This is a genomic window from Kitasatospora sp. NPDC004614, from assembly GCF_042873675.1.
Classification (GTDB): Bacteria; Actinomycetota; Actinomycetes; order Streptomycetales; family Streptomycetaceae; genus Kitasatospora.
The window spans coordinates 1-224,205 of sequence record NZ_JBIALR010000010.1; the positions used below are offsets into that span (position 1 = coordinate 1).

A 224,205-nucleotide genomic window follows, 5' to 3' on the forward strand; every position below is an offset into this window, starting at 1 on the left:
TCGTCGCGGTCAACAAGGACCCCGAGGCGCCGATCTTCGAACTCGTCGACTACGGCGTCGTCGGCGACCTGTTCGCCGTCCTGCCCCAGCTCACCACCCAGGTCAAGGCCGGCTGACAGCCGCCCAGCACCACCCGGAAGGGCGCGACCACCACGGTCGCGCCCTTCCGCCGTTCCCGGCCGCGGTTGCGCCTCCCCCACCTCTATCGTCTACAGTCGCGTAGACGGTCTACTTCCCTGTAGACGCAGAGCGCCCCGGAGGCCACGCCGTGTACGCCCACTCCGCCCTGCTGGCGGTCAACCCGCTCGACGCTTCCTCCCTGCTCGCGGCATTCGGCGCGCTCGGCATCGCCGCCATCCTGTTCGCCGAGACCGGGCTGCTGATCGGCTTCTTCCTGCCCGGCGACTCCCTGCTGTTCACGGCCGGCCTGCTCTGCACCCCCGGCCTGCACTCCGGCCCGCACCTGAACCTCGCGCAGGTCCTCGTCGCCGCCGTCGTCGGCGCCCTGGCCGGCGCCCAGGTCGGCCACCTGCTCGGCCGCAAGGGCGGCCGCGCTCTGCTGGAACGTTCCCGCAACCGCCGCCTGCACGAGGGCGCCGAGCGGGCCGAGGAACTCCTCGCCCGCTACGGCCACGCCAAGGCCATCACGCTGGCCCGCTTCGTCCCCGTGGTCCGCACCGTCCTCAACCCGCTGGCCGGCGCCCTCGGCGTCCCCACCCGCACCTTCGCCCTCTGGCAGGCCGTCGGCGGCCTGGTCTGGACCGTCGGCCTGGTCCTTGGCGGCTACGCGCTCGGCTCCACCATCCCGAACGTCGACCGCTACCTGCTCCCCGCCATCGCGGTGATCATCGCCCTCTCCCTCCTCCCGCTCGCCCTCGAGTTCCGCCGCACGCGCACCGCCCGCCGCTGACGAACTCGTTCCGCCGCACGCACACCGCCCGCCGCTGACAGACTTCGTCAACGGCGGGCGGCGTGCGTGCTGGCCCGCTCCTCAGCGGACGACGTCGAAGACCTGCTTCTGCACGCCGTTGCGGTACACCTCGTGTTCGACCAGCGCCAGCTTCTGCGCGTCCTTGTCGGTGGCGCTGAACAGCCGCTTGCCCGCGCCGAGCAGCAGCGGGAAGACCAGCAGGTGGTACCGGTCGATCAGCCCGGCGTCGGACAGGGCCTGGCCCAGCGTGGCGCTGCCGTGGACGATGATCGGACCGCCCTCGGTCTCCTTGAGCGCGGCGACCTCGTCCAGCGAACGCAGGATGCTGATCTCGCCCCAGTTGTCGACCAGTTGGTCCTCACCGAGGGTGCGGGAGACGACGTACTTCGGCAGCGTCCGGTAGCGGGCGAACTCCGCCATGTCCGGCCAGACCGGGCTGAACGCCTCGTAGCTGACCCGGCCCATCAGCATCGCGGTGGACTCCTCCTGCTCCCGCGACTTGATCTCGAACGCCTCGGGGATGAACTCGATGTCCTTGAACGTCCACCCGGAGTTCCGGTAACCGGGCTCACCGCCCGGGCCCTCCACGACGCCGTCGAGCGAGACAAAGGCCGTACTGATCAGGGTGCGCATGATGGTGCTCTCCTCAGGTGTGACTGTCTTCCGTACGTGGTGCTCACTGTGTTGTTCGCGTGCTCAGGGTCGCTCGGCCAGGACGCCGGCCAGCCACTGCTGCCACCCGGCCTCGGCCGTGTCGGTGTCCGCTCCGAAGAGGTGGTGGAACATCAGCACCACTCCGGGGCTGTGGTGGAAGGTGTAGAGCCCGTCGGCGGTGCGGACCTCGAAACGCTCCTCGTCGGACCACGTCACCTCCCCGACCAGCGCGGGCAGCCCGGCGGGCTCGGCCTGCACCGGCGCCCCGAGGGCGACGACGTCCGGCAGCGAAAGCCCACCGGCGAGCGCGGCCCAGACCTCCCGCACCGGCCGTTCGCCGGTCTGCGCCATGGCGAAGACCGGACGGCCCGTGCGGCCGGGGAAGTGCGCCAGGTACTCGCGGAGCGTGTGCAGGTGGAACGGCCAGCCGCGGCGCAGCGCGTCGTACTCGTCCTGCCAGTCGTCGCCGAGCATGCCGCTGTGGACGACGCGCAGCACGGTGCTGCCGCCCTCGCGGCCCTCGATGAGGTACTCGAAGGCCATGAACCGGCCGTCGTCGTTGGTGGCCGTCCGGGTCGCGAACCGCTTGCCGGGCTCGTACGCGGTGACCACGGCCTCCTCCCGGTGGCCGCCCACGTCCATGACGGCGGCGCCGCCTTCGCACGCTTCGACCTCGTTCCGGCCCATGAACCACGACTCGATGCCGGGACCGGTGGCGATCGCTTCCCAGACCTGTTCCGGGTCTGCGGGCAGGACGATCTCCCGCTCGATCTCGAAGGGGTGCGTCATCGGGGGTCCTCCTGCGGTGCGTCGGGCTGTTGGCTGTCGGCTGGGGTCGGGTCGGGAATCTGGTGCAGGCCGACGACCACCCGGTGCCTCCGCCCTTGCGGCACCGATTCGTCGTGGTAGCGGCTGACCAGTCCGGCCACGCTCTGGGCCAGCTCCTCGGCGAACGCCGCCCGATCGGCCGCGGACGCGAACCGCACCTCGGCATCGATCCCGAAGCTCGCCACCCGCTGCTTCGCCCGCGCCGCACCCGTCAGCAACGACCCGACCTCCTGCACCAGCCGGGCCCCCAGCGCCAGCAGCCACCGGGCGGAAAGCTGATCGGGCGACCGCGAGGGATCCGGGCTGACCGCCGCCAGCGCACTGGGCGAGATCACGTACGAGGCGGCCGTCGCGCGGAACACCCGCTCGGTGACATTGCCCTTGCGCCGTTCCTCCGCCAGTTCGACCAGCCCGTGCCGCTCCAGCTCCTTCAGGTGGTAGTTGACCTTCTGCCTGGGCAACCCCAACCGCCCTGCCAGCATGGCCGCCGAACCGGGCTCCGCCAGAGCGGCGAGAATCCGGGACCGTATCGGGTCCAAGGACGACTCGGCCGCGCCGGGCTCTTCGATCACAGCAACGTCCAGCACCTCTCCACCCTCCGTTCCCGGGCTCCCGGTGTCCCCCGGGAGTGACTCCAGGTTCCCGCCGAACAGGAAACCTGTCAAGACAAAAAAATTTGTCGGTGCGCCCCGCACAGCAGAAAGGGCCCCCGGCGTCATGCCGGGAGCCCAAGCTGCGCGAGGTACCGCCGTCAGGTCGCCGCGGGCTCACCAACCGCAGCAGGACGGCGCGCCAGGGCGTCCGACACCTTCGCGGTGGCGTACAGCGAGACCCCGAGGGCCACCACCAGCGCGGCACCGGCGGCGAAGATGCTGCCGTCGGAGACCGCCTTCGCACCGCCGGCCTCACTGCGGGCGGACCCGGCGATGAACGGCAGCACCACCAGCACCGCGACACCGAGAACGACCTCGCCCCAGACCACCTTCGGGAAGTGCCGCAGCGTCAGGTGGAACAGCGAGGTGGAGTCGTCCGCACGCCGGGCCCGCTCGATCCGCGGCATCAGCCAGAACTGGTTGAACGCGCCGGCCGTGACCAGCGCCAGCACCAGGAAGATCTTGACCAGCAGGGCGATGCCGTAGCCGGTGGTCCACAGCTGGGAGACGGCGCCGACGTGCTTCCAGGTGATCCACAGCCCGGAAATGGTGACCACCCCGACGCACACCATCGCCACCAGACTGAACCGCCGCCAGATGTCGGCCCACAACAGGCCCGCACCCTCACCGAGCCGACCGCGAACGCCCGCGAGGGCCACCAGCAGCGCCAGGCCGCCGAGCCACACGACCCCGGAAACGATATGGAGCTGCGAGAACACCGGGTCGAGCCAGCGGTCGAGTTCGGCGGGGACGGTCGCCGGTATGCCCGCGATCAGGGTGACCGCGAGAGCGGCCGGCAGAGCAGCGAGGGCAAGACGGTCGAGGTGGCGGCGCACCGCCGGGACGAACAGTGAGATCAGCGCGACGGCGGTGGCGACGAGCACGACGTTCTGCAGCACGTAGATCGTGCCCTGCGCGATCCAAGCCCCCTTGGCAGCAGGAGCATTGAGGAAGTCCGCGATCCGGCCGGGAGCCATGGCGTCACCAAAGGGCATCCCCTTCCCGGCCCGAGCGACGCGCGCCACCAACTGGAAGTACCCGGCAACCAGCAGAACAACGCCCGCCCACCCCAAGTACCCGGCCGACCGCCTGCGCAGCGCGGCAGCGTCCGCGGGCGCGGTGCTCTCGGCCCTGAGCGCCGGGCGAACGGCGGCGACGTAGGTGACAACGCTGCCGATCGCGCCACTCAGGCCGACGAAGTAGCCGGTTTTGGTGAGGACCCGCCAGATTTCGGGCGTGGCGTATTCGGCCGTCTTGGCGGCCAGCAGCAAATTCATCATTAGGTTAGCCTAACCTCAGGTAGGCCAGCCTGTCCTAATCCTGATTCCGATCTGTTGTTTACCCCTTGGCAGGCTGCCCGTCACGGACATCGAAGCGTTCTGGCGCGTGCTCGACGCCGCCCGAGGCAGTAGCAAGCCGCTCGACATCGGCGTCGGCGACCACCTGTCGGTCTTGCCCAACCGATCACCGCGCGTCGATCCGCCGCTCATCGGGGGCTTCGCGCCCACCACGAACACCAAGGGCTGTTCCGAGGCCAGAACTCACGTCAATGCTTGGCTTGCCTCGTCGACTGGGCCCGGGGCGGTGAGTCCGCGTCAGCTCCGCCCCCCAACCGCACCCCCCACGCCGAGCTATCATCGCCCGTCAACCGCCCGACCGCCCAGGGGGAACCATGCCGTCGCCAACCGCAGCGGCCACGAGCTTCGACGCCAACGAGCGCACCGCCTGGGCCGGACGGGCCGACGCCTACGCCGCGACCTTCGGCCGGCTCTGTGCGCACACCGCGCCGAAGCTCCTGGACGCCGCCGAAGTGTCCACCGGCACCCGGCTGTTGGACGTGGGCACCGGGCCAGGGACCGTCGCCGCAGCCGCCTGCGCCCGGGGTGCTGAGGTGACCGCCGTGGACGCCGAGCCGAGCATGCTCGAACTCGCCCGCCGCAACGCGCCGTCCGCGCGCCTCGAGCTTGCCACGCTGCCCGAACTCCCCTACCTGGACCCCGAATTCGACGCGGTGGTGGCCAACTTCGTACTCAACCACGTCGGCCGGCCGCTGCTCGCCCTGGCCGAACTCCGTCGCGTCCTGCGACCCGGCGGCCGCCTCGCCCTGACCATCTGGTCCGGGTCACCGGGCCCGGGCCAGACGCTGATCCCGCAGGCCCTCCAGGCCGCCGGCGCCGTCCGGCCGCCGCACCTGGGCCCGCTCGACCCGGCCGACGACTTCCCCCGCACCCCGGACGGCCTGGCCGCGCTCCTCACCGCCGTCGGCCTCCAGCACGCCACCTGCCGCACCCTCACGTGGGACCACCGCACCACCGCCGACGACTGGTGGGCCGGCCCGGCCTCCGGCGTCGCCACCATCGGCCTCACCCTGCTCGCCCAAACCCCCGAAACCCAGTCCGAGGCCCACCGCCACTACCACCGCCTCGCCGCCGCATTCCGCACCCCGGACGGCACCCTCGCCCTCCCCCACGCGGCCCTCCTCGCCACGGCCACCCGCTGACGCCGCCACGGAACACCCACCGACGGCCCAGCACAACCACGCCACTCAGCCCGAGCGATCGTCCTCGACGAACACAACCGCGTCCTGCTGCGCCGCCACGCCGACCCAGCACCGCCCGGCGGCCGCTGAGCCCGCGCCGCTCACCAATCGCGCGGCGCGACCAGTTCCTCCCGGTCCGCACCGGCGAAGCCGTACGCCGCCGCCACGAACGCGAAATCCGCGCCGATCGCCTCCCGGGCGACCGTCTCGATCTCGCTGCCGGCGTCCTCCATCGCCTCGCCGAGGCGGTTGAACTCCTCCGTCGCGGCATGCGTCAGCGCGTACAACTCCGGTAGGCCGGACGGGCGTTCGGACTCGATCCGTTCGCACAGTGTGCGCAGCACCGCGCGGCCGCGTTCGACCAGGTGGGCGGGGTAGTACGGGTCCCCGGCCATATCGCGCAGGAACTCTTGGCCCGCCACCTGCTCGTTTCGAATCACCATTCGGCCGTTCCGTCCGCTCGGGGGATGCTGCGCAGGATCATCCCGCCGAGCGCTGACAGACCGCTCAGCTCGCGGGAACGGCGCCGCCGAGGAGTTCGTCGATCTCGCGGCGCGGGGTGGCCGCGCCCCGGGGGCCGTAGCCGATGCGGAGGAGTACCTGGACGGTGCCGATGCCGGCTTCGGGGTTGCGCAGCCGCCAGCGGGTCTCGGGGAGTTCGACGGCCTGGTGGAGGACGGAGACCCGGACGCCGTGCGCGGTGGCCACCAGCCAGACGCGTTCCATGGCCTGGCCGGCCCGCAGCCAGTCGGCTGCCGTGTCGCCGCGGGTGGCGATGGTGACCAACTGCGGGAGCGCCTCGAAGCGTTGCGAGCGGGTGGGGCGTCCGGTGAAGTCCCGCACGGGGACGTGCGCTTCGTGGTCCTGCGGGCCGAGCGCAGAGACCGGGATGCCGTCCGCCGAAGGTTCGTCGCGCAGCCAGCTCCCGGTCTCGGCAAGGCGGGCGGCGTCGGCGACGATCCGGGCCTCGGCCTCGGCGGTGAGTGCCAGGACCCGGCGCGCCTCGGACTCCTCCAGCGCGTCGAGGACGGTGTCCTCGGCGGCGGCGGCCGCGATCAGTTCACCGATCACCGTCTCGGGGACGTCGCGGTTGTTGAACGGTTCACGGCTGGAGTGCCGCAGCGCGATCGCCTCCGCCAACTCCGCCGTCTCGTCGGGGACTCCGCGCGGGCCGAAGTGCACCACCGCGACCGGGGAGTCGGCCCCGAACGGGCCGGGCATCAGTTCCAGCTCGTCCACGGGCAGACCCTGCCGGGCGGCCGCGACCCGCAGGTTGAACAGGGCCGCGCCGACGGACAGCAACATGCCGCGGCCGTCGGGGTCCGCCACCGGGACGGCCCGGTCCAGGTCGGCGAAGACCAGGACTCCGTGGCCGTCGTCGGCGGGCCGGAACTGCCAGGGCTGGGAGTTGTGCAACGAAGGCGCGGCTCCGGCCGCCGCCACCAGCACCCGGAGTTCCTGCACGCTCAGTGCCGCCCCGGGACCGCCCCTCGTGCCAATCGTCGACTCGACCATCGCGGATCACTCCTCGCCGCATCCTCGTCGCGTTCCACGTGCCTCTTTATCCTGAGCGTGCGCCTCGGATCGGCCGCGCCGGTAGGGCCCAAAGGCCCCCTCCGGACGACGTCCGTCCCTTCTCCCCGGCCGAGACGGCCGAGACCTCCCGAGCCGACCGAGACGACCGAGACGACCGAAACGGCCGAGACCCCCGAACCGGAACTCACGCGGACGCGGTACGCCGCACGAACACCTCCAGCCGCGCCGACTCCAGCGCCGTCGCCACCGCGCCCATCAGCACCGCGTCCTCGCCGAGCGTGCTCGCCACCACCCGGGGTCTCAGCGCGCAGCTGCGGTGCAGCGCCTCCTCCAGTGGCGGCAGCAGCAGGTCCGCGCTGCGGCCGACACCGCCGCCCAGCACGACCAGTTCCGGATCGGCGACGGCGGCCACCACGGCGACCGCGAAGGCGAGTTGCTGCGCCTGCCGGTCGATCGCCGCCCGCGCGGCCGGATCGCCGGACCGGGCCGCCTCGCACACCTCCTCGGCGGTGCTCGCACTGGTCAGCCCGAGCCGCCACGCCTCGCCGACCACGGCGTCCGCCGCCACCACCTCCTCCAGCCGGACATCCTGACGTCCCGTCAATTCATCCGACACGCAAGGCATTTGCAGCATGCCGATCTCACCGGCCGCGCCGTGCGCACCGGTCCACAGTTCGCCGTCGCGCACCAGGCCGACGCCGACGCCCGCCCCGACCAGCAGGTAGGCGAAGACCGAACTGCCCGCCCCCGCACCGTAGGTGTACTCGCCGAGCGCGGCGAGGTTGGCGTCGTTGGCGACGTGCACATGCATGCCGAGGCCGTCCGCGATCCGGTCGACCAATCCCGGCCGCGCCCAGCCGGGCAGGTGCGGGGCGTGCCGCATCATCCGCAGCCGCTCGTCCCACACACCGGGACTGCCGATCACCGCGCGCACCACTCCGTCCGCCGGACAGCCCACAGCGCCGCCGGCACCGTCCGCCAGCCCCGCATCGGAGAGCGTCTCCTGAGCGGTGGCGACCAGCGCGTCCGCGACGGCGGGGCCGGAACGGCCGCGGTTGGGGACGTCCCGGCGGGCCACCACCCGGCCCGACAGGTCGGCGACGGCCACCCGGAGGCGGGCTCGGCCGACGTCCATCCCGAGCACGTACCCGGCGCCGGCGTCGGCCCGGTACAGGACGGCGGTGCGGCCCCGGTCGGGCGCCAGGGTGCCCGCCTCCCGGACCAGCCCGGCCGTCTCCAGCGAACCCAGCGCGGCCGACACGGTCGGCTTCGACAGGCCGGTGTCGCGGGCGAGTTGCGCCCGCGAGGACGGGCCGCCGGTGCGCAGCAGCTCCAGCAGCAGCCACTCGTTGTTGCTGCGCAGCCGCTGCCGGTTCCACGGGGCCGGCTCCGGCGCCGGGCCTGCGGACCGCTGCCGCACGACGGGTCTCGCTTGCGGGTGGGTCACGGTTCCTCTTCTCCGGTCGGGACAGTCCGCCCGCCCCCGCCGGCAACACCGCCTCAGACACACTCTCGTCCACGTCCAGGTCGTCACACCCGCGCCGGCCCCGGAAATCGGCACCGACACGCCCCGCCCGCCCCGGCCCGCTCCCGGTTCCTGCGGCACCGCGATGGTACCCACCGGAACCGTCAGCTGACGTACGGTACAGATCATGGAATTCCGTCACCTGGGCCGCAGCGGCCTGATCGTCAGTGAAATCGCCTACGGCAACTGGCTCACCCACGGCTCGCAGGTCGAGGAGGACACCGCGGCCGCGTGCATCCGCGCCGCCCTCGACGCGGGCATCACCACCTTCGACACCGCCGACGTGTACGCGGAGACCCGCGCCGAGGCGGTCATGGGCCGCGCCCTCAAGGGCGAGCGCCGCGAAGGGCTGGAGATCCTCACCAAGGTGTTCTGGCCGACCGGGCCCGGCCGCAACGACAGCGGGCTCGGCCGCAAGCACATCATGGAGTCGATCAACGGCTCGCTGCGCCGCCTGCAGACCGACTACGTGGACGTGTACCAGGCGCACCGCTTCGACCCGTCCACGCCGCTCGAGGAGACCATGGAGGCGTTCGCCGACGTGGTCCGCTCCGGCAAGGCCCTGTACATCGGCGTCTCCGAGTGGACGGCCGACCAGATCCGGGCCGGGCACGCGCTGGCCCGCGAGCTGCGCATCCCGTTCGTCTCCAACCAGCCCCAGTACAGCGCGCTGTGGCGGGTCATCGAGGGTGAAGTCGTCCCGGTGTCCGAAGAGTTGGGCCTCGGCCAGGTGGTCTGGTCGCCGATCGCGCAGGGCGTCCTCACCGGCAAGTACCAGCCGGGCGCCGCCCCGCCGGCCGGCTCCCGCGCCACCGACGAGAAGGGCGGCGCGAACTTCGTCGCCCGCTGGCTGCGCGACGACGTCCTGGAGCGCGTCCAGCTGCTGCGCCCGCTCGCCGACCAGGCGGGGCTGTCGCTCGCCCAGCTGGCCGTCGCCTGGGTGCTGCAGAACCCCAACGTGTCCGCGGCGATCATCGGCGCCTCCCGGCCCGAGCAGGTCACCGAGAACGTCAAGGCCGCCGGCGTGAAGCTGGAGCCGGAACTGCTCGCCCGGATGGACGAAATCCTCGCCCCCGTCGCCCAGTTCGACCCCGCGAAGACCGCCGAGAACGCCCCCAAGGCCCGCCCCTGACGCCACGCCCGGGCCGGCGCCCGCACCACCGATCCGCGGCACCGGCCCGGGCCCGTCAACTCCCCCACCCACTACGGCTCGAGCGAATCGCCTACGTCAACCTCCTTAGGTGACCCGCCTGTTGACGTAAGTTCCTGCTGCGCCCAGATGGTCTTGCCGCGCCGGCCGATCCTGGTGCCCCAACGCTGCGCCAGATGACCGATGATGAACAGTCCGCGACCGCCCTCGTCGGTGCTCTTCGCCCGCCGCATGTGCGGGGTGCTGGCCGCGCTGTCCGACACCTCGCAGATCAGGCCCCGGTCGTGGATCAGCCGCAGCCGGATCGGCGGCTCCCCGTAGCGGATCGCGTTGGTCACCAGCTCGCTGACGATCAGGTCGGTGGCGAACTCCAGCTCCCCCAACTCCCAGGCGGCGAGCTGGTGTTCGGCCAGCCGCCGGGCGGTGCGCACCACCGCCGGGTCGCCCGGCAGCGTCCACACCGCGACCCGCTCGTCCGGCAGCGCCCGGGTGCGGGCCAGCAGCAGCACGGCATCCTCGCGCTGCCGTTCGGGCAGCAGCGCGTACACCACCCGGTCGCACAGGTCGTGCAGTTGTTCCTCGCCGGGCCGCGCCAGCACCCGCTCCAGCACCGCCCGCCGTGTGCCCGGTTCGCCCCCCGGTGTGCCGTCCTCGTCCGCGCTCCGGGCCCGGCCGGACATCAACCCCTCGGTGTAGAGGGCCAGTACGCAGCCCTCGTCCAGCTCGGTGGTGGTCGTCTCGTAGCAGCAGTCGCCCCAGCCCAGCGGCGGCCCGGGTTCGACCTCGAACGGCAGCGGGGCGCCGTCGGGGCCGACCAGCACCGGCGCGGGGTGGCCGGCGGAGGCGGCGGTGCAGGTCCGGGCGATCGGGTCGTACACCAGGTACAGGCAGGACGCGAGGCCGTCGGGCAGCCGGTCCGCGCCGGGCGGCAGGCTGCCGCGCTGCTCGTCGGTCAGCACCCGCGCGACTTCGTCCAGGCGTACCAGCAGCTCGTCCGGCGCCAGGTCCTGCACGGCCAAGGTGCGTAGTGCGGTGCGGAGTTGGCCCATCAGGGCGGCTGCCTCGATGCCGGTTCCGGTGATGCTGCCGATCGCCAGCCCGACCCGGGCGGCGGACAGCGGGATGATGTCGTACCAGTCGCCGCCGGGGCCGACCGTTCCCGGGAGGTAGACCTGCGCGGTCTCCACGGCGCTCAGTTCGGCCGGTTCCCTGGGCAGGAGTTGGCGTTGCAGGGTGGTGGCGATGGTGCGTTCGCGGGCGTAGCTGCGGGCCTTGTCGATGGACAGGGCGCCGCGGGAGGCGAGTTCGACGGCGAGGTCCAGGTCGGCCTGTTCGAAGGGGGCGGGCCGCCGGTTCCGGTACAGGGCGAGCAGGCCGAGCACGGTGTCGTGCGCCATCAGCGGCGCGACGATCATCGAGTGCACGCCGAGGCCGGTCAGCCGGCGTCCGCGCGCGGGGTCGGCCGACAGCCAGTCCTCGTCGCCGCTCAGTCCGCGCACCAGTCGCGCCCGCCCGTCGTCCAGCGCCTGGCTGTAGGGCGTGGGCGCGCCGTAGGTGGACAGTTCGCCGTGCGGGATCGGGCCCAGCTCGCCGGGCGTGTGGACGGCCCGGTAGGCGGCGCGGCGCAGCGGGGCGGCGGGGTCGACGGGTCCGGCGCGGGTCGGCAGGCCGCGCAGGGGTTCGTCGAGCAGGTCGACGGTGGCGATGTCGGCGAGGCGGGGTACGGCGACGTCGGCGAGTTCCTCGGCGGAGCCGATGGCGTCCAGGGAGGCGCCGAGTTGGCGGTGTGCGGTGTGCAGGATGTCGAGGCGGTCGAGGGCGGTCTGGCGTTCGGTGACGTCCTGGATGGCGGCGACCAGGTAGCGGCGGCCGGTGTCGGATTCGATCGGGAAGAACGAGACGGCGCCGACGATGTCGCGGCGGGGTTCGTCGGGGGTGCGGCCGCGGACCAGGTGTTCGCGGATCCAGTCGCCGTCCTGGAGGGCCTGGCGGGCGAGTGTTTCGAGTTCGGCGTCGTCGAAGCCGGGCCCGAGGTCGCCGACCCAGCGGCCGCCGTTGCCGGGGTCGGGGCGGGTGGCTGCGCCGTGGGCGGCGTTGTGGGCGGCGGCGTTGCGGCGTACCAGCCGCAGGTCCTGGTCGAGCAGGTAGAGCCCGACCGGGGCCTGCCGGAACAGGGCGTCGAGCAGTGCCGCGTCCTCGCTCTCGCCGGTGCTGTCCATGACGTCCCTCCTCTCCGGGTCGCGGCTGTCCCTGCCGCCCCGGCCCGCCGCGCTCATCGTGGCCGGTCCGCGGGGCCGGCGAGCGGGGTGGGCCGGAAGGCGATCAGGGCGATGTCGTCGCGGACGTCGGCGACCCGTCCGGCCAGGTACGCGCACAGGTCGTCGAGCGGGCGGTGGCGGGCGTCGGCGGCGGCCCTGCAGAGGCGGGCGATGCCGTCACCGAGGTCTTCGCCGGGGACTTCGACCAGGCCGTCGGTGTAGAACAGCAGGGTCTCGCCGGGGCCCAGCGGGTCGCGGTGGGTGACCCGGGGGCGGCGCGGGTCGACGCACAGCGGGAGGTCGGCGTCCTCGCCGGTCAGCAGCCGGGGCGGGCCGGTGACGGGGATCAGGACGGGCGGCGGGTGCCCGGCGTTGGTCCACTCGACCTCCCAGGCGCCGTCGGCGCCGTGCCGGGTGAGGCGGGCGTGCACGGCGGTGACGAAGCTGCCGACGCCCAGCCCTTCGGCGGCGGTGTCGAGTTCGCGCAGCGTGTCGGCGGGGGTGTGGCCGTGCGGGCGGGTGAAGGCGATGGAGCGCAGCATGGCGCGGAGTTGGCCCATGATGGTGGCGGCGGCGAGGTCGTGGCCGGCGACGTCGCCGATGGTCATGGCGAGTGCGCCGTCGGGGAGGGTGAACGCGTCGTACCAGTCGCCGCCGACTTCGGCGTTGCGGCTGCCGGGGCGGTAGCGGCCGGCGAGGGCGGCGCCGCCGACGGTGGGCGGGGTGGTGAGCATGGCGCGTTGCAGGACGACGGCGGTGTGCCGGGCGCGTTGCAGGGCGAGGGCCTGGCGCAGCGGGGCCTGGGCGCGTTGCAGGACTTCCCGCTGGAGGTCGATGTCGGCGGGTCCGGGCGGGGGTGCACCTTCGCACTCGGCGGTGGCGGCGAGGGCGACGACGGCGCCGTCGACGACGATGGGCAGCAGGGTGAGGCTGGTGGCGTGGGCGCGTTCCAGCCAGCGGGCGGAGATCTCGGGGATGCTGCCGCGGGGGACGTTGCCGTCGGCGAATTCGAGCACGATGGGGGTGCGGTCGGAAACCGCTTTCCGGGCGCGGGCGCCGAGGGTGTAGGTCTGCCGGTTGATGGGTGGCAGCGGGGGCAGTCCGGGGCGGGCGACGGAGGCGATCCGGGTGGCGACGACGTCTCCGCCGGCGGCGTCGGGTTCGCGCAGCAGGTAGACGGCGCACACGTCGGTGAGTTCGGGGACGAGGGTGGCGGCGAGCGCGGCGAAGGCGTCGTCGGCGCGTTCGGCCTCGGTGACGGCGCCGGCCCGGGCGAGCAGCCGTTCGCGCAGCCGGTTGCGCCACTGGTCCTCGATGTCGCTGGTGGTGCCGATCCATTCGGCGGGTCCGTCGTCGCGGACGATGGGGACGGCGCGGGCCCGGACGTGCCGGTAGCCGCCGTCGGCGCCGCGTACCCGGAAGACGTGTTCGAAGGCGGTGGGCAGTTCGCGGGCGGCGGCGGCCCAGTGGGTGGCGAGCCGGTCGCGGTCCTGGGGGTGGACGACGTCCAGCCAGCGGTTGCCGGCCGTTTCGGGGAAGGGCCGGCCGGTGAGGGCCTCCCAGCCGGGGACGAGTTCGTCGGCGGTGCCGTCGGCGTGCACCAGCCACACCATCTGGGAGGTGGCGGCCATCAGTGCCTCGTATCGCCGCAGTGCCTGCAGCCGTTCGACGGAGAGGCGTTCGGTCTCCAGGGCGGAGTGCAGTTCGGCGGTGGTGTCGATGGCGGCGGTGAGGATGCCGGGGCCGTACGGGGTGCCGGCGGGTGAGCAGGAGTAGACGAAGTGCCGGTGGACGGTCCCGCCGTCCGGGCAGGCGAGGGTGCGCGGCGCGGTGACCTGCCGGGCGGTGCCGTCGCTGAGGACGGCGTCGAGGGTGGCGACGAAGCGTTCGGCGCCCGGCTCCGTGAACACCTCGCGGGCCGGGTCGCCGAGCTGCCGGTCGCCGAACAGGTCGCGGAACGCGTCGTTGACGTACACCAGTCGGTGGTCGGTCCCCGCGGTCAGCGCGATCGCCACGATGGCGCGGTCGAACACCTCGGGTGTCAGTGGCGTGTCCGGCACCGCGCCGGCCTCCTCCCGCCCGCCTGCCGGCGGGGTCTCTGGCTTGCGGGGTCTGCGGCACTCAGGCGAGCAACTTGGCTTTCGCCGCGCGGAATTCGTCCTCGGAGATGGCGCCGCTGTTCTTCAGGTCGGCGAGCCGGGCGAGTTCGTCCACGTGCCGGGACGCGGCCTGCTGGTCCTCGGTGCCGGCGGCTTTGCGGATGTAGTTCTGGAAGTTGCCCTCCGCCTGCGCGGCGAGTGCCCGGTCGCGGTTGCCCATGGATTTGCCGCGGGCGATCAGGTAAACCAGCACACCGATGTAGGGCAGCAGGATGACGAAGGCGGTCCATCCGGCCTTGCCCCAGCCGCCCATGTCGTGGCTGAGGAAGATGTCGGTGATCACCTTGAACAGCAGGAAGAGCCAGAGGATCCAGAGGAACAGCCACAACATCGTCCAGAACAGGTTGAGCGCCGGGTAATTGTCCATCGTGGGCTCCCTTCCACAGGTCCTTTCGAGAGGTATCACCACATTCCGGGCGCCGCATGTCAGCGCTCCGCCGCCGGGTGCGCTCAGCGGTCGCCCGGCGAGATCCGCCAGGCGAGCAGGACCACCAGGAAGGACGCGGCGCTGAAGCCGGTGGACCACCAGGCGGTGGCGACCTCGCCGCGCATCCAGGCGTTGGTGGCGACGGTGAGTGCCCACAGTTGGCCGATGACGACGGTGATGCCGAGGGCGACGCGGGCGGAGAGGATCGCGGAGCGTTCCGGTTGCTGGTCGGTGCCCGCGCCGGGGCCGGGTCCGGTGGCGGTGACCCGGGCGTCGGCGTAGCCGGAGGTCGGCCGGATCTGCGGATAGCGTTCGTGGACGGGCCGGTTGAGGCGCGGCTCGTCACTGCCGGGGTGGTAGCCCTCCGGGAAGTGGCCCTCGCTCACCACGCGCCCCCCGCTTCGACCTGATACATCGTCAACTCTCTCTCGTTCAAGGTCATTTGCCGCTCTCCCTGCCCGGGCACCCGGCGGCGTCGGCCAGTGCCGGGTTGCGGTCGCGCAGGCCCCGGCACAGGCCCGCCTGCTCGTCCTCGCCGGAGCGGGCGGTGCCGATCGCCCACACCGCGCCCTGGGCGTCCTCGACCATGACCACCTTGGGCAGCGGCCGGGGTGGCGGGCCGGCCGTCACCGCGCCGGTGCGGGCGTCGAACTTCCCTTCGTGGCACGGGCAGTAGAGGTCTCCGTCGGTGCCCTGGTCGCGTCGCCAGAGGACGCCGCAGGCGAGGTGGGTGCAGATGGTGGAGTAGCCGACGACGGTGCCGTCGGGCAGTCGGATCGCCATCGCCCGGTCGTCCTCGCCGGGGTACTCGAAGCTGACCGCCTGCCCGCGTTCGAGCCGGTCGGCGACCTTCAGCGGGGCGGCGATGCCGTCGCCGTGCCGGTGCAGCACGCCGGCCGAGACGGCGGCGGAGCCGACCACCAGGCCGCCGGAGACGGTGGCGACGATCCGCAGGTAGTCGCGGCGGGTGGTGAGCGAGTCGGCGCTGATCCGCTCGCGCAGCGCGTCCTGCTCGGCCTGGTGGGCGTCCTCGGGTCCGCCCGGCCCGGACGGGTCGACGGGGCTGGTCACGCCATCGCTCCGTTCCCGGGCGTGGGCCGCCCGTTGACCTCGATCAGGTTCAGCGTCCCGCCGGGGACGGGTGCCCGGCGCTCCGGCGGGACGACCATGGCGACGCCGGTGGAGACGGTGGTGGCGCCGAACACGAACTCGGTGGAGACCTCCACGCCGGGCCGTTCCGCCTGCAACTCCTCGGCGGTGCCGTAGAACAGCGCGCCGGTCGGGCAGACGGTGGCGCACATCGGGGCCAGGCCGTACGAGGTGCGGTCGTAGCACAGATTGCACTTCATCTGGAGCTTCGCCGCCAGGTCGATCTTGGGCACACCGAACGGGCAGGCGTTGACGCAGTTCGCGCAGCCGATGCACCGGGTCGGGTCGGCTTCGTGGACGACTCCGTCCGCGGTGATCAGGATCGCCTCGGCGGGGCAGACCTCGGCGCAGGGGGCGACCGGGTCCTCGCAGTGCATGCAGACGGTGGGCAGCGAGGCGACGGTGTGGCCCTCGTCGGTGTAGTCGAGGTGGATCATCGTCTTGCCGCGGTGCGAGTCGCATTCGCGGCAGGCCGACACGCAGGCCTGGCAGCCGATGCAGCGGCCGGGGTCGATGAAGATGGTGCGTCCCAGCATGGTGGTTCAGCCCCTCTCTCCGGTGCCGCGGCCCTGCGGCGAAGTCGGCGGGAGCGGGTCGGCGCGCGACACCTGGGCCTCCGGGTACGCCTCGCGGCCCGGCGGGCTGGGCGGCGCGGGCACCGGCTCGACGGTGCGGGCGCGCTCGATCCGTACCGCGCACACCTTGTACTCGGGGATCTTCGACCGCGGGTCGAGGGCGTCGATGGTCAGCTGGTTGGCGGCCACCGGGTACGGCCAGTGGTACGGCACGAACACGTGGTCGGGCCGGATCGCCTCGGTGACCAGGGCCGGCAGCACCGAGCTGCCGCGCCGGGTGATCACCCGCACCGGCTCGCCGTTGCGGAATCCCTGCGACGGGTGCACCTCCACCCACGGCCTCGGCGTCTGCTCGACCAGCGCGCCCAGCCGCCGGGTCTGGTTGCCCGACAGGTAGTGCGCGACGGTGCGGCCGGTGGTCAGCGTCATCGGGAAGTCGTCGTCGTACGGGTCGGCGGGCGGGTGCCACTCGACCACCTGGAGGTGGATCCTCCCGTCCGGGTGGTAGCTCTTGCCGTCCTCGAACAGCCTTGGCGTTCCCGGGTGTTCGATGCCCGGGCAGGGCCACACCAGGCCGCCGGTCCGCTCCAGCCGGTCGTAGGTGATGCCGTAGTAGTCGATCACCGTGCCGGCCGAGGCGCGGCGCAGCTCGTCGAAGACCTCGCGCGAGTCCTCGAAGGCGAACTTGCTTCCCACGCCCAGGCGTCGGGCGAGTTCGCACATCACCCAGGTGTCGGTGCGCACGCCCTCGGGGGGCTCCTGGGCCTTGTTGTGCTTGACGACGCGGGCCTCGGCGTTGGCCATCACGCCCTCGTCCTCGGCCCAACTGGTGACGGGGAAGACCACGTGCGCGTTGGCGGCGGTCTCGGACAGGAAGAAGTCGAACTGGGCGTGGAACTCCAGCTTGTCGTAACCGTCCTTCACCACGGCGTAGTTGGGCAGCGAGACGAACGGGTTGTTGCAGACGCCGATCAGGCCGCGGATCTCCTGGCGCTGCATCTGCCAGACCATTTCCGTCATCGACGTTCCGGCGAGCGGGAGTTCGGACTCCTCGATGCCCCAGATCGCGGCGATCTGCCGGCGGTGCGCCGGGTCGTTGATGGAACGGCCGCCGGGCAGCAGGTCGGACTTCTGGCCGTGCTCGCGGCCGCCCTGCCCGTTGCCCTGACCGGTCAGTGTGCCGTAACCGGCGCCCGGGCGGCCCAGGTTGCCGGTCGCGGTGCACAGGTTGATGACGGTCAGGCAGTTCTCCACACCCTGGGTGTGGTGCTCGATGCCGCGCGCGTGCCAGCCCATCGCCCGCCGCGCCCGGCCGAACGCCCGTGCCACCTGGACGACTTGCTCGGCCGGGACGCCGCAGATCTCGGCGGCCCGGCTCGGCGGGTACTCCTTGACGGTGGCCTTGACCTCCTCCCAGCCGGTGGTGTTCGCCGACAGGAACGCCTCGTCGGTCAGCCCCTCCTCGACGATCACGTGCAGCACCGCGTTGAAAAAGGCCGCGTCCGTACCGGACTTGAGCGCCACGTGAATGTCGGCGGTGCGGGCGACGGCGGTCTCCCGCGGGTCGACCACGATCAGCGTCGCGCCCCGGTCGCGGGCGCCCCACACGTACTGGGTCAGCACCGGGAAGCACTCGCCGACGTTCGCCCCGACCAGCAGCAGGCACTCGGTCTGCAGGATGTCGGCGAACGGGTTGGCCGCCCGGTCGATGCCGAACGCCAGCTTGTTGGCGCCCGCGGCGCTCACCATGCACAGCCGGCCGTTGTAGTCCACGTGCCGGGTCTTCAGCGCGACCCGCGCGAACTTGCCCACCAGGTAGGTCTTTTCGGAGAACAGGCTGGCCCCGCCGAGCATCCCGAAGGCGTCCCGACCGTGCTCGCGCTGGATCCGGTTGATCTGCTCCACCGTGAAGTCCAGCGCCTCGTCCCAACTCACCTCCCGCAGCGGCTGGTTGCGGTCCCGGCGGAGCAGCGGGGCGGTCAGCCGGTCCGGGTGGTTGACCTGCTGGTAGGCGTTGATTCCCTTGGGGCACAGGCGCATTCGGTTGATGTCGTGGTTGCGCGGCTCCACCCCGAACACCTTGCCGTGCCCGTCCACCCGCAGGTACATCCCGCACTGCACGCCGCAGAAGCAGCAGTGCGTGGGAACGAGGGTCTGCTCACCCTGGTCGGCCCGCCACGCGGCGGCGGGCAGGCCGCCCGCGTCACGGAAGTTGCGCGTCCCGAGCGGGGCGACACTCGGGTCCAACGGGACGTGCTCGGCGGTCACTTGAACCCTCCCATGACGTCGGCGCTCACTTGAAGGCTCGCTCGATGCCGGCGCTCACTCGAAGCCTCGCTCGATGCCGGCGCTCACTCGAAGCCTCGCTCGATGCCGGCGGTCATTTGAAGCCTCGCTTGACGGTCGACAGGTAGGCGGTGCCGCGCAGCACCCGCTTGCAGCGCGGGCAGTACTCGGCCCACTCGTCGAAGCCGAGCCGCAGGTCGCGCATCGTGGCGCGCAGGTTGTCGACGGCGGCGACGGTGTCGATCGGCTGCCCGCAGCGGCGGCACGCCCGCAGCTCCTCGGCGTCCGAACCCTTGCGCCGCGCCGTGTACTTGAACAGCTGCATGCCGACCGCGGCGGGCCGCTGCACGATGTGGAAGAACTTCCCGAACGGCAGGTACACCAGGGTGAGCACCACCGATGCCATGTGCAGGATCGCCAGGAACTCGTAGCCGCCGCCGTGCAGGAACATCTCGGAGAAGGTCAGCAACAGGCCGGTCACCGAGATGGTGAGCAGCGCCAGCAGCGGGACGAAGTCGTAGCCGAACCGCTGGCCGGTGGTCGCCGCCCGGTCCCGCACCCGCCGCCACAGGAAGTAGCCGACACCGCTGATCACCATCACCGCCGCCAGGTCCAGCCCGTGGTACAGCACCCAGCCGAAGAAGCTGCCCGAGTCGAAGCCGAACAGCTTCACCCCCCACAGCCGCATCTCGTAGCCCGGTCCGGCCGCGCTGGAGGAGGTGAAGGTGAACCAGCCCCAGGTCAGCGGGAAGGTGATGAACGCCGCCAACAGGCAGCCCCAGAACATGAGTTGGTGCGCCACCCAACGGGCGTGCGAGCGGGCGCCGAGGAACTTCTGGAAGCCCAGGTAGGTGGCCGCCATCTTCGGCAGCGCGGTCGGCGAGCGCTTCAGGTTCTCCCAGGACAGGGCGACGCTCCAACCCTCCCGGAACAGCCGGCGGGCGGCCGGGGCGGAGATCCACATCATGTACCGGTACACCACGCCGAAGGTCAGGAACACCGACGCCACCGCGTACGGCACCAGCGCCGAGTCGAAGTCCCGCAACTCCCGGCTGCCCAGCAGGATCGCCGCGATCAGCAGCACGCTCGCCGCCCCCGCCACCATCGACGCCCGGCCGGCCGGCTCGAGCCCGACCGGCCGCACGTCGTCCGCCCGCGCGGAGCCCCCTCGGTACGGCGGCGGCTCGCCCCCGGTACGGCCTGCACCGCCGGCTCCCCCCGCGCCCCCTGTCCCCCCGGCCGAACTGCCCCCCGTTCCCCCGACCGGTCCCTCGGGGGGCGGCGGTGTCGCGGCCACGCGCACTCTCCTAGCGCTCGACTCGATCCGATGGTCGATCGGGCGTCCGGCATCCAGCCCCTGACACCCTCCTGCCCTCGGACGCTAACGAGCGCCTCCACCACCCCGCGCGCCCAACTGCGCCGTCGGCGGCGCGTCGCTGCGCCGAACGGTCGAGCGGGCAACGCGCGCTCGCTGCCGCCGGATTGAACGGACATCAGGCCCGACCGGGCCTGGACCGAACTGGTGACAGCAATTAAGGTACTGCTTCATGTTGAAGGACGTACATAACTCACCCGCCCCCGAGCCCGCCCTCACCGAGGACTCCGACGGCCACCTCTACGACCCCGGCGTACGCAGCTCGATGCGCGCGTTCGCCCTGGACGACGACACCCTCGCACTGGAGGCCGCCGCCGCCGTCCGCTCCGCCTCCCAGTCCATCGACCGCCTGCGCGCCCACGGCGCCGGCGGCCGCGGCCTCAGCTCCGGGGCCCTCGACCTGCTCACCCGGCTCGGCAACGCCGACCCGGACGGCCTCACCATCGGCGAACTCGCCCGCGCGGCAGGCGTCAGCTCCCGCAACGTCACCGGCCTGGTCGACACCCTGGAACGCGAAACCCTCGCCCGCCGCGTCCAGCACCCCGAGGACCGGCGCTCCGTCCGCGTCACCATCACCCCCGCCGGCCGCGACTGGCTCGACGCCTTCCGCCTGCCCACCCAGCGCGCCATGTCCGCCGTCTTCCGCGGCTTCACCCCCGAGGAACTCGCCCAGTTCCGGCACCTGTGCCTGCGCCTGGTCGTCAACCAGCAGCACCTGGAGCAGTACCTCGCCGCCGGGCATTCCTGACTCCGTCGTCAACCAACTCCGGTCGGCGCCGCGGCACTTCGACGCCGACCGGAGCCGCTCAGCGGAACGCGTCCGCGTTGCGCGCACACCAGGCCGCGAACCTCCCCGGCCCACGCCCCAGCAGCCGCTCCACCGTGTCGGTTCGCAGCCCGACGGTGTCGGCGCGCATCAGCGTGAACCCCTCGACGATGGCATCGGCCAGCGCCTGCGGCACCCCGCCGGGGAAGCGGGCCCGGACCGCCTCGGCGGGCGTCTTCGCCGCCCGGACCTCGATCCGGCGTCCGGTCACCCCGGCAAGAATCCGGACCTGCTCGGCCACCGTCAGGCACTCACCACCGGTCAGCACGTACTCCGCGCCGTCGTGGCCGTCCTCGGTGAGGACCAGGGCGGCGACGGCGGCGATGTCAGCGGGATCGACCGGCGCGAAGCGGCCCGGGCCGACCGGGTCCAGCACGTAACCCTCCGCGCGGATCGTCTCCACCCACTCCAGGGCGTTGGTCATGAATCCGCCGGGCCGCAGGATCGTCGCCGGTATGCCACTGCCGCGCACGATCTCCTCCCGCTCGTGGTGCCAGCGGCCCATGGCGGGCATCGGATCACCCAGCACGTTTGCGGACGAGAGGTGCACCAGGCGACGCACCCCCGCCGCCTCGGCAGCGGCAACGGCGTACGCGGTGTGCGCGGTACCGATGCCCGGTGTGAGCAGGAACACCCCCTCAACACCTCTCAACGCGCCTGCCAGCGTGGACGGTTCGCCCAGGTCCCCGACGAAACGCTCGGCGCGCGCGGGCAGCGCGGCGGCCCGGTCCGGGTCGCGGACCAGCAGGCGCAGCTCGGCGCCCGCCGCGTCGAGGGCGTGGACCAGTTCCCGTCCGATGTTTCCGGTCGCGCCTGTGATCAGTATCATCAATCCCCCTGGAGACGTTAGCCGTCTAGCGATCCGGCGAGAACGTTAGCCGGGAACTGATTAGCCGTCAATTGACCTGTCGCATCGCCCTGTTGTGCGTACCGACACCCCACCGGAGGCCGCGATGCCCGAGTTCCTGGACCTGCACGGCAAGACCTCGAAGGCGCTCCGGGCCCTCGCCGACGGCGCCATGCGACGCCACGGCCTCCACCTCGGACAGAACCACCTGCTCGCCGCCCTGTGGGAACGCGACGGCCGCACCCCTGGCGAGATCGCCGCCGCGCTCAACGTCACCACGCCCACCGTGGTCAAGATGGCCACCCGGATGGCCACCGCCGGACTCCTCACCCGCCACCGCGACGACCACGACAACCGCCTGGTCCGCCTCCGGCTCACGGACGCGGGCCGCGCCCTTCAGGAACCGATCGAGGCCGAACGCCGCGCCATGGAGGAACAGGTCATGGCCGACCTCACCCCCGCCGAACGCGAACATCTGCTGAGCGCCCTCACCAAGATCCACCGGGCAGCGGCCGACCTCCTCGCCTGACCGCCCGCCGCCCCCAACCGCCCCAACCATCCAGCCTCACAGGCGAATTCATCAGGATCGCTCGGAGACTGTCAGCCGAGCCCCAGCGCCGGGAGGCACTCCTTCACGCCGACCAGTTCGATGTCCTCGCGGCGGGTTCGCTCCCACATCTCGCGCGTCAGCCGCCAGCGCTGGATCGGCGCGGCCTCGCCGCGGCGGGCGTCCCACGTGGTGCCGTTCGGTTCGTAACCCAGCGCCCGGGACACCTTGTTGGACGCGTGGTTGTCGACGAATGCGTCACTCCCGGCCTCGCGCGCGCCCAACCCGGCGGCAACGCCAATTCCGTTACCGCGAAAGCGCCTTGACCTCCGCCGCCGCCGCCGATCCTTCCGGCCTCATCGCTCAACGGACCTCCGGACGTGGACCCGGACGTCAGCCGGCCACCCGATCCACTGTCAGTCGGCCCTCGGCGCGGCCGTGCTGTCCCGCAGCACCACCTCCGCGGAGGCCGTGCTGGTGTCGGTCTCGCGACCCTCGCGAAGGGCCAGACGGACCGCGAACTCGCCCATCGTGGCGAGCGGCAGACGGACGGTGCTCAGGGCCGGAGCCAGGTCGGTCGCCAGCGGGATGTCGTCGAAGCCGGCCACGGAAACGTCGCCGGGGACGGAGATGCCGCGGTCGCGCAGTTCGGCAAGGACGCCCGCGGCGCAGATGTCGGAGAGGGCAATCACGGCGGTGGGCAGCGGAGTTCCACTCTCCTGGGCGACGTCCAGGATCCGCGCCATCGCGGCCCGACCGCCCTCCCGGGTGAACTCCGCGCGCCGGACCATCCCTTCGCCCGCCTCCAGCCCGAGCTCGTGCAGCGCGTCCAGGACGCCGTCGAGGCGGTCCTCGGCGACCCGCATCCGCTCGGGACCGGTGATCACCGCGAAGCGGCGGTGGCCGAGTTGGGCCAGTGCGCGGGTGAGCGCGGCGGCGCCCGCCTTGTTGTCCACCTCGACGGTGTCGTACAGCGGACCGTGGTCGGTGATCGCCGCCACCCGGCCGCCCTGCTCCTGGTACGCCGCCAGCGCCTCATCCAGCTGCTGGATCACCGCGGTGTCGTTGTACGCCGACCCGGCCAGAATGATCGCCCGGACCCGGTGCGCGTGCAGCATCCGGATCGCCTCCAGCTCGCGCCGGGGGTCGCCGTCCGTGCTGGTCACCAGCGACAGCAGGCCCGCCCGGGCGGCGGCGTCGCCGACCCCGCGGGCGATCCCGCCGAAGTACGGGTCGGCCACGTCGTGCAGCAGCACCCCGATCGTCGCGCCGGACGACCTGGCCAGTGCCTGCGCCGGCGCGTTGGGGAGGTAGCCGAGCGCCTCGGCACTCGCCCGGACCTTCGCCGACAACTCCTCCGTCACCGACCGCGCCGAGCCGTTCAGGGCCCGGGAGGCGGTGGCCAGCGAGACACCAGCGTGCCGCGCCACATCCCCGAGAGTGACAGCCACCCGATACTCCCCGCTTTCCCCGCGCCCTGCTCGCCGATGATCGAGGGACAGGTTACCGCCCAGCCCCGCTCGGGTGACCGAGCCGACCACAACGCCTTGACCGGGGCGGGCGGGCCGCTTAGCCTCGGCGCATGGAAAGCGCTTTCCAAGGGCCTTCGACGGCTGGCGTGGAAAGCGCTTTCCAGTAGCCCGCACAAAGCTTCTGCATCCACCCCGCTCCGACTCTCGACCAGGCGACCTGCCAAGCGACCGCAGGGAGTTGGAAAGCGCTTTCCCGCGACCGCTCGGGGCCTCCCCGTGGCCATCGCGGTAAGCGCTTTCCGACCCTCCCGCCGTCCGATCGCCGGAGCCTCCACCACCTCCGCCCACGGAAAGGACCCCACCCATGTCCCGCAGGGTCATCGGCATCGTCATGAACGGCGTCACCGGCCGGATGGGTTACCGCCAGCACCTGGTGCGCTCGATCCTGGCCATCCGCGAACAGGGCGGCCTGCCGCTGGGCGACGGCCAGGTGCTGTGGCCGGAGCCGATCCTGGTCGGGCGCAGCGCCGCCAAGCTGGAGGAACTGGCGAAGCGACACGGCCTGTCGCACTGGACCACCTCGCTGGACGAAGCACTGGCCCACCCGCTGGCGGAGATCTACTTCGACGCGCAGGTCACCCAGGCCCGCGAGTCCGCGATCAAGGCGGCGATCGCGGCCGGAAAGCACATCTACACCGAGAAGCCGACCGCCGAGTCGCTGGATGCGGCGCTGGAACTGGCGCGGCTGGCCCGGGCCGCCGGCGTCTGCAACGGCGCGGTCCAGGACAAGCTGTTCCTGCCGGGCCTGCTGAAGCTCAAGCGCCTGGTGGACGGCGGCTTCTTCGGCCGCATCCTGTCGGTGCGCGGCGAGTTTGGCTACTGGGTGTTCGAGGGCGACTGGCAGGACGCCCAGCGTCCCTCCTGGAACTACCGCGCCGAGGACGGCGGCGGCATGATCCTCGACATGTTCCCGCACTGGCGCTACGTGCTGGACGGCATCATCGCCCCGGTCCGCTCGGTGTACGCGCACGCCGCGACGCACATCCCGCAGCGGGTCGACGAGCAGGGCCGCCCGTACCCGGCGACGGCCGACGACGCGGCGTACGGCGTCTTCGAGCTGGAGGGCGGGATCGTCGCCCAGGTCAACTCCTCGTGGGCAGTCCGGGTGGACCGGGACGAACTGGTGGAGTTCCAGGTCGACGGCACCGAGGGCAGCGCGGTCGCCGGGCTCCGCAACTGCCGGATCCAGCACCGCGGTTCGACCCCGAAGCCGGTGTGGAACCCGGACCTGCCGGCCACCGAGCAGTTCCGCGAGCAGTGGCAGCAGGTGCCGGACAACGCCGAGTTCGACAACGGCTTCAAGATCCAGTGGGAACTGTTCCTCAAGCACGTCGTGACCGGCGCGCCGTACCAGTGGGACCTCCTCGAGGGCGCCAAGGGCGTGCAGCTGGCCGAACTGGGCCTGCGCTCGGCCCGCGAGGGCCGGCGACTGGACGTGCCGGAGCTCAGCCTCTGACGCACTGACACCCTGCGCCTCGCGCCTTGCGCCCCGTGGCGGGCGCTGGGCGCTGGGCGCGCCGGGAACGAGCCCCCGGTACCGGGCGGCGGGCGGCGGGCGGCGGAGGCGGGGCCATGCGGCCGGCCGGGGCTGCACGGTCCGGTCCGCCCTCGCCGCCCCGCCCAACTCCCCCCGCCCCTCCCCCGCCCCTCCCTCGCCTCTCCCTCGCGCCTCCCGGGCCGGCGCCTGGCGCCCGCGCGCCGCAAGCGGTCATTTTCTGTCACGCGGTCGAGTTGATCTATGCAGGGATCATCTCCGCGTAGATGATCTCCTCCACCCGGCCGGCCGTTCTCCGCCCCCACCCACCGACACCCCCCTCTCCGCCCACCCCACCCCACCCCTCCCTCGATCCCCGCGATCGCCCGACCTCAAGGCCTGACACCATGACTCATCTCGATCTGCCCGGCATCGGCCGGTACCAGTTGCGCGAGCCCGTGGCGCTCGCCGCCCCGTCGGGGCCGGCCTCGTCCCGGGTGGCGTTCGCGGCCGCCCACGTGGTGGCCGATCCGCTGGGCGGGAACGCGCCCGGCGCGCCGGCCGCCGTGGACTGGGAGGGAACACTCAAGTTCCGGCACCGGCTCTGGGAGCTGGGCCTCGGCGTCGCCGATGCGATGGACACCGCACAGCGCGGGATGGGCCTGGACTGGGCCGCGACCCAGGAGCTGATCGCCCGATCGGGTGCGGAGGCGAAGTCCGTCGGCGGTCGGCTGGCATGCGGCGCGGGCACCGACCAACTGACGTCCGTCGACGTCTCGTTGGCCGAGGTGTCGGCGGCGTACGAGGAGCAGCTGGCGGTGGTCGAGGCGGCGGGTGCGCAGCCGATCCTGATGGCGAGCCGGGCGCTGGCGGCGTCGGCGCGCGGTCCGGAGGACTACCTGTCGGTGTACGGGAAGCTGGTCGAGCAGGCCGAACGGCCGGTGATTCTGCACTGGTTGGGCGAGATGTTCGATCCGGCGCTGGCCGGCTACTGGGGCTCGGCGGATCTGGATGCGGCCGCGCAGACGGTGCTCGAACTGATCCGCAGCCACCCGGGACGGATCGACGGCATCAAGGTGTCGCTGCTGGACGCGGGCCGGGAGATCGCGCTGCGACGTGAACTGCCGTCCGGGGTGCGGATGTACACGGGCGACGACTTCAACTACCCGGAGCTGGTGCGGGGTGACGAGGTCGGGCACAGTGACGCGCTGCTGGGCGTGTTCGACCCGATCGCGGAGGTCGCGGCGGCTGCTCTGCAGGCGCTCGACGCCGATGATCTGGCGCGCTACGACGCGCTGTTCGGCCCGACGGTGCCGCTGGCGCGGCACCTGTTCGCGGCGCCGACATTCCACTACAAGACCGGCATCGTGTTCCTGGCGTGGCTGTGCGGGCACCAGGACCACTTCACCATGGTGGCCGGTGCGCAGAGCGGCCGTTCGGTGAGCCACCTGGTGGAGCTGTTCCGACTGGCGGACGTGGCCAGGGTGTTGGGCGATCCGGAGTTGGCGGCCGGTCGGATGCGGCAGTTCCTGGCGCTGGCGGGGGTGCGGGCATGAGCTCGGCGGGGCTGAAGGTGGCCGAGGGGTGCGAGCGGCTGTCGCTGAACCAGATCACCACCAAGGGCTGGAGTCTGGCGGAGGCGGTAAGGGGCTGCGTGGACGCCGGAGTTCCGGCAATCGGTCTGTGGCGGGACAAGGTCGCCGAGGCGGGTCTGGCCCGGGCGGCGCGGCTGTGCCGGGACGCGGGTGTCGCGGTGAGCAGCCTGTGCCGGGGCGGGTTCCTGACGGCCGGCGACGAGGCGGCGCGTCGGGCGGCGTTCGCGGACAACCTGGCGGCAATCGAGGAGGCGGCCGAACTCGGCACCGACACCCTGGTGTTGGTGGTGGGCGGCCTCCCGGCCGGCAGCCGGGACCTGATCGGAGCCCGCCGCCAGGTGGCCGACATGATCGCCGAACTCGCGCCGCACGCCGGTGACTTCGGAGTCCGGCTGGCGATCGAGCCGCTGCACCCGATGTTCTGCGCGGACCGGGCGGTGGTCTCCACCCTGGGCCAGGCGCTCGACCTGGCTGAGGCCCATCCGGCCGAGCAGGTCGGTGTCGTGGTGGACAGCTACCACGTCTGGTGGGACCCGGAGTTGGAGCAGCAGATCGCACGGGCCGGCGCCGGTGGCCGGATCGCCTCCTACCAGGTGTGCGACTGGACGCTGCCGCTGCCCGCGGACGCGTTGCTGGGCCGCGGGCACGTCGGCGACGGGCACATCGACTTCGGCTGGCTGACCGACCGGGTGGCCGCCGCCGGCTACGACGGCTGGATCGAGGTCGAGTTGTTCAACGAGGCGGTCTGGCACACTCCGGGCGAACAGACCCTCGCCACCGTGAAGGAGCGCCACCGCACGCACATCGTGCGCCGCTGACCAAGGCAGGCGCGAGCGGGCCGGGGGTCACCGGCCGGTCCGCCGCCCCTGTCGTGTCGCAGTGGTGGGCGCGCGGCCCGGTCCGGTTGAGTGGTGCCGCGCCGGGGCTGGAAACCGGGCGCGGGGGCCGGAAACGGGCGAGTGGGTCGGAAACGGGCGAGTGGGTCGAGATCGTGATCGAGAGAGGCGGAGGTGGGCGGATGCGAATCGTCGTGGCGCCGGATTCGTTCAAGGGGACGATCGACGCGGCGGATGCCGCCGAGGCACTGGCCGCAGGTTGGCGTTCGGTCCGGCCGACGGACGAAGTGCGGTGCGCGCCAATGGCCGACGGCGGGGAGGGGACGCTCGCGGCCATCGTCTCCGCCAGCCCCGGCGCGCGGCTGATCGACGTCCCGGACGTGACCGGCCCGGACGGTCGGCCGGTGTGCGGGCAGTTCGCACTGCTGCCGAACGGCACGGCCGTGGTCGAGCTGGCGGTGGCCAGTGGACTCCCGTTGCTGGGAGACGAGTTGCGCCCACTGACCGCGACCACGCGGGGCACCGGCGAGACGATTGCCGCCGCTCTGGACGCCGGTGCGACCCGGCTGCTGATCGGCCTCGGCGGTTCGGCGTCCACCGACGGCGGCTTCGGATTGCTGTCCGCTCTCGGCGCCCGCCTGCTGGACGACGAAGGCGGAGAGCTTGCTGACGCTACGTCAAATCTCGATGCAGCACTCGAGGTTGCCGCCACCTTCGACCGTTCACGGATCCGCTTCGCTCCGCCCGGCGGGGTGGTGCTGCTCACGGATGTGACCAATCCGCTGCTCGGCGAACGCGGCGCGGCGGCGGTGTACGGGCCGCAGAAGGGCGCCGGCGAGGACGAACTCCCGCTGCTGGAGCTCAGGTTGACGAGGCTGGCGGAGCTGATGGGCGGCGACCCATCGTATCCCGGTGCAGGTGCGGCAGGCGGCACGGGCTACGGGCTGCTTGCAGGCTGGGGCGCGGTGGTCGAACCGGGCGCACCAGCGGTTGCCCAACTCCTCGGGCTGCCCGACATGTTGGCGTCAGCAGATCTACTGATCACCGGCGAGGGCCGGTACGACGCGACAAGTCTTCAGGGCAAGGCCGTCGGCGAGGTGGTGCGCCTGGCCGAGGCGGCGGGCGTTCCGTCCAACGTGGTGGCGGGCGAGTCGACTGCCGCCGAGGTGCTCACCCTCTCCTCGCTGGCCGGTTCCGCATCCGCCGCCCGGGCCGAGCCGGCCCACTGGCTGCACCGCGCCGGGGCGACGCTCGCGGACCGGTGGACAGCCTCGCAGTCCTGATCCGCCGTCCCCGACCACCCGTTCCGCCCCGCCGACCGGCCGGGTGAACCCTCCTCCCACCTGCCCGATATTCCGTTGACCTGCTGTCGGCGGCCCGGAATGATAAGTCGTCATGTCTACTTTCCATGACGACCCACAGTCCGCACCGGCCACCCCTGCCACGCCCGTCCCGACCACGCCCGCCGCGGACTGGACGGACTGGGCAACGGCCAACCGCGCGAACTGGGACGAGCGGGTGCCGGTCCATGTCGGCGGTGCGTTCTACGACGTCCCGGCGTTCGTGGCCGGCGCTGAAGTGCTGCGAGACTTCGAGCTCGCGGAGCTCGGGGACGTCACTGGAAAGCGCTTGCTGCACCTGCAGTGCCACATCGGCCTGGACACCCTTTCGTGGGCGCGTCGCGGCGCGCTGGTGACGGGGCTGGACTTCTCCGAGCCGGCGCTCGTGGAGGCCGCGCAGCTCGCGAAGCGGATCGGGACGGACTCGGCGCGCTTCGTCACCTCCGATGTGTACGGGGCGGTGGAGGCCCTCGGCGGCGAAACCTTCGACATCGTGTACACGGGCATGGGAGCGCTGAACTGGCTTCCGGACCTTGCACGTTGGGCACGCACGGTGGCGGCACTGACCAGCCCGGGCGGCTTCGTGTACCTGTCGGAGTTCCACCCGGTCGCCGAACTCGTCGCGGAGGACGGCCGCACTGTGGTGGAGGACTACTTCGACCGCGCGCCGGCCGTCGTGGACGAGCCCGGCAGCTACGCCGACCGGGACGCGACGATGACCGCGACCCGCACGGTGCAGTGGCGGCACGGAATCGGCGACGTGGTCAGCGCCCTGGCAGCGGCCGGCCTGCACCTGGAGTTCCTGCACGAACACGCGCACGGCCACTTCTTCCTGCCGCCCGGCCCCCGCCTCCCGCTGGTCTACTCACTGCGCGCCTCCCGCCCGTCCTGAAGCCCCACCGCCGGGCGGCGAACCTGACTCCAGCGCCGGAAGAAACCCGAACGGCCCACCGAATCCGCCGGGCCGTCCCGACGCTGCGGTCACTCGGACGGAGGCCGTCGCCCGAACGGTCAGCGCACCTCTCCGGCCAGGGCATCAACAGCCGCATGAACGGCCGCCGGGTGGGCGAGCAGGTCGGTACTGTCGGCCCACTGATCGACGGCGCCGGTCAGCGGGAGGTCGCGCAACTCCGGTTCGGTGACGGTGCGTTGGAGGGCGCGGGCGAAGCGGTCGGCGTGCAGGACCAGGTACGGGCGGCTGTGATACGGGCGCCGCGTCGGGTCCAGCGGTTCGGTGAGCGCCAGCGCGTTGTGGGCGCGGGCGGCGGACTCGTACGCGTCGCACAGATGACCCTCGCGGGTGCCGTGATCGGTGGCGGCGAGGACGGCGCGCAGAGCCGGCCCGAGGACGGGGTCGGCGGGCAGGCGCGCGAACGCCTGCCCCAACCACTTGCTGTACGGCGCGAAGGAACGATGCTGCAGCAGGGTGAGCCGCATCAGGTCGCGGACCAGACGGGCGGCGACAACGGCGGCGCCGAGTTCGTCGCCGGTCTCGGCGCAGCGGCCGACGAACGCTTCCTCCTGCGCGATGCGCTGCCACTGGCAGGCCATCAGGTATCGCCACAGCTGGTCGGGGTACCACCGGAAGCGTCGGCGGACTGCGGTGACGGTGCCGTGGTCGTCGCGCAGGACGATGCCGGCGGTGAGTTCGGCGAGCTTCTGCTGCGGGAGCGCGAGCCAGTCGGTGGTGGTGGGATCGGTGTCGGCCCAGGCGGCGGCCCGGGGGCCGAGCTGGGTGGTGAGCCAGCCGGGCAGGTGGTGGACCGTGACGCGGTGGTCCACGGCGCCGGCGGTGGCGGGTTCGAGGTGGCTGACGGGGTTGCGCGGGTCGCCGGTGGCACGGAAGTGGGTGGACCAGCCGCGGATCTGCGGGGGCAGGCGTTCGGCGAGCAGTGCGGTGATGGCCGGGCCGTGCCGCTCGGCGTCCTCGGGGGTGAGGAAGAGCTGAAGGCGCGGCCCCCAGTCGTGGTCGGCGGAGCGGGCGGTGTCGAAGCCGAGCACTTCGGAGCCCGGTCCGATTCGCGCAGCGGCGTAACGCAGCCGCGGGTAAGCGCTTTCCAGCAGGGGTCGGACTGCGTCCTCGTACAGTGCTGCGGCAAGTTCGAGTCCCGGCACGAACGGCGGCTCCGGCGTGATCATGCCGCCCACCTTGGCAGCGAGCAGCGCCGTGGTCCATCGCATATCGCCCCTGTCGGCAGGACATCAACGCGACCGAGCGGTTCAGCCGACGGCGGCGGGGCGTTTGTCGGGCCGCCCCGGGCGAGGTTCGGAAGCGGTGACCGGATCGGCGACGTGCGTCTCGGCCGCAAGCCCCTTGAACGGCTCGTCGGGGCGGTCGCGAATCGGCATGGCGACCAGGAGCGTGAAGGTCAGCAAGACGTAAGCGCTGCCGCCGAACAGTGTGCCGGGGGTGCGCCCGTCGGGGTGCCAGAGCCACACCATGCCGCTGGAGATGACCAGTTGGAGCAGCCAGCTGACGGTGAGCAGGCCGCGGCGGCGTTCGCGCAGCGCAACCTCGGCGAGGACCACCAGCGCGGGCAGCACCCACACCAGGTGGTGCACCCAGGTGATCGGGCTGACCAGGCAGCAGGCGAGGCCGGTCAGGCTGTAGGCGGCGAGGGTGTCACCGGCCCGGGTGGCCCGGTGCAGGCGGTGCGCCCAGATGGCGAGGACGGCGAGCGAGGCGGCCACCCACAGTGCCCGGCCCGGAAGTTGAGGTCCGAGGCGGGCGATGAGGCCCTGCAACGACTGGTTGGACATATTGGCGAAGCCGCCGACCCGGTCGGTGTCCCAGAGCGTGGCGGTCCAGAACTGCCGGGAGACCTCGGGACCGATCAGAAACCCCAGCCCGGTGGCGCCCAGCGCGGTCACGGCGGCGGTCCCGGCGGCGCGCCACCGGCGGGTGATCAGCAGGTGGACGATGAACAGTGCGGGGGTGAGCTTGATCGCGGCGGCCAGTCCGATGCCAACCCCGCTCATGAACTTCCAACGGTTGTCGGCAAGTTGCCGATCCGCGAAGACCAGGGCGACCAGCAGCAGGTTGACCTGACCGAAACTGAAAGTGTCGCGCACCGGGTTGCTGAGACCGCACAGACAGGCCGCCAGCCCGAACGCGTACCACCGGCACCAGCCGCGCCGCCGCGCGATCGGATCGACCAGCCAGTACAGCAGAAGGGCGGTCGCGACGGCGGACAGAACGACACCGACCGCGATCGCCGGATGCCAGCCGAACAGGCGCATCGGCAGCATGCAGACCGCGGCGAACGGCGGGTAGGTGAACCCGTAGGCCGTACCGGGGCGGACGTAGTCATAGAGCTGCCTGGTCTCGAACCAGTGCCGCACCGTGCCGTAGTACACCCCGATGTCGAACCAGCCGCGATGCCCAGGAATGACCGCCAGGACCAGGGCGGTAACGACCACGGCGACCCCCAGGACCACGACCCTGGCGACGGTCGTTCCCCGCGTCAGCACGCCAACTGCCGTTCACGGAACGAGATCCCGCGCTCCGCAGCCGCCACAACTCCGACCCCGATCCCCAATCCGCCGACCGCGAGCACCAGTTCCGCACCGTCCGGGCTGAACCCGTCCGGCATCACCACGAACACCAGGACCACGCAGGCAAGTTCGACGACCCTCCGGACACCCGGTACACGAACGGCGAAGGCCGCGGGAAGCACTGCCCACAACGCGTACCACGGCCGAAAGGCCGGCCCGAGGGCAACCAGGACGGCAAACGCGAACGCCAGGGCAGCCACCGGCTCGCTCCCCCGCCCGACAACTCTCCACCCCAACACGGCAATAGCAGCTGCCGCGAGGACAATCCCGAGCAACCGGGCGACAGCGACCGCACCCTCCGGAGCGGTGCCTGCGATATCGGCGGCCAGTCGGCCCAGACTGCTGGTGAGCGACCAACTGGAGCTGGTGGCCGGGGTGGTGAGGGCTGAGATCCATCCGTAACCGGTGCCCGCAACGGCGGTGAAGGCAAGCACCGTGCCGGCGGCCGCCCCCAAAGCCCGTGCGCTCGTCCACAGTTGGTCCCGCCGAGTACGATCCGCAGCAGCGACCAGGCACACCACGGGCAGAGCGAGCGCGGCCGGGGCCTTCACCAGGGCAGCCAGGGCGACCAGGGCGGCGGCGAGCACAGCACGCCGCCGAGTGGCGGCAAGCAGACCGCCGAGCAGCAGGGCGAGCGCCGGCGCATCGTTGTGCGCACCGGCGATCAGGTGGACCAACACCAGCGGATTGAGCACCCCCAGACGCAACGCGGCGGCCGGATCGACGCCGAGCGCGCGGGCGAGCGCGGGCAGCAGGGCGGCAATCGCGGCAACGGCGAGAACAGCAGCCAGCCGCAGCACCACCGTTCCGACCCACGGGTGTTCGGCGAGCGGAGCGACGGCCCGGGCCACCAGGAGGAAGGCAGGACCGTAGGGAGCGGGAGTGTGCTGCCAAACCTGCGGTATCTGTACGGCTGTTGGCCCGCCAAGGTCGGCCGGCCCGTGCGTGTAGACGTCCAAACCGTGGGCGAGCATGGCACCTTGGGCAAGGTAACTGTAGACATCACGGCTGAACAGCGGAGGCACGAGCAGCAGCGGGGCGACCCACCAGGTCAGCGTTACCTTCAACCAGCGCTCATCGGGCGGCGGTTGACCGTCGACGGGTCGCCCCATCAACATCCAGGCGGCGACAAGAACGGCGAGCCCCGCGAAGACCAGCACGGTACCCGCACCGCCAGAAGCACGCAGCGCAGGGCCGGTGTCAGCGGCGGACCGAGCGCCTGCGCTGAGGGCCCCGACGGCCAGAGCGAGCGAACCCAGGAGCCCGAGCCACCGGCACCGGCTCGGGTAGGCGTTCACGCCCGTGTTCGGCATGCCGGGAAGGCTGACAGAACGGTGTGGCGACCGGACGACCGGCCCGCGTCCGGCGGATGACCACGGGGCGTCCGGAGAGAGCCGGCCACGCACCGACCCACCCCACCCCCGGCCCGCCCCGCCACCGCCCCGCCGCACCCCAAATCGGTGAACTCCGTTCGCCGAACCGGCCATTCAGCATGTGCACATCTGATCTCCGTCGGACGTCCACCTGAGGGCCAGTCGGGTCGGGGAGACATACCCATGCCGCTTCTGACCGGCGCCGCCCGACCGGCGGGTCGGCGGACCGGCGGACCGGCAGCGGGCGTCGTGTCGTCGCGTGTCGTCCCGTGCTGTTCGCCGCCACCGTATCGCGCCCCGAGACCCCGGAGACTCAGCCATGGCCACCACCTCCGCCCGCCCTGCCCAGTCACCCTCGACCAACACCCACGCCGTGGCGGGCCAACAGCCGTCGTACCAACTGGTATTCGCCCGGACCGAGGAGGACGTGCGCGCCGCGCAGCGGCTGCGGTACCAGGTGTTCGCGCAGGAGATGGGGGCGGTGCTGGAGTCGCCGCTGCCGGGCCTGGACGCGGACCCGTTCGACGAGTTCTGCGACCACCTGCTGGTGCGCGAGCAGTCGAGCGGCGAGGTGGTCGGCACGTACCGACTGCTGCGTCCCGAACAGGCGCGCCGCGCGGGCAGGTTGTACTCGGACACCGAGTTCGACCTGGGCCGGCTCGGCGGTCTGCGGGACGGCCTGGTGGAGGTCGGCCGGTCCTGCATCGCCGAGGCGCACCGCGGCAACGGCGCGGTCATCAACCTGATGTGGGGCGGCATCGCCCGCTACATGACGGCCACCGGCAACGCGTGGCTGGCCGGCTGCTGCTCGGTCCCGCTGTCCGACGGTGGCACCGCCGCCGCCGGAGTGTGGGACGCGGTGTCCGCCAAGTACCTTGCGCCGCAGGAGTATCGAGTCACCCCCCTGCGTCCGTGGTCGGCGGACGGGGTGGCCCGGCAGGGGCGGACCCCGATCCCGGCACTGCTGCGCGGCTACCTGCGCCTCGGCGCGTGGGTGTGCGGCGAGCCCGCGTTCGACCCCGACTTCAACGTGGCGGACCTGTACGTCCTGCTGTCGCTGGAGCGCACCGACCCGCGCTACCTCCGGCACTTCCTGTCCGCAGCGACGGACCTGCCGATCTCAACCATCACCAGTGGCACCAGCAAAGCCGACAACTCCCGTAGCACGAACGCCACTTCGGCCAGAACGGCGACCGCGGCATGAGCGCCTGGCTGCCGACCGCGCCATGCACGCCCGGCGCCTGTGTGACGGTCCCCGAACCGCGCGCAGGGGTCGCGCACCGAGTGCTGCGACTGGCCGGCTGCGTGACGGTCCTGCTCGCGGGTGTCGTGGCAACGCCCGCGGTGCGGGCACTGCGGTGGCTGCCGACCGAGCGCCTGGTGCGCTGCTGGGCGCGGCTGCTGCTGGCCGCGCTGGGGGTGCGAGTGCGGCCAATCGGCGTGCCGGGCAAGCAGGTTGGCGGTTCGCTGGTGGTGGCGAACCACATCTCGTGGCTGGACATTCTGCTGGTCGCTGCCGCCCGTCCGGGCCGGATGCTGGCCAAGACCGAGGTCGGCCACTGGCCGGTGCTCGGCCCGCTGACTTCCTGGGGCGGCACCATCTTCATCGACCGGGAGCGGCTGCGCGCACTGCCCGGCACGGTCGACGAGATCGCGACGGCGCTGCGCCGCGGCGAGCGGGTGGTGGTCTTCCCGGAGGGCAGTACCTGGTGCGGGCGCGTCGGCGGACGGTTCCGCCCGGCCCTGTTCGAGGCGGCGGTGCGCGCCGACGTCCCCGTCCAACCACTGGTGCTGCGTTACCGCACGGCGGCGGGTCCGAGTACCGCGCCGGCCTTCGTCGGTGAGGACGGGCTGCTGTCTTCGTTGTGGCGGGTGGTTTCGGTACGCGGCCTGGCCGCCGAGGTCGAGTTCCTGCCGCAGCTGCCGCTCGCGCTGTTCCCCGGCCGGCGCCAACTGGCTGCCGCCGCCCAGCGGGTGGTGGACCAGCGGCGCCACCTCGACGTCCCCGACTGCGCGACCTGCACCGCCCCGACCACCGCGGCCCACCCATCAGAGCGACCGGCCGACCCATCAGAGCGGCCGCCCCGCCCATCAGAGCGGCCGGCCGACCCGTCCGCCCACCCGTCCGAGCAGCCGGTCCTCGTACCCGACCGCGAGGACGTTCTGCGGCCCCGAGCGGGCGCCGCACACTGACCGACCAGCCCGCCCACGACCACGGCGGCAGGTACGACCGTACGGCTCCCGTATGATCGGGCGAGTTCAGAGAAGGCGAGGAGTGCTCGATGCAGGTGGACGAGGAGGCCGTCGGCGCGGTGCTGAACCGGCTGCGCCGAGCCCAGGGCCAACTGACCGGCGTGATCGCAATGATCGAGGCCGGCCGCGACTGCAAGGACGTGGTGACCCAACTCGCCGCAGTCTCGCGCGCCCTCGACCGGGCCGGCTTCAAGATTCTCGCCAGCGGCATGCGTCAATGCCTCGCCTCCGCCGACGAGAACACACCCCCGATGACCGAGGCCGAGCTGGAGAAGCTCTTCCTCACCCTGGCATAGCCGACACCGCAAAACCGGTCGAGATCCGAACCAGTTCAGACCGATCCGAACCGATTCGAACCAAACCGAACCGATCCGATCGAATCCGGGCAGCCCCGCCCCGCACACGCACGAAACCCCGGGCGCGACCACAGCGCACCCGGGGTTCGTTCACAAGCGGCGTGCCCCGGCCAAAGGCACCGAAAACACCGAAAGCACCAGAAGCGCGGGACGCCGCTCAGGCGAGGGTGAGGAAGAGCTTCTCGAGTTCCGCCTCGCTCATGGGGGCGCCGCCTTCCTCGGCCTCGGCCATGCACTGGCGCATGCCGCTGGCGACGATCTTGAAGCCGGCCCGGTCGAGCGCGCGGGAGACGGCGGCGAGCTGGGTGACGACGTCCTTGCAGTCGCGGCCGGCTTCGATCATGGCGATGACGCCGGCCAGTTGGCCCTGGGCTCGGCGCAGCCGGTTCAGTACGGCGCCGACGGCCGCCTCGTCCACCTGCATCGGGTCTCCTCCTCGTGCTGGGCCTTCCCCGGCGGGTGCCGGGTGGGGCCGGTAATACCCCCGCCGGTATCAACCGGGACGGTGGGCGGGGCATTCCCGCCCACCGGTCGGGGTGGTGCGATGGTTGGCGGTCAGACTGCGGACTCCCACGCACCGTAGCCGCCGAGCAGGTCGGAGGTCTGCGGGTGGCCGTGGTGGCGCAGCAGGCTGGCCGCGATGGACGAGCGGTGGCCGCCGGCGCAGTGCACGACGACGGCGCGGTCCTGCGGGATCTCGGCCAGGCGCTTGGGGAGTTCGGCCAGCGGGAGGTGCATCGAGCCGGGGATCAGTCCGCCGTCGCGCTCCGCGCCGCCTCGCACGTCGAGGACCAGCGGCGGCTCGCTGCCCGCGAGTTCGGTGCGCAGGTCGGCGACGGTGCGGCGGGCGGCCTGGCGCATCTGCTCGGGCACGGAGCGGAACGTGGTCTCGGGGTCGGCGAGGTGGCCGGCGACGCGGTCGAAGCCGATCCGGGCGAGGCGGGTGACGGTCTCCTGTTCGCGGCCTTCGGGGGCGACCACCAGCAGCGTCCAGGCGGGGTCGAGGACGGTGCCGGACTGTTCGGCGAAGCGCCCGTCGGCGGGGACGTTGATGGCGCCGGCCAGGTGTCCGGCGGCGAAGTCGAGCGGGTCGCGGGCGTCGACGACGACGGCGCCCTCGGCGCGGCGGGCGAGGAAGGTCTCGGCGTCCAGCGGGGTGTCGAGCGCGGCGGCGTCGAGCAGGTCGCGCTCGCGCCGGTTGAGGTCGGCGTCGTAGCCGAAGTAGCCGGGGGCGGCGGGCTGGCCGGCGGTGACGATGGCCACGAACTCGTCCTCGGTCATCGGCGCGCACGCGTAGTTGGTGGCGCGCTGCTGTCCGATGGTGGACTGGAGCTCGGTGGACAGGTTCTTGCCGCAGGCGGAGCCGGCGCCGTGCGCGGGGTAGACCCGGACCTCGTCGGGCAGCGCCATCAGCTTGCGCTGGACGCTGTCGTACAGCATCCGTCCGAGCTCGTCGGCGGTGACGCCGGCGGAGGCCAGCAGGTCGGGGCGGCCGACGTCGCCGATGAACAGGGCGTCGCCGGTGAGCACGCCGTACGGGACGGTGTCGTCGGCGTTCTCGCGGACCAGGACGCTGATCGACTCGGGGGTGTGGCCGGGCGTCTCGAGGATCTCCAGTTCCACGGTGCCGAGGCTGATCCGCTCGCCGTCGGCGAGCTTGCGGATCGGGTACTCGGTCTCGGCACGCTGCCCGTAGCCGATCCAGGCGCCGGTGCGGTCGGCGAGTTCGAGGTGGCCGGAGAGGAAGTCGGCGTGGAAGTGGGTGTTGATGACGCCCTCGACCGTGAAGCCGCGCGCTTCGGCCTCCGCCAGGTACTCGTCCACGTCCCGGCGCGGATCGATCACCACGGCGCGGCCGGTGGTCTCGTCCGCGATCAGGTACGAGGCCTGGGAAAGGCACTCGAGGTAGTACTGGGCGAAGAACACGGATGTCCTCATCTCTGCGTCGGCCGGTCACGGCTGGAGGGTGGAGGTGCGGGCGCGATACGGGTGCGGAGCCGCGGGTGGGTACGGGTGCGGGGCCGATATGCCCGACACCCGAGCCCGCCGATACCCCCATGGGTATTATTGCAGGCAGTTCTCGACTGTAGCGGATCCCGAGCAATACGGGTGGGGGTATATGCTCGATCCCAACGATATACCCCCTCCGGTATCTTCCTCGGGACGGCCGAGCGCCGCGAAGTACCGCCGGAGGACCCCGCACCACTCCCGCACGTCCCACCCTCATCACCGCCCAGGAGGACCCCGTGGCCCTGTTCCACCAGCCGCCCGCTCCCGCGCAGATCGACGCCGCCGAGGCGCACCGCCTGGCCGCCGCCGGCGAGGCGCTGCTGCTCGACGTCCGCGAGCCCGCGGAGTACGCCGAGGTGCACGCCCCGGCTTCGGTCCTCGTCCCGCTCGGCAGCCTGGACAGCCCCGGCGCCCTCGACGGGCACCTCGTACCGGGCGCCGACGGACCGCTTGTGCTGGCGCTGTGCCGCTCCGGGAACCGTTCGCAGGTGGCCACCGACCTGCTGAACGCGCGCGGCGTGCGGACGGTCAACGTGGTGGGCGGAATGCGCGCCTGGCTGCAGGCGGGGCTTCCGTCGCACCAGGGCGAGTGTTCCTGCGGCACCGCGATATGACCGCCGTCATCCTTGCTCTGATCGCCGGCGCGGTGGTCGGGCTGGCCCTCGGTGGACTCGGCGGCGGCGGCAGCATGCTGGCCGTCCCCGCGCTGATCTACCTGCTCGGCCTGACTCCCGGCACCGCGACCACCGCCAGCCTGCTGATCGTCGCCGTGACCTCCCTCACCGGACTGGTCGCGCACGCCAAGGCCGGACGCGTCCGCTGGCGCAGCGGCCTGCTGTTCGGTGCCGCCGGACTCCCGTTCGCGGCACTCGGCGGCGCCCTCTCCCGTCATCTGCCCGGCTCGGCGCTGACCGCCGCGTTCGCGCTGCTCGCCGCACTGGCCGCCTGGCGGATGCTGTCCGCCGGACGCGCACCGCGCAGCCGCCGGGTCGCGGGGCACGCGTCGATTCCGGCCCAGACCCGGGCACCGGAACCGGCCCGGGTGCTCGACGGCGGGACGGGCGTGTCGCAGGCGACGGCCGACGGCGCGTCCGGGACGTTGCGCGTCGCGGACCCGCACACGGAAAACGCTTTCCCGTTGCCTTCCGAGAGCCACGACCACACCGATCAGCCGGACACGTCCGCCACCTCACCCGCTCCCGCGTCCGCGCGGCGGTCCGCGCTGGCGGGGGCGGGGCTGGGTGCGGCGACCGGCGTGCTGGGAGTCGGCGGCGGGTTCCTCGCCGTACCCGCGCTGGTGTCGTTCCTGGCGTTCTCGATGGCCGACGCGATCGGCACCAGCCTGCTGGTGATCACGCTCAACTCGCTGTCCGCACTGCTGCCCCGCCTCGGCGGTGCCGCCGACATCCCGTGGGCCGTGGTCGGCCCGTTCGCGGCCGCTGCGATCCTCGGCGCGTGGGACGGCAAGCGGCTGGCGTCCAAGCTGTCCGGCCGCACCCTGCAGCGCATCTTCGCCGGCGCCCTGCTCGCGGTCGCCGCCCTGATGCTGGTGGACGCCGTGCTCTGACCGCCGGGCCCACAGCCCCGCGCCAGGCACCGCGCCACCTCCACCGCGCAGCCCCACCTGCGCTTTCGGTCCACTCCCCCGCCCGGCGGCAACCGCATGCCGGGTCACTCCTGCCCGAAAGGCCCCACTACCTATGACCACGCCCCTGACCGTCGACCAGCTCCAGCCCCGGCTTCAGCAGCTGACCGTCATCGACGTGCGGTCGCCCGGCGAATTCGCCGGCGGCCACATTCCCGGCGCCCACAACGTGCCGCTGGACCAGCTGTCGCAGGCGCTGCCCGCCCTGCGCGCCGCCGCCGCCCGCGGCGAGCTGGCGATCACCTGCGCCTCGGGCGCCCGGGCCGTCAACGCGTGCGAGCAGCTGTCCGCCGCCGGGATCACGACGCTGCTGGTCTCCGGCGGGACCGCCGCCTGGGCGGCCGGCGGCCACCAGCTGAACAAGGTGCCGGGCGAGAAGGTCCGCTGGGGCCTGGACCGCCAGGTCCGGATGGTGGCGGGCTCGCTGGTGCTGGCCGGCGTCGTGGTCGACCTGGCCGTACCGGGCGCGCGCTGGGTGTCGGCCGCGGTCGGTTTCGGTCTGGCGTTCTCGGCGGCCACCAACACCTGCGCGATGGGCTCGATGCTGAGCAAGCTGCCGTACAACCGTCCGCGCAACTCCGGTGCCGCGTTCGAGGCGACGCTCAGCGCCCTGCACGGCGGCAAGTAACGCCTGAAGCCACCTCCGTCGAAGCGCCCCGCGTCCGATCCGGACGCCAGGCCGAGCGGCGGTGAGTGAACTCGGCCCTCGGTGCCACCCGTTGTCCGAACGGGTGGCACCGAGGGCCTACGTGTGTCATCGGTCGTCGACGGCTGAACCCCAACTCACGGGCGGCGTCGGCCAATCAGCGCCCGGTGGTCACTTTCCAACGGTCCGTGCCCGGCGGTCAGTGCCCGGCGGTCAGTGCCCGGTCGGGGTGCAGGACCCGGCGGGTGCGGTGGGCGCCGCGGGTGCCGCCGGTGTTGCGGGTGCTGCGGTGTCGTGGTGTCCGGCCAGCCAGAATCCGATCAGCAGGCCGACGATGCCAACGACCTTGTGGCGGTTGCGTTTCCACCACGAGGGCGAACCGGCGGCCATGAACCGTAGGTTGGTGAACTCCGGATGTGCAGTGGGCGGGGCGTCTCTGAACAGTCCCATCGCGGATGATCCTCCTCTCGCGTCGGGGAGTTCATGACCATACGCGCGCACCGCACCGGCCGCAGTCCATTAATCCCGTTTCCGGGGTCCCCGCGCGCCCCTCGCGCCCCCTCCGACGCGCCACGCCCACCCACCTACCGGGCGAACCGGCGCGTCACCAGTGCGCAGGCCGGACCAGTCCGGAGCCGACGCTGGTGGTGGAGTCGCCCTTGGCGGCGGCCAGTTGGGACTGCGTCAGGAACAGCGCCCCGGTCAGGTCCGCGCCGCGCAGGTCGGCGTCGCGCAGGTCGGCCCCGATCAGGTCGGCACTGCGCAGGTCCGCACCGGACAGGTCGGCGGCGATCAGGTAGGCACCCCGCAGGTTCGCGCCACGCAGGTCGGCACCCTTGAGCCTGGCTCCGATCAGGTCCGCGCCGCGGTGGTTGCGCTTCTTGCCGGGCAGCGCTTTGCGGGTCAACTCGCTGGCCCGCAGCAGGAGTTCGCTGGTCTCGGCGCGGATCGCGGGGACGTCGGCGGCGATCAGGGCGGCGGCGTCCCGGCGGGTCAGCTCGTCGATGGCATCGCTCGCGCGGCGCAGTTCGGCGTGCACCGGGCGGGCCTTGGGGAGCTCCAGCGCCTCGGTCAAGTACCAGAGCAGTTCGTGGAGTTGCCGCATCACCGGGAAGGCGTCGAACATCTGTCGGGCGGTGTCCTGGTCTTCGCGCCAGCTGCGGCCTTCGAAGGTGTGCTGGGAGATCTTCTGGCCGGCGCCGAGGCAGTCGAAGACGGTGCAGCCCTGGTAGCCGCGGTCGCGCAGCTTGACGTGGATTCCGCAGCGGTAGTCGGCGTCGAGGTTGCGGCAGGGGGTGCCGGCGTTCTTGTTGGCCGCGAAGTCGGCGGACTTGGCGAAGGGCAGGGCGACGCAGCACAGCCCGAAGCAGGAGGAGCAGTCGGCGAGCAGGTCGAGGCGACGGCCGGTCTGGGTGGGGTGCTGCTGATCGGTCACGGTGCGCGGTCTCCTGCGGGGCGGGGCGGGGCGGCGGGCTCGGATCGTTCCGTCCGGACACCATTCTCCCCGGTCGCGGGGGTGCACCCGCCCCCGGGGGCATCCGGGCCCCGGGGCGGCAGGTTCTGAGCGGCCCCGGGGCGTCCGCAGCTCGGGTCATCCGTCGTGGGACATCCGCGCGTCGCCGTTGCCCGGGCGGGCGGGGGCGGCACAGTGGTGGCTGCCGTGTCCGGGCCGGACACGGTGCGGCCGGGGGCGACGACGGGAGGAGCAGCGTGGGCATCACCGGCGACTGGTACAGCGAACTGGGTTCGCACATGCGGTTGGTGGAGGGTCCGGAGGGTTCACTGACCGGCACCTACGTCTCGGCGACGGGCCTGGCGAGCGGAGCGTATCCGCTGGTGGGACGCCTGGTGGCACCGGCGCAGCCCGGGCACGGGACGGCGGTGGGCTGGGCGGTGGCCTGGCACAACGAGCTGGGCGACGCGGGTTCGGTGACGGCCTGGAGCGGCCAGTACCAGCGGAACGGGGCGGAGTGGATCTCGGCCGCCTGGCTGCTGACGCGTTCCGCGGAGGCTCCGGACGAGTGGGAGTCGACGGTGGTCGGGCACGATCTCTTCACCCGCCAGGAGCCCGACCCGGCCCGACTGGACGAGGTCCGCCGGCTTGCGCGCCCGCTGCCGCATCCGAAGCCCTGAGCACCGCCGCCCTGAGCGTCGCCGTCCTCAGCGCCGTCGCCCTGAGCGCCGTCGCCCTGAGCGCCGTCGCCCTGAGCGTCGCCGTCCTCAGCGCCGTCGCCCTGAGCACCGCCGCCCCGAACACCCCGCGCAGAACGCCCTCGTGCCCGCCCCTTCCCGCGTGGCGGGTCGGGGCAGGCACGAGGCGGGCGGACTCTCGGCTACGGCACGGGCGTTCCGGTGGCGGTGATCTCTGCGGCGCTGGTCCACGGGCCCCGGTTGCCGGCTTCGCTCAGGGCTCGTAGACGTACGTAACGCCCGTTCTTCGCAGTGAAGTTGACGGGTTTCGCGGCCGAGGTGTCGGCGAACGTCCCGGCCGCGACGGGGGCGCCCCAACTGCTGGTGCTGTCGGAGACATAGATCTCGTAGTTGCCGATCCGGCCGTTGACGCCGCCGTCCTGGCGGGGCAGGTAGGTCAGGCTGTCGACGCTGTAGCGGGCGCCCAGGTCGATTTGGATCTCGTGCGGCAGCGGGGTGGCGGTGGTGGACCACTGGGTGTGCCAGAGGGTGCCGCTGCTGCCGTCGATGGCGTTGGTCGCGGCGCCGTTCTCCGCGGCGGTCTCCTGGCTGTCGGTGGAGACGACCTTCCAATTCGCCTGCGGGATGGGGCCGCTGGCGGTGGCGGGGGTACCGGTGGGCAGCGTGAGGCCGGTCGCGGTGACGCTGAAGGCGCTGGTGACGGCGTGGTTGCCGGCCTTGATCCAGAGCGTGCCGGAACGGTCGGCGGCGTCGAAGTACCAACCGGTGCTTGCGGCGTCGTACGCGGCCTTGCTGCTCAGCCGGGCCAGCGTGGACGCCCCCGCCGTGACGCCGTTCGGTGCGCTTGCCGCGTGCACGGTGAACTCGTAGTCGCGGGCGGCGAGTTGACCGGTGTAGCTGCCGTTCGCGGCGGCAACGGCCAGCGTGACGTCACCCGAACCTCCGCTGGGCGCAGTGACGTTGACCTGCTGGCGGGAGTAGGCGCCGCTCTGGTAGGCGCGGGTGGTGCCGTCGTCCTCGTAAAGGCTGAAGGAGGAGTTCCCGCGCGGGTAGATGTCGTAGGTCAGGGTGGAGGCGGGCCTCTCGCCCGTGTAGTTCATCTGCGGCCACATCGGCACGATGGCACCGGACTTGACGAACAGCGGCAGGGTGTCGAGCGGTGCGCTGTAGCCGTTGAGCCAGCCCGGGCCGGTGTAGGTCTTTCCGGTCCAGTAGTCGGTCCAGCTGCCTGCGGGCAGGTAGATTCCGTCGCGCACGGAGGTGTCGCTGACCACGGGGGCGACCAGGAACGAATCACCCGCCATGAACTGACTGCTCGTCAGATTCCCTCGTGCGACCGGATCTTCCGGGTATTCGAGCACCATGGCGCGGGTGGCGGGCACGCCGGTGTCGGTGGCGATCCGGCTCATGGTGTACATGTACGGCATCAGCCGCATCTTCAGCTGCAGGTACTTGCGGTTGATCGACAGGTACGGGTCGGCGAACCGCCAGGGCTGCTTGTCGTTGTAGCCGGTGGACGGGTTGCTCGCGCCCCAGCCGGACATGGTCATGAAGGCGGGGGTGAAGGCTTTCCACTGGAGGTCGCGGACGTAGGTCTTCGGGCTGCCGTCGTAGATGCCGTCGACGTCCCCGGAGGCGTAGTTGAGGCCGGACAGGCCCGCTCCCGCGATGGACGGGACGTGCCAGCGCATGGCATCCCAGGTGCCGTGGGTGTCGCCGGTCCACACGACGGCGTTGCGCTGGGTGCCGGCCCAGCCGTCCACGGTCCAGACGAAGCGGCGGCCGTCGGAGTTGTTCTCGATGCCGGCCACGGCCTGGTTGACGCCGGTGAACGCGGTCTTGTAGCCGCCGCCGATCCATGCCACGTCGGTCTTGACGGCGCGCGAACCGGCCGTTCCCACTTCCCAGTTGATGTTGCTCAGGCCGGTGGAGGTCCACAGGCCGGTGTGGAAGCCGCGGTCGTTCAGGCCGGCGGTTGCCGTGGGCAGGTCGGTGTAGCCGCAGCCGTAGCCGTCATTGGGCAGGAACCAGCCGGAGGGCATGTCGGCGGCGCGGGCGTCGGTGGCGTAGCCGACCACGTCGGGCGTGGTCTGGTGGCGCGGCCGGTTGTGGTCGCCCGTGTAGGCGGGGTTGGAGGCGTTGAAGCAGTCGGCGTTGCCGAGTTCGAGTCCCCAGATGGGGGCGAGGAAGGGTTTGCCGGTGACGTCGGTGTAGGCGTTCAGCACGTCCTTCAGTGAGTTCCCGGCGAAGTACCAGGCATCGAACCGGCTTTCGTTGTGGGTGAGTTGGGCGGGTGCGCCGAAGTTGTAGCTGCCGGGGGCCCAGGTGTTGCGCATCACGCCGTAGCCGTTGGTGGACATGTAGAACGGGGCGGGGCTGGCGTTGCTGTTCTCGGTCCACTGGTTGGAGACGGCGACCGGAACGGTCTTGTCGCGCAGCGCCCACTCCCCCAGGTGCAGGCCGGTGCCGTAGAACTGCTCGTCCGCGCCGCGGTTCAGGTACTGGGTGGTCTGACTGGTGGTCCAACTGGTGGGCTGGGATTCGGCCCAGAGCAGTGTGGTGTTGTCGGCGCGGTAGAGCGCGAAGGTGAGCGGGGACTTGTTGATCCGCAGGGCGATCGCGCTGGTGTCGATGCGCCAGTAGGTTCCGGCGTCGGCGAGAGTGGCGCCGACGCTGCCGAAGGAGGTGGTGACGGCGAGGTCGCTGCCGGCCGGGTCGTCGGTGAACTTGCCGTTCGGCGAGAGCCAGATCCGGAAGATGTCGGCGCGGGCCAGCTGGATCCGGGCGGCGGCTTTGCCGGAGGTGGTGACGGTGAACGTGTCGCCTGAGCGGGTGACGCCGGTGGCGTTGCCGGCGGTGGTGGCGCGTGCGGCGGCGGCCGGGCCGACGACGGCGAACAGTGTCGCCAGCATCAGCAGCACGAGCGTGGCCGCTGTGTACCGACGGCTCGGGCTACCCGGCCTTGGCAGTGGGGTTCGCATGCTGGTTCCTCCTGTACGGGCGCGGGGGGGCGGAGGGTGGGAAGTGCGTCGCCGGGCCGAACCGGGTGAGGGGGGTGGGGGTGCGCCAAGTCGCTTGTGGGGCCGTTCGGTTGAGGGGTGGGGCCGATCCGGCGAGTTGAGCGGTACATATCGCAGCAGCAACCCGACATGACGTCAAGTGTTCGTTCAAGCCGTGTTCTGCGCAGCTTCGCGCACAGTGCGCAGAGCGTTTGCGCGAAACGCACGACGGGCCGGCAGCCGCGCCACCTGGGTGTTCGGAAATGGCGGCAGACGTTCGCCTGCGGGAAAGATCCCTTTGTCCGGGCGCACGCCCTGTTTGGCCACAACGTTGGCATGCGAGTCGCCATCGTCACCGAGTCCTTCCCGCCCGAGGTCAACGGCGTGGCCCACAGCGTGCTGCGGGCCGCCGAACACCTCGTCCGGCGGGGTCACCAGCCACTGGTGATCACGCCCGCGCCGGCCCGCGGCGCGCACTGCCCGCCGCAGTCCTTCGGCCCGGACCGGGAACCGCTGCCGGTGGTGCGCATTCCGTCCGTTCCGCTGCCCCGCTACCCGCAGGTACGCATCGCGCTGCCCAGCCGCCGCCTGGCCGCCGCGCTGACCACCCACCGGCCGGACGTGGTGCACCTCGCCAGTCCGTTCGTGCTCGGTGCGCGGGCCGCCCGGATCACCGAGCGCCTCGACCTGCCGACGGTGGCCGTCTACCAGACCGACCTGGCCGGGTACGCGCAGGCGTACCGGATGGGACGGGGGCTGGGCTCGGCGCTCGCCTGGGCACGGATCCGATCCGTGCACCGGTCCGCCGCGCGCAATCTCGCCCCGTCCACCCCCGCCGCCCAGGACCTGACCGCGCACGGCGTGCGCAACGTCCGGATCTGGGCGCGCGGCGTCGACTCCGCGCGCTTTCACCCCGACCACCGGGACGAGGCCCTGCGCCGCTCGCTCGCCCCCGGCGGCGAGGTGCTGGTCGGCTACGTCGGGCGGCTCGCCCCGGAGAAGCGGGTCGACCTGCTCGCCGAGGCCTCCCGGCTGCCCGGGGTGCGGGTCGTGGTGATCGGCGACGGACCGAGCGCCCCCGCGTTGAAGGCCGCGATGCCCGGCGCGGTGTTCCTCGGCCGCCGCACCGGCGCCGAACTCGCCCGCTGCTTCGCCACGTTGGACGTGTTCGTGCACACCGGCCCGCTGGAGACCTTCTGCCAGACCATCCAGGAGGCGATGGCCAGCGGCGTCCCCGTGGTCGCACCGGCCGTCGGCGGCCCGCTCGACCTGGTCGGCCACCACCGCACCGGCCTGCTGGTCGCCCCGCGCGACCCCGGGGCCGTCGCCCGCGCCGTCGCCACCCTCGCCGCCGCCCCCGACGTCCGCACCCGCTACGGTGCGGCCGGCCGCACCGACGTCACCGACCGCACCTGGGAGGCCGTCGGCGACCAGCTCATCCAGCACTACGAGGACGTCCTCACCGAGCACCGCACCCGCCCTGCGGGCACACCTCCCCGCACCAACGGGAAAGCGCTTTCCAGCACGGCCGGGCCAACTGCCACCCCGAACGACGGGCCGTCGGTCCCCGTTCAGGCCCACACCAACGGGAAAGCGCTTTCCCCGACCTCCGCCGACGCCGACGCCCACGCCGACACACCGGCCACCGTCCCGCCGCCAGCGACACCTCCGCAGCCCTCCCCTTCCACCCCCGCCGACGTGCAACCCTGCTCCGACCTCACCGCTCGCCCGACCGGTCAGTTGGTCGAGGAGCAGCCGGCGTGAACAGCGAACTGCGTATCGTCCGGGTGGCGAACTTCGTCACGCCGGTGTCCGGCGGCCTGCGGACGGCGCTCCGGCACCTCGGTGCGGGCTACCTGGCGGCGGGCCACCGGCCGGTGCTGGTCGTCCCGGGGCCGCGCCGCAGCGACGAGTGGACCGAGCAGGGCCGGGTGATCACGCTGCCCGGGCCCCGGGTACCGGGCAGCGGCGGCTACCGGGTGCTCCGGGACCGTCGTCAACTCGCGGCCGTCCTCGAGGAGTTGGCGCCGGACCGACTGGAGGTCTCGGACCGCACCACGCTGCGCTGGACGGGCGCCTGGGCCGGAGCGCACGGAGTGCGGTCGATGATGGTCTCGCACGAGAGCGCCACGGGCGTCCTCGGCACCTGGGGCCTGCCCCGGCCCGCGGCACGCGGCCTCGCGGACCGGCTCAACTCCCGCACCGCGCAGGCCTACGACACGGTGCTGTGCACGACGGCGTGGGCGGCCGAGGAGTTCGAGCGGATCGGCGCCGACAACCTCGCCCAGGCACCGCTGGGTGTCGACCTGACGACCATGCACCCCGCCCGCCACGACCCGGCGCTGCGGGCGCGACTGGCCGATCCGCACCAGGTGCTGCTGGTGATGTGTTCGCGGCTGTCGGGCGAGAAGCGTCCGGAACGGGCGCTTCAGGCGCTGGTGGAGCTGCGCCGCCGCCACCGTGTCCCGGCGGTGCTGGCCGTCGCCGGAACGGGCCCGCTGCGCCGCCGTCTGGAGCGGCAGGCCGCCGAACTGCGGCTGCCCGTGACGTTCCTCGGCCACCTGGCCGAACGCGCCGACGTGGCAGCCCTGTTGGCGACCGCCGACGCCGCGATCGCGCCGGGCCCGGTGGAGACCTTCGGCCTGGCCGCACTCGAGACGCTGGCCTGCGGCACCCCCGTCGCGGTGAGCCGTTCCTCCGCACTGCCCCGGGTGGTCGGCCGGGCCGGCCTCGCGGCCGCCGACACCGGCCCCGGATTCGCCGACGCCATAAGGGAGTTGCTGGACCGCCCCGAGGCCGAACGCCGGGCCGCCGCCCGCGCCCGGGCCGAACGGTTCAACTGGGACGCCGCCGTCACCGCCTTCCTTGCCGCCCACCACGCCACCGTCCCCGCACCCGCCGCCCACCACGCCACCGTCCCCGCACCCGCCGCCCACCACCTCGCACCGTAGTGCGCAGACCCCAACTGCCCACTCCCCCACCGCATTCCACACCCACCCAACCCCACTGGAGGGACGTGATGACGGTTCGGTTCGCTGCGCTCGGCGACTCCCTCACCGAGGGCGTCGGCGACCCCGTCCCCGGCGGCTGGCGAGGCTGGGCGGCACTGCTCGCGCCCAGCCTCTCGCCAGGCCCCGTAGACTTCCGCAACCTCGCCAACAGCGGCGCTCTCAGCCGCGACCTGCTGGTCTCCCAACTACCCACCGCACTCGCCCTGCGCCCGCAGTACGCGGCAGTGCTGGTGGGCGGCAACGACACCCTGCGAGCCTCCTTCGAACTCGACCTGACGGCACGTCAATTCAGCGCTGCCCTATCCTCGTTGGCGTCATCCGGCACCGTCCCGCTCACCGCCTGCCTGCCCGACCCGGGCCGACTGCTGGGACTTCCCGCACCGCTCGCCCGCCCGCTGGCGCGCCGGATGCGCGGCGTCAACGCGGTGATCCACGCACTGTCCGAGCACCACCACGCGGTGCACCTGCACCTCGCGGACCTGCCCTGGACGGAACGGCGCAGCCTGCTGAGCGTGGACCGGCTCCACCCCAGCGCCGCCGGGCACCAGTTGATCGCCCGCGGCTTCCACACCCTGCTCGCCGAATCCGGCCACGCGGTCGGCCCGCCACCCGCCGAGCTGCCGACCCCCGTCCCCGTCCCCGGCGCCGACCTGTGGTGGATGGCCACCCGTGGCACCCGTTGGCTGGCGGCCCGCTCCACCGACCTACTCCCCGGCCTGCTCGCCCTCGCCGCGATCGAGGCCCGCCATCTCCTCCGCGGCTCGTCCCGTCGCCTCGACCACGCGGAGGCCCGAACCACCGCCGCCATCATCGCCCGCCTCACCACACCCGGCCCCCAGCCGGCCCCGCCCACCGCGAAAACCTCAACGCCCCGCTAGCGCAACGCACTTGCCGGGGCCACCGGCGCGCCACGCCCCCGGAGCGGGCACCCCGGTCACCGCGCGACCGGCAAGGTTGGTCGTTCAGTGCCGCTGGTCGCGCTCCGTGCCTCGTTCGACACCTTTCGAAATCGCGAGTGAGGCGCGGATCTTGTCCAGCCAGCGTTGACAGAACTCAGGCGTGATCGGTTCGAAGAGTTCTGGGGTCGATGCCTCGAAGAGGAACTGCGCCACGAAGTCCTCATGACCGTCCTCGAGGTCCAGGCCATCGTGGAGGTGCACCACCTGGGCCCACGTGGTGAGCTCGGCCGATGCCACAAGGCCGTCGGTGGCCTTGGCCAGGGCGGCCTCAAGGGCGGCACGATCCACGACGGCGCGATCCACGACGGCGCGATCCACGACGGCGTGGGCCGATTGACCTGCGCGGCGTGCGTTTCGCACCAGGTCGTCGAGTTCACCACGCCAGTTGACGAGATCTTCGAGAACTGAGCTTTCGTCGGCGTTCATGCCGCTCATCCTGCCAGCGGGCGGTCCCCTCCCGAGCGTTGTCCGGTCGGGACGTTCGGCGGCGGCAAACAGTCGAATCCCCTCCCTGGAACGGGTTAAGTGCCGCCCTTCGGCCCCGGCGCAGTCTCGGTGGCCCGGTTACGGTGCAGTGCTCAATCCGGCAACCCGGACCACTCGGAGGCACACATGGTCACCCGAAACACCGCATGGCCTGCTGGAACGCCCTGTTGGGTCGATCTGTCCGCGGACGACCTCGACAAGGCCGTCACGTTCTACAGCAGTCTGCTCGGCTGGCAGGTCCAGCGCGGCGGCAAGGACGTCGGCGGCTACAGCCTGGCCCTGAAGAACGGCGCGAACATCGCCGGCATCGGCCCGAAGATGAAGCCCGAGATGCCCACGGCCTGGACCACCTACCTGGCCACCGACAATGTCGACGACACCGTCGCGAAGATCACCGCGGCCGGAGGGAAGGTCCTGTCGCCCGCGATGGACGTGATGACCCTCGGCAGGATGGCGATCGCGGCGGACCCCGGCGGCGCGGTGTTCGGCGTGTGGCAGTCCGGCGACCACACCGGTTTCGGCGTCGCCAACGAGGACGGCACGGTCGCCTGGAACGAGAACATGAGCCGCGACTACGAGGGCAACCGCAGGTTCTACCGCGAGGTGTTCGGCTACAAGTACGGCGAGGTGTCCGACGGTTCGATGAAGTACTCCACCCTCGACCTGCCACACGGCACGGTCGGGGGGATCGGCGAACTGCCGGCGGACACTCCGCGCGAAGTGCCGGCGCACTGGATGGTCATCTTCGCCGTGCAGAACGTCGACTCGACCGCGGCCAAGGTGCCCGGCCTGGGCGGTCGCGTCACTCAAGCCCCCTTCGACACACCGTACGGCCGGATGTCCGTGGCGTCCGACGACCAGGGTGCGACGTTCACCCTCGTCCAGCCCCTGCCGACGGACTGATCCGCGCTCCGCCGAAGCCCAACTGACCGGCTCTTGCGGCGAACCGCCCCGTAAGCGCCGGTCAGTCGGTCTTCGGCAGGCGGATCACGGCCGAGCCGCGCGCGAGGTCGATCCGGCTGCGGTTCGGCGGGGCGCCGTCCTCGTCCTCGTCGCGAAGCATCAGCGCGGACTGGCGTTCCTTCAGCTCGTTCTGCTTGCCCGCCGAGAACTGGGCGTGCAGTTGCTCGAATCCGGTCGCCGAGACCTGCCCCTGCCGGCTGCCGGGCCGCCACGGCAGGAGACCGGCGCGACCGGCCCGCAGCAGCACCTGGTCGACCACCGCGAGCGCGGTGAGCAGCAGCACCAGGCCCGGCAGCGTCATGAAGACGATGAACCCCATTCGGTCAGTATCACCGCCCGGCCGCCCTCCGCACAGGGCCTCGCGGCACAGCGCCTCGCGCATCCCCCGCGAACGGCCACCGCAACTCGGCCAACACCCCTCGTACCCCAGCCGCCCGGCCGCGCCGCACCGGCCGACTCGCGGATTGGCGTCGTAGCATCGCCCTCGGAGCACCGTGCACCGTTCGCACCCACCCCGCCGGAGGCAGTGAGCATGGACGTCGGTTTCGTCGGTCTGGGTGCGATGGGTCGGGCGATGGCTCGCCGGCTGCTGGATGCGGGGCACTCGGTGCGGGTGTGGAACCGGTCGGCGGAGCCGGTGGCCGAGCTGGTCGCGGACGGGGCGTCGGCGGCGGGGACGCTCGCGGAGGCGTTCGGCGCCGAGGTGGCGATCTCGATGCTGGCGGACGACAAGGTGGTCGAACGCCTGTTGCTGAACGAGGAGTTGCTGTCCGCCGCGCGGGCCGCCGTGCACGTCAACATGGCGACCGTCTCTCCGGGGCTGGCACGCCGGGCCGCCGAGTTGCACGCGCAGCACGGGCTGGGTTACATCGCGGCGCCGGTGCTGGGCCGGGCGGAGGCCGCGGCGGTCGGGAACCTGAACATCCTGGCGTCGGGTCCGACGGCCGAACTCGACTGGGTGGCACCGCTGTTCGACGCGATGGGCCGGCGCACCTGGCATCTCGGCGAGGACCCGGCGGCCGCGAACGTGGCGAAGATCAGCGCCAACTTCCTTCTGGTGTCGGCGATCGAGGCGTTCTCGGAGGCCGCCGTACTCGCCGAGGCGAACGGTCTCGCACCGTCGGCGCTGCTCGACGTCCTCACCAACTCCCTTTTCCCGGGCCCGGTTTACGCCGGCTACGGCGCGATGATCACCGAGCGGTCCTTCGACCCGGCCGGGTTCCGCCTCGCACTCGGGCTGAAGGACGTCAACCTCGCCCTGGACACCGCCGCCGGCGCCAACGTGCCCCTCCCCCTCGCCTCCCTGCTGCGCGACTCCCTGCTGCAGGCCGTCGCCCACGGCCACGGCGAGAGCGACCTCGCCGCGATCTCCGCCACCTCCCGCACCCGGGCCGCCATCTGAGGCCCACGGCCACCGGAACCACTCCAGAACCAGGCCCACAGCCACCCACAGCCCGCCTCGAACGTAGCCTACCCCCTCTTTTCGTCGTATTGACGACAACCGGCACCCCCGCTTATCGTCATAGAGACGAAAAGAGAGGACGCCGCGACTCCCATGGCCGACATCACCCGCCGCTTCGGCTTCCGCCACCTGCGCTCCGCACCGACCAGCCACATCCGCCACCTCCGGGGCGGACAGCTCACCCACGAAGGCGCCGGACTCGCCTTCTGGTTCCGGCCGCTCACCGCCGCCATATCCGAAGTACCGGTCGACGACCGCGAGTTGGCGATGATGTTCCACGCCCGCACGGCCGACTTCCAGGATCTCGCGGTGCAGGCCACCGTCACCTACCGGATCAGCGATCCGACGGTCGCCGCCGCCCGCCTTGACTTCGGCATCGACCCCGACACCGGCAGCTGGCGCGCCGAGCCGCTCGCCCAGCTCGCCACCCTGCTCACCGAGACCGCGCAGCAGCACGCCCTCCAGCTGATCGCCCGAACTCCCCTCGCGGACACTCTGGTTGACGGCGTGACGGCAGTCCGCGAGCGGATCGCCGAAGGCCTGGGCACCGAGCCCCGGCTGGGCGAGATCGGGCTGACGGTGCTCGCGGTGCGCGTCACCGCCGTCCGGCCCGAGGCCGAGCTGGAGCGGGCGCTGCGCACCCCGGCCCGGGAGCAGGTCCAGCAGGAGGCGGACCGGGCGACCTACGAGCGTCGCGCGGTCGCGGTCGAGCGGGAACGCGCCATCGCCGAGAACGAACTCGCCAGCCAGATCGAACTGGCGCGCCGCGAAGAGGAGTTGGTGGCGCAGCAGGGCGCGAACGCGCGCCGCGAGGCGGAGCAGAAGGCGGCGGCGGACGCGGTGCGCACCGACTCCGAGGCCGCCCGGCGCACCCGGCTGGCGGTGGCGGAGGCCGAGGCGGCCGGCACGCTGGCCGCTCAACAGGCCGAGGCGGTACGGGCGTTGGGCGAGGCGAAGGCGGCCGCCGAGGCGGCGTGGCTGACGGCGCACCAGCAGGTCGGGCCGGAGATCCTGCAGGCGCTGGCCCTGATCCGGCTGGCCGAACACCTGCCGCGGATCGACAGCGTCACCCTCACCCCGGACGTGCTCACCGGCCTGCTCACCCGGCTCTCCACCCCGACGCCCGCCACGACGCCCCACACCCCGACGGGTCCGGCCGGCGACACGGATCGACCGGTCCGATGAGCCTCGCTCCGCGCGTGGTACTGGTCCACCGGCGCACCGAGTACCAGGAGTTGATCGCCCATCACGGGACGCACGGCCAGGCGGAGTTCTTCCTCGCCGGCCGCGGGCGCTCGCTCGCCGAGGCGGAGCAGCGGCACGACCTGGCCCGGAGTGCGCTGGCCGAGGTATCGGCGGCGGTGCCGCTGGACTGGCGGCAGACCCGGGTGGAGCGGGCGGACCTGGACCGGTTCCTGTTCGGGCCCGAGGACCTGGTGGTGGTGGTCGGCCAGGACGGTCTGGTCGCCAACACCGCCAAGTACCTGTCGGGGCAGCCGGTGATCGGCATCGACGCGGAGCCGGGCCGCAACCCGGGCGTCCTGGTGCGACACCGTCCGGGGCAGGCCGGGCCGCTGCTGCGGGCGGCCGTCGGGCCGGGCGCGGAGCGGCGCTTGGAGTTGCGCACCATGGTGGAGGCGGTGGCGGACGACACCCAGCGGCTGCTGGCGCTGAACGAGATCTACCTCGGGCAGCCCGGCCACCAGACCGCCCGCTACCGGCTGTCCGCACCGGGTGGCGACGCGGAGTCGCAGGCATCCTCGGGCGTGCTCGTCGGCACCGGCACGGGCGCGACGGGGTGGTGCCGCTCGGCGTGGCTGGAGCGGTCCAGCCGGCTGCCGCTGCCCGCGCCGACGGTGCCGCAGCTGTCCTGGTTCGTCCGGGAGGCGTGGCCGTCCCCGGTCACCGGCACCTCGCGCGTCGAGGGCCTGCTGACCTCGGAGCAGCGGCTGGCCCTCACCGTGGAGTCCGAGCGGCTGGTGGCGTTCGGTGACGGCATCGAGTCCGACGCCCTGCACCTCACCTGGGGCCAGACCGTCCGCGTCGGCCCGGCCGCGCAACGCCTCCACCTGCTCGCCTGAGCCCGCCCCGCATCCCCCGACCGCACGTCGCCGCAGGCCCCTCCCGGGGAACGCCGCAGGCCGGACGGGCAGCGGGCCCCGCCGTCCGGGAGCGACCGGCGGCGGGGCCCTGCCTAGGATGGAACGAACGACGGGAAGGAGGTCCGGCCATGGCTCGACGATTCGCTCTCACCTTCCCCGGGGAGACCGGAGGCCACGCCGAACAGGACGTGGTGGTGGTCGAGGCGACCGGCACCCGAGGCCCCGGCGGGCACCCGGTGTACACGGACCCGTCCGGCATCGTGCAGGCCGAGATCAGCGACGCCGGCGAGGTCCGGATGATGGCCACCGGCGGCCATCAGGCCCCGCGAACGCCGATGCACGCCGAACCACTGCCCTGAGCCTCGGCCTCCCCGCCGCCGGCACCAACGGGAAAGCGCTTGCCGGACACCTTCCGGTAAGCGCTTTCCCGTTCGTTCCGGTCAACCGACTTCTCCGTTCCGGTCGACCGACTTCTCCGCTCCGGTCGACCGACTTCTCTGTTCCGGTCACCCGGCTCTCAGCCGCTCACCAGCGCGAGTGCACCTGCGCCCGCAGGCGGCGGTCGTACAGGTCCTGAACGGCGTCCAGGGTCTGCGGCGACAGCGGCGGCAGAGCGGCCGTCTCGGCGTTGGCCCGGGCCTGCTCGGGGCTGCGGGCGCCGGGGATGACGCTGGTGACGCCGGGCTGCTGGACGATCCAGCGCAGCGCGGCCTGCGCGGAGGTGGCGCCGGGCGGGGCGAGGCGGGCGAACTCGTCGGCGGCCTCCACCCCGGTCGCGAAGTCGACGCCGGAAAAGGTTTCGCCCTGGTCGAACGCGGAACCGTCCCGGTTGTAGGTGCGATGGTCGTCCGCACCGAACAGGGTGTCCTTGGTGTACTTCCCGGACAGCAGGCCGGACGCCAGCGGGACGCGGGCGATGATGCCGACGCCGGCCTTCTCGGCGGCGGGCAGCACCTCGTCCAACGGCTTCAGCCGGAACGGGTTGAGGATGATCTGCACGCTGGCGACGCCGGGCCGGCCGATCGCGGTGAGCGCCTCCGCGCAGGTCTCCACGCTGACGCCGTACGCGGCGGTGCGGCCCTCCTCGACCAGGGTGTCGAGCGCGTCGAACACCTCGTCGCTGGAGTACACCGCCGTGGGCGGGCAGTGCAGCTGCACCAGGTCGAGCCGGTCCACGCCCAGGTTCCGACGCGAACGGTCGGTCCACTCACGGAAGTTGGCGAGGGTGTAGTTCTCCGGCAGTTGCGGCAGCCGGCGGCCGAGCTTGGTGGCGACCAGCAGTTCGTCGTCCTGGCGGGACTTCAGGAAACGACCGACCAACTGCTCGCTGCGGCCGTCCCCGTAGACATCGGCGGTGTCGAAGAACGTCACCCCGGCGTCGGCGGCGGCGTCCAGCACCGCCAGCGCGTCGTCCTCCAGCACCACGCCCCAGTCGGCGCCCAGCTGCCACGTCCCGAGACCCACCACCGACACCGGACGCCCGGTCCGGCCAAGTACACGCTGTTCCATGCGCCGAGCCTGCCACAATGCCCGACGCGGCCCAACCCCCGACACTCCCCGGACGGCACCGGCCCCACCGGCCGTGCAGACCCGAAGGCCGCCCCGGCGCCAACGGCACCGGGACGGCCCGGCTCGATCAGCGGCGCGTACCCGCCAAGGGCCTACGCCCGCTCAGACGTTGACGCCGTAGTCCAGCGCGATGCCCCGCAGGCCGGAGGCGTAGCCCTGGCCGATGGCGCGGAACTTCCACTCGGCGCCGTAGCGATAGAGCTCGCCGAAGACCATCGCGGTCTCGGTGGACGCGTCCTCGCTCAGGTCGTAGCGCGCGACCTCGGTGCCGTCGGCGTCGTTGACGACCCGGATGAAGGCGTTGCGGACCTGGCCGAAGCTCTGGCGGCGCTGTTCGGCGTCGTAGATCGACACCGGGAAGACGACCTTCGCGACCTGCGGCGGAACGGCCGTCAGGTCGACCCGGATCTGCTCGTCGTCGCCGTCGCCGCCACCGGTGAGGTTGTCGCCGCTGTGCTCGACCGAACCCTCCGGGCTGCGCAGGTTGTTGTAGAAGACGAAGTGCTGGTCGCTGAGGACCCGTCCGGCCTCGCTGCACAGCAGCGCGCTGGCGTCGAGGTCGAAGTCCGCGCCGGTGGTGGCCCGGACGTCCCAACCGAGGCCGACGATGACGGAGGTGAGCCCCGGGACCTCCTTCGTCAGCGAGACGTTTCCGCCCTTGGCGAGCGAGACTCCCATGTTGCCCTCCTGTGGTATCCCCGTACCGGGCCCGGTAGTTCGGCCCGGCGGCCGGCAGCCGCTGCGTGATGCGGGCGCAGGCCCCGAAGTTGAATCTACAGCACTGTAGAACAGGACGGAATCCACCTTCGCACCAGCAGCGTCCCAAAAAGTCACCGCGCGGCACCGGATCTGACGACACCACAGCGGACAGCACCGGCCTGATCGTCGGATCGGTTCTCGCGAGGTCCGACCACGGCGCCCCCCGCAGGTCACTCGCAGCGTCCCCCCGCAGGTCACCCGCCGCGCGCCGCCCAGGTCACCCGCCGCGCCGCGCCGGGGCCGCCTACCGGCGTCGGCCGTCGCCCCGGGCATACCCTTTCCGAGGAGGTGCCCCAGATGAGTGATGACACGACGATCCCCGGTATCGATCCGAAGGTGCCGCCCAGCGGCGACGGCTGCGTGGAGTGTCTGGCCGGCGAAGGCCAGGGCTGGTGGTTCCACCTGCGCAGGTGCGCGGCGTGCGGACACATCGGGTGCTGCGACTCCTCACCGTCCCAGCACGCCACCGCACACGCCCGGTCGGCCGGCCACCCGTTCCTGACCAGTTTCGAACCGGGCGAGGACTGGTTCTGGAACACCGAGACCGAACAGTTCTACGAGGGCCCGCCGCTCGCCGGCCCGTCCGCACACCCGGTCACCCAGCCCACCCCGGGCCCGGCCGGCCGCGTCCCGATCGACTGGCAGCAGCGCCTGCGCTGACTCCCCGCCCACCACAACCGACCGCACCCGCGCCACCACAACCGACCGCACCCGCGCCACCACAACCGACCGCACCCGCGCCGCCACAACCGACCGTACCCGCGCCACCATCCGTGCCGGGTACGGTCGGTTTGTGGTGCGACGCGGGCCGGCGCGGCCACCCGCACGGACCGGCAGCGGCGACGGCGGCAGCGGCGGCGAAGGGGCGGGAACGTGGACGCGCAGCAGTGGGAGACGGTGCGGCGGCTGGCGGCGTGGCTGGCCGAGGGGAGTACTCAACCCCCGGAGATGCAACGGGTGTTGCAATGCCTGAAGATCAGCGAGGAGGCCGGCGAGGTGGCCGAGGCGGTGATCGGCGCACTCGGCCAGAACCCGCGCAAGGGCTTCTCGCACACCTGGGACGACGTGGCGGCCGAACTGTGCGACGTGGTGATCACCGCGATGGTCGCGCTGACCCGGGTGCATCCGGACCCGGCCGCCGCGTTCGACGCGCACCTGGCGAAGGTCGCTGCCCGCGCGCTGCCGACAACGGAGTCCGACGCCGCCCCGAACTGAGGCGGGCCGACCCGTCAGCGGTGCCCGACGGCGAACAGCAGGAGCACGAATCCGGCGAACACGTGGGTACCCACGATGTAGATCAGCGCACGGATCAGCATCTGCTTGCGCCGCGCCTTCTCCTCACGCACGGCGGAGCTGGTCACGTCGGTCCTCCTGTCGTCCTGTCCCGTCCTGGTTCTGCCGTTCCGGCCTTTGCAGGGTACGCCGTACGGGGCCCGTGGCGGAGATCACGGGCCACTTAGGGCCACCTACGGTGGCGTAGGTCACTTCACACAGTGAACTATCTCCTCCATGGCCGACTACCAGGAGACCCTTGACCTCAGTTCCTACGCCGCACTCGGTGACAGCTTCACCGAGGGCCTGAACGACCCCGGCCCCGACGGGAAGTTCGCCGGCTGGGCCGACCGGCTGGCCGGAATGCTGGCCGAGCGGCGCCCGGAGTCCGATCTCCGGTACGCCAACCTGGCCGTGCGCGGCCGCCTGCTGGACCAGATCGTCACCGAGCAGGTCCCGAAGGTTCGCGAACTCCAGCCCGATCTGGTGACGTTGTGCGCCGGCGGCAACGACATCCTGCGTCCGGGCAGCGACCCGGACCTGATCGCCGAGCACTTCGAGTCGGCCGTGCTGGAACTGCGCGAGCACGCCGGGAAGGTGCTGATCTGCACCGGCTTCGACACCCGCAACGTGCCGGTGCTGCGCCACCTGCGCGGCAAGGTCGCAACCTACAACTCGCACCTGTGGGCGATCGCCGACCGCAACGGTCTCGCCGTCGCGGACCTGTGGTCGCTGCGGGCGGTGCACGACCGCCGGGCCTGGTCGGACGACCGGCTGCACCTGTCGCCGGAGGGCCACCAGCGGGTGGCGCTGCTGGCGGCGCGCGCCCTCGGCCTGACCGAGGCCGGCGACCCGGAGGCCGCCTGGCCGCCGGCGCCGGTCACCACCCCGGCCGAGCAGCGCCGGGAGAACCTCCAGTGGGCCCGCACCTACCTGCTGCCGTGGGTGGGCCGCCGCCTGCGCGGCGAGTCGTCCGGCGACCACATCGAGGCGAAGCGCCCGGAGCTGCTCCCGCTCTGACCCGACCCGGCCCGCCCGAGGCGCAATCCACCCGGCCCGGACGCAACCCACCCGGCCCGAGCCCCGATCCACCCGGCCCGGACGCAACCCGCCCGGCCCGAGCCCCAATTCACCACCGCCAGACCCGACTTCGAACCAGCCATGCCCGGGCCCAACCATGCCAGACCCCGCTATGCCCAGGCCCGGCCATACCCCGGCCAGCCATGCCCTGGCCCGGCCATGCCCAATAGCGCCTGGACACCACTGCGGGCCGCCCCGCCCCCACGCGGTCAGCGGCCCGCAGTCCCCAGGTGAGACCCCTGCCTCGCCTTACTCGACGACCAGCTCCACCGGAACGTTCCCGCTGATCGCCTTGGAGTACGGGCAGACCTGGTGGGCCTGCTTGACCAGCTGCTCACCGGTCTCGCCGGCCAGCTCCTCGGGCAGTTCCACCCGCAGGACGACCGAGAGGGCGAAGCTGGTCTCGTCCTTGCCGATGGTGACCTCGGCGGTCACCGAGACGTTCGAGACGTCGACCTTCGCCTGCCGGGCCACCAGACCGAGCGCTCCGGAGAAACAGGCCGCGTAGCCGGCCGCGAACAGCTGCTCGGGGTTGGTGCCCACGCCGTCGCCGCCCAGCGCCGGCGGCAGCGACAGCTTGAGGTCGAGCTTGCCGTCCGAGCTGACGGAGCGGCCCTCGCGGCCGTTCGAGGTGGCAACTGCGGTGTAGAGCGGTTCCATTCCGAGCTCTCCTGTCTCGTCCATACCTGATCTCAGACCGGTGTCCGGCAGCGTTTCCGCCGGCGCCGTCTCCGGCCTGCCCTGTCCTGCCCCATAACTACAGCACACAATTCAATTGCGCACAACTGAATCGGCCGCTTGCTACCCTTGAGCCATGACCAGCCACGACGAAGAGGACGAAGCCAGCGCCGGGACCGGCACCGACCCGACGATCACGACGCTGGAGGAACTCGCGGCCGCAGGCTCCGACCTGCTCCTGCTCGACCAGCAGATCTGCTTCTCGCTGAACGCCGCCTCCCGCGCATTCGGCAGCGTCTACCGGACGGCGCTGAAGGATCTGGGCCTGACGTACCCGCAGTACCTCGTGATGCTGGTGCTCTGGCAGCACCGCGAACTCCCCGTCAAGCAGCTCGGCGAGCGCCTGCGGCTGGACTCCGGCACGCTCTCCCCGCTGCTCAAGCGGCTGGAGGCGACGGGGCTGATCGCCCGCGAGCGCAGCCCGCAGGACGAGCGGTCGGTGATCGTCTCGCTCACCCAGGCCGGCCGCGACCTTCGCGAGCCCGCCCGCGCCGTCCCGCGCCACATCGGCGCCGCGGCCGGACTCCCCCTGTCCGACCTGCGAACCCTGCGCGAACTGCTCACCCGCCTGACCGCGAACCTGGACGCGGCCGGCGCCTGAGCGTCGAGAATCCTCAACACGCAGGCGCCGGGGCCGCGTTGAAAAGACCTACCGGTGCCGCAGGTACGCCGCCGCGGTTGCGCGCAGCCGCTCGTGCAGGCCGTCGTACGCGCGGGCCCGGCCGAGGACGGACTTCGGCAGCTTGGCGACCATCGTGTAGTTGGTGTCGCAGACGTTCGCGGCCGGCGCCAGTCCGGCCTGGCTGACCAGCTGGTACGCGTCGAGCTGGTCCAGGCCGAGGAGTTCGCCGGTCCAGCCGACCAGGTCGTGCTGGCTGATCCGGAAAGCGTCCTCCAGCGGGCGGGCGGAGCCGGTGCTGATCAGGTAGTCGTCGTTCTCCAAGCGGGGCCAGGCCGGTCCGCCGCCCTTGATCAGGTCGACGATCACGGTGGTGCGCATCGCGGCCTCGACGGCGGTGCCGCACACCTCGCCCTCGCCCTGGCGGGCGTGGCCATCGCCGATGGCGAGCAGGCCGCCGTCGACGTTGACGCCGAAGTAGGCGGTGGTGCCGGCCCGCATCTCGGGGGTGTCCAGGTTGCCGCCGTGCGCGCCGGGGGTGATCGAGGCCAGCACCTCGCCGGCGGCGGGGGCGACGCCGACGGTGCCGTGCATCGGGTCGAGCGGCAGCGCGACGGTGAAGTCGCTGCCCCGGGCCCGGAAGTGGCACAGGCCGGCGGCCACGTCCAGGTCGTAGATCCAGACCCGTTCCTCCAGCGCGGGGTGCAGCATCGCGGTCTGGTGGGTGGCGGTGAGCGCCCCGAAGTGCGGGAAGGTGCTGGAGATGCCGTAGTCCCGGGCGGGGGTGATCTCCACGAAGTGCACCGCGAGGACGTCCCCGGGTTCGGCCCCGGCGACGGCGATCGGGCCGGTGACGGGGTTGAGGTACGGGAAGACGCAGACCTGGCTGGGCAGGTCGCCGGTGCCGCGCACCTTGCCACCGAAGCAGTCCTCGGTGGTCAACTCGACGATGCTGCCGGGCTGAACGGTGGTCAGCGGGGCGCGTCCGCCGAAGGTGTAGGCCCAGTCCTCCGGCGCGGGGGTCAGCTGGACGATCTCGGGCAGGGTCACTTGTCGGTCTCCTCGGAGGTGGTGTCGGCGACGGCCAGTCGGGGCTTGCGGCCGGTCAGCATCAGTCCGGCCAGCACGATCCCGCCGATCAACAGCCAGACGAAGCCGAGCCGTTGGGCCCCGATGTTGGCGTTGACGACGACGTAGGCGAGGATCGCGAAGCCGAGCAGCGGGGCGATCAGGTGGCGCCAGTAGTCCTTGCTGCGCTTGCGGATCAGGTAGTGGACGACGACGGCGACGTGCAGCACCAGGAAGGTGGTCAGCGCACCGAAGTTGACCAGGGTGCTGAGCAGGGTGATGCCGTCCTCGCGCGAGGCCATGTACAGGCCGAGCACCAGCGAGATGCCGGCGGTCAGCAGGGTGGCGTTGACGGGCACCCGGCGGGTGGGGTGGATCTTGGCGAGGAATCGGGGCAGTTGGCGGTCGCGGGCCATCGCGAACAGCAGCCGCGAGGTGGCCGCCTGCGCGACCAGGGAATTGGCGAAGCCCCAGACCACGGCGGTGGACGCGGCGGTCAGGGTGGCCAGCCAGCCGCCGCCGGCGGCGCGGGCGGCGTCGTAGAAGGCGGTGCCGTTCGGGTCTCCGTCGGCGATCAGCGCGTCCGGGTCGGCGACCAGCAGCGAGGCCACCCAGGTCTGCACGATGAACAGTGTGCCCGCGAGCAGCAGCGCGGCCACCATCGACCGGCCGATCGCCTTGGTGGAGTCGCGGTTCTCCTCCGAGAGGGTGGAGATGCCGTCGAAGCCGAGGAAGCTGAGCACGGCGATCGAGACCGCGCCGAAGGCCAGGTGCCACGAGAAGTGGTGCGAGTTGTACAGCGGCGTGAAATCGAAGCCGCGGCCCTTGCCGTTCGCCAGCGCGATCACGCCGACCACCAGGAACACCGCGAGCACGACGAGTTCGCCGATCAGCACGGCCTTATTGACCTTGGCGGTGGTCTCGATGCCCAGGTAGTTGACGACGGTGTTGAGCAGCACGAAGCCGACCAGCCACAGCCAGACCGGGACGGACGGCACCAGCGAGTTCATCGCGACGCCGGCGATCAGGTAGAGCAGGCCCGGCACCAGCACATAGTCCAGCAGGATCATCCAGCCGGACAGGAACCCGACCGGTGCGCCGATGCCGCGCCCGGCGTAGGTGTAGACCGAGCCGGCCATCGGGAACGCCCGGGACATCTGGGCGTACGACAGGGCGGTGAACATCATCGCCACCATGCCGAGGACGTAGGCCAGGGCGACCATGCCGCCGGAGCCCTGGAAGACGCCGCCGAAGATGCCGAAGGGGGCGATCGGCACCATGAAGACCAGACCGTAGACGAGCAGGTCGGTGAAGGTCAGGGACCGGCGCAGCTCCTGTTGGTAGCCGTAGCTCTCGATGCCTTGGTGCGCGGGTGTGTCGGCCATGGTGCTCTCTCTCCGTGACGACCCTGCGGGTGTGTGGGGGAGACTGTAGAGCGAAGTATTTCCACATGGAAGGGTTTTGCGAGGGCGTTCCACCGACTGAGAAGGCGGGCGCTCAGCGGTCTTCGCAGGTCAGCTGCCTTGACGCGGCGACAGGACGGCGAAACCGGCCCCCTCGGCCCGGGCCAGGTGCACGGCGCACCGCACCCCGCCCAGCAGCCGGCCGGCCGCCCGGGCCAGCCCGTGCGGCTCCAGGGCGTGACGGTGCGCGAGCGCCGCGAGCAGCTGCAGGCCGTCGTAGAGCCCGACCGCGTACGCATCCAGCACGGGCGCCCACGGCCCGCACAGCGCCCGGTGCCGCTCGCCGAGCAGCTGCCGGGGCTCCTCGGCGAGGGTGGCGAAGGACGGCATGGCGGCGTACAGCGTCCCGGTGTCGTCACCGCCGAGAGCGAGCAGTCCGTTCTCCTCCAGCGCCCCGGACAGCCGGACGATTCGGCGGTCGAGTCCGCTGCGGCGCAGCGCGCGGTTGAAGTGCACCAGGTCGCGGCCGATCAGGCTGAGCAGCAGAGCGTCGGCGCGGGCCGTGCGCAGCGCGTCGAGCAGTGGTTCGACGGCCGGTTGGACGGCCCCGAACGGGACGCGGCGCTCCAGCACGATCCTGGCTCCGGCGCGGGTGGCGAGGGTGGCGGCGGCGCGGTGGACGGAGCGCGGCCAGATGTAGTCGTTGCCGATCAGCGCCCAGCGGCGCAGTCGGTGACGCTCCGTCAAAACACCTACTGCCCCGGCGAGTTGACCGGTCGGGTCGGTGCCGGTGCACAGGACGCCGGGGCGGCGGGTGCCGCCTTCGTGCGGCGGGGTGTAGATGTAGGCGATGCGTCCGGCGGCGACGGTTTCGACGGCGCGGTGGACGTCGCTGGTGTGGCAGCCGGCCAGGGCGTCGAGGGCGCCGGCGTCGAGCAGTCGGCGGACTTCGGCGGCCACGGGGTGGGGTGCGCCGCCGCCGTCGACCAGGACGAGGTCGAGGGGGCGGCCGAGGATGCCGCCGCGGGCGTTGATCTCGTGCGCGGCGAGCAGGGCGCCGTCGAGTGCGGACGGGCCGGTCAGTCCGAGCGGGCCGGACTGCGGCACGACGAGGCCCACCCGGAACGCGCCGTCCTCCCTGGGGAGGTGGAGCGCGTCGAGCGGGTCGACCAGCCTGGCATCCAGCGTCACCAGTGCGAGTATGGTCGGGATGTCGGCCCCGGGAAAGCCCGCGAGGCTCGGGGGGACCTCGGAACGGGAGGGCCGGATGGCCATGAGGAGCGCTGCCGCGCACACCGCCGCCGCGCCCGGTCCGGCGGGCTCGCCGCCGCTGCTGGTGGAGCTCGTGGCGCTCGCCCACCGCCGGCTCACCTCAGGGCTGGCGACGGCGCTCGCCGAGGAGGACTGCACGGTCGACCAGTGGCGGGTGCTGCGGGCGCTCGCGGACGGCGAGGGCCGATCCATGGGCGAGTTGGCGCAGGCGCTGTTGATTCCGCAGGCCAGCCTGAGCCGCCTGGTGGACGCACTCGCGGATGCCGGGCTGGTCTACCGGCGCCAGGACGACCAGGACCGCCGCCGGATCACCGCCCACCTCTCCCGCCAGGGCCGCACCCGCCTGACCCGCCTCGACGCCCTCGCGGCCGCCCACGACGCCGCCGTCCGCGCCGCCTGCGGCCTCCCCGACCCCACGGCGCCGCTCACCCGCCTCGCGTCGATCTGACACCGGGCAGCCCGCGGCTACGACTCGTAGCGTTCGATCTCCTCGACGCTGCGGACGCCGACCTGGTTCGGGTCGTCGCCGGCGTCGGTGCGGGCCCGGCGCTGGCGCAGCAGGTCCCAGCACTGGTCGAGCTGTTCTTCCAGGTCCTTGAGTTCGCGCTGTTCGGTGGACTGGTCGATGCGGCCTTCGGAGAGCGCGGCGCGCAGTTTCCGTTCCGCGTCGACCATGGCGCTGATCCGGTCCAGGATGCGGCGGTCGGTGGCGCCGCCCTTGCCCTGCTCGTCCATCGGAGGCCTCCTCACGGTCCGCCCTGTTCCTCACTCTAGGAAGCCGGGATGCGGCCCGCCACCAGGGCCGATCGGGGCGGCGGGCCCTTCGCGGCGCGGCGGGTTGACCCGAAAGGGGGAGCGTAATTGACAGGGCGTCAGGGGGCTTGCCAGGATCACTTATTGAAAACGACTTCCACTTCCATTCCGCTTCCATTCCGCCCCCGAAAGGCCACCCCATGTCGCTGGACGTCTCCCCCTCCCTGCTCACCCTGGCCGAGCGCGACGAGGTCGCCGACGCCGACTTCCTCGCCACCGTCCGCACCTCGCTGCCCTACGCGTACCGGCTGGTCAACGACCTGACGGCCGAACTCGCCACCAGCGACGCCGAGTTCGCGGACAACACGGTCGCCCCGACCGACGCCGAACGCGCCCAGCTGCTGCGCGCGCTGGCCAGCGACTCGATCCGCGGGGCGCTGGAGCGGCACTTCTCGGTGAAGCTGGCCTTCCAGAACTGCCACCGCCTGGCGGTCTTCCACCCGCACACCGAACACACCGACGCCTACCGGAAGTTCACCTCCATCCGGGCCCAACTGCTGAACCAGTCCCCGGAGTTGCGCGACTGCTGACCGCACGCCGAGCACCCGCCGCCCCGGCGACTGCACCGAGGCGGCGGGTTCAGCGCATCCAACTCGGCTCAGCCGAGGGTGACTTCGGTGTCCCGCTGGGCGGCTGCGGGCTCCACCGGCGCGGGTACCGGCCGGGTGCGACGGGACGGCACCAGCAATGCGGCGAGCGCCGCGGCCAGGCAGAACGCCGCGAGCAGCGCGAAGCCGTGGGTGTAGCCGGACTCCATCGGGCGGCCGGAGGGCTGGAGGTGGCCGGTGACCAGGCCGGTCATCAGCGCGGCGCCCATCGAACCGCCGATGGTGCGGATGTTGGCGTTCATGCCGGTGGCGGCGCCGGTCTGGGCGGGCGAGACACTCTGCACGATCAGGTTGCTCATCGAGGCGAACGCCAGGCCGATGCCGAGCCCGAACACCCCGGCCGCGACGGCGACGTCCGCCGGCGTCTGGTGCCGGGCGGCGAGCAGCGCGCAGGCCACGGCACCCAGCAGCGCGCCGGTGACCAGCTGCGCCTTGGCGGGAAAGCGGCCGGCCAGGCGCCCGCCGAGGATGCCGGAGACGAACATCGCGCCGACCATCGGCAGCATCAGCAGGCCGGCGCCGGTGACGGTGGAGCCGAAGCCGTAGCCCGCGCTCGTGGGGGTCTGGACGAAGCCGGGCAGGAACGCCCACACCGCGTACATGCCGCCGCCGAACAGCAGGGCCGCGATGTTGGTGGTCCACACGGCGTGCAGCCGCATCACCCGCAGGTCGATCAGCGGGTTGCGCGAGCGGGCCTCGTTGAGCACCCAGAGCGCGAACAGCACGACGGCGGCAGCCAGCAGGCCGAGCACCCGGGCCGATCCCCAGCCCCACTGGGCGGCCTGACTGACCGGCAGCAGCAGCGCCACCAGCCAGCCGGAGAGCAGCGCGGAGGAGGTCCAGTCGACGCCGCCATCGCTGCGGGTCGGCGACTCGGGGACGTAGCGCCAGGCGAGCAGCACGGTGGCGGCGACCACGATGACAGGGAGCCAGAACAGCCAGCGGTAGTCCAGCGCGCCGACGATCGGGCCGGCCAGCACCATGCCGAGGCCGCTGCCGACGGCGATCACGGCGGACAGGTTGCTGATGCCGGTGGGCACCCGCCCGGCGGGGAACTCGTCGCGAATGATGCCGAAGGACAGCGGGAACAGCGCACCCGCGATGCCCTGGAGAACGCGCGCGATCAGCAGCACGGTGATGTTGGGGGCGAGCGCGGCGACCAGGCAGCCAATCAGCAGCGCGACCAGCGCCGCGACCAGGGTGCGCTTCTTGCCCACCAGGTCGCCGACCCGGCCGAGGATCGGGGTGAACACGGACGCGGACAGCAGGTAGGCGGTCATCACCCAGGTGACGGTGGACTGCGAGGTGTGCATCGCCTCCTGAACGATCGGCAGGGCCGGCGTGATCAGCGACTGGAGCAGCGCGAACACGCCCGCTCCGACGGCGAGCACGCCGAAGGTGACGCGGTGGGACTGGCGATTCATCGAACCCTCTCGGGACTCGGGTCGCGGCGCAAGGGAACAACGGCGCGCCACGGCGTACAACTGGCAGGCAGACGCCCGAACGGGCGGTGGTGCGGAGCAGAAACGGACGACGGGTCAATGCCGGTACGGTCAAACAGAATTGACGACAGCGGTGCACGTTCCGTCAGTTCGGATTGACGACAGCGGTGCACGTTCCGTCAGTTCGGATTGACGACCGCGATGCCGGTGCGGTCAACCCTGTTTGACGGCAGCGGTGCCGGCACACGACGCCGGCACGGGGCGGCGCGGGTGCTGCGGAGAGCCCGTCGCCGACGGGCGACAGGCCGAAGCCAGGGCCCCGGTGCTAAAGTCGAGGCATGCCTCCAGATTAGCGGAGGTGAGCCTCCGGTTCAATCCGGATGTGTCGAAACGAGGTCACCGTGTCCGAACCGATCTCCGTCGGCGAGTTCCTCGCTGCCCGGCGCCCGCGCCGCGCCGACGCCGCGCGCAACTTCGACGCGCTGCTCACCGCCGCCCGCGAGGCCTTCGCCGAACACGGCGCCGACGCCTCCCTGGAGGACATCGCCCGCCGGGCCGGCGTCGGCATCGGCACCCTGTACCGCAACTTCCCCACCCGCCGGCACCTCTTCGAGGCCGTCTACGCCAACGAGGTCGAGGACCTCGCCCGGGTCGCCACCGGCCTGGCCGACCGGCCGTCCTGGGACGCCCTGGTCACCTGGCTGCGCCGCTTCGTCGACTACGCGATGACCAAGCGCGCCATCCGCGAGGCCCTCCAGGGCGAGGAGTCCGCCGTCTTCCTCGCCTGCCGCCTCTCCATGTACGACGCCGGCACCCCCCTGCTGGAACGCGCCCAGCAGGACGGCAGCGTGCGCACCGACATGAACATGGACGACCTGCTCCGACTGGTCTCCGGCATCGCCTCCGTCGCCTTCCCGGACGACAAGCAGCGCGCCAAGGTCCTCGCCATCGCCCTGGACGGCATCCGCCCCCGCCCCTGACACCTCCCGTTCGACGATCAGCCGCTCCCGAACGGGTTCGCGGCGTCCCGGCCCACCAGAGCCAGCAGCCTGGTCTGCGGATCGGCGTCGGCCGCCACCGGCACCACGTCCGCGAACAGGCCCGAGGCCGCCAACGCTCCTGCGTGCGGGGCGACTTCGGCCAGTCCGAAGCTCACCGCCGCCGGATCCATCCGGGCGTCCGCGCCGATCCCGGTGGCCAGGTCCCAGCCGTGCACGATCGCGTCCACCGTCATCTCCCGGGCGTACCCGGCCGCCCGCCGCTGCCCGTAGGAGAGGTGGACGGTGCGCCGCAGCGCGCCCGGCGCGGCGAACGCGGCCCGGGCGGCGTCGGCGGCGGCCGTCCACGCCGCCACCGGATCGTCGCCGAGCATCTCCCCGTCGTAGCGGTCGCCGACCTCGGCGACGGTCGCTCCGTCGAGCAGGTCGGGCACCCACAGCTGTTCGTAGGTGAGATGCCCGACCAGCTGACGGACCGTCCAGTCGGTGCACGGGGTGGGGGCCTGCCAGCGGTCGTCGGGCACGGCGCGGACCAGCCGGCCGAAGTGGTCCAGGACCTGGGCGTGCAGCGCGAGCAGGGCCTGGTCGTCGAGGTGTGTCGCCATGGGCCTCACGCTTGCCCGCCCGCGCCTCCCGGGCAAGGCGACACCCCGTGGCCCGGACAGACCGCTCCCCGGCCCCGGACCACTCGTCCAGGCCGGCCTACTCCTCGACCGGGGCCTTCTCGCGCAGCAGCTCCACGAACGCGCGCATCCACGCCGGGTGGTCCGGCCAGGCGCGGGCGGAGACCACGGTGCCGTCCACCACCGCGTCCCCGTCCACGAAGCTCGCCCCGCCGGCGGCCACGTCCGGCTCCAGCGCCGGGTACGCGGCGGTGCGGCGGCCGGCCATCGAACCCGTCCGCAGGGTGATCAGCGGGCCGTGGCAGATCTGCGCGAGCGGCTTGTCGTCGGCGACGAAGTGCGCGACGATCCGCTGCACCTCCGGGTTGTTGCGCAGGTACTCGGGCGCCCGGCCGCCGGGCAGCACCAGCGCCACGTACTGCGCCGGGTCCACCTCGTCGAACGCCAGGTCGGCGGGCCAGGTGTAGCCGGCCTTCTCGGTGTAGGTGTCGAAGCCCTCGACGAAGTCGTGCACCACGAACTGCAGGGTCTTCCGGGTGGGCGCGGCGATGTGCACCTCGTACCCCTCCTCCAGCAGCCGCTGGTAGGGGTAGAACACCTCCAGCGACTCGGCCGCGTCGCCGGTGATGATCAGGATTTTCGCTGCCATTCGGGGCTCCCGTCCCTCCGCGCGTCCGGCACACCGCCCACCCCGGCGGGGCCCGCGCTGCCCACCCTGCCCGCTGACGCGTCGTCAGGCAATGGGGCGCGCGCAGCACACGGCGCGCGGTCGGGGCGTGCGCTCCGCCGCTCGATGCAGCGTCCCGCCCGGCAGGGGGTACTCCGGGGGCGACCCGCCCGGGGCCCGCCTAGCGTGCTGACGGGGCCGGTCTCAGGGCGACGTTCGCGATGCCGTCGGGCCCCGCCACCGCAGGTCCGCCGGCAGGGAGGTCGCCATGCAGCACTCGCACATCGTTGACTCCGCCACCGTCGCCAACCTGCGCGATCTCGGCGGCATCGACCTGCCCGGCGGCGCCCGGGTCCGCTCCGGACTCGCGCTGCGCTCCGGCCAGTTGGACCGGCTCGACCCGTCCGGCGACCCGATGTTCGAGGCGCTCGGCGTGCGCACCGTGATCGACCTGCGCAGCGGCGCCGAGCGCACCGCCTACCCAGACCGGGTGCCCGGCGGGGCGCACCTGCTGGTCGCCGATGTGCTCGCCGACCGGGCGGGCAACGGCGTGGCGACCGCGCTGACCGCCGCGCTGGAGGACCCGGCCGGCGCCAACCGCACCCTCGGCGGCGGCCGTGCCGCGCTCGCCCTGACCGAGGACTACCGCGCCTTCGTCACCTCCGCCGCCGCCCGGCGCGCGTACAAGCAGCTGCTCACCGCCCTCGCGCACCAGGGCGGCGGCCCGGTGCTGTTCCACTGCACGGCGGGCAAGGACCGCACCGGCTGGGGCGCCGCGCTGATCCTGCTGCTGCTCGGCGCGGACGAGGAGACCGTCCGCACCGAGTACCTGTCGGTCGATCCCGCGGTGCACGTCCGGTACGCCCCCGTGCTGGAACGTTTCCTCGCCGGGGGCGGCGACCCGGAGATCGCCGACGCGATCCTCTCGGTCCGCGCCGAGTACCTGGCCGCCTCCTTGGACACCCTCGCCGACCACTGGGGCGACCCGGAGAGCTACGCCCGGGCCGCCCTCGGCCTCAAGGACGAAACCCTGGAGAGCCTCCGCGGCCGCCTGGTCCGAACGTCCTGACCGGACCGGCGTCAGCCCGCCGCGCCGGCCGCGCCGACGCAGGCCTCGTTGCCCTCGGGGTCGGCCAGCACCCACAGGGCCGGGGCGTGCTCGTCCGTCACCAACCGGCCGCCGGCGGCGATCGCGGCGGCGACCCGCTGCTCCGCGACGTCGTACGGCACCCACACGTCCACGTGCACCCGGTTGCGCTGCGGCCGGGGCTCGTCCATCTGCTGGAAGTAGAACGGCGCGCCGCGGCGGGCTGGGTCGATCAGGTCCTCGGGGCTGCCGGCCCGGTCGCGGTAGCCGAGCAGCGCGCGCCAGAAGGCGACCACGGTGGGCATTTCGAGGGCGTCCAGGGTGACCTGCACGGTCTGCACCGCGTGCGGTTCGGCGACCGCGCCGAACGCGCGGGCGGCCGCGGAGATCCGTCGGGCCAGCTCGATGTGGCGCTCCATCAGCCCGTAGAGCTCGTCGGTGGCGGCGATCAGCCGGACGGTGACGCCCTCGGGCCGCAGGTCGATGTCCGGCGCGCCGAAGCCGTCCACGGCGGTGGCGATCGCGGCCACCAGCCGGGCGCCGTCGGCGAAGGAGCCGGTGCGGAAGAACGTGCACGCCCCCTCGCCCAGGACCCGCCAGTCCTCCGTGCCGGGCGCGGCGTGGAACGCCAACGGCCGGATCCTGCTGTCGGTCCCCACCTGAAGCTGATCATCAGTCATCCGGGCAGGGTAGCGCCGGAGTCCGACAACGTGATCAGCGGGCCGCGGTCCAGGCCAGCAGGTGGTCGACCGACCAGGCGGTGAGGATCCGCTCGGCGTCCAGGCCCAGCGCGGCGGCGCGTTCGCAGCCGGTGATCTGCCAGTCGAGCTGGCCGGGGGCGTGCGCGTCGGTGTCGATGGTGAACAGGCAACCGAGGTCGACGGCGAGGGTCAGCAGGTCGTCCGGCGGGTCCAGGCGGTCGGGGCGGCAGTTGATCTCCACGGCGGTGTCGTGCTCCCGGCAGGCGGTGAAGACCGCCTCCGCGTCGAACTCGGACTGCGGGCGCGGCTTTCCGCCGAGCCGCCGCCCGGTGCAGTGGCCGAGCACGTCGACCAGCGGGTTGCGGACGGCCGCCAGCATCCGACGGGTCATCGCGGCGCTGTCCATCCGCAGCTTGGAGTGCACCGAGGCGACCACCACGTCCAGCCGGCCGAGCAGTTCCTCGTCCTGGTCGAGCGAGCCGTCGTCGAGGATGTCGCACTCGATGCCGGAGAGCAGCCGGAACGGGGTGAGCCGGCCGTTCAGGTCCTCGATCACGTCGAGCTGTTCGCGCAGCCGCTCGGCGCTCAGACCATTGGCGACCGTCAGGCGCGGCGAGTGGTCGGTGAGCACGGCCCAGCGGTGGCCGAGGTCGCGGGCGGTGCGCGCCATCAGTTCGATCGGGGCGCCTCCGTCGGACCAGTCCGAGTGCAGGTGGCAGTCGCCCTGGAGCTTCTCGCGCAGCCGGAGCCCGGCCGTGGACGGCGCGGGCCCGGCGGCGGCCCGGGCCTCGGCCTCCAACAGGTACTGCGGGGTGCGTCCCGCCGTCGCGTCGGCGATCACCCGGGCGGTGACGGGCCCGACGCCCGGGAGGCGCTCGGCGGTGGCGACGTCGACCGGCCCGGCGGGCAGCCCGGTGGCGGCTTCGGCGGCGGTGCGGAACGCCTTGACCCGGTACGGGGAGGCGAGTTCACGTTCCAGCAGGAAGGCGATGCGTTCCAGGGCGGTGACCGGATCCATGCGGCCAGTCTGCGCGGGGCCGCAGGGGGTCGCATGCGGGCCGCAGCCGGACGGCAGGGACGGCACGAATGGACGGCCGGGGCGCCGGTGATCTGCGCGAAACCCTTGTTGACACTCTGTCTCATTGGTTTACTCCTCCTGGAGCCCCTGCCCCCGCGACCTCCGGAGCCCGCCCATGCCCGACACCACGGCCCCCACCGGAACCATCGCCCAGCAGCGCAACGCCGACCGCGAACTCAACGCCGCCCGCCTGCTGCGCGCCTCCGCCAAGCACTCCTTCGACCCGCTCACCGAGATCGACTGGACCGCCCCCGTGGACCCCGACCACTACGCGCTGCCCGCCCACCGCGTCGCCCTGTACGGCACCCCGCTCTGGGAACGCCTCGACGAACGGCGGCGGGCGCAGCTGAGCGTCCACCAGTTCGCGTCCACCACGGCGGCCGGCATCTGGTTCGAACTGGTCCTGATGGAAGGTCTGATCCGGCACGTCTACGAGAACGACCTGACCACCGGCCACGCCCAGTACGCGCTGACCGAGGTCGCCGACGAGTGCCGGCACTCCACCATGTTCGCCCGCTACATCACCGCGACCGGCTACCCGTCCGCCCGCCCCACCAAGCGCGCGGACCGGCTCGGGCGGCTGCACTTCCTGCTCAACGACACCACGATGACCTTCGCCGGGGCGATCTTCGTCGAGGAGTTCACGGACGCGATGCAGCGGGAGATGATCCGCGACGAGAGCCTGCAGCCGCTGGCCCGCTCGGTCGCCCGCATACACGTCGTCGAGGAAGCCCGGCACATCGGCTACGCCAAGCCCGAACTCGAACGCCGCTGGGCCCGGATGCACCCCGCCCGCCGCGCCGTCTTCCGCCGTGCCCTCGCGACCCTGGCCCGCCAGTCCGTCGCCGAGATCGTCCACCCCCGCGTCTACACCCTCGCCGGCCTCGACCCCATCGAGGCCCGCCGCGCCGCCGCCACCAACCCGCACTGGCGCCAGGCTCGCATCGACTGGTCCCGCAAGGCCCTCGACTTCTTCACCGACCTCGGCATCGTCACCCCGGCGACGGCCCGCGCGTGGCGCCGCGGGTCGCTGCTCCCCTGACCCTGTCCACGGCCCTCCGCCTGCCCGAGCAGGAGATCTCTATGCTGGTGCGTCTGTGCCCACGGCGGCAGGAGACAGCCGGCCGCGGATCGATGCGGGCACTCCGGAGGGGGAGCGGGAATGACTGCCGCGCGAAAGTTCGCCGACGCCGAATCGCTGACCCCGGTGATACGGGAGGTCTTCGGTACCGACCGCCGCGTCACCGGAGTCGACCGGCTGCTCAAGGGAAGCAAGAAGGGCGTCTACCGGGTCATGCTGGACGACGCCACGAGCACGGTCGTCTATGTCTGGAACGCTGACGAGGACTTCTGGGACGGGCTGCTCCCGGACGGCCACGACGACCCGTCGAACCCGTTCGCCCACGCCTCCGGTCTCGACTTCCTCGAGGGTGCCACCCGCCGGCTGGAGGCGGTCGGAGCCCGTTCGCCGCGACTGATGCTCGCCGATCGCAGCAAGAACCTGTACCCGGCCGACATCGCCGTCGCGGAGGACATCCGCGGCGGAACGCTGGAGGCCCTGCTGGAACGCGATCCGGACGCCGGCCGACGCACGCTCGCCCAGCTCTCCGACATGCTGCGGCGCATGCACGCCCACCGTGCGCCGGCCTTCGGGCGGGTGGCGTGGATCGACGGCGGGGGCGCACCGCCGGACGGGAGCTGCGAGCAGACGTACTTCGAGCGGGCGCTGGTGAACATCGCCACCGCCGTGTCCCGTGACGTCCGCGCGGCCGAGGGCGAGGCCGTGCTGACGGAGAAGCTCCGCGTCCTGCACGCGGCACTCGAGCCGCGTGCGGAGTTCGGCGTGGTCCACGGCGAACTGTGCGCGGAACACACGCTCGTCGGGCCGGACGGGGAACCCGTCCTCATCGACATCGAGGGCCTGATGTACACCGACATCGAGGTGGAGCACTGCTGGATGCGGATGCGTTTCGGCCCGCACTACGAGGCGCTCCGCAACCCGGACCTCGACCCGCGGCGCATGACTTACTACCAGTACGTCATGCACCTGGACCTGGTCGGCGGCCCGCTGCGCATCGCCGACGGCGACTTCCCGAACCGGCAGTGGATGCTCGACGTGGCGGACTACCACCTGCGGAAGGCGCTCGCCTACCGGGCCTGAGTCGGCCGCGAGTCCTCCCTCCGCCCGCCCCGGCCGCCCGCAGGGCATCCGCCCCCACTCCACCTCCCTCCGACCGCCCGCAGGGCAACATCCCGTCTGCCCCGGCCACCCACATCGCAACCTGCACCCACGGCCGCCCGCAGGGCAATCCCCCTCCGCCCCACCAGCCGCGCGCAGCGCACTCCCCCATCCCCCAACCGCCCGCACCGCGCCCCCGCCCTCGCCCCCGCCGGCCGGCAACCCGCAGGGTGCGGTGGGCTGGTCCCGGCGCGGGTCCTGGCGGAGGATTCGTTGCGTGAGCGACGATGCGGCGGGTGTGGCCGGCGGGATTCGGCTGGGGACTGGACGTGGGCGGTGGGTCGTCGCGGCGACGGCGCTCGGGTCCGGGATGGCGTTGCTGGACGGCACGGTGGTGAACGTCGCGCTGCCGCGGATCGGTGAGGATCTGGGGGCGAGTCTCGCCTCGCTCCAGTGGACGATCAACGCCTACATGCTGACGCTCGCCGCGCTGATCCTGCTGGGCGGTTCGCTCGGTGACCGTTTCGGCCGGCGCCGGGTGTTCCTGATCGGGGTGTGCTGGTTCGCGCTGGCCTCCGCGGGGTGCGCGGCGGCGCCGACGGTGGAGGTGCTGATCCTGGCCCGGGCGTTGCAGGGCATTGGTGGCGCGCTGCTGACGCCCGGTTCGCTGGCGATGCTTCAGGCGGTGTTCCACGAGGACGACCGGGCGGGTGCGGTGGGCGCGTGGTCGGGTTTCGGCGGCGTCGCGGCGGCGGTCGGGCCGTTCCTCGGTGGCTGGCTGGTGGACGGACCGGGCTGGCGGTGGATCTTCCTGCTCAATCTGCCGCTGGCGGCGGTCGTGGTGGCGGTGACGGTGCGCCATGTCCCGGAGACCCGCGACCCGGACGAGCAGGGCCGGTTCGACGTGCTGGGTGCGCTGCTCGCGGCGCTCTCCCTGGCGGGGATCACGTACGCGCTGACGGAGGCGGGTTCCGGTCTGACGCCGGCGGCGGCCCTCGCGGGGCTGGCGGGTCTCGCGCTGGCCGCCGCGTTCATTCTGGTCGAGCACCGTTCGGCGAATCCGATGCTGCCGCTGTCGCTGTTCCGGTCCCGGCTGTTCACGGTGGTCAACCTGGTCACGCTGTGCGTGTACGCGGCGTTCAGCGGGGTGTTCCTGCTGCTGACGGTGCAGTTGCAGATCGTCGCCGGGTTCACGCCGCTGCTGTCAGGGGTGGCGCTGGTCCCGATCACGGTGCTGATGCTGCTGTTCTCGGGGCGGGCGGGCCAGTTCGGCCGTGCGGTCGGGCCGCGGATCCCGCTCACCGCGGGCCCGCTGCTGGTGGCGTGCGGCGTGCTGCTGATGCTGCGGATCGGCCCGAACGCGAACTACTGGCTGGACGTGCTGCCCGCCGTGACCGTCCAGGGCGCGGGCATGACCCTACTGGTCGCCCCGCTCACCGCGACCGTCCTCGCCGCCGTCGACGTCCGCCGCGCGGGCATCGCGTCCGGCGTGAACAACGCGGCCGCCCGCGCCGCGGGCCTGTTCGCCGTCGCGGCGATCCCGCCACTGGCCGGTCTGAGCGGTGAGGCGTACCGGATCCCGTCCGAGGTGGACAGCGCTTTCCGGACGTCCATGCTGATCTGCGCGGGGCTGCTCGCCGCCGGCGCCGCGATCGCCTTCACCACCATCCGCTCCGACGCCCTCGCCCCGCCCCACCCCGTCGCCGAGCCCGACTGCGACTGGTACTGCTCCCCGACCTCCCCGCCGATCCATCCGAACCACGAGGAGGCCTGACGGCGCGTCGCCCGAGGCCGTTACTTCAGGACGGCGGTCACGGTGGGAATCGGCATCGTGTGGGGCCCCGTCGGCCCGGGGGTCGGCACTCCGGTCGGCTGTTGCGGTGCCGTCGTCGTCGGATCGGGGTGGACGGGGGGCTTGATCGGTACCCCGGTGGGCGCGGGCTTCTGCGTGACCGGTGTTCCGGTGGGCGTGGGCGCCTTCGTGGTGCCGCTGGGAGCCGGCATGGTCGTGCCGATGGGTCCCGGCCCCGGAGGCGTCGTCGTCGGCCCCGGGCCCGGTGAGGTCTCGACGTACCCCCAGCTGACGTCGATGGGGCCGCCCTTGGGGTCACTGCCGAGCGCCACGAAAGCCCCGAGCGACAGATCGAGGTCGTGGAGCGGCATGCCGGCGGGCCCGCGGTCGAGGACGGTCGCGACGATCGACGTCCCGCCGTGCTGGATCCGGACCGACTGGAAGCAGTGCGGCGTCGAGTATCCGTTGCCGAACTCGGCGGGGCTCAGTGCCACCACCAGGTCGCCCGGCACCGATGACTGGCCACAAGCACCGAGACCCACGGGGTAGTGCGTCGCCCGTCCCGTGTAGGCGGCGCTGGGCGAGGCCGTCGCCAGCGTGATGCCGCCGGCGAGCAGCAGCGCAGCCGCTCCGGTCTTCGCCGTTCGTGCCCTCATGAACTCCTCTTCTCTGCCGGCCCGCGCCGATCGGCGCCGGTGGGCACCACGCTCGCAGCCCCCGCTCACGCCTGACTCACGTTCGGCGTGCGCGGGCCTGGTCAGCGGCGTGCCGCCCGGTCGTCGCACGCGCCGAAGCCCCGAAGAGCACCTGCGGGTGCAGGGCCCTCCGGGGCTTCGCGAAGGCGGCGGGGCGGCAGCGTCAGAGAATGTCGCCCGGCGCGTACTTGGCGGCCTCCGGGTGGGCGGCGGCCACGGCCTCGATGCGGCGGACGAGTTCGCCGACCTGGGCGGCGGCGGCGCCGGTGAAGGAGAGGCGGTCGGCGAGGAGTGCGTCGATCGCGTCGTGGTCGAGCGGGATCCGGGTGTCGGCGGCGAGCGCCGGCACCAGGGTGTTCTCGCGGGCGCCCTCGCGCATCGCCAGCGCGGCGGCGACGGCGTGCTCCTTGATGACCTCGTGCGCGGTCTCCCGGCCGACGCCGGCCCGGACGGCCGCCATCAGGACCTTGGTGGTGGCCAGGAACGGCAGGTAGCGGTCGAGTTCGGCCTCGATGACGGCGGGGAAGGCGCCGAACTCGTCGAGGACGGTGAGGAAGGTCTCCAGCAGGCCGTCGAAGGCGAAGAACGCGTCCGGCAGCGCGACCCGGCGGACCACGGAGCAGGAGACGTCGCCCTCGTTCCACTGGTCGCCGCCGAGCTCGGCGGTCATCGAGGCGTAGCCGCGCAGGATGACGGCGAGGCCGTTGACGCGCTCGCAGGAGCGGGTGTTCATCTTGTGCGGCATCGCCGAGGAGCCGACCTGGCCGGCCTTGAAGCCCTCGGTGACCAGCTCGTGGCCGGCCATCAGGCGGATGGTCTTGGCGATGCTGGACGGGCCGGCGGAGAGCTGGACCAGGGTGGAGACCACGTCGTAGTCGAGCGAGCGCGGGTAGACCTGGCCGACCGAGGTGAAGACGTTGTCGAAGCCGAGGTGGCCGGCGACCCGGCGCTCCAGCTCGGCGAGCTTGTCGGCGTCGCCGCCGAGCAGGTCGAGCATGTCCTGGGAGGTGCCGACGGGGCCCTTGACGCCGCGCAGCGGGTAGCGGGCGATCAGCTCTTCGAGGCGGGCGAAGGCGACCAGGACCTCGTCCGCGGCGGTCGCGAAGCGCTTGCCGAGGGTGGTGGCCTGGGCGGCGACGTTGTGCGAACGGCCGGCCATCACGAGCTCGCCGTACTGGGCGGAGAGGCGGCCGAGGCGGACCAGGACGGCGACGGTGCGGTCGCGGACGTGCTCCAGCGACTGGCGGATCTGCAGCTGCTCGACGTTCTCGGTGAGGTCACGCGAGGTCATGCCCTTGTGGATCTGCTCGTGCCCGGCGAGTTCGGAGAACTCCTCGATGCGGGCCTTCACGTCGTGCCGGGTGACCTTCTCGCGGGCGGCGATGGACGCCAGGTTGACCTGGTCGACGACGCGCTCGTAGTCGGCGATCGCGGTGGCCGGCACCTCGATGCCGAGGTCCTGCTGGGCCTTCAGGACGGCCAGCCACAGGTGGCGCTCGAGGACCACCTTGTGTTCGGGGGACCACAGCTGGGCCAGGGTCGCCGAGGCGTACCGGGAGGCCAGGACATTGGGGATCTTGGGCTTCGCGCTCACGCTTCGCAAGCCTAACAGTCGAGGTCAGGAGGTCGTGCAGCGCATCCGGTGTACGGGTGGACGGACGGCCGGGTAGCATGGCCGGTTATCACCGGATTGACGCTCGACTAAACAACTCCCTCAGCGCGAGGATATCACGTTGACCGAACAGATGGCAAGCGACGCCGTCCTCACGGCCGAACTCCGCACCGAGCAACGCCGGTTGACGGAGCTGTACGCCCGCCTCGACATCCTGCGCGAGCAGGCCCGCACCGCCCTCGAGCAGGCCGGCGCCGAGCACACCGGACCGGGCGGTACCCGGCAGGCCCGGCTGGAGCAGGAGGTGGTGCTCGCCGAACGCGCCCGCCGGCTGGCCCGGCTGACGGCCGTCGAGCGCGGCCTGTGCTTCGGCCGGATCGACGGCCTCGACGGCACGGTCCGCCACCTCGGCCGGATCGGCCTGCTGGACGAGGAGTTCGAACCACTGCTGCTGGACTGGCGGGCCCCGGCCGCCCGCCCGTTCTACACCGCGAGCGCCGCCGACCCGGCCGGCCTGCTGCGCCGCCGTCATCTGCGCACCCACCGGCGGGAGGTGGTCGGCCTGGACGACGAGGCGTTCGACCTGGACGCGCTCGGGGACGACGGCCGGCGCACCCTGGTCGGCGAGGCGGCGCTGCTGGCCGAGCTGCGCCGGGCCCGGACGGGGCGGATGCGCGAGGTGGTGGCGACCATCCAGGCCGAGCAGGACCGGGTGATCCGCTCGGGGCTGCACGGCGCGGTGGTGGTGCACGGCGGTCCCGGCACCGGCAAGACGGTGGCCGCGCTGCACCGGGCCGCGTACCTGCTGTACACCCACCGGGAGGTGCTGGAGCGGCGCGGCGTGCTGGTGATCGGCCCGAACCGGGCGTTCCTGCGCTACATCGAGCAGGTGCTGCCCTCGCTCGGTGAGACGGAGGTGCTGCTGCGCACCCTCGGCGAGCTGTTCCCGGGGGTGCGCGCGGTTGACGCGGACCAACCGGAAACCGCTTTCCTGAAGGGTTCGCCGAAGATGGCGGACGTCCTCGCCGAGGCGGTGCGCCTGCACCAGCGGCTGCCCGCCGGGGACGGCCGGATCGAGGCGCTCGACCTGCCGCTCCCCCGCCGGCTGCTGGCCGCGGCCCGGGAGCGCGCCCGCGGCCTGCGGCTGCCGCACAACGCGGCCCGCGCCGAGTTCCTGCGCGCCGCCCTGCACAGCCTGGCCCGCACCCGCGCCGACGCGATCGGCCGCCCGTGGGACGAGGAGGAGGCCCGGTACGCGCCCGGCGAACTGTGGGCCGAGCCGGAGGTCCGGGCCGCCCTGGACGCGCTGTGGCCACTGCTGACCCCGCACCGGCTGGTCGAGTCGCTGCTCGCCGACCCGGAGCGCCTCGCCCCGTCCCTCTCCCCCGCCGAGCGCACCGCCCTGCGCCGGGCGCCCGGCGCGCCGTGGACGGTGGAGGACGTCCCGCTGCTGGACGAGGCCGCCGAACTGCTCGGCAGCGACGGCGCGGAGCAGCGCCGGGCCGCCGCCGAGCAGGGCCGGGCCCGGGCCGACGCCGAGGCGTACGCCCGCGGGGTACTGCAAGTGACCGACCAGGAGGGCGAGTTGGACGCGGCGGCACTGGCCGAGCGGCATGCCGACGCGGGGCCGTACCGCTCGACGGCGGAGCGGGCCGCGGCGGACCGGGAGTGGACGTTCGGGCATGTGGTGGTGGACGAGGCGCAGGAGTTGTCGGCGCTGGCCTGGCGGATGGTGATGCGGCGGATCCCGACCCGTTCGCTGACGGTGGTCGGCGATCTGGCCCAGACCTCCTCGGCGGCGGGCGCGCACGACTGGCAGCAGATGCTGGGCCGCTACCTGGGCACCCGCTGGCGGGAGGAGCGGTTGAACGTCAACTACCGCACCCCGGCCCCGATCATGGCGGTGGCCGCGGCGGTGCTGGCGGCGGTCGATCCGGCGGCGCGGGCCCCGGAGTCGGTGCGGGCGGACGGCGAGGCGCCGCGGGCCGTGCCGGTCGAGGACTACCGGGCTCAGCTGCCGGCCCTGCTGGCGCAGGACGGGCCGGGCACCACGGGTCTGGTGGTGCCGGACCGGCGGCTGGCCGAGCTGGCGCACCTGGGGGCACTAACTGCCGTGCAGTGCAAGGGACTTGAGTTCGACGCGGTGGTGGTGGCCGATCCGGCGGCGATCCTGGCGCAGTCCCCGCGCGGCGGCCACGACCTGTACGTGGCGCTGACCCGGGCCACCCGCCGGCTGACCGTCGCCCACCACGGCCCGCTGCCGGAGCCGCTGCGGGCGGCCTTCTCGAACACCGGCCGGGCGGAAATGGGGTGATCGGGACAGGCCGGGCGGGTTAGGGTCCCGCCATGACGACTCGTACGTTCCGGATCATGGTGCGCGGTTCCTTCGACGCCCTCACGCCCGAGCAGCACGCCGAGCTGACCGCCGCGGCGGCCGAACACGACGTGCTGCAGGCGAAGTTCACCGACGAGGGGCATCTGACGTACGACCTGTCGGCGCGTCCGTTCTTCACCTTCCGGTTCCTGGAGCAGGGGGAGGCGGAGGAGGACATCGTGGCGGCCTCGGTGCGGGCCGAGACGGCGGCGGAGCTGTGGCTGACGGACCGGGGGTACGGCTACAAGAACCTGAAGTCGCAGGCGCAGGACATGTCCTTGGCGGCGGTGGGCGCCCGGGGCAAGCAGGAGGCCCGGAAGAAGAGCTGACGTCAGAACAGCGTGTCCTGCTCGGCGGCGGGGCGGGCCCGGGGCAGCAGGGTGAGGCCGTCGCAGCTGTCGGCGGCCTCGGCGTGCAGGGTCCAGCCGGTGAGCAGGCGGGTGTCGAGGAGCAGCGGGGGGCCGGCCGGCGGGTCGAGGAAGAGGTGGCCGCCGATCGGGCGGCGCAGTCGTCCGGTCAGGCGGGCGCCGTCGCTGAGTGCTTTGACCTGCTGGTACTGCTCGGGGGCGCCGGCGGTGAGGCCGTACAGCTCGACCTGGTCGGTGACGGGGTGGTCGGGCAGCAGGGTGACGGGGTGTTCGGCCAGGAGTTGGTGGGCGCGGGTGCGGCCGGCGGTGAGTTCGGCGTGCCGGTCGGCGGGGGTGGGCAGCGTCCACCAGGCGGGGTACTTGGCGGCGGCGGGGATCCGTTCGCGGGCCAGTTTGGCGTGGGCGACGGCGAGTTCGGCGCGGCGGACGGCGGGCAGCGGTCCGCGGGCGAGGAACGTCCAGGTGAGGGCGGCCTGTTCGAGCAGCCGGACGGTGCCGCGTTCTTCGGCGGTGAGGCCGATCTTGAGCAGGCCGGGGCCGAACCAGGCGAGGTAGAGCCGGTAGGTGCGGCCGTCGTCGAGGATGCGGTCGCGGGCGAGTTGCAGGCCGCGGTCGGCGCTCTGGCAGCTGGGGCACTGGGTGGTGGTGCCGTCGGGTTCGATGTGCGCGTGGTGCGGGCACGGGCGGTGGCCGCGGGCGGTGGTGGCGCCGGTGCATTGGCGGGGGCCGGCGATCCGCCAGGCGACGGGGAGGCCGTCGGTGAGCGGCCGGGTGTGGCTGGTGCGGCCGTCGGTGGCGGTGAGGCGGGGTGCGCCGTCGTGCCAGCGAAGGCCGGTGGAGGTCCATCCGTTCGCCTGGTGCATCCGGTGAGCGTAGGGCATGCGACGGACAGTCAGGGGCGCAGCAGGGGCAGGACCTGTTGGCAGAGCCGGGACAGGGCGGTGCGCTGCTCGGCGTCGAGGCTGTCGAAGGCGTGGCGGGCGCGGGTCATGTCGTCGCGGATCCGGTCGAGGACGGCGCGGCCGTCGTCGGTGATGGTGACGATCTTGACGCGGCGGTCGGCGGCGGCGGCTTCGCGGCGGGCCAGGCCGAGTGCTTCGAGGCGGTCGACGATGCCGGTGACGTTGGAGGCGTCGCAGCCGAGGCGTCCGGCGAGGGCGCGCATCGGGACGGGTTCGAGGACGGCTTTGAGTGCTTTGGCCTGCGAGGAGTTGAGCCCGTGGCGGGCCGCGGCGGCGGCGAAGTCCTGGAAGTAGGCCGCGCCGACCGCGGCGACCTGCTCCATGAGTTCGGGGGTGGTGGGTGCGGCGGTGCCGGTGCCTGTGGTGCTGCCCATGGCGGTCAGGGTACGCCCATCGTTTCAGTGCCTCAAGTATTGAACGAGGCAAGTAGTCGGGAGGTCCGGAAGCGAGGCAGGCGGTCAGAGGACCAGACGGTCGAACAGGTGGTGGAGTTCCGCGGCCGGGTCGGTGGTCAGGCCGGTGTGCACGGGGCCGGGCTGGACGACGGCGCTGCGCGGGGCGGTGAGCCAGCGGAAGCGCTGTCCGGGGCTGTCGGCGGCGGCCGGTCCGGCGGCTTCGCCGCCCGCGCAGATCGCTTCGATGCCGCGCAGGGCGCGCCGCACGCCGGCCACGTCGGCGACGGCGTCGAGGGCGAGCAGCCGGCCCTGGTCGAGGTGGGTGCGGGCGCCGAGGTAGCCGGAGTCGCGGCAGTACAGCAGGACGCCGATGTTGACGCACTCGCCGCGTTCGACCCGGGGGACGGCGCGGATCAGCGCGTACTCGTAGTCCTTGGGGTGCTGGTCCATCAGGCGTCCACCTCCGGGAGCCAGTCGCGGGGCCCGGCGAGGCGGGCGGTGAGCTGCGCGGTGTAGGCGGCGCGGACGTCGTCGGGGGTGTCGAAGCCGGGTTCGTCGGTGAGCCACACGTCGGGGATCGCGGCGACGGCGGCGGGCAGCGCGGTCTCGGCGAGGGCGGCGAGTTCGGCGTCGACCTTCGGCAGGTGGCCGACGGCGTGGCGCAGGGCGTGGTCGGAGGCGTCGTACGGCTTGCGGCGCCAGGCCTCGGCGCGCGACCAGCTGTGGTGGAAGATCAGGCTGGCGCCGTGGTCGATGAGCCGCAGGCCGCCGGTGGCGACCAGCAGGTTGGGGTTGCGCCAGGACCGGTCGACGTTGCCGATCAGGGCGTCGAACCAGAGCACCCGGGCGGCGGTGTCGGTGTCGGTCTCGAAGCACAGCGGGTCGAAGTTGAGCGCCCCGGACACGAACGCCATGCCGAGGTTGGCGCCGCCGCTGGCCCGCATCTGGTCCTGGATCTGCACCTCGGGCTCGCTGCGGGCGAGCACCGGGTCGAGGTCGACCAGGGCGAGTTCCGGTACCGGCAGGCCGAGCCCGCGGCCCAGTTCGCCGGCCAGCACTTCGGCCACCAGCGCCTTGCGGCCCTGGGCCGCGCCGACCCATTTCAGCACGTACATCCGGCGGTCGTCGGCCTCGATCAGGCCGGGCATCGAACCGCCTTCGCGCAGCGGCGTCGCGTAGCGGACGGCCGTCACCTCGGAGAGCATCCCGACAGCCTAGCGGCCCTCACGGGCGGCTCCGGCCGGGCAGGGGGCCGCGACCGGTTGGAGATGCACCCGCCGTTGCCCCGTGCGAGTGTGGCCAACAGTCGTCCTTAGTCAGTCACGGACCCGCAAACCCAGGGGATGAACGATGGAACGACCTCGGATCCTGATCGTCGGCGGCGGCTTCGCCGGGCTGGAGTGCGCGCGTCGTCTGGAGCGCAAGCTCGCCCCTTCCGAGGCGGAGATCTCGCTCGTCACGCCGTTCAGTTACCAGCTGTACCTGCCGCTGCTTCCGCATGTCGCGGCCGGGGTGCTGACCCCGCAGTCGGTGGCGATCTCGCTGCGGCGCTCACTGCGGCGCACCCACATAGTCCCCGGCGGGGCGATCGGCATCGATCCGCGCTCCCGGGTCGCGGTGGTCCGCAAGATCACCGACGAGGTGGTGGCGGAGAAGTACGACTACCTGGTGCTGTCGCCGGGCAGCGTCACCCGGACCTTCGACATCCCCGGCCTGCCGGACTACGCGCGCGGCATGAAGACGCTCGCCGAGGCCACGTACATCCGCGACCACGTGATCGCCCAGCTCGACCTGGCGTCCGCGTCGATGGACGAGAACGAGCGGGCCTCGCGCCTCCAGTTCGTGGTGGTCGGCGGCGGGTACGCGGGCACCGAGACGGCGGCCTGCCTGCAGCGGCTGACCACGGCGGCCATCAAGCGCTACCCGCGGCTGGACCCGGACCTGATCAAGTGGCATCTGATCGACATCGCGCCGAAGCTGATGCCGGAGCTGGGCGACAAGCTCGGCCAGACCGCGATGGAGATCCTCACCCGCCGCGGCGTGGACGTCTCACTGGGTGTGTCGGTCGCGGAGGTCGGCGCGGAGACGGTGAAGTTCACCGACGGCCGCACCCTGCCGTGTCGGACGCTGATCTGGACGGCGGGCGTGGCCGCGTCGCCGCTGATCGGCACGCTGGACGCGGAGACGGTGCGCGGGCGCCTGGCGGTGACGGCGGAGATGCGGGTGCCGCAGTTCGAGGGCATGTTCGCGCTCGGTGACGCCGCCGCGGTACCGGACCTCGCCAAGGGCGACGGCGCGGTGTGCCCGCCGACCGCGCAGCACTCGGCGCGGCAGGGCCGGCAGCTCGCGGACAACCTGGTGGCGGCGCTGCGCAACCAGCCGCTGCAGCCGTACTTCCACAAGGACCTGGGCCTGGTGGTGGACCTCGGCGGCAAGGACGCGGTGTCCAAGCCGCTGGGTGTCGAACTGCACGGCCTGCCCGCCCAGTTGGTGGCGCGCGGCTACCACGTGATGGCGATGCGCACCAACAGCGCGAAGTACCGCACCAGCGCGAACTGGCTGCTGAACGCCACCGCCGGCGACGACTTCGTCCGCACCGGCTTCCTGGCCCGCCAGCCCGCCCGGCTGCGCGACTTCGAGTACACCGACGCCTACCTCTCCCGCGACCAGGTCCGCGAACACGCCCAGGCCCTGCTGGCCAAGGGCTGACGCCTTCCGGTGCGGGTGAAGCCCCCGTCCTCGAACGGGGGCTTCGTCACACGGTGTACGGGTACAGCTCGGCGTACTCGCGCGGGACGGCGAGCTCCAGCGGGCCGGGAGGGTGGCCGGGCAGATCCAGCAGGACCAGGCTGTCGCCGATCCGCAGCGCCGCCTCGCCGTCGAACTCGCCCACCAGCACGAGCAGTTCGCCGTCCACCCGGACCTCGGGACCGGGCCCGGCGGCGGGGCGGACCGCGGCGTGCTCCTCGTCGATCGTCCACTCCACGAAGTACGGCCCGGGCGGGTCGGCCGGGCCGCCGCGCCAGCGGGCGACGGCCGGGCCGTGCGGGGTCGCCACCTCGGCGAACCCGGCGCGCAGCCTCCGGAGCTCGATCCGCATCAGGTCACCCGCGACCCGTGGGTCGGGCCGCGCAGCGCGTCGGCGATGGCGGCGGCCAGGGCGGGGGCCTCGGCGGGGGCGAGGGCGGCGATGCCGATCCGGATCGCGGGCGGGGAGCCGAGGCGGAAGCGGGAGCCGGGGGCGACCACCCAGCCGCGGTGCAGCAGGGCCGCGGAGACGGCGGTCTCGTCGGGGACGGGCACCCAGACGTTGACGCCGCTCTCGCCGTGAGCGCGGACGCCGTGCACGGCGAGCGCGGTGAGCAGCGCGTCGCGCCGGGCCCGGTAGGCGGCGGCGACCGCGGCGGCGGGGGCGGCGTCGGTGCGGCGCAGTTCGACGACGGCGCGTTGCAGCAGGTGGCTGACCCAGCCGGCGTCCAGGCGCTGGCGGCCGAGGACCCGGGCGACGGTGTCGGCGTCGCCGGTGAGGACGGCGACCCGCAGGTCGGGGCCGAGTGCCTTGGCGGCGGAGCGGATCAGCGCCCAGTGGGTGACGGTGGTGCCGCCGCGGCCGTCGGAGGCGAGCGACTGGAAGGGCTGGTCGACCATGCCGTGGCCGTGGTCGTCCTCGATCAGCACGGTGTGCGGGCGGGCGGCGAGGACGGTGCGCAGCGCGGCGGCGCGGGCGGGGGTGAGGGCGGCGCCGGTGGGGTTCTGGGCGCGGCTGGTGACGACGAGGGCGCGGGCGCCGGCGTCGAGTGCGGCGGCGACGGCGTCGGGGAGCGGGCCTTGGTCGTCGACGGGGACGCCGGCGGTGCGCAGGCCGAGGGCGGGGACGAGGTCGAGGACGCTGCCCCAGCCCGGGTCCTCGACGGCGACGGTGTCGCCGGTGCGCAGGGTGGCGGCGAGGACGCGGCCGATGCTGTCCAACGCGCCGGAGCAGACGGCGAGTTCGCCGTCGGGGGCGCCGTCGGCGCGGAATTCGGCGCGGAAGCCGTCGAGGAGTTCGGGTTCGGCGACGGGTTCGCCGTACAGGACGGTGGGGCCGGCCGCGGCGGCGGCGAGGGCGGGGCCGAGCGGGGGCAGCAGCGCGGGGTCGGGGTTGCCGGCCGACAGGTCGCGGGCGCCGGGCGGGACGGGCAGCCGGGCCTCGTCGCGGGGGGTGGTGGCGGGCCGGGGTCGGATCCGGCTGCCGCGCCGGCCGGCGGTCTCGATGACGCCGCGTTCGCGCAGCAGGCGGTAGGCGGCGGCCACCGTGTTGGGGTTGACGCCGAGCTCGCCGGCCAGGTCACGCAGCGGCGGCAGCGCGGCTCCGGGTGCCAACTGGCCTTCGGCGACGGCGCGTTCGACGTCGGCGGCGATATCGCTGGCCCGCCGACCCGTGATCCGATATTCTCCTAGCACAAATGCAAGTATGCACTAGTACATTGAGGTTGTCATGCCGGACACGCCCAAGGACACCTACGCCCGGAACTCTCTCACCACCCCCACCCGGGACAAGGAGCGGGCCGACTGGGACCGGGACGCGGTGCACGCCGTCCTGGACGCCGGATACCTGTGCCACCTGGGCTTCGTCCGGGACGGCGCGCCGGTCGTGCTGCCCACGCTGTACGCGCGGGTCGGCGAGCGGCTGTACATCCACGGCTCCACCGGCAGCCGCCCGCTGCGCGGCGCGCGCGGCGAGCAGGGCCTGGCGGTGTGCGTGACGGTGACGCACCTGGACGGCCTGGTGCTGGCGAAGTCGGCGTTCAACCACTCCGTCAACTACCGCTCGGTGGTGGCGCACGGCACCGCGCACCAGGTCACCGACCCCGAGGAGCTGCGGATCGCGCTGGACGCGATCGTCGAGCAGGCGATACCGGGCCGCGCCGCCGACTGCCGGCCGGGCAACCCGAAGGAGCTGGCGGCGACGGCGGTGATCCGGCTGGAGCTGGACCAGGTCTCGGCGAAGACCCGCACCGGCGACGTGATCGACGACGAGGAGGACCTCGGCCTGCCGTACTGGGCGGGCGTGGTGCCCGTCGCCCCGGTCTACGGCACGCCGGTGGCCTCCCCGCACTCGGACCTGCCGCTGCCCGGGTACCTGGCCGGCCCGGCATGCTGATCCGCGGCTGGGACCGGGGCACCGACCGGGAGTGGCAGGAGTGGCTGGCCGCCGGGCGGGACTTCGGCACGCTGGCCGCCAACGGCCCCGACGGCCCGGTCCTGGTTCCCACCCACTTCCTGCTGGACGCCGAAGCGGGCGAGATCCTGCTGCACCTGGCCGCCCCCAACCCGCTGTTCGCGGCGGTGCGCGCCGACCCGCACGTCACACTGGCGGTCACCGACGACTACGCGTTCGCGCCGGGCCGCTGGCGCGACGCGCCGTACACGCCGACCAGCTACTACGCCTCGGTGCAGTTCTCCTGCACCGCCGAGATCGTGGACGACCCGGCGGGCAAGGCGGAGATCCTCAACCGGCAGCTGGCGCACTTCCAGCCCGAGAACCACGAGGACCGGGTGACCGTCGGCGCGGCGCCGTACGGCCCGCAGCTGACCGGCCTGCGCGGGCTGCGGCTGACGGTGCGCCGGGTGCGGGCGAAGTTCAAGTACGACGACAAGAAGCCGGTGGAGCTCCAGTTGGAGATCGCCGAACGGCTGGCCGAACGCCACGCGGCGACCGGCAACCCGCAGGACGCGGCGGCCCGGGCGCAGCTGCTGCGGCGGCGCACCCGCCGTCCCGCGCTCGGCCCTTCGTCGGACTGACAGCTCATTGGTTCCGGGCGTGTCGAAGCCGCGCCACGGGGTAGCCGCTGGTCGAATTACCTCCGGATAGATCCGCCCCAACCGGACGGATCGTCACGTAGGGAGAAGAGCACTGGCTACCCACTCCTCCGCCGTCCGGGACGAGCACCTCGGCCATGTGGTGTTCATCTCCGCCGCCGCCGCGATGGGCGGCTTCCTGTTCGGCTACGACAGTGCGGTGATCAACGGCGCGGTCACCGGCATCCAGAAGCACTTCGGCGTCGGCAACGGCGAGACCGCGTTCGTGGTGGCGATCGCGCTGCTGGGCTCGGCGGCCGGCGCGGTGGTCGCCGGGTGGCTGGCCGACCACATGGGCCGGGTACGGACCATGCTGCTGGCCGCGACACTGTTCGCGATCAGCGGCATCGGGTCGATGTTCCCGCCCACCATCGAGGTGCTGGGGGTGTGGCGCGTGCTCGGCGGCATCGCGATCGGCATCGCCTCGGTGATCGCCCCGACCTACATCGCGGAGGTCGCGCCGACCGCGTACCGGGGCCGGCTGGCCTCGTTCCAGCAGATGGCGATCGTGCTCGGCATCACCGTCTCGCAGCTCGCCAACTGGGCGCTCAACCAGGCCGCGGGCGGCGAGTCCACCAACCATCTGGCCGGCATCCAGGCCTGGCAGTGGATGCTCGGCGTGGAGGCCGTGCCCGCCCTGGTGTACGGCCTGATGGCGCTGTCCATCCCGGAGTCGCCGCGCTACCTGATCGCCGACGGGCGCGAGGATCAGGCCCGCAAGGTGCTGGTCGAGGTAGAGGGCGAGGGCATCGACCTGGACGCCCGGGTCGCGGAGATCCGCCGGGTGCTGGACACCCGCCGCAAGCCGCGGCTCACCGACCTGCTCGGCGGGCGCTTCGGGCTGCTGCCGATCGTCTGGGTCGGCATCGGCGCCTCGGCGTTCCAGCAGTTCGTCGGCATCAACGTGATCTTCTACTACTCGTCGTTCCTGTGGCAGTCGGTCGGCATCAACGAGTCCAACTCGCTGCTGATCTCGCTGTCCACCTCGATCGTCAACGTCATCGGCACGGTGGTCGCGATGGCGCTGGTCGACCGGATCGGCCGCAAGCCGCTGGCGCTGGCCGGCTCCGCGGGCATGGCGCTCTCGCTCGGGCTGGCCGCCTGGGCGTTCTCCTACCGGCACGGCACCGGCGACACCGCCACCCTGGCGAACACGTACGCGACGACCGCGCTGGTCGCCGCGCACGTCTTCGTGTTCTGCTTCGCGTTCTCCTGGGGCGTGGTGGTGTGGGTGCTGCTCGGCGAGATGTTCCCGAACACCATCCGGGCGCTCGCCCTGTCGGTCGCCGCGTCCGCGCAGTGGATCGCCAACTGGGCGATCACCGTCTCCTTCCCGACCCTCTCGGACTGGAACCTGTCCGCGACGTACGTGATCTACGCCTGCTTCGCCCTGCTGTCGATCCCGTTCGTGGCCTTCTGCATCAAGGAGACCAAGGGCAAGGCACTGGAAGAGATGGGCTGAACTCCCGCTGACACACCGCCAGCGTGCCGTTGAAGCAAGCGAGTTCGCTCCTAGAGTGCCAGACGAAACTTCCTGCCCGCCGCCGCGCGCGGCCACCTTGACGGAGAGCCATGGGTGCTGCCCGCCAGAACGTCAGCTTCGCCGGCCGCTCCGGCCGGACCGTGCACGGCTACCTGGCGGTGCCACCCGCCGGGGTCGGTCCCGGAGTCCTGGTGATCCAGGAGTGGTGGGGGCTGACCCGGCACATCGCCGAACTCACCGACCGGCTGGCCGCCGAGGGCTTCCTCGCGCTCGCGCCCGACCTGTACGGCGGTACCGTCACCCACGACCGGGAGGCCGCCGCCCGGATGAAGCACGAACTGCCCGCCGCGCGGGTCGCGGAGGAACTCGACGCGGCCGTCACCCACCTGCTCACCCGCCCGGGGTCGGTCGGCGACGCGGTCGGTGTGGTCGGTCTCTGCATGGGCGGCGGCCTCGCCCTGCGGCTCGCCGCCCACGAGGGCGACCGGGTCGCCGCCGTCGTCCCGTTCTACGGCCTGCCCGGCGACCCCGAGTACGACTACCGCGGCCTGACCGCCCACGTCCTCGGCCACTTCGGCGAACAGGACGCCTCGCTGCCCGCCGCGGTGGTCGACGAGGCCGCCATCCGGATCGGCGAGGCCACCGGCCGCCGCCCCGAGATCCACTTCTACCCGGCCGGCCACGCCTTCATGAACGACGAGAAGACCCCCAGCAGCTACGACCCCCTGCAGGCCGCCATCGCCTGGCGCCGCACCCTCACCTTCCTCTGGGCGCACCTCGGCTGAGCCGGGCGCACCTCGGCTGGCGAAAACGCTGGCCAGCGCGGTGCGGCGGGTGGTAGCTCTGGCGGATGCTGATCGGGGAGAAGATCCTGCTGCGGGCCCGGCACGAGAGCGATGTCGCCGTCCTGCACGAGGAGTTGTACGAGGACGTCGCGATGCGCACCCGCACGGACGGGCGGCCCTGGCGGCCGTTGCCCGTCGAGGCGTCGCCGTTCCGGGCGACGGGGGCCGAGGAGCCGGCGGTGTTCTCGGTGGTGGAGCGCGCCGGCAGTGAACTCGCCGGCGCCGCCGTGCTGTGGGGCGTCAACACGCACCACCGCTCCGCCCACCTCGGGATGTCCCTGCGGCCGGGTGTCCGCGGGCGCGGCTTCGGGACGGACGTGGTGCGGGTGCTGTGCCGGTACGGGTTCGAGGTGCGCGGCCTGCACCGCCTGCAGGTGGACACGCTGGCGGACAACGCGGCGATGATCGGCGCCGCCGAGCGGGCCGGGTTCCGCGTCGAGGGGACGCTGCGCGGGGCCGCGTGGGTGTCGGGGCGGTTCGTCGACGAGGTGCTGCTGGGGATGCTCGCGGCGGACTGGACGCCCTGAAATTCGTTGGACAGGGCGGTGGTTGGCGGTCCATCGTCTGGAAGTGCGAATCACCTATCCGGCGTGGGCCGGCCGAAACTACCGGGTCCAGACCGCCGCCACGGTGGTCAGCGGGCTGGGCAACGCCGCCGCGCCGATCGCCACCGCGTTCGCCGTGCTGGGCGCGGGCTGGCACGCCACCGAGGTCGGCTATGTGACGGCGGCGCGGACGGTGCCGCTGGTGGCGCTGATGCTGATCGGCGGGGCGGTGGCCGACCGCTGGCCGCGGCATGTGGTGATGGTGGGCGCCAATGTGTTCAACGCGGTGTCGCAGGCGGTGCTGGCCGCGCTGGTGCTGATGGGGCATCCGCCGCTGTGGACGCTGCTGGTGCTGTCGGCGGCGGGCGGCGCGGGGCAGGCGTTCTACACCCCGGCCGCCGAGGGCGTGATCCTGCAGGCGGTGCCGGCCGAGCACGCGTCCAAGGCGCTGTCGGTGTTCAAGATGGGCGTGAACGGCGCGCAGATCGCGGGCGCCGCGCTCGGCGGTCTGCTGGCCGCGCTGCTCGGACCGGGCTGGGTGCTGGCGGGGGACGCGCTCTGTTTCGCGGTGGCGGCGCTGATGCGCTCCGGTCTGACGCAGGTCGGCGAGCGGCGCGAGTCCGGGCCCAGCCTGGTGCACGAACTGCGGGTCGGCTGGCGGGAGTTCGTCTCGCGCCGCTGGCTGTGGGCGATCGTCGTGCAGTTCTCCCTGATGAACGCCTGCGTGCTGGCCGTGGAGACGGTGTACGGGCCGGTGATCGCCGAACAGCGGATGGGCGGCGCCGCGGCGTGGGGCACCGCGATGGCCGCGCTCAGCGTCGGCATGGTGGCGAGCGCGGTGCTGATGGCCCGCTGGCAGCCGCGCCGGATCCTGCTGGTCGGCAACGGCGGCGTGTTCCTGTTCGGCCTGCCCGCGCTGGTGCTGGCGCTCGGCCTGCCGCTGGTGCCCGTCGTGGTGGCGATGTTCCTGTCGGGTGTCGGCGTCACGGTGTTCGTGGTGGGCTGGCTGGTGGCGCTCCGTCAGGAGATCCCGGAGGAACTGCTGTCGCGGATCTCCGCGTACGACGCCTTCGGTTCCTTCGCGCTGATGCCGGCGGGCACCGCGCTGGCCGGCCCGGCGGCGAAGGTGCTGGGTCAGTCCGGCGCGCTGTGGGCCTGCGCGTTGACGTGCCTGGGCCTGGCCGCGGCGGTGCTACTGGTGCCGGAGGTACGGCAGTTGGAGCGCACCGTGCCCGAGGCGCGCGGCAACGTACCGCAGCCGGAGCCGGCCACGTCCGGGTGACGCGGGAGTTGACCTGCAACCCAGCGGGGCCCGGATGTCGTCCAGTCCCTGACTGACCTTGACCCGGGGAAGGGACCCGCATGGGCAAACCGCTGCTGTACCTTGACGTCGACGGGGTGCTGAACCCGGTGTTCCCGCACCCCGAGGAAGACTTCGACTCCCATACGCTGCTCGGCTATTCGGTGCTGCTGTCACCACGCCACGGCGAGTGGCTTCGCGAACTGGCCGACCACTACGACCTGGTGTGGGCGACTACCTGGGAGTTCGAGGCCAATGAGTACATCTCGCCCTTGCTGGGCCTGCCCGAGCTCCCGGTGGTGAAGTTCACCGGCTACGTGCCGCAGCCGGGCGATCCGCGGGTGCCGCTGATGGAGCTGTTCTCGGCGTTCAAGTGGGCGCCGCTGCTGCGCTACGCCGAGGGCCGCCCGTTCGCGTGGGTGGACGACTGCATCCCGCCGCGGCTGGTGCGCCGCAGCCTGCTGCGCGCGGACCGGCTGCTGATGCCGATCGACCCGGCGCAGGGCCTGCAACGCGAGCACGTGGACCGGCTGTTGCGCCGTCCCCCGTCGCGGGCCTGGCTCAGCCGTCGGACGGGCTGACCTCGGACGTGGGGAGCGGTTCGCCGACCTCGACCCAGACGTGCTCCCAGCGGGCGGTGCGGGCGTGGCCGAAGCGGTCGCCGTGGCGCAGGACCCGCAGCAGCGCCAACGTCTGGGTGCCGTCCGGGCGTTCGGCGATCTTCACGCTGACCTTGGTGGTGCCCTTCGTGCGGCCGCGCTCCACCAATGGCGGCCGGCCGGTGAGCTTGTGCAGGGCGTCCGCGATGCGGCGGGCGCGGTCCCGGTCGCCGTGCCAGCCCTGCTGCCCGCCCATGGCCGCTCCCCGCTCCCCTGCCGGGCGGCGCACCGCGCACCGTCCACCGGGCGTCACCCTACCGGCAGCCGACCGGTCGTCAGGCGGGATTCGGCAGTCGGCTTCAGGAGGGCAGCCAGCTCACGTGCCCGGCCAGCAGGGCGTAGCCGATGAAGCCGACGGTGTCGATCAGGGCGTGCGCGGCGACCAGCGGGCCGACCCGGCGCCAGCGGCGGTACAGCAGGCAGAACACCACGCCCATCACGATGTTGCCGATCAGGCCGCCGATGCCCTGGTACAGGTGGTAGGAGCCGCGCAGGACGGCGCTGGCGGTGATGATCGCGGGCCAGGTCCAGCCGATCTGGTGCAGGCGGCGCACCAGGTAGCCGACCACCACGACCTCTTCCAGGATGGCGTTCTGCCAGGCGGCGGCGATCAGCACGGGGATCCGCCACCACACGTCGGGCAGGCCGGAGCCGGCGACGGTCAGGTTGAAGCCGGCCGCCTGCATGGCGATGTAGAACGCGAGCCCGGAGCCGCCGATGGCCGCCGCGAGCAGCGTGCCCCGGCCGAGGTCGGAGAGCTTGTGGCGCAGGTCGAAGCCGATGGTGCGCAGCGAGGCGCCTTCGCGGACCAGCAGGTAGCCGACCAGGGCGACGGGCATCAGGGCGCGGACGATGTAGAAGAGCTGCCAGGCGAGGTCGAGCCAGGGCCGGCCGGGGGCGCGGGAGGCGTTGAGGGTGGCGACCTGCTGGCCGAGGCCGACGGGTTCGGTGAGCGAGCCGAGGAAGCTGATCAGCGCGGAGACGCCGCTCATGCCGAGCGAGAGGCCGAGCACGATGAGCAGTTCGGCGACGAGCAGGCGGCGGGAGAGGGTCTTGGTGGTGGCGGGCTCGGCCGAGGCGGTGGTCACTGGTCTCCCCGAGGACGGATGCGGCCCGGAGCGCACTTCCTGGCTCCGGGCCGATCATCCTTTCACAGCACGATGAGACGTTTCTGGACCTTGGGGACCGGCGTCAGTCCACCGGCCAGGTGTGCACGGGTTCGCCGCTGCGCATGCCCTCGATGTAGCGGCGGGTCATGGCGGCGATCGCAGCGTTCGGGTCGAGGCCGTGGCGTTCGCGCAGGCGGTGGACGACGGCGGCCTGCCAGGCGGCGCCGTTGGTGCGGCGCAGGCAGCGCTGTTCGATGATGCCGAGGTAGTGGTCGCGGTCGCGGGCGGTGATGCCCCAGCGGTCGAGGCCCTGGTGGGCGAGCGGGAGCAGTTCGTTCAGCACCAGGTCGGTGGCGGGCAGTTCGACCAGGCCGCGGGCGCCGCGCCCGGAGCGGGGCCACCACTGGACGGCGTCGATGCCGTGCCGGGCGCCGTTGACGAAGTTCTGGTCGGCCTTCTCGTACGGCAGCCTGGTCCAGATCGGGCGGGGCTGTTCGGCGAGCACCCGGACCAGGCCGTAGTAGAAGGCGGCGTTGGCGAGGCAGTCGGCGACGGTGGGGCCGGCGGGCAGGCAGCGGTTCTCCACCCGCAGGTGGGGGACGCCGTCGGCGACGTCGTACACGGGGCGGTTCCAGCGGTAGATGGTGCCGTTGTGCAGCCGCATCTCGAAGAGCCGGGGGGCGCCGCCGGAGGCCAGCACCTTGACCGGGTCCTCGTCGTCGCAGATCGGCAGCAGTGCGGGGAAGTAGCGCAGGTTCTCCTCGAACAGGTCGTAGGCGGAGTCGACCCAGCGTTCGCCGAACCAGGTGATCGGGCGCACTCCCTGGGCCTTGAGTTCGGCCGTGCGGGTGTCGCAGGCCTGCTGAAACAGCACCGGGCGGGTCTCGCGCCACAGCTCTCGGCCGAACAGGAACGGCGAGTTGGCACCGAGGGCGAGCTGGACGCCGCAGATGGACTGGGCGGCGTTCCACACCGAGGCGAACCGGGCGGGGGTGACCTGGAGGTGCAGTTGGAAGGAGGTGGCGGCGGCCTCGGCGACCATCGACACCGAGTCGATGGTCAGCCGCTCCACGCCGTCGATGTCGAGGGCGATGTCCTCGCCGCGGGCGGCCAGGATCTGGTCGCTGAGCAGGGTGAAGCGGTCGTTGTTGGACATCGCCTCCAGCCCGGCGTGCTCCAGGTCGAGGGTGGGCAGGATGCCGACCATGACGAGGCGTCCGCCGGCCTCCTCGGCCCGCCGGTCGGCGTAGCGCAGGGCGGTGCCGAGTTCCTCGCGCAGGTCCTCGAAGACGTGTCCGCCCAGGCGGCGGGGGGCGATGTTGAGCTCGACGTTGAAGCGGCCGAGCTCCGTCTGGAAGTCGGCGGAGGCGATCGCGTCCAGCACCGCTTCGTTGCCGAGCATGGGGATCCCCTGCTCGTCGGCCAGATTGAGTTCGATCTCCACGCCCATCATGGCTTTCGGGCGGTCGAACCGTTCCTCCCTGAGCATTCGCCCCAGGACGTCCAGACAGGACTGGAGTTTGCGGCGGTACAGCTGCCGGTCGGCCAGCTCCGCCCGGGTCGCGACGACCTTCTCGCCCACGGGTGCCTTCCCTCCCCTCGGTCGACAGTGCCTGTCCATCATGCCCACGGCGAAGATTTCTAGCCCACGGCTCGAACAGCCGAACGGGAGAGCGTTTCTGACGGCCGATCAGCTCAAACGCACTTGCGCAATGACACGGAACGTGATATGAAGGTCACCCTGCGCACTTGTTCGAGTAGAATTCGCACGCCGCTCAGGCCAGGTCAGGGCCGTCCGAGAAACCCCCACTGTCGAGGGACTCGTCGACGACCCGCCCACCCCCTCGGCGATCATGCCCAACCGGACACGGCCAGACCCCTCAATGTCGATGCCATGCCGGTATGCCGCAGCACGCCGATCTCGAACGGAGAGGCGACTCACCATGACGTTGCACCTGTCCCAGCCCCCGGCCGGCGCCCTGCACGCCGTCCACTCGGCCCTCGCGCCCGGGGCGGCCCTGCCGCCGTCGGCGGCCGCCGTGCTCCGCCATAGCGAGGGGCGCCCGGAGCCGCTGCTCGCGCTGCCCGTGCACGCCCTGCGCGGGCCCGCGCCGCAGCTGGCCGGGGCGGACTGCATCGGCTGGCGGTTCCTGCTGCGCGCCGCCCGTCCGGACGCGGCGCTGCCGCACTGCCCGCACGGGGACTGCGACGGCGCGGGCGGCCCGGCGGGCGGACGGGCGGCGGGCGGGCGGACGGAGCACCGGCCGCTCGCCGTCGGCGAGTTCACCGAGGACGGGCTGGAGCAGGTGACGGCCGCCGCCGAGGTCGCCGTCGGCGCGAACGGGCCGGCCTTCTCGCACCTGACCGCCGGGCCCTACCTGGACTCCACGGTGCGGGCGCTGCGCCAGGCCTGGCAGCTGGTGCACCCCTCCCCCGCCCGGTACGAGCCGCGGCTGCTGTCGCTGCCCGAGCACTACGCCTCGGCGCTGTGGCTGCACAGCGCGCTGCCCGGGGAGGACCTGCTGATCCCGCTGGCGCCCGCCCCGCTCGGGGTGGCGGCCCATCAGGTGTTTCCCGCCGCCGAGCTGCTGGCCCGGCTGGCGAACGCACCCGCGGCCCGGCCGACCGCGCTGATCGGCTGACGCCCTTCTTCCGCTCGCACCACCCGGACGGGCCATGCCGGAATGATCCGATCGGATCGCTGCGGGATGGCCCGTCCGTGCGCGGATCGGATCGCCCGCCGCCCGGTAGGGTGATCTCGCCGGATCTTCTGTGGCGCATGTCACCAAATGCCTGCGCGAGCGCCCGCGGAGTCGGACACTGGTGTCGGTCGGGGAGGACCACACGTCCTACCCGGCTGACGCCGTTTCACACCTGATGCGGTGAGAAAGTTTCCGTCGGCAGGGCGGGCGCCCCGGGGGGTGACCGTACGGCGGCGCGAATCCCGAGCGAAGCGAGGTACAACGATGTGCCAGCACCGAACCGACTGTCCGTCCGCCGAGTCGTCGGACCGTGAAGCGGCCGAAGCGGTCGCCCGCCACCCCGAGCAGGGCTGGAGCCTGCTCTGCAACGGGGTGCTGCTGTTCGACGACACCGGCGAACTGCTGCCGGACGGCCGCGTGATCGCCCCGCGCCGGACCCTGCTGATCGCCGCCTGAACGCCGGTCCGCACCACCTCACCGATCACCGCCCGCCCGGAGTGCGCCCTCCTGGCGGGCGTCGGCATTTCCGGGGCCCTTCAGTACGCCTTCCGGCGCGGCCATACGCCTTCCGGCGCGGCCGTTCGACGCTGCCGTTCGACGCAGCCTCAGGATCCGCCGAGCGGGTGGTCGGTGGGCGTGGACGGGTCGTACCAGAGGCTGAGCATCGGGGCGTGCCAGCGCCAGCCGAGGGCGGAGTAGAGGGCGCGCCCCTCGGTGGTACCGACCAGCAGACCGGTGTGCGCGCCGGCCGCGCGCGCCTCGCTCTGCAGCGTGCGCATCAGCAGGGAACCGAGGCCGCGGCGGCGGTGCTCGGGGGCGGTCTCGATCTGGTCGGCGGCGGCGAGCAGGCGGCCGTCGGAGCCCGGCCCGAGGCCCATTTGGCCGCGCGCGGCGTACTCGCCGCCGGTGGTGCGGACCAGGGCGCGGATCACGCCGCCGCGGCTCCAAGTGGTGATCCGGTAGCCGGCCGGGACGGTCGGGCTCTCCGGGCGCAGCCGGCAGGTCATCAGGTGGCCGGGGACGTCGATGTGCCAGCCGGGGCCGATCCAGGGCAGGGCGCGTTCGTCGACGTCGAACAGCTTGAGCCAGGTCCACGGGACGGTGGTGCCCTCGGTGAGTTTGCGGACGTCCGGCTCGGTGGGGGCGGGCAGGACGTGCCGCCAGGGGTGGCGGGGCTGGCCGACGTCGATGCTCCAGCCCCATGGCTCGGGGCGGGGGTCGGCGGCGCCGCGGGAGACCGTCCAGCCGCTGATCCAGGCCCGGACGAGGGCGGGGACGGTCGGGTCGTCGGGCATGGCCACACTCCACTTGTAAGGGTCTCAATTGCCTGGTGGATATTACCTGTTGAGGGTGCGGGGCGTCCCGGAGTTTCGCTGCCGGGAGAGATGTCTGTACAGGTTGCGGAGCGCGTCATCCACTGGACACCCGTCGCACTGGTCCAGTCCACCTGGGCGGCCTACGAATGGTCGCGGCCGGGCGGAGCGAAGCCCGGCACCGTGCCCGAGGAGCCCCGATGAGTCCCGAACTGTCGCGCCGTACCCTGCTGGGCGGTGCCGCCGCCGCGGCGGTGCTGTCCGCGTTGCCGCTGAGTGTCCGTCAGGCGCTGGCCGCCCCCGCCCGCCCGGGCAGGCTGGAGGACATCCAGCACGTGGTGATCTTCATGCAGGAGAACCGGGCGTTCGACCACTACTTCGGCACCCTGCCCGGCGTGCGCGGCTTCGGCGACCGCGCGGCGGTGCGCGGCGTCAACGGCCGGTCGGTCTTCCACCAGCCCGACCCGTCCCGGCCCGAGGGCTACCTGCTGCCCTATCCGATGAACGCCGCCCACACCAGCGCCTACCAGCAGGGCGCGCCCGCGTTCGGCTACGGCGACTCGATGAGCGCCTGGAACGAGGGCCGGGCGGACGGTTCGGTGACCCGGCGCTCGGGCGGCTGGCTCGGCCAGGGCTACTACGAGAGCGCCGACATGCCCTTCTACCACGCGCTGGCCTCGGTGTTCACCACCTGCGACGCGTACTACGCCTCGGTGCAGTGCAACACCAACACCAACCGCGAACACCTGATGACCGGCACCAGCGGCGGCACCGTCCGCGACACCCCGGTGACCGACAACTCCGAGCCCGCCGCCGGGTTCGAGTGGACCACCTACGCGGAGCGGCTGGAGCGCGCCGGGGTCAGCTGGCAGACGTACCAGGCGCTGGACAATTTCGACGACAACGCGCTGGCCTGGTTCACCAACTTCCGCAATGCCAAGCCGGGTTCGGCGCTGTACGAGCGCGGCCTGCGGGCGGTCGGCGACCCGGCGAAGAAGGACGACCCGTTCGCCATGGGCGACGCCCTGGTGGAGGCGTTCGCCGCCGACGTGCGGGGCGACAAGCTGCCGCAGGTGTCCTGGCTGATCGCGCCCGCCGCGCTGTCCGAGCACGCCAACTACGCTCCGCCGAACGGGGAACACCTGACGGCCCGGCTGCTGGCGGCACTGGCCGCCAACCCCGAGGTGTGGGCGAAGACCGTGTTCATCCTCAACTACGACGAGCACGGCGGTTTCTTCGACCACCAGCTGCCGCCCGTCCCGCCGCTGGCCGCCGGACGCGGCGCGTCCACGGTGCCGGTGGACGGCGAGGTGGTGGTGCGGGTCGCCAAGGGCGGCTCGACGTACCACCGGGTGGTCGGGCAGGACGGCCGGTACCGGGTCAGGAACGCGGACGGCGGCCTCGGCTGGTCGGCGGCGCTGCCCGCCGGGGAGACGCTGGTGGCCGGGCCGTTCCCGATGGGTCTGGGGGTGCGGGTGCCGATGGTGGTGGTCTCGCCGTGGACCCGCGGCGGCGTGGTCGACTCGACGGTGTACGACCACACCTCGGTGATCCGGCTGCTGGAGCGGCGCTTCGGCGTCGCCGAGCCGAACATCTCGCCGTGGCGGCGCGCGGTCACCGGCGACCTCACCAACCTGTTCGACTTCTCCGGGCAGGACCCGGCGTGGCCCACGCTGCCCGACACCGCCGGCAACCGGCAGAAGGTCACCGACACCGGCAAGCTGCCCGCGCCGACCGTCCCCAAGCCGCAGCACTTCCCGCAGCAGCCGCGCGCCGTCCGCACCGCCCGGCCCGTCCCGTACCACCTGCAGGTCAAGGCGCGGGTCCGCAAGGGCGTGCTCACCCTCGACCTGGCCAACCCCGGCCGGCAGGGCGCGGTGATCGCCGCCTACCCCGAGCCCGGCACCGCGCCCCGGCACTACACCGTGGACGTCAAGGGCAAGCTCTCCGACAGCTGGCAGCTCGGCCCGGACGGCTACGACCTGCGTCTGCACGGCCCGAACGGCGCGCTGTGGCACCTGCGCGGTGACGCGGCCGGCTCGTACGAGGCGTCCGTCTCCGAGGACGGCGGCGGCGGGTGGCAGCTGGCCGTCGAGGTCGCCAACCGCACCGACGTCAGCCGGGTGATGACGGTCGGCGACCTCGCGTACGGCGGCGGGCAGCGCGAGGTGCGGCTCGGCGCGGGCGAGTCCGCGGTCGTCAACCTGCCGGTGGGCAAGGAGGGTTGGTACGACGTGGTGGTCACCGCCCGGGACGACGCCCGCTACCGGTTCCGCCGCGCCGGCCGCCTGCCGAACCAGGCCGTGGGCTTCACCGACCCGGCGATCGGCCTCGCCGACCCGCTGGTCGTCGATGTCACGCTGGGCTCCGCGTCCGCCACCATCGACGAGCCGCTGCTGCTGCCCGGTCGGCCCGCCCGGCTGAAGGCCCGGTTCACCGCCACCGCCGACCTCACCGGCCTGGACGTCGCGCCGTTGCTGCCCGCGGGGTGGCCGGCGGCCGCGGTGGTGACGGCGCCGCCCTCAACTGTCGCTGCCGGCACGGCGGTTGAGGCCGAGTGGGAGATCGCGGTGCCCGCGACGCTCGCCGCGACCGGCACCAGCCGGCTGCTGGTCACCGCCCGCGCCACCGCCGCCGACCGGTACGCCGTCGCCGACGGCGAGGTCGCGGCGCGCACCGCCCCGTCGATGGCCGGGTACCTGCTCGGCGAGGACTTCGAGTCACTGGCCCCGCAGCTCACCGCCGTCTCCGGGGTGCCCGGCTGGACGGCGAAGGCGCCCGCCGGCTGGTCGGTGGTCAACGCGCCCGGCATGCCGCAGGGCACCGTCCGGCTCCAGGGGTGGACCTTCCACACCAAGCGCGAATGGTCCACCCCCGCCGGGCAGGACCGCGGCAACTTCACCCGGGGCCTCGGCATCCTCGCCGTCGCCGACCCCGACGACTGGGACGACACCGGATCCCCGTCCGCCAAGGGCAAGTTCGACTCCACCCTGGTCTCCCCCGCCGTCCCGATCCCGGCCGGCGCCGGCACTCTGCACCTCGCCTTCGACTCCCACTACCGCCAGGAGGCCCCCCAGAAGGCGTCCGTCACCGCCGTCTTCGACACCGGCGCCGAAACCCGCCTGCTCAGCTACAGCAGCGACGCCACCGGCAACGACAACGCCGGCAAGGACGCCGAGAACGCCTTCATCACCCGGCAGTTCGCCGTCCCGCCGGGCGCGCGGTCGGTCACGCTGAAGTTCCGCATGTACGACGCGGGCAACAACTGGTACTGGGCCGTCGACCACGTCCGCCTGGACACCCGCCCGATCAGCGGCTGAGCCGGCTATCGCCCTGTCGTTGGCCTTGCGTCAACGACAGGGCGCCGCACGGCAGTTCAGATGATCTGGATGGACCGGACCCGCGGCGGGTTGTTGGGGAAGGTGATGTCCGTCCAGCGGTCGATGCGCACCGAGTCCCCGTTGACGTCGTAGTAGATCAGGTCGTTGTTGCCGGTGGAGATGCGGTCCACCCACCAGCCGCCGAAGTCGGTGGTGCCGCCGTTGGCGTAGCAGTCCACGCTGTCCCGGCCGTCGAGGTGCGACCAGATCTTCAGGAAGTTCTCGCCACCGACGCACTGAATGTGGTCGATGGCGAACGCGTGGCCGCTCGGCACGGTGATGGTGAACGCGACCGCCGCCGCGAACGCCGTGGCCAGCGAACAGACGACCCTCTTGGTCCTCGAGAACACGGATTCCCCTTTGTGCGAAGCCGGCCGGTGGACGGCCTGCTGCCGCCCGGTCCGGGAGACCTCAACGTAGCGAGGCCGTCCCCCGTTCGGCGGAGCAACACTCCGGGCGCGAACCGCCCTTGCGCGAGTTCACCCATTCGTGTGAGAAGCGCCGGTCAGTCGCGAGTGAAGAACGGTTTCTGGTCCAGCTGTTGGGGCAGGAAGGCCAGCTGGAGCCCGTTGTCGAGGCGCACCCGCAGGGTGGTGTCAGCAGCCAGGGACTGGGCGAGGCGGGTCGCGAGCGGGCGGGGGTCGGCGGTGGGGTCGGCGAGGACGAGGGCCAGGGTGGCGTCGGCCTCGGCGGCCGGGGCGAGGTGGGCGGCGGCGATCTCGGGTTCGGCGGCCAGCAGTTCGCGCAGCGCGCGGTGCACCTCGGGGTCGGTGCGCGGCGGCAGGTAGGGGCGGTTCTCGGCGACGGCGCGCAGGCGGGCGCCGCCGAGCTGGTAGGTGACGGGGCCGGCCGGGTCGACGAGGAGGATGTCGGCGCGCTCGGAGAACGCGACCATCGCGGCCTGCGGGGCGGCCACGGGCGCCGGGCGGGCGTCCGCGCGCCAGCTGGCCATGGTCTCCATCGAGGTGAACGCGGGCAGCGCGCGCCGGCCGTCGGCGGCCTCCAGTACCGGCACCGCCATGTCGCTGGTCTTCTCGCGCTTGTGCCCGTTCTCGTCGTACTCCACCTCCCCCAGCACGGCGACGATCGGCACCATCAGCCGGCTTCGCGTCAGGACGGTCAGCAACTCGCCCTCGGCGGACGGGTCCTGCTGCCAGGCGGCGAGGGCGGCGGCGAGGACGGGGTCGGCAGTGCCGTCGTCCTCGGCGAATCCGGGGTTGGGGATGTTCTTGCGGTCCACCCGTCGAGCGTATGCCACGTTTACGTCCGGGCGGTCGGCGGTGCGGGGGCCGCCGCCGTTCGGGTGGGCCCGGCGGATTTCGCCGCGGGCCCGGCGCCGGTGCGGCACGCTGGGCGGGACGGTACCGGTGGAAGGGGAGATCGTGGGTTACGACCCGATGTACGCGGTCCGCACGGCGGCCCAGGCGATGGCCGAAGCAGCGAAGGACGTGGCTGCCGGGCACACCGGATGGGACCGGCCGGCGGACGCCGCCAATTCGCTGGAGCAGATGGCGAAGCTGGCCACCGCCCTGTCGGACCTGCTGCGCCAGCAGGCCGAGGCGCTGCCGGGGCTGACCGCGGATCCGCAGGCCGCGGAGGCGGCCAAGCTGGTCTCCGAGGCGGTCGCCACCGCCACGAAGCTGGGCGAGCAGATCCGGAAGGCCGGCGGCGCGGCGAGCGCCGTTCGCTGATCCTTCCCGGGCGCGGCCCCGACTCCCGTCATGATGATCGGATCGGCCCACCGGGTGTGGGCGAGTCGTCGGGCGGGCGGGAGCGGTGCGGGCATGGGTGGGTTGCGGATCGGCGTACTGGTTCCTTTGAGCCGGCCGGGTTGGGTCGAGGCGGGTCAACAGTTGCTGGGCGGAATGGAGTTGGCCGTCCGGGAGATCAACGCGGCGGGCGGCGTGGACGGGCGGCCGGTGGAGCTGCTGGTACGGGACACGGCCGCGGACCCGCAGCGGGCCGCGGCGGCGGTGACCGAGCTGGCCGGACTCCAAGTCGCCGCACTGGCAGGCGAGTTCCACAGTGTGGCGGCCCGCGCGGCCGCGACGCAGGCGGACCGGCTCGGGCTCCCGTTCCTCTGCTCGTCGGCGGTGCTGGACGCCCTGACCGACCACCCGACGGACGTGGTGGCGCGGCTGGCACCCGCCCAGTCGCACGGCTGGCGGGTGTACGCGGAATTCCTGCTGGCCGCCGGGCACCGGCGGATCGCGGTGGTGACCCAGGGCGGCGCGTACTGGGAGTCCGGCACCCGCATCCTGCGCGAGCGCGTGTCGGCGGACGGCGGCAGCGTGGTCGAGCTCGGCCCGGCCGACGTGCCCGATGCCTTGGCCGCGTCGGGCGCGAGCGCCGTCCTGCTGCTGACGGGCTTCCCGGAGCCGGCCGTCCCGCTCGTCCGGGCCGTCCGCCGGGACCGGCGGCTCTCCGACGTGCTGATCGGCGCCGCGGCCGGGCAGCCCGAATTCGCCGAGTGGGCCCGGCTGTTGGGCGCGGAGGGTGCGGGGGTCCCGTTCCTGCGCTACCTGCCGGAGCGGCTCGACCCGTCCGGTGCGCGAGTCGCGGACGCCCTGCGCGAGCGCCTCGGCGGCGAGCCGTCGTTCGTCGCGTTCGAGGGTTGGGACACCGTCACCGTGCTGGCCGCGCTGACGCGTTCGGGCAACGCCGACTGGTCCGGCGTGCGCGTGACGGGCAGCCGGGGGCCGATCCGGTTCGAGCGGGTGCCCGGGATCGGCGTGTGGCAGTGGGCGTGGGCGCCGGTCCAGGTGGCCGACCGTGATCCGGCGGGGGCGGGGCGGTGGCGGGTGCTGCACACCGGCTGAGACGCGAGCGGCTGCGGGTAGGTGACGCGGCGGGTGGGGGCGCAGCCTCGGCGGGTAGCGGGGTCGGCGAGTGGCGGTGGGCGTGGGCGCCGGCCCGAGCCGTCGACCGCGACCCGGCCGAGCCCGGGCGGTGGCAAGTGCTGCACACCGGTTGAAGCCCAGGCGGGCGCGGGCGCAGCCTCGGCGAGTGGCGGGGGTCGGCGAGTGGCGGTGGGCGTGGGCGCCGGCCCGAGCCGTCGACCGCGACCCGGCCAAGCCAGGGCGGTGGCAAGTGCTGCACACCGGCTGAGACGCGAGCGGCCGTGGGCGGAGGGCACAGCCTCGGCGAGTGGCGGGGGTCGGCGAGTGGCGGTGGGCGTGGGCGCCGGCCCGAGCCGTCGACCGCGACCCGGCCAAGCCAGGGCGATGGCAAGTGCTGCACACCGGCTGAGACGCGAGCGGCCGTGGGCGGAGGGCACAGCCTCGCGGGTGGCGGGGATCGACGTGTGGCAGTGGGCGTGGGCGCCGGCCCGGGTCGTCGACCGCGACCCGGCCGAGCCGGGACGGTGGCGGGTGCTGCAGGCCGGCTGAAGCCCGGGTGGCTGCGGGCAGGTGGCGCGGTGGCGGGTGCTGCACACCGGCTGAAGCCCGGGTGGCTGCGGGCGGGTGGCGCGGGGGCGGCCCCAGTAGGTCGTTCGCCGGGCGGTGGCGTGCGCGACGTCGGCCATGGCCTTCCATCGAGCGGGCCGGACCGCACGCGGATGTGGTCCGGCCACGGCCCGGCTGGAGTTCCTCAGCGGGCCCGTCGCCGTCGAGCGGCGGTCTGCGAGATGGATTGCCCGGGCGGAGGACCTACCGCCCGGTAGGGGGATGTGGCAGTCTGCGGCCATGGCTCTCGCTGACACCACCGCGACTCGCGGCGCCGTCTCCGACCGTGCCCGGTACGACCGGGCGACCGCGCATCTGGACGCGCCGCTGGCGATCGTCGATCTGGCGGCGTTCGACGCCAATGCGGCGGATCTGGTGCGGCGGGCGGCGGGGAAGCCGATCCGGGTGGCGTCGAAGTCGGTGCGGTGCCGGGCGTTGCTGGAGCGGGTGTTGGCGCGGGACGGCTTCGCGGGGGTCATGAGTTTCACGCTGGCGGAGTCGTTGTGGCTGGTGCGCAGCGGGTTCTCGGACGTGCTGCTGGCGTACCCGTCGGCGGACCGGGCCGGGTTCGGGCGGTTGACGGCGGATCCGGAGCTGGCGCGGCAGGTCACCGTACTGGTGGACGACGTGGCGCAGTTGGAGCTGATCGACGCGGCCCGGGAGGGTTCGGCGACGGTGCGGGTCTGCCTGGAGCTGGACACCTCGCTGCACCTGCTGGGCGGCCGGGTCCGGGTCGGCGCCCGGCGTTCGCCGCTGCGGACGCCCGAACAGCTGGGCCGGCTGGCCGAGTTGGTGAACGCGCGGCGCGGCTTCGAGGTGGTCGGGCTGATGGCGTACGAGGGCCATGTGGCGGGTGTCGGGGACGCGGTGCCGGGCCGGGCGGTGCGTTCGGCGGCGATCCGGCTGATGCAGTCCAGGGCGCGGACGGAGCTGGCGCGGCGCCGGGCCGAGGTGGTGCGGCGGGTGCGGCAGGTCGCGGATCTGGAGTTCGTCAACGGTGGTGGGACCGGCAGCGTGGAGTCCACGGTGGCGGAGCGCGCGGTGACGGAGGTGGCGGCGGGGTCGGGTCTGTTCCTGCCCCGGCTGTTCGACAACTACCGGTCGTTCCGGGGCCGTCCGGCGGCGCTGTTCGCGCAGCCGGTGGTGCGCCGGCCCGGGGTGGGTGTGGTGACGGTGCTCGGCGGCGGCTACCCGGCGTCCGGCCCGGCGGGGGCGGACCGCTCCCCCGTCCCGTACCTGCCGGCCGGTCTGCGCTACGACCCGCAGGAGGGTGCGGGCGAGGTGCAGACGCCGCTGCTGGGTTCGGCGGCGGACGACCTGCTGATCGGCGACCGGGTGTGGTTCCGGCACGCGAAGGCCGGCGAGCTGTGCGAGCGCTTCGCGCAGTTGCACCTGGTCGAGGGCGACGCGGTGGTGGAGACGGTGCCGACGTACCGCGGCGAGGGCCATACGTTCCTGTAGAGAAGCCGGCGGAAAAATCTTCGGGGGCCGTGTCGAGAACCTCGTCGCGGCTCCGTCCCCGGGGTGAAGGCGACCACAATGGGTCGCGTCACCACCGAGGAGTGAGAACGATGGCGAAGTACCTGCTGCTGAAGCACTACCGCGGCAACCCGCAGGCCGTGAACTGCGTGCCGATGGACGAGTGGACGCCCGCCGAGGTCTCCGCGCACATCCAGTACATGAACGACCTCGCGGACAAGCTGCGGGCCAGCGGCGAGTTCGTGGACGCGCAGGCGCTCGCCCCGCGCGGCACCTGGGTGCGCTCGGACGGCGTGGGCCGTCCGCCGGTCACCGACGGGCCGTTCGCGGAGACCAAGGACCTGATCGCCGGCTGGATGGCGATCGACGTGGACTCCTACGAGCGGGCGCTCGAGGTGGCCGCCGAACTGTCCGCGGCACCGGGCGCGAACGGCGAGCCGATCCACGAGTGGCTGGAGCTGCGCCCGTTCCTGACCGAGTACCCGGACACCGTCACCGAGTGAACGAGCGCGAACAGGACGGCCGGGTGAGTGTGATGGACGAGGCGCGGCTGCGCGTCCTCTACCCCGAGGTGCTGGCCGTCCTGGTCCGCCGGGGCGCGGATTTCGCGGCGGCGGAGGACGCCGTCCAGGAGGCGCTGCTGGAGGCGGTGCGGACCTGGCCGGACGATCCGCCGCGCGACCCGAAGGGCTGGCTGATCACCGTCGGCTGGCGGCGTTTCCTGGACGCGGCCCGGTCCGACGCCTCGCGCCGCCGCCGTGAGGACCTGGTGGACGAGCAGCCGGAGCCCGGCCCGGTGCCGGACGTCGACGACACGCTGCGGCTGTACTTCCTGTGCGCGCACCCGTCGTTGACGCCGGCCTCGGCGGTGGCGCTGACGCTGCGCGCCGTCGGCGGGCTGACCACCCGGCAGATCGCGCAGGCGTACCTGGTGCCGGAGGCGACGATGGCGCAGCGGATCAGCCGCGCCAAGCGGACGGTGAGCGGGGCGCGGCTGGACCGGCCGGGCGATCTGGCGACGGTGCTGCGGGTGCTGTACCTGGTGTTCAACGAGGGCTACTCGGGGGACGTGGACCTGGCGGCGGAGGCGATACGGCTGACCCGGCAGCTGGCGGCGCGAATCGACCACCCGGAGGTGTCCGGCCTGCTGGCGCTGATGCTGCTGCACCACGCCCGCCGGGCCGGGCGCACCGCGCCGGACGGCAGTCTCGTCCCGCTGGCCGAGCAGGACCGCAGCCGCTGGGACACCGGGCTGATCGCCGAGGGGGTGGCGATCCTGCAGCTGGCGCTGTCCCGCGACCGGCTGGGCGAGTTCCAGGCGCAGGCGGCGATCGCGGCGCTGCACGCGGACGCGCCGAGGGCCGAGGAGACGGACTGGGTGCAGATCGTGGAGTGGTACGACGAGCTGGCCGCGCTGACGGACAGCCCGGTGGTGCGGCTCAACCGGGCCGTCGCCGTCGGCGAGGCGGACGGCCCGCGGGCGGGCCTGGCGGCGCTCGCCGCGCTGGACGACACGCTGCCCCGGTACACCGCCGCGTCCGCGTACCTGCACGAGCGTTCCGGCGATCTGCGGACGGCGGCCCGGCTGTACACGGAGGCTGCGGCGAAGGCCGGGGCGGTGGCCGAGCGGGACCACCTGGTGCGGCAGGCCGCGCGGCTCAACACCCTGCTGCGTGAGGGGAGTTGAGCCGCGCGGCCACGGTGGTCAGGCGGCGGTGCCGGTGACCGGGCCGCCGCCCTGGAAGGCGGCGATGCCCTTGACGATGGAGTCCATCTGGTCGAGGCCGGGCGCCTTGTCGGCGATGTCGAAGCCCATCCGGACGCCGGTCAGCGCCTTGCCGTCGGCGGTCGGGAAGACCACCGTCTCCACGTAGCCGCCGTTGCCCTTGGACACGTCCACCTGCCAGCGCACCAGGTAGCCGGAGCGGCCGGCCACCGTGACCGCCTCGCTCTTCAGCTCCTTGTGGCCGGTGATGTCGGGGTAGGACTCCTTGGCGGCGGCCTCGATGTCCTGCTGCGCGGCCTGCTTGGCGTCGGTGCCGGTGATCTTGCTGGTGTTGACGCCGCCCAGCGTGCAGGGGTTCGAACCGTCGACGCAGGTGTACTCGCCTACGTAGGCGCTGGCGAAGCCGTCCTTGGTGGTGCCGCCCTTCCAGCCGCTGGGGATCGGCAGCGAGACGCCGTTGATCAGGTCGATGGCGAGGTTCGCGTTCGCGCCGCCGCCCTTGCCCTTGCCGCCCTTGCCGTCCCCGTTGCCCTGGCCGTTCCCATTGCCCTGGCCGGGCAGGCTGTCGCCGCCCTTCTGCCCGTCGTCCTGGCCGTCGCCGCGGAGCTGGCCGTTCCGCGACCGTTCGGCGGACGCGGACTTGTTCGAGTGCCCGTCCATCGCCAGGTAGGTGACGCCGGAGCCCACCGCCAGGCCGAGCAGCGCGGCCACCGAGGCCGCGATCAGCACCGGCTTGGACGCGCGGCGGCGCGGCTTGGCCGGCGGCTGCTCGGCGTACGGCGGCAGCGGCGGGTAGTGGACGGCCTGCCCGGAGGCGTCCAGCACGGTGCCCTCCAGGACGGTGGTGTCCTCGGCGCCGGCCGGCCCGCCGGCCGGGGCCTCGGCGGGCGTGTCGGCGGGCGTGTCGGCGGGGGCTGCCGAGGCCGGGCGGGTGCTGGCGGTCCAGCCCTTGCCGTCCCACCAGCGCTCGGGGCGGGGGTCGCTGTCGGTGTCGACGGGGTCCGGGTACCACCCGGCCGGAATCTGCTGCTCGGTCACACCCATGACCCTAAGCGGCCCCGGATAAGCGGGAAATCAGCGGGCGGCCGGAATCGGGCTCCGGCGATGAGATTCGGGTGAGAATCGCGCACAACCGCCGTTCGGGTGGTCCGGATACGCCGGCCGGGGCGTGCGGGGGCACGCCGGTGGGTGCGTCGCACTACCGGGGGCGCGGCCGAGCGACAGAATCCGCGCCATGACCTCTCGCCCCGTGATCGGCATCAGCACCTTCCTCACCAACGCCGGATGGGGGCGGTGGGACGCCATGCGGTCGGTGCTGCTCCCCGAGCGCTACCCGGCTCTCGTCCAGGAGGTCGGCGGGATCGCCGTCATGCTGCCGCCCGACGCACCCGAACACGCCGCGGACGCGGTGGCCCGCCTCGACGGCCTGGTGATCGCGGGCGGCGAGGACGTCGCCCCCGCCCTCTACGGCGAACCCGCCCACCCGTTGACGGTCGCCAACGCCCCCGAACGCGACCTCTGGGAAGCCGCGCTGATCCGCGCCGCGCTCGCCTCCGGCACCCCGCTGCTGGGCATCTGCCGGGGCATGCAACTGCTCAACGTGGTCTGCGGCGGCTCACTGATCCAGCACCTGCCGGACGTCGTCGGCGACGGTCTCAGCCACCTCGGCGCGCCGACCGAGTACGGCCGCCACGCGATCCACCCCGTCCCCGGCACCCTGCTCGCCGACCTGCTCCCCGAACCCTCCGTCACCGTCCCCACCTACCACCACCAGGCCGTCGCCCGCCTCGGCAAGGGCCTCACCGTCTGCGCGCACGCCGCCGACGGCACCATCGAGGCCGTCGAGGGCGCCGGCTTCACCCTCGGCGTCCAGTGGCACCCCGAACAGGGCGAGGACCTCCGCGTCGCCCGCGCCCTCGTCCACGCCACCCGCCTCCTCCGCGCGCCCGTCCGCGTCCCAGCCGTCTGACACCGGCACCCGCCGGGTCAGGGCGCGCAGTAGCTGTTCAGCTCGTTGATGTCGCGCTTGAGCGCCTCGGTGGCGCCGCCGTTCCAGGGATGGTCGTCGATGAACTGCTGGGCGTCGTCGCGGACGTCCTGCCAGTCGGTGTCGTCGGTGGGGGCGCCGGCGTTGGCCAGGTCCCGCCGGGTCTGCGCGACGGCGTCGCCGCACATGCTTGCGGGGCGGGCGGTGGCCGGCGCCGCCCAGGCCAGGGTGGCCAGCGGCAGGGCGGCGAGCACGGCGAGAGCGAGTTTGCGAGTCGTGGCGGCCATTCGGGGGCACTCCTTCGTCGACGTTACGTCATCCGGCCGTCACGGTACGCACCTGTGGCGCCCTTCCACCGTGCAACACGCCACGGAACCCGGCTACGGAAGCGGGAGGCCGGACAGGGTGGCGAGGGTGCCGAGGGCGCCGGCGGCCAGGAGGCAGGGGACGACGCCGCGGCGGAGGGCGAGCAGCCAGATGGCGGCGAGGGCGAGGATCGCGTACTGCCAGGGGTGGTGCAGGGCGAGGGCCAGCGGGAGTGCGGAGCCGGCGATCGCGCCGATGACGGCGGGGCCGGCGCCGGTGAGGAAGTCCTGGACGGCGGTGTTGGCGCGCAGGCGGTCGAAATGGGCGGCACCGAGCAGGACGAGCGCGAAGGACGGGGCGAAGGCCACGAATGCGGCGAGCAGTCCGCCGAGGATGCCCGCGGCGGCGTAGCCGACCACGGCGACGGTCTGGACGACCGGGCCGGGGGTGATCTGGCCGAGGGCGACGGCGTTCAGGAACTGGCCGTCGGTCATCCAGTGGTAGCGGTGCACGGCGTCCTGCTGCATCAGCGGGATGATCACGAAGCCGCCGCCGTAGGAGAGCGCGCCGACCTTGAAGGCGACCCAGGCGAGCGCGCCGAGTCCGCCGGTCGCGGCCAGGCCGGGGACCAGCAGCGGGAGCGCCGCGCGCGGCGGGGTTTCACCCTCCGGTCGGCGCGTCGCGGGGGCGGCGGTGTCACCCGTTCGGCTGGTTCGGCGGGCGCCGCGCCGGAAGACGATCTCGGCGGCGCCGGTGGCCAGCAGGACCAGCACCAGCCAGGGGCCGGTGAGGATCGCGGCCGCGGCGCCGAGCAGCAGGTAGCAGGCCCAGCGGATCCGGGCGGGGCCGCCGCCGGAGCGTTGCAGGCTGGCCGGGACGAGCGCGGTCGCGGCCTGCGCGGCGACGGCGGCGACCGCCGCGCCGGCCCCGGCGGCGGCGCCGAGCACCCAGCGCGGCGGGTTGCCGGCCAGGAACAGTGCGGCCAGCAGCAGGATCAGCGCCAGTCCGGGCAGGATGAACGCCGCGCCGCCGACCAGCGCACCGGCCGCACCGCGCACCCGCCAGGCGGTGAAGATCGCCAGCTGGGTGGAGGCGGGGCCGGGCAGCAGGTTGGTGGCGGCGATACCGTCCTCGAACTCGCTCGCCGCGAGCCAGCCGCGCTGCTCCACGCAGAGCCGGCGCAGCAGCAGGATGTGCGCGGGCGGCCCGCCGAATCCGAGGGCGCCGATCCGGCCCCACTCCTTGGCGATCACCGTCAGCGGCACCTGCTCCGTCATCGCTCCCCCATCTCCCGTTCAACGGCCCGAACACCCGCGCGACCTGCGCGGATGCGGGCCGCACCCTACCTGACCCGAATGGCCTACAAGGGAACGACAACGGTCACCAGTGCAGCCTTTGGATCTTCCTCCGGATTGGGGTTCACTTCCGGTGCGGACACCGGAGCGGAGGGACCTCGATGGCCAACCACGGGCACGACCACGACGACCACCAGGACGACCACGGCCACGGCGGACACAGCCACAGCCACGCCGTCTCGGCGGACGCGGACCGGCGCTGGCTGTGGAGCGCGCTGATCCTGCTGGTGGTGTTCATGGCCGGCGAGGTGGTGGTCGGCTTCGCCGCGCAGTCGCTGGCGCTGATCTCGGACGCGGCGCACATGCTGACCGACGCCGCGTCGATCGCGCTCGCGCTGGTGGCGATGCGGCTGGCGGCACGTCCGGCGCGCGGCGGCTACACGTACGGGCTGAAGCGGGCGGAGATCCTGTCCGCGCAGGCGAACGGGGTGACGCTGCTGGTGCTGTCGGCGTGGCTGGGCTACGAGGCGGTCGCCCGGCTGATCGCGCCGCCGGCGGTGACGGGGTCGCTGGTGCTGGTGACGGCGCTGGTGGGCGTGGTGGTGAACATCGCGGCGACCTGGTGCATGTCGAAGGCGAACCGGTCCTCGCTGAACGTGGAGGGCGCGTTCCAGCACGTCCTGACCGACCTGTACGCGTTCATCGCGACGGCGGTGGCGGGTGCGGTGGTGCTGCTCACCGGGTTCGTCCGGGCGGACGCGATCGCCTCGCTGGTGGTGGTGGCGCTGATGCTGCGGGCCGGCATCGGGCTGGTGCGGGACTCGGCGCGGATCTTCCTGGAGGCGGCGCCCGCCGGGATCGACCCGGACCAGGTGGCGGACCGGCTGGTGGCCACCGCGCAGGTGGAGGAGATCCACGACCTGCACATCTGGGAGATCACCTCCAACCAGCCCGCACTGTCGGCGCACATCCTGGTCACCCCTGGCGGCGACTGCCACGCCGTGCAGCACGAGTTGCAGCGGCGGCTGCGCGAGGAGTACCGGATCACCCACGCCACCCTCCAGGTCGACCACGTCGGCGAGAGCGGCGCGGACGGGCTGCTGCAGATCTCGTCCAGCTCCTCGGCGGCGGCCGCCGAGGAGGAGGCCCGCGAGCACTGCGCGGACGCGCACGGGCCGGTGCACCGCGCCGGCCCGCACCCGCACTGAGGCCGTGCAAGTGCCGGCCCGGACCTCTCGGCAGGGCCCGGCTGTCACCGGCATGCGGCATGATCGGGGGGTGACCGCACCCACCGCACCGCGCCTGATGCTGCTCGACACCGCCAGCCTCTACTTCCGCGCCTATTTCGGCGTGCCGGATTCGCTGCGCTCGCCGCAGGGCGAGCCGGTGAACGCGGTGCGCGGGCTGCTGGACTTCATCGCCCGCCTGGTCCAGGACCACCGGCCGGACCACCTGGTGGCCTGCATGGACGCCGACTGGCGCCCGCAGTGGCGGGTCGATCTGATCCCCACCTACAAGACCCACCGGGTGGCGGAGGCCGCGACCGCCGGCGAGGAGGAGGTGCCGGACACCCTCGCCCCACAGGTCCCGGTGATCGAGCAGGTGCTGGACGCCATCGGCCTGGCCCGCGTCGGCGTCCCCGGCTACGAGGCCGACGACGTGATCGGCACCCTGGCCACTCACGCCACCGGCCCGGTCGAGATCGTCACCGGCGACCGGGAGACTGCGGATTACCAACCTGCACGCGTCCTGATCGTGACAGGGGACAGAGACCTCTTCCAGCTGGTCGACGACGCCCGCGGCGTCCAGGTCCTCTACCCCGTCAAGGGCGTCGGCAACGCCGAGGTCATCACCGAGGCCGCCCTCCTCGACAAGTACGGCGTCACCGGCCCCGAGTACGCCGACATGGCCGCCCTGCGAGGCGACCCCAGCGACGGCCTGCCCGGCGTCAAGGGCATCGGCGAGAAGACCGCCACCCAACTCATCCGCGAGTACGGCAACCTCGCCGGCATCCGCGCCGCGGCCGCGGACCCCGCCTCCAAGCTCACCCCGGCCCGCCGCAGGAACCTCCTCGAAGGCGCCGCCTACCTCGACGTCGCCCCGACCGTCGTCCGCGTCGCCACCGACATCCCCCTCCCCGCCTTCGACCCCGCCCTGCCCCGCGAACCCCTCGACCCCATGGCCTTGGAAGAGCTCTCCACCCGCTGGGGCCTCGGCACCTCCCTCACCCGCCTCCTCGACACCCTCGCCGCCACCCGCTGACGAGGATCGGCAGGACACCGGCGCCCGGCGACCCCCTTGCCGACCGCACAGCACATGCGCACCCGGACGGGAGCCGTACAGCTCACTGACAATCAGAAGCCGTTGTCGTACCGGTCTTGGTGGACGTGGGTTCGACTGGAACAGCTCGGTCATGCCCCCGGCTTACCCGCTTCCATTTACCGGAGATCAGACCACAGCAGGAAGTACACCGCGAGGCCAATGGCCAAGCCAGAACACTGCCGTGGACGGCTCGGGTTGGTCCTCGGTCGGGCCGTCGTGGGGCAGCAGTTCGGTGGGGGCGATGTAGCCCTCGCCCGGGGCAAGCCGGATGCGGAAGACGCGCAGCGGCTGCCGACCGGTGACGTAGGCCCGCAGGTCGTCGGTGTGGGGGTAGCGGCTGGCAGGGTCGGCGTAGAGGGTGCGGCAGATGGTGCGGATGTCGAGGTCGGCGAGCAGGAGGTAGCGGGTGCCGGGGCCGAGGTTGAAGCACAGGCGCCGTCGGCCGGTGTGCTTGGACTCGTAGTCCAGGCGGTCCCAGTTGTCGACGTGCAGTCCGATGCGGCGGCCGTCCTGGTAGTTGGGAGTGGTGGTCAGGGCCTTGGCGGGGCTGGCGGCCTGACCGAGGTGAACGGCGTCCGGATCTCCGAGCGGGTCGGCCAAGGCCGCCAGGCTCGCGGGCACCGGACCGTCGGGGAGCTTGACCAACTCGACCAGCGTGTCGTCGGCGGTCTGGGCGCTGGGCATGAGCCGTGCGGCCAGGTCGGCCGTCAGGGGTTGCCAGGGGCCGGCCGGAAGGACAGCCCCTGGCTCGTACTCCGGCTCACTGCCGGCGATGCGGACCCCGGTGGTCTCGCAACGGGCGATGAGGGCGGCGGGGTCGGTGTGGGCGATGGCGAGGTTCAATCCGGGCTCCTCCCGGTTCGGGTCACCGGTGCTGGTTCAGGGTGTCGCCGAAGGTCACGTCCAGCTCCGCGATCAGGGCTTCGGCGAGCTCGGCCTGCTGGGACCGGTCGATGACCACCTTGGCGAGGTGGGCGACACCCCGCAGCGAGGTCAGGTCGTTGCCCCGCAGGTCCAGGCCCTGGTACTTGCCCCGCCCGAACTCCGCCAGCCGCAGCGTGCACGCGTCCAGGACCACTCCGGTCAGGTCGCAGCCGGTGAACAAGGCTTCGGTGAGCGCGCACTTGGAGAACGAGACCGGCCCGGTGGCCCGGACCTGCTCGAAGCTCGCATAGTCGAGCTTGCAGTTCTCGAAGAGCACGTTGTCCAGGGCCACGCCGGTGAGGCTGGCACCCATGATCTTGCAGTTCCGGAAGACGACGCGGGACAGCTTGCTGTCGGCGATGCGGGCGGTGGCCAGGTCGCAGGTGTCGAACTCGACGGAGTCCAGGCGGACCTTGTCGAGCTGGACGCGATCGGCCCGCAGCCCCCTGACGCGGCCGGTGATGAGGCTGGTGTCGGACAGGTCCAGGTCCCGCAGGTCGGCGTCGCCGTACTGGAAGTCCTGGACGATGCCCCGGGCGGAGTCCAGGGACGCGACGTTGGACAGGTAGAGGCCGGGCTCGTCCAGGGTGGGCAGGGTGACGGTGACGCGGCCGAAGGTGATGCTGTCCACGGGTGGGGCTCCGCTCTGTCGGGCCGGGCCCGCACCGCGCGGTGCGGGCCCGGGTGCTCAGGTGGTGCTACTTGCTGGTCTTGTTGTCCCAGGTCGGCCGGTTGTCGAACGACGAGCCGACGTTGTCCCAGGTCGGTCGGTTGTCGAACTTGGCGACCGCGATCGGGTGACTGGACGTCAGGTCGGCAACCACGGGGGAATCAGTGACGGCCAGCAGTTCGAGGATGGTCATGCTGCTTGCTCCTCTCGGACGGTATCGGACAGTGCGGTGACGAGGGCCTGCCTGGACACGCGGCAGTAGTTGGTTTCGGTGGTGTCCAGGCGCCCGTTCTCGAAGTAGCGATTGCCGGCCTGGGCTCCCCGGCAGAAGCCGAAGAACTCGCACCGGGCCTCGCACTCGTCCAGGCCGGTCAGGAACTCGCGCACGTACCGCAGGTGGTGCGCGCGGTCCAGCATGGAGCCGATGGTCAGCTCCAGGACGTTGCCAGCCCGGAAGTCGTTGTATGCCGGGTCTCTGATGCCGGCGAGCTCGGGCGAGAGCAGGACCACGTCCCCGGCAGCGGAGACGGTTGGGATCGGGTCGATCAGCGCGTCGTCCCACGCGGCCAGACCCGTTGCACGGGCGGACCGCAGGTAGCTGCCGAGCCGGTCGACCTCGCGGACGGTCAGCTCGCGGTGCCGCCTCGACCAGGCGATGGCGCGGCGCCAGAACTTGCGGGCCTGTTCGACGGTGGGCACCGTCCGGCTGGTGTTGACGCCCTCGGTCTCCTCCATGTTCAGCCCGAAGCTGTGGCATCCCAGGCCCGCCATGAAGTCCAGCAACCCTTCTGGGTCGAGAATGCTCTCCGCGCTGACGACTGCGATCGCGGAGAACCGGACCCCGTGCTCCCGAAGGCACCCGATGCCCTTCATGATCCGGTCGAAGGCCGGACGTCCGGCCCAGTCGACGCGCTGGCGGTTGAGGGCGGCCGGGCCGTCGATACTCACCCCGATCCGGAACCCGTATGCGGTCAGGAAGTCGCACCAGGCCGGGTTGATCAGCACCGCGTTGGTCTGCACCGAGTGCTCGACCAAGCCGGCCTGCCGCAGCGGCTCGAACGGGGCCAGCAGCTCGGCCAACCGCTGCCGCCCCACGGCCAGCGGCTCGCCCGCGTGCCACAGGATCTCGATGGGCGAGGAGGTCGTGGTGTCGGCGAACTCGGCAATCGAGCGGGCCACCGCCTCAGCGACCGCCACCGGCATCGGTGTGCGCCGGCCTCGGTCGGGCAGGTAGCAGTAGGTGCAGTTGAGGTTGCAGACGCCGTCGGGCTGCACGACCACCGTGTTCGGGCGGCGGGCGATGCGGCGCCGGTATCGGGCCAGGGTCTGCATCGTGCTGGCTCCTCGCTCGGTCAGAGGGATTCGGTGGCCGGGTCGGCATCCGGCGCGCTGGCCGCGGTGAGCGGCTGGTACTGAGGCGGCTGGTGCTCGACCAGGTAGCCGAGCAGACCGAGCACGACGAGGTGGCCGGGTCGGCGTCCGGCGCGCTGGCGGCGGTAAGCGGCTGGTACTGAGGCGGCTGGTGCTCGACCAGGTAGCCGAGCAGACCGAGCACGACGAGGTGGCCGGACACCACCGGGGCCTTCAGGGCGTCGCCGAGCAAGGTCACGGTCGGGGTTGCGGTGCTGGGCGCTCATGCCACGGCCCCAAGTTCGGCGTGAACGGTCTTGCCGTTCGGCAGCTGGTCAGCGCCCCAACGGCCGCCGGTGAGGTGGTGGACCAGCGCGATACCCCGACCGCCCTCGTCCTGCCCGTCGGCCTTGACCATGACCGGCAGGATGCGGCAGCCGTCGGTGACACGGATCTGGACCGCCTTCTCGGTGAGCCGTTCGATCTCGACCCGCATCCGCAGCCGGCACCCGGACTTGGCCGCGTTGGTCGCCAGCTCCGAGACGATCACCTGGGCGTCCTCGACCAGGTGCTCCAGGCCCCAGACCGCAAGCTGCCCGCGCACCAGCCGACGAGCGGCAGACACGGACGCGGCCCGATAAGGCAGGTCCACGCCGACCGACTCGGTACCGCTGGTGGCTGCGGTCACGGCGGCCGTTGGCTCGGCTCCCGAAGGCATGCCAGCAGTGAAGGCCATGGCGGAACTCCTGGTTGGAGTGTGGTTGAGGGTTGGCCGGTGCCAGGCTCGGAACACAGGACGGGCCTGACACCGGATGCCGTCCCCGAGAGGAGGACGACCTCGCGTAACCAGTGAACGACCGTCAGCTGCGGGCCGGTGAGGCAAAGTACGGGTGCCTCTGGTCCGGGTGCGACCGGAAAACTTGACCGCCTCATTACCCGACCCCCTGCACACCACGTCACACCGCAACTACGTTGATCGCATGGTGGCCAACGTCGCACTCCGCCTCCGGATGGCCGAACGCCGCATGACGAAGGCAGAGTTAGCCCGCGAAGTGAACGCCGAGGTCGAGATCCTCACCGGGAAGCTCGGCACGGTGTCAGAGCGCACGGTCCACAACTGGCTGACTGGTCAGACCCGTTGGCCGCCTGCGAAGATCCGCCTTGCGCTCACGGCAGTATTCGACTGCCCGCCCGAGGAACTGGGCTTCGTCCCCACAGGACGGGCCCGAAGCAGCACATCGGAGGAAGACGTGAGGCGACGCGACTTCGTAGCAGCCGCCGGAGGCACCGCCGTGGCCGCACTCACGGGCGCCGCGGCCGGACCACGTCGGATCGGGATCGGCGACGTCCAACAGTTGCAGGCCCGCTTCGCCGAGGTCGTCGCCAGCGACCACCGCCACGGCGGTCGCCTCAGCATCGAAACCCGGGCCGGCCAGCTGGCCGACGAAGCCCTCGCCCTCCAGGAGCGCGGCACCGCTACCCAGCGGATCAGGGCTCAGCTGTATGCCAGCGCGGCCTCCTTCATGTCGAGCGCGATGTGGGCCGCCATCGACGGCCGCCGCTTCGACGCCGCTCTCCAGCACCATCAGAAGGCCGCCTCCCTGGCAGCCATGTCCGGTGACTCGTCCATCCAGTTCCGCATCTGGTCCCACGCCGGCAGCCTCTACCGCCATCTCGGCCGACCCGGCGACGCGCTCGCGGCCAACGACGTAGCACGCAGCCTGCCCATCTCCCGGCGCGACCCGTTGTTCGCCTCCCTCGGACACGCCCGCCACGCGGCCATCCACGGCCTGACCGGAGACACCAATGCGGTGCGACGCTCCCTGGGGCACGCGCAGGAGGCCCTTGACCGAGCCGACTCCGGCGCTTCCCGCCCACTGTGGATAACAGCCTTCTACGACCAGGCCGAACTCGACTCCCTGGCCCTCGCCGCCTACCTCTCAGCCGGCAGTTGGGAGGAAGCGGAAGCTCACGCGCACCGCAGTATGGCGCTTCGCCGGGGCGCCATGCAGCGCTCGCACGCGATCACCACCGTCCGCCTCGCCCACGCCCAGCTCGGCCAGGGCGACCTCGAACCCGCTGTCGTCACCGCCATGTCGGTCCCGGCGGAGGTCTCCGCCCACCCCCGCGTCACCGGCATGCTGAACGCCTTCGGCGCCAAGCTGAGCGACCTGGCCGATGGCAGCAACCTGGCCCGCTCTTGGGCCGAGTACGCATACAACGCCAGGAGGACCACCGCGTGACGATCGAGCTCCGCCACCACACCGACCTCATCGCACAGGCCCGCCAGGACCTGCTGGACGTCTACGCCGACGTGCGGGCGCCCCTCCTGCACCTGGCCAACTACCGCGTCCAGACATTCGCCGAGCGCCTCGAGCGGCACGCCGCCGAGCCCGGCTTCGAACTCGTCCTCGGCTACGACGGCGACGTCCCGGTCGGCTACGCCTACGGCAACACCGCCGACGCCGACGACCGGTACTGGAAGCGCATGACCGAACCGCTGCCCGACGGCTTCACCGACACCCCCGTGCTGATCATCAAGGAGATCGGCGTCCGCACCCCCTGGCGCGGTACCGGTACCGCCCGCCGTATCCACGACGAACTCCTCGCCCACCGCGCCGAGGACCGCGTCACCCTGATGGTCAATCCGCTCGCCGGGGACGGCAAGGTCCAGGCCCTGTACGAGTCCTGGGGATACCAGGCCATCAACAGCCAGCAGCCCTCGCCTGACTCGCCCCGGCTCACCGCCATGGTCCGCCCACGCTGACTCCAGCGCAGGAGCGCTGCAATGTCCAGCGTGATCGGGCGCGAGCCAGCTACGTAGCCATGGCCGGCTTCCTTCTGCACCAGGTGCGACACCTTCTCGGACCCCTTGACCACGCTGACGCGTGCACCGACAACGGCTCTGAGCATGCCCGAATCCTCGCAGGTCAGACTCGGTTTCGCGGGTTGGGAAACTTCTGCCTCCCGCGACCGCGACCTGTTCCAACTGGTCGACGACGCCCGCGCGGTGACGGTGCTGTACCCGGCGAAGGGCATCGGCGCGGCGCAGCGCATGGACGACGCGGCGCTGCTGGAGAAGTACGGCGTCCCGGGTTCGTCCTACGCCGACCTGGCGGCGCTGCGCGGCGACGCGAGCGACGGTCTGCCGGGTGTGAAGGGAATCGGCGAGAAGACCGCCACCGATGGCGCTCGAGTCGCTCGCCGACCGCTGGGGCCTGGGCACTTCGCTGACCCGGGTACTGGAGGCGCTGGCCGCCCGTTAGAACCGACGTGCCGTCAGGCGACCACATCCGCCGGGCGGTTGTGGGCGCCCTTCCGTGACGGGACGGCCTAACGGCCTAGATGTAGCCCTCGCGCAGGGCGTAGGCCACCGCGTGGGCGCGGTTGCGGAGTTGGAAGCGGGTGGTGACGGTGTGGATGATGTTCTTGATCGTCCGCTCCGAGTAGAGGAGCTTGACGGCGATCTCCCCGGTGTCCATGCCGTCGGCGACCAGGCGTAGGACGTCGACCTCGCGGGGCTGCATGCCGTGGTCGGCGGGGCTGTTGTCGGGGCCGTCGCCGGTGTGCCGGCGGCCCACGCAGCCGAGCAGTTTGCCGAGCAGGTCGGGGGGCAGGTCGCCGTGGCCGCGGACGGCGGTGCGGACGGCTTGGCGCAGGCGTTCGCCGGTGACCTCGCGGCGCCACAGGATGGTGGTGACGCCGAGGGAGACGACGTTGAGCAGTTCGGGCTCCTGGATCCGGTCCAGGATCAGCACCACGTGCGTCCGTTCGGCCTTGACCAGCCGGGACAGGCCGGCCAGGGCGGCCTCGTCGAAGGTGTCGGCGACCAGCAGGGCGACGCCGGTGCCGGCCGGCTGGTGGTCCTCCTCGACGAGCGATATCTCCGGGCACTGCCGGAGGTAGCTGACCACTCCGGCCCGGGAGAGCGGGTCCAGGGCGTGGACGGCGACCGGGATCGGGCGGGCGGTCTGTGCCGGGATCGTTCTGGTGGTCTGCGTCGGGATCGTTCGGGTGGTCGTCGCGCGGACGTCGTCGGCGTACTGCAGCACGGCGCTGGATTCCTTTCGTTGCGCTTGGCGGTGCGCCCACCGCCCCCCACGAGCGGTGGCGCACCGTCAGAACCGGTCGGCTGGCGTCGTCCGCACGAGACGCCGTCTCTCCTCCTCCTGCGGCCCGGCTGGTCCGCGGGAGCTCCCGTGTCCGCCGGAGGGCCGGCGGACATGTGCACCGAGTGCAAGCTATCCGTCGCCGGTCAATAAAAGATTGACGGATCCGCATCCGCGTCATCGGTTCCCGTTCGGCGGGAAAAGTTTTTCCGGGCCCGCCGGGCGGGCGCGATCCGCGGCACGGCCGTTTCCGCGAGCGGGCATGGCGGAATCGAATGCGCGCGGGCGCGTGGCCGACCGGGTTCCGTCCGTGGCGGTGGAATTGCGTCCGCCCCGGCGCGGCAGTCGGCCGGTCCGAACCGCTACCTTCTGACAATGACGGAAATCGGAGAGCCCCACGGCACGTCGGCCCCGGAGCCGGACGGTGGGGCGGGGCTGCGCCTGTGTCTGCTCGGGCCGGTGCAGGCCTGGTGCGGGGAGCGCGAGTTGGAGCTCGGTCCGCCGCAGCAGCGGGCGCTGCTCACCGCGCTGGCGCTGCGGGCGCGCCGGATCGTGTCGGTCGACGAGCTGCTCGACGCGCTGTGGGAGGAGCCGCCGGCCCGGGCCGCCGCCATCGTGCGGACGTACGTGTCGCGGCTTCGGCGGGTGCTGGAGCTGGACCGGGTGCGCCCGGCGGTGCTGGTGTCCTCGGGCAGCGGCTACGTGCTGCGGCTCCCGGCGGAGTGCGTGGACGCCGAGGTGTTCGAGGACCGGGTCGCGGCGGCGGGCCGGGCCCGCGCGCTGGGGGACGTCGCCGGGGCGCTCGGGCTGCTGCGGGAGGCGTGCGGGCTGTGGCACGGCGAGCCGCTGGCCGGGCTGCCGGGGCCGTTCGCCCAGGCCCACCGGGCCCGGTTGGTCGAGCGCCGGCTGAACGCCGTCCAGGCTTGGCTGGAGACCGAGTTGGAGGCCGGGCGGCACGCGGACGTGATCGGTGAACTGACCGTGTGGGTCAGCCAGTACCCGCTGCTGGAGCCGATGCGCGAGCTGCTGATGCTGGCGCTGTACCGCAGCGGGCGGCAGGCCGAGGCGCTGGGCGTGTACGCGGACGCCCGCCGCACGCTGCTGGAGCAGCTGGGGGTCGAGCCGGGGCCGCGGCTGCGTGAGCTGCACCTGGGCGTCCTGTCGGGCGATCCGCTGCTGGCCGCCCCGGCCGCGGTGACCGCGCCGGCGGGCGGGCCGGGCGGCAGGCCTGTCGCATCCGTGCAGGTCGCGCCGGCCCAGCTGCCCGCCGACATCTCCGACTGGACCGGCCGGGACGAGCTCTGCGCGGCGCTGTGCGCGGACCTCGCGCCGGGCGGTCCGGCCGTGCCGGTGGTGGGGGTGTCGGGCCTGGGCGGGGTCGGCAAGTCGGCGCTGGCGGTGCACGTCGCGCACGCGGTGGGCGGGCAGTACCCGGACGGCCAGCTGTACGTGAACCTGCAGGGGTCGGGGGCGTTCCCCGCCGATCCGGGCGAGGTGCTGGCCGGTTTCCTCGGTGCGCTGGGTGTGGCCGACGCGGCGATCCCGCAGGGAACGGCGGAGCGGGCCGGCCTGTTCCGGTCCCGGGTGGCGGGTCTGCGGGTGCTGATCGTGCTGGACGACGCCCGCGACAGCCGGCAGATCGGGCCGCTGCTGCCCGGCAGCCGCTCTTGCGCGGTGCTGGTGACCAGCCGGGCCTGGCTGTCGGGGATTCCGATGACCCGTCAGGTCGCCCTGGAACCGCTGACCTCGGAGGAGTCGGTGCGGCTGCTCACCGCGATCGCCGGGGTGTCCCGGGTGGCGGCCGAGCCGGCGGCGGCCCGGCGGGTGGCGGAGGCCTGCGGGTTCCTGCCGCTGGCGGTGCGGACGGCGGCGTCCCGGCTGGCGGCCCGCCCGACCTGGCAGCTGTCGCACATGGCGGACCGGCTGGCCTCGGAGCGGCGGCGGCTGGCCGAGCTGGAGACCGGGGAGCTGGCCGTCGCCGCGTCGTTCCGGCTCAGCTACGACCAGCTCGACCCGGAGACCGCCCGCGCGTTCCGGCTGCTGTCGCTGGCGGACGGCCCAGGCGTGTCCTCGGCGGCGGCCGCGGTGCTGCTGGAGCTGCCGGAGCCGGCGGCCGAACGGCTGGCCGAGGCACTGACCGACCTGGGCCTGCTGTCCTGCCCGTTCGCGGGCCGCTACCAGTACCACGACCTGCTGCGGCTGTTCGCCCGCGAGCTGGTCCGGGAGGTGGACGGGGACGCCGCCGGGCGGGCCGCCGTCGAGCGGCTGCTGCGGCACTACCTGGCGACGGTGGCGGGCCTGTACCGGGTGGTCCGGCCCGGCTACCCGTTCGCGGACCTGGTGGCGGAGGTCGCCCAGTCGGAGGTCGCCCAGTCGGAGGTCGCCCAGCCGGAGTTCGCCCAGCCGGAGTTCGCCCAGCCGGAGTTCGCCCAGCCGGAGTTCGCCGAGCCGGCCTTCGACGGGCCCGCGGAGGGGCTGCGCTGGGCCAGGCAGGAGATCGCCGCCGTGCTGGCGGTCGCGGAGCAGGCCACCCGGGATCCGGACGGCCCGCTGGCGGTGGTCGCGGACCTGACGCTGGTGCTGATCCAGCTGATCGACCTGGGCATGGCCGTGCCGGAGCTGTGCGACCTGGCCGGACGGGTCGCCGAGGCCGCCCACGCCGCAGGCCTGCCGGAGAGCGAGGCCCGGGCCCGGTACACGCTGATGTGGGCGCAGCGGGAGTTCCAGCGCACCTGGCAGGCCCGGTCCGAGGCGGGCCGGGTGGTCGCGCTGGCCCGGCGGACGGGGCAGACGGCGCTGCTGCCCGGCGCGCTGGTCGTGCAGGCGCTGACCGGCCTCCCGCACTGCACGGACGAGGAGGTGACGGCCTGGTGCGACGAGGCGATCGCGCTCAGCGCCGAGTTGGGAAACCCGTCCTCGCACGCCTTCGTCGAGGGGATGGCGGCGCTGGCCGACCTCGCCGTGGGCCGGCCGGAGTCGGCGCGGCGCCGGGCCGAACGCAGCCTGGCGACCTTCCGGGAGCTGGGCGACTTCGTCGGCCAGGTGCACATGCTGTACGCGCGGGCGACGGCGCTGCACGGGATGGGGCGGTACGAGGCGGCGTGCGCGGACTACCGGGAGTGCCTGGGGGCGCTGCTCGCGCTCGGTGCCCGGGACCGGATGCCGGGCGTGCTGGTGGGCCTGGCCGAGTCCTGCCGGGCCGCCGGGCTGCCGACCCAGGCGCTGGAGGCTGCCGAGCAGGCGCTGGCGATCGCCCGGAAGGTCGGCCTGGAGCACCGCCGGGCGGACGCCGCGGCCGCCATGGGGCGGGCGCTGTTCGACCTCGGGGAGCGCGACCGCGGCCAGGTCTGTCCGGCGTAGCCGGGCCTTCCGGGGCGGCCCGAATTCGAGGGCCTTCGCCGACTCGGGAGCATCTCCATCGCAAATCCGTTATCTTCCCGAGATATTCGGCGCAGGGTGCGCAACGATCATCACGAATCAATTTCGAAGCGGGCGCCCGGGCGGCGAATAGGCGTTCCGGAGATCAATCGGTCGGGCCGGGCTCCGGTGCACCGGACTTCGGGTACGGAAGTCGGGTCGTGCCTGCCGTAGACGATTCCTGGCCGGATTCCGCGCGTGCGTTCTCCGTTCACCCGGAGGGCTCTGCGGCTCACTGGAAGCATTTCGCCCCGGGGCAGGGCCGGCTGCCCCATCGGGCAGTGTCGGCGGGCGGCGGGGACGGGCCGGGGGCGGTGCGTTGACACCCCGCATTGGTCCAGTCCACTGTGGTGAAACCAGGCCATCCACGTTGCCGCCACAGCCCTCCGCCCCCGCCGGCGAGCCCGTCCAGGACGGTACGGCGGGCCGGTCGGGGCATCTTCTCCTCGCTCGACTGCCAGGCGCCGCAACGAATCTGACGATCAGACGGAGATCCCCACACCATGCAACGAGTCTGCCTCGCCCTGCCCACCATGCGAGCCTGCCCCGGCACCATCGTGGACCTCGCCGAGGAGGCGGCCTACGCCGTCGAGACGTTCGGGGCCGAAGTCCACCTCCTGGTCCTCGACACCACCGAGGACGCCGAGTTCGCGAAGAACGCGGACGCCGTGGCCGCGCTGGCCCCCGTCCCCGGCGTGTTCGTCCACCACCTCGGCAACGAGGCGCAGCGCGAGTTCTTCCGCGACGTGGCGGAGCGCTCCGGCGGTGCCGACCCCGGGCTGCTGCTCGACCTGATGCTGCCGTCGGACGTCGCGTACGGCTCCTGCGTCAACCGGATCTTCCTGGGCGCCGCCGCCCTGGGCTGCACCTCGGCGCACCTGCGCAACGACGACTTCGACTACCAGGTCGTCGACGGGAAGAAGATGTTCCCGATCCACCACGAGCTGCTGTCGATCGGCAAGCCGGCCGGGGAGGCGCTGGCCGGGGTGGCCCGCTCCGAGCTCGACCCGGCGGACGCGGACAAGCCGGTGATGCTGGTCAGCGCCGCCTTCATGGGCGAACTCAACGTGGACATCGGCGAGATCAACGAGCTGGACCCGGAGGTCTACCGGGACCTGGTGCGACTGTGGACGCCGCGGGTGTGGACGCGGGAGGAGCAGGACGCCATGGTGGACATCTCCTTCAAGGGCGCCGAGCACGAGACCTTCGACAGCGACGACTCGGTGCTCGGCGTGCCGGACATCTGGGACGTCTACATGTGCAACGTCGCCCTGGACCACCGGGGTTACGAGGTGCTGCCGCTGGTCCCCTCGCTGCGCACCATCGGCAGCGACTACGCGCTGCTGCACGCCCTGGTGCACTCCAAGCTGCCCGCCGTCATCCACAAGCGGCACATCGTCAACTACTACACGCCCGAACGCCGGATCGGCACCGGGTTCCTCTCGTACCAGCTGCGCTTCGTGAAGATGCTGCTCTCGATGCTGTACCTGTACCCGGTCTACGGCCAGATGATCGACCTCGGCACCGGACTGCTGGACGAGCGGCACGAGTTGAAGGTCGAGCCGATCCTCGGCCTGGTGCGCAGCACCTTCGACCTGGACCGGGACGTCAACGAGCAGTGCCTGGACGAGGTGGACCGCCTGTACCGCAAGCTGGGCGGCAAGTACGCCGAGCTGGCGGACGTGGTGGCCGGTCAGCGGCAGCAGCTGCTGGACGAGGCCCGGGAGGACGCCGAGCGCTGGGCCGTGCTGATCGAGGCCTGGGCCCCGATGGTGGCCGCCGCCCGCGAGCGGGGGCTCGCCGGGTGAACGAGGAGTTCCTGATCCGGCAGCTGGCCGACGGGGACTGGGACGCCGTGGTCGCGCTGGAGCACGACGCCTACGCGGCCGACGGCCTCTCCGAGGGCCGGGAGGCGCTGCAGTCCCGGGCCCGCTGCTCGCCGGAGACCTGCTACGTGATGGAGCGGCACGGCACCGTCCGCGGTTACCTGCTGAGCCTGCCGTACCCGCCGCTGCGGTGCCCGGACCTCGCCGTGGCCGAGGCCGGGGCGTTCGAGTCGGACAACCTGCACGTGCACGACCTGGTGCTGGCCGAGGAGTTGCGCGGCCGGGAGCTCGCCGCGGACCTGATGGAGCACGCGCACGCGCGGGCCGCCGCGGCGGGCTTCGCGCAGATCTCGATGGTCGCGGTGCGCGGCTCCGACATCCTGCTGCGCTTCTACGGCTACCGCGCGCACCGGGAGGTGGCCGTGCCCGCGTCCTACGGGCGGCGCGCGGTCTACATGTCGAAGTCCCTGGGCTGACGGCGGTGCGTACTGGGCCCGACCGGCTTGACTGCCGGTCGGGCCCTTGCCGCTGTCGGTCAGGCCCAGTGGTGCCGGCGGACGGTGAAGGGGCGGTCCTCGTCGGCGGCGACCGCCGCGCGGAACGGGCCCGGGACGGGGACGTCGGCGAGCCGGAGCGGGCCGGGGCCGAGCGGGCCCGGGTCGGGCAGGCGCAGCGGGGAGGGCCCGGCCAGCGGGAGGCCGAGGCCCTGGGCGAGCCGGCCGCCGTACACCTTGACGCAGGCCTCGCGGCGGCACCAGAGCCGGGTGAAGCGCTCGGCACCGTCGGCCGGGGTGGGCGCGTCGAGGACGAGTGCCGCGTCGGCGGGCGGGAAGTGGCGGCGGGCGATCCGGGTGCCGACGCCGGGCGGGCGGAGCTGCTCGACGTCCGCGCCGACCTGGCGCCCGTCCGCGATGGCGAGCAGCGCGAGGGCGCCCGAGGCGGACCAGTTGACGTCGATCCCGCCGCCGCCCGCGGGGCTGGGCTTGCCGTGCGGGCCGCGCCGCCACGTCAGGTCGGCGGGCGCGACGGCGAGCCGTTCGGCGACCAGCAGTCGGACGGCGCCCCGGACCACGGTGAAGCGTTCGCCCTGCCGCGGGTCGTGGGCCCGGTCGGCCCGCTGCCGCTCCTCGGCGTCGAGCAGGCCGTACAACTGGCGGACGACGGCCGGGGGCTGGTCGGTGGGGATGCTCCAGACGTCGATGACGTCGGTGGCGGCGGTGGCGGTGGCGGCGGCGGTGCTCACGGCAGGGTCAGGGTGCTGAGCCGGCCGAGGCGCCGGTCGTGGTCGGCGACCAGCAGCGGGCCATCGGCGCCGCGCTCGGCGAGGCGGTCGGCGAGCAGGCTCCAGACGCCGGTGAACGGCTGTCCGGGGCTCGCCGCCCCGGCGGTTTCGGGGCTGCCGTGCGAAGCCAGCTCGGCGGCGAGCAACAGCTTTGCGCCGGGCCCGAGTTGGCGGTGTTCGTCGAGGACCGAGCGCAGCGCCCGGGCGCCGTCCGGCTCGGCCTGCTGACGTACCCGCAGGCCCTCGCCCGGGGCCTCCTCGCAGACCAGGACGACGGCGCGGTGCTCGGCGGGCAGCTCGACGGGCTCGGCGGGTTCGTAGTGCAGGGCGCTCTGTTCGGCGAGCACGATCACGGCCCGCCGGCAGCCGCCGGTGCGGTGGTGGGCGGCGGCGATCCGCAGGGCGGTGAAGGCGGTGGCGCTGCCCTGGTCGCAGACGGCGAAGGCGGTCGGCTGCCCGGGGCAGTGGCGGCTGAGTTGGAGCGAGGCGGGTGCGGCGGGCCGGACGTCCGGGGAGGAGAAGGCGAGGATCAGCAGGTCGGCGGGTTCGCCCCCGGGCAGGGCCTGTTCGAACAGGCCGGCGGCCATCGCGCCGTAGTCGTGCCCGGCGCCTCCGGTCAGCAGGTCCTCGCACAGCGGCAGGCCGTACGGGCGGACCAGGTCGGCGGTGAAGGTCCGCAGGTCGGGGTGGAGCGCGGCGGCCGAGTGGCCGTCGAATCCGGCGGCGACCGCCCTGGTCACGCGCAGGCCGCGGGTCTCGGCGGGCATCGGTCAGTCCTCGTCGGCGTAGTGCCCGACGACGTAGTCGGTGAGGCTGTCGATGGTGCGGATGTCGTCGATGGCGAGGTGCTCGACGTCGACCTGGATGGCGAGCGTCTCCTCGATGTCCAGGACCAGTTCGACGATGCCGGAGGAGGTGAGGCCGTAGTCGTCGAAGAAGCAGGCGTTCGCGGGGATGTCGGCGAGCTCGACGCCCAGGACGCGCGGCAGGACGTCCTCGATGCCGCGCCGGATGCGGCCGCGCACCTCGGGGTCGACCGACTCGGTGGTGGGCAGGGTGGATTCTGACATGGATGGACCGTCCGGTGGTGGGTGGCGAGGAACAAGGATGCGTCAGTGCCGCAGCAGTCAGTGCCGCAGCACCATGGCCGCGAAGGTGGCGCCGATGCCGGCGGCGGCGATCAGGTAGTGGTCGCCGGGCAGGAGCGCTCCGCCGGTGGTGGCGGTGCGGAGGTTGATGAAGGCGTCGGCGGCGAAGCTGTGTCCGACCGTGAGCACGTTCTCCAGGACCACCTGCTCGACGGGGTAGCCGAGTTGGTGGCAGATCATCCGCCAGGAGGCCTGGTTGACGTTGTGCGGGAGCAGCAGCGCGATGTCGGAGAGGTCGAGGCCTGCCTGGTCGAGCGCGGCCTGCACGGTCTCGATCATGGTGGGCTGGTACTCCCGCTGGTAGCGGACCAGCAGCTCCGGGTCCTCGGCGGGTCGGCCGTAGAACTCGGGGCGCTGGCGGACCGCGTAGGAGAGCACCCGGTTGCGGTCGCCGTCGGGGCTGACCAGGCAGGCCGTCGAGGCCTCGGCGAAGATCGTGGTGTCGGGGACGAGTTGGGCGTCCCGGGTGAAGGTCTTCTCCCCCGCCAGCACCAGGGCCAGCGCCGTCGGGTCGCCGTCGTCGGCCAGCAGTCGCCCGGCCAGGTCGACGGCCAGCAGCGAGGCGGCGCAGGCCTGTTGGGTGACGGTGAACGCGTCGGCGTGGGTGAGGCCGAAGCGTTCCTGGAGCTGGTGCAGGGGGTTGAGCGGGTAGGGCACGGCGACCGGTGTGTTGCGGGCGTGCAGCAGGTACCGGACGCGGTGTTCGTTGCCGCGCAGTTCGGGCAGTGCCCGGACGGCGGCGTCCAGCAGGTCGAGCAGCGTCCCGTCCGGGTCCAGGCGTACCTGGTCCAGGCCGTGGAAGCGGCGGAAGAGTCGGAGTTGACGTGGGGTAAGGCCGATCCGGGCGCCCACGTCCTCGATCGATTCGAGTCGTGGGGGGAGGTGGACGGCCACTGCCTCCAGTGCGGTCACGCCGGTTAGTATTCCCACGCTCTGCGGGTCGCACAAGCGATCACCGCCCTGGAGCCCCCTCCCTCACCCCCGTTGCCGTCGAGCCGGTGGAGCCTTCCGATGACTGATCCCCAGCATTCCTCCGTATACCCAGAAACCGTTTCCGGCCTGGCCTCCGGGCCGCCCGGCGGCTTGGATCCGGCGCTGCTGGCCGCGCTGGCCGAGGCCGCCGACGCTCTGCCCGAATGGGCAGAGTCGCTCGCCCCCGGGGACCGACTCGACGGTGATCTCGCCCTGGACGAGAGCGAGTTCGCCGCCCTGGACGCGCTGCTGCGGGAGCGTTTCGGCGCCGACCTGGGCGCGCTGCGGGCCGGCCTCGGCCTGGACGGCCTGAGCGCCCTGACCGTCGGCGACCTGGCGGAGCTGGTGCGCCGATGAGCCGCTTCCTGCTGGTGGTGCCCCCGCTGGCCGGGCACGTCAATCCGGCGGCCGGGATCGCGGACGAGCTCGCCGCGCGCGGCCACGAGGTGGCCTGGACTGGCACCGAGACGATGCTGCGGCCGCTGCTCGGCCCGGACGCCCGGATCTTCGGCACCGGCAACCGGATGTTCCGGGCGATGGGGGGCCACGGCCTGGCCTCGCTGCGTTCGCTGTGGGAGGGCTTCGTCGTCCCGTACGCCAGGTTCACCCTGAAGCCGTTGGACGCGGTGGTGCGGGAGTTCCGGCCGGACGCGCTGCTGGTGGACCAGCACACCCCGGCGGGCGCGCTGGTCGCGCACCGGCATGGGCTGCCGTGGGCGACGCTGGCGCCGGGGGCGATGGAGCTGGGCCGCCCGTACCGGCACCTGCCGCAGGTCGAGGCCTGGACGGCGGGCCTGCTGGCGGGGCTGTGGGAGCGGGCCCAGCTGCCCGCCGACGAGTTCACGGACCCACGCTTCTCGCCGCACCTGCTGCTGGCCACCACCGGCCGGGCGCTGCTCGGCCGCGAGCTGCCAGCGCTGCCGCAACTCGCCCTGGTGGGACCGGTGCTGACCGCTCGTCCGGCGGATCCGGCGTTCCCGTGGGAGCGGCTGGAGTGGGCGCGACTGAAGTGGGCGCGGCTGGAGCCCGGCCGGCGCACCGTGCTGGTCACCATGGGGACGATGTCGGACGCGGTCGGCGCGGACTTCCTGCACCGCACCGTCGAGGCGCTGGCGCACCTCGGGGACGTCCGGGCGGTGATCGCCTCGCCCCGGGGGGCACTGCCGGCTGCCCTTCCGGACTCCGTCGTGGTGGTCGATCGGGCACCGATCCTGGAGCTGCTGTCCAGGGGCGGGTTGGACGCGGTGCTCTGCCATGGTGGGATGAACACCGTGGTCGAGTCGCTGGCGCACGGTGTCCCCGTGCTGGCGGCGCCGATCCGCAACGACCAGCCGTTCGTGGCGCAGCGGGTCGTGGAGGCCGGGGCCGGCCTCCGGGTCCCGTTCGCCCGGGTCAGTCCGCCGGTGATCGCCGAGCGGCTGCGGCGGGTGCTCGACGAGCCCTCCCACCGGACGGCCGCCGAGTCGATCGGTCGTCAACTGCTATCCGGCGGTGGGGCGTTGACCGCCGCCGACCGGATGGAAGCGCTGGTCGCCCCCTGATACCGCCTCACGCCCGCCAACTCCCGCCATTTGCACGGGGGTTGGCGGGCGCGAGCCCCCACACACCGTCCCAGCCCGGGAGTTCTGGTTGATCAAGACCAAGGGACTTCGCAAGTCCTACCCGTCCGGCAAGCACGGCCGCACCGTCGTCGACGCCGTCCGCGGCATCGATCTGGATGTCCGGGCGGGCGAGATCTTCGGCTTCCTCGGCCCGAACGGCGCCGGGAAGACCACCACGCTGCGCATGCTCGCCACGCTCATCCGCCCGGACGGCGGCGAAGCCCTGATCGCCGGCGCCGACCTGCTGGCCGACCCGGCCGGGGTCCGCCACCGGATCGGCTACGTCGCCCAGGGCGGCGGCACCGCCGACGCGGTCACCGGCCGCGAGGAACTGGTGATGCAGGCCCGGATGTACGGCAGCCGCAAGGCCGACGCGCTGCGGCAGGCCGAGGACGCCCTGAAGGCCTTCGACCTCACCGAGTTCGCCGACCGCCACTGCTGCACCTACTCCGGCGGCCAGCGCCGCCGGGTGGACATCGCCCTCGGCGTGATCCACTCCCCGAAGGTGCTGTTCCTGGACGAGCCGACGGTCGGCCTCGACCCGGCCAGCCGCGGCCAGGTGTGGGCCGAGATCAAGCGGCTGCGCACCGAGGGCATGACCGTGGTGGTGACCACCCACTACCTGGACGAGGCCGACGCGCTCTGCGACCGGGTCGCCATCGTCGACCACGGCCAGATCGTCGTCGAGGGCACGCCCGAGGCGCTCAAGCGCGAGATCTCCGGCGACGTCGTCCTGCTCGGCCTCGCCACCGGGGACGCCGAGCCCGCGGCCGACGCCCTGCGCGAGCAGCCCTCCCTGCACCGGCTGGAACCGGGCGAGGACGGCCTGCGGCTCTACCTGGACGACGGCGCGGCCGCGATCCCGCAGCTGCTGAGCGTCCTGAACGGGGCGGGCATCGTCCCAGGGACGGTGCAGCTCCAGCGGCCGAGCCTGGACGACGTCTTCCTGGCCCGCACCGGCCGCTCCATCGAACAGTCCTGACGAGAAATCCCTGGGGTCCCTTTCGTGAAGCTCGCCCGTGACACCTGGCTGGTCTTCCAGCGGCAAGCACTGCTGATGTGGCGCACACCGATCTGGATCGTGATCGGCATCACCCAGCCGGTCTTCTACCTGCTGCTGTTCGCCCCGCTGCTCAAGAAGGTCCTCGCGCCCATGGGCGCCACCAGCTACGCCGAGGCCTACCAGATCTACGTCCCCGGCCTGTTGGCGGTGCTCTGCATCTTCGGCGGCCTCTACACCGGCTTCAGCCTGCTCGGCGAACTGAAGGCCGGCATCATCGAACGCTCCCGGGTGACCCCCGTCAGCCGGCTCGCCCTGCTGCTGGGCCGGGCGCTGCGCGAAATGGTCGGACTGCTCGTCCAGGCCATCATCATCACGCTGGTCGCGCTGCCGTTCGGCCTGCGGGTCGACCCGCTGAGCCTGCTGCTGGCCTACGTCCTGCTCGCCCTGCTGGCCCTGATGACCTCCGCCATCTCGTACGGCATCGCGCTGGCACTGCCCAACGACGCCGCGATGGCGCCGGTGGTGAACACCATCGCCCAGCCGATCGGCCTGCTCTCCGGCGTACTGCTGCCGCTGGCCCTGGCGCCGATGTGGCTGCAACGGGTCGCGGAGTGGAACCCCTTCTACTGGGCGGTGGAGGGCATGCGGGCGCTGTTCTCCGGGCACCCCGGCGACAGCGTGGTCTGGCAGGGGCTGCTGATCGTCGCGGTGCTGACCACCGCGGCGGTGTTCTACTCGGCCAGGCTGTTCTCGGCCCGGATCCGGTAGCCGCGAACGCGCGGAAGGGGAAGGGCCGCGGCCCCTCCCCTCTTTCCGGCGGGTGATCGTTTCCCTGGTTCTCAGAGTCGCGCCATCGTCCTGGCCGACCTCGGCACCGTCCGCCTCCGCCAGGACGACGTGGATGGCGCCCTCACCGCCTGGAGCGATTTCTCGACCCCGCGGACGGCATCCGCTCCATCAAGGTGCAGGACGCCATCCACGACATGCGGGCCCGCCTGTACCGGCTGCGTGACGTACCCGGTGTTGAGGAACTGGACGAACGAGCGTCAGCACTAGAACAGGTGGACACCCGATCGGGCTGACCGGTGCCGTACCACGGAAGTCCCGCCCGATCACACGGATCGGACGGGACTTCGTGAACCGCTCCTGAGCTGACTCCAGCACAGTCGTTCTTCAGGGTTCGGCGTGTTCAGCTCGCGGCGGCCCGGATGAATTCGGCCAACCGGGCCACTCCTTCCGCTGTCTGACGCTCGCTCAGGGCGCTTATCGACAGCCGCAGTCGGCGCTCGCCGCCGCCCGCCGGGTAGAACGGGGCCATCGGCGTCCAGAGCACGCCGTGTTCGCGGGCGCAGCGTTCCATTGCTGCTTCGTCGGCGGTGAACGGCACCTGGAGCACGGCGAAGAAGCCGCCCTCCGGTTCGTTCCAGGAGACGCCGAGCCGGGCCCGTTCGGCCGGCGGGAAGTGTCGCTCCAACTCCCGTAGCAGGGCTGCCAGGTTGGCTGCGTAGTGGGTGCGGGCGGGGGCGTTGGCTTCGCGCAGTCGGCAGTCGTGGTGGAGCAGCATGCCGCCGATGACGGCCTGGCTGAGCGCCGGGGTGTTGACCGTCGTCATGCTCTTCAGCTTGGCCAACTCGTCGGCGAGCAGGGTCGTCCGGCCGTCCGGGGCGAGTACCCGCTGGTCGGCGACGACGTAGCCGAGCCGGGCGCCGGGGAAGCAGGTCTTGGCGAAGGAGCCGAGGTAGATCACTTGGCGGCGCCGGTCCAGCGCCTTCAGGGTGGGGCGCTCGCCGGGCGCACCGGGCTCGCGGGTGAAGAAGCCGTACGGGTTGTCCTCGATCACCAGCAGCCCTTCCTCGGCCGCTGTCTCCAGCAGCCCGGCCCGCGCCGCGACCGGCATGCTGGTGCCGGACGGGTTGGCGAAGTCCGGGACGACGTAGAGCGCGCGCGGGCGGCGGCCGGAGGCGCGGACGGCGCGGGCCGCCTCGCGCACGGCCTGCGGGTCGGGGCCGCCGTCGGGGCCCTCCGGGACGGGGACGGTCGTCAGGTCGAGCAGCCGGGCGGCGCCGGTGACGCCGACGTAGCAGGGCGAGCTGACCAGCAGGACGTCGTCCGGCGTGGCGCAGAGCGCGCGCAGCACCAGCAGCATGCCCTCCTGGGCGCCGACCGTCAGCACCAGCGACTCGGGGGCGACGTGCAGCCCCTCGTCGTTGGCGAGGGTGCGGGCGACCAGGTCTGCGATGATGCCCTTGGTCGGCCCGTACTGGAACAGCGCGGTGCGCACGGCGCTGCCGCTCAGGCCGCGTTCGGCGAGGTGGGCGAGGTAGATGCCCAAATAGGTGTGGACGTCCTCGGGCTCGAAGAAGCCCTCGTGCGGGCGGCCGGGGGCGAAGGAGAGCGCGTCCGGGTAGCGCTCGGTGACCTCGTTGAGGAAGGTCATCGCGTCCAGCAGCGGGTCGGCGAGGCTGGCGTGCAGCTCGCCCAGCGGGAGCGTGGTGGTTGTCATCATCGGAGGGCCTCGCGGAGTCGGTCGGCGGCGTAGTGCTGGGCGTCACTGCCGTCGTCCAGGACGCCGGCCATCGCGAAGAAGCCGTGCGGCATGCCTTCGTAGCGGCGCAGTTCGACGGGGACGCCGGCGGCGCGCAGGGCCTCGGCGTATGCCTCGCCCTCGTCGCGCAGCGGGTCGTACTCGGCGGTGATCACGGTCGCGGGCGGCAGGCCGGCCAGCGAGGGGGCGCGCAGCGGGGAGGCCAGCGGGTTCGCGCCGTCGGCCGGGTCGGCGAGGTAATGGCCCCAGTACCAGGCGACCGAGCGGCGGTTGAACAGCAGCGGGTCGTCGTGCTCGCGGACGGACGGGGTGTCCGCGGCGTGGTCGGTGTTGGGGTAGACCAGCAGCTGGTGCCTGATCGCCGGGCCGCCGCGCTCACGGGCGGCCAGCGTGAGCGCGGCGGCCAGGTTGCCGCCGGCGCTGTCGCCGGCGACCGCGATCCGCTCGGCGTCGGCGCCCAGTTCGGCGGCGTGCGCGGCGATCCACTCGGCGGCGGCGATCACGTCGTGCACGGCGGCCGGGAAGGGGTGCTCGGGGGCGAGCCGGTAGCCGACCGAGACGGTGACGCAGCCGACGGCGTTGGTGAGGCGGCGGCAGATCGCGTCACTGGTGTCCGGCGAGCCGAGGGTCCAGCCGCCGCCGAACAGGTAGAGCAGGACCGGTAGTTGAGCGTCGACCTCGGGGCGATAGACCCGTAGCGGCAGCGGGCCGCCGGGGCCGTCGACGGTCAACTCCTCGACCGAGCCGACCGGTTCCGGATTCCCGGCGGCGGCCCGGATGTCGGCGAGATCCGCGGCGCGAGCCTCAGCGAGAGTACGGGTGTACAGCGGCGGCGTACCGGCGGCGGCGCGCTGCGCGCGCATGGCCTCGGCCTGGGGGTGCAGTGGCAAGGGACGTTCCTGGGGGTCGGTACGGATTGGGGTGCGAAAACACTTCAGCGGGCTTCGGGAACGACCGCAGTGCGGTCGAGCTCGGCCAGTCGAGGGCGGCCCAACAGGGCGAGGGTGTCGTCGAGTTCGGCCTTGAGGAGGTCGAGGACCTGCCCGGCGCCCCGCTCGCCGTCGGCGGCGAGGCCCCAGAGGAGCGGTCGGCCGATCAGGACGGCGCGGGCGCCGAGGGCGACCGCGAGGGCAACATCCGTGCCCGTCCGGACACCGCCGTCCAGGAGGACGGGCAGGTTCGGCGGTACGGCGGCGGCCACTTCGGGCAGTGCGGCGAGGGACGGGAGGGCACCGTCGAGCTGGCGGCCGCCGTGGTTGGAGACCAGGACGGCGTCGACGCCGTGCTCGGTGGCGAGCCGGGCGTCCTCGGCGGTGAGGATCCCCTTGAGGACGATCGGCAGGCGGGTGCGTTCGCGCAGCCAGGCGAGGTCGGCCCAGGTCAGGGTGGGGTCGAACTGCTCCTTGGCGTGGTCGGCGATGCCCGAACTGCCGTGGCCTGCGCGGTGGCTGGCGGCCATCACGGCCTGGTCGACGTTGACGGCGCGGATGTGCGCGGGGATCGCGAAGCCGTTGCGGGCGTCGCGCAGGCGGCGGCCGATCCGGGGGGCGTCGACGGTCAGCATCAGGGCGCGGTAGCCGGCGGCTTCGGCGCGTTCGACCAGGGCGGCCAGCGCGTCGCGGCGGCGCAGCCAGTACAGCTGGAGCCAGAGCGGGCCGGTGGCGGCCTCGGCGATGGATTCCAGGGTGCGGCTGGCGAAGATCCCGGCGACCATGAGGGCGCCCGCGCGGCCCGCGGCGCGGGCGGTGGCGACCTCGCCTTCGGGGTGGAACAGCTGGTGGTAGGCCATCGGGGCGATGCCGATCGGGGTCTCCAGCCGGCTGCCGAGCAGGGTGAGGCGCTGGTCGGTGGCGGAGACGTCGACCAGGGTGCGGGGGCGCAGCCGGCACTGTTCGAACCGGGCCCGGTTGGCGGCGAGGGTGCGTTCGGCGCCGCTGCCGCCCTGCACGAAGTCCCAGATCTCGGCGGGGAGTCGGTCGCGGGCCGCGCGTTCGAAGTCCGCCAGTTCCAGTGCGTCCAAGGGTCTGCCTTTCCGGGCAGGCCTCGGTCGGGCCCGCTCCGGCCCGGCAGCGTAGGAGGCCATGCCCCTGATGGTCTAGACCTTGCCCGGCTCGGACGCCTGTGTAATCGTCGGAAAGCCGAAACCGACCCCGTTCGTCGTGAACGGCGTCCTTCCAACCTCCCCTTCGTGGAGTGGCGTTGACCGAATATCCCGCTCTCCCCGCCCAGCCGTACGAGGCCGCCGAGGCCCCGCACGACTGGGTGGACCGTTACCTGCTGGCCGGCCCCGCCGACCAGGAGTGCCTGCGCTTCGGCGCCCCCGTGGACCGGGCCGCGCTGCGCGCCCTGGTCGCCGGGCAGGCCGCCCGGCTCACCGCCGCCGGTCTGCACCGCGGCGGCACGGCCGCGCTGCGGCTGGCGCCCTCGCTCGGCTACGTCGCCGCGCTGCTCGCCTGCTGGCAACTGGGCGCCCAGGCCGTCCTGTTGGACCACCGGCTCACCGACCACGAGGTCGCGCTCGCCGTCGAACGGCTGGCGCCCGAGGTGCTGGTCGAGTCGGCGCACGGCCCGGCGGCGGCGATGCGCGGCTTCGCCGAGACCGACCCGGTGCCGGTGGCGCTGCCGAACGGCCGCCCGGCCGCGACCGGCCACGCCCTGGTGCAGCTCAGCTCGGGCTCGACCGGCCCGGCCAAGGTGATCGCCCGCACGGCCGCCGACCTGCTGCGCGAACTCGACTGCTACGCACGGCTGGAGGCGTTCCCGAAGGCCGGCGAGCGGGTCGTCCTGCTCTCCTCGGTGGTGCACGTCCTCGGCCTGGTCGGCGGGCTGCTGAACAGCCTGCACGCCCGGGTGCCGCTGACCGTCCCCGAGCGGATGACCACGGCGGGCATCCTGGCCACCATCGCCGCGGACGACCGGCCGACCACCGTGATCGGCGTCCCGTTCCACGCCGAACTGCTGGCCGGAGCCACCAGCCCGCCCCCGCTGCCGCAGCTGCGCCGGATGATCGTCGCCGGCGAACTGGTCCGCCCGGGCCTGCCCGCCGCCTTCACCGACCGGTACGGCGTGCCGCTGGGCACCATGTACGGGATGACCGAGCTCGGCGTCATCGCCACCGACCTCGACGGCACCCTGCACCCCGAGGCCGCGCCCGTCCACGGCATGGACCTGCGCGAGGACGGCGGCGAACTGCACATCGCGATGGCCGCCTCCCCGTATCCCGGCCTCACCGACGCCACCCGCTGGTCGGACGGCCGGCTGCACACCCGCGACGCCGGCCGGGTCGACCCGGCGACCGGCCGGATCACCGTGCTCGGCCGGCGCGACTCGCAGGTCTCGATCGGCGGCCTCAAGGTCGACCTCAACGAGGTCGAGCACACGCTGGCCGCCCTGCCGGAGGTCCGCGAGGCCGTGGTGGTCTTCGCGGACGGCGCCATCGAGGCCTACCTGGCCACCGAGACCGCCGCAGGCGGCGGAGCCGCCGGAGCCGGCGACCGGGCCGACGCCGACCCGGCCGACGCCGACCCGGCCGACGCCGACCCGGCCGACGGCGACCCGGCCGACGCCGTCCGGGACGCGCTGACCCGCGAGTTGGCCGCCTTCAAGCGGCCCCGGCAGCTCACCTTCCTCCCGGCGCTGCCCCGCACCGCCACCGGCAAGCTCGTCCGCGACACCGCCGCGCTGCGCGCCGCCGCGGCCGCCGCACCCTGATCCACCGCACCGCACGCACCGAACCCCGACCCCGAACCAGTACGAGGAGCACCACCATGCAGGAACGCATCCACGAGTTCGTCGTCGCGGCACTCGCCGGGATGAACTACGACGTCGACGGGATCACCGGCGACACCGACCTCGGCCCGGCCGGCCTCGACCTCGAGTCGCTGGCGCTGGCCGAACTCTCGGTCCAGGTCGAGGACGAGTTCGGGGTCAAGTTCGAGGTGGAGGAGATGGAGACCACCGCGCTGATGACCCTCGACCAGTTCACCACCGACGTGGCCCGCCGGATCGCCGCCAACACCGCCGCCACCGCCGGTACCGCCGCGTGAGCACGACCGTGCTGCCGGACCGGGCCGCGGTCGTGGCGATGCTCGCGGCGTTCGGGCAGCGGGCCGCGGAGAGCGTGCCCGAGAACCTCGGCTCGCTCGAACTCACCTGGCTGACCGCCGAGTTCGAGCAGCGCTACGGCATCGAGCTGGACCTCTCGGACGAGCAGTTCGCCGCCGTCCGCACGGTGGACGACGCCGTCGCGGTGCTGCGCGAAGCCGTGGTCTCGGCAGCGCCCGACACCGGCGGGGTCGACAGCGCCGCACCCAACAGCGCCGCGCCCGACAGCGCCGCACCCGACACCGGCAGGGTCGACACCGGCGGGGTCGCCCGGTCATGAGCAGCAGCGCACCGTCGGCCGCACGGCCGGTGTTCACCGGCCTCGGGGTGCTCAGCGCCTTCGGCGCCGGGCTCGCCCCGCTGGCCGCCGCGACGGCGACGGGCGGGGCCGGGTTCGCCGAGGTGACCCGCTTCGACGTCGCCCGGCGCGGCACCCGGCGGGCGGCCCTGCTGGCCGACCCGCCGCCGCTCGCCGACGCGGTGCTCGGCGCCGTCGCCGATGCCTGCGAGCAGTCCGAACTCCCGGCCGGCGCACCGCTGTTGCTCGCCCTGCACAGTGACCTGCGCACCCGCGAGGTCGCCGCGGAGGTGTCGAAGGGCGCCGTCGCCCTCGGCCTGGCCGGGGTGACCCGGGTCTACACCGGCGCCTGCGTGGCCGCCGCCACCGCGGTGGCCGACGCGGCCGCAATGGTCGGCTCCGGCCGGCATCCCCGGGTGCTGGTCGCGGCCGGCCACCTGGTGGAGCCTGGCGTCTTCGCGGCCTTCGACGCGGGCCGGGCGCTGGCCCGTGACGGCGAACTGCGACCGTTCAGCACCGGGCGCAGCGGCACCCTGCTCGGGGACGCCGCGGTGGCCGTGGTGGTCGAAGCGGCTGGCGCCGCCGCCGGGCGCGGCGCCCGTCCGCTGGCCCGGCTGGCCGGCTGGGGCCGCTCCGGGGACGCGCACCACGTCTGCCGGCCGCGGCCGGACGGCGCGGGCGTGGCCCTGGTGGCCCGGTCCGCGCTGGCCCGGGCGGGCGTCGCCCCGTCCGAGGTGGGCTACGTCAACGCCAACGGCACCGGTTCGCCGATGGCCGACCTGGCGGAGGCGCGGGCGCTGCGCGAGGTGTTCGGCGACGCATTGGCCGGGTTGCCGGTCAGCTCCAGCAAGTCCGTCCACGGGCACACCCTGGAGGCCTCCGCGCTGCTCGAACTCGCCGTCACCATCGGCGCGTTGAGCAGCGGGCGGCTGCCGGTCAACGCCGGCTGGCGGGGCCCGGACCCGGAGATCGGGCTGAACCTCGTGCTGGGCCCTGTGGACGCCCGTCCCCGCTACGCGCTGAGCCTCAACTCGGCGTTCGGCGGCGCCAACACCGCGCTCCTGGTGGCCGCCGCGTGAACCACCTGCGCACGCTCGCCACCGCGAGCTGGGCCGACGGCGAGCCGCCGCCCCCGCTGCCCGGCTTCTCGGCCTCGACCTTCAACCCGCTGGTCGCGGCCGTCGCCGAACGCTGCCTGGCCGCGCACTACGGCGAGCCCGGCGAGCCCCGCCGTACGGGTCTGCTGCTCGCCAGCGCCGGGGGCGACCGCGCCACCGCGCTGGCCATCGACACCGGCGCGGCGGGGCGCCGGATGCCTCCGCTGCTGTTCTTCCAGTCCAACCCGAACGCCGTCCTCGGGCACATCGCCGCCCGCTGGGGCCTGACCGGCCCGGTCGTCGCGATCAGCCCCCCGGTGGCCGCCGCGCCCGGCGAAGTACCGCCGGACGCACTGGAGTTGGCCGCCCTGCTGCTCGCGGACGGCGACGCCGAGCAGGTCCTGGTCATCGCCGCGGAGCAGACCGAGCACACCGCCGAGCGGACCGAACAGGCCGATCAGACCGAGCTGGCCGCCGGGGAGGCCGCAAGCACCGGCCACGCCACCGCCGTCCTGCTCACCGCCGTCACCGCCGTCACCGCCGCCACCACCGCCACCGCCGCCTGAGCGCTCGTCCGCGCGCACCCGCTTTCCGACACCCCGTCCGCGTACGCGTCCCTGGACGCCGCACCGCACCCGCATGGTCAGCACCATGGGAGGGATCCATCACCGTGAGCATCCGCAGCATCCGCAGCCTCCTGGCGAACGACCCGGACGTCGGCGCCGGGAACGTGCTGACCAGCAGGATCGCCCTGGGCATCGGTCTCGACGACCCGCGGCTGACCTTCGACACCCCGGTGGACGGCCACGCCGCCCGCGAGGCCCTCACCCTGCGCGAGGCCGACCGCGCCGTCCGGGCCCGGGCGGCCGCGCTGCACGCCCTCGGGGTCGGCCGGCGGGACGTGGTGGTGGTGTACACAACCGCCGCCGCCGACCAGGTGCTGTCCTTCCTGGCGCTGGCGCGGCTCGGCGCGATCCCGGCGCTGCTCAACCCCGGGGTGGAGGGCGAGCGCGCGGCCCGCTACATCGCCCGTCTCGGCGCCGTCGGCATCCTCACCGACCCCGCGCACCGGGCCGAACTGGCCGGGTACGACCCGGCGGCCCCGGTGCTCGCCGACGCCGCCGACCTCGGCTCCGGCGACCCGGACGCGGCGCCCGCCCCGTACCGCCACCACCCGGACGACCCGATCGCGATCACCCACTCCTCCGGCACCACCGGGATGCCCAAGGCCGTGGTGCACTCGCACGCCAGCCTGTACGCGTCGATCCGGCACCGCGCCACGCTGCCCCGGCCGCAGGGCATCGACCGGGTGCTCAGCGCGCTGCCCGCCGCGCACGCCGCGACGCTGATCGCGCTCAACCTGGCGCTGAGCTTCGACTCCGAACTGCACCTGATCTCCCGGCAGACCGGCCCGGCCGTGCTGGAGGCGATCGAACGCTGGCAGCCGCAGAGCGTGTTCGGCTTCGCCACCAGCTGGGCCGACCTGGCCCGGCAGGACCTCTCCGCCCGCGACCTGTCCTCGGTCGGCCTGTGGTGGAACACCGGTGACTGCGCGCACGAGGCGCACATCCGCCGCCTGATCGCCCAGGGGTCGCGCGAGACCGTCACCCGCGAGGGCCGGGTCCGCCTGCCGGGCTCGGTGTTCGTCGACGGCCTGGGCTCGACCGAGATGGGCCACTCGCACTTCCACATCACCCACGCCCCCGGCACCGAGAAGTACGGCCGCTGCGTGGGCCGGCCGCACACCTTCGTCGACTGCGAGGTGGTCGGCCCGGACGGCGAGCCGCTCGGCCCCGGCGAGGTCGGCGAACTCGCCACCGCCTCCCCGACCCTGGCGCCCGGCTACTGGAACGACTCGGTCACCACCTACCGCACCCGGCTGCGCGGCCGCTTCCTCACCGGCGACCTGATGTACCGGGACGAGGAGGGCTACTACTACCACGTCGACCGGCTGGTCGACTCGGTCGACCTCGGCGGCGGCCGGCGGCTGTACACCGCGATGTCCGAGGAACGGGTGCTGGCCGACGTCCCCGGCGTGCTGGACTGCACGGTCGTCGCGGTGAAGGACGGCGACCGGGTGGTCACCGACGTGCTGCTGCTCGCGGACGGCGCCGACCGGGCCGTCGACCGCACCGCGGAGGTGGTCGCCGCGCTGGACGAGCACACCGCCGCCACCGTCCGCGCGGTCCTGGTAGTCGACGACGCGGACATCCCGCTCGGCCCGACCGGCAAGGTCCGTAAGGTCCTGCTGCGCGAGCGCCACCTCACCGCAATGACCCCGGCGGCCGCCGTCCCGGCCGGCGCTCTCCCGGCCGGCGCCCGCTCGGCCGGCGCCCGCTCGGCAGCCGCCCGATGACCCGCGTCGGACGGCCGGGCGCCGTCGTCACCGGCATGGGCGTGGTCACCTCGCTGGGCCGCAAGCCCGGCGAGGTCTTCGAGGCGCTGACCTCCGGGTTCAGCGGCATCACCGCCGTACCGGAGGGCCACGTCGCACACGGCTGGCTGCCCGCCGCCGGGATCGCCCCGCACATCGACGGCCGCGAGGTGCTGCCGCCGACCGAGACCCGATGCGTCGACCGCTTCGCGCTGCTGGCGATGGCCGCCGCGGACGACGCGCTGACGGACGCCGGGCTGGTCGTCGGCCGCGACGTCGACGCCCGCCGCACCGCCGTGGTGCTGGGCACCGGCGGCGGCGGCCTGGAGACCTACGAGCAGCAGGCGCAGCGCCGCCAGGAGCGCGGCCGGCCTGGCGTCAGCCCGTACATGCTGCCCGGGATGCTCTCCAACATGGCGACCGCCCGGATCGCGATCAAGCACGACATCCGGGGCTTCAGCACCGCGATCGTGACGGCCTGCGCGGCCGGCGCCCAGGCGGTGGCCGAGGGGCTGCGGCTGATCCGGGCCGGCGACGCGGACGTGGTGGTGTGCGGCGGGACGGACGCCTCGCTGCACCCGACGATCGTCTCCGCCTTCGCCAACGCCCGTGCGCTGGCTGCTGGTTGGGAAGACCCGACGCAGGCGTCCCGGCCGTTCGACGCCCGCCGCAACGGCTTCGTTCTGGGCGACGGCAGCGCCGTCCTGGTGCTGGAGAGCGCCGAACACGCCGCCGCCCGGGGCGCGGCCGGGTACGCCGAACTGATCGGCTGGGGCTCCAGCACCGACGCCCACCACCCGACCATGCCCCGCCCCGACGGCGAGGGCGCCGCCGACGCCATGCGCACCGCCCTCGCCAACGCCGGCCTGGCCCCGTCCGACATCGGCTACGTCAACGCGCACGGCACCGGCACCAAGCTCGGCGACATCGCCGAATCGGCCGCGCTGAACGCCGTGTTCGGCGAACACCGGCCCGCCGTCAGCTCCACCAAGGGCGCCACCGGCCACCTGCTGGGTGCGGCCGGGGCGGTGGAGGCCGCCGTCACCGCGCTGGCCGTGGCCCGCGGCCTGCTCCCGCCGACCCTCAACCTGGACGAGCCCGACCCGGCCTGCGACCTGGACCACGTCCGCGGCGCCGCCCGGTCGGTCCGGCTGCGGGCCGCGCTCAGCAATTCCTTCGCGTTCGGCGGCCACAACACCAGCCTGATCTTCGGGCCGACGCCCACCGGAACCGTCAAATAGCCCGCCGCGGCCTGCCATCTTCTTTCTCAACTCCGCTTGCAGGGAGTCCAGTTGTCGATCCAGACGATCACCCATGTCGAGTACCACTGCGCCGACGTCGCGCAGACCGCCGCCGAGCTCCAGGCCGGCTTCGGCTTCCGGCGCGACGCCGAGCAGCCGGTGTGGCAGCCCGGCGTGCGGGCCGTCCACCTGATCCAGGGCGGCATCCGGCTGCGGCTGCTCTCCAGCGAGCTCACCGACCACCCGGTGGCCCGCTGGGTCGAGCGGCACGGCGAGGGCGTCGCCGTGCTGGCGCTCGGCTGCGCCGACCCGGCGGCGGCGCTGGAGCGGGCCGAGCGGCACGGCGCCGAGGTGCTGGACCGCGCGGGCGCGCTGATCGCTGGCTTCGGCGACACCGCGCTGCGCTTCGTCCCGCTGCCGGACGGCGCCCCGGAGACCGTTGGCGGCGACCTGTTGGACGCCCTCGACCACGTCGCGATCTGCGTGCCCGCCAGGCGGCTCGCCGAGTCCGTGCGGTTCTGCGAGGCCGCGCTCGGCATGCGCCTGATCTTCGGCGAGTACATCGAGGTCGGCGAGCAGGCGATGGACTCCAGCGTGGTGCAGAGCCCCTCCGGGGACGTCACCTTCACCCTGATCGAGCCGGACACCGGCCGCCGGGCCGGACAGATCGACACCTTCCTCGCCGATCACGACGGCGCGGGCGTCCAGCACCTGGCGCTGCGCACCGACGACATCGCCACCGCCGTCCGCGCGGCCCGCTCGCACGGCGTCGAGTTCCTGACCACCCCCGGCGCCTACTACGACGGCCTGGCCGAACGGCTCGGCGACACCGCGATCCCGGTCGGGACGCTGCGCGAACTGGACGTGCTGGTCGACCAGGACCACGGCGGCCAGCTGTTCCAGATCTTCGCCCGCTCCACCCACCCCCGGCGGACCTTCTTCCTGGAGCTGATCGAGCGCCAGGGCGCAGGCACCTTCGGCACCGCCAACATCAAGGCCCTGTACGAGGCGGTCGAGCGCCAGCGCGCCGCCGCCTCCGTCTGACGCCCGACGCCCGACGCCTGACGCCCGACGCCCGACGCCTGCCCCGCACCCGTCCTCCGAGGAGGAGCACCCCGTGACCGTCGCACCCGCGTTCGTCCTGACCCCGGCCGAGACCGCCCTGCTGCCCACGCCCGCGGAGGTGGCCGGCTACCGCGAGCACGGCTGGTACCTCTCCGGGAAGCTGTTCACCGACCAGGAGATCGACACCCTCCAGGCCGCCACCGACGACTACTACGAGGGCCGGCGCGACCGTACCCTCGCCGTCCGCCCGCCGCGGCTGGCCGCCTGGGAGCCCGCGCACGGGCAGGTCCAGCGGCACAACGACTACGTGCACTACGAGAGCGACGCGATCGCCGCGATCCTGCGCAAGCCACTGGTCGGTGCCGTCGCCGCGGTGCTCGCCGGGGCCGAGGAGATCCGGATCTTCCAGTCGACCCTGATCTTCAAGCCGCCGGTGCCGGAGGAGCCCTCCAACCAGGTGCCGTGGCACTTCGACAAGCACTACTGGCACACCTCGACCTCGGACGACATGCTGACCGCCTTCATCCCGTTCCACGACTGCGGGGTGGAGAACGGCACCATCACCATGGTCGACGGCAGCAACCGCTGGGAGGAGCTGCCCTCCGAGGAGGACGCCACCCGGCACTTCGCCCAGCGCGACCGCTCCGAGCTGGAGTCGATCCTGGCCGCCAACGCCGCTCACAACGGCGCCGAGGTGCGCAAGGTCCCGGTGGTGATCCCGCGCGGGCACATCAGCTTCCACCACTGCCGCACCTACCACGGCAGCGGCGCCAACCTGGCCGACTTCCCGCGCCGGGCGATCTCGCTGCACCTGCAGGACGGCGCCAACGAGTACCGCCACGCCACCCGCCCGGACGGCTCCCCCGCCGCGTACAACCACGACGTGCTGGTCCGCCGCACCGCCGACGGCCGCCCCGACTACGCCGACCCGGAGATCTGCCCGGTCATCTGGCGGGGAGCCCGGTGACGGACCTGCCCACGCCGGACCTGCCCACGCCGGACCTGCCCGGCTCCCGCGACCACCACCGCGACCACGACCCGGTCGACCGCGGCCACGACCACGACCACGACCACGACCCGGTCGGCCTCGACTCCCCCGCCGGGCGCTACCGGATGCTGCGGCTGATCCGCGGCTTCGAGGAGCTCGCGCTCGGCCTGGTGAAGTCCGGGGAGATCACCGGCGGCATCCACCCGTACATCGGGCAGGAGGCGGTGGCGGTCGGCGTCTGCGCCGCGCTGCGCCCGCAGGACCGGATCACCTCCACCCACCGGGGCCACGGCCATGTGCTCGCCAAGGGCGCGGCCCCGGACCGGCTGCTGGCCGAACTGCTGGGCCGCACCGGCGGGTTGAACCGGGGACGGGGCGGCTCGATGCACGCCGCGGACTTCTCGCTCGGCATCCTGGGCGCCAACGGCATGGTCGGCGCCGGCGGTGCGATCGCGGTCGGCGCCGCCTGGTCGGCCCGGCAGGCCGGCGAGGACCGGGTCGCCGTCGCGTTCTTCGGCGACGGCGCGCTCAACCAGGGCGTCCTGCTGGAGTCCCTCAACCTGGCCGCGATGTGGCGGCTGCCGGTGCTGTTCGTCTGCGAGAACAACGGCTACGCCACCACGCTGCCGGCCGCCACCGCGGTGGCCGGCAGCGCCACCGGCCGGGCCGCCGCCTTCGGGATCCCCGCCGTCGAGGTGGACGGGATGGACACCGAGGCCGTCCGCACGGCGGCCGCGGAAGCCGTCGCGCGGGCCGCGGCCGGCGGCGGACCCGGCTTCCTCGAGTGCCGCACCTACCGCTTCGAGGGGCACCACACCATGGAACGGCTGATGAAACTGCGCTACCGCACCCCGGAGGAGGTCGCCGGCTGGCGCGGCCTCGACCCGCTGCCGCGCGCCGCCGCGCTCCTGCCGCCCGGCCTGGCCGAGCGGCTGGACGCCTCGGTGGCCGAACAGCTGGCCGCCGCCCGGCAGTTCGCGCTCGGCTCCGAACTCCCGTCCCCCGATGGCGCGTTGGAGTACCTCTACGCGGACGGGCTGCGTCCGAGGGCGGGGTCCGGGGCATGAGGCTCTCCTACACCAAGGCGCTCAACCGGGCGCTCATCGACGCGCTCGCCGAGGACCCGGCGGTCTGCGTGTTCGGCGAGGACATCGGCGCCGGCATGGCCGGCCCCACCCTCAAGCTGCTCGACCGCTTCGGCCCCGGCCGGATCGTCGACACCCCGCTCTCCGAGCAGGCGTTCACCTCGATGGCGATCGGCGCCGCGCTGACCGGGCGGCGGCCGGTGATCGAGTTCCAGATCCCCTCGCTGCTGTTCCTGGTCTTCGAGCAACTCGTCAACCAGGCCCACAAGTTCTCGCTGATGACCGGCGGCCAGACCGGCGTCCCGCTGACCTGCCTGGTGCCGGGCTCCGGCTCCCGGGACGGCTGGGCCGGGCAGCACTCCGACCACCCGTACAGCCTGTTCGCGCACGCCGGGATGAAGACCGTCGTCCCGGCCACGCCCACCGACGCCTACGGGCTGCTCCGCTCGGCGATCGCCGACCCGGACCCGGTGGTCGTCTTCGCCCCCGCCGGCGCCCTGCCGGTGCGCGAGACCGTGACCTGGGAGCTCGCGCCGATCCCGCTCGGCTCGGCCCGGATCCACCGCGAGGGCACCGACGTCACCGTGGTCGCCGTCGGCCACCTGGTGCACGACGCGCTGGCCGTCGCCGAGGAGCTCGCCCCCGAGGTCTCCGTCGAGGTGTTCGACCCGCGCACCCTGTACCCCTTCGACTGGACGGCGCTGGCCGCCTCGCTGGAACGCACCGGCCGGCTGGTCGTCATCGACGACTCCAACCGCAGCTGCGGCATCGGCGGCGAGATCATCGCCACCGCCGCCGAGGAGATGCGCCTGATCGCCCCGCCCCGGCGGATCACCCGCCCGGACGGCACCGTCCTGCCGTTCGCCCCCGCACTGGACCGCGCCCTGCAGCCGAACCGCGACCAACTGCGCGACGCCGTCCGTGCGGTGATGAAGCAGCAACAACCCTCGTGCGGCAAGGACCGGGGACAGTGAACCTGACCGCCGAACTCACCTCCCTCAGCCCGGCGTTGCGCTCCGCCCTGGCGGCGTCCGGCGACGACCGGATCTTCTACGACCTGGGCGGCATCACCCGTCGCTACACCGCGCTGCGGGACGAACTCCCGGGCGTCGCCGTCCGGTTCGCCATGAAGGCCTGCCCGGTGGACGAGGTACTGACCGAACTCGCCGCGCTCGGCGCCGGTTTCGACGCCGCCGGCCCGAACGAGATCGCCCAGGCCCTGCGCACCGGCGTCCCCGCCGAGCGGGTGCACTACGGCAACACCATCAAGTCCGACCGGGGCGTCGCCGAGGCCCACCGTCTGGGCATCCGGGACTTCGCCACCGACAGCCTCGCGGACGTCGCCGCGATCGCCCAACACGCCCCCGGCGCCCGGGTGTTCTGCCGGCTCGCCACCAGTGGCACGGGCGCGCTCTGGGGCCTGAGCCGCAAGTTCGGCTGCTCGGCGGCCGACGCCGTCCGCGTGATGACCGCGGCCCGCGCCGCCGGACTGACCCCCGCCGGACTCTCGGTGCACGTCGGCTCGCAGCAACTGACCGCCGAGGCCTGGACGGCGGCCTTCGACCTGCTCGCCGACGTCATGGTGGAACTCGAACGGGACGGCATCCGCCTCGACCACGTCAACCTCGGCGGCGGCCTGCCCGCCCTCGGCTACGTCGACCGCTACAGCGCCGCCCTCGAACCCCCGCTCGACGAGATCTTCCACACCGTCCGCCACGGCCTCGACCGGCTGCGCCGACTGCACGGCGGCGGCCTGCGGTTCGTCCTCGAGCCCGGCCGCCACCTGGTCGCCGACCAGGGCGCGATCCGCACCCACGTCTACCGCCTCACCGACCGCCAACAGCCGGACGGCGAGCGGGAACACTGGCTCTACCTGGCCTGCGGAAAGTTCAACGGCCTGTACGAGATGGACCAGGTCCAGTACCGCCTGGTCTTCCCGACCCACCCCGACGAAGACCGCGTCCCCGCCATCATCGCCGGCCCCACCTGCGACAGCGACGACACCTTCCCCCACGGCCACACCACCGGCCGCGTCCCCGTCCCCCGCACGGCAGCCTCCGGCGACCCGGTCTGGATCCTCTCCAGCGGCGCCTACGCGGTCAGCTACCTCACCCAGGGCTTCAACGGCTTCGACCCCCTGCCGTACACGGTCCTCCCGCCCGACGCCTGACCTCGACCGAGGCGCCCCCGACGCGAGCGAGCCCGGCCACTTGTGCGAATGGCCGGGCCCGGGGTGTCGAAAATGTGGTTACCCGACGGACGAGTAGGCAATGATGCCGCGGCGCATGCCGTCGACGGCCTTGCGGGCGGTGCGGCGGAGTTCGACGTTGTCGCCGGCGGCGTCCTGGATCTGGCCGAGGACGTCGATCAGTTGCTTGGTCCAGCGGACGAAGTCACCGGCGGGCATGTCGGCGTCGCGCAGGACGGAGTCCAGGTCGTGGCCGAGCGCCCAGCGGTAGGCGGGCCAGGCGAAGCCGAGGTCGGGTTCGCGCTGGCCGACGCCCTCGGCGGTGGAGATCTTGTGCTGCTCCTCGAGTGCGTCGAGCTTGCCCCAGATCCGGACCATCCGGCCGAGCGCGTCCTTGGCGCCGCCCTCGGGGACCCGGGGGGCGGTGGCGTCGTCGGACTGCCGGGCCTCGTAGACCAACGCCGAGGCGCAGGCGGCGAGTTCGGCGGCGGCGAGGCCGTCCCAGATGCCTTCGCGGATGCACTCGGAGGCGAGCAGGTCGAGTTCGCCGTAGAGCCGGGCCAGGCGCTTGCCGTCGTCGGTGACGGTGTCGCCGCTGAGGTAGCCGAGGTCGGTGAGCAGGCCGCAGACCCGGTCGAAGGTGCGGGCGATGGTGTGGGTGCGGGAGCGCATCCGGCGTTCCAGCAGTTCGGTGTCGCGGTGCAGGCGGTGGTAGCGCTCGGACCAGCGGGCGTGGTCCTCGCGTTCGTCGCAGCCGTGGCAGGGGTGCTGGCGCAGGGCTGCGCGCAGCCGGGCGATCTCGGGGTCGTCGGCGGCGGCGGCGCGGCCCTTGCGGAAACGCTCGGGTTCGAGGTGGCCGGCCTTGGTGCGCAGCGCGGAGGCGAGGTCGCGGCGGGACTGCGGGCTGCGCGGGTTGAAGGACTTGGGGATGCGCATCCGGTCCATGGCGGCGACCGGGTGCGGGAAGTCGATCATCGCGAGGCGCTTGACCTGGCGTTCGGCGGTGAGCACGACGGGGCGCGGCCCGTCCTGGTAGTCGGGGTGACGGGGGCCGCTGCGCCCGTGCCGGCCGCGGACGTCCGGCGGCAGGCCGGGGTCGAGGACGAGCGCGAGGCCGGCGAACTTGCCGGTGGGGACGTGGATGATGTCGCCGGGCTTGAGCTGCTCGATGGAGTCGATGGCGGCGGCGCGGCGCTGCGAAGAGCCTTCGCGGGCGAGTTCGTTCTCGCGGTCCTTGAGTTCCCGGCGCAGCGACATGTATTCGTCGAAGTCGCCGAGGTGGCAGGTCATCGACTCGCGGTAGCCGTCCAGGCCTTCTTCGTTGCGCTGGACCTGACGGGCGATGCCGACGACCGAGCGGTCGGCCTGGAACTGCGCGAAGGAGGTTTCCAGCAGTTCGCGGGAGCGGTGGCGTCCGAACTGGCCGACCAGGTTGACGGCCATGTTGTAGGACGGGCGGAACGACGACTTCAGCGGGTAGGTGCGGGTGCCGGCCAGGCCGGCCAGCGCCTCCGGGTCGAGGCCGCGCTGCCACAGCACGACGGCGTGGCCCTCGATGTCGATGCCGCGGCGGCCGGCCCGGCCGGTGAGCTGGGTGTATTCGCCGGGGGTGATGTCGGCGTGGGTCTCGCCGTTCCACTTGACCAGCTTCTCCATGACCACCGAGCGGGCGGGCATGTTGATGCCGAGGGCGAGCGTCTCGGTGGCGAAGACCGCCTTGACCAGGCCCTTGACGAAGAGTTCCTCGACGACTTCCTTGAACCGCGGCAGCATGCCGGCGTGGTGGGCGGCGATGCCGCGCTCCAGGCCGTCGAGCCACTCGAAGTAGCCGAGCACGTTGAGGTCTTCGTCGGGGATGTCGCGGCAGCGTTCCTCGACGAACTGGCGGACGGTGAGGCGGTCGGCCTCCCGGTTCAGCCGCAGGCCGGAGTTGAGGCACTGCTGGACGGCGGCCTCGCAGCCGGCCCGGCTGAAGATGAAGGTGATCGCGGGCAGCAGGCCCTCGGCGTCGAGGCGGTCGATCACGTCGACCCGGCCCGGCGTCCAGACCCGGCCGGGGCGGCCGGCGGGCATCGAGCGGCCGCGGCCGCGGGCGAACCTGTCCCGGCCGCGGTCGCTCTCGGAGCGGGCCAGGCGCACCAGTTCGGGGTTGACCGCCTTGGCGGGGTTCTTCAGGCTGCCCTTGGGGCGGCCGTCCCGGTCCGGGCTGGCGAACAGGTCGTACATCCGGTTGCCGGCCATCACGTGCTGCCACAGCGGGACGGGGCGGTGCTCGGAGACGATCACCTCGGTGCCGCCGCGCACGGTGTCCAGCCAGTCGCCGAACTCCTCGGCGTTGGAGACGGTCGCGGACAGCGAGGCCAGGATCACGGATTCGGGGAGGTGGATGATGACCTCCTCCCAGACGGCGCCGCGGAACCGGTCGGCGAGGTAGTGCACCTCGTCCATCACCACGTAGCCGAGGCCGTCGAGGGCGCTGGAGCCCGCGTACAGCATGTTGCGCAGCACCTCGGTGGTCATCACGACCACCGGCGCGTCACCGTTGACGGAGTTGTCACCGGTGAGCAGGCCGACCTTGGCGGCGCCGTAGCGCTTGACCAGGTCTCCGTACTTCTGGTTGGACAGCGCCTTGATCGGCGTCGTGTAGAAGCACTTGCGGCCGGCGGCCAGCGCCAGGTGGACGGCGAACTCGCCGACGATGGTCTTGCCGCTGCCGGTGGGGGCGGCGACCAGGACGCCCTTGCCGCTCTCCAGAGTCTGGCAGGCGCGGACCTGGAAGTCGTCGAGCGGGAAGTCGTACAACTGCTGGAAGCCGTAGAGGGCCGTTGCCTGCTCCTTGGCGCGCTCGCGGGAGGCCGCGTACCGCTCGGCGGGGCTGAGCTGCTCTTCGGGCATGGGGTTGCCGTGCACTGGCGTCACCTTTTCTTCCCGTGGGTGTGGCTGGACGGGGGCGCAGACGGCGACGCCTGCGGCTGCGGGGCCGTGGCCTGGGACGGCGACGGGGCGCGGCGGGTGCTTGGGGTGTGGTGATCGAGCATCTCAGCCTGAGATTACCCGTCTGGAGTGACATCAACATCAGACTTTTCCGGCAGCTGAAACGGGTTGCGGTCGGGCGGTGCGAAGCGTGATCGGACGGGTGCCGGGGGTGATCGGGAAAGGGCGCGCGGATCGGGTGGAGTGGAATGCGGGCGGGGCGCGCGGATCGGGTGGGTTGGAATGCAGGCGGGGCGCGCGGATCGGGCTGGACGGGGTGCGGGGCGGGGTCCTGGTGGGGTTCCGGCGGGGTGTCCCGGCGGTTCGGAAAACCGGGTGCGGGTCGAACTCACGTTCCGCTAGCGTCCTCGCCGTGGCCAAGTTGAACCAGATCATCGCCGTGGAAAAAGGCGTCAAGTCGAAGTCGTTCCAGGAGCTGACGCAGGCTCACCAGGATCTGCAGAAGCCCGCGCTGCTGGCCGGTATCTCCCGGTCGTACCAGCCGAAGGACGAGGAGGGCGAGCAGTTGCCGCCCGAGTCGACGCGGGTGCAGGTCAAGGCGGAGGACGTGCTGCGTGCCACCGCCACCACGCTGACCCGGCTGTTCGACGTGACAGCCACCAAGGACTGGGCCAACACCGAGGCCCGGGCGGACGTGGTGGTGGACGGGCGGACGCTGGTGGCCGGCGCGCCCGTCACCTACCTGCTGTTCCTGGAGAAGCAGTTGACCGACCTGCGGACGTTCGTCCGCAAGCTGCCGGTGCTGGACGCCGCCGAGTCCTGGTCGCACGACCCGTCCTCGGACGCGTGGAAGACCGAGGCGGTGCGCACCATCCGCACCAAGAAGGTGCCGCGCAACCATGTGAAGGCGGAGGCGACGGAGAAGCACCCGGCGCAGGTCGAGGTCTACTACGAGGACGTCGCGATCGGGTACTGGACGACCGTGAAGTTCTCCGGCGCGCTGCCCGCGCGGCGGGTGAACGAGCTGCTGGAGCGGGTGGAGAAGCTCCAGCAGGCGGTGCAGTTCGCCCGCGAGGAGGCGAACGCCGCGGAGGTCACCGACCGCCGGGTCGGCGACGCCGTTTTCGGCTACCTGTTCGGGTAGCCCCATGAGCCCCCCGGGTGAGACCGGGGGTGGCGCGAAGAGCGCAAGCTGACACTGAAGTTGAAGCTGACTTCGGGGTACAAGGTGGAGGTTCGAGTCCTCCCCCCGGCACCAACACGCGCCGGGGTGGCCCAACTTGGCAGAGGCAGCCCCGTCAATCTCAGACTCTCGCTCAAGTCTCAGCATTCGCCGCCGAGCGCCGGATCGACCGGTCGAGGGCCGGTAACGTCGGATGCGGGTTCGACTCCCGCCTGCGCCTCTCCGCGGCGCGGTAGCTTCAATGGCAAAGCACGACGTTGTGAGAGTGACCCTCGGCCTTAAACGTGCCGGCGCAGAGCAATTGGGTGGCACCGCAGGGGCCCGGGAGCTGGATACCGCTCCCGGGCTCCGTCACGTTTTGGGGGCGGGTTCGCCGTCACGTTTCGGGCGCGGGCGCGTCGTCACGTCGCGGGGGCGGGCGCGTCGTCACGTTTCGCGGGCCAGGTGCGCCGTCACGTTTCGGGCGCGGGTGCGTCTCGTTTCGGGGCGGCCGCGTCGCACGGGGTGAGCGGTTCGGGCGGCTCCGACGCGTTGATCTATGCGGAGATGATCCGCGCGTAGATGATCTGGTCGGCGGTTTCGAACGTGATCAGCCGGAGCCGCTGCGGAAATCACACTCACGTGAACTGTTCACATCCAGAGTTGCAAATGTCTTCATGTGGTCAGCGAATCGGCCTCGCTCGATCGACTTCCGACCAGAGTCGAACGATTGCGATCACCAGATGGCCGCAGTGCGATCCGGTTCCTACAGTCGTGCCACCGAACCCCACGACAGGAGGACAGGCGATGGCGAATCTCGAGACCTCGCTCAAGGAAGCCATGACCATCGAAGGTGCCATCGGGGTGGCCCTGGTGGACTACGGCAGCGGGATGGCCCTGGGCACTCTCGGCGACGGCGGGGAGATCGATCTGAATGTCGCCGCCGCTGCCAACACCGACCTGGTGCGTGCCAAGATGCGGGCGATGGAGATGCTCAACCTCCACGACGACGGCATCGAGGACATTCTGGTCACCCTGACCGGGCAGTACCACCTGATCCGCCCGCTCACCACGGCCGGCGGGCGAGGACTGTTCCTCTACCTCGCGCTCAACCGCAGCCGGTCCAACCTGGCAATGGCCCGGCATCAGTTGAAGCGGATCGAGGCGTCCCTGGAGGTCTGAGCGCGGGCGGCGGCCTGCGGGCCGCCGGCGACAAAGGGGAGGAAGCATGCCCGTACCGCTGTACCAGGCCAAGGCCGAGTTCTTCCGGATGCTCGGCCATCCGGTCCGGATCCGAGTGCTCGAACTACTCCAGGCGGGGCCGACGCCCGTCCGCGACCTACTGCCCGAGCTCGAGATCGAACCGTCCAGCCTCTCCCAGCAGTTGGCCATCCTGCGCCGCTCCGGCCTGGTCACCGCCACCCGCGAGGGATCCACCGTGGTCTACGCGCTGGCCGGCGCCGACGTCGCCGAACTGCTGCGCACCGCACGCCGGATACTCACCGAGCTGCTCGCCGACCAGGGCATGCTGCTGGAAGAGCTCCGCGCGTCCCACTGACCACCCCCGACGGGCCACCCTGCCCCCATCCGGATGGCCCGTCAGTGGTGTTCGGTCACGCAGTTCGCCCGGCCCACCCGGCCCACCCGGTCCGCCCGGTCCGCCCGGTCCGCCCGGATCAGGACTCGGCGAGGGCGAGTGGCAGGCACACCGCGCAGACCGTGAACATCTCTGTCCCGGACGAGGTCGAGATGGTCGCGGTCCACATGTTGTCGCCCGACGGGAAGCTGTCGCCGGCGGCGGTGCCGTCCGAACTGAAGCCGCCACCGGTGATGGTGGTGTCGTCGGGGCACTGCGCGGTGCCGGTGAGGGTCTCGTCCATCGAGAGCGACTCGTAGACGATGATGGTCGGCTGGAGGAAGTCCTCGTCCTCCTCGCCGAGATCACCGGGCTCACCGCCGGGCTTGTTGCAGCCGCTCGAACAGCCCCCGTGGCCACCGCCGTAACCGCCGCCGCGGACGGCGGCCTGGGCGTCCGCGGCGAACGCGGTGGTGACGAGGGCGGCGGCCGCCAGGGGCAGGCCGAGACGGCAGAGTCGGCGTCGCATGGTGGGCTTCAAGGTTTCTCCAAAGCCAGAGGGAAGATCGCGAGTTCGGCACCGAAGCCGTCCGCTCGGACGTCCACCCTGACGTCCACCCTGACGCCCACCCTGACGCCCACCCTGACGTCCACCCTGACGTCCACTCGGGCGTTCGCCCAGCCGTTCGCTCGCGTAACCACATGCGACCGCTCGGCTACTCGTTCGGCTCGGCCTCTTCCGCCCTCCGGGTACACCTCCAGGAACCGCCCCCGGATTGCTCCGGACGCGAGGGCCGATGCTGTGTGACATTTCACACGTCATACTTCTAGCCGAATCACGCCCTCCCCGGCCACCATCGGCAGGTGACCCACACCGACTCCTTCCTCGCGCTGAGCGCCGCCACCGGCCGCTTCAGCTACGGCTCGCCCCGCGCGGTCACCCTCGCCGCCGACGCGAGCCGCGCTCTGTTCCTGCGTTCCACCGGCCCGACCGACCCGGTCGAGCGACTGTGGAGTTATGACCTGACGATCCATCAAGAGCGCCTGCTGGCAGACCCATTGGCGCTCGCGCCCGCCCGCACCGGCGCGGTCGCGGACCTGCCTCCGCTGGAGCGTCGCCTGCGCGAACGGATCCGGTTGTGGGCGCCCGGCATCGGCTCGTTCGCGGCCACCGCCGATCTCGCCACGGCCGTCTTCGCCCTCGACGGCCGGCTCTTCCGCTGCGAGACGGCGGCCGGCGCCTGCACCGAACTCCCGGTCTCGGCGCCCGCGTTCGACCCGCGACCGAACCCGGACGGTTCGCTGGTCGCGTACGTCGCCGACGACGCGCTGTACCTGGCGCCGGGCGGCCGGCTCAGTCCGGCGGACGGGGCGCGCTGGGGTGTGGCGGAGTTCGCGGCGGCCGAGGAACTGGGCCGTTCCCGGGGCCACTGGTGGTCGCCCGACGGCACCGCGCTGCTGGCCGCCAGGGTGGACGAATCGGCGCTGCCGCTGCGGCACTTGGGCGACCTGGCGCACCCGGAGCGGACGCCGGACTCGTTCGCCTACCCGCAGGCGGGCGGCCCGAACGCGGACGTCCAGCTGTGGGTGCTGCGCCTGTCCGGCGCCCGCACCCGACTGCGCTGGGACGAAGCCGAGTTCCCGTACCTGCTGGCGGCCGACTGGGAGGGCGACGGGGAGATCCTGCTGACCGTCGCGGACCGGTTGCAGCAGCGAGTGCTGCTGCTGAGCGCCGACCCGGCCACCGGCATCACGCGTGAACTCTCGTGCACCGAGGACGAGTTCTGGGTGGACCCGCTGCCGGGCACCCCGCTGCGGCTGCCCGACGGTCGGGTGCTGACCTCGGCGGACACCCCGGCGGCGCGCGGGCTGGCGCTGGACGGCAAGCCGCTGACGGACGAGCGGCTGCAGGTGCGCCGGGTGGTCGGACCGTGGCAGGGCGGCCTGCTGGTCGAGGCGGGCGACGGCGACCCGGCCGACCAGCACGTGTACCTGCTGGACCCGGACGGCGGCATCCCGGAGCGGCTCACCGAGGGCCCGGGCGTGCACGCGGTGGCCGCACACGGCGAGGGCGTGCTGCTGCTCGTCTCGGCCACCCTCGACGGCGTCCGGCGTGAATTCCGTCAGCACGGCGTCCGCACCGGCGAGCTCCCCGCCCTGACGGCCGAACTCCCCTACCGGCCGGAGCCGTTGCTGGCCCGGGTGACCGAGCACGGGCTGCCCACAGCGGTGCTGTACCCGCGCGGGCACGTGGCGGGGCGCCGGCTGCCGGTGCTGCTGGACGTGTACGGCGGCCCGGGCTACCAGGCGGTCGCGAACGAGCCGCGCCGCTGGCAGCTGAAGCAGTGGTGGGCCGACCAGGGCTTCGCGGTGGTGACCGTCGACAACCGCGGAACGCCTTTCGTGTCACCGGAGTTCACCCGGGCGATCTTCCGCCGCTTCTCGCAGGTGGCGATCGACGACCAGGTGGCGGCCCTGCACGCGCTGGCCGCGGCGCACCCGGATCTGGACCTGTCCCGGGTGGGCGTGCGCGGCTGGTCGTACGGCGGCTACTTCGCGGCGCTGGCGGTGCTGCGCCGTCCGGACGTGTTCCACGCGGCGAGCGCGGGTGCGCCGCCGACCGACTTCCGGCTGTACGACACGGCGTACACCGAGCGGTACTTGGGGCTGCCGCAGGAGAACCCGCAGGGGTACGAGGCGGACTGTCTGCTCGCCGACGCGCCGTCGCTGACCCGTCCGCTGCTGCTGATCCACGGGCTGGCCGACGACAACGTGCACCCCTCGCACACGATGCTGCTGTCGCAGGCGCTGACCCGGGCGGGCCGTCCGCACGCGGTGCTGCCGCTGCCGGGGGTGAGCCACATGCTGCCGGACGGGGAGCTGGAGCGGGTGGCGGCGGTGGAACTGGACTTCCTGCGCAGGGAGTTGGGGATGACCTCTTCCACCTGAAGCATGACATGTGAAATATTACCGACCATCCCTTTACCTTTCCTTCCGCTAAGGAGCGGGTCTCTTGCGCAGACTCCCCACAGCCCTCCTGGCTGCGCTGACCACCGGCGCGATAGCGCTGACCGCCGTCCCGGCGTTCGCCCAACCGTCGTCCCCCGCAACGGAGTTGAGCACTGAAGGCCGCGAGGCCCCGCCGTCCCCGCTGCCGCCCCAGGAGAAGGCCCGGCAGGCGCTGAAGACGCAGGCCATGGAGCAGGTCAACCAGGGCAAGGTCGCCAAGAGCGACAAGGGCACCACCCCGGCCAAGGTGAAGATCGGCAACGACTACGTCCAGCTCGCGCACCAGCGCACGGACAAGGTGTTCGTGATCCTGGCCCAGTTCGGCGACCAGGTCGACAACTCCACGCTGTACAACGGAAAGCCGCGCTACGGCGGCACCCCGGGCCCGCAGCACAACCAGATCCAGCGGCCAGGCGCGGACGACACGCACACCTACTGGCAGAGCGACTTCAGCCGCGACTTCTACCAGAAGATGTTCTTCGACGACACGCCGGGCGCGAACTCGATGCGCAACTTCTACCGCACCCAGTCCTCGGGCCGGTACGACATCGAGGGCACCGTCACCAACTGGGTCACCCTGCCCTGGAACGAGGCCCGTTACGGTTCCAACAAGGGCCCGCAGGGCGGCGGCGGCTGGACGCAGGCGCAGGAGTTCGTCCGGGACGCCACCAAGGCCTGGTACGACGGCGAGATCGCCAAGGGCCGCTCGGCGGCGGACGTCAAGGCGGAGCTGGCGCAGTACGACGTCCAGGACCGCTACGACTACGACAAGGACGGCAACTTCGACGAGCCGGACGGCTACCTCGACAACGTGATCGTGGTGCACGCCGGCGTCGACGAGACCTGGGGCGGCGGCGCGCAGGGCTCCGACGCCCTTTGGGCGCACCGCAGTTGGACGTTCCCCGACCCGTCCGGGCAGACCGGCCCGGCGGGCAACCGGATCGGCGGCGCGCCGGTCGGCGACACCGGCCTGTACGTGTACGACTACGTGCAGGCGGGCGAGAACAGCGGAGTGGGCCTGTTCTCCCACGAGTTCGGGCACAACCTGGGCCTGCCGGACCTGTATTCGACCAACGGCGGCGACAACTCCGTCAGTTTCTGGTCGCTGATGTCCTCCGGCTCGTACCTGGGCAAGGGCCGGAACACCACCGGCGAGTACCCGGGCGACCTGGACGCCTGGAGCAAGTTGCAGATGGGCTGGCTGAATTACGACGAGGCGCAGGCCGCCACCCGTTCCAGCCACACCCTGGGCGTCTCCGGCTACAACACGGACCAGGCGCAGGCCGTCCTGGTGCACCTGCCGCCGGGTTCGACCACCACCACGCTGGCCGACCCGTTCGAGGGCGGCGCGCAGTGGTGGAGCGACACCGGTGACAACATGGACGCCTCGCTGGCCCGCACCGTGGACCTGACCGGCGCCACCGGCTCGGCCGCGCTCGACACCGCGGCCTGGTGGGACACCGAGCAGGACTACGACTTCTTCACGGTGGAGGCCTCGGCCGACGGCGGCCGCAACTGGACGCCGCTGCACGGCACGGTGGACGGACAGCCGATCGGCGACACTCCCGCGAACACCCCCGGCCTGAGCGGAAGTTCGGGCGGCTGGCGCCAGCTGCACCTGCCGCTGGACGGCTACCTCGGCAAGCAGGTGCAGGTGCGCTTCCACGTCACCTCCGACACCAACACCCACGGCAAGGGCGTGCTGGTGGACGCGGTGAAGCTGACCGCGGACGGCGCGGTGCTGCTGGCCGACGGCGCGGAGGGCGGCCCGGGCGACTGGGCGGCCGTCGGGTTCTCGGTCATCCACGGCAAGGACGCCGTCAAGCAGCACCCGCGGGCGTACCTGGTGGAGAACCGCCGCTACGTCGGGTACGGCGCGTTCCTGAAGACCGGCCCGTACAACTTCGGGTACTCGGGCGTGCCGAACAAGTCCAACGTGATCGACAACTACCCCTACCAGGAGGGCGTGTTGGTGTGGCTGTGGGACACCTCCTACGGCGACAACAACACCGTCGACCACCTGGGCGGCGGCCTGATCCTGCCGGTGGACGCGCACCCGAAGGCGCTGCGGTTCGCGGACGGCTCGACCACCAACGGGCGTTCGCAGCCGTACGACGCGACGTTCTCGCTGAAGAAGACCGACGCGTTCACGCTGCACAAGGCGGGCGTGGCGACCAAGGTGCCCTCGGAGCCGGCGGTGCCGGCGTTCGACGACCGCCACGGCGTGTACAGCGACCCGGCGATCCCGCAGCTCGGGGTGAAGGTGCCGGACACCAACACCCGGATCGAGGTGGTCCGCGAGACCCAGGGCGGCAAGCTGACCACCGTCCGCGTGGGCCCGGCGTCCTGATACCGGCGCCCTGAACCCCTGGCCGGCCGACGGCTGTTCCTCTTGTAAAGCTTCCTTTAGAAAGCTAGCTTTACATCCATGAGCGAACAGCCGTCGGCCGTCCGGCTGACCGACCCGCGCGCCCTGCGCGCCTACGCCCACCCGACCCGGATGGCCCTGGTGGGCCTGCTCCGGGTGCGCGGGCCGCTGACCGCGACCCGCGCCGCGGAGCTGCTCGGCACCGAATCGGTCGCCAGCTGCTCCTTCCACCTGCGCCAACTCGCCAAGTACGGGCTGGTCGAGGAGGCCGGCGGCGGACGCGGCCGGGAGAAGCCCTGGCGGGCCACCGCCACCTTCACCAGCTGGGAGTCCTCGCCCGCCGACCCGGAGCAGGCCGCCGCCGTCGACACCCTGCAACGCGCCGTGCTGAACAGCTACTTCGCCCGCGCCACCGCTTGGCTGGAGCACCGCGCCGAGGACACGCCCGAGTGGCGCGAGGCGATCGGCTTCGGCGACACCGTGGTCCGGGTCACCCCCGGGGAACTCACCGAACTCCTCACCCGGATCGAGGAGTTGACCCGCCCCTACCTGGAGCGCACGGACGGCCTCCCCGAAGGCGCCCGCCCCGTCCAGCTGATGCAGCTGGCCGTGCCGACGGACGTACGGCAGTGATCAGCCGCCCCCGGATACCCGAGCTGCTGCGCGATCCGGCCTTCCGCCGCTACTGGAGCGGACAGACCATCTCCTCCCTCGGCGACCAGATCACCCTGCTGGTGATCCCGCTGATCGCGGTCTCCGCCCTGCACGCCGACGCCGCGCAGATGGGCTACCTGGCCGCCGCCGGCTACCTGCCGTACCTGCTGCTGTCGCTGCACGCGGGTGGCTGGGCCGACCGCTACGGGCGGCGGCGCCGGGTGATGATCGCCACCGACCTGGGCCGCGCCGCGGTACTGCTGACCGTCCCGCTCGCCTGGGCGGCGGGCGTGTTGACGCTGTTCCAGCTGTACGCGGTGGTACTCGCGGTCGGCACGCTGTCGGTGTTCTTCAACGTCTGCAACCCGCCGCTGTTCGTCGCGCTCGTCCCCGCCGACCAGTACCTGCGCGGCAACGCGCTGATCAACGGCAGCCGCGCCGTCTCCTACGTGGCGGGCCCGGGCCTCGGCGGTCTGCTGGTCCAACTGCTGGCCGCGCCTTTGGCGTTGGTGGTGGACGCGCTGTCCTTCCTGGCGTCCGCACTGTTCCTGCGCCGGATCGACCCGGCGGAGCCGCCGCCCGCCGAGGCCGGGCGCGGCTCGGCGGGCGAGGGGCTGCGCTGGATCCGCCGCTCCCCCGTGATCCGGGCCGCGCTGCTCGGCACCGCCACCGTCAACCTGTTCACCTTCGTCATCAGCGCGTTGTTCATCCTCTTCGCCACCCGTGAACTCGGTTTCAGCGCCGGCCTGTTGGGTTCGGTGCTGGCCGCCGGCGCGGTCGGCGCGCTGCTCGGCGCGGCGGTCACCGGACGGCTGGCCGCCCGGATCGGTGTCGGGCCGGCCTTCCTGCTCGGCCTGGTGCTGTTCCCCGCGCCGCTGCTGCTGATCCCGCTGGCCGGCGGCTCGACCGGCACCGCCGCCGCACTGCTGTTCGGTGCCGAATTCCTTTCCGGTGTCGGTGTGATGATCCTCGACATCTCGGGTGGGACGATCTTCGCCGCCTGCATCCCGGACGCCCTGCGCTCCCGGGTGTTCGGCGCCTACCAGGCCGTCAACTACGGGGTGCGGCCGCTCGGTTCACTGCTCGGTGGTCTACTCGGCTCCACCCTGGGCCTGCGCCCCGCACTCTGGATTGCCGCGATCGGAGCGGTGGTCTCCGGACTGTGGGTGCTTTTCTCGCCGATCCCGCGCCTGCGCGAACTCCCCGTCCAGGAAGGGCCGGTGGATTCGGACGAACGGGCTGACCAGGAGGAACGGACCGAACAGTCGGTCTGACAACGGATCGGGAGGGCGAGGCACCATAGCGCATTCGGGCATATGCCCGATGGATATGGCCGAAAGTCTCGCCCTCCGGGGGCCCCGCCGGTAGCGTTGCGTCCCGGTCAGACTACCGCAGGTGAAAGCGGTGGCCAGGGACGCACCGTGCCCCGCACGGTGGGGAGGGAATGCGGTACGTGCCCGGTATCGAGGAATGCCTTGCGGAAGCCATGGGGATCACCGGCGCCCTGGGGGTCAGCCTGGTCGACTGGACCAACGGTCTGGCCATCGGAACCGCCGGACTGGGCCCCGACGGCGACCACGAGGTCGGGGCCGCCGACGCCACCGAACTCGCCCGGGCCGTCACCCAGACCCCGTCGTTCGCCGACCCGGACTCCGGTGCCCCGCCCGCCGAGGACGTCATCGTCACCTCGGCCGGCAACTACCACCTGATCCGCTTCGTCCCCGCCGCCTTCGACGCGAACGCCTTCCTCTACCTCCGGCTGGACCGCGACCACGCCAACCTGGCGATGGCCCGGCTCCGCCTCGCCGCCATCGCCGACCGACTGGTGCTCAGCTGATGTGGCCCACCGATACGCTCACCGCGCCCGCCGCAACACCCACTCCTCCTCCGACCGTCAACACGCTCCCCCCGCGCCTCCTCCCGCACCGGGTCCCGCCGCCGGCCCGGCACGTCGCACCGCCGGCCCGCGCACTCGCCGCCGCGGAGCTCACCCCGGCGACGCCCGTCCCGGCAACACCTGCGCAAGCCGTCATTCCGCCGATGCCGACCGTACCGCCACTACTGGTCGCCTCCCCACTGGCAGTGCCCCAACTCACCGCCGCCGCACCACAGTTGATACCAAGAACGCGACGCACCCAGGCCGCTCCGCTGCCGCGCCGCCGACGTTCCAGCTGCGCGCCCGCGACCACCTTCGAGGCCGCGCTCACCGACCTCGCCGCCCAGGCCGCCACCGGCGTCCTGCACGGCCCGGACGGCGCGGTGCACCTGGCGGCCGGCCTGGTGGTGCACGCCGAGTCCGCGCGCGGCGCGAGCGTCGGCCACCTACTCACCGGCGCGGGCCGGATCACCCTCCGCGCCTGGGAGGAGAGCGTGGCACTCGGCGGCGGACACCCCGCCGACCACCTGCTCGCGGCCGGCCTGGTCGGCACCGGCGAACTCGAACTCGCCCGCCTCGCCGCGACCTTGGACGGCGCCCAGGACGCGCTCGCCCAGCACAGCGTCGAACTGCGCTTCGACCCGGCCGCCCGCCCGGCCTTCCAACTCGCCCGCCCGCTCTCCGTCCTGGAGCTGCGCGGCGCGGTCGGCCGGCGGCGCGCCCTGCTGGACGCCTGCTGGCCGTCCGCCGAACTCGACTCCGTCCCGCCGGTCGCCACCGGCGCGGCCCCGACGCGCCGCACCGCCGTGCCGCGCCGCCGCCGCCAGGCGCTGCTGGCCGCCGCCGACGGCATCCGCACCGTGCCCGAACTGGCCCGGCTGCTGGGCCGATCCACCTTCGGCACCCTGCTGGACGTCCGGCAGCTGGCCGCCGCCGGGCTGCTCGCGTCCGGCCGGCCCGCCGTCCTCCCCGACCCGCCACCGGCCGCCGGGCCGCAATCCGCGCCGCCGGACGTGCTGGGGCGTGCCCCAATGCCGCCCGGTCCGCGCTCCTACGACTCCTCGGACCCGGAGGTGGGCCTGCTGCTCCGACTACGCGCCGCTCTGGAGGCCCTGTGACCGCCCTGCCCGTCCGCCCCTGCCCGTCGTCCGAGTCATGAAGCGCACCTTTCGTCAACTGGCCGCAAGGAGGACACCCGTGCTGCCCGAAGCCGAGGTGCAGGCCGAACTGCGCGGCCTGCGCTCCCGAGTCCCGCACCTGACGGGTTCGCTGGTCGCCACCGTCGACGGCCTGGTGGTGGCCCACGACACCAGCGCCCTGGAGGCGGAGAGCGTGGCCGCGCTGACCGCCGCCGCGCTCGGCGTCGGCGCGCGGCTGACGGAGGCCACCGGGCAGGGCGCCTTCCTGGAACTGATCACCCGCGGCGAGCGCGGCTACACGGCGACGTACGCCGCCGGCTCGTACACGGTGCTCACGCTGCTGGCCGGCGCGCAGGCCAACGTCGGCCGCCTGCACCTGGAGGCCCGCCGGGCCGGGGCACGGATAGCCGCCCTCGCCGACACAGACCTGGACCGCAGCCCGCTCTGACCCCCTCCCCTCCCCCTTTGACGCTCATCTCATCTCTGCACCACCCTGGCCCGTCGATCTGACGTGCCGTCAATTCGCTTACTGGAAGAGGTACTTGCACGATGGCTGCTGTGGAAACCGCGCTCAAGGACATCATGGGGTCGATCGAGGGCACCATCGGTGTCGCCCTGGTCGACTACAACAGCGGGATGGCCCTCGGCCTGCTCGGCGGCGGCCCCGACCTGGACCTGAACGTCGCCGCCGCCGGCAACACCGACGTGGTCCGGGCCAAGCTGCGCGCGATGGAACTGCTCAACCTGAACGAGGCGATCGAGGACATCCTGATCACCCTCTCCTCCCAGTACCACCTGATCCGCCCGCTCACCTCCCGCTCCGGCAAGGGCCTGTTCCTCTACCTGGCCCTGGACCGCCACCGGGCGAACCTGGCGATGGCCCGCCACCAGCTCAAGAAGGTCGAGACCGACCTGGAGGTCTGACGCTCGGCCGGCGCGGCTGGGCCTGCCCTGCACTCGGCCGGCGCAGGGCCGGCTGGGCCTGCTTCGCGTTCAGCCGGCCCTGCGCAGGGTGAGCAGGCCCCCGGTGGGCACCCGGACGGCGAGTTCCGTCCCGTCCACCGGGGTCTGCGCCCGCGCCACCTCCCCGCCCAGGCAGTCCTGGACCAGCAGGTCGACCCGGCCCGGCGCCCGGTCGAAGTCGATCCGCACCAGGGTGTCCGGGTCGGCGTTCGCTACCAGCAGCAGCCGCCAATCACCGGCGGCGTGCAGCGGCAGCGGGGCGTAGCGGCCGAACGCGAGCGCGCCGGGGCTCCGCGCCTCGATCACGGGGTACGCCAACTCGGGCCGGTGCGGGCGCAGTTCGCTTTGCTGGAGCAGCTCGCGGTGCTCCTTCATGACGCCCAGCCAGAACCTGAGCGCGGCCAGTTGCTCGGGGCGCTGCGCACCGAGGTCGACGGAGACCTGGGCGGTGGCGAACAGGACCGACTGGAGCAGCACGGCGATCTGTTCCGGGCTCTCCTCGGGGTGCCAGGTGAGCGGGTCGGCGTGCACGGCGAGCGGTCCGGCGGTGAGTCGCAGGTCCGCGGTGCGGACCCGGTTCTCCACCGCGTTGTGCGGGCAGTCGGCGGCCCGGACCATGGTGGCGTAGGGCCACAGGCCGGGGCCGAGGTAGTCCTGCCGGTGTTCGACCAGCACGTCGGGGCGGGTGGCGCGGAGCCGTTCGTCGAGGGCGGCGAGCAGTTTCCGCACGCCTTCGGCGACGGTGGCGCAGTCCGCCTCGGGTGAGGCGGTGTGGGGTGCGGCGCCGGGTGCGGGCCGGCGGGCGAAGGTGTCGACGAAGTCGACCTTCAGGCCGTCGACGCCGTACTTCTCGACGGCGGCGGCGAGCCGTTCGACCTGGTGGGCGCGGACGGTGGCGCTGCGCGGGTCGAGCAGGTGGGTCTCGAGTTGCGGCAGGTGGGCGAGGGTGTGGCCGGCCAGTCGTTTCGCCGCTTCGCTGCGGTCGCCGACGAACGGGACGGCGTGCCACAGCAGGTAGTTCAGGCCGAGGGCGCGGATCCGGGCGACGTGCGCGGCGAAGTCCGGGAAGTCGGTGGGGGCGGGCTGCCAGTCGCCGGTGGTGGCGTAGGAGCGGGTGCGTTCGTCGGTCTGCCAGCCGTCGTCGACGATCAGGGTGCGGAAGCCGAGCGGGGCGGCGAGTGCGGCGAGCCGTTCGACGTCGGTGGCGGCCATCGCCAGGTGCAGCGCGTACCAGGTGCAGAACACCGGCTCGAACGCGGCGTCGGGCACGGTCCGGACGGGCGCGAGGGTGGCCCACCATTCGGCGCACTCCCTTACGGTGTCGGCGAAATGACGACCAGTCAGGTCGAGCCGCAGGGCGGTCCGGGGGCCGTCCTGCTCGATCCACCAGCTGTAGCGTCCGGTCTCCTCGACGGCGCCTTCGCCGATGGCGACGGGCCGGACGAGTTCGCCGACGGCGAAGGTGCACAGCGCGCGGTCGCCCGGACCGACCAGGCTGCCGACGGGCGCGCCCTTGGGCAGTGACGCCTCCCGGGGTGTCGCCCAACTCGGGGGCAGCCAACGGGCGTTGGTGTTGGGTGTCCAGTAGCCGGTGGCGCCGGTGCAGGGCAGCTGCCACTCGATCCGCAGGCGCGCGTCCGATTCGGTGGTGGACGCCTCGATCAACAGCACGCCAGCGGCGTCGAGTTCGGTCACCGTCACGGCCGGGGCGCTGTCGCTCCCGACCGCCGTCACCCGGACGGCGAGCGGGCCGGCGTCGACGATGCAGTAGGTCTCGGTACGGCCGGACGGCGGCGCGGAGCCGTCCCAGGACAGTGTGGTCACGCGGGGTTTCCTTTCGCAGGGGTGGTCCCGCCCCGGCCGGCCGCGGAAGCGGTAGGACGGCCGGCCGGGGCGGGTGTTCGGGGTGCGCCGGCGCAGCAACGCGGCACGCCGGTCAGCGGCGCAGCGGCCCTTCGCAGGTGTAGTCGGCGGTGCCGGCCCGGCCGCCGGGCCAGATGTCGACCTTGCCGAAGTAGCAGTTCATGTCGTCGAGGTTGTTGGTGACGCCCTTGGTGCGCTCGAGGACGAAGTGGTCGACGGTGCCGGACATGTCCTTGAACACCTGGTCGGGGCTGCTGGAGTCGGCGAGGTTGGCGGTGATCCGGCCGGTGCAGACGAAGCGCATCGGCTTGTTGTTCCAGTCGCCGTTGTCCTTGCAGTCGGGGGTGTTGTAGGTGGCCTTGGCGAACGCGTCCCGCACCTCGGAGGGGTAGGCCTGGGCCAGGTACCCGTTGGGAGTGAACTTGGTGCTGGGTACGGCGAGTTGGTCGATCTTCTTGATCTGCTGGTCGAGGAACGCCGAGTACTCGCGGTCGAGGTTGCGGTCGGCGCCGAGGCGGGTCCGCCAGGCGTCGTAGCCGGCCGGGTCGTCGGCGCGCTGGTAGCCGTACATCTCGCGCAGCAGGGACGGGTGGGCGGTCCACAGGAACTCGAAGAAGGTGCCGGCGTAGTTGTAGAAGTGGAAGTCGGGCTTGTCGGCGTAGCGGGCGTGCAGGATCTGGTCGACGGTCATCCGGGGCAGGCCGGCCGCCTCGTCCTGGGCGAGCTTGTTGACCAGGGCCTTGCGGACCTGGATGCCCTGGTCGCGGGTGGCGCCGTCGAAGAACTCGGCGGTGCCCTCGTCCATCGCGGTGGTCCGGTCGTCGGCGTACCAGCGCTCGTCGCCGTAGTAACCCGGCACCGCCCAGCGGCCGTTGAGGTAGTGCGTGTACTCGTGGCGGAACAGCTCCTCCAGCGTCAGGTACGACTCGGCGCTGGTGCGCTGGTAGGTGTAGAAGGTGGCGCCCTTCTCGATGTAGATGCCGCCGTTGCTGGTCTCCATGCCGGTCAGCAGGGGGTGGTAGACCTCGTAGTCGGCCCGGGACGCGTAGAGGTGGATGTGCAGGGTGGAGTTGGTGTCTCCGGCCAGCGGGGCGTCGGTGCCGAGGACGCGGAAGAACTGGGTCTTCACCTGCTTGCTGGCGTAGTACATCTGGTCGACGGTGGCCTTGTCGAGGCCGGTGCGCACCTCGATCGCGCCGTTGTCGTACTTGTACGTGTACGGGAAGAGGCGGGCCTCGAAAGTGTCCTTGCACACCCTGAACTGGGCGCACACGCCGTAGGTGTTGGCCCAGCCGGCCGCCTTGATCCACGGGGCGGAGTACTCGCCGAAGGTGTTCCTGGTGTCCGTCAGGAGCGGGCCGATGTCCGCGGTGATCTGCGACTTGAGGGCGTCGAGTTCGCCGAGCCGGCCGTACTCGGCCATCGCGTCGCGGGCCACCCATTCGTTCGGGGTGCCCTTGAGGTAGCCGGCGGTGGCGAAGCCGCGCAGCAGGGCGCGGTGGGCGGGGTCGGCCGCGACGGCGGTGGTGTACGCCTGGTCGCGGTTGTTGATGCCGAGGTAGTTGGCGGTGAGCGCGGCGAGCACGCCGCCGCCCCACTGCGGGACGGCGACCAGCGGGCTGCCGGGGCCGAAGTGCGAGAGCAGCTGCTTGAACAGCGGCAGGTTGTGCTCGCGGATGGCGGTGGCACCGGCCACGATGCCCAGTTCGCGCATGACCAGGCCGGCCTCGGGGGTGGCGTCGAAGGCGTGGCCGCTGGCGAGGTGGGCGTCGATGGCGCGCTGGACGGCGGTGGTGGTGGGTGCGGTGGTCAGGTCGATGCTCTTCTGCGCGAAGTCGTGGAAGACGGCGGCGTGCAGGAAGTACCAGAGCCGGTACAGGGCGGGGCTGTTGGTTCCGGCGAGGCTCTGCGCCTTGGCGGCGACGGCCTGCACGTGCGCCGGGTCCATGGTGGTGGCGAACCGGGCGTCCCAGGTCCACAGGGTCCCGCCGAGGCAGGCCTCGGTGACGGCGGGGTCGGCGAGGAAGTCGGCGAGGCCCTGCGGGGAGAGGGCGGTCAGGCCGTTCAGGTCGCAGCTGACGCCGGCCGCGGTGCTCGCCAACTCGGCTGCGGTGGGGGCGGGTTGGCCGACCTTGGGGGGCAGGGCGCCGGGGATGTGGTCGCCACCGAGGCTTCCGCCGCCGGGTGCGGGCGCGGCGGTGCCGGCCTGCGGGGTGGCGCTGCCGAGGTGTTCGGCCTCGTCGTACGCGGTGCGCTCCGCGGGCGCGGGCACGGGCGCGCCGGCGGGGGCGGCGGGCACCGGGTCGGCGGCGACGGCGTGGGTGCTCTGGAGCACGGGCAGTGCGAGGGTCACGGCGATGGCTGCGGCCAGCAGGGTCTTGCGGGGTGATCGCACGGTGGGGGTGCCTTTCGTCGGGTGGGGGCGCGCTCCAACAGGCCCCGTCAGGGGCGCGAGGAACTGCGTGGGTGACCGTGCGCATCGGTCGGCCGCGCAGTTCCTTGCGTCCCTCGCGGAGCTGGGGGCGGGGCGGGGGCTGGCACGTCTGTGGGGCGCGCAGTTCCTTGCGTCCCTCGCGGAGCTCCGGGGTGGGGACGGGAGGGAGCAGTTCCTCCGCTCCCGTCCCCTGGTGCGCTATTCCTCGGGGAAGTGGCAGGCGACCTGCCGGGTGGGGGTGTCGTGGGTGAGCACCGGCGCCTCGGTCCGGCAGATGGCCTGCGCCTTGGGGCAGCGCGGGTGGAAGGTGCAGCCGGGCGGGGGGCTGGCGGGGCTGGGCGGGTCGCCGAGCAGGACGATGCGTTCGCGGGTGCGCTCGGCGACGGGGTCGGGCAGCGGGACGGCGGAGAGCAGCGCCTTGGTGTAGGGGTGGGCGGGTCTCTCGTACACGTCCGCCTTGTCGCCGAGTTCGACGATCCGGCCGAGGTACATGACGGCGACCCGGTGGCTGAGGTGTTTGACCACGGCGAGGTCGTGCGCGATGAAGACGTAGGCGACGCCGAGTTCGGCCTGGAGGCGTTCCAGCAGGCCGACGATCTGTGCCTGGATGGAGACGTCGAGGGCGGAGACCGGTTCGTCCGCGACGACGAGTTCCGGGCGGGTGGCGAGGGCCCGGGCGATGCCGATGCGCTGGGCCTGGCCGCCGGAGAACTGGTGGGGGTAGCGCTCCAGGTGTTCGGGGGCGAGCCCGACCAGCCGGATCAGGTCCCGGACTTCCTCGCGGATCGTCGCGGCGGACGCGCCCTGGGCCCGCAGCGGGGCCGCGATGATCTGCTGGACGGTCTTGCGCGGGTTGAGCGAGGCGAACGGGTCCTGGAAGATCATCTGGAACTTGCTGCGCAGCGGCCGCAGTTGGCGTTGCGGGGCGCGGGTGATGTCCTGTCCGCGGTAGCTGACCTGCCCGGCCGTCGGGTCGAGCAGGCGGACCAGCATCCGTCCGGTGGTGGATTTGCCGCAGCCGGATTCGCCGACCAGGCCGAGGGTTTCGCCGGGGCGGACGTCGAAGCTGACGCCGTCCACGGCGCGGACGCCGGGGAGGCGGCGCAGGGCGCCGCGTGCGCCGGGGAAGGTCATGCCGAGGTTCCGGACGCTCAGCAGGGCGTCGGGGGCGGCTGGTTCGGCGCGGGCGGCGAGGTGGGCGGTCTCGGTGGTCATGCGGTCACCTCATCGAGGACGCAGGCGCTGCGGTGGCCGTCGGCGACGGCGCGCAGCGGCGGCCGGTCGCCGGTGCAGCGGGCGTCGGGCGCGGCGGCGTAGACGGGGCAGCGGGGGTGGAAGGCGCAGCCGGCGGGCGGGGCGAGCAGCGAGGGCGGGGCGCCGGGGATGGAACGCAGGTCGGCACCGTCCTCGGCGTCGAGGCGGGGCAGGGAGTCGAGCAGCCCGCGCGTGTACGGGTGCCGGGGCGTGGTGAACAGCGTTTCGACGGGGGCCTGTTCGACGGCGGAGCCGCCGTACATGACGAGGACGTCGTCGGCGGCGCGGGCGATCACGCCGAGGTCGTGGGTGATCAGGACGAGGCCGAGGCCGCGTTCCCGCTGGAGGCGGGTGAGCAGGTCGAGGACCTGGGCCTGGACGGTGACGTCGAGGGCGGTGGTGGGTTCGTCCGCGATGATCAGGTCGGGTTCGCAGGACAGCGCGAGGGCGATCATGGCGCGTTGGCGCATGCCGCCGGAGAACTGGTGGGGATGTTCGCGGGCCCGGCGGGCGGGTTCGGGGATGCCGACGTCGCCGAGCACGTCGACGGCGTGGGCGTGGGCGGCCCTGCGGGTGCCGCCGAAGTGCTGGCGGTAGGCCTCGGCGATCTGGTCGCCGACGGTGAAGTAGGGGTGCAGGGCGGTGAGGGCGTCCTGGAACACCATCGCCATCTTCCGGCCGCGCAGAGCGCGGAGTTGTTCGTCGGGGGTGCCGATCAGTTCGACGCCGTCGAGTTTCGCGGAGCCGGTGACGGTGGCCCCGCGGTGCAGCCCCATGACGGCGAGGGAGGTGACGGACTTTCCGGAGCCGGATTCGCCGACGATGCCGAGGGTGCGTCCGCGTTCGACGGTGAAGTCGATGCCTTTGACAGCGCGGACGGTGCCTTCCGGGGTGGGGAAGTCGACGGTCAGGTCGCGTACGTCGAGCAGCGGGTGGGGGGTCATGACAGCCTCGCCCTCGGGTCGATCCAGGCGTAGACGAGGTCCACGACCAGGTTGGAGGTGACGATGAAGAAGGAGGCGAGCAGCGTCACGCCCATGATCACCGGCTGGTCGGACTTGTTGAGGGAGTCGGCGAAGAGTTTGCCGATGCCGGGGAGGCCGAACAGCGATTCGGTGATCAGGGCGCCGGCCAGCAGTCCGCCGAGGTCCATGCCGAGCATGGTGGCGACGGGGGTGAGGGCGGGGCGCAGACCGTGTTTGCCGACCACTCGGCGTTCCGGCATGCCCTTGGCGCGGGCGGTGCGGACGTACGGTTCGGCCATCGTCTCGATGACGGAGTTGCGGGTCATCCGGGCGTAGATGGCCGCGTTCAGCAGGGCGAGGGTGATCCACGGGAGGATCAGGTTGGTGACCCACTGGCCGGGGTTCTCACCGAAGGCGATGTACCGGGGGTACGGGAGGATGCCCGCCACGGTGACGACCGCGTAGAGCAGAATCATCGCGGTGAAGTAGACCGGCAGGGCGGCGATGCCGATGGTACCGACCATCAGAGTGCGGTCGATCCAGGTGCCGCGGCGCAGGGCAGAGATCACGCCGGCGCCGACGCCGAGGATCAGCCAGAGCGCGGCCGCACCGACCGCGAGCGAGACGCTGGTGGGGAGCCTGTCCATCATCAGCGCCCAGACGGGCTGGGCGGATTGGAAGGAGTAGCCGAAGCAGGGGAAGCCGCACTGCACGGCGTAGGGACCGGTGCCGAGGGTCTGCCCGGTGAAGATGCCGGTGACGTAGTGCCAGAACTGGACGATCAGGGGGTCGGCCAGTCCGAGTTGCTGCCGGACGAGTTCGATGCGCTCGGTGGAGCAGTCCTTGCCGCAGAACTGGGCGGCGGGGTCGCTGGGGAGCAGGTAGAAGACGGCGAAGGTGAGCGCGCAGACGATCAGCAGGGTGGCCGCCATCGCGGCGAGCCGGCGGAACACGTATCCGATCATGCCCGGCTGCCCTTCGGGTCGAGGGCGTCCCGCAGGGCGTCGCCGACCAGGGTGAAGGCCAGGACCACCAGGAACAGGCAGGCGCTGGGCAGGATGAAGAACATCGGGTCGACCTTGTAGTAGAGCACCGCGTCGGAGATCATCTGGCCCCACGAGGGCGTGGGCGGGCGGATGCCGACGCCGAGGAAGCTGAGCGCGGCCTCGGTGCCGATCAGGCCGGGGACGGCGAGGGTGACGTAGACGATGATCGTGCCGGTGAGGTTGGGCAGGATCTCGCCGAACAGGATGCGGACGCTGCTCGTGCCGCTGGCCCGGGCGGCCTCGACGTATTCGCGGTGCTTGAGCGAGAGGGTCTGGCCGCGGACCACGCGGGCGATGTACGGCCAGGAGAACAGCGACATGACGCCGACCAGCAGCAGGACGCGGTTGACGTCCCGGGCGACGGAGAGCAGCGCGATCATGAAGATCAGGCTGGGGAAGGACATCATGACGTCCATGAACCGGCTGATCAGGGCGTCGATGCGGCCGCCGAAGTAGCCGGCGGTGATGCCGAGGACGGTGCCGATCAGGGTGATCAGGACGGCGGCGCTGAAGGCGACCAGCAGGCTGATCTGGGCGCCGTAGAGCAGCCGGGCGAAGATGTCGCGGCCGAGCAGCGGTTCGACGCCCAGCCAGTGCTGGGGGCTGATGCCGCCGAGGGCGCCGCGGGGCAGGCCGCCGAGGTAGGGGTCGACGGCCTTCTTGTCGACGGTGTCGGGGCGGGTGCCGCTGATCGCGGTGAGCAGCGGGGCGAGCAGCGCGGCGAGCACGAAGAAGGCGATGATGCCGGCGCCGACGAGGGCGGTCTTCTGCCGGCGCAGGCGGTGCAGGGCAAGCTTCCAGGGGGAGGCGGGGGTCTCGGCGGTGTCCGAGGCCCCCGCTCCCCCGGCCGGCGCCGGGGCGAGCGGGGTCGTCGTCATGGTGGTGGACTCCCGCTCTAGTTCACGGACTTGAGGCCGATGGCGGCGTAGTCGAGCTGGCCTGCCCAGACCGGGTGGGCGTACGCGCCGGCGATGTTGGAGCCGACCAGGACGGGCTTCCTCGCCCAGACCATCGGGACGGCGGGCGAGGCGTCCATGATCTTGGCGTCCAGGGCGAGCCAGGCGGCGTTGGCCTTCTGCAGGTCGTCCAGGCCGGCGATCCGGTCGAGTTCGGCGTTGACGGCCGGGTCGTTGAACCGGGTCATGTTGCCGTTGTTGCCCTTGTCCTTGATGGCCCGGCCGTCGAAGATCATCGGCAGGAAGGTGGCGGCGGACGGGTAGTCGGGGCACCAGCCGAGGCTGGTGAGTCCGGGCTGCTTCTCCTTGTCGCCGACGATCGAGTTGACGGCGGTGGGGTCGACGGTGGTGATGGTGACGTCCACGCCGGCTCGCTTGAGTGCGGCCTGGATCGCCTCGGCCTGCGGCTTGCCGCCGGTGGAGGTGACGAAGTCGGTGGAGAAGCCGTTCGGGAAGCCCGCCTCGGCGAGCAGCTGCTTGGCCTTCTCCGGGTCGCCGCCCGGCTTGATCCCGAAGTGGTCGACGGGGGTGCCGCCGGTGATCACGGGGGGCAGGTAGGTGGTGGCGATGTCGTTGAACGCGGGGCCGCCCATGGCGGCGGCCATGGACTCCTTGTCCACCGCGTACTGCATGGCGAGGCGGACCTTGGCGTTGTCGAACGGCGCCTTGGTGGTGTTCATGTCCAGCTTGGTGGTGCAGCCCGCGTTCTCGCTGATCAGGCGCTTCTTCACGTCGGGATTGGTGAGCACCTCGGAGATCTTCGAGGGCAGCAGGTCGACGTAGGAGACGGCGTTCTTGTCGTCGCCCTGGTCGGCGATCAGCCGGTCGGCGATGCCGCTGCCCTTGAGGGTCTGCTCGACCACGATCTTGTCGGGGTACGCCTTGCGGACCGGGTCGGTGGCCTGGTCCCAGTGGGTGTTGCGGACCAGCACCATGCGCTTGCCGCGGTCGTAGCTCTCGATCTTGTACGGGCCGGAGGAGACCGGGTGGTTGGAGTAGTTGGCGCCGGTCTCCTTGGCCTTGGGGACGGGCGCGAAGGTGGGCAGGGTGGCGGTGTAGCCGAACTCGGCGACGGGGCGCTTGAGGTGGAAGACGATGGTCTTGGCGTCGGGGACCTCGATGGCCTCGTTGCCGAGCCGCTCGCCGCCCAGCGGGCCCTTGTAGCCGGCCGGGGCGTTCAGGTAGCGCACCGCGTAGTCGGGGCCGCCGGGCAGTTCCGGCGAGTACGACCGCTCGACGTTGTACTTGATGTCGTCGGCGGTGATCGGGGTGCCGTCCTCGTACTGGAGGTTGTCCTTCAGGTGGAAGGTCCAGGTCTTCGCGCCGTCGCTGGGGGTGCCGAGGTCGGTGGCCAGGTCGGGTTCGACCTTCAGGCCCTCGGCGCCGGGGGCGGCCCTGAAGGTGGTCAGGGTGCGGTAGAGCATGCGCACGCCGACGTCCATCACCGGCATGGTCCAGTTGCGGGCGGGGTCGAGCTGGTCGAAGTCCTGGTTCGACAGGATCGTCAGGGTGCCGCCCTTGACCGGGGTGCCGCCGACGATGCCGTTGCCCTCGGTGGTCACACCGTGCTGCCCGCTGCCGTCGTCACCGCCGTTGCTGCTGCTGCCGCACGCACTGAGGGCGAGGGTGAGGGATGCCGCGATGGCCGCCGCGAGGGCGGCGTGGGTACGCCTGTTCATGTGTATCTCCGGAACTGGGGGTCGCTCAACGGGGATCGGGAATCACCGAGGAACCGGTGCCGCCGGGGATCAGTGCCGCCGGGGTCTGGCCCGCCCTGAGGTGTGACCTGTAACATAGTAATGTGAAATTGCACTGCGCAATGAGGCGCCCGGACCGTTACCGAGCCGTGTCATTGCCCGCCGCTCAGCAGTGCAATTTCCTTATCCCTCACCCCAGTTGTCCAGGTATCGACCCCGCTCGGAGGAACCCCCTTCCATGGCCGACCAGCCCGCACTGAACACCGGCAGCCACGACCTCCCCGTCTCCCCCGCCCTGGCGGAGTACATGTCCGACCGGTGGGCCGCCACCCCGCTGCCCGCCGACCTGCGCGTCCCCGGCCACGCGTACACCCCGGGCCGCCGGGCCCGGATCGCCGCCGCCTTCCCCGGCGAGCGGCTGCTCGTCCCCGCCGGGCAGTTGAAGGTCCGCAGCAACGACTGCGACTACCGCTTCCGCCCGAACAGCGCTTACGCCCACCTCACCGGCCTGACCGGCGAGGAGCAGGTCGGCCACGTCCTGGTGATCGAACCCGACGGCGAGGCCGTGCTGTACCTGCGGCCCCGCTCCGACCGGGCCGACGGCTCCGGCGCGTTCTTCCGCGACCGCCGCTACGGCGAGTTCTGGGTCGGCCGGCGCGCCGACCTCACCGAGGCCGCCAACCTCACCGGCCTGCGCACCGCCCACCTCGACGACCTGCCGAAGCTGTTCACCGGCTCCACCCCCACCCGCATCCTGGCCGGCGTCGACCCCGCCCTCGACGCCGCGCTCGGCCGCCCGTCCGCCGACCACGCCGGGCGCGACGGCCAACTCGCCGCCGCCCTCTCCGAGTTGCGCCTGATCAAGGACCCGTGGGAGGTCGAGCAGCTCCAGCTCTCCGTCGACCACACCGCCGCCGGCTTCGCCGACGTGGTCCGCGCCCTGCCCGCCGCCCTGCGCCACCACCGCGGCGAACGCATCCTCGAGGGCGCGTTCAACGCCCGCGCCCGCGCCGAGGGCAACGGCACCGGCTACGAGACCATCGTCGCCTCCGGCGCGCACGCCTGCGTCCTGCACTGGATCCGCAACGACGGCCCGCTCGACCCCACCCAACTCCTGCTGCTCGACGCCGGCGTGGAGTCCGACACCCTCTACACCGCCGACATCACCCGCACCCTCCCGCTGTCCGGCACCTTCTCCTCCGCCCAGCGCGACGCCTACGAACTCGTCCTCGCCGCCCAGAACGCCGGCATCGCCGCGCTGCGCCCCGGCGCGTCCTTCCGCGACTTCCACCGCGCCGCGATGCGCGTCATCGCCGAGGGCCTCTCCGACTGGGGCGTCCTGCCCGTCCCCGCCGAGCAGGCGCTGCGCGAGGACTCCGGCCTGTACCGCCGCTACACCCTCTGCGCCAGCGGCCACATGCTCGGCCTGGACGTCCACGACTGCGCGAAGGCCCGCGCCGAGACGTACCTGGACGGCGTCCTGGAGGAGGGCATGGTCCTCACCGTCGAACCCGGCCTCTACCTCCAGCCCGACGACCTCACCCTGCCGCCCGCCCTGCGCGGCATCGGCATCCGCATCGAGGACGACCTGGTCATCACCGCCGACGGCGCCCAGCTGATGTCCGGCGCCCTGCCGCGCACGGTGGACGGCATCGAGTCCTGGATGGGCGAACTGCTGGCCTGATCAGCGGAGGGCCGGACGGCCCCGGGTGCCGGGGCCCGACGCCCCCGACCGATCGCCGCGAGGTCGAGGCCCCCGGCCCGGCACCCGGTGATCCGACGGTCGCGGGTGTCGGCCCGGCTCCGGCGATCGGTCACCCCGCGCACCCTGACGGATCACTGGCCCGATAACCGGGTGATCCGACAATCGCTGCGTGCGTAGGCTCGGCTCCCGTGACCGATCGCCGCACCCACATCGCCCGAATCCTGGCCGGACTCCCCGACCTGACGGACGTCACCGGCGTCTCGGCGATGGCCGAGGAACGGCTCGCACAGGGCGACGCCGCCTTCCTCGCCGACCTCGGCCTCGCCCTCGCCGCGCGCCTCGATTCCCCCGGGGTGGCGTGGCAGTACCGGAGCGTCTTCGACCGCCTGGTCCGGCTGCTGGCCGTCACGCCGGGCGCCGAGAACGTCCGCCAGGCGCTCCGCCTGCTCGCCGCCGCACCGCGCAACGGCCGGAACGGCGACCGCCTGGCGGCCTCGCTGCTGGCGTCCGGCCACCGGCCGGCCGACCTCGCGGCGGCGTTCGCCGGGCCCGCTTCGAACGAGCTGCGGGCCTGCCTGGTCCACGAGTTGGTCCTGCACGGCGTCGACCTCTCCTCGATCCCCCGGATCTCCGCCTGGGCGACCGCCCCGCACTTCACCCACCACCCGCTGGGCGCGCTGCCCCTGACCCGCTCCCCGCTGGAAGCCTTCGCCGACCTGCCCGGCTACAGCGCGCAGGGCGGCTGCCACGCCATGCCCTACGGGTCCCTGGACAGTGAGCAGTTGACGACCCGCCGTACCGCCGCCGCGCTCCCGCCCGCCACCGAGAGCACCACCCCGGAGCTGACCGCAGCCCTCGGCCGGGCCGTCGCGAACTGGGCCGAGGAGTCCAACGGCCGCATCGAGGCCCGGGTGTTCGAGTTCGCCACCCCACTGCCCGTCGAGTCCGTCCCCGCCGCACTCCTCACCCTCGGCCTCGACTGCCTCACCGACACCAAACCCTCCACCCTCTCCGTCAGCACCTGCCCACCGGCCGACGCCTGGCGCGTCCTGTTCGCCGCAGCCTCCACCGGCGGCGCCTACAACTCCGGCGCCCACGGCGCCTACGGCCGCCTCGCCGCCTGGCAGTCCGTGGCCGCCCTGACCGACGCCACCCTCCCCACCGCCGAGGCCCGCGCCATCGCCTGCCACTGGTTCGGCTTCGACGCCCCCACCCCCTGGTTCCACGACATCGCCTGGGACTTCGGCCTCGCCACCCTCACCCCCGACGGCCGCCGCCTCGCCGTCCTCGCCGCCACCGACACCGACTGACACCCACCCTCACGGCGCGTACCGCAGCACCACCACGTCACCCACCGTCTCGGCCCCCAGCAACCTCATCCGGTGCGTGCTGCCACCCGGAAACTCGGCCGGATACACAAAACGCGGCGCACCCGCCTCACCGACCAGCAACGGCGCCACCGCCAGCTGAATCTCGTCGGCGAGGCCCAACGACAAGAACTGCGTGTGAACCCGACCGCCGCCCTCCACCATCAGCCGCCGCACCCCACGAGCCGCCAGATCCTCGAGCATCGCCCCGAAATCAACGGCGTCGCCGGTGCTCACCACATCGGCCAGCCCGTCCAGGCTGTCGCCCAGCTTCAACGCACCGGCGTCCGTGGTGTAGACGACCTTCTCGCCCCCGAAGTGCCAGAACTTGAGCCCCCGATCGAGCCCACCCCCCGCCGTCACCGTCACCTTCAACGGATACTCCGGCTTCCCAGCCGCCACCCGCGCAGCCCGCCGCGCCTCACTGTTGACCAACAACCGCGGATTGTCCGACCGCAGCGTGTTCCCCCCGACCAGAATCGCATCCGACTCCGCCCGCACCTGATCCACCCGATCGAAGTCCGCCGCGTTCGACAGCAACAACCGCTCCGCCGAGGTGTCGTCGATGTACCCGTCGATCGAAGTCGCAACGCTCAACAGCACGTAGGGCCGCTCGGCCATGGTGGCTCCGTTCTCCGCGGATGGACCCCGACGGTCCTCGGGCATGATCACACGCCGTCCCGCACACGGCGCCGAAATCCCCCGCACCGGACGGAACGATCACGACACACTACGACCATGACCGACTCCACCACCGCCGCCATCAGCGAACACATCCGCGCGTTCAACCACCGCGACGTCGCCGCACTCATGAACGGCTTCACCGACGACGCCGTCTGGATCACCGGGACCACAGTCGTCCGCGGCCGCGCCGCCCTGACGGAACTGTTCACCGACGCCATGGCCGAACTACTGCCGACCTTGACGATCCAGAACCTCCTGGTGACCACCGATCACGCAGCCTGCCAGCTCATCGAAACACTGACCGTCGCCGGCGAGGAACGCGTCTACTCCATCGCAGGCTTCTACCACCTCCGCGACGGCCTCATCACCTCAGCCAAGATCTACCGCGAAGGCACCGCCGACGTCACCTGACCACCACCGCCCCGCCCTACCCCCCCACGGCCCGCGCGTCACCGCCGCCGCACCACCCTCCCGCGCACTCGCATGCGCCGCACCCACCCAAAGACGCGTCCCCGCAGCACCGTCACGCCGAGCGGCAGCAGCCCCGAAACTCCCCGCCCCTACCCCGCGCGCAGCGCGTCCCCCCACAACCCGCGCGTCACCTCCCCCGCACCACCCTCCCGCGCACTCGCATACACCGCACCCACCCAAAGACGCATCCCCGCAGCACCGTCACGCCGAGCGGCAGCAGCCCCGAAACTCCCCGCCCCTACCCCACGCGCAGCGCGTCCCCCCACAACCCCCGCGTCACCTCCCCCGCACCACCCTCCCGCGCACTCGCATGCGCCGTCCCCGCCCAAAGATGCATCCCCGCAGCATCGTTACGCCGAGCGGCGGCAGCCCTGAGCGGTTGGGTCAGGTAGTGCACCTCCGGGTACGCCGCCGGCGCGTGCCCGTCGTGGCGGGTGATGAACGCGTTGCGGAGCGCCCTCGCGGGGCGCCCGGTGAAGGCGCGGGTGACGGTGGTGTCGGGGAGTTCGACGAGCGCCCGCCGGTGTGTGGCCGTGGCGCCGGATTCGTCGGTGCGCAGGTACGCGGTGCCGAGTTGGGCGGCGCTCGCACCGGCCCGCAGCGCGGCAGCGATCGCCGCGCCGTCACCGAGGCCGCCGGCAGCAATGAGCGGCAGCGACGTCACTTCCCGCACAGCACCCAGGAGTTGAAGCAGCGGAACAGTACCGGGAACGTCCTCCGCACGATGGGTGCCACGGTGCCCGCCCGCCTCCGGCCCCTGAACGACCAGCGCGTCGAGACCGAGCGCGGCGGCGGCACGCGCCTCCTCGGGGCTGGTGACGGTGCCGAGTTGGCGGATCCCGGCGGCCCGCAACGCGTCGGCCTCGTCGCGGCGGGGGAGGCCGAAGGTGTACGAGACGTACGCGACGGGCTCGCGCAGCATCGCCTCGAGTTTGGCGTCCCAGCCGTCCCGGTCGGCGGGAATCTCGGTGGGCAGTTCGACGCCCCACTGTTCGGCTTCCGGCCGCAGCCGCTCGCGGTAGGCGGCGACCGGCCCGGGGTCGGAGGGCGGCGCGGGGACGAACAGGTTGACGCCGAACGGGCGTTCCGTCAGCTCACGGGTGCGGCGGATCTGTTCGATCGTCCCGTCGACCGTCCGGTACCCGGCGGCAAGGAAGCCGAGGCCGCCGGCGCCGTTGACGGCCGCGACCAGTTCGGGGGTGCTCGGCCCGCCGGCCATGGGGGCCGCGATCAGCGGCACCTCCCAGTCGAACGCCATGCCGTTCCCTCGCCTCCGTACGCACCGACCGCGGTCGCTCCCCACCCTACGTCCGCGGTGGATTGCGCCGACGGCCATTCAGCGGGGGTCGGCCGGTGCTTCAGGACCGGTAGTCGCAGTTCCGCACCTCGGTCGACCCGCCACTGAACCAGGAGCCCGTGGCCGTTGCTCATCGGTTGCCGGAGCAAGGGCCACTCCGAAATACTCCCCGGATGCTGTTGACCTGGATCGCCGAGGTGGCGGACGAACCGCTGGTGCTGGAGCCGGCCGACCGCCGGGTGGAGTGGGAGACCAACACCTGGTGGCTGAGCACGGACGACGAGGACCGGCGATCGCTGTCCGTACCGGAGGTGGTCGCCGCCTTCGAGCGGACCGCTTCCCGTATCCGGGAGCGCATCCGCGAACTCGACTACGCCGGGGTGGCGACCTTCTACGTGTGGCATGACGAGCAGGCCGGGCAGCTCCGGTGCTCCACCGGGTCGGTGCCCGCCGAGCAGTTGCCCTTCGGCGGCGCGTTTCGGCCGGTCGGCGACCTCCGGCCGGTCGTCGAAGGGTATCTGCGCGACGACACTCCGGGCCTGACTCCCTGGACGGACCCCGAAGTCGTCGACGACGACTCAGCGCCCGCCCCGGAGTTCCCGCCCTTCCCGGTGTGGGTGCGCAGCGTCGGCGCGGCCTGTCTGCACGGCCGGACGGACGCCGACGGATAGCGTGACGGGCGTCACATTCGCGGGGCTGTCACATTCGGGGAAGCAGCGGGGTCAGTCCTTGCGGAAGCACACACGACAAGGAGCCCGACCGTGGACGCACGTCTGAACTACTTCGGCAACCCGCTCGCCGGGAAGATCCTCAAGCACATCAACTCGGCCGGCGCCGCCATCGGCGGCTCCTCGCTGCCGGCGGCGACCCAGGAGTTGGTGAAGCTCCGCGCCAGCCAGATCAACGGCTGCGGCTTCTGCACCGACATGCACACCAAGGACGCCACGCACGCCGGCGAGACCCAGCAGCGCCTGAACCTGGTCGCCGCCTGGCGGGAGGCGACCTGCTTCACCGACGCCGAGCGCGCCGCGCTCGAACTCACCGAGCAGGGCACCCGGATCGCGGACGCGGCGGGCGGGGTCAGCGACGAGGCCTGGGCGGAGGCCGCCAAGCACTACGACGAGGAGCAACTGATCGCCCTGGTCGGTCTGATCGCGCTGATCAACACCTACAACCGGGTCAACGTGATCATCCGCCAGCCCGCGGGCGACTACGTCCCTGGCCAGTACGCCTGACACACCGCCACTCCCCTGCCGTGACGCCCCCGGGCGTCACGGCAGGGGCGTCCGCGCAGCCAACGCGGCGGCAGCAACCCGCACCTCCGCCTCCCATACGACGAACACCTCGGGCGGCCAATGCCCGACGCAACACGAGCAGTAGTCGGACAGCAGCCCGAGCAGCGCCTCCTCGTCCTCCTGGCTCGCGCCGAACGACTCCCGGTACATCACCGCCTCGGCGAACTCCCCCGGCGCCAGGCTGCCCTCCCCCACCCGGCCGGCGAGCTCGCGCAGCCACCACCGCTCACCGTCCGCACAGCTGGGGAACGGCACCCCGAGCTCGTCCAACGCCTCCCGCAGCAACGGCTCCAACTCGGACGCCGCCTCCCGCCGCCCCCGCCCGGCCAGGTCGTACAGCGCCGGCGACTCGTATCCGTCGGCCACCAACTCGGCGGCGGCCATCGGAAGTTCACCGGTAGCCAACTCACCCGCCCGATACCGCAGGGCGACCGCCCGCACCCGACTCACCGCGCCTCCGCCACGAGCGCGGCCGCGGCGGCCCGCACCTTCGTCTCCCACGCGGCAAGCAACTCCGGCTCCCCGACGGCGATCAGGTCCTCGACACACCACTGACAGCAGCCCTCCCGCACCGCGATGGAGAACCGCAGCTCCGGCCCCTCCTCCGCGTTGTCGATGTCCAACCCGGTGACTTCCCCCACCAGGTCGGGGAGCGACACGATCTCGCCGGAGACCAGCCGGGCGGCAGCGTCCCGCAGCGCCCACCGCTCGGCCTCTGCCAACTCGAGGCGCTCCACGCCCAGTTCGTCGAGCACCAGGTACCACAGCTGCACCAGCTCGGCACTCCGCTCACCCCCGCTCCACCCGGCCAGCTCCCGCAGCGCCGGCGAGTCGTGGCCCTCGGCCAGCAACTCCGCAGCGGCCATCGGAAGGTGCTCGGGCCAGAGCCGCCCGGCCACCTGACGCATCGCCATCACCCGCAAAGAGTCCATGACCCGCACCCTGCCAGCCCTGCCACCCTCCTGACCAGCAATTTTCCCGGCGCGGGACCGGCCGGTCAGCCGTGGCTGGTGTCGATCACACAGAAGCGGTTCTCCTCGGTGTCGGCGAGGACCACGAAGTCCGGATCCTCGGGGTAGCCGTCCCACTCGACGCGCTGCGCCCCGAGGCCCACCAGCCGCTCGATCTCGGCGGCCTGCTCAGCCGCATCCCCGGCGTACAGGTCGAGATGAACACGCGGACGCTCCTGCACCGGCGTCTCGCTGCACCCGAGCGCGATCTGCACCCCGCCGCCCCCACCGCCCGGCACCAGCACCACCCAGCCGTCCTGCGCATCCTCCCGCGGCACGTACCCGAGCGCCTCCCCCCAGAACGCCGCCGCCCGCGCCACATCCGAAGCGCCCAGCACCACCGACCCGACCGTCACCATGCCGCCGATTCTCGCCCACCCGCCCCCCGTCACCTCACCGCCCCCGCGCCACCCACAGCACCAACGCGATGACAGCATCGTCCGATGAGCATCCTCATCACCTTCTTCACGGCCCCGGACGACACGTCAGCCGCCGCCGTCCTCCCGACCGGCCCGGGGCGGGCGTTCGAGTCGGTGTCGTTCGGCGGATTCGACCCCGAGGAGGCCGCGGTCGAGTGGGAGCACCTGCTGACCGGCGCCGACCCCGATGGCCTCCTGGACGCCGACGAGCCCCGGACCGTCGCCGACCACGGCGACGACGACAGCGGATGCCTGGTCTTCGCACTCTCGCCCCGCCTGTCCACCGCCCTCGCCACCGCCGCCCCCGCCACCCTGCGCAGCGCCGCCACCGCCTGGACCCACCTGCGCGCGGAGGACGGCGAGCACATCGACGCGGACATCGCGAGCGCGATCATGGACGACCTCGCCGCCCTCGCCACCACGGCCGCGGGCGAGAACCACGGCGTCTACTGCTGGATCGCGTAACGGCCGAGCGCCGGCTCGCCGTCTTCAAGCGAATCAGCGCCGCCGGTACCGCCCCGCCATCGCGTCGAACACCTGCTTGCGTTCCCACCGTCCGTCGCCGTCCAGCGTGCGCACCACCCCGTACGAGCCGAGGTCGCGCAGGCCGGGTTTGTCGTAGGAGGCGAAGGTGTACCAGAACGCGGCGCCGACGCCCTCCTCCTCGAAGACGTCGAGCAGGTCGGCGAAGCAGCGGACCTGTTCGGTCTCGTCGGGGACGGCACCGGGCGGTACCTGCCAGGCCATGCCGCCGAGGTCGGTGGCGCCCCGGTAGGCGCAGGTGCCGAACTCGGTGACGGCGACGGGTTTGCCGTGGGCGCGGGCGGCACGGAGCTGTTCGCGGTAGTCGGCGGCGTTCTGCGCGGAGCGGTAGGCGTCGAGGCCGACCAGGTCGAACGGGGTCCAGTCGACGGGCTCCCACGGTCCGGACGCGTAGCCGACGGGGCCGGCGAACTCCCGGCGGACGGCGCTCGCGGTCTCGGCAAGGAAGGCGTTGAGCCGTTCCGGGACGGGGCCGAGCGAGAGCCACCAGTCCAGGTCGGCGGTGGTCATGGCGTGCAGCCGGTCGAGGTGGGTGGCGCCGGGCAGGAACCCTTCGGCGAACACGCTGAGTTCGCAGCCCGCGACGAACACCACCCGGGCGCCGGTGCGGCGCAGCGTCTCGGCGCGCCGGGCGCAGTCCGCGAAGAACGGCAGCAGCGCAGCGGGCGGCAGGTCGGCGGGGAACGGCGAGTACCACACCTCGAGTCCGGCGTCGGCGGCCAACTTCGCGGCCAGGTCGAGGCGTTCGGGGTCGCCGCCGGTGATCCGGACGGCGTCGCAGTGCAGTTCGTCGGCGATCGCGGTGAGGTCGTGGCGGACCTGGGCGGGGTCGAAGTGGCGGCGGGTGAGGCGTTCGCCGGTGAAGGTGCCGGTGTCGTAGGTGATGCCGAGGGTGCGCACGGTCAGTGCTCCGCCGTCCGGTCGAGGCCGTGTTCCAGCAGGTCGAAGGCGAGTTCGAGGTCTTCGGCGAGGGTCTGTCCGGCCTGGTCGGCGGGGGTTCCGGCGACCAGGCGGGCGAAGTGGCGTTCCTGCAGGACGGAGAGCGAGGCGGCGATCTGGGCGGCCATCAGCGCGCCTGCCGTCTCGCCGTGTTCTTCGGCGAGGACGTCGGCGAGTGCCTGTCGCTGCCGGTAGCGCAGGCTGTCGGCGGCGGCCCGCAGGGCGGGGCTGGCCTGGATCACCCGGACCCGGGTGAGCAGCGCGGGCAGGTCGGCGACGGGTCCGGCGGCCAGGGTGCGGTGGTGGGCGCGCAGGGCGTCGAGGGCGTTCTGCCCGTCGGGGCGGCCGGCGACGATCGTGGCCAGGTCGTCGCCGGCGACGCCACCGAGGACCAGCGACTCCTTGGTGGGGAAGTAGGCGAACAAGGTCGCCCTCGCCACCTCGGCGGCGAGGGCGATCTCGCCCATCGTAACGTCCTCGAAGCCGCGTTCGGCGAACAGGCGCAGGGCTTGTTCGGCGATCCGGCGTCCGGTCCGTTCCTTCTTGAGTTCCCGCAGTCCGACCATCCGCTCAGCATATCCAGACCAAGTACAAAATCATACCCAGTCCGAAAATAAGGGCTCAGCGATCCACGGGCCTGATCAGCCCCGCCGCCAGACCCGCCGCGACCGCAGAGGTGCGGGAGTCGACGCCGAGCTTCTCGTACACGTGCACCAGGTGGGTCTTCACGGTGGCTTCGCTGATGAACAGCCGCTTGGAGATCTGCCGGTTGGGCAGCCCCTCGGCGAGCAGCTGGAGGATCTCGGCCTCGCGCGGTGACAGCGTGGGGCGCCCGGCCCGGACCCGGCCCAGCAGGCGGGCGGCGACGGGCGGGGCGAGGACGGTCTCGCCGCGGGCGGTGGCGTGGATGGCGGCGGCGAGGTCCTCGGGCGGGGCGTCCTTGAGCAGGTAGCCGGTGGCCCCGGCCTCGACGGCAGCGAGGATGTCGGCGTCGGTGGAGTAGGTGGTGAGGACCAGGACGGCGGGCGGGTCGGGCAGCGCGGTGATCCGCCGGGTGGCTTCGACGCCGTGCATGCCGGTGCCCATCTGGAGGTCCATCAGCACGACGTGCGGACGCTGCTCGGCCGGGAGCGTGGCGAGCAGGCCGAGCGCGGCGGCCCCGTCGGCGGCCTCGCCGACGGCGGTGACGTCGGGCAGGTCGTCGACCATCGCGCGCAGGCCGCGCCGCACCACGGGGTGGTCGTCCACCACCAGCACCCGGATCACCGCCGCACCCCCGCGAGCCGCACCCCTGCCGGTCGGCCCCCTGCCGGTCGGACCTTTGCCGGTCCCACGCGCAGCGCAGTGCCGGTGGGCGGCGACGGACGGGAACGGCCCGGCGGCGCCTCGACAGTCCCGGTCGGCGGGTCGATCGCGCGCAGCGGCAGGGTCGCGGCGACGGCGGTGCCCTCGCCGGGCGTGGATTCGACGGTGAGGGTGCCGCCGAGCGCGGCGATGCGTTCGTGCATGCCGTGCAGCCCGAAGGAGCCGGGGGCGGGTGCGGTGGCGGGGTCGAAGCCGGTGCCGTCGTCGTAGACGTCGAGGGTGACGGTGTCGTCGAGGTAGCCGAGGGTGACGGCGATGTGCTGGGCGGCGGCGTGCCGGACGGCGTTGGCGAGGGCTTCCTGGGTGAGGCGCAGCAGGGCGACTTCGGCTTCGACGGGCAGGGGGTAGGGCTCGCCGTCGAGGTGGAAGGCGGCGTCGGCGCCGTCGGCGAGGCGGCGCAGCGCGTCGGCGAGGGTGGTGTCGTCGAGTGCAGGCGGGGTGAGGGCGTGGACGAAGCGGCGGGCCTCGGCGAGGTTCGCGGAGGCGGTCTGTTCGATTTCGCGGAGCAGCGCGGTGGCGTCCGGCGGGGAGTCCGGCAGTGCGGCGGCGCTCTCCCGGGCCAGCAGCACGATGCCGGACAGGCCCTGGGCGAGGGTGTCGTGGATCTCCCGGGCCAGGCGCTGGCGTTCGGCGAGGCGGCCGGCTTCGCGCTGGCTGGCGGCGAGTTCGCCACGGGTGCGGACCAGGTCGTCGATGAGTTGCTGGCGGGCCCGGCTCTCGCGGTAGAGGGCGGCGTAGCCGTAGGCGGTGAGCAGGGCGACGACGACGCCGGCGAGCGGGCCGAGCACCTTGGCGGTGGTGAGGCCGCCGGGGGTGGTGGTCTGTGCGGCGATCACGGCGCCGGTCAGGGTGGCGACGGCGGGCAGTGCCCAGCGCAGTGGCAGGACGTGCAGGCAGACGAAGTACAGCGGGAACGCGAGGTAGCTGAACTCGGGGTGGTGCAGGGTGAGTTCGATCCACAGCAGGGAAACCACGAGCAGCCACACGGCACCGAGGGCGCGCGACTCACGGATCTGCCGCATCAGACCACCGGCGGCGTAGGCGGCGGCGAGTGCCCCGGCGCAGGCCCAGCCGGCCGGGCCGAGTTCGCCGGCGGCTGCGGCGCGGATCAGCAGTACGGCGAGCAGCGCGAAGAACAGGCCGTGCACGGCGAGGTTGGCCAGCCGCAGCGCGGGCGTCGGGCCGACGGGTGAGCGGTGCGGCTCGGGTCGCGGCTCGGTGCGCGGCGAGGACGGTGATGGTTCGGTTCGGGGCACGCTGTCCGAGGGTACGGGGCGTCGGCGGCCGGTCGGCGCGGCACGGCATCAACCTTTCGATGGATTTTCGGGTGCACCGCTCGGACGGTGCGTACTCCGCCCATCTCGCCGATGGCAGGGCGGGCGAAAAACGCGAAGGTGGAGTGGTCTCGTCCAGTGTCCTTTCGGAAGGTTTCCCGTGTTCGTCGCATTGCGTGACATCCGTTTCGCCAAGGGGCGGTTCGCCCTGATGGGTGCGGTGGTCACTCTGATCACGACCCTGGTGGTGTTCCTCTACGGCCTTACCGGCGGCCTCTCGTCGGCGGCGTCCTCGACGATCGCCGAACTGCCCGTGGACGGCGTGGTGTTCGGCGCGCCGGCCGGCGCGGAGCCGGAGGTGTCATTCGCCTCCAGCACGGTGACGGCCGACCAGCAGGCGAAGGTCGCCGCGGCCCCGGGCACCCGGGACGCGCACTCGCTGGGCGTGGCGATGACGCGGCTGACGGCCCCCGACGGCGCGGCCTCGGTGAGCGTGCTGGGCACCGATGCGGCGCTGCTGCCGCCGGTGTCGTCCGGTGCGGCGCCCAAGGACGGCGAGGTCGCCGTCGGCTCCGACGTCGCGAAGCAGTACCACCTGTCCCCCGGCAGCCAGGTCACCCTGGGCGCGGAGAGGCTGACGGTCAGCGCGGTCACCGCGGAGCGTTCGCTGTCGCACGCGCCGAGCGTGTGGACCACCCCGACGACGTGGCAGCAGGTCTCCGGCCAGAAGCAGCCGACCGCGATCGCGGTGCACGGCACCCCGAAGGACCTGCCCACCGACCTGAAGGCGGTCTCCCGGAGCGACGCACTCGCGGGCATCAACGGGTACTCGGCGGAGCGGGGCAGCCTGCTGATGATCCAGGGCTTCCTGTTCGCGGTCAGCGCCCTGGTGATCGGCGCGTTCTTCACGGTGTGGACGGTGCAGCGCCGCCCCGACATCGCGGTGCTCAAGGCCGTCGGCGCCTCCAGCGGCTACCTGGTGCGCGACGCCCTCGCCCAGGCCGCGGCCGTACTGGTGGCGGGTTCGCTGCTCGGCGGGGCGATCGGCGCGATCGGCGGGGCGATCGCCTCGGCGGCGGTGCCGTTCGACGTGGGCGTGCTCACGGTGGCGGTGCCGGTCGGCGCGATGGTGGTGCTCGGCCTGCTGGGCGCGGCCCTCGCAGTGCGCCGGATCACCGCCGTGGACCCGCTCGCCGCGCTGGGCGCCAACCGATGACCGTCGTACCTCTCTTCCCGAAGGACCTCGCCATGACCACCACCGCCGTCCGCACCGGCCTCGCGCTGAGCGGCGTCACCCTCACCTACCCGGACGGCGAGAGCCGGCTGACGGCCCTGAACAACGTCGAGCTGTCCGTCGCCCCGGGCGAGTTCGCGGCCATCGTGGGCCCGTCGGGCTGCGGCAAGTCCAGCCTGCTGGCAGTCGCCGCGACGCTCCAGCGCCCCGACACGGGGCAGGTGCTGATCGATGGCGCGGACGCGGGCGCGCTCAGCGACAAGGAACGCACGTCGCTGCGCCGCGAGCGCCTGGGCATCGTCTTCCAGCAGTCGAACCTGCTGGCCTCGCTGACCGCCGTGGAGCAGCTCCTGGTCCTCGAATCCGTCCGCGGCCGCCGCCCGGCCGCGGCCCGGCAGCGCGCCGAGGACCTGCTGGAGTCGGTGGGCCTGGCGGGCCCGAAGCAGCAGCGCCGCCCGCACCAGCTGTCCGGCGGCGAGCGCCAGCGGGTGAACATCGCCCGTGCCCTGTTCGGCGACCCCTCCGTTCTCCTGGTCGACGAGCCCACCTCCGCCCTCGACCACGAACGCGGCGCCCAGGTCGTCGACCTCCTCGCCGAGGTCACCCGCACCCACAACACGGCCACCGTCATGGTCACCCACGACCGCGACCTGCTGAGCCGCACCGACCGGGTCCTGGAGATGCAGGACGGCCGCCTGACGACCCGCTAGGCCTGGCGGCGACGCCGGGCCGGCGGTGGCATGGGCATGGGCATGGGGATGGCGAGCATTGGACTGCCCGCAGGGCTATGCCGCCGCCCACCGCACGCCCAGCAGGTCGTCCAGCGCCCGCTCCCCCGCCGCCGTCACCCGCACCGCCCGGCTGTCGGGCCGCCGCTCCACCCAGCCCGCCGTCAGCGCGTGCCCGCACAGCGCGGCGCCGACGGCGCCGGCCAGGTGCGGGCGGCGTTCGGTGTAGTCCAGGCAGGCACGGACGGCGGCACGGCGGCCGGGGGCGACGGAGATGCCCGCCCCGGCGAGCCAGTCGGTACCGGCCTGGGTGAGGGCGAGGCCGTGGCGGTCGTCCAGCAGGCCGCGGGCGGTCATCGCGTCGGTGACGGTGACGCCGAGCGCCCCGGCCAGGTGGTCGTAGCAGGTGCGGGCACGGGCGAGTTCGGCGTCCCGGCGGGCGGCGCGCAGCGAGGTCGCGGCGGGTGGCGTTCCACCGGTGAACTGGGCGAGCGCTTCGACGAGTTCGGCGGCGGTGGGCCCGGCGAGCCGCAGGTAGCGGTGGCGGCCCTGGCGTTCCTCGGCGAGCAGCCCGGCGGCGACCAGCCGGTTGAGGTGGCCGGTGGCGGTGGGGGCGGCCACCTTCGCGTGCCGGGCGAGTTCGCCGGCCGTCCAGGCCCGCCCGTCCAGCAGGGCGAGGCAGATCGCGGCCCTGGTCGGGTCGGCGAGCAGGGCCGCCGTGTCGGCGAGCCGGCGGGCGCTGAGCTGGGTGTCCACCCGTCCATGGTGCCGCGCGGACACTTCGGCGCGGGCCGAAGTGTGCCCGGCCTACGGTCGGCGCCATGCACAAAACCCCGCCACACCGCACTTCCCTGACGCACCGCACCTCCCCGACGCACCGCAGCTCCCCGACAGATCGCGCTTCCCTGACGCACCGCGTGGTCGAGCCGCACATCCTGTACTTCGGCACGCCGGTGGTGCTGCTGAGCACGCTCGACGCCGACGGCGCGGTCAACCTGGCGCCGATCTCGTCCGCCTGGGCGCTGGACCGCACGGTGGTACTGGGCCTCGGCCCGGACGGCCAGACCTCCCGCAACCTCGCCGCCCGCCCCGAACTGGTGGTCAACGTCCCCGGCCCGGGGCTGTGGCGGCAGGTGGAGCTGCTCGGCGGCACCACCGGCCGGGCGGACGCGGCGCACTTCGTCCGCGACAAGTTCGCCCACGCCGGCCTGACGGCGCAGCCCGCGGAGCTGGTGGCGCCGCCCCGGGTCGCCGAGTGCCCGCTTCAGCTGGAGGCCCGGGTGGCGGACCTGCGGGCGGACGCCACCGGGGAGTTCCTGGTCGCGGAGGTGCAGGTGCTGCGGGTGCACGCGGCCGAGTCGATCACCGTGCCGGGCACCGACTACGTGGAGCCGGCCGCGTGGAGTCCGCTGGTGTACAACTTCCGGCACTACTTCGGTCTGGGCGCGGAACTCGGCCACTCCTCGCACAGCCGCACGCCCCGCACCTGACAGACGGGCCGCCGGTCAGCGGCGGGGCAGGCGCAGCACGCTCTCGGTCTGGGCGCGGAACTCGGCCACTCCTCGCGCAGCCGCACGCCCCGCGCCTGACAGACGGGCCGCCGGTCAGCGGCGGGGCAGGCGCAGCACGCTCTCGGTCTGGGCGCGGAACTCGGCGACTCCTCGCGCAGCCGCACGCCCCGCCCCTGACAGGCGATCAGCCGCACGCCCCCCGCCTGACGCCGATCAGCCGCGGCCCTGCTCGCCCGCCGCCCACAGGTGCCGGATGTGGCCGAGGTGCCGGGTCATGCACTCCTCGGCGGCCTTGGCGTCGCCGGTGAGCAGCACGTCGAGCAGTTCGAGGTGCTCCTCGGCGGAGGAGACCAGCTCGCCGCGCTGGTCGAGCCGGTTGAGGCCGTACAGGCGGGAGCGCTTGCGCAGGTCGCCGACGGTCTCCACCAGGCGGGCGTTGCCGGCGAGGGACAGCAGGTCGAGGTGGAACTTGCGGTCGGCCTCCAGGTAGCCGATCAGGTCGTGCTTGCGGGCGGCGGCGACGATCGCCTCGGCCTGCGGGCGCAGCGCCTCCAACTGCTCGGCGGTGGCGGCGCGGGCGACCCGGCCGACCGTCGGGACCTCGATCAGGGCGCGGATCTCGGTGAACTCGTCGAGGTCGCGCTCGCTGAGTTCGGTGACCCGGAAGCCCTTGTTGCGGACGGCCTCGACCAGGCCTTCGCGGGCCAGGTCGAGCATCGCTTCCCGGACGGGGGTGGCGGAGACCCCGAAGTCGGCGGCCAGCGCGGGCGCCGAGTAGACGACGCCGGGGCGCAGTTCGCCGGAGATCAGGGCGGCGCGCAGGGCGTGGGCGACCTGGTCGCGCAGCCGCTCCTGGACGGAGATGAGGTTGCGGGGCTTCAGGTCGGACATGGCGGTTCCTCCGGTGTCAGCAGAACCCCATTGTACAATGTCACGTTGCTCAGAGTGAACGCCTCGGTCCGCTTTCGCCGGGCGGGCCCGTGAGCTCGTACTGGGCCGCCGCCACCGCCAGATCCTGCCAGGCCATGCCGACGCTCTTGAAGAACCTCGGCCGATCATGACGGACAACCGCCGTCCCGGTCACCAGTTCCGACAGATTGATCAGCCTTTCCTCCGCCGCCCCGGCCATCAGCAGGTCCCCCGCCTCCCGCCGGGCCACCGCGCGCGCCTCCACGAACAGGTCGGCGCGGCCCACCAGTTGGGCATCCACCTCACGGGCGTCCGGCTCGTGCGAACCCACCGCCGCGACCACCGCCCCGTCGGGCACCAGCCGCCCGTCGAACAGCGGGGTACGCGCCGTGGTGCAGCACACCACCACGTCCGCCTTCGCCACCGCCTCCGGGCCGCCGACCGCCGCGCTCAGCCCCAACTCGGCCGCATACCGCGCCAGTTGATCCGCCGAACCCGGCCGCCGCGCCACCACCGTCACCCGCTCCAGCGGCAGCACCGCCCGCAACGCCGCCACATGCCCGAACGCCTGCGGGCCCGCACCGAACACCACCAGGTGCGCGACGTCCGGCCCGGCCAGCTCACGCACCGCCAGCGCCGTGACGGCCGGCGTGCGCAGCGCGGTGAGCGCCGCACCGTCCAGCAGGGCCACCGGCCGCAGCGTCGGCCCGTCCAGCAGCAGATAACTGCCGGTGATCCGGGGCAGCCCGGCCGCCGGGTTCGCGGGCGCCACCCCCGCGATCTTCACCCCCGCGAACGCGCCGGTCGCGGCGGGCATCAGCAGCAACTCCCCGGCCGGCACCGGCACCGCCGACCGCTGCGGGCACCGCTCGACGTCCAGCCCGTCCAGCAGCATGCCCTCCAACGCCTCGACGGCCGCCCGATGATCGAGCGTCAACTCCAACTGGTCGATCACAGCAGGCCCGGTCACAGCAGGAACCCCGCTCCGAGCATGTCGTCACTGTCCAGCACGAACCGGTGCTCACCGGTCCGGTGCGCGGCACCCGTCACCTCGGTGACCGCGCCCTCCAGCCCGTACGCGCGAACCCGGCCGGTGAACACCGTGCCGATGATCGACTCGTGCCGCAACGTCTGCTCCGACCGCAGCGCCCCCTCGTCCGCGAGCAGCGCCAGCCGCGCGGACGTACCGGAGCCGCACGGCGAACGGTCGATCTGCCCGTCCGCGAACACCGTGACGTTGCGCTGATTCGGCCCCGAGGGCGCGTCGGCCAGCTCGTCGTACAGGATGACGCCGTAGACGCCGTCCCGGTCCTGCGCCAGCGCCGGATGCCCCTCCAGCGCGGCCCTGATCTCCCGCCCCGCGGCGGTCAGCGCGGGCAACCGCTCGGGAACGACGGACAGCCCGAGCGCGGCGGCCGGCAACGAGGCGTACACCGCCCCGGAGTGCGCCAGATCGACCGCCACCGACCCACCGGAGACAGCCAGTTCGACCTTCCTCGCCAACACCCGGGTCGGCACATTGCGGAACGTCACAGCAGTCGTCCGCCCAGCACGCCGGTGCACGGTCGCACTCACCCGCCCGGACGGCACATCGATCCGCACCAGCGCCGTCCCGTCGTCCGGCGCCGCCACCCGCCCGGTGTCCACCGCCCACGCACCGAGCGCCATCGTCCCGTGCCCGCACGCCGTCGAGTACCCGTCCTTGTGCCAGAACAGCACCCCGAAGTGTGCCTCGTCGTCATCGGCCGGAACCACGAACCCGCCGTACATCCCCGCATGCCCGCGCGGCTCCCGCGTCAACAACCGCCGCACATCGTCCAACGCCCCCCGCCGCGGCGAAGTCGCCGTCCCACCCGCCCCAATGGCAATCGCCCGCCGCTCGGCGACGCTGTCGCCGGGCACGGGCGGAAGACCACCGGTGACGATCCGGAACGGCTCACCGGCGGTGTGATAGTCGGTGGTGGTGATGTTCATCAGTACTCCACGACAAGACGCACGCTGACAACGGACAAAAACAACAAACGACCAACCCGGCCCCGAGACGCCAACCCCACGCCGCGCGAAGCCGACCACTGGACCACAAGCTCGCGCCGACCACCCGCGCGACAGCACCCTCGGCAACCCGACGCCGGGGGCACGCAGTTGACACAACCCGCCCCCGCCCGACCTGCCGACACCCGCACCAGCCGCCCTGTCAGGGGCCGCCGACCGCCGCACGGCATCCGAACACCGACCCGAACGGCGCGGCCCGACCGCCGGCAGGCCAGCCGAACGCCCGCCCGCCCGGCCGCCCGGCCGCCCGGCCAGCCGACCGATCGCCCGACCGACCGACCGTCACCAACTCCCCGGCCGCCGCCCCCCGTTCGGGCGCCCAGCGCTCACGCCCCGCCGGGCGCTCCGTCTCAGCTCCCGCCCCCCGGCAGCACACTCACCGTCCGCGAAGCGGTGTAGAAGTCGAGCGCCGCCCGCCCCTGCTCCCGCCCCCCGTACGACGCCGCCTTCGCCCCGCCGAACGGAAGGTGGAAGTCCACGCCACTCGACGGCGCGTTGATCCGAATCATCCCGGCGTCCAGCCGGTCCGCCGCAGCCAGCGCGACGTCCAGGCTCCGCGAGTGAACGGACGTCGACAGGCTGTGCCGCGTCTCGTTGGCCAGCGCGATCGCCTCGTCCAGGTCCTCAGCGGCCACCAGCACCGCCACCGGCCCGAAGAACTCCTCCCCGGCCAACGGGTGTTCCGCAGGAACGCCTTCCAGCAGCGTCGGCTCCAGGTACCAACCGTCGCGTTCCGCCCGCGCGCCGCCCGCCAGCGCCTTCGCGCCGGCCGCCTTCGCACTGTCGATCGCGTCGGTGAGCCGGTCCAGCGCCTGCCGATTGATCACCGGCCCGCACACGGTGGACGCCGCTCCCGGGTCGGCCGCCGCAACCTCCCCCAGCGCCTTCGCCAACGCCTCCGCCAGCGGCTCGTACGCGTCGCCGACGGCGATCACCCGGCTGGTCGCCGTGCACTTCTGCCCCGCGTACCCGGCGATCGCCGACGCCAGGTGTGCGGCCGCCTGCGCAATGTCCGCGTCCGGCAGCACGATTGCGGCGTTCAGCCCGCCCATCTCGGCCTGCACGGGGACACCGCGCCCGGCAGCAGCGGCAACCACCTGCCGCCCGACAGCGGTCGAACCGGTGAACGACACCACATCCGTGCCCGCCACCAGCGCCGCGCCCTCCTCCCCGCCGCCGGGAACGACCGTCAGCACCCCGTCCGGCAGCCCGGCCTGGCCGGCCAGTTCGGCGAGGCGCAGCGCGCACGCGGTCGCTTCGGGGGCGGGCTTGAGCACCACCGCGTTGCCGACGGCCAGCGCGGGCGCGGCCTTCCAGGTGGGGATCGCCAGCGGGAAGTTCCATGGCGTCACCAGGCCCGCGACGCCGTACGGCCGGCGCCGGGTCAGCAACAGGCCCTGCCCGGCGGCGGGTTCGTGCACCTCGCCGGAGGGGGCGAACGGCGCCTGCGCGTAGTACCGCCAGATCGCGACCGTCCGCGCGACCTCGCCTCGCGCCTCGGCGACCGGCTTGCCGACCTCGCGCACCGTCAGCGCCGCCAGCTCCTCGGTGGCCGCCTCCACGGCCGCCGCGACCTTTCCGAGCACCGCCGACCGCCCGGCCGCGCCGAGCGCCCACCACTCCCGCTGGGCGACCCGTGCCCGCGCGATCGCCTCCTCAACTCCCTCCGCTCCCACAGCAGTTACCGAAACCACCAAGTCATCGGGGTTGGCAGGGTTGTACGAGTCGACGGTGCTCACAAGCACATACCTTTCGCTTCAATACCAAATACAGCTACAGCAGGAACCCGGCCGGAAACGGATCCGTCGGATCGAGGAAGTACTGCGCCGTCCCGGTCACCCAGGCCCGGCCGGTGACGGTCGGCACGACAGCGGGCTGCCCGGCCACCGTGGTCTCCTCCACCAGGCGGCCCACGAACGTCGTACCCAGGAAGGAGTCATTACGGAAATCGGCCCCGAGCGCCAACTCGCCCCGAGCGTGCAGCTGCGCCATCCGCGCGGAGGTGCCCGTCCCGCACGGGGAGCGGTCGAACCAGCCGGGGTGGATGGCCATCGCGTGCCGGGAGTGCACCGCGTCCGAACCGGGGGCGAGCAGTTGGACGTGGTGGCAGCCGTGGATGGACGGGTCCTCGGGGTGCACGGGGCGGTGCTCGGGGGAGGCGTTGATCGCGTCCATCATGGCGAGCCCGGCGGCCAGGATCTCGCCCTTGTGCTCGTGCGCGAACGGAATCCCGAACTGCTCCAGCGGCAGGATCGCGTAGTAGTTGCCGCCGTACGCCAGGTCGTACGTCACCGTGCCGTACCCGGGCACGTCGAGCTTGCGGTCGAGCGCCACCGAGAACGACGCCACATTGCGGATCGTGACAGCCACGGCCGCGCCGTCCTCGACCTGAACCTCGGCAACCACCAGCCCGGCGGGGGTATCGAGACGGACAGTCGTCACGGGCTCGACCACCGGAACCATCCCGGTCTCGACCAGCACGGTGGCGACACCGATCGTCCCGTGACCGCACATCGGCAGCAGGCCCGACACCTCGATGTACAGCACCCCGAAGTCGGCGTCCGGCCGGGTCGGCGGCTGCAGGATCGCCCCGCTCATCGCGGCGTGGCCGCGCGGCTCGTACATCAGCAGGGTGCGGAAGTGGTCCAGGTGCTGCTGGAAGTGGGCGCGCCGCTCGGCCATGGTGGCGCCGGGGATGGTGCCGAAGCCGCCGGTGATCACCCGAGTGGGCATGCCCTCGGTGTGCGAGTCGACGGCGTGGAAGACGTGACGGGTCCGCATCGCGGGATTCCCTCCTGACGGCTGGTGGTCCGGCCCGGACCGGGCGAGCTCGCCCGGTCCGGGCCGGTGCTTCAACTACCTGCGGCCCTGGGCTACTTGTGGCCCTCGGCGAGCGCCTTCTCGGTCGCGGCGCGCACGGCGGCGTCGATCTCGGGGCGCAGCGGCAGCCGCGGGGCGCGGGTGGGTCCGCCGGTGCGGCCGGCGATGTCCATGGACAGCTTGATGGCCTGGACGAACTCGGTCTTGGAGTCCCAGCGCAGCAGCGAGTGCAGCGACTTGTAGAGCGGCAGCGCGGTCTCCAGGTCGCCGGCGACGGCGGCGTGGTACAGCTCGGCGCTGGTGGCGGGCAGCGCGTTGGGGTAGCCGGCGATCCAGCCGACCGCACCGGCGACGGCCAGCTCCAGCAGGACGTCGTCGGCGCCGATCAGCAGGTCGAGCCCGGGGGCGAGTTCGGCGATCTCGTAGGCGCGGCGGACGTCGCCGGAGAACTCCTTGACGGCGACGATGTGCCCGGCGGCGTGCAGGTCGGCGAGCAGCGCGGGGACGAGGTCGACCTTGGTGTCGATCGGGTTGTTGTAGGCGACGATCGGCACGCCGGCGGCGGCGACCTCGGCGTAGTGGGCGCGCACGGCGTCGTGGTCGGCGCGGTAGGCGTTCGGCGGGAGCAGCAGCACGGAGCCGGCGCCGGCCTCGGCGGCCTGCTCGGCCCAGCGGCGGGACTCGGCACTGCCGTACGCGGCGACGCCGGGCATCACGCGCGAGCCGTCCCCGGCGGCTTCGACGGCGGTGGTGACGACCTTGGCGCGCTCTTCGGGGGTGAGGGTCTGGTACTCGCCGAGCGACCCGTTGGGGACGACGCCGTCACAGCCGTTGTCGAGCAGCCAGCGGACGTGCTCGGCGTAGGCGTCGTAGTCGACGCTGCGGTCCTCGCGGAACGGCAGCGTGGTGGCGACCATGATGCCGCGCCAGGGGCGGGCGGGGTCGTGGGCGGTGCGAGTCACGGGGATCTCCCTCGATATGATGTGTGACATTTTACAAATCCTCGACGAGGGCGCAAGACCCCCGCCGACCTCTACTCCGACAGCTCCGACAGCTCCGGCGACTCCGGCAGCTCCGACGAACCGTCCTGCTGCGCCAGCTGGGCCAGCGGAACGGGGCAGGACAGCGGCCGGCTGTCGGGCCCGCCGAGCGGCCCGCCGGACAGACAGGCCACCGCGGGCCCGCACATCCGACCCTGGCACCAGCCCATGCCGGCCCGGGTGAGCAACTTGACGGTCCGCGCATCGGCGGCGCCGAGTTCGGTGACGGCCTCCCGGACGGCCCGCGCCGGGACTTCCTCGCACCGGCAGACGTCGGTGTCGTCGGTCACCCAGCCCGTCCAGTCCGGCCCCGGCGCGTGCGCGGCCGCCATCAGCGAAGCGAACTCCCGCCGACTCCGCCGGACCCTCAACTCCCTTGCAGGAGCAGGCTTTCCGGCCACCGAGTGAGCGGCGAGCACCCCCTCGGCCAGCGCCAGGTCCGCGCCGCCGACACCGCAGGTCTCCCCCGCGGCCCACAGCCCGGGCACACTGGTGCGCTGCTGCGCGTCCACCCGCAGCGCGGCGGTGTGGTCGGCGGTGGTGACGGTGGCCGCGCCGAGCTCGACGGCCAGGTCGATCTGCGGCACCAGCCCGTGCCCGACCGCGAGCGCGTCGCACGCGATCCGCCGCTCGGTGCCGGGCACCGGCTTCCAACGGGCGTCCAGCCGCGCCACGGTGACGCCGGTGACCCTCTCGTCACCGTGCGCCTCGACCACGGCGGCCCGCCGGCGCAACCGCACCCCGTGCCGCAGCAACCGGGCCGCGTGGTCGGCACCCTCGACAAGCTTCGCCGGGTTCCCCGCCAGCACGGGCAGCCCGCGCGCATAGCCGAGATACGCCGTCGCCTCCACGATCGCCGGAATCCGCGCCCCGGCCGCCGCCAGCGAGGACGCGGCCGCCAGCAGCAACGGCCCACTGCCCGCCACCACGACCCGCCGCCCCGGCAGCACCAGCCCCGACTTCAACATCGCCTGCGCCCCGCCGGCCGTCACCACCCCGGGCAACGTCCAACCGGGGAACGGCAGTTGACGCTCGTACGCACCCGTGGCCAGCAGCAGATGCCGCGCCTCGACGGTGACCCGGTCGCCGCCCTCCGGGCCCCGGGTGGCATGCAGCCTCCACCCGTCCCCGCCCCGCTCGGCGGCCCACACGTGATGGCCGGCCAGGTGATCGACCAACGGCGACGCCACCAGCCGCTCCCGCAGCCCCGCGAACGTCCGCCACCCGTGGTGCAGCTTCTCCGGACGCGCCGCACCCAACTCGGTCGCGGGATGCCGGTAGTACTGCCCACCGAGCCGCGCCCCCGCATCCACCAGCGCCACCCTCAGCCCGAACCCGGCAGCGGCATCCGCAGCCGCCAGCCCCGCCGGACCCGCACCGATCACCGCCAGGTCGTACTCAGACCGCGAGTTCATCACGCCCGTGCCCCTCCTGCGTGCTGACGACGTCGCCGTCCTCGGCAGTCACCAGGCACAGCCGCTGATTGGGCCGCCCGTTGACGGTCGCCAGACAGTCGAAGCACTGACCGATCCCACAGAACGCCCCGCGCAACCGCCCACCCACCCGGGTCCGCCGCCACGCCACCACCCCGTCCGCCCACAAAGCCGCCGCCAACGTCTGCCCCGGCAACGCCTCCACCGCCCGACCGTCGAACGAAACCACCCGCACCGCCCCGGGCTCAGCACCCACCAGATCAAGCGGATCCATGCTCACACCTCCCGAACAACACCGAATTCCCCAACCACCCCGCACCCGGAACCCGCCGGCCACCCACCAGCGGTCCCAACCGGGCCACCTACTCCTCCCCCGCGCCCTCGAACCGCTCCGGCCGGAACGGCCCCAGCTCGAACCCGGCGTCAGCTCCCACCAGTTGGCGACTGATCAGCAACCCCGTCGCCGGCGCCAGCCCGATCCCCGCCCCCTCGTGCCCGCACGCGTGGTACAGCCCCGGCACCCTCGCGTCGTGCCCGATCGCGGGCAGGTGGTCGGGCAGGTACGGACGGAAGCCCCGGTACGCCCGCTGCACGGCCACCGTCCCCAGCACCGGAAACAGCGCCACCGCCTGCGCGGCCAGCCGCCGCAGCACCTCGGGGCTGAGGGTCCGGTCGAACCCGACCCGCTCCCGGCTGGCGCCGATCAGCACCGGACCGGCGGGAGTGCCCTCGACCACCGCGGACGACTGCAGGTCCGCGGACCCGGAGGCGACGTCCGCGACGTAGTCCGCGGCGTACACCTTCCGCCGGACAATCCGCGGCAGCGGCTCGGTGACCAGCACGAAACCCCGCCGCGGCAGCACCGGCAGCCGCACCCCGGCCAGCTCGGCCACCGCCCCGCCCCAGGTACCGGCCGCGTTGACGACCGCGGGCGCAGCGAGCTCCCGGCGCTCGGTGACCACCCCGGCGATCGCCCCACCGGGGCCACGCCGCAGCGCGGTGACGGCCTCCCCGAGATAGCTGTCGGCACCGGAGGCCCGCAGCAGGTGGGCCGCCGCCAGCGCGGGCTGCACCTGCGCGTCCTGGGGGTACAGCACCCCGCCGGGCAGCCCCTCGGCAAGGTGCGGCTCCAGCTCGCGCAGCGACTCCGCGGCAACGGCAACGGCCTCCACCCCGGCCTCGCGCTGCTTGGCGGCGAAGCGGTTCAGGGCGTCCAGCCCGGCGGGCGCGGAGGCGACCACCAGGCCGCCCTTGGGCTCGTACTCGACCCGGTCGCCGAACTCCTCCGCGAGCTCCCGCCACAGCGTCACCGACAGCATCGCCAGGTCGAGCTCGGGGCCGGGTTCCTTGTCGGAGACCAGCAGGTTGCCCTCGCCGGCGCCGGTGGTCCCGCCGGCCACCGGCCCGCGGTCGACCACGGCGACCCGCAGCCCGGCCCGGGCCGCGTAGTAGGCGCACGCGGCACCGACCACACCGGCACCGACCACCACAACGTCGTAGGAGGTTTGCTTCAGCACGCCAGTAATATGTCACATGTTCAGAATCACCGACAAGCCCCCCACCAGCCCGAATCCACCCCCGGGCACTCGCCGAAGACGCCGAACGGCCCGAAAACGCCGAACGGCCCCGGACCGTCAGGTCCAGGGCCGTCAGCGGGGCAGTCCCCGCCTGTCAGGTGATGTCGTCGATCTGGTCGCGTCGCCCGGCCTGCACCGGCTCGACGCCGCCCACCGTCTCCGCGTCCTCGACGGCGTCCACCGTCAGGTCGACGTGGGAGGCCTCCTCGTCGTCCAGCAGTGCGTCGGGGTTGCGGGCCAGCTTGCGCTTGTCGTTGAGCAGCGCGAAGCCGGCCGACAGGAAGTACAGCAGCCAGATCGGCGCGGCCAGCGCCAGCATCGACAGCGGATCGGCGGACGGCGTGGCGAAGGCCGCGAACACGGTGATGCCCATCACGAAACCGCGCCACCAGCCCAGCAGCCGCTTGCCGGAGAGCACCCCGACCACGTTCAGCATCGCCAGGAACAGCGGCAGCTCGAAGCCCAGGCCGAACACCAGCACCATGCGGGTGATCAGGTCGAGGTAGGTCTCCACCGGCACGATCGACTTGACGCCGTCCGCGATGAAGCTGATCAGCATCTGCGCCGTGACCGGCATGATCACGTAGGCGAGCACCGCGCCGGCCAGGAACAGGGGGGTGCCGAGCGCCAGGAACGACACCGAGTAGCGCTTCTCGTGCCGGTGCAGGCCGGGCGACACGAACTTCCACAGCTGGTAGAGCCAGACCGGGGTGGCAGCCACCACGCCGGCGGTCAGAGCGACCTTCAGCGCGACGGTGAACGGCGTGGTCAGACCGATGTTGGAGATCTCCACGCACTGCTTCAGCCCGGCCGGCAGCGACCCGTCGGGGTTGCACGCCGGCAGCGGCTTGATCAGAAAGTCCACCAGCTCCCTGTGGAAGAACGCCGCGGCGATCGTGAACACGATGATCGCCAGCAGTGACTTGACCAGCCGGTTGCGCAGCTCGCGCAGGTGGTCGGCGAGCGCCATCCGCCCCTCAGGGTCCTTGGGCGCTTTGGTCGTCTTGCTCAACCCGGTCCTCGAATCGTGCGCTCGTCGGTGGTGGTCGGAGTGGTGGTGCGGGGCCGTACGGTTCAGGCGGCCCGGTCGGTGCGGGAGGCCCCGGAGGCGCCGGGGGCGGACTTGACCACCCGCTCCGGCTCGGCAACAGCGGCAGCAGGCGCCGCCGCAGACCCCTGCGCACCGGCCGTGAACTCGCCGCGCAGCGCCTTGCCCTCGCTCTTGAGGATTCGCAGGGACCGCCCGAGCCCCCGCGCCACGTCGGGCAGCCGCTTGCCGCCGAACAGCAGCACGGCGAACACCACGACGATCAGCAGCACGCCAGGTGACAGGATCCGCATCGGAGCTCCGCCTTCCTTGTCCGGGAGGTCCGGGAGGTCAGGGAGGCAGGGCTCCCCCTGCGCGATGGTAGCCGCTCGGGGTGTCGCAGCGGGAACCCGGTCCCCAACCATCAGTGACCGGGCCCACTCCCCCGCGCGCTCAGTCCTTCTCCGCCGCCCGCCGCAACGCGGCAACCGCCCCGTCCACCTCGCGGGTCAGCGCCCGCGCGTCCAGCCACAGCCGGACGGCGAGCACCCCGAGCACCAGCAGACCGGCGGTGGACAGCAGGACGGCACCGACCAGGGTCCAGTTCATGCGCTTGCGGCCTTTCCTATCCGTCCACCGGCAGCAGCCGCATGGTGTGCACGCCGGCGGCGGTGAGCGCGGCGACGATCCGCTCCCCGGCGATCTTGCGGACGGACGCTCCGCAGGCCGGGCAGGTGAAGCTGTAGAAGGTGCGTTCCCTGCTGGCTCCGAGCGCCAGCCGGAACTCGGGTGCCGGGAGTTCGACCTTCTCCCGGCACTGCGAGCAGTACACCTTGAATCTGGTGCCCTCGGTCACGTGGTTCAGACCTGTCCGTCCCGATAGTGCTCCAGCGCGGCCAGCGCGGCGGTGCGGGCCTGTTCGGCGAGCTGCGGCGGGGTGGTGATCCGGCCGTCCCGGCCGAGCCGCAGCGCGAGGGTGCGCAGGCCGGACGGTTCGGCGGAGCGCAGGGTGATCCGCAGGCCGCCGTCGGGGAGTTCCTCGGCGCTGTCGTGGGTGTAGTACTCGGCGACCCAGCGGCCGCCGGGGCCGACCTCGACCACCACCTGCGGGTCGTCGGCGCCGGGTGCGACCAGGCCGGCGGACAGGTCGCGGGGCTGCATCCGGGGCGGGTTGGCGGGCTCGTCGAGGACCTTGATCTCGGCGATCCGGTCGAGCCGGAAGGTGCGCCGGTCCTCGGAGGTGCGGCACCAGCCTTCCAGGTAGGTGTGGCCCTCGGTGACCAGCCGGATCGGGTCGACCTCGCGCTGGGTGAGCTCGCCGCGGCCGTGCGACCAGTAGCGCAGCCAGATCAGCCGGCCTTCGCTGAGCGCCCGGTCGATGTCGGCGAACACGGTGCCCTCGGCCTCGAAGGTGACGCCGATCCGGGCGGCGGACTCGGCGCTCTCGCCGGCCGCGTCCTCGATCTTGGCGACGGCCCGGGTGAGCGCCTGCCGGTCCCGCTCCCGCAGTCCGGGCAGCCCGGCCACGGCGCGGGCGGCGACCAGCAGCGCGGTGGCCTCGTCGGCGGCCAGCCGCAGCGGCTGGGCGACGTCGTCCACGTTGTGCCACCAGATCCGCTCGCCGTCGGTGTCGATGTCGAGCAGGTCGCCGCCGCGGAAGGACGTGCCGCACATCGGCAGCACGTTCAGGTCGCCGATCAGTTCGCGCTCGGTGATCCCGAACGCCCGCGCCACCTCCGCGACCTCGGCCCCGGGGCGTTCGCGCAGGTAGGTGACCAGCGACAGCATCCGCCGCGTCTGATCGATCGCGTTACTCATGCCTGCACCTCCGCGAGACCGGCGACGGCACGCAGCCGGTCGATGACGTCGGCCCGCAGGTCCTCGGGGCCGATCACGATGACGTCGGGACCGTACTCGGCGAGGTCGGCGCCCAGGCCGTTGCCGTACGGGATGTCCAGCTCGTCCCAGTCGGCGTCCACCGGCCGGGTGTCCAGCGCACGCTGGCGCAGCGGGTACGCGGCGCCCCGGCGGACCCGCACCACGGCGACCGCGGTCGCGCCCTCGCCCGCGAACCGGGCGACCACGGCACGCACGTCGACGTGCTCGGGGACGTCGCCGGTGAACGCGCCGGCCCGGGAGCGGACCTTGCCGGTGATCCGGGAGAGCCGGAACACCCGGGCGGAGCCGCGGTCGCGGTCCCACCCGGCCAGGTACCAGTGGCCGCGCCAGCACTCCAGCGCCCACGGTTCGACCGACCGCGGCTCGGCGACGGCGGCGCCGGCCTTGCGGTACTCGAACGTGACGGGCCGCCGGTCGCGCGCGGCGGTGAGCAGCGGCTCGAACGCGGCCTCCCGGCCGGGGATCCGCGGCTCCAGCGCACCGTGTTCCCGCTCCTCGGCGAACGGCACGCCGGCGGCCCGCAGCTTCTGCAGGGCGCCGCTGGCCGCGCCGGACATCTTGGCCTGCTGCCAGACCCGGGCGGCGAGGGTGAGCGCGGCGGCTTCCTCGGCGTCCAGGGCGATCTCGGGGAGGCGGTTGCGGTCTCGGCGGGCGAGGTATCCCACTTCGCCGTCGAGCGCGTTCTCGTCCACGTCGATGATCAGTCCGAGTTCGCGCAGGTCGTCCTTGTCGCGCTCGAACATCCGGTTGAAGGCGTCCTCGGAGCCTTGTTGCCAGGCTTCCCGGTACGCCTCGACGGATTCGCGCAGCTCTTTCTTGGAGAGCGGACGCCGGGTGTTCATCAGGCACAGGGCGAGGTTCATCAGCCGCTCTGCCTTGGCGATCGCCATCGCTGACCTTTCCTCCGTTCGGGGGTGACCCGCCGACCGTACCGGTACGGACACGCTCCGCGAAAGCCGAACCCCCGGCTCCGAGCGGAACCGGGGGTTCGGTGATGCGTCCGAGGTCAGACGCCCAGCAGGTCCACCACGAAGATCAGGGTGGAGCCGGCCGGGATCAGCGGGCTCGGGGACTGGTTGCCGTACGCCAGGTGCGGCGGGATGACCAGCTCGCGGCGGCCACCGACGCGCATGCCCTCGACGCCCTGGTCCCAGCCCTTGATGACGCGGCCCTTGCCCAGCGGGAAGCGGAAGGTCTGGCCACGGTTCCAGGACGCGTCGAACTCCTCGCCGGAGGCGAAGGTGACACCGACGTAGTGGACCTCGACGTTCGCGCCGGCCTTGGCCTCGGCACCCTCGCCGACCTTGATGTCGCGGATCTGGAGCTCGGTCGGGGCGTCGCCGCCCGGGAAGTCGATCTCCGGCTTGGTCAGGCTCACTGTTGCTCTTCTCGTTCGGTTGCGTGAACGGTGCTCATCCTAGACAAAAGCGGCGGCCGGTCAGTCCTCGCCGCCGACGCCGGCGTCCAGGATGTCGATCACGAACACCAGGGTGGAGTTCGCCGGGATCGAGCCGCTGGCCTGGTCCTTGTACCCCAGCGAGGCGGGGATGACCAGTTCGATGCGGCTGCCGATGTTCTGGCCGACGACGCCCTTGTCCCAGCCCTCGATGACGCCGCCGGCGCCGGTGGCGAAGGTGAACGCCTGGCCGCGGTCGAGCGAGGAGTCGAACTTCTTGCCGTCCTTGTACAGCGCGCCGGTGTACTGGACGACGACCTTCTCGCCGCTCTCGATCTTGCGGCCCTTGCCCTGGATCAGGACGTGCGACTTCAGCTCGGTCGGGTCGGCGGCGCCGGGGACCGGGGTGATGTCGAACGGCTTCTTGCCGTTGTCCTTGACCTGCGGCATGCCGGCCGGCGGCGGGGTCATCTCGCCGCTGAGCACCGCGTCGGGCGCGGTGGCCTGCCGGATGTCGAGCACGAAGACCAGGCTGTCGGTGGCACCGATGCCGAGCTGCGAGTTGCCCTGGGCGCCGAACGCGGCGGCGGGCGGCGCGACCACCAGCACCCGGCTGCCGGCCTTGTGCCCGGCGACGGCCTTGTCCAGGGCCGGGATCAGCTTGCCGGAGTCGGCCTGGAACAGCTGCGGCTTCCCGGCCTTCTCCCCGTACGAGCCGGGGATCTCCTTGCCGGTGTTCCAGTCCATCGCGGTGTAGTCGACGGACACCCAGTTGCCCTTTTCGACCTTGGCGCCGCTGCCCGCGGTCAGCTCCTTGACCACGAAGGTGCCGTCCGGCTTGTCCTCCGGCACGGTGATGGTCGCCTTGGAGCCGAAGTCGCCGGTCACCGTGGGCAGCGCCTTGGCGCTGTCCTTGATCGGCGGCACCGGCTCCTGGCTGGGCGTGTCCGAGGCGGCGGGCTTCACCGCGTCGGACTTGCTCGCGGGCTTGTCGTCGCCCTTGTTGACCTGGTACATCGTGATCGCGGAGCCGATCAGCAGCACCGCGAGCACCGTACCGAGGATCGCGCCGAGGCGGCCGGAGCTGCCCGGATCCTCGTTGTAGCCCGCCTCGGACGGGTCGACCTTGCGCTGGGTGGAGGCGAAAACCTGCGGGGCCTCGGCGGCCCCGGCGGCCGGCGCGGAGGGCGCCGGCGGAGCCCAGCCGGCCTGGGTCAGCATTTCGGCGGGGACCACGATCGACTCGCGGTCTCCCGGACGCTGCTGCCCGTTGTTGTCGGCCCCGCCCGGGCTCGACGGCTTCTCAGACATGACTCCCCAATTCATCTCGCCCGACGACGCGTGTACCACTGGTGCGGGGCAGCAGTATGTCAGGTCGGAATGAGAGCCGGTCAGCCCGACCCTGGCCCCGCTGCCAGGTGGCAATCAGACAGCTTCCAGGATGTCGATCACGAACACCAGGGTGGAGTTCGCCGGAATCGACCCGCTGGCCTTGTCGCCGTAGCCCAGCGACGGCGGAACGACCAGCATCACCCGGCTGCCGACGGTCTTGCCGACCAGGCCCTGGTCCCACCCCTTGATCAGGCTGCCGGTGCCGACCTGCAGCGCCTGCGCCCCGCCGTGGCTCCACGAGGAGTCGAACTGCTTGCCGTCGGCCCAGGTCACGCCGGTGTACTGGACCACCAGGGTCTGACCGGACTTCACCTCCGGGCCGGTTCCCTTGATCAGCACGTACTGCTGCAGGTCGGCGGGCGGCTGCTCCCCCGAGGGAATGGTGATGGTGGGCGCGGCCTTGCCGTTGTCCTTGACCTGCGGCGCGTTCGCTGGCGGCTCGGTGACCTGCCCGGAGACGGTGGAGTCCTGCGGCACCGACTGCATGATGTCCAGCACGAACACCACGGTGTCGTCCTTGCCGACACCGAGCGCCGTCGAGCCCTGGGAGCCGAACCCGGCAGCCGGCGGGGCCACCACCACCAGCCGGCTGCCGACCTTCTTGCCCTCCACGCTCACGTCGAACGCCGGCACCAGCTGCCCGCTGCCCGCCTGGTACAGCTGCGGCTTGCCGCCGGAGTCGTAGGAACTGGTCAGGTCCTTGCCACTGGTCCAGTCCTTGGCGGTGTAGTTGACGGTCACCCAGTCGTTCTTGTTGACGACCGGCCCGGTGCCCTCGGTCTCGGTGCTCACCACGAACTGCCCGCTCGGCTGCCCGCCGGGCAGCGTGATCGTCGCCTTCGAGCCGAACTCCCCACTGATCGTGGGCATCGGCGAGGCGGACGCCACCGGGCTCGGCACCTCCACCGGGGAGGCCGCCGCCGAGGGCGTCGCCCCGGCGGTCTTGCCGGAGCCGCTGCCGCACGCGGTCAGCAGCACGGCGGCGAGGGGAACGGAGAGCAGGCAGGCGATTCGACGCATGAGGCCAGCGTATGGCCCGATTCGTCCGGTCCGTCGGAGGCACTCGGGCGCGCCCCCGACGGACAGTCAACGTCACATTCCGGCGATCAGCTTCTCCACCCGCTCGTCCACCGACCGGAACGGGTCCTTGCACAGCACGGTGCGCTGCGCCTGGTCGTTCAGCTTCAGGTGCACCCAGTCGACGGTGAAGTCGCGGCGCTGCTCCTGCGCGCGCCGGATGAAGTCGCCGCGCAGCCGGGCCCGGGTGGTCTGCGGGGGCACCGACTTGCCCTGGAAGGTCAGCAGGTCGTTGGTGACGCGCTGCGCCTGGCCGTTCTTCTGCAGCAGGTAGAACAGGCCTCGGCGGCGGTGGATGTCGTGGTACGCGAGGTCGATCTGGGCGACCCGCGGGTTGGACATGGTCATCTGGTGCTTGGCCCGGTACTTCTCGATCAGCTGGTACTTCATGATCCAGTCGATCTCGGTGCCGACCTTGCCGAGGTCCTCGGTGCGCACCGCCTCCAGGGTGCGGCCCCACAGGTCCAGGACGCGGGCCACGGTGCCCTCGTTGAGGCCCTTGCGGTCGGCGAACTCCAGCGCCTTGGTGTAGTACTCCTCCTGGATCTCCAGGGCGCTGGCCTCCCGGCCGTTGGCGAGCCGGACCTGGTGGGTGCCCGTCAGGTCGTGGCTGACCTCACGGATCGCCCGGATCGGATTCTCCAGCGTCAGGTCCCGCATCACCACGCCGGCCTCGATCAGCCGCAGCACCAGGTCGGTGGCGCCGACCTTGAGCAGGGTGGTGGTCTCCGACATGTTGGAGTCGCCGACGATGACGTGCAGGCGGCGGTAGCGCTCGGCGTCGGCGTGCGGTTCGTCGCGGGTGTTGATGATCGGGCGGGAGCGGGTGGTGGCGGAGCTGACGCCCTCCCAGATGTGCTCGGCGCGCTGGCTGACGCAGTAGACGGCGCCGCGCGGGGTCTGCAGCACCTTGCCGGCGCCGCAGATCAGCTGGCGGGTCACCAGGAACGGGATCAGCACGTCCGCCAGCCGGGAGAACTCGCCGTGCCGGGCGACCAGGTAGTTCTCGTGGCAGCCGTAGGAGTTCCCGGCGGAGTCGGTGTTGTTCTTGAACAGGTAGACGTCGCCGGCGATGCCTTCCTCGTGCAGCCGCCGCTCGGCGTCCACCAGCAGGCCCTCGAGGATCCGCTCGCCGGACTTGTCGTGGGTGACCAGTTCGACGACGTCGTCGCACTCGGGGGTCGCGTACTCGGGGTGGGAGCCGACGTCGAGGTAGAGCCGGGCGCCGTTCTTCAGGAAGACGTTGCTGCTGCGGCCCCAGGAGACGACACGGCGGAAGAGGTAGCGGGCGACTTCGTCCGGCGACAGGCGGCGCTGGCCGCGGAAGGTGCAGGTGACGCCGTACTCGTTCTCGATCCCGAAAATTCGGCGGTCCATATGGCGACTCTTCTCTGTGGGAAGCTCCGTGAAACCCTTCGGTGCGGTGATGGATCGTCAGGCGGCCCACCAGGCAGGTGGCGGGCCGCCGGACGCGGTGGTCATTCGGTGTCGGACGCCTCGTCCTCGTCGGTGGCGGCGCTCTCGTCGCCGCTGAGCAGCCGGGACAGCTGGCTGCCCAGGATGCGCTTGAACTTGCGCTGCTGGACCCGCTGGCGGTCGAGGACGGCGACCTCCAGCTGTTCGGGCGTCATGGTGCGCGGGCTGCCGCCGTTGGGGTCCCGGGCCAGGCCGTCGACGGCGAGCTTGAGCGCCTCGGCGAGGGTCAGGCCGGCCCGGTGGCGCTGGCCGAGGTAGTTGCCGATGGAGTCGGCGTTGCCGCCGACCACGACGGCGTTCTTCTCGTCCACCACCGAGCCGTCGGGGGTGAGCCGGTAGATCTGGTCGTCGGCGTCGGTGCGGCCGACCTCGGCGACGATCAGCTCGACCTCGTAGGGCTTCTCCCCGACCGAGGAGAAGATGGTGCCCAGGGTCTGGGCGTACACGTTGGCCAGGCCGCGGGCGGTGACGTCGGCCCGGTCGTAGGAGTAGCCGCGCAGGTCGGCGTAGCGCACGCCGCCGATCCGCAGGTTCTCGAACTCGTTGTAGCGGCCGACCGCGGCGAACGCGATCTTGTCGTAGATCTCGGAGACCTTGTGCAGGGCGCGGGAGGTGTTCTCCGCGACGAAGACGATGCCGTCGGCGTAGGTCAGCACGACCACGCTGCGTCCGCGCGCGATGCCCTTGCGGGCGTACTCGGCGCGGTCCGCCATGGCCTGCTGGGGCGAGACGTAGAACGGGGTGGACACCGCCGGTCTCCCTTCGGGTGGTTGAGGCGGATTCAGAGCAGCGGGGCCTGCGGGCCGTTGGGGTGCTCGCGCCGCTGGTCGGTGATGGACACCGCGATCGCGGTGACCTCTTCCTCGCTGAGCCGGCGGAAGCCGTCCTCGGTGATCAGCGTGACGATCGGGAAGATCTTCCGCGCGAGGTCGGGCCCACCGGTCGCCGAGTCGTCGTCGGCGGCGTCGTACAGCGCCTGGACGGTGAGGGTGGCGGCCTGCTCGGCGGTCATCCCCGACCGGTAGAGCTTCTTCATCGAGCCGCGGGCGAACACCGAGCCGGAGCCGGTGGCGGCGAAGCCCGCGCGTTCCTCGGAGCGGCCGCCGGTGACGTCGTAGGTGAAGATCCGGCCGCGGCCGAGGTCGAGGTCGTAGCCGGCGAAGACCGGGACGACGGCGAGGCCCTGCATGGCCATCGCCAGGTTGGACCGGATCATGGTGGTGAGCCGGTTGGCCTTGCCCTCGAGGGAGAGCACGGTGCCCTCGATCTTCTCGTAGTGCTCGAGTTCCAGCTGGAACAGCCGCACCATCTCGATGGCGAGGCCGGCGGTGCCGGCGATGCCGACCGCGCTGTACTCGTCGGCCGGGAAGACCTTCTCCATGTCGCGCTGGGCGATGACGTTGCCCATGGTGGCCCGGCGGTCGCCGGCGAGCACCACGCCGCCCTCGAAGACCGCGGACACGATGGTGGTGCCGTGCGGGGCCTCGACGACCATCCCCTCGGGGAGGGTGCGCCGCCCCGGCAGGAGGTGCGGCGCGTGGCTGTCGAGGAAGTCGAGGAACGAGGAGGAACCGGGGGTGAGGAAGGCAGCCGGTAGACGCCCGGTGCCACTGAGGTTGGCTTCCACACGTGTCCTTCCAGATCGAAGATCCAAAGTTGGAGTTGTGCCCCGGACCCTACCCGCTCCCGGGGCCTGATCCACGTCCTTGGACGACGGGCCGTAGAGAAGGCGAGGCCGCAGGCGCGCTTTGGGCATGCCTGCGGCGCTCGCCGTGCTCTTTTCCGGTGGAAAGGGGTTGCCCCCTCTCACTCGCCGCCCTTCTGCACGAATCCGCGCACAAAATCCTCGGCGTTGGATTCCAGCACTTCGTCGATTTCGTCCAGTACCGCGTCGACGTCGTCGCTGAGCTTTTCCTGCCGCTCCTTGAGGTCGTCCGAGGCCTGAGTTTCCGCGGCCTGCTCCTCGACCTCCTCGGAGGAGCGGCTGGCCCGCTGCTGGCCGCCGCCGGTGTCCTTCTCCGCCATTTTCCTCACCCCGCTCGCTCGGTGTTCCGGTACAACGCTCGCTGCTCACCTGAATGATTCCCCGTCGGGGAAATGTTCACCCGTGGTGATCGAAAAGTTACCCGCCGGACAGGACCCGAACCAGGTCCTCCGCGGTGCGGCACCGGTCGAGCAGCTCCTTGACGTGTGCCTTGGTGCCGCGCAGCGGCTCCATCGTGGGCACCCGCTGGAGGGTGTCGCGACCGGGCAGGTCGAAGATGACCGAGTCCCAGGACGCGGCGGCCACGTGGTCGGCGTACTGCTCCAGGCAGCGGCCGCGGAAGTAGGCGCGGGTGTCCTCGGGCGGCTCGGTGACGGCGCGGCGCACGTCGTCCTCGGTGAGCAGCCGCTCCATCCGGCCGCGCGCCTCCAGGCGGTTGTACAGCCCCTTGTCGGGGCGTACGTCGCTGTACTGGAGATCGACCAGCTGGAGCCGGGGGCTGTCCCAGTTCAGGGCGTCGCGCTGGCGGTAGCCCTCCAGGATCTCCTTCTTGGCGATCCAGTCGAGCTGCCGGGACAGGCTCATCGGGTCGCGCTCCAGCCGGCCCAGCACGTCCTCCCAGCGGGCCAGCACGTCCATGGTCTGGTCGTCGGCGTCCTGCCCGAAGCGGTCCTCGACGTACTTGCGGGCCAGCTCGCAGTACTCCATCTGCAACTGGACGGCGGTGAGCTTGCGGCCAGAGCGCAGCGACACCAGGTGCTTCAGCTCCGGGTCGTGGGAGACCCGGTGCAGGGTGCGCACCGGCTGGTCGACGGCGAGGTCGACGGCGATGAAGCCGTCCTCGATCATCGACAGGACCAGCGCGGTGGTGCCGAGCTTGAGGTAGGTGGAGATCTCGGAGAGGTTGGCGTCGCCGATGATGACGTGCAGCCGGCGGTACTTCTCGGAGTCCGCGTGCGGCTCGTCGCGGGTGTTGATGATCGGGCGCTTGAGGGTGGTCTCCAGGCCGACCTCGACCTCGAAGTAGTCGGCGCGCTGGCTGATCTGGAAGCCGTGCCCGCCGCCCTCCTGCCCGAGCCCGACCCGGCCGGCCCCGCACACCACCTGGCGGGAGACGAAGAACGGCGTGAGGTGGCGGACGATGTCGGCGAACGGGGTGGCCCGCTGCATCAGGTAGTTCTCGTGGGTGCCGTAGGAGGCGCCCTTGTTGTCGGTGTTGTTCTTGTAGAGCAGGATCCGCTGCCCGTTGGGCAGCTCCAGCGCGCGGACGGCGGCCTCGGCCATGATGCGCTCGCCGGCCTTGTCCCACAGCACCGCGTCGCGCGGGTTGGTGACCTCGGGGGACGAGTACTCGGGGTGCGCGTGGTCGACGTAGAACCGGGCGCCGTTGGTGAGGATGACGTTGGCCAGACCGATGTCCTCGTCGGTGAGCTGGCTGGCGTCCGCCACGTCCCGGGCCAGGTCGAAGCCCCGGGCGTCGCGCAGCGGATTCTCCTCCTCGAAGTCCCAGCGGGCGCGGCGCGCCCGGTGCATCGCCGCCGCGTACGCGTTGACGATCTGGGACGAGGTGAGCATGGCGTTGGCGTTCGGGTGGCCCGGCACGGAGATGCCGTACTCGGTCTCGATCCCCATCACGCGCCGTACGGTCATGCGGCCCTCCTGACCCTGTCGGTACTGCCGGTGCAGACGCGCCGTCCGGCTGCGGAGCCCTGCGAGCGCCGCAGCCGGACGGGTGGTTCGCGTACTACAGGTACTGCCCCGTGTTGGCGACAGTGTCGATGGAGCGACCGGACTCGGCGCCCTGCTTGCCGGTGACGAGGGTGCGGATGAACACGATCCGCTCGCCCTTCTTGCCGGAGATGCGGGCCCAGTCGTCCGGGTTGGTGGTGTTGGGCAGGTCCTCGTTCTCCTTGAACTCGTCCACGCAGGCGGCGAGCAGGTGGGAGACGCGCAGACCGCGCTGGCCGTGGTCGAGGAAGTCCTTGATGGCCATCTTCTTCGCGCGGTCGACGATGTTCTGGATCATCGCGCCGGAGTTGAAGTCCTTGAAGAACAGCACCTCCTTGTCACCGTTGGCGTAGGTGACCTCCAGGAAGCGGTTCTCCTCGGTCTCGGAGTACATCCGCTCGACCACCGACTGGATCATGGCGGCGACGGTGGCGGGCACCGAGCCCTCGTGCTCCTTGACGTCGTCGGGGTGGAACGGCAGCGAGTCCTTGAGGTACTTGGAGAAGATGTCCTTGGCCGCCTCGGCGTCCGGCCGCTCGATCTTGATCTTGACGTCCAGCCGGCCGGGCCGCAGGATCGCCGGGTCGATCATGTCCTCGCGGTTGGAGGCGCCGATCACGATGACGTTCTCCAGGCCCTCCACGCCGTCGATCTCCGCCAGCAGCTGCGGGACGATGGTGTTCTCCACGTCCGAGCTGACGCCGGAACCGCGGGTGCGGAACAGCGACTCCATCTCGTCGAAGAAGACGATGACCGGCGTGCCCTCGCCCGCCTTCTCCCGGGCCCGCTGGAAGACCAGGCGGATCTGCCGCTCGGTCTCGCCCACGTACTTGTTGAGCAGCTCGGGGCCCTTGATGTTCAGGAAGTAGCTCTTGCCCTGCGGCCGGCCCGTCACCTCGGCGACCTTCTTGGCCAGCGAGTTGGCGACCGCCTTGGCGATCAGCGTCTTGCCGCATCCGGGCGGGCCGTACAGCAGCACGCCCTTGGGCGGGCGGAGCTCGAACTCCTTGAACAGGTCGGCGTGCAGGTAGGGCAGCTCGACCGCGTCCCGGATCTGCTCGATCTGGTTGGCCAGGCCACCGATCTGCCGGTAGTCGATGTCCGGGACCTCCTCGAGGACCAGTTCCTCGACCTCGGACTTCGGCACCACCTCGTACACGTAACCCGAGCGCGGCTCCAGCAGCAGCGCGTCGCCCGCCCGCAGGGTGAGTTCGCGGAGCGGCTCCGCGAGGCGCACCACCCGTTCCTCGTCGGTGTGCCCGACCACCAGCGCGCGGTCGCCGCCCTCCAGCAGCTCCTTGAGCGTGACGATCTCGCCGATCCGCTCGAACGCCATCGCCTCGACGACGTTCAGCGCCTCGTTGAGCATCACCTCCTGGCCGCGGCTCAGCTCGTCCAGCTCCACGCTGGGGCTGACGTTGACCCTGAGCTTGCGGCCGCCGGTGAAGATGTCGGCCGTGCCGTCCTCGTTCTGCTCGAGGAAGACGCCGAATCCGGCGGGCGGCTGGGCGAGCCGGTCCACTTCCTCCTTGAGGGCCACGATCTGGTCGCGGGCCTCGCGCAGGGTGGCGACGAGCCTCTCGTTCTGGGCGGTCACGCCGGCCAGGTTGGTCTGCAGCTCGACGATCCGCTCCTCAAGCACCCTTGAGCTGCGCGGAGAATCGGCGAGCCGGCGCCGAAGGACGGCGATCTCCTGCTCGAGGTAGGAGACCTGCGCGGCCTCGTCGGACCCCCGTGCGGGCCTGCCGGCGCTGCGGTCGTAGTCGTCATCGTTGGCTGCCACGGTCCTCACCTCCTCCTGGGGGAGCTGGACGACCCAAACCTACCTGGGACCAGGGTCATGTAAACCCCTAGATCAGAAAGATGGATCGGGCGTGTCCGATGTTCGCCCTGCACGCTTCCCCTCTGACAGAGGAGATGCCCACCCCTCAACGGTTCAAAGCAGCGCGGATGTATCGTGACAGGAATGTCCCCGAATGCGGGGCGACCAGAGCAGAAACGGCAGGGGCAATGGCGGGGACGGGCGAGGCACTCGAAGTCTGGATCGACCAGGATCTGTGCACCGGGGACGGGATCTGTGCGCAGTACGCGCCCGAGGTCTTCGAACTCGACATCGACGGACTCGCCTATGTGAAGGGCGAGGACGACGAGTTGCGGCAGCAGCCCGGCGAGACGGTGCCCGTCCCGCTCACGCTCCTTCAGGACGTCGTCGACTCGGTGAAGGACTGCCCGGGCGACTGCATCCACGTCCGCCGTGCCGCCGACGGCGTCGAGGTCTACGGTCCGGACGCGGACTGACGAACCGTCAGGCGGTGTGGGCGGCGGTCCGGGTCTCGGTCTTCGCCCACACCCCGCCGGTGGACTTCGTCCACACCAACTCCACCGCCACGTCCGGCGAGAAGCGCGGTATGTCGTCGGAGGAGTAGCCGCGAGCCGCGCCCCGGATCGAACCGTCGGAGCGGATCGCCAACTCGGTGAGCGTGTAGCCGTCCCGGTCCGAGAGCAACTCGACCGGCCTGCCGGCGCCTTCCACCACGAACATCTGGTCCGGCGGCGTCCCCATGTCGGCCTGGCAGTGCGCCGCGAGCACCCCGAGCGGCTTCCCGTCCACCACCGCCGACGCCTTCAGACTCACCGCGACCGGGAACGGCCCGCACTCCATGGGCAGTTGGACCTTCGACAGATCCACCTCCGGCACCACCGCCTCGGCCTGATGACCCGTCACCACGGCCCCGGTCGCCGAGTTCGCCCCGAGCGCCCCACCCACAACAGCGGCACATCCCGCCGCAACCAGCACCCAGTGCTTCAACCCCGACTGCGCATGCACCACGAACTCCCCTTCCGGTGTGGGCATTTTCGCACAGTGGGAAGTGTGGGCGAACAACCAGGGGCGGAAGCGGGTGGATGCGAAAACAGGGGCGCGGGGAACTGCGCGAATCGGAAGGCGCCCGTCCGCAAGGTCGCGACGCGGGCAATGACTTGCCGTTGATCGCGACCTTGCGGACGTGCGTTCCTTGCTCGCGCAGTTCCCCGCGCCCCTGGTAGCCGAATTTCTCAGCTCAGGTCGCGGCCATCATGTGCGGCCGCTTCCCGTTGCGCCTTGCGCACCGCAGCCCGCTCCGCGAGCGTCAGCTCGGGCTCGGCGTTGTCGTAGTCCTCGCCGTAGGCGCCCTTCGCGGGGCGGCGGCGGCGGAGCGGGGGTTCGACGCCGTCGGCCAGGCGGCGAGCCGTGAGCAGGAAGCCGGTGTGGCCGATCATGCGGTGGTCGGGGCGGACGGCGAGGCCTTCGAGGTGCCAGGTGCGGACCATGGTCTCCCAGGCCTGCGGCTCGGTGAAGGTGCCGTGTTCGCGCAGCGCCTCGACGGTGCGGGACATCTGCGTGGTGGTGGCCACGTAGCAGCAGATGAGGCCGCCGGGGACGAGCGCCTTGGAGGCGACGTCCAGGCACTCCCAGGGGGCGAGCATGTCGAGGATGACGCGGTCGACGTCGGTCTCGACCAGGTTGTCCTGGAGGTCGCCGACGGTGAGCTTCCACGCGGGGTGCGGGCCGCCGAAGTAGCGTTCGACGTTGCTGCGGGCGATGTCCGCGAAGTCCTCACGCCGTTCGTAGGAGGCGAGCATGCCGGTGTCGCCGACGGCGCGCAGCAGGTAGGTGGACAGGGCGCCGGATCCGACGCCCGCCTCCACCACCCTCGCGCCGGCGAAGATGTCGGCCATCGCCAGGATCTGCCCCGCGTCCTTGGGGTAGATCACGGCAGCGCCGCGCGGCATGGACAGGACGTAGTCGGGGAGCAGGGGGCGCAGCGCGAGGTACGGGACGTTTCCCGTGGTGCGGACGACCGTGCCCTCGGGAGCGCCGATCAGCTCGTCGTGCGGGAACGCACCCTTGTGGGTGTGGAATTGGTTCCCGGCCTGGAGCGTGAACGTGTAGTGGCGGCCCTTGGGGTCGGTCAGCTGGACCTGGTCCCCGACCTGGAAGGGCCCGCGTCGGCGGGCGGCACCGGTCGGTTCGGACATGGGGGCCATCCTACGGGAGCCGGAGGGCCGTCCCGACCACATGATCGGTTCAGGCGCCCGGCCGCCCGAGTACGGCGGCGGTGAGGCGGCGTTCGAGGTCGGTGAGGGAGAGCACGCCGTAGACGGTGCCGTCGGCGCGGACCACCAGGTATTCGGAGGCGGGGGCGCGGCGCAGGGTTTCCAGGATCTGTTCGCCGGCCAGGTCGACGGGGATGGTGTGGCCGGGTTCGAGGTCGCGGGAGACGGCGGAGACGGCGACCCAGGGACGGCGGTGTTCGGGGACTTTGCCGACCGCGGATTCCTTGACCAGGCCGGTGGGTTCGCCGCGGCCGTCGACGACCACGAGGGCGCCGGCGTGTGCCTCGTGGGCGCGGCGGAGGGCCTCGCCGAGGGGGGTGTCGGCGGTGACGTCGATGCTGCGGCGGGCCAGGTCGCGGACCTTGAGCCCGGGCAGGACCTCCTTGAGGCGGGCGTTGCGCAGCGAGTTGCCGGCGCCCTGCCAGATGATGAAGCCGAGGATGGCGGCGAGGACGCCGTCGAGCATGGCTTCGCCGGTGGAGCGTTCGGCGTTCTGCGCGGCGCCGATGACGGGCAGGCCGAGGACGACGGCGATGGCCAGCGCGCGGCCGGTCCAGACGGCGGCGAGGGTGCCCTTCATGGGGTTGCCGGTGACGGCCCAGACGACGGCGCGCAGCATCCGTCCGCCGTCGAGCGGGAGGCCTGGCAGCAGGTTGAAGGCGGCGACCACCAGGTTGGAGATCATCAGGCCGGCCAGCAGCACGCCGGGGACGGTGGCGGGTTCGACGGCGCGCAGGCCGGCCCAGAAGATCCCGGCCAGTACCAGGGAGAGCAGCGGGCCGACGAGGGCGAGCCAGAACTCGCGCCAGGGGCGGTCGGCCTCCTTCTCGATCTCGGAGATGCCGCCGAGGAACTGGAGCTGGATGCGGCGCACGCCGAGCTTGTAGCGCAGGCCGACCAGGGTGTGGGCGAGTTCGTGGACCAGCACCGAGCCGTAGAAGGCGACGGCGAAGGAGAAGGCGAGCAGGTAGCGGGTGGCGCCGAGCTCGGGCAGGACGTAGGCGAGCCGGCTGCCGAAGATCCAGGTGATCAGTGCGGCGACCAGGAACCAGGACGGGGTGACGTAGACGGGCACGCCGAACGGGCGGCCCATCAGGATGCCGCCGCGGGGCGGTTCGCCCCTGTCCGGCGAGTCCGGTGCCCCGGGTGCCCGCCCCTTGGTGTCGTTCACCGTGCTCCCTCCACCCTCCGCCGACCCTCTGGTGCCCCGCACGCTACGTGGATTTCGCGTTCGCGACGTGGGTGCCTCGTACGCTACGTGATCTCCGGCCCACTGCGGCGGCGCACCCCGCTCTCCTTATGCCATACCCAGCTTCTCGACCCGTTCGCCCATGCTGTCCGTCCGGTGCAATAGGGTCGGGGCATGCAGCAGACCGACCCCACGCCCACTGCCCGTCCGGCGGCCGCGCCGACCGGGCTGTCGCCGTCCCGGGCGGGTGACTTCATGACCTGCCCGCTGCTGTACCGGCTGCGGGTGATCGACCGGCTGCCGGAGCCGCCGAGTGCGGCGGCGACCCGGGGGACGCTGGTGCACGCGGTGCTGGAGCGGCTGTTCGACCACCCGCCGGTGGAGCGCACCCCCGAGCGGGCCCGGGGGCTGCTGGCCCCGCAGTGGGAGCGGTTGCTCGGGGAACGGCCGGAGCTGGCCGATCTGTTCCCGGATGACGCCGGGAAGCTGGCCGCCTGGCTGGGCGATGCCGAGAAGCTGGTGGAGAAGTGGTTCCGGCTGGAGGACCCGACCCGGCTGCACCCGGTGGAGCGGGAGCTGTACGTGCAGACCGCGCTGGCCTCGGGCCTGCTGCTGCGCGGCTACATCGACCGGGTGGACGTCGCGCCGTCCGGCGAGGTGCGGCTGGTGGACTACAAGACCGGCCGGGCGCCCTCGCGAGACTTCGAGGGCAAGGCGATGTTCCAGATGAAGTTCTACGCGCTGGTGGTCTGGCGGTGGAAGGGCGTGCTCCCCAAGCGGCTGCAGCTGGTGTATCTCGGCGGCGGCGGCGACGTGGTGACGTACGACCCGGACGAGGCCGATCTGCTGGCGGTGGAGCGGAAGCTGGAGGCGCTGTGGGAGGCGATCTCGGCGGCGGTGGCCACCGGTGAGTTCCCGGCGACCCGCAACCGGCTGTGCGACTGGTGCGACCACAAGTCCAGCTGTCCGGAGTTCGGCGGCACTCCCCCGCCGTATCCGCTGCCCCTGGCTACTCTGACCAATCCCCGCAAGGAGTCGTAGGTGACGATCCGTGTGCTGCTGGTGGACGACCAGCCGCTGCTCCGTACCGGTTTCCGGATGATTCTGGAGGCGGAGTCCGATCTCGTGGTGGTCGGCGAGGCGGGCGACGGGCAGCAGGCGCTGGACCAGGTCCGCGCGCTGCAGCCGGACGTGGTGCTGATGGACATCCGGATGCCGCGGATGGACGGCGTGGAGGCCACCCGCCGGATCGCCGGCCCGGACCGCAGCGGCCCGGCGAAGGTGCTGGTGCTGACCACCTTCGACCTGGACGAGTACGTGGTGGAGGCGCTGCGCGCGGGCGCCAGCGGCTTCCTGCTGAAGGACGTCCCGGCGGAGGAGCTGGTGCAGGCGATCCGGGTGGTGGCGGACGGTGCGGCGATGCTGGCCCCGTCGGTGACCCGCCGGCTGCTGGACATGTACGCCACCAGGCTGCCGTCCGGTGACGAGGCCCCGCCGCAGGCGCTGACCGTGCTGACGGAGCGCGAGGTGGAGGTGCTGCGGCTGGTGGCCCGCGGGCTGTCGAACGCGGAGATCGCGGCCGAGCTGTTCGTCTCCGAGACGACGGTGAAGACCCATGTCGGCCACGTGCTGACCAAGCTCCAGCTGCGCGACCGGGTGCAGGCCGCGGTGTACGCATACGAGAGCGGCCTGGTGCGCCCCGGCGCCCTGTAGGTCCTCTGGAACGGCCGACGGCCCGCCACCCCGGTTTGGGGGTGGCGGGCCGTTCTGGTGGCCGTACGGCCGGGCGAAACGTTACTTCTTGCCGGTGCGGCCGATCTCCCAGAAGCGGAAGCGGCTGGTGTTGTCCACGGTGCTGTCGACGCCGGTGACGCCGGTCCGGTACACGTAGAACGACTTGTTCTGGTACAGCGGGACCATCGGCACGGCGTCGGCCAGCCGGTTCTGGATTATGGCGTAGGCGCCGCCGCCGGTGCGGTCGGTGAGCTTGATCGATTCCGGCACCAGCTTGGTGCTGATCTGCGGGTCGTCCCAGTTGTTGTGGAACGCGCCGCCGCCGACCACCAGCGGGGTGATGTAGTTGTCCGCGTCGACGTAGTCGGGGGTCCAGCCGATCAGGTAGGCCTGGTAGCTGTTGTTCGACCAGTTGGCGATGAAGGTGTTCCAGTCCGGCTCCTGCTGGACCGTCACCTGGAACAGGCCGCTGGCGTCCAGCTGCTTCTTGACGTTCTCCAGCTCGGCGGCGCCGGCCCGGGAGCGGGACCAGGTCAGGTTGAGCTTGACCGGGGTGCTGATGTGCGCGTCGGTCAGGATCTTCTTGGCCTTGGCGATGTCCGGCTCGCCGTACTTGTCGAAGAAGGCGGTGTTGTGGCCGACCACGCCGGCCGGGACGACCGAGTACAGCGGCAGCACGGTGCCCGCGTACACGTCGTGGGCGAGCGCCTTGCGGTCGAGCAGCTGGGCGACGGCCTGGCGGACCGGCTGCTTGCCGCCGACGTCGTCCTTGGTGTTGAACACCAGGTAGAAGGTCTCGCCGCTGTCGCCCTCGGCGACCCGCAGGTTGCCCTTGCCGGACTGGTCGTCGTTCTTGATCTGGGCGGCCGTGGCGGGCTCGAGGCTGTTGTCCGCGACGTCGACCTCGCCCTTGTCGAGGGCGGCCTTCAGCTCGTCCGCCTTCTCGTAGTAGCGGACGGTGAACTTGCTGTTCTCGGGCTTGCCGGCGCTGCCCTTGTAGGTCGGGTTCGGCGACAGCGTGACCTTGGCCGGGCTCTTGCCGTGGTTCTCGATCGCGTCGATCTTGTACGCGCCGGAGCCGACCAGCTTGTCGTTCTCGAGCAGCTTGTCGGCCGGGAAGACCGTGTGGTCCACGATGGCGCCGGCCGGCGAGGCCAGCTTGGCCGGGAAGACCGCGTCCGGGGTCTCCAGGTGGAAGGTGACCTCGCGGTCGCCGTTGGTCTCCACCGACTTGATGGTGGAGAGCAGCGGGAGCGGACCGGCCGGGTCGTTGATCTTCTTGGTGCGGTCGATCGAGTACTTGACGTCCTCGGCCGTCACCGGGTGCCCGTTGGTGAACTTCAGCCCGGTCTTCAGCGTGCAGGTGTACGTCATCGTGTCGTTGCCGGTGAACTGGCACGACTCCGCGGCGTCCGGCTGCGGCAGGGTCGCGCCGGGCGGGAAGGCCAGCAGCGACTGGAAGGAGTTGTTGAGCACCAGCCAGGAGCCGATTTCGTAGGCGCCGGCCGGGTCCAGCACGGTGGTCCCGTTGGTGGTGCCCAGGGTGATCGCAGCACCGTTGTCGCCGCCGGTGGCAGCCTTCTCCACGGACGCGCAGCCGGCCGCCGTGGTGGCGACGAGCGCGGCGCAGCTGAGCACGGCCAGGCGGTTGGGCGTAGTCATGCGGGGTGGTCTTCCTTACTGCGTGCGGCCGGCCGACGCCGGAGAACCGGCCGGCCGCGGGGTGGGGCGGCCGGCGCAGGTCTGGTACGACGCGCGGGCGCCCCCGGCCGGGGTCTGACGGCGGTGGGCGGCGGCGCGGGATGGCTACTGATCGGATGTAGCGTGCCACATCGCACCGGGTCGGTCACCGACTGTTCGAACAATGGGTCGGCGAGACCCGGAAAGCTACCCACCGGGAACCGACGAGTTGTCAGCCAATGCCCGATTTCACACCTGCTGCCGGATACGGTCCGCGTACCCACGGACGCGGAGGGGAACCGGAAAACCGCATGAAGGAGACGAAGGTCACACCCGGGCGCCGGCCAGGGTGCGCAGCAGGTCGAGGTCGACCTGCTCCAGCGAGGACAGCACCAGCCGGCCGGGGCCGGGCTCGATGGTGGCGATGGAGGGTACCGCGATGACGGGGCAGCCCGCCGCCTCGGCGGCGGCGACGCCGGTGGGGGTGTCCTCGACGACCACGCAGCGGGCCGGGTCGGCGCCCAGGCGGGCCGCGGCGGTCAGGTACGGGTCCGGGAAGGGCTTGGTGCGCGGGACCTCGTCCCCGGCCACCGTGAAGGCGAAGTTCTGCGCGCCCAGGCTGCGCAGCACGATGTCGATGATGTGCCGGTGCGAGGCGGACACCAGGGCGGCCGGGATGCCGTGCGCGGCGAGGGTGTTGAGCAGGCGCTCGGCGCCGGGCATCAGCGGGACGCCGCCGTGCAGCAGGTCGACGAAGCGCTGGTTGATCTGGGCGCCGAGGTCGGCGGGGCGGATGGCCGCGCCGGTGCGGGTGAGCAGGTAGTCGATGACGCGGGTCATCGGGCCGCCGACCACGTGGGTGCGGTCCTCGGCGGTGAGGTGGTGGCCGAGTTCGGCGAACAGGTCGACCTCGGCCTGCCACCAGAAGTCCTCGGTGTCGACCAGGGTGCCGTCCATGTCCAGCAGGACGGCCTGCAAGCCGCTGCCGTCGCCGTCTCCGCCGACACGGATCGGGGTCGAGACCGTCGTCATGCGCGCCGTCCTTCCGGGTGGTCGTCCGGAGCGCACCGCGTCCGGGGATGGCACAGGCCGGCCCGCTGGTGAGCGGACCGGCCCGTTCAGGATCATCAAGAATACGCCCGCCGGGGCGGATTGCACCGGGCGCCTGCGGGGCGAACGGATGATCTGTGGTGGAAGTGTTCTACCGGGCGTTGAAGTACTTGGCCTCGGGGTGGTGCAGGACGATGGCGTCGGTGGACTGCTCGGGGTGCAGCTGGTACTCCTCGGAGAGGATCACCCCGACCCGTTCGGGCCTGAGCAGTTCGGCGATCTTGGCGCGGTCCTCCAGGTTCGGGCAGGCGCCATAGCCGAGCGAGAAGCGCGCGCCGCGGTACTTGAGCGCGAACATGTCCTTGACGTCCTGCGGGTCCTCGTCGCCGAAGCCGAGCTCGTAGCGGACCCGGGCGTGCCAGAACTCGGCCAGTGCCTCGGCCAACTGCACGGACAGGCCGTGCAGTTCGAGGTAGTCGCGGTAGGAGTTGCCGGCGAACAGCTCGTTCGCGGCCTCGGAGATCCGGTTGCCCATGGTGACCACCTGGAGGCCGACCACGTCGCGCTCGCCGCTCTCCTCCGGGCGGAAGAAGTCGGCCAGGCACAGGCGGCGGCCGCGGCGCTGGCGGGGGAAGGTGAACCGGGTCAGTTCGGAGCCGTCCTCGCGGTAGAGGATCAGGTCGTCGCCCTTGGAGTT

General features: G+C 72.5%; 221 protein-coding genes and 3 pseudogenes (1 of these 224 only partly in view). 104 read left to right on the forward strand and 120 right to left on the reverse strand.

Annotated elements, in window-relative coordinates:
* A pseudogene (locus tag ACFYST_RS21065) lies at positions 1–116 on the forward strand (electron transfer flavoprotein subunit alpha/FixB family protein); the annotation flags it as partial.
* 152 nt (positions 117–268) lie between these two features.
* Entirely contained in the window at positions 269–910 is a 642-nt protein-coding gene (locus tag ACFYST_RS21070; protein ID WP_387864426.1) for a DedA family protein, read from the forward strand.
* Between the two features lie 81 nt (positions 911–991).
* Here the strand turns inward: ACFYST_RS21070 and ACFYST_RS21075 are convergent, their stop codons facing one another.
* The 4 genes from ACFYST_RS21075 to ACFYST_RS21090 all read right to left on the reverse strand — a co-directional run bounded on the left by ACFYST_RS21075 (position 992) and on the right by ACFYST_RS21090 (position 4,346).
* Positions 992–1,564: a dihydrofolate reductase family protein gene (locus ACFYST_RS21075; protein WP_387633637.1), complete on the reverse strand. Its 573-nt coding sequence runs from the start codon at positions 1,562–1,564 to the stop codon at positions 992–994.
* 63 nt (positions 1,565–1,627) lie between these two features.
* Positions 1,628–2,374 (reverse strand): SRPBCC domain-containing protein, encoded by a 747-nt coding sequence (locus tag ACFYST_RS21080; RefSeq protein WP_387864428.1) that lies wholly within the window; start codon positions 2,372–2,374, stop codon positions 1,628–1,630.
* Entirely contained in the window at positions 2,371–3,000 is a 630-nt protein-coding gene (locus ACFYST_RS21085; protein WP_387864430.1) for an ArsR/SmtB family transcription factor, read from the reverse strand. Before ACFYST_RS21085 ends, ACFYST_RS21080 begins: the two co-directional genes overlap by 4 nt.
* A gap of 164 nt (positions 3,001–3,164) precedes the next feature.
* Entirely contained in the window at positions 3,165–4,346 is a 1,182-nt protein-coding gene (locus ACFYST_RS21090) for a CopD family protein (RefSeq protein ID WP_387864433.1), read from the reverse strand.
* A 392-nt stretch (positions 4,347–4,738) separates the two neighbouring features.
* Between ACFYST_RS21090 and ACFYST_RS21095 the strand changes: the two genes are divergently transcribed.
* Positions 4,739–5,566: a class I SAM-dependent methyltransferase gene (locus ACFYST_RS21095; protein WP_387864435.1), complete on the forward strand. Its 828-nt coding sequence runs from the start codon at positions 4,739–4,741 to the stop codon at positions 5,564–5,566.
* A gap of 140 nt (positions 5,567–5,706) precedes the next feature.
* On the opposite strand, the gene ACFYST_RS21100 is transcribed toward ACFYST_RS21095, so the two are convergent.
* The 3 genes from ACFYST_RS21100 to ACFYST_RS21110 all read right to left on the reverse strand — a co-directional run bounded on the left by ACFYST_RS21100 (position 5,707) and on the right by ACFYST_RS21110 (position 8,561).
* Positions 5,707–6,048 carry a DUF5713 family protein gene (locus tag ACFYST_RS21100; RefSeq protein WP_387633641.1) on the reverse strand — a complete coding sequence of 114 codons (342 nt, stop codon included), beginning with the start codon at positions 6,046–6,048 and terminating at the stop codon, positions 5,707–5,709.
* Between the two features lie 64 nt (positions 6,049–6,112).
* On the reverse strand, positions 6,113–7,120 hold the full coding sequence (locus ACFYST_RS21105) for an Acg family FMN-binding oxidoreductase (RefSeq protein WP_387633642.1): 1,008 nt from the start codon (positions 7,118–7,120) through the stop codon (positions 6,113–6,115).
* A gap of 205 nt (positions 7,121–7,325) precedes the next feature.
* Entirely contained in the window at positions 7,326–8,561 is a 1,236-nt protein-coding gene (locus ACFYST_RS21110; protein WP_387636753.1) for an ROK family transcriptional regulator, read from the reverse strand.
* 232 nt (positions 8,562–8,793) lie between these two features.
* Between ACFYST_RS21110 and ACFYST_RS21115 the strand changes: the two genes are divergently transcribed.
* The gene (locus ACFYST_RS21115; protein WP_387633643.1) at positions 8,794–9,798 is read left to right on the forward strand and encodes an aldo/keto reductase family protein; all 1,005 of its coding nucleotides are present in this window, start codon (positions 8,794–8,796) and stop codon (positions 9,796–9,798) included.
* A gap of 71 nt (positions 9,799–9,869) precedes the next feature.
* Here the strand turns inward: ACFYST_RS21115 and ACFYST_RS21120 are convergent, their stop codons facing one another.
* From ACFYST_RS21120 to ACFYST_RS21155, 8 genes are all read right to left on the reverse strand, one after another.
* On the reverse strand, positions 9,870–12,035 hold the full coding sequence (locus tag ACFYST_RS21120) for a SpoIIE family protein phosphatase (protein WP_387633644.1): 2,166 nt from the start codon (positions 12,033–12,035) through the stop codon (positions 9,870–9,872).
* Between the two features lie 53 nt (positions 12,036–12,088).
* On the reverse strand, positions 12,089–14,134 hold the full coding sequence (locus ACFYST_RS21125; RefSeq protein WP_387633645.1) for a SpoIIE family protein phosphatase: 2,046 nt from the start codon (positions 14,132–14,134) through the stop codon (positions 12,089–12,091).
* Positions 14,135–14,195: 61 nt separating this feature from the next.
* Positions 14,196–14,600 carry an SHOCT domain-containing protein gene (locus tag ACFYST_RS21130; protein ID WP_387633646.1) on the reverse strand — a complete coding sequence of 135 codons (405 nt, stop codon included), beginning with the start codon at positions 14,598–14,600 and terminating at the stop codon, positions 14,196–14,198.
* Between the two features lie 83 nt (positions 14,601–14,683).
* Positions 14,684–15,046 carry a hypothetical protein gene (locus ACFYST_RS21135; RefSeq protein ID WP_387864437.1) on the reverse strand — a complete coding sequence of 121 codons (363 nt, stop codon included), beginning with the start codon at positions 15,044–15,046 and terminating at the stop codon, positions 14,684–14,686.
* Positions 15,047–15,098: 52 nt separating this feature from the next.
* Entirely contained in the window at positions 15,099–15,731 is a 633-nt protein-coding gene (locus tag ACFYST_RS21140; protein WP_387633648.1) for a ubiquinol-cytochrome c reductase iron-sulfur subunit, read from the reverse strand.
* Positions 15,728–16,345, reverse strand: a complete 618-nt coding sequence (locus tag ACFYST_RS21145) for a 4Fe-4S dicluster domain-containing protein (RefSeq protein WP_387633649.1) — start codon at positions 16,343–16,345, stop codon at positions 15,728–15,730. The genes ACFYST_RS21140 and ACFYST_RS21145 overlap by 4 nt, the downstream gene beginning before the upstream one ends.
* A 6-nt stretch (positions 16,346–16,351) precedes the next feature.
* Positions 16,352–18,652, reverse strand: coding sequence for a molybdopterin oxidoreductase family protein (locus ACFYST_RS21150; protein ID WP_387864440.1), 2,301 nt, complete (start codon positions 18,650–18,652; stop codon positions 16,352–16,354).
* A gap of 112 nt (positions 18,653–18,764) precedes the next feature.
* Positions 18,765–19,814 carry an MFS transporter gene (locus ACFYST_RS21155; RefSeq protein WP_387864443.1) on the reverse strand — a complete coding sequence of 350 codons (1,050 nt, stop codon included), beginning with the start codon at positions 19,812–19,814 and terminating at the stop codon, positions 18,765–18,767.
* Positions 19,815–20,217: 403 nt separating this feature from the next.
* Between ACFYST_RS21155 and ACFYST_RS21160 the strand changes: the two genes are divergently transcribed.
* Positions 20,218–20,793 (forward strand): MarR family winged helix-turn-helix transcriptional regulator, encoded by a 576-nt coding sequence (locus ACFYST_RS21160; RefSeq protein WP_387864446.1) that lies wholly within the window; start codon positions 20,218–20,220, stop codon positions 20,791–20,793.
* Positions 20,794–20,851: 58 nt separating this feature from the next.
* Here the strand turns inward: ACFYST_RS21160 and ACFYST_RS21165 are convergent, their stop codons facing one another.
* The gene (locus tag ACFYST_RS21165; protein WP_387864447.1) at positions 20,852–21,700 is read right to left on the reverse strand and encodes an NAD(P)H-binding protein; all 849 of its coding nucleotides are present in this window, start codon (positions 21,698–21,700) and stop codon (positions 20,852–20,854) included.
* 124 nt (positions 21,701–21,824) lie between these two features.
* Between ACFYST_RS21165 and ACFYST_RS21170 the strand changes: the two genes are divergently transcribed.
* Positions 21,825–22,247 (forward strand): MarR family winged helix-turn-helix transcriptional regulator, encoded by a 423-nt coding sequence (locus tag ACFYST_RS21170; protein ID WP_387633655.1) that lies wholly within the window; start codon positions 21,825–21,827, stop codon positions 22,245–22,247.
* 71 nt (positions 22,248–22,318) lie between these two features.
* On the opposite strand, the gene ACFYST_RS21175 is transcribed toward ACFYST_RS21170, so the two are convergent.
* Both ACFYST_RS21175 and ACFYST_RS21180 read right to left on the reverse strand, forming a co-directional pair.
* Positions 22,319–22,549, reverse strand: a complete 231-nt coding sequence (locus ACFYST_RS21175; RefSeq protein ID WP_387864450.1) for a hypothetical protein — start codon at positions 22,547–22,549, stop codon at positions 22,319–22,321.
* A gap of 132 nt (positions 22,550–22,681) precedes the next feature.
* Positions 22,682–23,716: a LacI family DNA-binding transcriptional regulator gene (locus tag ACFYST_RS21180; RefSeq protein ID WP_387633659.1), complete on the reverse strand. Its 1,035-nt coding sequence runs from the start codon at positions 23,714–23,716 to the stop codon at positions 22,682–22,684.
* A 385-nt stretch (positions 23,717–24,101) separates the two neighbouring features.
* Between ACFYST_RS21180 and ACFYST_RS21185 the strand changes: the two genes are divergently transcribed.
* From ACFYST_RS21185 to ACFYST_RS21205, 5 genes are all read left to right on the forward strand, one after another.
* On the forward strand, positions 24,102–25,253 hold the full coding sequence (locus ACFYST_RS21185) for a Gfo/Idh/MocA family protein (RefSeq protein ID WP_387864453.1): 1,152 nt from the start codon (positions 24,102–24,104) through the stop codon (positions 25,251–25,253).
* A 425-nt stretch (positions 25,254–25,678) separates the two neighbouring features.
* A complete protein-coding gene (locus ACFYST_RS21190) occupies positions 25,679–26,827 on the forward strand; it encodes a dihydrodipicolinate synthase family protein (protein ID WP_387864454.1) in 1,149 nt (382 codons plus the stop codon).
* Positions 26,824–27,684: a sugar phosphate isomerase/epimerase family protein gene (locus tag ACFYST_RS21195; RefSeq protein WP_387864456.1), complete on the forward strand. Its 861-nt coding sequence runs from the start codon at positions 26,824–26,826 to the stop codon at positions 27,682–27,684. The genes ACFYST_RS21190 and ACFYST_RS21195 overlap by 4 nt, the downstream gene beginning before the upstream one ends.
* A gap of 200 nt (positions 27,685–27,884) precedes the next feature.
* Complete coding sequence (locus ACFYST_RS21200; RefSeq protein ID WP_387864459.1) at positions 27,885–28,985, forward strand: glycerate kinase; 1,101 nt, start codon at positions 27,885–27,887, stop codon at positions 28,983–28,985.
* Between the two features lie 112 nt (positions 28,986–29,097).
* Entirely contained in the window at positions 29,098–29,934 is an 837-nt protein-coding gene (locus ACFYST_RS21205; RefSeq protein WP_387864462.1) for a class I SAM-dependent methyltransferase, read from the forward strand.
* Between the two features lie 119 nt (positions 29,935–30,053).
* On the opposite strand, the gene ACFYST_RS21210 is transcribed toward ACFYST_RS21205, so the two are convergent.
* From ACFYST_RS21210 to mptB, 3 genes are all read right to left on the reverse strand, one after another.
* A complete protein-coding gene (locus ACFYST_RS21210; protein WP_387864794.1) occupies positions 30,054–31,181 on the reverse strand; it encodes a DUF4037 domain-containing protein in 1,128 nt (375 codons plus the stop codon).
* An 81-nt stretch (positions 31,182–31,262) separates the two neighbouring features.
* Positions 31,263–32,462 carry a glycosyltransferase 87 family protein gene (locus tag ACFYST_RS21215; protein ID WP_387864465.1) on the reverse strand — a complete coding sequence of 400 codons (1,200 nt, stop codon included), beginning with the start codon at positions 32,460–32,462 and terminating at the stop codon, positions 31,263–31,265.
* 44 nt (positions 32,463–32,506) lie between these two features.
* Positions 32,507–33,910 (reverse strand): polyprenol phosphomannose-dependent alpha 1,6 mannosyltransferase MptB, encoded by a 1,404-nt coding sequence (gene mptB, locus ACFYST_RS21220; protein WP_387864467.1) that lies wholly within the window; start codon positions 33,908–33,910, stop codon positions 32,507–32,509.
* Between the two features lie 379 nt (positions 33,911–34,289).
* On the opposite strand from mptB, the gene ACFYST_RS21225 reads away from it, so the two are divergent.
* The 3 genes from ACFYST_RS21225 (at position 34,290) to ACFYST_RS21235 (ending at position 36,519) form a co-directional block, all read left to right on the forward strand.
* The gene (locus ACFYST_RS21225; RefSeq protein ID WP_387864469.1) at positions 34,290–35,174 is read left to right on the forward strand and encodes a GNAT family N-acetyltransferase; all 885 of its coding nucleotides are present in this window, start codon (positions 34,290–34,292) and stop codon (positions 35,172–35,174) included.
* A complete protein-coding gene (locus ACFYST_RS21230) occupies positions 35,171–36,163 on the forward strand; it encodes a lysophospholipid acyltransferase family protein (RefSeq protein WP_387864472.1) in 993 nt (330 codons plus the stop codon). Before ACFYST_RS21225 ends, ACFYST_RS21230 begins: the two co-directional genes overlap by 4 nt.
* Positions 36,164–36,252: 89 nt before the next feature.
* Positions 36,253–36,519 (forward strand): metal-sensitive transcriptional regulator, encoded by a 267-nt coding sequence (locus ACFYST_RS21235; protein WP_043911730.1) that lies wholly within the window; start codon positions 36,253–36,255, stop codon positions 36,517–36,519.
* 217 nt (positions 36,520–36,736) lie between these two features.
* Here ACFYST_RS21235 and ACFYST_RS21240 read toward each other — a convergent pair whose 3' ends face one another.
* Together ACFYST_RS21240 and ACFYST_RS21245 are read right to left on the reverse strand one after the other, a co-directional pair.
* Positions 36,737–37,003: a metal-sensitive transcriptional regulator gene (locus ACFYST_RS21240; protein ID WP_043911727.1), complete on the reverse strand. Its 267-nt coding sequence runs from the start codon at positions 37,001–37,003 to the stop codon at positions 36,737–36,739.
* A 131-nt stretch (positions 37,004–37,134) separates the two neighbouring features.
* Positions 37,135–38,505 carry a rhodanese-like domain-containing protein gene (locus ACFYST_RS21245; protein ID WP_387633678.1) on the reverse strand — a complete coding sequence of 457 codons (1,371 nt, stop codon included), beginning with the start codon at positions 38,503–38,505 and terminating at the stop codon, positions 37,135–37,137.
* A gap of 320 nt (positions 38,506–38,825) precedes the next feature.
* Between ACFYST_RS21245 and ACFYST_RS21250 the strand changes: the two genes are divergently transcribed.
* The 3 genes from ACFYST_RS21250 to ACFYST_RS21260 all read left to right on the forward strand — a co-directional run bounded on the left by ACFYST_RS21250 (position 38,826) and on the right by ACFYST_RS21260 (position 40,862).
* On the forward strand, positions 38,826–39,203 hold the full coding sequence (locus ACFYST_RS21250) for a rhodanese-like domain-containing protein (RefSeq protein ID WP_387864473.1): 378 nt from the start codon (positions 38,826–38,828) through the stop codon (positions 39,201–39,203).
* Complete coding sequence (locus tag ACFYST_RS21255; protein ID WP_387864476.1) at positions 39,200–40,156, forward strand: sulfite exporter TauE/SafE family protein; 957 nt, start codon at positions 39,200–39,202, stop codon at positions 40,154–40,156. The genes ACFYST_RS21250 and ACFYST_RS21255 overlap by 4 nt, the downstream gene beginning before the upstream one ends.
* 133 nt (positions 40,157–40,289) lie before the next feature.
* A complete protein-coding gene (locus ACFYST_RS21260) occupies positions 40,290–40,862 on the forward strand; it encodes a rhodanese-like domain-containing protein (RefSeq protein ID WP_387633684.1) in 573 nt (190 codons plus the stop codon).
* 231 nt (positions 40,863–41,093) lie between these two features.
* Here the strand turns inward: ACFYST_RS21260 and ACFYST_RS21265 are convergent, their stop codons facing one another.
* Together ACFYST_RS21265 and ACFYST_RS21270 are read right to left on the reverse strand one after the other, a co-directional pair.
* Positions 41,094–41,330, reverse strand: a complete 237-nt coding sequence (locus ACFYST_RS21265) for a hypothetical protein (protein WP_387864479.1) — start codon at positions 41,328–41,330, stop codon at positions 41,094–41,096.
* Positions 41,331–41,484: 154 nt separating this feature from the next.
* Positions 41,485–42,315 carry a pentapeptide repeat-containing protein gene (locus ACFYST_RS21270; protein ID WP_387864482.1) on the reverse strand — a complete coding sequence of 277 codons (831 nt, stop codon included), beginning with the start codon at positions 42,313–42,315 and terminating at the stop codon, positions 41,485–41,487.
* Positions 42,316–42,590: 275 nt separating this feature from the next.
* Here ACFYST_RS21270 and ACFYST_RS21275 point away from each other — a divergent pair, with 275 nt between their 5' ends.
* The gene (locus ACFYST_RS21275) at positions 42,591–43,013 is read left to right on the forward strand and encodes an avidin/streptavidin family protein (RefSeq protein WP_387633688.1); all 423 of its coding nucleotides are present in this window, start codon (positions 42,591–42,593) and stop codon (positions 43,011–43,013) included.
* Positions 43,014–43,213: 200 nt separating this feature from the next.
* Here the strand turns inward: ACFYST_RS21275 and ACFYST_RS21280 are convergent, their stop codons facing one another.
* The gene (locus ACFYST_RS21280) at positions 43,214–45,943 is read right to left on the reverse strand and encodes a TIM-barrel domain-containing protein (protein WP_387864485.1); all 2,730 of its coding nucleotides are present in this window, start codon (positions 45,941–45,943) and stop codon (positions 43,214–43,216) included.
* 423 nt (positions 45,944–46,366) lie between these two features.
* Between ACFYST_RS21280 and ACFYST_RS21285 the strand changes: the two are divergent.
* The 3 genes and pseudogenes from ACFYST_RS21285 to ACFYST_RS21295 form a co-directional block, all read left to right on the forward strand.
* Positions 46,367–47,503, forward strand: a pseudogene (locus tag ACFYST_RS21285) (glycosyltransferase family 4 protein); the annotation flags it as partial.
* A gap of 287 nt (positions 47,504–47,790) precedes the next feature.
* Complete coding sequence (locus ACFYST_RS21290) at positions 47,791–48,981, forward strand: glycosyltransferase (protein ID WP_387864487.1); 1,191 nt, start codon at positions 47,791–47,793, stop codon at positions 48,979–48,981.
* 68 nt (positions 48,982–49,049) lie between these two features.
* A complete protein-coding gene (locus ACFYST_RS21295; RefSeq protein ID WP_387864490.1) occupies positions 49,050–49,919 on the forward strand; it encodes an SGNH/GDSL hydrolase family protein in 870 nt (289 codons plus the stop codon).
* Positions 49,920–50,003: 84 nt separating this feature from the next.
* On the opposite strand, the gene ACFYST_RS21300 is transcribed toward ACFYST_RS21295, so the two are convergent.
* Positions 50,004–50,426 carry a hypothetical protein gene (locus ACFYST_RS21300; RefSeq protein ID WP_387864493.1) on the reverse strand — a complete coding sequence of 141 codons (423 nt, stop codon included), beginning with the start codon at positions 50,424–50,426 and terminating at the stop codon, positions 50,004–50,006.
* A gap of 186 nt (positions 50,427–50,612) precedes the next feature.
* On the opposite strand from ACFYST_RS21300, the gene ACFYST_RS21305 reads away from it, so the two are divergent.
* On the forward strand, positions 50,613–51,389 hold the full coding sequence (locus ACFYST_RS21305) for a VOC family protein (RefSeq protein ID WP_387864496.1): 777 nt from the start codon (positions 50,613–50,615) through the stop codon (positions 51,387–51,389).
* Between the two features lie 61 nt (positions 51,390–51,450).
* Here the strand turns inward: ACFYST_RS21305 and ACFYST_RS21310 are convergent, their stop codons facing one another.
* Positions 51,451–51,768: a DUF6191 domain-containing protein gene (locus ACFYST_RS21310; protein WP_387864498.1), complete on the reverse strand. Its 318-nt coding sequence runs from the start codon at positions 51,766–51,768 to the stop codon at positions 51,451–51,453.
* Between the two features lie 213 nt (positions 51,769–51,981).
* Here ACFYST_RS21310 and ACFYST_RS21315 point away from each other — a divergent pair, with 213 nt between their 5' ends.
* The 4 genes from ACFYST_RS21315 (at position 51,982) to ACFYST_RS21330 (ending at position 55,372) form a co-directional block, all read left to right on the forward strand.
* Positions 51,982–52,851 (forward strand): NAD(P)-dependent oxidoreductase, encoded by an 870-nt coding sequence (locus ACFYST_RS21315; RefSeq protein ID WP_387864501.1) that lies wholly within the window; start codon positions 51,982–51,984, stop codon positions 52,849–52,851.
* A gap of 153 nt (positions 52,852–53,004) precedes the next feature.
* Positions 53,005–54,096, forward strand: coding sequence for an SPFH domain-containing protein (locus ACFYST_RS21320; protein WP_387633704.1), 1,092 nt, complete (start codon positions 53,005–53,007; stop codon positions 54,094–54,096).
* Positions 54,093–54,992, forward strand: coding sequence for a hypothetical protein (locus tag ACFYST_RS21325; protein ID WP_387864503.1), 900 nt, complete (start codon positions 54,093–54,095; stop codon positions 54,990–54,992). Before ACFYST_RS21320 ends, ACFYST_RS21325 begins: the two co-directional genes overlap by 4 nt.
* Before the next feature lie 149 nt (positions 54,993–55,141).
* Positions 55,142–55,372, forward strand: a complete 231-nt coding sequence (locus ACFYST_RS21330; RefSeq protein ID WP_387633707.1) for a DUF6296 family protein — start codon at positions 55,142–55,144, stop codon at positions 55,370–55,372.
* A 166-nt stretch (positions 55,373–55,538) separates the two neighbouring features.
* On the opposite strand, the gene ACFYST_RS21335 is transcribed toward ACFYST_RS21330, so the two are convergent.
* Positions 55,539–56,522, reverse strand: coding sequence for an aldo/keto reductase (locus ACFYST_RS21335; protein WP_387864506.1), 984 nt, complete (start codon positions 56,520–56,522; stop codon positions 55,539–55,541).
* A gap of 162 nt (positions 56,523–56,684) precedes the next feature.
* Entirely contained in the window at positions 56,685–57,260 is a 576-nt protein-coding gene (locus ACFYST_RS21340; RefSeq protein WP_387633711.1) for a TerD family protein, read from the reverse strand.
* 378 nt (positions 57,261–57,638) lie between these two features.
* Here ACFYST_RS21340 and ACFYST_RS21345 point away from each other — a divergent pair, with 378 nt between their 5' ends.
* Entirely contained in the window at positions 57,639–58,001 is a 363-nt protein-coding gene (locus tag ACFYST_RS21345) for a UBP-type zinc finger domain-containing protein (protein ID WP_387864508.1), read from the forward strand.
* Positions 58,002–58,214: 213 nt separating this feature from the next.
* A complete protein-coding gene (locus tag ACFYST_RS21350; protein ID WP_387633715.1) occupies positions 58,215–58,556 on the forward strand; it encodes a MazG-like family protein in 342 nt (113 codons plus the stop codon).
* Between the two features lie 14 nt (positions 58,557–58,570).
* Here ACFYST_RS21350 and ACFYST_RS21355 read toward each other — a convergent pair whose 3' ends face one another.
* A complete protein-coding gene (locus ACFYST_RS21355; protein ID WP_387633717.1) occupies positions 58,571–58,702 on the reverse strand; it encodes a DUF6126 family protein in 132 nt (43 codons plus the stop codon).
* Between the two features lie 148 nt (positions 58,703–58,850).
* On the opposite strand from ACFYST_RS21355, the gene ACFYST_RS21360 reads away from it, so the two are divergent.
* Positions 58,851–59,633 (forward strand): SGNH/GDSL hydrolase family protein, encoded by a 783-nt coding sequence (locus ACFYST_RS21360; protein WP_387633719.1) that lies wholly within the window; start codon positions 58,851–58,853, stop codon positions 59,631–59,633.
* Between the two features lie 309 nt (positions 59,634–59,942).
* Here the strand turns inward: ACFYST_RS21360 and ACFYST_RS21365 are convergent, their stop codons facing one another.
* Entirely contained in the window at positions 59,943–60,353 is a 411-nt protein-coding gene (locus ACFYST_RS21365; RefSeq protein WP_387633721.1) for an organic hydroperoxide resistance protein, read from the reverse strand.
* Positions 60,354–60,507: 154 nt separating this feature from the next.
* On the opposite strand from ACFYST_RS21365, the gene ACFYST_RS21370 reads away from it, so the two are divergent.
* Positions 60,508–61,032, forward strand: coding sequence for a MarR family winged helix-turn-helix transcriptional regulator (locus ACFYST_RS21370; RefSeq protein ID WP_387864511.1), 525 nt, complete (start codon positions 60,508–60,510; stop codon positions 61,030–61,032).
* Between the two features lie 48 nt (positions 61,033–61,080).
* On the opposite strand, the gene ACFYST_RS21375 is transcribed toward ACFYST_RS21370, so the two are convergent.
* The 3 genes from ACFYST_RS21375 to ACFYST_RS21385 form a co-directional block, all read right to left on the reverse strand.
* Complete coding sequence (locus ACFYST_RS21375; RefSeq protein WP_387864513.1) at positions 61,081–62,100, reverse strand: acetamidase/formamidase family protein; 1,020 nt, start codon at positions 62,098–62,100, stop codon at positions 61,081–61,083.
* Complete coding sequence (locus tag ACFYST_RS21380) at positions 62,097–63,503, reverse strand: APC family permease (RefSeq protein WP_387864515.1); 1,407 nt, start codon at positions 63,501–63,503, stop codon at positions 62,097–62,099. Before ACFYST_RS21380 ends, ACFYST_RS21375 begins: the two co-directional genes overlap by 4 nt.
* Positions 63,504–63,632: 129 nt before the next feature.
* The gene (locus ACFYST_RS21385) at positions 63,633–64,712 is read right to left on the reverse strand and encodes a substrate-binding domain-containing protein (protein ID WP_387864518.1); all 1,080 of its coding nucleotides are present in this window, start codon (positions 64,710–64,712) and stop codon (positions 63,633–63,635) included.
* A 76-nt stretch (positions 64,713–64,788) separates the two neighbouring features.
* Between ACFYST_RS21385 and ACFYST_RS21390 the strand changes: the two genes are divergently transcribed.
* Positions 64,789–65,241, forward strand: a complete 453-nt coding sequence (locus ACFYST_RS21390; protein ID WP_387864521.1) for a MarR family winged helix-turn-helix transcriptional regulator — start codon at positions 64,789–64,791, stop codon at positions 65,239–65,241.
* 17 nt (positions 65,242–65,258) lie between these two features.
* Here the strand turns inward: ACFYST_RS21390 and ACFYST_RS21395 are convergent, their stop codons facing one another.
* Positions 65,259–65,528, reverse strand: a complete 270-nt coding sequence (locus ACFYST_RS21395) for a DUF2630 family protein (protein ID WP_387864524.1) — start codon at positions 65,526–65,528, stop codon at positions 65,259–65,261.
* 218 nt (positions 65,529–65,746) lie between these two features.
* Between ACFYST_RS21395 and ACFYST_RS21400 the strand changes: the two genes are divergently transcribed.
* Positions 65,747–66,136: an SCO5389 family protein gene (locus tag ACFYST_RS21400; protein ID WP_387633734.1), complete on the forward strand. Its 390-nt coding sequence runs from the start codon at positions 65,747–65,749 to the stop codon at positions 66,134–66,136.
* 68 nt (positions 66,137–66,204) lie between these two features.
* On the opposite strand, the gene ACFYST_RS21405 is transcribed toward ACFYST_RS21400, so the two are convergent.
* Entirely contained in the window at positions 66,205–67,638 is a 1,434-nt protein-coding gene (locus tag ACFYST_RS21405) for an MFS transporter (RefSeq protein ID WP_387864527.1), read from the reverse strand.
* Positions 67,639–68,057: 419 nt separating this feature from the next.
* On the opposite strand from ACFYST_RS21405, the gene ACFYST_RS21410 reads away from it, so the two are divergent.
* Positions 68,058–68,636 carry a TetR/AcrR family transcriptional regulator gene (locus ACFYST_RS21410; RefSeq protein WP_387633738.1) on the forward strand — a complete coding sequence of 193 codons (579 nt, stop codon included), beginning with the start codon at positions 68,058–68,060 and terminating at the stop codon, positions 68,634–68,636.
* A 17-nt stretch (positions 68,637–68,653) separates the two neighbouring features.
* On the opposite strand, the gene ACFYST_RS21415 is transcribed toward ACFYST_RS21410, so the two are convergent.
* On the reverse strand, positions 68,654–69,259 hold the full coding sequence (locus ACFYST_RS21415) for a TIGR03086 family metal-binding protein (protein ID WP_387864529.1): 606 nt from the start codon (positions 69,257–69,259) through the stop codon (positions 68,654–68,656).
* Between the two features lie 97 nt (positions 69,260–69,356).
* The gene (locus ACFYST_RS21420; protein ID WP_387633742.1) at positions 69,357–69,926 is read right to left on the reverse strand and encodes a DJ-1/PfpI family protein; all 570 of its coding nucleotides are present in this window, start codon (positions 69,924–69,926) and stop codon (positions 69,357–69,359) included.
* 286 nt (positions 69,927–70,212) lie between these two features.
* Between ACFYST_RS21420 and ACFYST_RS21425 the strand changes: the two genes are divergently transcribed.
* Complete coding sequence (locus ACFYST_RS21425; RefSeq protein WP_387864532.1) at positions 70,213–71,013, forward strand: tyrosine-protein phosphatase; 801 nt, start codon at positions 70,213–70,215, stop codon at positions 71,011–71,013.
* An 11-nt stretch (positions 71,014–71,024) separates the two neighbouring features.
* Here ACFYST_RS21425 and ACFYST_RS21430 read toward each other — a convergent pair whose 3' ends face one another.
* Together ACFYST_RS21430 and ACFYST_RS21435 are read right to left on the reverse strand one after the other, a co-directional pair.
* A complete protein-coding gene (locus ACFYST_RS21430) occupies positions 71,025–71,711 on the reverse strand; it encodes a VOC family protein (RefSeq protein ID WP_387864533.1) in 687 nt (228 codons plus the stop codon).
* A 34-nt stretch (positions 71,712–71,745) separates the two neighbouring features.
* Positions 71,746–72,750, reverse strand: coding sequence for a PHP domain-containing protein (locus ACFYST_RS21435; protein ID WP_387864535.1), 1,005 nt, complete (start codon positions 72,748–72,750; stop codon positions 71,746–71,748).
* A 175-nt stretch (positions 72,751–72,925) separates the two neighbouring features.
* Here ACFYST_RS21435 and ACFYST_RS21440 point away from each other — a divergent pair, with 175 nt between their 5' ends.
* From ACFYST_RS21440 to ACFYST_RS21450, 3 genes are all read left to right on the forward strand, one after another.
* Positions 72,926–73,852 carry a diiron oxygenase gene (locus ACFYST_RS21440; RefSeq protein WP_387864537.1) on the forward strand — a complete coding sequence of 309 codons (927 nt, stop codon included), beginning with the start codon at positions 72,926–72,928 and terminating at the stop codon, positions 73,850–73,852.
* A gap of 120 nt (positions 73,853–73,972) precedes the next feature.
* Positions 73,973–74,971, forward strand: a complete 999-nt coding sequence (locus ACFYST_RS21445) for a phosphotransferase (protein WP_387633752.1) — start codon at positions 73,973–73,975, stop codon at positions 74,969–74,971.
* 295 nt (positions 74,972–75,266) lie between these two features.
* Complete coding sequence (locus ACFYST_RS21450) at positions 75,267–76,763, forward strand: MFS transporter (RefSeq protein ID WP_387633754.1); 1,497 nt, start codon at positions 75,267–75,269, stop codon at positions 76,761–76,763.
* Between the two features lie 20 nt (positions 76,764–76,783).
* Here the strand turns inward: ACFYST_RS21450 and ACFYST_RS21455 are convergent, their stop codons facing one another.
* Together ACFYST_RS21455 and purB are read right to left on the reverse strand one after the other, a co-directional pair.
* On the reverse strand, positions 76,784–77,437 hold the full coding sequence (locus ACFYST_RS21455) for a hypothetical protein (protein WP_387864539.1): 654 nt from the start codon (positions 77,435–77,437) through the stop codon (positions 76,784–76,786).
* Positions 77,438–77,639: 202 nt separating this feature from the next.
* Complete coding sequence (gene purB / locus ACFYST_RS21460) at positions 77,640–79,079, reverse strand: adenylosuccinate lyase (RefSeq protein WP_387864541.1); 1,440 nt, start codon at positions 79,077–79,079, stop codon at positions 77,640–77,642.
* Positions 79,080–79,209: 130 nt separating this feature from the next.
* On the opposite strand from purB, the gene ACFYST_RS21465 reads away from it, so the two are divergent.
* The gene (locus tag ACFYST_RS21465; protein ID WP_387864543.1) at positions 79,210–81,402 is read left to right on the forward strand and encodes a HelD family protein; all 2,193 of its coding nucleotides are present in this window, start codon (positions 79,210–79,212) and stop codon (positions 81,400–81,402) included.
* A 32-nt stretch (positions 81,403–81,434) separates the two neighbouring features.
* Positions 81,435–81,791 (forward strand): DUF6204 family protein, encoded by a 357-nt coding sequence (locus tag ACFYST_RS21470; protein WP_387864544.1) that lies wholly within the window; start codon positions 81,435–81,437, stop codon positions 81,789–81,791.
* Positions 81,792–81,793: 2 nt separating this feature from the next.
* On the opposite strand, the gene ACFYST_RS21475 is transcribed toward ACFYST_RS21470, so the two are convergent.
* The 4 genes from ACFYST_RS21475 to ACFYST_RS21490 form a co-directional block, all read right to left on the reverse strand.
* Entirely contained in the window at positions 81,794–82,711 is a 918-nt protein-coding gene (locus ACFYST_RS21475; protein WP_387633764.1) for a DUF2797 domain-containing protein, read from the reverse strand.
* 11 nt (positions 82,712–82,722) lie between these two features.
* Positions 82,723–83,166 (reverse strand): MarR family winged helix-turn-helix transcriptional regulator, encoded by a 444-nt coding sequence (locus ACFYST_RS21480; RefSeq protein ID WP_387633766.1) that lies wholly within the window; start codon positions 83,164–83,166, stop codon positions 82,723–82,725.
* An 84-nt stretch (positions 83,167–83,250) separates the two neighbouring features.
* Positions 83,251–83,640, reverse strand: coding sequence for a DUF3037 domain-containing protein (locus ACFYST_RS21485; protein WP_387636758.1), 390 nt, complete (start codon positions 83,638–83,640; stop codon positions 83,251–83,253).
* A complete protein-coding gene (locus tag ACFYST_RS21490; protein WP_387633768.1) occupies positions 83,637–84,392 on the reverse strand; it encodes a HipA family kinase in 756 nt (251 codons plus the stop codon). Before ACFYST_RS21490 ends, ACFYST_RS21485 begins: the two co-directional genes overlap by 4 nt.
* A gap of 145 nt (positions 84,393–84,537) precedes the next feature.
* Between ACFYST_RS21490 and ACFYST_RS21495 the strand changes: the two genes are divergently transcribed.
* Complete coding sequence (locus ACFYST_RS21495; protein WP_387633770.1) at positions 84,538–85,896, forward strand: NAD(P)/FAD-dependent oxidoreductase; 1,359 nt, start codon at positions 84,538–84,540, stop codon at positions 85,894–85,896.
* 46 nt (positions 85,897–85,942) lie between these two features.
* On the opposite strand, the gene ACFYST_RS21500 is transcribed toward ACFYST_RS21495, so the two are convergent.
* Complete coding sequence (locus tag ACFYST_RS21500; protein WP_387864547.1) at positions 85,943–86,287, reverse strand: hypothetical protein; 345 nt, start codon at positions 86,285–86,287, stop codon at positions 85,943–85,945.
* Positions 86,287–87,630 (reverse strand): aminotransferase class I/II-fold pyridoxal phosphate-dependent enzyme, encoded by a 1,344-nt coding sequence (locus ACFYST_RS21505; RefSeq protein WP_387864548.1) that lies wholly within the window; start codon positions 87,628–87,630, stop codon positions 86,287–86,289. Before ACFYST_RS21505 ends, ACFYST_RS21500 begins: the two co-directional genes overlap by 1 nt.
* Positions 87,631–87,664: 34 nt before the next feature.
* Between ACFYST_RS21505 and ACFYST_RS21510 the strand changes: the two genes are divergently transcribed.
* The 7 genes from ACFYST_RS21510 to ACFYST_RS21540 all read left to right on the forward strand — a co-directional run bounded on the left by ACFYST_RS21510 (position 87,665) and on the right by ACFYST_RS21540 (position 93,782).
* Entirely contained in the window at positions 87,665–88,330 is a 666-nt protein-coding gene (locus ACFYST_RS21510; RefSeq protein ID WP_387864551.1) for a pyridoxamine 5'-phosphate oxidase family protein, read from the forward strand.
* Positions 88,324–88,971, forward strand: coding sequence for an FMN-binding negative transcriptional regulator (locus tag ACFYST_RS21515; RefSeq protein ID WP_387864553.1), 648 nt, complete (start codon positions 88,324–88,326; stop codon positions 88,969–88,971). Before ACFYST_RS21510 ends, ACFYST_RS21515 begins: the two co-directional genes overlap by 7 nt.
* Positions 88,972–89,128: 157 nt before the next feature.
* Positions 89,129–90,490: a sugar porter family MFS transporter gene (locus ACFYST_RS21520; RefSeq protein ID WP_387633780.1), complete on the forward strand. Its 1,362-nt coding sequence runs from the start codon at positions 89,129–89,131 to the stop codon at positions 90,488–90,490.
* Positions 90,491–90,600: 110 nt separating this feature from the next.
* Positions 90,601–91,296: a dienelactone hydrolase family protein gene (locus ACFYST_RS21525; RefSeq protein ID WP_387864555.1), complete on the forward strand. Its 696-nt coding sequence runs from the start codon at positions 90,601–90,603 to the stop codon at positions 91,294–91,296.
* Between the two features lie 65 nt (positions 91,297–91,361).
* A complete protein-coding gene (locus ACFYST_RS21530) occupies positions 91,362–91,883 on the forward strand; it encodes a GNAT family N-acetyltransferase (RefSeq protein ID WP_387864557.1) in 522 nt (173 codons plus the stop codon).
* A 43-nt stretch (positions 91,884–91,926) separates the two neighbouring features.
* The gene (locus ACFYST_RS21535; RefSeq protein ID WP_387864560.1) at positions 91,927–93,183 is read left to right on the forward strand and encodes an MFS transporter; all 1,257 of its coding nucleotides are present in this window, start codon (positions 91,927–91,929) and stop codon (positions 93,181–93,183) included.
* Between the two features lie 80 nt (positions 93,184–93,263).
* Positions 93,264–93,782 carry an HAD domain-containing protein gene (locus tag ACFYST_RS21540; RefSeq protein ID WP_387633788.1) on the forward strand — a complete coding sequence of 173 codons (519 nt, stop codon included), beginning with the start codon at positions 93,264–93,266 and terminating at the stop codon, positions 93,780–93,782.
* Here the strand turns inward: ACFYST_RS21540 and ACFYST_RS21545 are convergent.
* The 3 genes from ACFYST_RS21545 to ACFYST_RS21555 all read right to left on the reverse strand — a co-directional run bounded on the left by ACFYST_RS21545 (position 93,763) and on the right by ACFYST_RS21555 (position 96,551).
* Positions 93,763–94,056: a hypothetical protein gene (locus tag ACFYST_RS21545; RefSeq protein WP_387633790.1), complete on the reverse strand. Its 294-nt coding sequence runs from the start codon at positions 94,054–94,056 to the stop codon at positions 93,763–93,765. The genes ACFYST_RS21540 and ACFYST_RS21545 overlap by 20 nt on opposite strands.
* Before the next feature lie 103 nt (positions 94,057–94,159).
* Entirely contained in the window at positions 94,160–94,948 is a 789-nt protein-coding gene (locus tag ACFYST_RS21550) for a CPBP family intramembrane glutamic endopeptidase (protein ID WP_387633792.1), read from the reverse strand.
* Between the two features lie 103 nt (positions 94,949–95,051).
* Positions 95,052–96,551, reverse strand: a complete 1,500-nt coding sequence (locus ACFYST_RS21555; RefSeq protein WP_387864563.1) for a glutamate--cysteine ligase — start codon at positions 96,549–96,551, stop codon at positions 95,052–95,054.
* Between the two features lie 361 nt (positions 96,552–96,912).
* Here ACFYST_RS21555 and ACFYST_RS21560 point away from each other — a divergent pair, with 361 nt between their 5' ends.
* Both ACFYST_RS21560 and ACFYST_RS21565 read left to right on the forward strand, forming a co-directional pair.
* Positions 96,913–97,611 carry a hypothetical protein gene (locus ACFYST_RS21560; protein WP_387864564.1) on the forward strand — a complete coding sequence of 233 codons (699 nt, stop codon included), beginning with the start codon at positions 96,913–96,915 and terminating at the stop codon, positions 97,609–97,611.
* A 324-nt stretch (positions 97,612–97,935) separates the two neighbouring features.
* Positions 97,936–98,127, forward strand: coding sequence for a DUF5999 family protein (locus ACFYST_RS21565; protein WP_387633798.1), 192 nt, complete (start codon positions 97,936–97,938; stop codon positions 98,125–98,127).
* A gap of 149 nt (positions 98,128–98,276) precedes the next feature.
* On the opposite strand, the gene ACFYST_RS21570 is transcribed toward ACFYST_RS21565, so the two are convergent.
* On the reverse strand, positions 98,277–98,966 hold the full coding sequence (locus tag ACFYST_RS21570; RefSeq protein ID WP_387864567.1) for a GNAT family N-acetyltransferase: 690 nt from the start codon (positions 98,964–98,966) through the stop codon (positions 98,277–98,279).
* 90 nt (positions 98,967–99,056) lie between these two features.
* Here ACFYST_RS21570 and ACFYST_RS21575 point away from each other — a divergent pair, with 90 nt between their 5' ends.
* Positions 99,057–99,188: a hypothetical protein gene (locus tag ACFYST_RS21575; protein WP_387864568.1), complete on the forward strand. Its 132-nt coding sequence runs from the start codon at positions 99,057–99,059 to the stop codon at positions 99,186–99,188.
* Positions 99,185–102,304 carry a phosphocholine-specific phospholipase C gene (locus tag ACFYST_RS21580; RefSeq protein ID WP_387864569.1) on the forward strand — a complete coding sequence of 1,040 codons (3,120 nt, stop codon included), beginning with the start codon at positions 99,185–99,187 and terminating at the stop codon, positions 102,302–102,304. The genes ACFYST_RS21575 and ACFYST_RS21580 overlap by 4 nt, the downstream gene beginning before the upstream one ends.
* 56 nt (positions 102,305–102,360) lie before the next feature.
* Here the strand turns inward: ACFYST_RS21580 and ACFYST_RS21585 are convergent, their stop codons facing one another.
* Positions 102,361–102,714 (reverse strand): beta/gamma crystallin domain-containing protein, encoded by a 354-nt coding sequence (locus ACFYST_RS21585; protein ID WP_387633804.1) that lies wholly within the window; start codon positions 102,712–102,714, stop codon positions 102,361–102,363.
* A gap of 155 nt (positions 102,715–102,869) precedes the next feature.
* Positions 102,870–103,604, reverse strand: coding sequence for an SseB family protein (locus ACFYST_RS21590; RefSeq protein ID WP_387633806.1), 735 nt, complete (start codon positions 103,602–103,604; stop codon positions 102,870–102,872).
* Between the two features lie 142 nt (positions 103,605–103,746).
* Between ACFYST_RS21590 and ACFYST_RS21595 the strand changes: the two genes are divergently transcribed.
* The 5 genes from ACFYST_RS21595 (at position 103,747) to ACFYST_RS21615 (ending at position 108,976) form a co-directional block, all read left to right on the forward strand.
* Positions 103,747–104,055: a hypothetical protein gene (locus ACFYST_RS21595; protein WP_387864571.1), complete on the forward strand. Its 309-nt coding sequence runs from the start codon at positions 103,747–103,749 to the stop codon at positions 104,053–104,055.
* A 93-nt stretch (positions 104,056–104,148) separates the two neighbouring features.
* On the forward strand, positions 104,149–105,183 hold the full coding sequence (locus tag ACFYST_RS21600; RefSeq protein WP_387864573.1) for an ABC transporter substrate-binding protein: 1,035 nt from the start codon (positions 104,149–104,151) through the stop codon (positions 105,181–105,183).
* A gap of 867 nt (positions 105,184–106,050) precedes the next feature.
* On the forward strand, positions 106,051–107,271 hold the full coding sequence (locus tag ACFYST_RS21605) for an alanine racemase (RefSeq protein WP_387864576.1): 1,221 nt from the start codon (positions 106,051–106,053) through the stop codon (positions 107,269–107,271).
* Between the two features lie 110 nt (positions 107,272–107,381).
* The gene (locus tag ACFYST_RS21610; protein ID WP_387864579.1) at positions 107,382–107,792 is read left to right on the forward strand and encodes a YciI family protein; all 411 of its coding nucleotides are present in this window, start codon (positions 107,382–107,384) and stop codon (positions 107,790–107,792) included.
* 32 nt (positions 107,793–107,824) lie between these two features.
* The gene (locus ACFYST_RS21615; RefSeq protein WP_387864796.1) at positions 107,825–108,976 is read left to right on the forward strand and encodes an RNA polymerase sigma factor; all 1,152 of its coding nucleotides are present in this window, start codon (positions 107,825–107,827) and stop codon (positions 108,974–108,976) included.
* An 18-nt stretch (positions 108,977–108,994) separates the two neighbouring features.
* Here the strand turns inward: ACFYST_RS21615 and ACFYST_RS21620 are convergent, their stop codons facing one another.
* Positions 108,995–110,053, reverse strand: a complete 1,059-nt coding sequence (locus ACFYST_RS21620) for a DUF2510 domain-containing protein (RefSeq protein WP_387864581.1) — start codon at positions 110,051–110,053, stop codon at positions 108,995–108,997.
* A gap of 196 nt (positions 110,054–110,249) precedes the next feature.
* Between ACFYST_RS21620 and ACFYST_RS21625 the strand changes: the two genes are divergently transcribed.
* Positions 110,250–110,984 (forward strand): gamma-glutamyl-gamma-aminobutyrate hydrolase family protein, encoded by a 735-nt coding sequence (locus ACFYST_RS21625; RefSeq protein ID WP_387864583.1) that lies wholly within the window; start codon positions 110,250–110,252, stop codon positions 110,982–110,984.
* A gap of 17 nt (positions 110,985–111,001) precedes the next feature.
* Here the strand turns inward: ACFYST_RS21625 and ACFYST_RS21630 are convergent, their stop codons facing one another.
* A complete protein-coding gene (locus ACFYST_RS21630; RefSeq protein ID WP_387864586.1) occupies positions 111,002–111,289 on the reverse strand; it encodes a hypothetical protein in 288 nt (95 codons plus the stop codon).
* 93 nt (positions 111,290–111,382) lie between these two features.
* A complete protein-coding gene (gene chrA, locus ACFYST_RS21635) occupies positions 111,383–112,585 on the reverse strand; it encodes a chromate efflux transporter (protein ID WP_387864588.1) in 1,203 nt (400 codons plus the stop codon).
* A gap of 179 nt (positions 112,586–112,764) precedes the next feature.
* Between chrA and ACFYST_RS21640 the strand changes: the two genes are divergently transcribed.
* The gene (locus ACFYST_RS21640; RefSeq protein WP_387633824.1) at positions 112,765–113,811 is read left to right on the forward strand and encodes a cation diffusion facilitator family transporter; all 1,047 of its coding nucleotides are present in this window, start codon (positions 112,765–112,767) and stop codon (positions 113,809–113,811) included.
* A 97-nt stretch (positions 113,812–113,908) separates the two neighbouring features.
* The gene (locus ACFYST_RS21645) at positions 113,909–114,865 is read left to right on the forward strand and encodes a 5'-3' exonuclease H3TH domain-containing protein (protein WP_387864799.1); all 957 of its coding nucleotides are present in this window, start codon (positions 113,909–113,911) and stop codon (positions 114,863–114,865) included.
* A gap of 186 nt (positions 114,866–115,051) precedes the next feature.
* On the opposite strand, the gene ACFYST_RS21650 is transcribed toward ACFYST_RS21645, so the two are convergent.
* From ACFYST_RS21650 to ACFYST_RS21670, 5 genes are all read right to left on the reverse strand, one after another.
* A complete protein-coding gene (locus ACFYST_RS21650) occupies positions 115,052–115,768 on the reverse strand; it encodes a hypothetical protein (RefSeq protein WP_387864590.1) in 717 nt (238 codons plus the stop codon).
* 22 nt (positions 115,769–115,790) lie between these two features.
* On the reverse strand, positions 115,791–116,480 hold the full coding sequence (locus tag ACFYST_RS21655; RefSeq protein WP_387864592.1) for a pentapeptide repeat-containing protein: 690 nt from the start codon (positions 116,478–116,480) through the stop codon (positions 115,791–115,793).
* A gap of 67 nt (positions 116,481–116,547) precedes the next feature.
* Complete coding sequence (gene amcA, locus ACFYST_RS21660) at positions 116,548–116,712, reverse strand: multiple cyclophane-containing RiPP AmcA (protein WP_387633838.1); 165 nt, start codon at positions 116,710–116,712, stop codon at positions 116,548–116,550.
* Positions 116,709–117,851: a cyclophane-forming radical SAM peptide maturase AmcB gene (gene amcB / locus ACFYST_RS21665; protein ID WP_387864595.1), complete on the reverse strand. Its 1,143-nt coding sequence runs from the start codon at positions 117,849–117,851 to the stop codon at positions 116,709–116,711. Before amcB ends, amcA begins: the two co-directional genes overlap by 4 nt.
* 301 nt (positions 117,852–118,152) lie before the next feature.
* On the reverse strand, positions 118,153–118,605 hold the full coding sequence (locus ACFYST_RS21670) for an ATP-binding protein (RefSeq protein WP_387864597.1): 453 nt from the start codon (positions 118,603–118,605) through the stop codon (positions 118,153–118,155).
* Positions 118,606–118,849: 244 nt separating this feature from the next.
* Here ACFYST_RS21670 and ACFYST_RS21675 point away from each other — a divergent pair, with 244 nt between their 5' ends.
* The 3 genes and pseudogenes from ACFYST_RS21675 to ACFYST_RS21685 all read left to right on the forward strand — a co-directional run.
* The gene (locus tag ACFYST_RS21675) at positions 118,850–120,112 is read left to right on the forward strand and encodes a helix-turn-helix domain-containing protein (RefSeq protein ID WP_387864599.1); all 1,263 of its coding nucleotides are present in this window, start codon (positions 118,850–118,852) and stop codon (positions 120,110–120,112) included.
* Positions 120,109–120,636 (forward strand): GNAT family N-acetyltransferase, encoded by a 528-nt coding sequence (locus tag ACFYST_RS21680; protein ID WP_387864602.1) that lies wholly within the window; start codon positions 120,109–120,111, stop codon positions 120,634–120,636. The genes ACFYST_RS21675 and ACFYST_RS21680 overlap by 4 nt, the downstream gene beginning before the upstream one ends.
* Before the next feature lie 204 nt (positions 120,637–120,840).
* Positions 120,841–121,050: pseudogene (locus ACFYST_RS21685) on the forward strand (flap endonuclease); the annotation flags it as partial.
* Positions 121,051–121,210: 160 nt separating this feature from the next.
* Here ACFYST_RS21685 and ACFYST_RS21690 read toward each other — a convergent pair.
* On the reverse strand, positions 121,211–121,921 hold the full coding sequence (locus ACFYST_RS21690) for a LuxR C-terminal-related transcriptional regulator (RefSeq protein WP_387864604.1): 711 nt from the start codon (positions 121,919–121,921) through the stop codon (positions 121,211–121,213).
* Positions 121,922–122,353: 432 nt separating this feature from the next.
* On the opposite strand from ACFYST_RS21690, the gene ACFYST_RS21695 reads away from it, so the two are divergent.
* From ACFYST_RS21695 to ACFYST_RS21705, 3 genes are all read left to right on the forward strand, one after another.
* On the forward strand, positions 122,354–125,338 hold the full coding sequence (locus tag ACFYST_RS21695; RefSeq protein WP_387864606.1) for a BTAD domain-containing putative transcriptional regulator: 2,985 nt from the start codon (positions 122,354–122,356) through the stop codon (positions 125,336–125,338).
* A gap of 560 nt (positions 125,339–125,898) precedes the next feature.
* Complete coding sequence (locus ACFYST_RS21700; protein WP_387864608.1) at positions 125,899–127,203, forward strand: DUF6271 family protein; 1,305 nt, start codon at positions 125,899–125,901, stop codon at positions 127,201–127,203.
* Positions 127,200–127,697 (forward strand): GNAT family N-acetyltransferase, encoded by a 498-nt coding sequence (locus tag ACFYST_RS21705; protein WP_387633854.1) that lies wholly within the window; start codon positions 127,200–127,202, stop codon positions 127,695–127,697. The genes ACFYST_RS21700 and ACFYST_RS21705 overlap by 4 nt, the downstream gene beginning before the upstream one ends.
* Positions 127,698–127,756: 59 nt before the next feature.
* On the opposite strand, the gene ACFYST_RS21710 is transcribed toward ACFYST_RS21705, so the two are convergent.
* The 4 genes from ACFYST_RS21710 to ACFYST_RS21725 are packed head-to-tail and all read right to left on the reverse strand — an operon-like array spanning position 127,757 to position 130,563.
* Positions 127,757–128,464, reverse strand: coding sequence for a 4'-phosphopantetheinyl transferase family protein (locus ACFYST_RS21710; RefSeq protein WP_387864610.1), 708 nt, complete (start codon positions 128,462–128,464; stop codon positions 127,757–127,759).
* Complete coding sequence (locus ACFYST_RS21715; protein WP_387864611.1) at positions 128,461–129,270, reverse strand: hypothetical protein; 810 nt, start codon at positions 129,268–129,270, stop codon at positions 128,461–128,463. Before ACFYST_RS21715 ends, ACFYST_RS21710 begins: the two co-directional genes overlap by 4 nt.
* Before the next feature lie 3 nt (positions 129,271–129,273).
* Complete coding sequence (locus ACFYST_RS21720; RefSeq protein ID WP_387864613.1) at positions 129,274–129,573, reverse strand: acyl carrier protein; 300 nt, start codon at positions 129,571–129,573, stop codon at positions 129,274–129,276.
* Between the two features lie 57 nt (positions 129,574–129,630).
* Entirely contained in the window at positions 129,631–130,563 is a 933-nt protein-coding gene (locus ACFYST_RS21725) for a 3-oxoacyl-[acyl-carrier-protein] synthase III C-terminal domain-containing protein (RefSeq protein WP_387864615.1), read from the reverse strand.
* Between the two features lie 99 nt (positions 130,564–130,662).
* Here ACFYST_RS21725 and ACFYST_RS21730 point away from each other — a divergent pair, with 99 nt between their 5' ends.
* The 4 genes from ACFYST_RS21730 (at position 130,663) to ACFYST_RS21745 (ending at position 133,995) form a co-directional block, all read left to right on the forward strand.
* Positions 130,663–130,980: a hypothetical protein gene (locus ACFYST_RS21730; RefSeq protein ID WP_387633864.1), complete on the forward strand. Its 318-nt coding sequence runs from the start codon at positions 130,663–130,665 to the stop codon at positions 130,978–130,980.
* Positions 130,977–132,164 carry a glycosyltransferase gene (locus ACFYST_RS21735; protein WP_387633866.1) on the forward strand — a complete coding sequence of 396 codons (1,188 nt, stop codon included), beginning with the start codon at positions 130,977–130,979 and terminating at the stop codon, positions 132,162–132,164. The genes ACFYST_RS21730 and ACFYST_RS21735 overlap by 4 nt, the downstream gene beginning before the upstream one ends.
* A gap of 88 nt (positions 132,165–132,252) precedes the next feature.
* Positions 132,253–133,206, forward strand: a complete 954-nt coding sequence (locus ACFYST_RS21740) for an ATP-binding cassette domain-containing protein (protein ID WP_387864617.1) — start codon at positions 132,253–132,255, stop codon at positions 133,204–133,206.
* Between the two features lie 24 nt (positions 133,207–133,230).
* A complete protein-coding gene (locus ACFYST_RS21745; RefSeq protein ID WP_387864620.1) occupies positions 133,231–133,995 on the forward strand; it encodes an ABC transporter permease in 765 nt (254 codons plus the stop codon).
* A 421-nt stretch (positions 133,996–134,416) separates the two neighbouring features.
* Here the strand turns inward: ACFYST_RS21745 and ACFYST_RS21750 are convergent, their stop codons facing one another.
* Genes ACFYST_RS21750 through ACFYST_RS21760 form a run of 3 tightly spaced genes read right to left on the reverse strand, consistent with a single transcriptional unit; the run spans position 134,417 to position 137,792 of the window.
* A complete protein-coding gene (locus ACFYST_RS21750) occupies positions 134,417–135,730 on the reverse strand; it encodes a PLP-dependent aminotransferase family protein (RefSeq protein ID WP_387864622.1) in 1,314 nt (437 codons plus the stop codon).
* On the reverse strand, positions 135,730–136,662 hold the full coding sequence (locus ACFYST_RS21755) for an alpha/beta hydrolase (RefSeq protein WP_387864624.1): 933 nt from the start codon (positions 136,660–136,662) through the stop codon (positions 135,730–135,732). The genes ACFYST_RS21750 and ACFYST_RS21755 overlap by 1 nt, the downstream gene beginning before the upstream one ends.
* Before the next feature lie 44 nt (positions 136,663–136,706).
* Positions 136,707–137,792 carry an alpha-hydroxy acid oxidase gene (locus ACFYST_RS21760; protein WP_387633876.1) on the reverse strand — a complete coding sequence of 362 codons (1,086 nt, stop codon included), beginning with the start codon at positions 137,790–137,792 and terminating at the stop codon, positions 136,707–136,709.
* A 179-nt stretch (positions 137,793–137,971) separates the two neighbouring features.
* Here ACFYST_RS21760 and ACFYST_RS21765 point away from each other — a divergent pair, with 179 nt between their 5' ends.
* The 12 genes from ACFYST_RS21765 (at position 137,972) to ACFYST_RS21820 (ending at position 150,194) form a co-directional block, all read left to right on the forward strand.
* Entirely contained in the window at positions 137,972–139,483 is a 1,512-nt protein-coding gene (locus ACFYST_RS21765; RefSeq protein ID WP_387864627.1) for a class I adenylate-forming enzyme family protein, read from the forward strand.
* 56 nt (positions 139,484–139,539) lie between these two features.
* Positions 139,540–139,818, forward strand: a complete 279-nt coding sequence (locus tag ACFYST_RS21770) for an acyl carrier protein (protein WP_387864629.1) — start codon at positions 139,540–139,542, stop codon at positions 139,816–139,818.
* The gene (locus ACFYST_RS21775; protein WP_387864630.1) at positions 139,815–140,156 is read left to right on the forward strand and encodes an acyl carrier protein; all 342 of its coding nucleotides are present in this window, start codon (positions 139,815–139,817) and stop codon (positions 140,154–140,156) included. The genes ACFYST_RS21770 and ACFYST_RS21775 overlap by 4 nt, the downstream gene beginning before the upstream one ends.
* Positions 140,153–141,253: a beta-ketoacyl synthase N-terminal-like domain-containing protein gene (locus ACFYST_RS21780; protein WP_387864632.1), complete on the forward strand. Its 1,101-nt coding sequence runs from the start codon at positions 140,153–140,155 to the stop codon at positions 141,251–141,253. Before ACFYST_RS21775 ends, ACFYST_RS21780 begins: the two co-directional genes overlap by 4 nt.
* On the forward strand, positions 141,250–141,837 hold the full coding sequence (locus tag ACFYST_RS21785) for a hypothetical protein (protein WP_387864633.1): 588 nt from the start codon (positions 141,250–141,252) through the stop codon (positions 141,835–141,837). The genes ACFYST_RS21780 and ACFYST_RS21785 overlap by 4 nt, the downstream gene beginning before the upstream one ends.
* A 104-nt stretch (positions 141,838–141,941) precedes the next feature.
* Positions 141,942–143,627: an AMP-binding protein gene (locus ACFYST_RS21790; RefSeq protein ID WP_387864635.1), complete on the forward strand. Its 1,686-nt coding sequence runs from the start codon at positions 141,942–141,944 to the stop codon at positions 143,625–143,627.
* A complete protein-coding gene (locus ACFYST_RS21795) occupies positions 143,624–144,886 on the forward strand; it encodes a beta-ketoacyl-[acyl-carrier-protein] synthase family protein (protein ID WP_387864638.1) in 1,263 nt (420 codons plus the stop codon). The genes ACFYST_RS21790 and ACFYST_RS21795 overlap by 4 nt, the downstream gene beginning before the upstream one ends.
* 51 nt (positions 144,887–144,937) lie before the next feature.
* Positions 144,938–145,930 (forward strand): VOC family protein, encoded by a 993-nt coding sequence (locus ACFYST_RS21800; protein WP_387864640.1) that lies wholly within the window; start codon positions 144,938–144,940, stop codon positions 145,928–145,930.
* A gap of 73 nt (positions 145,931–146,003) precedes the next feature.
* Positions 146,004–146,918, forward strand: a complete 915-nt coding sequence (locus ACFYST_RS21805; RefSeq protein WP_387633894.1) for a phytanoyl-CoA dioxygenase family protein — start codon at positions 146,004–146,006, stop codon at positions 146,916–146,918.
* Complete coding sequence (locus ACFYST_RS21810; RefSeq protein ID WP_387864643.1) at positions 146,915–148,006, forward strand: thiamine pyrophosphate-dependent dehydrogenase E1 component subunit alpha; 1,092 nt, start codon at positions 146,915–146,917, stop codon at positions 148,004–148,006. The genes ACFYST_RS21805 and ACFYST_RS21810 overlap by 4 nt, the downstream gene beginning before the upstream one ends.
* Positions 148,003–148,998 (forward strand): alpha-ketoacid dehydrogenase subunit beta, encoded by a 996-nt coding sequence (locus ACFYST_RS21815; protein ID WP_387864646.1) that lies wholly within the window; start codon positions 148,003–148,005, stop codon positions 148,996–148,998. The genes ACFYST_RS21810 and ACFYST_RS21815 overlap by 4 nt, the downstream gene beginning before the upstream one ends.
* Positions 148,995–150,194, forward strand: coding sequence for a type III PLP-dependent enzyme (locus ACFYST_RS21820; RefSeq protein ID WP_387864648.1), 1,200 nt, complete (start codon positions 148,995–148,997; stop codon positions 150,192–150,194). Before ACFYST_RS21815 ends, ACFYST_RS21820 begins: the two co-directional genes overlap by 4 nt.
* A 78-nt stretch (positions 150,195–150,272) precedes the next feature.
* Here the strand turns inward: ACFYST_RS21820 and ACFYST_RS21825 are convergent, their stop codons facing one another.
* Positions 150,273–153,107: a DEAD/DEAH box helicase gene (locus ACFYST_RS21825; RefSeq protein WP_387864802.1), complete on the reverse strand. Its 2,835-nt coding sequence runs from the start codon at positions 153,105–153,107 to the stop codon at positions 150,273–150,275.
* Positions 153,108–153,558: 451 nt separating this feature from the next.
* On the opposite strand from ACFYST_RS21825, the gene ACFYST_RS21830 reads away from it, so the two are divergent.
* The 3 genes from ACFYST_RS21830 to ACFYST_RS21840 all read left to right on the forward strand — a co-directional run bounded on the left by ACFYST_RS21830 (position 153,559) and on the right by ACFYST_RS21840 (position 155,866).
* Positions 153,559–154,290 (forward strand): hypothetical protein, encoded by a 732-nt coding sequence (locus ACFYST_RS21830; protein WP_387864650.1) that lies wholly within the window; start codon positions 153,559–153,561, stop codon positions 154,288–154,290.
* Positions 154,291–155,115: 825 nt separating this feature from the next.
* Positions 155,116–155,490: a hypothetical protein gene (locus tag ACFYST_RS21835; protein ID WP_100584647.1), complete on the forward strand. Its 375-nt coding sequence runs from the start codon at positions 155,116–155,118 to the stop codon at positions 155,488–155,490.
* 46 nt (positions 155,491–155,536) lie between these two features.
* Positions 155,537–155,866, forward strand: a complete 330-nt coding sequence (locus ACFYST_RS21840) for an ArsR/SmtB family transcription factor (protein WP_387633916.1) — start codon at positions 155,537–155,539, stop codon at positions 155,864–155,866.
* A gap of 118 nt (positions 155,867–155,984) precedes the next feature.
* Here the strand turns inward: ACFYST_RS21840 and ACFYST_RS21845 are convergent, their stop codons facing one another.
* A complete protein-coding gene (locus ACFYST_RS21845; RefSeq protein WP_387864653.1) occupies positions 155,985–156,413 on the reverse strand; it encodes a hypothetical protein in 429 nt (142 codons plus the stop codon).
* 335 nt (positions 156,414–156,748) lie between these two features.
* On the opposite strand from ACFYST_RS21845, the gene ACFYST_RS21850 reads away from it, so the two are divergent.
* The 8 genes from ACFYST_RS21850 (at position 156,749) to ACFYST_RS21885 (ending at position 165,854) form a co-directional block, all read left to right on the forward strand.
* Positions 156,749–158,833: a prolyl oligopeptidase family serine peptidase gene (locus ACFYST_RS21850; protein ID WP_387864656.1), complete on the forward strand. Its 2,085-nt coding sequence runs from the start codon at positions 156,749–156,751 to the stop codon at positions 158,831–158,833.
* A gap of 64 nt (positions 158,834–158,897) precedes the next feature.
* Positions 158,898–161,243 carry an immune inhibitor A domain-containing protein gene (locus tag ACFYST_RS21855; RefSeq protein WP_387633922.1) on the forward strand — a complete coding sequence of 782 codons (2,346 nt, stop codon included), beginning with the start codon at positions 158,898–158,900 and terminating at the stop codon, positions 161,241–161,243.
* Positions 161,244–161,321: 78 nt separating this feature from the next.
* Positions 161,322–161,894 carry a winged helix-turn-helix domain-containing protein gene (locus ACFYST_RS21860; protein ID WP_387864658.1) on the forward strand — a complete coding sequence of 191 codons (573 nt, stop codon included), beginning with the start codon at positions 161,322–161,324 and terminating at the stop codon, positions 161,892–161,894.
* Positions 161,891–163,189: an MFS transporter gene (locus ACFYST_RS21865; RefSeq protein ID WP_387864660.1), complete on the forward strand. Its 1,299-nt coding sequence runs from the start codon at positions 161,891–161,893 to the stop codon at positions 163,187–163,189. Before ACFYST_RS21860 ends, ACFYST_RS21865 begins: the two co-directional genes overlap by 4 nt.
* A gap of 179 nt (positions 163,190–163,368) precedes the next feature.
* Positions 163,369–163,752 carry a hypothetical protein gene (locus ACFYST_RS21870; RefSeq protein WP_387864663.1) on the forward strand — a complete coding sequence of 128 codons (384 nt, stop codon included), beginning with the start codon at positions 163,369–163,371 and terminating at the stop codon, positions 163,750–163,752.
* Between the two features lie 203 nt (positions 163,753–163,955).
* Positions 163,956–164,909: a hypothetical protein gene (locus ACFYST_RS21875; protein ID WP_387864666.1), complete on the forward strand. Its 954-nt coding sequence runs from the start codon at positions 163,956–163,958 to the stop codon at positions 164,907–164,909.
* A gap of 79 nt (positions 164,910–164,988) precedes the next feature.
* Positions 164,989–165,378 (forward strand): roadblock/LC7 domain-containing protein, encoded by a 390-nt coding sequence (locus ACFYST_RS21880; protein ID WP_387864668.1) that lies wholly within the window; start codon positions 164,989–164,991, stop codon positions 165,376–165,378.
* 101 nt (positions 165,379–165,479) lie between these two features.
* Positions 165,480–165,854 (forward strand): hypothetical protein, encoded by a 375-nt coding sequence (locus ACFYST_RS21885; RefSeq protein ID WP_387633933.1) that lies wholly within the window; start codon positions 165,480–165,482, stop codon positions 165,852–165,854.
* A gap of 69 nt (positions 165,855–165,923) precedes the next feature.
* On the opposite strand, the gene ACFYST_RS21890 is transcribed toward ACFYST_RS21885, so the two are convergent.
* From ACFYST_RS21890 to ACFYST_RS21920, 7 genes are all read right to left on the reverse strand, one after another.
* Positions 165,924–167,717 (reverse strand): glycoside hydrolase family 36 protein, encoded by a 1,794-nt coding sequence (locus tag ACFYST_RS21890; protein ID WP_387864671.1) that lies wholly within the window; start codon positions 167,715–167,717, stop codon positions 165,924–165,926.
* Between the two features lie 112 nt (positions 167,718–167,829).
* On the reverse strand, positions 167,830–170,151 hold the full coding sequence (locus ACFYST_RS21895) for a collagenase (protein WP_387864674.1): 2,322 nt from the start codon (positions 170,149–170,151) through the stop codon (positions 167,830–167,832).
* Positions 170,152–170,388: 237 nt separating this feature from the next.
* Positions 170,389–171,405 (reverse strand): ABC transporter ATP-binding protein, encoded by a 1,017-nt coding sequence (locus tag ACFYST_RS21900; RefSeq protein WP_387633939.1) that lies wholly within the window; start codon positions 171,403–171,405, stop codon positions 170,389–170,391.
* Positions 171,402–172,388, reverse strand: a complete 987-nt coding sequence (locus ACFYST_RS21905; RefSeq protein WP_387633941.1) for an ABC transporter ATP-binding protein — start codon at positions 172,386–172,388, stop codon at positions 171,402–171,404. Before ACFYST_RS21905 ends, ACFYST_RS21900 begins: the two co-directional genes overlap by 4 nt.
* Positions 172,385–173,374, reverse strand: coding sequence for an ABC transporter permease (locus tag ACFYST_RS21910; protein ID WP_387633943.1), 990 nt, complete (start codon positions 173,372–173,374; stop codon positions 172,385–172,387). Before ACFYST_RS21910 ends, ACFYST_RS21905 begins: the two co-directional genes overlap by 4 nt.
* Positions 173,371–174,333 (reverse strand): ABC transporter permease, encoded by a 963-nt coding sequence (locus ACFYST_RS21915; RefSeq protein WP_387864677.1) that lies wholly within the window; start codon positions 174,331–174,333, stop codon positions 173,371–173,373. Before ACFYST_RS21915 ends, ACFYST_RS21910 begins: the two co-directional genes overlap by 4 nt.
* A 17-nt stretch (positions 174,334–174,350) precedes the next feature.
* Positions 174,351–176,090, reverse strand: coding sequence for an ABC transporter substrate-binding protein (locus ACFYST_RS21920; protein WP_387633947.1), 1,740 nt, complete (start codon positions 176,088–176,090; stop codon positions 174,351–174,353).
* Positions 176,091–176,346: 256 nt separating this feature from the next.
* Here ACFYST_RS21920 and ACFYST_RS21925 point away from each other — a divergent pair, with 256 nt between their 5' ends.
* Together ACFYST_RS21925 and ACFYST_RS21930 are read left to right on the forward strand one after the other, a co-directional pair.
* The gene (locus tag ACFYST_RS21925; RefSeq protein ID WP_387864680.1) at positions 176,347–177,792 is read left to right on the forward strand and encodes an aminopeptidase P family protein; all 1,446 of its coding nucleotides are present in this window, start codon (positions 176,347–176,349) and stop codon (positions 177,790–177,792) included.
* Between the two features lie 209 nt (positions 177,793–178,001).
* Positions 178,002–179,123, forward strand: a complete 1,122-nt coding sequence (locus tag ACFYST_RS21930; protein WP_387864683.1) for a DUF6183 family protein — start codon at positions 178,002–178,004, stop codon at positions 179,121–179,123.
* A gap of 9 nt (positions 179,124–179,132) precedes the next feature.
* On the opposite strand, the gene ACFYST_RS21935 is transcribed toward ACFYST_RS21930, so the two are convergent.
* Complete coding sequence (locus ACFYST_RS21935; RefSeq protein ID WP_387864685.1) at positions 179,133–179,801, reverse strand: RibD family protein; 669 nt, start codon at positions 179,799–179,801, stop codon at positions 179,133–179,135.
* A 117-nt stretch (positions 179,802–179,918) separates the two neighbouring features.
* On the opposite strand from ACFYST_RS21935, the gene ACFYST_RS21940 reads away from it, so the two are divergent.
* Positions 179,919–180,275: a nuclear transport factor 2 family protein gene (locus ACFYST_RS21940; protein WP_387864688.1), complete on the forward strand. Its 357-nt coding sequence runs from the start codon at positions 179,919–179,921 to the stop codon at positions 180,273–180,275.
* A gap of 298 nt (positions 180,276–180,573) precedes the next feature.
* On the opposite strand, the gene ACFYST_RS21945 is transcribed toward ACFYST_RS21940, so the two are convergent.
* On the reverse strand, positions 180,574–181,593 hold the full coding sequence (locus ACFYST_RS21945; RefSeq protein ID WP_387864691.1) for a nitronate monooxygenase: 1,020 nt from the start codon (positions 181,591–181,593) through the stop codon (positions 180,574–180,576).
* A gap of 212 nt (positions 181,594–181,805) precedes the next feature.
* Here ACFYST_RS21945 and ACFYST_RS21950 point away from each other — a divergent pair, with 212 nt between their 5' ends.
* Both ACFYST_RS21950 and ACFYST_RS21955 read left to right on the forward strand, forming a co-directional pair.
* Positions 181,806–182,303, forward strand: a complete 498-nt coding sequence (locus ACFYST_RS21950) for a hypothetical protein (RefSeq protein WP_387864694.1) — start codon at positions 181,806–181,808, stop codon at positions 182,301–182,303.
* Positions 182,304–182,393: 90 nt separating this feature from the next.
* Complete coding sequence (locus ACFYST_RS21955; RefSeq protein ID WP_387864696.1) at positions 182,394–182,867, forward strand: carboxymuconolactone decarboxylase family protein; 474 nt, start codon at positions 182,394–182,396, stop codon at positions 182,865–182,867.
* Positions 182,868–182,903: 36 nt separating this feature from the next.
* Here ACFYST_RS21955 and ACFYST_RS21960 read toward each other — a convergent pair whose 3' ends face one another.
* The 3 genes from ACFYST_RS21960 to ACFYST_RS21970 all read right to left on the reverse strand — a co-directional run bounded on the left by ACFYST_RS21960 (position 182,904) and on the right by ACFYST_RS21970 (position 184,296).
* Positions 182,904–183,377 carry a hypothetical protein gene (locus tag ACFYST_RS21960; protein WP_387864699.1) on the reverse strand — a complete coding sequence of 158 codons (474 nt, stop codon included), beginning with the start codon at positions 183,375–183,377 and terminating at the stop codon, positions 182,904–182,906.
* The gene (locus ACFYST_RS21965; RefSeq protein WP_387633963.1) at positions 183,374–183,859 is read right to left on the reverse strand and encodes a hypothetical protein; all 486 of its coding nucleotides are present in this window, start codon (positions 183,857–183,859) and stop codon (positions 183,374–183,376) included. Before ACFYST_RS21965 ends, ACFYST_RS21960 begins: the two co-directional genes overlap by 4 nt.
* 65 nt (positions 183,860–183,924) lie before the next feature.
* Positions 183,925–184,296 (reverse strand): VOC family protein, encoded by a 372-nt coding sequence (locus ACFYST_RS21970; RefSeq protein WP_387633965.1) that lies wholly within the window; start codon positions 184,294–184,296, stop codon positions 183,925–183,927.
* An 84-nt stretch (positions 184,297–184,380) separates the two neighbouring features.
* On the opposite strand from ACFYST_RS21970, the gene ACFYST_RS21975 reads away from it, so the two are divergent.
* Positions 184,381–184,821 (forward strand): hypothetical protein, encoded by a 441-nt coding sequence (locus ACFYST_RS21975; RefSeq protein ID WP_387864700.1) that lies wholly within the window; start codon positions 184,381–184,383, stop codon positions 184,819–184,821.
* A gap of 33 nt (positions 184,822–184,854) precedes the next feature.
* Here the strand turns inward: ACFYST_RS21975 and ACFYST_RS21980 are convergent, their stop codons facing one another.
* The 4 genes from ACFYST_RS21980 to ACFYST_RS21995 are packed head-to-tail and all read right to left on the reverse strand — an operon-like array spanning position 184,855 to position 188,459.
* Positions 184,855–185,799 (reverse strand): hypothetical protein, encoded by a 945-nt coding sequence (locus ACFYST_RS21980; protein ID WP_387864703.1) that lies wholly within the window; start codon positions 185,797–185,799, stop codon positions 184,855–184,857.
* A gap of 2 nt (positions 185,800–185,801) precedes the next feature.
* Positions 185,802–186,404, reverse strand: coding sequence for a TetR family transcriptional regulator (locus ACFYST_RS21985; RefSeq protein ID WP_387864705.1), 603 nt, complete (start codon positions 186,402–186,404; stop codon positions 185,802–185,804).
* A gap of 55 nt (positions 186,405–186,459) precedes the next feature.
* On the reverse strand, positions 186,460–187,104 hold the full coding sequence (locus ACFYST_RS21990) for a response regulator (protein ID WP_387633973.1): 645 nt from the start codon (positions 187,102–187,104) through the stop codon (positions 186,460–186,462).
* Positions 187,101–188,459 (reverse strand): sensor histidine kinase, encoded by a 1,359-nt coding sequence (locus tag ACFYST_RS21995; RefSeq protein WP_387864707.1) that lies wholly within the window; start codon positions 188,457–188,459, stop codon positions 187,101–187,103. The genes ACFYST_RS21990 and ACFYST_RS21995 overlap by 4 nt, the downstream gene beginning before the upstream one ends.
* Before the next feature lie 178 nt (positions 188,460–188,637).
* On the opposite strand from ACFYST_RS21995, the gene ACFYST_RS22000 reads away from it, so the two are divergent.
* Together ACFYST_RS22000 and ACFYST_RS22005 are read left to right on the forward strand one after the other, a co-directional pair.
* Positions 188,638–189,693, forward strand: coding sequence for an ABC transporter permease (locus tag ACFYST_RS22000; protein ID WP_380485877.1), 1,056 nt, complete (start codon positions 188,638–188,640; stop codon positions 189,691–189,693).
* Positions 189,694–189,725: 32 nt separating this feature from the next.
* Positions 189,726–190,421 (forward strand): ABC transporter ATP-binding protein, encoded by a 696-nt coding sequence (locus ACFYST_RS22005; protein ID WP_387864710.1) that lies wholly within the window; start codon positions 189,726–189,728, stop codon positions 190,419–190,421.
* A gap of 75 nt (positions 190,422–190,496) precedes the next feature.
* Here the strand turns inward: ACFYST_RS22005 and ACFYST_RS22010 are convergent, their stop codons facing one another.
* The gene (locus ACFYST_RS22010; protein WP_387864712.1) at positions 190,497–191,195 is read right to left on the reverse strand and encodes an ArsR/SmtB family transcription factor; all 699 of its coding nucleotides are present in this window, start codon (positions 191,193–191,195) and stop codon (positions 190,497–190,499) included.
* A 161-nt stretch (positions 191,196–191,356) separates the two neighbouring features.
* On the opposite strand from ACFYST_RS22010, the gene ACFYST_RS22015 reads away from it, so the two are divergent.
* Entirely contained in the window at positions 191,357–191,929 is a 573-nt protein-coding gene (locus tag ACFYST_RS22015; RefSeq protein ID WP_387864715.1) for a flavin reductase family protein, read from the forward strand.
* Positions 191,930–192,163: 234 nt separating this feature from the next.
* On the opposite strand, the gene ACFYST_RS22020 is transcribed toward ACFYST_RS22015, so the two are convergent.
* The 24 genes from ACFYST_RS22020 to arc all read right to left on the reverse strand — a co-directional run bounded on the left by ACFYST_RS22020 (position 192,164) and on the right by arc (position 215,543).
* Positions 192,164–192,841, reverse strand: a complete 678-nt coding sequence (locus tag ACFYST_RS22020; RefSeq protein ID WP_387633982.1) for a GntR family transcriptional regulator — start codon at positions 192,839–192,841, stop codon at positions 192,164–192,166.
* Positions 192,842–192,890: 49 nt separating this feature from the next.
* The gene (locus ACFYST_RS22025; protein WP_387864717.1) at positions 192,891–193,829 is read right to left on the reverse strand and encodes an ornithine cyclodeaminase family protein; all 939 of its coding nucleotides are present in this window, start codon (positions 193,827–193,829) and stop codon (positions 192,891–192,893) included.
* Positions 193,826–194,833, reverse strand: coding sequence for a proline racemase family protein (locus ACFYST_RS22030; protein WP_387633986.1), 1,008 nt, complete (start codon positions 194,831–194,833; stop codon positions 193,826–193,828). The genes ACFYST_RS22025 and ACFYST_RS22030 overlap by 4 nt, the downstream gene beginning before the upstream one ends.
* Before the next feature lie 428 nt (positions 194,834–195,261).
* Entirely contained in the window at positions 195,262–196,650 is a 1,389-nt protein-coding gene (locus tag ACFYST_RS22035; protein ID WP_387864720.1) for an aldehyde dehydrogenase family protein, read from the reverse strand.
* 34 nt (positions 196,651–196,684) lie between these two features.
* Positions 196,685–197,692, reverse strand: coding sequence for a proline racemase family protein (locus tag ACFYST_RS22040; protein WP_387633990.1), 1,008 nt, complete (start codon positions 197,690–197,692; stop codon positions 196,685–196,687).
* A gap of 92 nt (positions 197,693–197,784) precedes the next feature.
* Complete coding sequence (locus ACFYST_RS22045; protein WP_387636768.1) at positions 197,785–198,648, reverse strand: dihydrodipicolinate synthase family protein; 864 nt, start codon at positions 198,646–198,648, stop codon at positions 197,785–197,787.
* 116 nt (positions 198,649–198,764) lie between these two features.
* A complete protein-coding gene (locus tag ACFYST_RS22050) occupies positions 198,765–200,186 on the reverse strand; it encodes an NAD(P)/FAD-dependent oxidoreductase (protein WP_387633992.1) in 1,422 nt (473 codons plus the stop codon).
* On the reverse strand, positions 200,170–200,478 hold the full coding sequence (locus ACFYST_RS22055) for a (2Fe-2S)-binding protein (RefSeq protein ID WP_387636770.1): 309 nt from the start codon (positions 200,476–200,478) through the stop codon (positions 200,170–200,172). The genes ACFYST_RS22050 and ACFYST_RS22055 overlap by 17 nt, the downstream gene beginning before the upstream one ends.
* A gap of 88 nt (positions 200,479–200,566) precedes the next feature.
* Positions 200,567–201,721, reverse strand: a complete 1,155-nt coding sequence (locus ACFYST_RS22060) for an NAD(P)/FAD-dependent oxidoreductase (RefSeq protein WP_387633994.1) — start codon at positions 201,719–201,721, stop codon at positions 200,567–200,569.
* Between the two features lie 154 nt (positions 201,722–201,875).
* Positions 201,876–202,751: a twin-arginine translocase subunit TatC gene (gene tatC / locus ACFYST_RS22065; protein WP_387636773.1), complete on the reverse strand. Its 876-nt coding sequence runs from the start codon at positions 202,749–202,751 to the stop codon at positions 201,876–201,878.
* Positions 202,752–202,855: 104 nt separating this feature from the next.
* The gene (gene tatA, locus ACFYST_RS22070) at positions 202,856–203,122 is read right to left on the reverse strand and encodes a Sec-independent protein translocase subunit TatA (RefSeq protein WP_387864722.1); all 267 of its coding nucleotides are present in this window, start codon (positions 203,120–203,122) and stop codon (positions 202,856–202,858) included.
* A gap of 139 nt (positions 203,123–203,261) precedes the next feature.
* Entirely contained in the window at positions 203,262–203,417 is a 156-nt protein-coding gene (locus ACFYST_RS22075; protein WP_387633998.1) for a hypothetical protein, read from the reverse strand.
* A 16-nt stretch (positions 203,418–203,433) separates the two neighbouring features.
* Complete coding sequence (locus tag ACFYST_RS22080; RefSeq protein ID WP_043911529.1) at positions 203,434–203,664, reverse strand: hypothetical protein; 231 nt, start codon at positions 203,662–203,664, stop codon at positions 203,434–203,436.
* 5 nt (positions 203,665–203,669) lie between these two features.
* Positions 203,670–204,626, reverse strand: coding sequence for a helix-turn-helix transcriptional regulator (locus tag ACFYST_RS22085; RefSeq protein WP_387864724.1), 957 nt, complete (start codon positions 204,624–204,626; stop codon positions 203,670–203,672).
* Positions 204,623–205,597, reverse strand: a complete 975-nt coding sequence (locus ACFYST_RS22090; RefSeq protein ID WP_387634002.1) for a helix-turn-helix transcriptional regulator — start codon at positions 205,595–205,597, stop codon at positions 204,623–204,625. The genes ACFYST_RS22085 and ACFYST_RS22090 overlap by 4 nt, the downstream gene beginning before the upstream one ends.
* 116 nt (positions 205,598–205,713) lie before the next feature.
* Positions 205,714–206,085, reverse strand: coding sequence for an FKBP-type peptidyl-prolyl cis-trans isomerase (locus ACFYST_RS22095; RefSeq protein WP_387634004.1), 372 nt, complete (start codon positions 206,083–206,085; stop codon positions 205,714–205,716).
* Between the two features lie 60 nt (positions 206,086–206,145).
* A complete protein-coding gene (locus ACFYST_RS22100) occupies positions 206,146–207,414 on the reverse strand; it encodes an FKBP-type peptidyl-prolyl cis-trans isomerase (RefSeq protein WP_387864726.1) in 1,269 nt (422 codons plus the stop codon).
* A gap of 114 nt (positions 207,415–207,528) precedes the next feature.
* Entirely contained in the window at positions 207,529–208,515 is a 987-nt protein-coding gene (locus ACFYST_RS22105) for an FKBP-type peptidyl-prolyl cis-trans isomerase (protein ID WP_387634008.1), read from the reverse strand.
* 72 nt (positions 208,516–208,587) lie between these two features.
* The gene (gene pafA, locus ACFYST_RS22110; RefSeq protein ID WP_043911520.1) at positions 208,588–209,949 is read right to left on the reverse strand and encodes a Pup--protein ligase; all 1,362 of its coding nucleotides are present in this window, start codon (positions 209,947–209,949) and stop codon (positions 208,588–208,590) included.
* 101 nt (positions 209,950–210,050) lie between these two features.
* Positions 210,051–210,797 carry a proteasome subunit alpha gene (gene prcA, locus ACFYST_RS22115; RefSeq protein ID WP_387634011.1) on the reverse strand — a complete coding sequence of 249 codons (747 nt, stop codon included), beginning with the start codon at positions 210,795–210,797 and terminating at the stop codon, positions 210,051–210,053.
* 32 nt (positions 210,798–210,829) lie between these two features.
* Positions 210,830–211,675, reverse strand: coding sequence for a proteasome subunit beta (gene prcB / locus ACFYST_RS22120; RefSeq protein WP_387864728.1), 846 nt, complete (start codon positions 211,673–211,675; stop codon positions 210,830–210,832).
* 179 nt (positions 211,676–211,854) lie between these two features.
* Positions 211,855–212,073 carry a ubiquitin-like protein Pup gene (locus tag ACFYST_RS22125; protein WP_035868822.1) on the reverse strand — a complete coding sequence of 73 codons (219 nt, stop codon included), beginning with the start codon at positions 212,071–212,073 and terminating at the stop codon, positions 211,855–211,857.
* Positions 212,074–212,170: 97 nt separating this feature from the next.
* On the reverse strand, positions 212,171–213,682 hold the full coding sequence (gene dop / locus ACFYST_RS22130) for a depupylase/deamidase Dop (protein ID WP_387864731.1): 1,512 nt from the start codon (positions 213,680–213,682) through the stop codon (positions 212,171–212,173).
* Positions 213,683–213,776: 94 nt separating this feature from the next.
* Complete coding sequence (arc, locus tag ACFYST_RS22135; RefSeq protein ID WP_387864733.1) at positions 213,777–215,543, reverse strand: proteasome ATPase; 1,767 nt, start codon at positions 215,541–215,543, stop codon at positions 213,777–213,779.
* A gap of 227 nt (positions 215,544–215,770) precedes the next feature.
* Between arc and ACFYST_RS22140 the strand changes: the two genes are divergently transcribed.
* The gene (locus tag ACFYST_RS22140) at positions 215,771–216,058 is read left to right on the forward strand and encodes a ferredoxin (RefSeq protein ID WP_285737743.1); all 288 of its coding nucleotides are present in this window, start codon (positions 215,771–215,773) and stop codon (positions 216,056–216,058) included.
* Positions 216,059–216,065: 7 nt separating this feature from the next.
* On the opposite strand, the gene ACFYST_RS22145 is transcribed toward ACFYST_RS22140, so the two are convergent.
* The 3 genes from ACFYST_RS22145 to ACFYST_RS22155 form a co-directional block, all read right to left on the reverse strand.
* Positions 216,066–216,485 carry a hypothetical protein gene (locus ACFYST_RS22145; RefSeq protein ID WP_387864736.1) on the reverse strand — a complete coding sequence of 140 codons (420 nt, stop codon included), beginning with the start codon at positions 216,483–216,485 and terminating at the stop codon, positions 216,066–216,068.
* Positions 216,486–216,814: 329 nt separating this feature from the next.
* Positions 216,815–217,777 carry a tRNA (adenine-N1)-methyltransferase gene (locus ACFYST_RS22150; RefSeq protein ID WP_387634022.1) on the reverse strand — a complete coding sequence of 321 codons (963 nt, stop codon included), beginning with the start codon at positions 217,775–217,777 and terminating at the stop codon, positions 216,815–216,817.
* Between the two features lie 49 nt (positions 217,778–217,826).
* Positions 217,827–219,068, reverse strand: coding sequence for a site-2 protease family protein (locus tag ACFYST_RS22155; RefSeq protein WP_387634024.1), 1,242 nt, complete (start codon positions 219,066–219,068; stop codon positions 217,827–217,829).
* A 150-nt stretch (positions 219,069–219,218) separates the two neighbouring features.
* Here ACFYST_RS22155 and ACFYST_RS22160 point away from each other — a divergent pair, with 150 nt between their 5' ends.
* Positions 219,219–220,085 carry a RecB family exonuclease gene (locus tag ACFYST_RS22160; RefSeq protein ID WP_387864738.1) on the forward strand — a complete coding sequence of 289 codons (867 nt, stop codon included), beginning with the start codon at positions 219,219–219,221 and terminating at the stop codon, positions 220,083–220,085.
* Positions 220,086–220,757 carry a response regulator gene (locus ACFYST_RS22165; protein ID WP_387634028.1) on the forward strand — a complete coding sequence of 224 codons (672 nt, stop codon included), beginning with the start codon at positions 220,086–220,088 and terminating at the stop codon, positions 220,755–220,757. It abuts the gene before it with no gap.
* Between the two features lie 81 nt (positions 220,758–220,838).
* On the opposite strand, the gene ACFYST_RS22170 is transcribed toward ACFYST_RS22165, so the two are convergent.
* The 3 genes from ACFYST_RS22170 to metH all read right to left on the reverse strand — a co-directional run.
* Positions 220,839–222,440: an ABC transporter substrate-binding protein gene (locus ACFYST_RS22170; RefSeq protein WP_387864741.1), complete on the reverse strand. Its 1,602-nt coding sequence runs from the start codon at positions 222,438–222,440 to the stop codon at positions 220,839–220,841.
* 345 nt (positions 222,441–222,785) lie between these two features.
* On the reverse strand, positions 222,786–223,490 hold the full coding sequence (locus tag ACFYST_RS22175) for an HAD family hydrolase (RefSeq protein WP_387634032.1): 705 nt from the start codon (positions 223,488–223,490) through the stop codon (positions 222,786–222,788).
* Positions 223,491–223,659: 169 nt separating this feature from the next.
* Positions 223,660–224,205: the 3' portion of a methionine synthase gene (gene metH, locus ACFYST_RS22180; protein WP_387864742.1), read on the reverse strand. 2,958 nt of this gene lie beyond the right edge of the window; only the last 546 of its 3,504 coding nucleotides appear in the window; its start codon lies beyond the right edge, outside the window; it ends in the stop codon at positions 223,660–223,662.

Coding starts and splice junctions, on each gene's coding strand:
- ACFYST_RS21075 (WP_387633637.1), bottom strand. CDS start 1,564: ATGCGCACCCTGATCAGTACGGCCTTTGTCTCGCTCGACGGCGTCGTG.
- ACFYST_RS21080 (WP_387864428.1), bottom strand. CDS start 2,374: ATGACGCACCCCTTCGAGATCGAGCGGGAGATCGTCCTGCCCGCAGAC.
- ACFYST_RS21090 (WP_387864433.1), bottom strand. CDS start 4,346: ATGATGAATTTGCTGCTGGCCGCCAAGACGGCCGAATACGCCACGCCC.
- ACFYST_RS21095 (WP_387864435.1), top strand. CDS start 4,739: ATGCCGTCGCCAACCGCAGCGGCCACGAGCTTCGACGCCAACGAGCGC.
- ACFYST_RS21100 (WP_387633641.1), bottom strand. CDS start 6,048: ATGGTGATTCGAAACGAGCAGGTGGCGGGCCAAGAGTTCCTGCGCGAT.
- ACFYST_RS21105 (WP_387633642.1), bottom strand. CDS start 7,120: ATGGTCGAGTCGACGATTGGCACGAGGGGCGGTCCCGGGGCGGCACTG.
- ACFYST_RS21115 (WP_387633643.1), top strand. CDS start 8,794: ATGGAATTCCGTCACCTGGGCCGCAGCGGCCTGATCGTCAGTGAAATC.
- ACFYST_RS21120 (WP_387633644.1), bottom strand. CDS start 12,035: ATGGACAGCACCGGCGAGAGCGAGGACGCGGCACTGCTCGACGCCCTG.
- ACFYST_RS21130 (WP_387633646.1), bottom strand. CDS start 14,600: ATGGACAATTACCCGGCGCTCAACCTGTTCTGGACGATGTTGTGGCTG.
- ACFYST_RS21145 (WP_387633649.1), bottom strand. CDS start 16,345: ATGCTGGGACGCACCATCTTCATCGACCCCGGCCGCTGCATCGGCTGC.
- ACFYST_RS21160 (WP_387864446.1), top strand. CDS start 20,218: ATGTTGAAGGACGTACATAACTCACCCGCCCCCGAGCCCGCCCTCACC.
- ACFYST_RS21165 (WP_387864447.1), bottom strand. CDS start 21,700: ATGATACTGATCACAGGCGCGACCGGAAACATCGGACGGGAACTGGTC.
- ACFYST_RS21170 (WP_387633655.1), top strand. CDS start 21,825: ATGCCCGAGTTCCTGGACCTGCACGGCAAGACCTCGAAGGCGCTCCGG.
- ACFYST_RS21185 (WP_387864453.1), top strand. CDS start 24,102: ATGTCCCGCAGGGTCATCGGCATCGTCATGAACGGCGTCACCGGCCGG.
- ACFYST_RS21190 (WP_387864454.1), top strand. CDS start 25,679: ATGACTCATCTCGATCTGCCCGGCATCGGCCGGTACCAGTTGCGCGAG.
- ACFYST_RS21195 (WP_387864456.1), top strand. CDS start 26,824: ATGAGCTCGGCGGGGCTGAAGGTGGCCGAGGGGTGCGAGCGGCTGTCG.
- ACFYST_RS21200 (WP_387864459.1), top strand. CDS start 27,885: ATGCGAATCGTCGTGGCGCCGGATTCGTTCAAGGGGACGATCGACGCG.
- ACFYST_RS21205 (WP_387864462.1), top strand. CDS start 29,098: ATGTCTACTTTCCATGACGACCCACAGTCCGCACCGGCCACCCCTGCC.
- ACFYST_RS21210 (WP_387864794.1), bottom strand. CDS start 31,181: ATGATCACGCCGGAGCCGCCGTTCGTGCCGGGACTCGAACTTGCCGCA.
- mptB (WP_387864467.1), bottom strand. CDS start 33,910: ATGCCGAACACGGGCGTGAACGCCTACCCGAGCCGGTGCCGGTGGCTC.
- ACFYST_RS21225 (WP_387864469.1), top strand. CDS start 34,290: ATGGCCACCACCTCCGCCCGCCCTGCCCAGTCACCCTCGACCAACACC.
- ACFYST_RS21230 (WP_387864472.1), top strand. CDS start 35,171: ATGAGCGCCTGGCTGCCGACCGCGCCATGCACGCCCGGCGCCTGTGTG.
- ACFYST_RS21235 (WP_043911730.1), top strand. CDS start 36,253: ATGCAGGTGGACGAGGAGGCCGTCGGCGCGGTGCTGAACCGGCTGCGC.
- ACFYST_RS21240 (WP_043911727.1), bottom strand. CDS start 37,003: ATGCAGGTGGACGAGGCGGCCGTCGGCGCCGTACTGAACCGGCTGCGC.
- ACFYST_RS21255 (WP_387864476.1), top strand. CDS start 39,200: ATGACCGCCGTCATCCTTGCTCTGATCGCCGGCGCGGTGGTCGGGCTG.
- ACFYST_RS21260 (WP_387633684.1), top strand. CDS start 40,290: ATGACCACGCCCCTGACCGTCGACCAGCTCCAGCCCCGGCTTCAGCAG.
- ACFYST_RS21265 (WP_387864479.1), bottom strand. CDS start 41,330: ATGGGACTGTTCAGAGACGCCCCGCCCACTGCACATCCGGAGTTCACC.
- ACFYST_RS21280 (WP_387864485.1), bottom strand. CDS start 45,943: ATGCTGGCGACACTGTTCGCCGTCGTCGGCCCGGCCGCCGCCGCACGC.
- ACFYST_RS21295 (WP_387864490.1), top strand. CDS start 49,050: ATGACGGTTCGGTTCGCTGCGCTCGGCGACTCCCTCACCGAGGGCGTC.
- ACFYST_RS21300 (WP_387864493.1), bottom strand. CDS start 50,426: ATGAACGCCGACGAAAGCTCAGTTCTCGAAGATCTCGTCAACTGGCGT.
- ACFYST_RS21305 (WP_387864496.1), top strand. CDS start 50,613: ATGGTCACCCGAAACACCGCATGGCCTGCTGGAACGCCCTGTTGGGTC.
- ACFYST_RS21310 (WP_387864498.1), bottom strand. CDS start 51,768: ATGGGGTTCATCGTCTTCATGACGCTGCCGGGCCTGGTGCTGCTGCTC.
- ACFYST_RS21315 (WP_387864501.1), top strand. CDS start 51,982: ATGGACGTCGGTTTCGTCGGTCTGGGTGCGATGGGTCGGGCGATGGCT.
- ACFYST_RS21320 (WP_387633704.1), top strand. CDS start 53,005: ATGGCCGACATCACCCGCCGCTTCGGCTTCCGCCACCTGCGCTCCGCA.
- ACFYST_RS21325 (WP_387864503.1), top strand. CDS start 54,093: ATGAGCCTCGCTCCGCGCGTGGTACTGGTCCACCGGCGCACCGAGTAC.
- ACFYST_RS21330 (WP_387633707.1), top strand. CDS start 55,142: ATGGCTCGACGATTCGCTCTCACCTTCCCCGGGGAGACCGGAGGCCAC.
- ACFYST_RS21335 (WP_387864506.1), bottom strand. CDS start 56,522: ATGGAACAGCGTGTACTTGGCCGGACCGGGCGTCCGGTGTCGGTGGTG.
- ACFYST_RS21340 (WP_387633711.1), bottom strand. CDS start 57,260: ATGGGAGTCTCGCTCGCCAAGGGCGGAAACGTCTCGCTGACGAAGGAG.
- ACFYST_RS21345 (WP_387864508.1), top strand. CDS start 57,639: ATGAGTGATGACACGACGATCCCCGGTATCGATCCGAAGGTGCCGCCC.
- ACFYST_RS21360 (WP_387633719.1), top strand. CDS start 58,851: ATGGCCGACTACCAGGAGACCCTTGACCTCAGTTCCTACGCCGCACTC.
- ACFYST_RS21365 (WP_387633721.1), bottom strand. CDS start 60,353: ATGGAACCGCTCTACACCGCAGTTGCCACCTCGAACGGCCGCGAGGGC.
- ACFYST_RS21370 (WP_387864511.1), top strand. CDS start 60,508: ATGACCAGCCACGACGAAGAGGACGAAGCCAGCGCCGGGACCGGCACC.
- ACFYST_RS21380 (WP_387864515.1), bottom strand. CDS start 63,503: ATGGCCGACACACCCGCGCACCAAGGCATCGAGAGCTACGGCTACCAA.
- ACFYST_RS21390 (WP_387864521.1), top strand. CDS start 64,789: ATGGCCATGAGGAGCGCTGCCGCGCACACCGCCGCCGCGCCCGGTCCG.
- ACFYST_RS21395 (WP_387864524.1), bottom strand. CDS start 65,528: ATGGACGAGCAGGGCAAGGGCGGCGCCACCGACCGCCGCATCCTGGAC.
- ACFYST_RS21400 (WP_387633734.1), top strand. CDS start 65,747: ATGTCGCTGGACGTCTCCCCCTCCCTGCTCACCCTGGCCGAGCGCGAC.
- ACFYST_RS21405 (WP_387864527.1), bottom strand. CDS start 67,638: ATGAATCGCCAGTCCCACCGCGTCACCTTCGGCGTGCTCGCCGTCGGA.
- ACFYST_RS21415 (WP_387864529.1), bottom strand. CDS start 69,259: ATGGCGACACACCTCGACGACCAGGCCCTGCTCGCGCTGCACGCCCAG.
- ACFYST_RS21420 (WP_387633742.1), bottom strand. CDS start 69,926: ATGGCAGCGAAAATCCTGATCATCACCGGCGACGCGGCCGAGTCGCTG.
- ACFYST_RS21425 (WP_387864532.1), top strand. CDS start 70,213: ATGCAGCACTCGCACATCGTTGACTCCGCCACCGTCGCCAACCTGCGC.
- ACFYST_RS21430 (WP_387864533.1), bottom strand. CDS start 71,711: ATGACTGATGATCAGCTTCAGGTGGGGACCGACAGCAGGATCCGGCCG.
- ACFYST_RS21435 (WP_387864535.1), bottom strand. CDS start 72,750: ATGGATCCGGTCACCGCCCTGGAACGCATCGCCTTCCTGCTGGAACGT.
- ACFYST_RS21440 (WP_387864537.1), top strand. CDS start 72,926: ATGCCCGACACCACGGCCCCCACCGGAACCATCGCCCAGCAGCGCAAC.
- ACFYST_RS21445 (WP_387633752.1), top strand. CDS start 73,973: ATGACTGCCGCGCGAAAGTTCGCCGACGCCGAATCGCTGACCCCGGTG.
- ACFYST_RS21455 (WP_387864539.1), bottom strand. CDS start 77,437: ATGAGGGCACGAACGGCGAAGACCGGAGCGGCTGCGCTGCTGCTCGCC.
- ACFYST_RS21470 (WP_387864544.1), top strand. CDS start 81,435: ATGACGACTCGTACGTTCCGGATCATGGTGCGCGGTTCCTTCGACGCC.
- ACFYST_RS21475 (WP_387633764.1), bottom strand. CDS start 82,711: ATGCCCTACGCTCACCGGATGCACCAGGCGAACGGATGGACCTCCACC.
- ACFYST_RS21480 (WP_387633766.1), bottom strand. CDS start 83,166: ATGGGCAGCACCACAGGCACCGGCACCGCCGCACCCACCACCCCCGAA.
- ACFYST_RS21490 (WP_387633768.1), bottom strand. CDS start 84,392: ATGCTCTCCGAGGTGACGGCCGTCCGCTACGCGACGCCGCTGCGCGAA.
- ACFYST_RS21495 (WP_387633770.1), top strand. CDS start 84,538: ATGGAACGACCTCGGATCCTGATCGTCGGCGGCGGCTTCGCCGGGCTG.
- ACFYST_RS21500 (WP_387864547.1), bottom strand. CDS start 86,287: ATGCGGATCGAGCTCCGGAGGCTGCGCGCCGGGTTCGCCGAGGTGGCG.
- ACFYST_RS21510 (WP_387864551.1), top strand. CDS start 87,665: ATGCCGGACACGCCCAAGGACACCTACGCCCGGAACTCTCTCACCACC.
- ACFYST_RS21515 (WP_387864553.1), top strand. CDS start 88,324: ATGCTGATCCGCGGCTGGGACCGGGGCACCGACCGGGAGTGGCAGGAG.
- ACFYST_RS21525 (WP_387864555.1), top strand. CDS start 90,601: ATGGGTGCTGCCCGCCAGAACGTCAGCTTCGCCGGCCGCTCCGGCCGG.
- ACFYST_RS21530 (WP_387864557.1), top strand. CDS start 91,362: ATGCTGATCGGGGAGAAGATCCTGCTGCGGGCCCGGCACGAGAGCGAT.
- ACFYST_RS21540 (WP_387633788.1), top strand. CDS start 93,264: ATGGGCAAACCGCTGCTGTACCTTGACGTCGACGGGGTGCTGAACCCG.
- ACFYST_RS21545 (WP_387633790.1), bottom strand. CDS start 94,056: ATGGGCGGGCAGCAGGGCTGGCACGGCGACCGGGACCGCGCCCGCCGC.
- ACFYST_RS21560 (WP_387864564.1), top strand. CDS start 96,913: ATGACGTTGCACCTGTCCCAGCCCCCGGCCGGCGCCCTGCACGCCGTC.
- ACFYST_RS21565 (WP_387633798.1), top strand. CDS start 97,936: ATGTGCCAGCACCGAACCGACTGTCCGTCCGCCGAGTCGTCGGACCGT.
- ACFYST_RS21570 (WP_387864567.1), bottom strand. CDS start 98,966: ATGCCCGACGACCCGACCGTCCCCGCCCTCGTCCGGGCCTGGATCAGC.
- ACFYST_RS21575 (WP_387864568.1), top strand. CDS start 99,057: ATGTCTGTACAGGTTGCGGAGCGCGTCATCCACTGGACACCCGTCGCA.
- ACFYST_RS21580 (WP_387864569.1), top strand. CDS start 99,185: ATGAGTCCCGAACTGTCGCGCCGTACCCTGCTGGGCGGTGCCGCCGCC.
- ACFYST_RS21600 (WP_387864573.1), top strand. CDS start 104,149: ATGGGTGGGTTGCGGATCGGCGTACTGGTTCCTTTGAGCCGGCCGGGT.
- ACFYST_RS21605 (WP_387864576.1), top strand. CDS start 106,051: ATGGCTCTCGCTGACACCACCGCGACTCGCGGCGCCGTCTCCGACCGT.
- ACFYST_RS21610 (WP_387864579.1), top strand. CDS start 107,382: ATGGCGAAGTACCTGCTGCTGAAGCACTACCGCGGCAACCCGCAGGCC.
- ACFYST_RS21615 (WP_387864796.1), top strand. CDS start 107,825: ATGGACGAGGCGCGGCTGCGCGTCCTCTACCCCGAGGTGCTGGCCGTC.
- ACFYST_RS21625 (WP_387864583.1), top strand. CDS start 110,250: ATGACCTCTCGCCCCGTGATCGGCATCAGCACCTTCCTCACCAACGCC.
- ACFYST_RS21630 (WP_387864586.1), bottom strand. CDS start 111,289: ATGGCCGCCACGACTCGCAAACTCGCTCTCGCCGTGCTCGCCGCCCTG.
- chrA (WP_387864588.1), bottom strand. CDS start 112,585: ATGACGGAGCAGGTGCCGCTGACGGTGATCGCCAAGGAGTGGGGCCGG.
- ACFYST_RS21640 (WP_387633824.1), top strand. CDS start 112,765: ATGGCCAACCACGGGCACGACCACGACGACCACCAGGACGACCACGGC.
- ACFYST_RS21645 (WP_387864799.1), top strand. CDS start 113,909: ATGCTGCTCGACACCGCCAGCCTCTACTTCCGCGCCTATTTCGGCGTG.
- amcA (WP_387633838.1), bottom strand. CDS start 116,712: ATGACCATCCTCGAACTGCTGGCCGTCACTGATTCCCCCGTGGTTGCC.
- amcB (WP_387864595.1), bottom strand. CDS start 117,851: ATGCAGACCCTGGCCCGATACCGGCGCCGCATCGCCCGCCGCCCGAAC.
- ACFYST_RS21670 (WP_387864597.1), bottom strand. CDS start 118,605: ATGGCCTTCACTGCTGGCATGCCTTCGGGAGCCGAGCCAACGGCCGCC.
- ACFYST_RS21675 (WP_387864599.1), top strand. CDS start 118,850: ATGGTGGCCAACGTCGCACTCCGCCTCCGGATGGCCGAACGCCGCATG.
- ACFYST_RS21695 (WP_387864606.1), top strand. CDS start 122,354: ATGACGGAAATCGGAGAGCCCCACGGCACGTCGGCCCCGGAGCCGGAC.
- ACFYST_RS21700 (WP_387864608.1), top strand. CDS start 125,899: ATGCAACGAGTCTGCCTCGCCCTGCCCACCATGCGAGCCTGCCCCGGC.
- ACFYST_RS21715 (WP_387864611.1), bottom strand. CDS start 129,270: ATGCCCGCCGAGACCCGCGGCCTGCGCGTGACCAGGGCGGTCGCCGCC.
- ACFYST_RS21720 (WP_387864613.1), bottom strand. CDS start 129,573: ATGTCAGAATCCACCCTGCCCACCACCGAGTCGGTCGACCCCGAGGTG.
- ACFYST_RS21730 (WP_387633864.1), top strand. CDS start 130,663: ATGACTGATCCCCAGCATTCCTCCGTATACCCAGAAACCGTTTCCGGC.
- ACFYST_RS21735 (WP_387633866.1), top strand. CDS start 130,977: ATGAGCCGCTTCCTGCTGGTGGTGCCCCCGCTGGCCGGGCACGTCAAT.
- ACFYST_RS21750 (WP_387864622.1), bottom strand. CDS start 135,730: ATGACAACCACCACGCTCCCGCTGGGCGAGCTGCACGCCAGCCTCGCC.
- ACFYST_RS21770 (WP_387864629.1), top strand. CDS start 139,540: ATGCAGGAACGCATCCACGAGTTCGTCGTCGCGGCACTCGCCGGGATG.
- ACFYST_RS21780 (WP_387864632.1), top strand. CDS start 140,153: ATGAGCAGCAGCGCACCGTCGGCCGCACGGCCGGTGTTCACCGGCCTC.
- ACFYST_RS21795 (WP_387864638.1), top strand. CDS start 143,624: ATGACCCGCGTCGGACGGCCGGGCGCCGTCGTCACCGGCATGGGCGTG.
- ACFYST_RS21815 (WP_387864646.1), top strand. CDS start 148,003: ATGAGGCTCTCCTACACCAAGGCGCTCAACCGGGCGCTCATCGACGCG.
- ACFYST_RS21825 (WP_387864802.1), bottom strand. CDS start 153,107: ATGCCCGAAGAGCAGCTCAGCCCCGCCGAGCGGTACGCGGCCTCCCGC.
- ACFYST_RS21835 (WP_100584647.1), top strand. CDS start 155,116: ATGGCGAATCTCGAGACCTCGCTCAAGGAAGCCATGACCATCGAAGGT.
- ACFYST_RS21840 (WP_387633916.1), top strand. CDS start 155,537: ATGCCCGTACCGCTGTACCAGGCCAAGGCCGAGTTCTTCCGGATGCTC.
- ACFYST_RS21845 (WP_387864653.1), bottom strand. CDS start 156,413: ATGCGACGCCGACTCTGCCGTCTCGGCCTGCCCCTGGCGGCCGCCGCC.
- ACFYST_RS21860 (WP_387864658.1), top strand. CDS start 161,322: ATGAGCGAACAGCCGTCGGCCGTCCGGCTGACCGACCCGCGCGCCCTG.
- ACFYST_RS21875 (WP_387864666.1), top strand. CDS start 163,956: ATGCCGACCGTACCGCCACTACTGGTCGCCTCCCCACTGGCAGTGCCC.
- ACFYST_RS21885 (WP_387633933.1), top strand. CDS start 165,480: ATGGCTGCTGTGGAAACCGCGCTCAAGGACATCATGGGGTCGATCGAG.
- ACFYST_RS21900 (WP_387633939.1), bottom strand. CDS start 171,405: ATGACCACCGAGACCGCCCACCTCGCCGCCCGCGCCGAACCAGCCGCC.
- ACFYST_RS21905 (WP_387633941.1), bottom strand. CDS start 172,388: ATGACCCCCCACCCGCTGCTCGACGTACGCGACCTGACCGTCGACTTC.
- ACFYST_RS21910 (WP_387633943.1), bottom strand. CDS start 173,374: ATGATCGGATACGTGTTCCGCCGGCTCGCCGCGATGGCGGCCACCCTG.
- ACFYST_RS21915 (WP_387864677.1), bottom strand. CDS start 174,333: ATGACGACGACCCCGCTCGCCCCGGCGCCGGCCGGGGGAGCGGGGGCC.
- ACFYST_RS21920 (WP_387633947.1), bottom strand. CDS start 176,090: ATGAACAGGCGTACCCACGCCGCCCTCGCGGCGGCCATCGCGGCATCC.
- ACFYST_RS21925 (WP_387864680.1), top strand. CDS start 176,347: ATGGCCGACCAGCCCGCACTGAACACCGGCAGCCACGACCTCCCCGTC.
- ACFYST_RS21935 (WP_387864685.1), bottom strand. CDS start 179,801: ATGGCCGAGCGGCCCTACGTGCTGTTGAGCGTTGCGACTTCGATCGAC.
- ACFYST_RS21940 (WP_387864688.1), top strand. CDS start 179,919: ATGACCGACTCCACCACCGCCGCCATCAGCGAACACATCCGCGCGTTC.
- ACFYST_RS21945 (WP_387864691.1), bottom strand. CDS start 181,593: ATGGCGTTCGACTGGGAGGTGCCGCTGATCGCGGCCCCCATGGCCGGC.
- ACFYST_RS21950 (WP_387864694.1), top strand. CDS start 181,806: ATGCTGTTGACCTGGATCGCCGAGGTGGCGGACGAACCGCTGGTGCTG.
- ACFYST_RS21965 (WP_387633963.1), bottom strand. CDS start 183,859: ATGGACTCTTTGCGGGTGATGGCGATGCGTCAGGTGGCCGGGCGGCTC.
- ACFYST_RS21970 (WP_387633965.1), bottom strand. CDS start 184,296: ATGGTGACGGTCGGGTCGGTGGTGCTGGGCGCTTCGGATGTGGCGCGG.
- ACFYST_RS21975 (WP_387864700.1), top strand. CDS start 184,381: ATGAGCATCCTCATCACCTTCTTCACGGCCCCGGACGACACGTCAGCC.
- ACFYST_RS21985 (WP_387864705.1), bottom strand. CDS start 186,404: ATGGTCGGACTGCGGGAACTCAAGAAGGAACGGACCGGACGCCGGATC.
- ACFYST_RS22005 (WP_387864710.1), top strand. CDS start 189,726: ATGACCACCACCGCCGTCCGCACCGGCCTCGCGCTGAGCGGCGTCACC.
- ACFYST_RS22020 (WP_387633982.1), bottom strand. CDS start 192,841: ATGTCCGACCTGAAGCCCCGCAACCTCATCTCCGTCCAGGAGCGGCTG.
- ACFYST_RS22030 (WP_387633986.1), bottom strand. CDS start 194,833: ATGAACATCACCACCACCGACTATCACACCGCCGGTGAGCCGTTCCGG.
- ACFYST_RS22040 (WP_387633990.1), bottom strand. CDS start 197,692: ATGCGGACCCGTCACGTCTTCCACGCCGTCGACTCGCACACCGAGGGC.
- ACFYST_RS22045 (WP_387636768.1), bottom strand. CDS start 198,648: ATGGTCGCCACCACGCTGCCGTTCCGCGAGGACCGCAGCGTCGACTAC.
- ACFYST_RS22050 (WP_387633992.1), bottom strand. CDS start 200,186: ATGAACTCGCGGTCTGAGTACGACCTGGCGGTGATCGGTGCGGGTCCG.
- ACFYST_RS22055 (WP_387636770.1), bottom strand. CDS start 200,478: ATGGATCCGCTTGATCTGGTGGGTGCTGAGCCCGGGGCGGTGCGGGTG.
- tatC (WP_387636773.1), bottom strand. CDS start 202,751: ATGGCGCTCGCCGACCACCTGCGCGAGCTGCGCAACCGGCTGGTCAAG.
- tatA (WP_387864722.1), bottom strand. CDS start 203,122: ATGCGGATCCTGTCACCTGGCGTGCTGCTGATCGTCGTGGTGTTCGCC.
- ACFYST_RS22075 (WP_387633998.1), bottom strand. CDS start 203,417: ATGAACTGGACCCTGGTCGGTGCCGTCCTGCTGTCCACCGCCGGTCTG.
- ACFYST_RS22085 (WP_387864724.1), bottom strand. CDS start 204,626: ATGAGTAACGCGATCGATCAGACGCGGCGGATGCTGTCGCTGGTCACC.
- ACFYST_RS22090 (WP_387634002.1), bottom strand. CDS start 205,597: ATGGCGATCGCCAAGGCAGAGCGGCTGATGAACCTCGCCCTGTGCCTG.
- ACFYST_RS22100 (WP_387864726.1), bottom strand. CDS start 207,414: ATGTCTGAGAAGCCGTCGAGCCCGGGCGGGGCCGACAACAACGGGCAG.
- ACFYST_RS22105 (WP_387634008.1), bottom strand. CDS start 208,515: ATGCGTCGAATCGCCTGCCTGCTCTCCGTTCCCCTCGCCGCCGTGCTG.
- pafA (WP_043911520.1), bottom strand. CDS start 209,949: ATGGACCGCCGAATTTTCGGGATCGAGAACGAGTACGGCGTCACCTGC.
- ACFYST_RS22125 (WP_035868822.1), bottom strand. CDS start 212,073: ATGGCGGAGAAGGACACCGGCGGCGGCCAGCAGCGGGCCAGCCGCTCC.
- dop (WP_387864731.1), bottom strand. CDS start 213,682: ATGACCGTACGGCGCGTGATGGGGATCGAGACCGAGTACGGCATCTCC.
- ACFYST_RS22140 (WP_285737743.1), top strand. CDS start 215,771: ATGGCGGGGACGGGCGAGGCACTCGAAGTCTGGATCGACCAGGATCTG.
- ACFYST_RS22150 (WP_387634022.1), bottom strand. CDS start 217,777: ATGTCCGAACCGACCGGTGCCGCCCGCCGACGCGGGCCCTTCCAGGTC.
- ACFYST_RS22160 (WP_387864738.1), top strand. CDS start 219,219: ATGCAGCAGACCGACCCCACGCCCACTGCCCGTCCGGCGGCCGCGCCG.
- ACFYST_RS22170 (WP_387864741.1), bottom strand. CDS start 222,440: ATGACTACGCCCAACCGCCTGGCCGTGCTCAGCTGCGCCGCGCTCGTC.
- ACFYST_RS22175 (WP_387634032.1), bottom strand. CDS start 223,490: ATGACGACGGTCTCGACCCCGATCCGTGTCGGCGGAGACGGCGACGGC.